146 protein-coding genes, 1 other RNA gene and 1 pseudogene are annotated in these 177,276 nt (G+C 32.6%); 80 read left to right on the forward strand and 68 right to left on the reverse strand.

All coding sequences use genetic code 11. The annotated features are described in order from the left end of the window. From IEV63_RS08355 to IEV63_RS08415, 13 genes and pseudogenes are all read right to left on the reverse strand, one after another. A pseudogene (locus tag IEV63_RS08355) lies at positions 1-1,215 on the reverse strand (hypothetical protein); the annotation flags it as partial. A 147-nt stretch (positions 1,216-1,362) separates the two neighbouring features. Further along, positions 1,363-5,484 carry a GEVED domain-containing protein gene (locus IEV63_RS08360; RefSeq protein WP_188406349.1) on the reverse strand — a complete coding sequence of 1,374 codons (4,122 nt, stop codon included), beginning with the start codon at positions 5,482-5,484 and terminating at the stop codon, positions 1,363-1,365. A 140-nt stretch (positions 5,485-5,624) separates the two neighbouring features. Further along, on the reverse strand, positions 5,625-6,434 hold the full coding sequence (locus IEV63_RS08365; protein ID WP_188406350.1) for an enoyl-ACP reductase FabI: 810 nt from the start codon (positions 6,432-6,434) through the stop codon (positions 5,625-5,627). Between the two features lie 34 nt (positions 6,435-6,468). Further along, positions 6,469-8,121 (reverse strand): DNA repair protein RecN, encoded by a 1,653-nt coding sequence (recN, locus tag IEV63_RS08370; protein ID WP_188406351.1) that lies wholly within the window; start codon positions 8,119-8,121, stop codon positions 6,469-6,471. 227 nt (positions 8,122-8,348) lie between these two features. Continuing rightward, complete coding sequence (porD, locus tag IEV63_RS08375; RefSeq protein ID WP_188406352.1) at positions 8,349-9,248, reverse strand: type IX secretion system protein PorD; 900 nt, start codon at positions 9,246-9,248, stop codon at positions 8,349-8,351. A gap of 1 nt (position 9,249) precedes the next feature. Further along, positions 9,250-10,446, reverse strand: coding sequence for a bifunctional phosphopantothenoylcysteine decarboxylase/phosphopantothenate--cysteine ligase CoaBC (gene coaBC, locus IEV63_RS08380; protein WP_188406353.1), 1,197 nt, complete (start codon positions 10,444-10,446; stop codon positions 9,250-9,252). Further along, entirely contained in the window at positions 10,446-10,781 is a 336-nt protein-coding gene (locus tag IEV63_RS08385) for a DNA-directed RNA polymerase subunit omega (protein WP_188406354.1), read from the reverse strand. Before IEV63_RS08385 ends, coaBC begins: the two co-directional genes overlap by 1 nt. Positions 10,782-10,785: 4 nt before the next feature. After that, positions 10,786-11,610, reverse strand: a complete 825-nt coding sequence (locus tag IEV63_RS08390; RefSeq protein WP_188406355.1) for an outer membrane protein assembly factor BamD — start codon at positions 11,608-11,610, stop codon at positions 10,786-10,788. 93 nt (positions 11,611-11,703) lie between these two features. Further along, complete coding sequence (gene dapA, locus IEV63_RS08395) at positions 11,704-12,585, reverse strand: 4-hydroxy-tetrahydrodipicolinate synthase (RefSeq protein WP_188406356.1); 882 nt, start codon at positions 12,583-12,585, stop codon at positions 11,704-11,706. Beyond that, positions 12,586-13,086: a DUF6913 domain-containing protein gene (locus IEV63_RS08400; protein WP_188406357.1), complete on the reverse strand. Its 501-nt coding sequence runs from the start codon at positions 13,084-13,086 to the stop codon at positions 12,586-12,588. Positions 13,087-13,192: 106 nt separating this feature from the next. Next, positions 13,193-16,423 (reverse strand): AsmA family protein, encoded by a 3,231-nt coding sequence (locus tag IEV63_RS08405; protein ID WP_188406358.1) that lies wholly within the window; start codon positions 16,421-16,423, stop codon positions 13,193-13,195. A gap of 16 nt (positions 16,424-16,439) precedes the next feature. Continuing rightward, positions 16,440-18,446, reverse strand: a complete 2,007-nt coding sequence (locus IEV63_RS08410) for a monovalent cation:proton antiporter family protein (RefSeq protein ID WP_188406359.1) — start codon at positions 18,444-18,446, stop codon at positions 16,440-16,442. A gap of 88 nt (positions 18,447-18,534) precedes the next feature. Continuing rightward, on the reverse strand, positions 18,535-18,996 hold the full coding sequence (locus IEV63_RS08415; RefSeq protein WP_188406360.1) for a hemerythrin domain-containing protein: 462 nt from the start codon (positions 18,994-18,996) through the stop codon (positions 18,535-18,537). 208 nt (positions 18,997-19,204) lie between these two features. Between IEV63_RS08415 and IEV63_RS08420 the strand changes: the two genes are divergently transcribed. From IEV63_RS08420 to IEV63_RS08460, 9 genes are all read left to right on the forward strand, one after another. Then, entirely contained in the window at positions 19,205-19,603 is a 399-nt protein-coding gene (locus IEV63_RS08420; RefSeq protein ID WP_188406361.1) for a hypothetical protein, read from the forward strand. A 31-nt stretch (positions 19,604-19,634) separates the two neighbouring features. Then, positions 19,635-23,969, forward strand: coding sequence for a CusA/CzcA family heavy metal efflux RND transporter (locus IEV63_RS08425; RefSeq protein ID WP_188406362.1), 4,335 nt, complete (start codon positions 19,635-19,637; stop codon positions 23,967-23,969). A 4-nt stretch (positions 23,970-23,973) separates the two neighbouring features. Next, the gene (locus IEV63_RS08430) at positions 23,974-25,134 is read left to right on the forward strand and encodes an efflux RND transporter periplasmic adaptor subunit (protein WP_188406363.1); all 1,161 of its coding nucleotides are present in this window, start codon (positions 23,974-23,976) and stop codon (positions 25,132-25,134) included. 18 nt (positions 25,135-25,152) lie between these two features. After that, the gene (locus IEV63_RS08435) at positions 25,153-25,830 is read left to right on the forward strand and encodes a response regulator transcription factor (protein ID WP_188406364.1); all 678 of its coding nucleotides are present in this window, start codon (positions 25,153-25,155) and stop codon (positions 25,828-25,830) included. After that, on the forward strand, positions 25,827-27,194 hold the full coding sequence (locus tag IEV63_RS08440) for a sensor histidine kinase (RefSeq protein WP_188406365.1): 1,368 nt from the start codon (positions 25,827-25,829) through the stop codon (positions 27,192-27,194). The genes IEV63_RS08435 and IEV63_RS08440 overlap by 4 nt, the downstream gene beginning before the upstream one ends. An 84-nt stretch (positions 27,195-27,278) precedes the next feature. Beyond that, entirely contained in the window at positions 27,279-27,707 is a 429-nt protein-coding gene (locus IEV63_RS08445) for a thioredoxin family protein (RefSeq protein ID WP_188406366.1), read from the forward strand. Positions 27,708-27,783: 76 nt separating this feature from the next. After that, positions 27,784-28,680: an FAD:protein FMN transferase gene (locus IEV63_RS08450; protein WP_373283728.1), complete on the forward strand. Its 897-nt coding sequence runs from the start codon at positions 27,784-27,786 to the stop codon at positions 28,678-28,680. After that, complete coding sequence (locus IEV63_RS08455) at positions 28,677-28,889, forward strand: DUF4266 domain-containing protein (protein WP_188406368.1); 213 nt, start codon at positions 28,677-28,679, stop codon at positions 28,887-28,889. The genes IEV63_RS08450 and IEV63_RS08455 overlap by 4 nt, the downstream gene beginning before the upstream one ends. Positions 28,890-28,900: 11 nt before the next feature. Continuing rightward, positions 28,901-30,232 carry a DUF3570 domain-containing protein gene (locus IEV63_RS08460; RefSeq protein WP_188406369.1) on the forward strand — a complete coding sequence of 444 codons (1,332 nt, stop codon included), beginning with the start codon at positions 28,901-28,903 and terminating at the stop codon, positions 30,230-30,232. A 9-nt stretch (positions 30,233-30,241) separates the two neighbouring features. Here IEV63_RS08460 and IEV63_RS08465 read toward each other — a convergent pair whose 3' ends face one another. Genes IEV63_RS08465 through IEV63_RS08475 form a run of 3 tightly spaced genes read right to left on the reverse strand, consistent with a single transcriptional unit; the run spans position 30,242 to position 34,063 of the window. After that, the gene (locus IEV63_RS08465) at positions 30,242-31,585 is read right to left on the reverse strand and encodes a hypothetical protein (protein WP_188406370.1); all 1,344 of its coding nucleotides are present in this window, start codon (positions 31,583-31,585) and stop codon (positions 30,242-30,244) included. Between the two features lie 57 nt (positions 31,586-31,642). Beyond that, positions 31,643-32,680 carry a cytochrome d ubiquinol oxidase subunit II gene (gene cydB / locus IEV63_RS08470; RefSeq protein WP_188406371.1) on the reverse strand — a complete coding sequence of 346 codons (1,038 nt, stop codon included), beginning with the start codon at positions 32,678-32,680 and terminating at the stop codon, positions 31,643-31,645. A 6-nt stretch (positions 32,681-32,686) separates the two neighbouring features. Then, positions 32,687-34,063 (reverse strand): cytochrome ubiquinol oxidase subunit I, encoded by a 1,377-nt coding sequence (locus IEV63_RS08475; RefSeq protein ID WP_188406372.1) that lies wholly within the window; start codon positions 34,061-34,063, stop codon positions 32,687-32,689. A gap of 451 nt (positions 34,064-34,514) precedes the next feature. On the opposite strand from IEV63_RS08475, the gene IEV63_RS08480 reads away from it, so the two are divergent. The 4 genes from IEV63_RS08480 to IEV63_RS08495 all read left to right on the forward strand — a co-directional run bounded on the left by IEV63_RS08480 (position 34,515) and on the right by IEV63_RS08495 (position 40,717). After that, complete coding sequence (locus IEV63_RS08480; protein WP_188406373.1) at positions 34,515-35,645, forward strand: hypothetical protein; 1,131 nt, start codon at positions 34,515-34,517, stop codon at positions 35,643-35,645. A gap of 68 nt (positions 35,646-35,713) precedes the next feature. After that, positions 35,714-36,847 (forward strand): imelysin family protein, encoded by a 1,134-nt coding sequence (locus IEV63_RS08485; RefSeq protein ID WP_188406374.1) that lies wholly within the window; start codon positions 35,714-35,716, stop codon positions 36,845-36,847. Positions 36,848-36,882: 35 nt separating this feature from the next. After that, the gene (locus IEV63_RS08490; protein WP_188406375.1) at positions 36,883-38,244 is read left to right on the forward strand and encodes an HTTM domain-containing protein; all 1,362 of its coding nucleotides are present in this window, start codon (positions 36,883-36,885) and stop codon (positions 38,242-38,244) included. After that, entirely contained in the window at positions 38,234-40,717 is a 2,484-nt protein-coding gene (locus tag IEV63_RS08495) for a TonB-dependent receptor domain-containing protein (protein WP_229737219.1), read from the forward strand. Before IEV63_RS08490 ends, IEV63_RS08495 begins: the two co-directional genes overlap by 11 nt. A 172-nt stretch (positions 40,718-40,889) precedes the next feature. On the opposite strand, the gene IEV63_RS08500 is transcribed toward IEV63_RS08495, so the two are convergent. Together IEV63_RS08500 and IEV63_RS08505 are read right to left on the reverse strand one after the other, a co-directional pair. After that, positions 40,890-41,363, reverse strand: coding sequence for an OsmC family protein (locus IEV63_RS08500; protein ID WP_188406376.1), 474 nt, complete (start codon positions 41,361-41,363; stop codon positions 40,890-40,892). Between the two features lie 161 nt (positions 41,364-41,524). After that, entirely contained in the window at positions 41,525-43,417 is a 1,893-nt protein-coding gene (locus IEV63_RS08505) for a M61 family metallopeptidase (RefSeq protein WP_188406377.1), read from the reverse strand. A 197-nt stretch (positions 43,418-43,614) separates the two neighbouring features. On the opposite strand from IEV63_RS08505, the gene IEV63_RS08510 reads away from it, so the two are divergent. Beyond that, the gene (locus IEV63_RS08510) at positions 43,615-43,947 is read left to right on the forward strand and encodes a hypothetical protein (protein ID WP_188406378.1); all 333 of its coding nucleotides are present in this window, start codon (positions 43,615-43,617) and stop codon (positions 43,945-43,947) included. Positions 43,948-44,030: 83 nt separating this feature from the next. Next, complete coding sequence (locus IEV63_RS08515) at positions 44,031-46,340, forward strand: TonB-dependent receptor domain-containing protein (RefSeq protein ID WP_188406379.1); 2,310 nt, start codon at positions 44,031-44,033, stop codon at positions 46,338-46,340. Between the two features lie 391 nt (positions 46,341-46,731). On the opposite strand, the gene IEV63_RS08520 is transcribed toward IEV63_RS08515, so the two are convergent. Beyond that, positions 46,732-50,184 (reverse strand): pyruvate carboxylase, encoded by a 3,453-nt coding sequence (locus IEV63_RS08520; protein WP_188406380.1) that lies wholly within the window; start codon positions 50,182-50,184, stop codon positions 46,732-46,734. Between the two features lie 184 nt (positions 50,185-50,368). Here IEV63_RS08520 and IEV63_RS08525 point away from each other — a divergent pair, with 184 nt between their 5' ends. Next, positions 50,369-51,475, forward strand: a complete 1,107-nt coding sequence (locus IEV63_RS08525) for an alkene reductase (protein ID WP_188406381.1) — start codon at positions 50,369-50,371, stop codon at positions 51,473-51,475. 69 nt (positions 51,476-51,544) lie between these two features. On the opposite strand, the gene IEV63_RS08530 is transcribed toward IEV63_RS08525, so the two are convergent. The 7 genes from IEV63_RS08530 to IEV63_RS08560 all read right to left on the reverse strand — a co-directional run bounded on the left by IEV63_RS08530 (position 51,545) and on the right by IEV63_RS08560 (position 59,551). Continuing rightward, on the reverse strand, positions 51,545-51,982 hold the full coding sequence (locus IEV63_RS08530; protein WP_188406382.1) for a DUF4168 domain-containing protein: 438 nt from the start codon (positions 51,980-51,982) through the stop codon (positions 51,545-51,547). 111 nt (positions 51,983-52,093) lie between these two features. Beyond that, positions 52,094-52,879 (reverse strand): nucleoside triphosphate pyrophosphohydrolase, encoded by a 786-nt coding sequence (gene mazG / locus IEV63_RS08535; RefSeq protein WP_188406383.1) that lies wholly within the window; start codon positions 52,877-52,879, stop codon positions 52,094-52,096. 1 nt (position 52,880) lies between these two features. Next, on the reverse strand, positions 52,881-54,110 hold the full coding sequence (gene lysA / locus IEV63_RS08540) for a diaminopimelate decarboxylase (RefSeq protein ID WP_188406384.1): 1,230 nt from the start codon (positions 54,108-54,110) through the stop codon (positions 52,881-52,883). A 130-nt stretch (positions 54,111-54,240) separates the two neighbouring features. Beyond that, a complete protein-coding gene (locus IEV63_RS08545) occupies positions 54,241-54,954 on the reverse strand; it encodes a hypothetical protein (protein WP_188406385.1) in 714 nt (237 codons plus the stop codon). Between the two features lie 105 nt (positions 54,955-55,059). Beyond that, entirely contained in the window at positions 55,060-57,483 is a 2,424-nt protein-coding gene (gene pheT, locus IEV63_RS08550) for a phenylalanine--tRNA ligase subunit beta (protein WP_188406386.1), read from the reverse strand. Between the two features lie 291 nt (positions 57,484-57,774). Beyond that, complete coding sequence (locus IEV63_RS08555; protein WP_188406387.1) at positions 57,775-59,130, reverse strand: NAD-dependent succinate-semialdehyde dehydrogenase; 1,356 nt, start codon at positions 59,128-59,130, stop codon at positions 57,775-57,777. 19 nt (positions 59,131-59,149) lie between these two features. Further along, positions 59,150-59,551, reverse strand: a complete 402-nt coding sequence (locus IEV63_RS08560) for a DUF2452 domain-containing protein (protein ID WP_188406388.1) — start codon at positions 59,549-59,551, stop codon at positions 59,150-59,152. A gap of 144 nt (positions 59,552-59,695) precedes the next feature. On the opposite strand from IEV63_RS08560, the gene IEV63_RS08565 reads away from it, so the two are divergent. Together IEV63_RS08565 and IEV63_RS08570 are read left to right on the forward strand one after the other, a co-directional pair. Beyond that, positions 59,696-61,477 (forward strand): DNA polymerase III subunit gamma/tau, encoded by a 1,782-nt coding sequence (locus IEV63_RS08565; RefSeq protein WP_188406389.1) that lies wholly within the window; start codon positions 59,696-59,698, stop codon positions 61,475-61,477. Position 61,478: 1 nt separating this feature from the next. Next, positions 61,479-62,060: a MiaE family protein gene (locus IEV63_RS08570; RefSeq protein WP_188406390.1), complete on the forward strand. Its 582-nt coding sequence runs from the start codon at positions 61,479-61,481 to the stop codon at positions 62,058-62,060. A 546-nt stretch (positions 62,061-62,606) separates the two neighbouring features. Here IEV63_RS08570 and IEV63_RS08580 read toward each other — a convergent pair. The 14 genes from IEV63_RS08580 to mraZ form a co-directional block, all read right to left on the reverse strand. Continuing rightward, complete coding sequence (locus tag IEV63_RS08580; protein ID WP_188406392.1) at positions 62,607-63,401, reverse strand: hypothetical protein; 795 nt, start codon at positions 63,399-63,401, stop codon at positions 62,607-62,609. A gap of 393 nt (positions 63,402-63,794) precedes the next feature. Further along, positions 63,795-65,777: a cell division protein FtsZ gene (ftsZ, locus tag IEV63_RS08585; RefSeq protein WP_188406393.1), complete on the reverse strand. Its 1,983-nt coding sequence runs from the start codon at positions 65,775-65,777 to the stop codon at positions 63,795-63,797. 17 nt (positions 65,778-65,794) lie between these two features. Continuing rightward, positions 65,795-67,171: a cell division protein FtsA gene (ftsA, locus tag IEV63_RS08590; protein ID WP_188406487.1), complete on the reverse strand. Its 1,377-nt coding sequence runs from the start codon at positions 67,169-67,171 to the stop codon at positions 65,795-65,797. A gap of 13 nt (positions 67,172-67,184) precedes the next feature. Beyond that, on the reverse strand, positions 67,185-67,901 hold the full coding sequence (locus IEV63_RS08595) for a cell division protein FtsQ/DivIB (RefSeq protein ID WP_188406394.1): 717 nt from the start codon (positions 67,899-67,901) through the stop codon (positions 67,185-67,187). Then, positions 67,882-69,252: a UDP-N-acetylmuramate--L-alanine ligase gene (gene murC, locus IEV63_RS08600; RefSeq protein ID WP_188406395.1), complete on the reverse strand. Its 1,371-nt coding sequence runs from the start codon at positions 69,250-69,252 to the stop codon at positions 67,882-67,884. The genes IEV63_RS08595 and murC overlap by 20 nt, the downstream gene beginning before the upstream one ends. Continuing rightward, positions 69,252-70,346, reverse strand: a complete 1,095-nt coding sequence (gene murG / locus IEV63_RS08605) for an undecaprenyldiphospho-muramoylpentapeptide beta-N-acetylglucosaminyltransferase (protein WP_188406396.1) — start codon at positions 70,344-70,346, stop codon at positions 69,252-69,254. The genes murC and murG overlap by 1 nt, the downstream gene beginning before the upstream one ends. After that, on the reverse strand, positions 70,343-71,575 hold the full coding sequence (locus tag IEV63_RS08610; RefSeq protein WP_188406397.1) for an FtsW/RodA/SpoVE family cell cycle protein: 1,233 nt from the start codon (positions 71,573-71,575) through the stop codon (positions 70,343-70,345). Before IEV63_RS08610 ends, murG begins: the two co-directional genes overlap by 4 nt. Before the next feature lie 3 nt (positions 71,576-71,578). Next, the gene (gene murD, locus IEV63_RS08615) at positions 71,579-72,919 is read right to left on the reverse strand and encodes a UDP-N-acetylmuramoyl-L-alanine--D-glutamate ligase (protein ID WP_188406398.1); all 1,341 of its coding nucleotides are present in this window, start codon (positions 72,917-72,919) and stop codon (positions 71,579-71,581) included. Next, the gene (mraY, locus tag IEV63_RS08620) at positions 72,920-74,143 is read right to left on the reverse strand and encodes a phospho-N-acetylmuramoyl-pentapeptide-transferase (protein ID WP_188406399.1); all 1,224 of its coding nucleotides are present in this window, start codon (positions 74,141-74,143) and stop codon (positions 72,920-72,922) included. It abuts the gene before it with no gap. 6 nt (positions 74,144-74,149) lie between these two features. After that, positions 74,150-75,616 (reverse strand): UDP-N-acetylmuramoyl-L-alanyl-D-glutamate--2,6-diaminopimelate ligase, encoded by a 1,467-nt coding sequence (locus IEV63_RS08625; RefSeq protein WP_188406400.1) that lies wholly within the window; start codon positions 75,614-75,616, stop codon positions 74,150-74,152. Next, positions 75,613-77,571, reverse strand: coding sequence for a PASTA domain-containing penicillin-binding protein (locus tag IEV63_RS08630; protein ID WP_188406401.1), 1,959 nt, complete (start codon positions 77,569-77,571; stop codon positions 75,613-75,615). The genes IEV63_RS08625 and IEV63_RS08630 overlap by 4 nt, the downstream gene beginning before the upstream one ends. Then, positions 77,572-77,895 (reverse strand): FtsL-like putative cell division protein, encoded by a 324-nt coding sequence (locus IEV63_RS08635; protein ID WP_188406402.1) that lies wholly within the window; start codon positions 77,893-77,895, stop codon positions 77,572-77,574. Between the two features lie 2 nt (positions 77,896-77,897). Further along, a complete protein-coding gene (rsmH, locus tag IEV63_RS08640; protein WP_373283729.1) occupies positions 77,898-78,812 on the reverse strand; it encodes a 16S rRNA (cytosine(1402)-N(4))-methyltransferase RsmH in 915 nt (304 codons plus the stop codon). Next, entirely contained in the window at positions 78,799-79,251 is a 453-nt protein-coding gene (gene mraZ / locus IEV63_RS08645) for a division/cell wall cluster transcriptional repressor MraZ (protein ID WP_188406403.1), read from the reverse strand. Before mraZ ends, rsmH begins: the two co-directional genes overlap by 14 nt. Before the next feature lie 344 nt (positions 79,252-79,595). Here mraZ and IEV63_RS08650 point away from each other — a divergent pair, with 344 nt between their 5' ends. The 4 genes from IEV63_RS08650 to IEV63_RS08665 all read left to right on the forward strand — a co-directional run bounded on the left by IEV63_RS08650 (position 79,596) and on the right by IEV63_RS08665 (position 85,225). Then, positions 79,596-80,360: an alpha/beta fold hydrolase gene (locus IEV63_RS08650; protein ID WP_188406404.1), complete on the forward strand. Its 765-nt coding sequence runs from the start codon at positions 79,596-79,598 to the stop codon at positions 80,358-80,360. Further along, positions 80,361-80,963, forward strand: a complete 603-nt coding sequence (yihA, locus tag IEV63_RS08655) for a ribosome biogenesis GTP-binding protein YihA/YsxC (RefSeq protein WP_188406405.1) — start codon at positions 80,361-80,363, stop codon at positions 80,961-80,963. A 76-nt stretch (positions 80,964-81,039) separates the two neighbouring features. Beyond that, on the forward strand, positions 81,040-82,755 hold the full coding sequence (locus tag IEV63_RS08660; protein WP_188406406.1) for a M23 family metallopeptidase: 1,716 nt from the start codon (positions 81,040-81,042) through the stop codon (positions 82,753-82,755). 10 nt (positions 82,756-82,765) lie between these two features. Continuing rightward, a complete protein-coding gene (locus tag IEV63_RS08665; RefSeq protein WP_229737220.1) occupies positions 82,766-85,225 on the forward strand; it encodes a TonB-dependent receptor in 2,460 nt (819 codons plus the stop codon). 124 nt (positions 85,226-85,349) lie between these two features. On the opposite strand, the gene IEV63_RS13135 is transcribed toward IEV63_RS08665, so the two are convergent. Both IEV63_RS13135 and IEV63_RS08675 read right to left on the reverse strand, forming a co-directional pair. Then, on the reverse strand, positions 85,350-85,529 hold the full coding sequence (locus IEV63_RS13135; RefSeq protein WP_188406490.1) for a T9SS type A sorting domain-containing protein: 180 nt from the start codon (positions 85,527-85,529) through the stop codon (positions 85,350-85,352). Positions 85,530-85,708: 179 nt separating this feature from the next. After that, positions 85,709-86,077 carry a hypothetical protein gene (locus tag IEV63_RS08675; RefSeq protein WP_188406407.1) on the reverse strand — a complete coding sequence of 123 codons (369 nt, stop codon included), beginning with the start codon at positions 86,075-86,077 and terminating at the stop codon, positions 85,709-85,711. Between the two features lie 451 nt (positions 86,078-86,528). On the opposite strand from IEV63_RS08675, the gene IEV63_RS08680 reads away from it, so the two are divergent. Further along, the gene (locus IEV63_RS08680; protein ID WP_188406408.1) at positions 86,529-88,193 is read left to right on the forward strand and encodes an alpha-amylase family glycosyl hydrolase; all 1,665 of its coding nucleotides are present in this window, start codon (positions 86,529-86,531) and stop codon (positions 88,191-88,193) included. Positions 88,194-88,289: 96 nt separating this feature from the next. On the opposite strand, the gene IEV63_RS08685 is transcribed toward IEV63_RS08680, so the two are convergent. Beyond that, positions 88,290-89,456, reverse strand: coding sequence for a cysteine desulfurase family protein (locus IEV63_RS08685; protein WP_188406409.1), 1,167 nt, complete (start codon positions 89,454-89,456; stop codon positions 88,290-88,292). A gap of 140 nt (positions 89,457-89,596) precedes the next feature. Here IEV63_RS08685 and IEV63_RS08690 point away from each other — a divergent pair, with 140 nt between their 5' ends. From IEV63_RS08690 to IEV63_RS08720, 7 genes are all read left to right on the forward strand, one after another. Beyond that, positions 89,597-90,571: a hypothetical protein gene (locus tag IEV63_RS08690; RefSeq protein WP_188406410.1), complete on the forward strand. Its 975-nt coding sequence runs from the start codon at positions 89,597-89,599 to the stop codon at positions 90,569-90,571. Positions 90,572-90,642: 71 nt separating this feature from the next. After that, entirely contained in the window at positions 90,643-91,302 is a 660-nt protein-coding gene (gene rpe, locus IEV63_RS08695; RefSeq protein WP_373283731.1) for a ribulose-phosphate 3-epimerase, read from the forward strand. 2 nt (positions 91,303-91,304) lie between these two features. Then, complete coding sequence (locus IEV63_RS08700; RefSeq protein WP_188406411.1) at positions 91,305-92,264, forward strand: YpdA family putative bacillithiol disulfide reductase; 960 nt, start codon at positions 91,305-91,307, stop codon at positions 92,262-92,264. A 61-nt stretch (positions 92,265-92,325) separates the two neighbouring features. Next, positions 92,326-93,225, forward strand: a complete 900-nt coding sequence (locus IEV63_RS08705; RefSeq protein ID WP_188406412.1) for a hypothetical protein — start codon at positions 92,326-92,328, stop codon at positions 93,223-93,225. Positions 93,226-93,250: 25 nt separating this feature from the next. Further along, complete coding sequence (locus IEV63_RS08710; RefSeq protein WP_188406492.1) at positions 93,251-94,315, forward strand: flavin-containing monooxygenase; 1,065 nt, start codon at positions 93,251-93,253, stop codon at positions 94,313-94,315. Positions 94,316-94,389: 74 nt separating this feature from the next. Next, positions 94,390-95,559 (forward strand): BamA/TamA family outer membrane protein, encoded by a 1,170-nt coding sequence (locus IEV63_RS08715; RefSeq protein ID WP_188406413.1) that lies wholly within the window; start codon positions 94,390-94,392, stop codon positions 95,557-95,559. 12 nt (positions 95,560-95,571) lie between these two features. Beyond that, positions 95,572-96,048, forward strand: a complete 477-nt coding sequence (locus tag IEV63_RS08720) for a DUF4174 domain-containing protein (protein ID WP_188406414.1) — start codon at positions 95,572-95,574, stop codon at positions 96,046-96,048. Between the two features lie 137 nt (positions 96,049-96,185). Here the strand turns inward: IEV63_RS08720 and IEV63_RS08725 are convergent, their stop codons facing one another. Then, a complete protein-coding gene (locus tag IEV63_RS08725) occupies positions 96,186-98,369 on the reverse strand; it encodes a glutamine synthetase III family protein (RefSeq protein ID WP_188406415.1) in 2,184 nt (727 codons plus the stop codon). A 112-nt stretch (positions 98,370-98,481) separates the two neighbouring features. After that, positions 98,482-99,426, reverse strand: a complete 945-nt coding sequence (locus IEV63_RS08730) for a calcium/sodium antiporter (protein ID WP_188406416.1) — start codon at positions 99,424-99,426, stop codon at positions 98,482-98,484. A gap of 191 nt (positions 99,427-99,617) precedes the next feature. Between IEV63_RS08730 and IEV63_RS08735 the strand changes: the two genes are divergently transcribed. The 8 genes from IEV63_RS08735 (at position 99,618) to IEV63_RS08770 (ending at position 110,576) form a co-directional block, all read left to right on the forward strand. Next, a complete protein-coding gene (locus IEV63_RS08735; RefSeq protein WP_188406417.1) occupies positions 99,618-99,980 on the forward strand; it encodes a BlaI/MecI/CopY family transcriptional regulator in 363 nt (120 codons plus the stop codon). Positions 99,981-99,982: 2 nt separating this feature from the next. Continuing rightward, on the forward strand, positions 99,983-103,306 hold the full coding sequence (locus IEV63_RS08740) for a M56 family metallopeptidase (protein WP_188406418.1): 3,324 nt from the start codon (positions 99,983-99,985) through the stop codon (positions 103,304-103,306). A 15-nt stretch (positions 103,307-103,321) separates the two neighbouring features. Then, on the forward strand, positions 103,322-104,065 hold the full coding sequence (locus IEV63_RS08745) for a TlpA family protein disulfide reductase (RefSeq protein ID WP_188406419.1): 744 nt from the start codon (positions 103,322-103,324) through the stop codon (positions 104,063-104,065). A gap of 78 nt (positions 104,066-104,143) precedes the next feature. Then, positions 104,144-105,274, forward strand: a complete 1,131-nt coding sequence (tgt, locus tag IEV63_RS08750) for a tRNA guanosine(34) transglycosylase Tgt (protein WP_188406420.1) — start codon at positions 104,144-104,146, stop codon at positions 105,272-105,274. A gap of 1 nt (position 105,275) precedes the next feature. Then, complete coding sequence (locus tag IEV63_RS08755) at positions 105,276-106,349, forward strand: LptF/LptG family permease (RefSeq protein WP_188406421.1); 1,074 nt, start codon at positions 105,276-105,278, stop codon at positions 106,347-106,349. Between the two features lie 242 nt (positions 106,350-106,591). After that, positions 106,592-107,548: an acetyl-CoA carboxylase carboxyltransferase subunit alpha gene (locus IEV63_RS08760; protein ID WP_188406422.1), complete on the forward strand. Its 957-nt coding sequence runs from the start codon at positions 106,592-106,594 to the stop codon at positions 107,546-107,548. A gap of 163 nt (positions 107,549-107,711) precedes the next feature. Beyond that, complete coding sequence (gene dnaB, locus IEV63_RS08765; RefSeq protein WP_188406423.1) at positions 107,712-109,241, forward strand: replicative DNA helicase; 1,530 nt, start codon at positions 107,712-107,714, stop codon at positions 109,239-109,241. 150 nt (positions 109,242-109,391) lie between these two features. After that, entirely contained in the window at positions 109,392-110,576 is a 1,185-nt protein-coding gene (locus IEV63_RS08770; RefSeq protein WP_373283736.1) for an asparagine synthetase B, read from the forward strand. A 7-nt stretch (positions 110,577-110,583) separates the two neighbouring features. Here the strand turns inward: IEV63_RS08770 and lptB are convergent, their stop codons facing one another. Genes lptB through IEV63_RS08790 form a run of 4 tightly spaced genes read right to left on the reverse strand, consistent with a single transcriptional unit; the run spans position 110,584 to position 113,476 of the window. Then, entirely contained in the window at positions 110,584-111,324 is a 741-nt protein-coding gene (lptB, locus tag IEV63_RS08775; protein WP_188406494.1) for an LPS export ABC transporter ATP-binding protein, read from the reverse strand. A gap of 7 nt (positions 111,325-111,331) precedes the next feature. Then, positions 111,332-111,691, reverse strand: coding sequence for a carboxymuconolactone decarboxylase family protein (locus IEV63_RS08780; protein ID WP_188406424.1), 360 nt, complete (start codon positions 111,689-111,691; stop codon positions 111,332-111,334). Then, positions 111,692-112,513 (reverse strand): twin-arginine translocase subunit TatC, encoded by an 822-nt coding sequence (gene tatC, locus IEV63_RS08785; protein ID WP_188406425.1) that lies wholly within the window; start codon positions 112,511-112,513, stop codon positions 111,692-111,694. It abuts the gene before it with no gap. After that, complete coding sequence (locus tag IEV63_RS08790) at positions 112,514-113,476, reverse strand: KpsF/GutQ family sugar-phosphate isomerase (RefSeq protein ID WP_188406495.1); 963 nt, start codon at positions 113,474-113,476, stop codon at positions 112,514-112,516. A gap of 86 nt (positions 113,477-113,562) precedes the next feature. On the opposite strand from IEV63_RS08790, the gene IEV63_RS08795 reads away from it, so the two are divergent. Continuing rightward, positions 113,563-115,746, forward strand: coding sequence for an ATP-dependent DNA helicase RecQ (locus IEV63_RS08795; protein ID WP_188406426.1), 2,184 nt, complete (start codon positions 113,563-113,565; stop codon positions 115,744-115,746). 61 nt (positions 115,747-115,807) lie between these two features. On the opposite strand, the gene IEV63_RS08800 is transcribed toward IEV63_RS08795, so the two are convergent. Next, positions 115,808-116,020 (reverse strand): hypothetical protein, encoded by a 213-nt coding sequence (locus tag IEV63_RS08800; RefSeq protein ID WP_188406427.1) that lies wholly within the window; start codon positions 116,018-116,020, stop codon positions 115,808-115,810. 263 nt (positions 116,021-116,283) lie between these two features. Here IEV63_RS08800 and IEV63_RS08805 point away from each other — a divergent pair, with 263 nt between their 5' ends. The 7 genes from IEV63_RS08805 (at position 116,284) to trpA (ending at position 123,268) form a co-directional block, all read left to right on the forward strand. Next, positions 116,284-117,684 carry an anthranilate synthase component I family protein gene (locus tag IEV63_RS08805; protein WP_188406428.1) on the forward strand — a complete coding sequence of 467 codons (1,401 nt, stop codon included), beginning with the start codon at positions 116,284-116,286 and terminating at the stop codon, positions 117,682-117,684. Positions 117,685-117,848: 164 nt separating this feature from the next. Then, positions 117,849-118,415 carry an anthranilate synthase component II gene (locus IEV63_RS08810; protein WP_188406429.1) on the forward strand — a complete coding sequence of 189 codons (567 nt, stop codon included), beginning with the start codon at positions 117,849-117,851 and terminating at the stop codon, positions 118,413-118,415. A 273-nt stretch (positions 118,416-118,688) separates the two neighbouring features. Then, positions 118,689-119,678, forward strand: a complete 990-nt coding sequence (trpD, locus tag IEV63_RS08815; RefSeq protein WP_188406430.1) for an anthranilate phosphoribosyltransferase — start codon at positions 118,689-118,691, stop codon at positions 119,676-119,678. Then, complete coding sequence (gene trpC / locus IEV63_RS08820) at positions 119,678-120,469, forward strand: indole-3-glycerol phosphate synthase TrpC (RefSeq protein WP_188406431.1); 792 nt, start codon at positions 119,678-119,680, stop codon at positions 120,467-120,469. The genes trpD and trpC overlap by 1 nt, the downstream gene beginning before the upstream one ends. A gap of 2 nt (positions 120,470-120,471) precedes the next feature. Then, positions 120,472-121,128, forward strand: coding sequence for a phosphoribosylanthranilate isomerase (locus IEV63_RS08825; protein WP_188406432.1), 657 nt, complete (start codon positions 120,472-120,474; stop codon positions 121,126-121,128). Further along, positions 121,125-122,318, forward strand: coding sequence for a tryptophan synthase subunit beta (trpB, locus tag IEV63_RS08830; protein ID WP_188406433.1), 1,194 nt, complete (start codon positions 121,125-121,127; stop codon positions 122,316-122,318). The genes IEV63_RS08825 and trpB overlap by 4 nt, the downstream gene beginning before the upstream one ends. Positions 122,319-122,500: 182 nt before the next feature. Then, positions 122,501-123,268 (forward strand): tryptophan synthase subunit alpha, encoded by a 768-nt coding sequence (gene trpA, locus IEV63_RS08835; protein WP_188406434.1) that lies wholly within the window; start codon positions 122,501-122,503, stop codon positions 123,266-123,268. Positions 123,269-123,368: 100 nt separating this feature from the next. Here the strand turns inward: trpA and IEV63_RS08840 are convergent, their stop codons facing one another. Further along, on the reverse strand, positions 123,369-123,614 hold the full coding sequence (locus IEV63_RS08840) for a GlsB/YeaQ/YmgE family stress response membrane protein (RefSeq protein WP_188406435.1): 246 nt from the start codon (positions 123,612-123,614) through the stop codon (positions 123,369-123,371). Positions 123,615-123,747: 133 nt separating this feature from the next. Between IEV63_RS08840 and lpdA the strand changes: the two genes are divergently transcribed. Both lpdA and IEV63_RS08850 read left to right on the forward strand, forming a co-directional pair. Beyond that, complete coding sequence (gene lpdA / locus IEV63_RS08845) at positions 123,748-125,139, forward strand: dihydrolipoyl dehydrogenase (protein WP_188406436.1); 1,392 nt, start codon at positions 123,748-123,750, stop codon at positions 125,137-125,139. 259 nt (positions 125,140-125,398) lie between these two features. Further along, the gene (locus IEV63_RS08850) at positions 125,399-126,199 is read left to right on the forward strand and encodes a TrmH family RNA methyltransferase (RefSeq protein WP_188406437.1); all 801 of its coding nucleotides are present in this window, start codon (positions 125,399-125,401) and stop codon (positions 126,197-126,199) included. Between the two features lie 27 nt (positions 126,200-126,226). On the opposite strand, the gene IEV63_RS08855 is transcribed toward IEV63_RS08850, so the two are convergent. Genes IEV63_RS08855 through IEV63_RS08865 form a run of 3 tightly spaced genes read right to left on the reverse strand, consistent with a single transcriptional unit; the run spans position 126,227 to position 127,694 of the window. Beyond that, the gene (locus tag IEV63_RS08855; RefSeq protein WP_188406438.1) at positions 126,227-126,730 is read right to left on the reverse strand and encodes a phosphoribosyltransferase family protein; all 504 of its coding nucleotides are present in this window, start codon (positions 126,728-126,730) and stop codon (positions 126,227-126,229) included. Beyond that, on the reverse strand, positions 126,727-127,308 hold the full coding sequence (locus IEV63_RS08860) for a methyltransferase domain-containing protein (protein WP_188406439.1): 582 nt from the start codon (positions 127,306-127,308) through the stop codon (positions 126,727-126,729). Before IEV63_RS08860 ends, IEV63_RS08855 begins: the two co-directional genes overlap by 4 nt. Beyond that, entirely contained in the window at positions 127,308-127,694 is a 387-nt protein-coding gene (locus IEV63_RS08865; protein WP_188406440.1) for an RNA-binding S4 domain-containing protein, read from the reverse strand. The genes IEV63_RS08860 and IEV63_RS08865 overlap by 1 nt, the downstream gene beginning before the upstream one ends. 77 nt (positions 127,695-127,771) lie before the next feature. On the opposite strand from IEV63_RS08865, the gene IEV63_RS08870 reads away from it, so the two are divergent. Both IEV63_RS08870 and IEV63_RS08875 read left to right on the forward strand, forming a co-directional pair. Further along, positions 127,772-128,683, forward strand: coding sequence for an FKBP-type peptidyl-prolyl cis-trans isomerase (locus IEV63_RS08870; protein WP_188406441.1), 912 nt, complete (start codon positions 127,772-127,774; stop codon positions 128,681-128,683). Positions 128,684-128,687: 4 nt separating this feature from the next. Further along, a complete protein-coding gene (locus IEV63_RS08875; protein ID WP_188406442.1) occupies positions 128,688-129,308 on the forward strand; it encodes a tetratricopeptide repeat protein in 621 nt (206 codons plus the stop codon). Between the two features lie 69 nt (positions 129,309-129,377). On the opposite strand, the gene IEV63_RS08880 is transcribed toward IEV63_RS08875, so the two are convergent. The 3 genes from IEV63_RS08880 to recR all read right to left on the reverse strand — a co-directional run bounded on the left by IEV63_RS08880 (position 129,378) and on the right by recR (position 132,554). Next, entirely contained in the window at positions 129,378-130,706 is a 1,329-nt protein-coding gene (locus tag IEV63_RS08880) for a dihydrolipoamide acetyltransferase family protein (RefSeq protein WP_188406443.1), read from the reverse strand. A gap of 96 nt (positions 130,707-130,802) precedes the next feature. Beyond that, positions 130,803-131,933, reverse strand: coding sequence for a glycosyltransferase family 2 protein (locus tag IEV63_RS08885; protein ID WP_188406444.1), 1,131 nt, complete (start codon positions 131,931-131,933; stop codon positions 130,803-130,805). Between the two features lie 3 nt (positions 131,934-131,936). Then, positions 131,937-132,554 carry a recombination mediator RecR gene (gene recR, locus IEV63_RS08890; protein ID WP_188406445.1) on the reverse strand — a complete coding sequence of 206 codons (618 nt, stop codon included), beginning with the start codon at positions 132,552-132,554 and terminating at the stop codon, positions 131,937-131,939. Between the two features lie 82 nt (positions 132,555-132,636). Between recR and IEV63_RS08895 the strand changes: the two genes are divergently transcribed. Then, entirely contained in the window at positions 132,637-134,100 is a 1,464-nt protein-coding gene (locus IEV63_RS08895) for a sodium:solute symporter (protein WP_188406446.1), read from the forward strand. On the opposite strand, the gene IEV63_RS08900 is transcribed toward IEV63_RS08895, so the two are convergent. The 4 genes from IEV63_RS08900 to IEV63_RS08915 form a co-directional block, all read right to left on the reverse strand. Continuing rightward, positions 134,071-134,463, reverse strand: a complete 393-nt coding sequence (locus IEV63_RS08900) for a CoA-binding protein (protein WP_188406447.1) — start codon at positions 134,461-134,463, stop codon at positions 134,071-134,073. The genes IEV63_RS08895 and IEV63_RS08900 overlap by 30 nt on opposite strands. A gap of 177 nt (positions 134,464-134,640) precedes the next feature. Beyond that, positions 134,641-135,651, reverse strand: coding sequence for a 3-oxoacyl-ACP synthase III family protein (locus IEV63_RS08905; RefSeq protein ID WP_188406448.1), 1,011 nt, complete (start codon positions 135,649-135,651; stop codon positions 134,641-134,643). A gap of 658 nt (positions 135,652-136,309) precedes the next feature. Continuing rightward, a complete protein-coding gene (locus IEV63_RS08910) occupies positions 136,310-137,620 on the reverse strand; it encodes an ABC1 kinase family protein (RefSeq protein WP_188406449.1) in 1,311 nt (436 codons plus the stop codon). A 7-nt stretch (positions 137,621-137,627) separates the two neighbouring features. Beyond that, positions 137,628-138,293 carry a TetR family transcriptional regulator C-terminal domain-containing protein gene (locus IEV63_RS08915; RefSeq protein ID WP_188406450.1) on the reverse strand — a complete coding sequence of 222 codons (666 nt, stop codon included), beginning with the start codon at positions 138,291-138,293 and terminating at the stop codon, positions 137,628-137,630. Positions 138,294-138,499: 206 nt separating this feature from the next. Here IEV63_RS08915 and IEV63_RS08920 point away from each other — a divergent pair, with 206 nt between their 5' ends. From IEV63_RS08920 to rny, 4 genes are all read left to right on the forward strand, one after another. Continuing rightward, positions 138,500-138,790 carry a hypothetical protein gene (locus tag IEV63_RS08920; protein WP_188406451.1) on the forward strand — a complete coding sequence of 97 codons (291 nt, stop codon included), beginning with the start codon at positions 138,500-138,502 and terminating at the stop codon, positions 138,788-138,790. A 10-nt stretch (positions 138,791-138,800) separates the two neighbouring features. Continuing rightward, positions 138,801-139,091, forward strand: a complete 291-nt coding sequence (locus IEV63_RS08925) for a cell division protein ZapA (protein WP_188406452.1) — start codon at positions 138,801-138,803, stop codon at positions 139,089-139,091. 58 nt (positions 139,092-139,149) lie between these two features. Further along, a non-coding RNA gene (ssrS, locus tag IEV63_RS08930) (6S RNA) lies at positions 139,150-139,258 on the forward strand. Between the two features lie 50 nt (positions 139,259-139,308). Further along, on the forward strand, positions 139,309-140,880 hold the full coding sequence (gene rny, locus IEV63_RS08935; RefSeq protein ID WP_188406453.1) for a ribonuclease Y: 1,572 nt from the start codon (positions 139,309-139,311) through the stop codon (positions 140,878-140,880). Positions 140,881-140,960: 80 nt separating this feature from the next. Here the strand turns inward: rny and IEV63_RS08940 are convergent, their stop codons facing one another. Next, positions 140,961-141,380 (reverse strand): nucleoside-diphosphate kinase, encoded by a 420-nt coding sequence (locus IEV63_RS08940; RefSeq protein WP_188406454.1) that lies wholly within the window; start codon positions 141,378-141,380, stop codon positions 140,961-140,963. A gap of 149 nt (positions 141,381-141,529) precedes the next feature. Here IEV63_RS08940 and IEV63_RS08945 point away from each other — a divergent pair, with 149 nt between their 5' ends. The 5 genes from IEV63_RS08945 (at position 141,530) to IEV63_RS08965 (ending at position 145,968) form a co-directional block, all read left to right on the forward strand. Further along, positions 141,530-142,528: a DHH family phosphoesterase gene (locus IEV63_RS08945; protein ID WP_188406455.1), complete on the forward strand. Its 999-nt coding sequence runs from the start codon at positions 141,530-141,532 to the stop codon at positions 142,526-142,528. A gap of 2 nt (positions 142,529-142,530) precedes the next feature. Further along, a complete protein-coding gene (gene gldI / locus IEV63_RS08950) occupies positions 142,531-143,067 on the forward strand; it encodes a gliding motility-associated peptidyl-prolyl isomerase GldI (RefSeq protein ID WP_188406456.1) in 537 nt (178 codons plus the stop codon). A gap of 16 nt (positions 143,068-143,083) precedes the next feature. Then, positions 143,084-144,133 carry a peptidylprolyl isomerase gene (locus IEV63_RS08955; protein WP_188406457.1) on the forward strand — a complete coding sequence of 350 codons (1,050 nt, stop codon included), beginning with the start codon at positions 143,084-143,086 and terminating at the stop codon, positions 144,131-144,133. Positions 144,134-144,204: 71 nt separating this feature from the next. Then, entirely contained in the window at positions 144,205-145,302 is a 1,098-nt protein-coding gene (locus IEV63_RS08960; RefSeq protein ID WP_188406458.1) for an esterase-like activity of phytase family protein, read from the forward strand. Between the two features lie 63 nt (positions 145,303-145,365). Beyond that, a complete protein-coding gene (locus tag IEV63_RS08965; protein WP_188406459.1) occupies positions 145,366-145,968 on the forward strand; it encodes a phosphoglycerate mutase family protein in 603 nt (200 codons plus the stop codon). On the opposite strand, the gene IEV63_RS08970 is transcribed toward IEV63_RS08965, so the two are convergent. Then, a complete protein-coding gene (locus tag IEV63_RS08970; RefSeq protein WP_188406460.1) occupies positions 145,958-146,554 on the reverse strand; it encodes a 3'-5' exonuclease in 597 nt (198 codons plus the stop codon). The genes IEV63_RS08965 and IEV63_RS08970 overlap by 11 nt on opposite strands. After that, positions 146,554-148,473 carry a DUF294 nucleotidyltransferase-like domain-containing protein gene (locus tag IEV63_RS08975; protein ID WP_188406461.1) on the reverse strand — a complete coding sequence of 640 codons (1,920 nt, stop codon included), beginning with the start codon at positions 148,471-148,473 and terminating at the stop codon, positions 146,554-146,556. The genes IEV63_RS08970 and IEV63_RS08975 overlap by 1 nt, the downstream gene beginning before the upstream one ends. Positions 148,474-148,542: 69 nt before the next feature. Here IEV63_RS08975 and IEV63_RS08980 point away from each other — a divergent pair, with 69 nt between their 5' ends. Beyond that, positions 148,543-148,710 (forward strand): DUF8622 domain-containing protein, encoded by a 168-nt coding sequence (locus tag IEV63_RS08980; RefSeq protein ID WP_188406462.1) that lies wholly within the window; start codon positions 148,543-148,545, stop codon positions 148,708-148,710. A gap of 9 nt (positions 148,711-148,719) precedes the next feature. Further along, positions 148,720-149,184 (forward strand): hypothetical protein, encoded by a 465-nt coding sequence (locus IEV63_RS08985; protein WP_188406463.1) that lies wholly within the window; start codon positions 148,720-148,722, stop codon positions 149,182-149,184. A gap of 56 nt (positions 149,185-149,240) precedes the next feature. On the opposite strand, the gene IEV63_RS08990 is transcribed toward IEV63_RS08985, so the two are convergent. Further along, entirely contained in the window at positions 149,241-149,588 is a 348-nt protein-coding gene (locus IEV63_RS08990) for a carboxypeptidase-like regulatory domain-containing protein (protein ID WP_188406464.1), read from the reverse strand. A 185-nt stretch (positions 149,589-149,773) separates the two neighbouring features. Between IEV63_RS08990 and IEV63_RS08995 the strand changes: the two genes are divergently transcribed. Next, the gene (locus tag IEV63_RS08995; RefSeq protein WP_188406465.1) at positions 149,774-151,219 is read left to right on the forward strand and encodes a glyceraldehyde-3-phosphate dehydrogenase; all 1,446 of its coding nucleotides are present in this window, start codon (positions 149,774-149,776) and stop codon (positions 151,217-151,219) included. Between the two features lie 317 nt (positions 151,220-151,536). On the opposite strand, the gene IEV63_RS09000 is transcribed toward IEV63_RS08995, so the two are convergent. The 3 genes from IEV63_RS09000 to IEV63_RS09010 form a co-directional block, all read right to left on the reverse strand. Then, a complete protein-coding gene (locus IEV63_RS09000; protein WP_188406466.1) occupies positions 151,537-151,908 on the reverse strand; it encodes a hypothetical protein in 372 nt (123 codons plus the stop codon). A gap of 518 nt (positions 151,909-152,426) precedes the next feature. Further along, positions 152,427-152,819: a DUF4280 domain-containing protein gene (locus IEV63_RS09005; RefSeq protein WP_188406467.1), complete on the reverse strand. Its 393-nt coding sequence runs from the start codon at positions 152,817-152,819 to the stop codon at positions 152,427-152,429. A gap of 2 nt (positions 152,820-152,821) precedes the next feature. Next, entirely contained in the window at positions 152,822-155,845 is a 3,024-nt protein-coding gene (locus tag IEV63_RS09010) for an ATP-binding protein (RefSeq protein WP_188406468.1), read from the reverse strand. Positions 155,846-156,025: 180 nt separating this feature from the next. Here IEV63_RS09010 and IEV63_RS09015 point away from each other — a divergent pair, with 180 nt between their 5' ends. From IEV63_RS09015 to IEV63_RS09095, 17 genes are all read left to right on the forward strand, one after another. Next, a complete protein-coding gene (locus IEV63_RS09015; protein ID WP_188406469.1) occupies positions 156,026-157,093 on the forward strand; it encodes a hypothetical protein in 1,068 nt (355 codons plus the stop codon). Continuing rightward, entirely contained in the window at positions 157,077-158,183 is a 1,107-nt protein-coding gene (locus IEV63_RS09020) for a DUF4407 domain-containing protein (protein WP_188406470.1), read from the forward strand. Before IEV63_RS09015 ends, IEV63_RS09020 begins: the two co-directional genes overlap by 17 nt. Positions 158,184-158,194: 11 nt before the next feature. Then, on the forward strand, positions 158,195-159,463 hold the full coding sequence (locus tag IEV63_RS09025) for a hypothetical protein (RefSeq protein ID WP_188406471.1): 1,269 nt from the start codon (positions 158,195-158,197) through the stop codon (positions 159,461-159,463). Between the two features lies 1 nt (position 159,464). Then, positions 159,465-161,243: a glycosyl hydrolase family 18 protein gene (locus IEV63_RS09030; protein ID WP_188406472.1), complete on the forward strand. Its 1,779-nt coding sequence runs from the start codon at positions 159,465-159,467 to the stop codon at positions 161,241-161,243. Positions 161,244-161,489: 246 nt separating this feature from the next. Beyond that, on the forward strand, positions 161,490-162,026 hold the full coding sequence (locus IEV63_RS09035; protein WP_188406473.1) for a Pvc16 family protein: 537 nt from the start codon (positions 161,490-161,492) through the stop codon (positions 162,024-162,026). Positions 162,027-162,037: 11 nt separating this feature from the next. Next, on the forward strand, positions 162,038-162,877 hold the full coding sequence (locus tag IEV63_RS09040) for a hypothetical protein (RefSeq protein ID WP_188406474.1): 840 nt from the start codon (positions 162,038-162,040) through the stop codon (positions 162,875-162,877). Between the two features lie 133 nt (positions 162,878-163,010). Continuing rightward, the gene (locus tag IEV63_RS09045) at positions 163,011-164,516 is read left to right on the forward strand and encodes a phage tail sheath family protein (protein WP_188406475.1); all 1,506 of its coding nucleotides are present in this window, start codon (positions 163,011-163,013) and stop codon (positions 164,514-164,516) included. A gap of 22 nt (positions 164,517-164,538) precedes the next feature. Continuing rightward, a complete protein-coding gene (locus IEV63_RS09050) occupies positions 164,539-165,009 on the forward strand; it encodes a phage tail protein (protein WP_188406476.1) in 471 nt (156 codons plus the stop codon). Positions 165,010-165,109: 100 nt separating this feature from the next. Then, on the forward strand, positions 165,110-165,622 hold the full coding sequence (locus tag IEV63_RS09055) for a phage tail protein (RefSeq protein WP_188406477.1): 513 nt from the start codon (positions 165,110-165,112) through the stop codon (positions 165,620-165,622). 13 nt (positions 165,623-165,635) lie between these two features. Next, entirely contained in the window at positions 165,636-165,842 is a 207-nt protein-coding gene (locus IEV63_RS09060; RefSeq protein ID WP_188406478.1) for a hypothetical protein, read from the forward strand. Then, positions 165,842-166,537 carry a CIS tube protein gene (locus IEV63_RS09065; protein ID WP_188406479.1) on the forward strand — a complete coding sequence of 232 codons (696 nt, stop codon included), beginning with the start codon at positions 165,842-165,844 and terminating at the stop codon, positions 166,535-166,537. The genes IEV63_RS09060 and IEV63_RS09065 overlap by 1 nt, the downstream gene beginning before the upstream one ends. Further along, positions 166,534-168,345, forward strand: coding sequence for a phage baseplate assembly protein V (locus IEV63_RS09070; protein ID WP_188406480.1), 1,812 nt, complete (start codon positions 166,534-166,536; stop codon positions 168,343-168,345). The genes IEV63_RS09065 and IEV63_RS09070 overlap by 4 nt, the downstream gene beginning before the upstream one ends. Before the next feature lie 3 nt (positions 168,346-168,348). After that, complete coding sequence (locus IEV63_RS09075; protein ID WP_188406481.1) at positions 168,349-168,759, forward strand: GPW/gp25 family protein; 411 nt, start codon at positions 168,349-168,351, stop codon at positions 168,757-168,759. Continuing rightward, positions 168,756-172,478 (forward strand): baseplate J/gp47 family protein, encoded by a 3,723-nt coding sequence (locus IEV63_RS09080; protein WP_188406482.1) that lies wholly within the window; start codon positions 168,756-168,758, stop codon positions 172,476-172,478. Before IEV63_RS09075 ends, IEV63_RS09080 begins: the two co-directional genes overlap by 4 nt. Positions 172,479-172,481: 3 nt before the next feature. Beyond that, positions 172,482-173,219: a hypothetical protein gene (locus IEV63_RS09085; protein WP_188406483.1), complete on the forward strand. Its 738-nt coding sequence runs from the start codon at positions 172,482-172,484 to the stop codon at positions 173,217-173,219. Between the two features lie 8 nt (positions 173,220-173,227). Next, positions 173,228-175,918 carry a hypothetical protein gene (locus tag IEV63_RS09090; protein ID WP_188406484.1) on the forward strand — a complete coding sequence of 897 codons (2,691 nt, stop codon included), beginning with the start codon at positions 173,228-173,230 and terminating at the stop codon, positions 175,916-175,918. Between the two features lie 3 nt (positions 175,919-175,921). Next, positions 175,922-177,276 (forward strand): hypothetical protein (locus IEV63_RS09095; RefSeq protein ID WP_188406485.1); only part of this gene is annotated, 1,355 nt, incomplete at its 3' end.

Genomic DNA, 177,276 nt, shown 5'->3' on the forward strand with positions numbered 1-177,276 from the left:
GCCATCAACAACATTTACTTTCGAATATTCACCAGCCCATCCTGCAGTAGTAATATTCTGTGCTGTCTCGCCATCTGCTAATGCTGGATTAGGAGTAAATGTAGACCCAGGCCATTGTCCAAACTGGTCTACCAAACATCCAGGTTCTGACAAAGACTCTTGACTAAAGTAAATATTGTCTACATAGGCTGTTACTGCACCAACTGGTAATCCTGAAATAATTAATTGCTGAATAGAATTACGTGCAGTTAATAAAGGACCTGTTACTAAATCAGGGTTAGCAAAATCTTCTAATGGAATGTCAAGACTTACCCATTCACCTTGTGGTATATTAAATGCTATTTCTCCCTCAACGGGACCAGCACCTAAATCAACCAACTTTACTCTAAAAGTAGTTGCGTCTGGAGACCATACATCCATATGGAATGTATCCATTTCTGTGGCATCAATAGGATTGGCCACCGTTTCAATACCTGCAAAATCCAAATTAGAATATAGTTTTACATCATTTCCATCTACTAGCACATCGGTTTGTTGAGCTGAAGACCAAGGTGTCAACCAAGTGTCTACTGTAACATCTGTATAAGCATCACTAAATAAACTAATTACATTAGCTTCATCTTCTGTTGGAGTTGGTGCTTCAGTTGTAGGAGTTGTTGGGGCTGAAAACCCAGACCATGCAAAATTATCTACCATAATTCGTTCTCCAGAAGCATTAGGAATAATTCTAACTAAAATATCGTCTGCATCACTCTGTATAGTTCCTGAGAAAGTAACCCAGTCACTAGCTTCGTTTAGGGATGAATTGATTATTGGATCAACAAAAACCCAATTTTCGCCTCCATTGATAGAATACTCAAGATTATAATTAGGAAAAGGACTTGCGTCCCATCTTCTTACCGCAACAGAAAAAACATCAACACCACCCGATGCGATAGTAGCTGTCCATGAAGTAAGATTATTGTTACGTAAACGCCAAGAAAACTCTCCTAGAGCACCTGGAAATCCATCTTGGTCTCCATTACCCTGTCTTAATGCATCGACCGCAGTAGCTGAAAAAACTCCTTCTGCATAGACGTGATTATCTTGATAACTAGTGATGCCACCATCTGGACTAGGAATCCAATTTGCATCATCATCAAAATTAATGGTCGTTGTTTGACCATAGGTTAATATTGCCGAAAAAAGCAATAGAAACAACGTAATTTTTCTCATAATTAATAATTTTTAAAATTTTGCATAAATGTAGAAAAAAACTTATAAATTATAGACATTAGTTTAAAATATTTATATTTTAAAGCCATAATAAAAAAACCTGCTTTAAAAAAGCAGGTTTTTTTTGTAGTAAAATAAATGTATTGATTATTCTTTGATAATCTGAAAAGTTTCAATTTTACCATCTATTGTAACTTTCATTAAGTACATTCCTGATGGTAAATCTTGCATTTGTATGCTAGGTGTGTTACTATTAGGTGTTTTAACTCTTAATTTCTGTCCTGAAATGTTAAACAATTCTATAGATTCAACTAGCTTATCAGATTGAATATTTAAACTTGTTTGTACCGGATTCGGATAGTATGAAAATTCATTTTTACCGAAACCTGGCGTTGAAAATGTTTCAGACAAGACATCAAAATCAAGTTCTTCGGGTAATTCACCTTGTCCACCTTGACACGATTGAACCAAGTCTGAAGTTAAGATCATATAAAATCCGCCAGTGGTAGATGTAAAAGTAAGACCTGCTAACACAGCACCATCTACGGACGAGTCGAATATTAGCGTCCCATTTTCATTAAAACCATCATAAATTAACAACACATCGTTTGAAGCTGTAACATCTTCTAAACTACCAGCATTAAAAATTAAATCTAAATTTTCATCTGCAGTGGAGACAAAAAGCCATTCTTGTGAATCAAAATTACCGTAACAATATACTTCGTTATGGAATTCTCCAGCTCCAATTTCAATTGGTACAATCGGACTTCTAAATGCTTCTGGTCCTCTCCACTCACTTGCGTCTTCTAAACTACATATAGATCTTACATAAAATTCATAATCTGATGCAGATTCTAAACCATTCACGATAGTTTCAGGATTTCCGTTTACTATAACTGATGTAGCACCTTCACTATCTAATTCAAAACCTTCTAAACCATATTGTACTTCCCATGCATCTTCTATAGAATTTAAAGGGTTGGTTTCCCATGTAAATTCAACATCTTCTATGCCTACAACTACGGCATTAAGATTTAATGGCGCAAAACAATCTGGTGCTTCAATTACTCTAAAGTTATCTACAGAAAACCATAAATCTGTTGAAGAAATTCTATTTACATAAAAACCAATCTTTACAATTCCTGAGTAACCTGCAAGGGATATAAATTCGGTTTGATCTGGGCTTGGAATATTAGTGTTGTCATAGGTATTTACTATATTTTGATCACTCCATGTATTTCCACCATCGGTTGAAACTACAACATTTATGGTGTGTAAACCAAAATCAGTTACTTGTGGACTATTAATATTACCACCACTAAAAGGCACTAAACTTGTATCATATTGAATTACAAGATCTGTTGTCCCATCTCCTAAATCGATTTGTTGTGAAACCAACCAAGATGTACCTGTTCCAAAAACATTTATACGGGCAGCTTGACCATTTTCTGTATTAGATGTATTAGCATAATTTCCAGCACCCCAACTCCCAAAGCTGTCTGTATCGATGGACATAGAATCTGTCAACTCGCCTACACCTTCAGACCAACATGGCATCAAATCATTCGTATTATAATTAAAATTAGCATTTTCAAAATCTTCTACAGGTGTTGGGAAATTTTGAGCTTCACATTCTGTAACTACAGTTAATGGACCTGTTAAATCTCCTAACTGATTATCTGCACATTCACTTTGTACATAGAAGTCGTAAGCTGTTGCTGAATCTAAATCTGTAAAATTAACAAAAGTATCCGCTGTTGAACCCGAATCAACTGGAGTAACAGTTTCAGGATCATCGCCATTATTGTATAATTCCCATTGATAATTAACTGCATTAGGTACAGCATCCCAAGCAAAATCTATAACTGTAGAACCAACAAATGTTGTTTCTAAACCAGAAACTGCTCCACATAATACTTCTGTGATTTCTAAATCGTATCCTGTAGTTTGTGGTGATGGCCATGTACTAATTACTATATAATAATCTTGTCCTCCTGTAAGACTAACTTCAAACTGTCTTATATCAGTATTTGAACTTGCAACTCCATTCAAACATTGGTTACCTATATCTTCACAAGATTCGTATACAAAAATACCAGACCAGGTATTTGTTGGAGTCATTGAAACTAAAGCAACCATATCTTCATCTGGCGTGTAAGAATAAACTACATCGTTACCACCCAAGTAAGGTGATGTTGATCCACATTCTGCTCCTGGTGATCCTTCGTAAAAATCACTATAGTTTGTAGTATCATCTGTTGTAGTGTACGGTAAACTTGGCACTTCTATTGCTGCTTGACAATTATCTCCAAGTGAAACTGTAGAAAATTCGATAGTAACTAAATCGCCAAAATTATCTGCACCACAAATAGAATTGATAGTTGCTATATAGTTAGTACCTTCAGTTAATCCAATTGCTTCATACGTAAGTACATTCTGAGCAAGACTTTCTGAAATAAAAGGAGAATCTACCCCCACTTCTTCACCTTCATTATAGACTTCTAAAATATATCCATCTGTAGCAGAATCTACTGAATCCCAATTAAAGGTGGCTGTATCTAAACCTGCACTAGCAGAAAAACCTGTTACATCAAAACATGTTGGTGCTTCATTTATTTCAAATTCGTCTATAGCTATGTCACCACTTGTACCTTCCTTAGTAGTATTGAATCTTACCTGTATAGTTTGATTTTCAAAACCGCTAAGCGACACTACTGCTTCTAACCAAGCGTCATCTCCATTTTCTTGTTGAGCTCCAGATATACTTAAGATTTCTGTCCAATCTGTTGATGTAAACTCTTTCGCTTCAACCGTTAATGTTCCGATTGATGTCCCTCTCATATGATAGTAAAAACTAAGCGCGGGTGTTGATAAAGTAGATAAATCTATTATTGGAGAAAACAAGAGAGCTTGATCACCATTTGAACCTGCAGAAGACTCTACAAATATATAATTTCCATCACCACTTCTATCTGCTGAAGGACCTGTTGAAAAACTAGAACCTGTAGTATCTGTTCCCGCTCCCCAGAAAAAATCGGGTGCAGTTGGATTAGCTGACCAGCATGGATCATATTCAGGTTCAGGAGAGCTGTTTGTAAAACCACTACCTGGTACCCATGGCAAATCATCAAAACTTTCAAAATAAGGCGCTGAAAAAGTTGAACATAAAGTGGCAAATTGAACAGGTAAACTTAAGAGACTTATTCCATCTATATCACCGCAATTAGATGTTACGTATACTTGAAAAGTTTCACCTGAAGGCAAACTGGATACAGAAGCTTGGTTGGTTCCAAAATCTATTAAACCTGATGCTTCCGGTGTATCTACTTCGGGATCTGCTCCAGCAATAAAAACTGACCATTCGTAGCCATCAATTGCATTTGGAACTTCATCCCAGCTTAAATCTACTGAGTTTTCTGTAATATTAGAAACTTCTAATCCGTTGGGTGGGATACAAGTTTCTAATGTGGTAAATGAAATTGGACTGGTTACATTACTCAATCCATTTCCATCACAATCGGATTGTAAAGTAAGTTTATAATCAGTCTGACCTGAAAGTCCAACAATAGTTGTTGTTGTTTCAGTTGTGCTTAATGTTTCAGTTACAATAGGTGTTGCTGTTTCAATATCATCTTCTTCTAAATATACATTATAAGTATAACCATTTGTTGCTGCTGCAACTTCATCAAAACTCAGATCGGCAGAAACACCAGTTATGTTGTCAATTAAAATAGATGATGGCATTGGACAATCTGGAGCTGGTAAGATATTTACCGTGTAATCGTGAGTTTCACCCCAAGATGATCCTGGTGTACAGGCATCATTGATATCTGCCCAGCTACCAAACCTACTCATTACCCGCATTCTTGTTACACCTGTAGCTACTATATTTGGAATAGTAATTACTCCATTGTGTTGAGCAGCTGAACCTGAAGATTCGAATAATAATTCTGTATCTTCAAAAACTTCATCTCCATTAAAATCAATCCAAATTTTACCACTTTGTGTAAATGCACTACCATATACAATTTCAAAATTATAAGGTACGCTAATTTGCATGCCTATTTCTAAAGTAGCATCGTCAGTAAAGTCTCCAAAAGCATCTGGAGAACAGCCTGTTGCTAAATGGCTAAAACCAGCATCTGGAATACTAAAATCTTCAATTAAATCTGATGCACATCCAGTAGCATAAGTTGGAACACAATATTGTGCTGAACTTACACCTATACTGAGTAGTACAAAAGTTACAGTTAGTAAAAATTTATTCATATCAAATATTTTTGTTGAGGGCGTAAATTAAAAAAAAGTTATCATAATCACCTGATATTTCTCTTAAATATTAAATTTTTCTAAATAAAAAAGCCAGTAAACTGTTTTACTGGCTTTTTGTAGTTGTACTTCTAAATTTATTATTGAAAGGACTCCATCACTTCTTGGCTTACTCCTACATTAGAAAAACCACCATCATGAAATAGATTTTGCATGGTAACTTTTTTAGTAAGATCTGAGAAAAGAGTTAAAGTGTAATCTGCACATTCATCTGCTGTTGCATTCCCTAAAGGAGACATTTTTTCTGCATAAGCAATAAAGCCATCAAAACCTTTTACTCCTTTTCCGGCAGTGGTTGGTGTTGGTGATTGAGAGATTGTATTTACTCTTACTTTTTTGTCCTTTCCATAAAAATATCCAAAACTTCTAGCAATCGACTCTAAAAATGCTTTATTATCTGCCATATCGTTGTAATCTGGAAAAACACGTTGTGCTGCCATATACGTTAAAGCCACAATACTACCCCACTCATTCATGGCATCTTTTTTATGAAGTGTTTGCATCAATTTATGAAATGACATGGCTGAAACATCTAAGCCTTTGTGTGTCCAATCGTAATTCTGGTCTGTGTATTTTCTGCCTTTACGAACATTAATAGACATCCCTATGGAATGTAATACAAAATCGAGTTTACCACCTAATATTTCTTGTGCTTCATCAATTAATTTTTCTAAATCTTCAACATTGGTAGCATCGGCTGGAATTACTTTTGCATTTGTTTTTTCTGCTAGTTGATTAATTGATCCCATTCGCATAGCTATGGGTGCATTGGTCAACACAAAACTACCGCCTTCTTCATGCACTTTTTCTGCTGTTTTCCAAGCAATTGAGTTTTCGTCTAGTGCACCAAAAATAATTCCGCGTTTTCCTTTTAATAAATTGTATGCCATAATTGTTAAATTTTAGTTGGTAAATATAATTGTTTTATTGAAATAAATTTTTTGCGTGTGCAATCGCTGAAGCCAATTTAGCGTCGCCTCCTAACATTTCGGCTACTTCTAAAATACGTTCGTCTGTACTTAACACCTTGAGTTGCGTAGTTGTTTTACCTGTAATTTCTTTCTTAAATACTTTTAAATGTTGTTCGCCTTTACTTGCAATTTGTGGTATATGCGTAATAGAAATAACTTGCAAAAAACCACCCATTGCCAAAAGCATGTTTCCAATTTTAAGCGCTACGTCTCCCGAAACACCAGTGTCGATTTCGTCAAAAATTATGGTAGGTAGTTTTTTATGCTCAGCTAAAATATACTTAAGCGCTAAAGTTAATCTAGAAAGTTCTCCTCCCGATGCAACTTTAGCAATGGGTTTTGGACTACTGCCTTTGTTAGCAGAAAACTTCCAATCCATCTCATCCATTCCAAAATTATTAGCTTTTTCTGTAAATTGAATTGAAAAATCGAATTGCACATTGGCCATAGATAATTCTTCCAGGTACTTTTTAGCTTTCTGAATTAAGCTAGGAAATACTTTTTTTCTTTTTTGAAATATTTTTTTACCAATTTGAATTAATTCGTTTTCTGCTTTAGAAATCTGTTGTTCTAAATTAGAAATACGCTCCTTTAAATTCCCAGTTTCAAAAACTTCTTTAGCTAAACTTTCTTCTATTTGAAGCAAGCCTTCTAAACTATCTACCTGATGTTTTTTTTGAAGTTTATAAATTAACTCTAAACGTTCATTAATTAGGTCTAATTCGTTCGGACTAGCTTCTAATGAAGCATTTAACTTATCTAATTCGAATGATAAATCTTCAGTTTCTATACTTAAGCTTTTAAATCGCTCCCATAAGTCTGTGTAGGTATTGCCTAAATTGCTTATTTTTTGAAAACGATTTTTAATATCGTTAAGTTGTTGAGCAATACCGTAGTTTTCGTCTTGTATTGTTTGGTTTGCAAAAGTTAGGTGTTCCTTTATATTTTCTACATTGCTTAGTTCTAGCTGCTCATTTTCTAGTTCAATTAAATTAATCTCACTTAATTTTGCTTCTTCTAATTCTACTAATAAAAAAGTTTTATAATCCTTTTCTTTTAGTAATTCTGTTTCTCTGTTAGTTAAACCTATTAACTCAGTTTGTAAAGATTTAATTTTTTGGTGTTGTTTTTGAAAAGCTATTTTTTCAACTTCCACTTGTGCTAAACTATCAATTAACTGATATTGATAGTTACTTTCAGCTAAAGAGCGGGTTTCTTGCTGACTATGAATATCGATTAATTCATTACCCAATTGCTGAAGCGTTTGTAATTTAACAGGAGAGTCATTTACAAAAGCTCTGGATTTGCCTGATGCTAAAATCTCTCTTCTTATAATAGTATGGGCATCAAAATCTAAGTCTAATTTGGTAAATAATTCCTGTAATTGAAGCTCTGTAATATCAAAATTTGCTTCAATTACACACTTATTTTCGTTATTACGTAAGCTAGTTAAGTCTGCACGATCGCCAATAATTAAACCCAATGCACCTAATATAATAGATTTTCCTGCACCTGTTTCGCCAGTAATAATGTTTAAGGACTTTTTAAAGTCAACATGTACATCATCAATTAAGGCGTAATTTTTAATAGATAAGCTTTTAAGCACGTAGGTTTATTTTATTTTTCAAAAATACGAAAGGAAAAGCAATTTTATACAACAAAAGAGAAAAGACCACTTACTTCAATTTAAGTATGCACAAGTAGTTGTTAGAATCAAGAAAAAAAATCGCTATACGATTAGAAAAAAGATAAAAAGAATGATTATACAATTATAAAAATTAGTGTAGTTCTACTTTTAAATTTCAGTTAAAAATCAATAATTAAAATGAACCTTTATTTAATTTCTTTCCAGAGTCTGTTATGAACGGGGGCCATTTTGTAGAGTGATTCTTTTATACGGGTAATGTCTCGTTTTGGTCCATCTTTTAAAATCATTTGAATTTCGCCTGCTTTTGCATCGAAAAAGCTTCGAATTAAGGCAGAGTTTGGTCTTGTTTTATTAACTTCTTCAATTAATTGAATAGCTTCTATTATTTTGTCTTTCCCAGCATCAACATCTTCATACATTATATCTAAACCTTCTCTATGATAAACATACAAAGCTTCTCTAAATCTGCTAAAGTTTTGTGCAAGTAAATCGCGGTTAAGGTTAAAGCGGTTAAAATCTCCACTACCGCCTCTACCGCCCCAACCAGATGCATTGGCAGATTGAGCAGCATTGGCAATTTGTTGTGCTTGTTCGAAATATGCTGTACCACCAAAAGGCTCAAAGGTATCGGCATCTAAACCTAAACTCGTATTTAAATAGTAAGCAATAACCGACATTAAATTGGTTTCAAATGAGTTGGGGTTAAAGTTTAGAGGCTGAAATTCTGTGTAGCGAAATGAAAAACTACGGTCGTTAACATTTAAGATTGGTGTTGAATGGTCTGAACCAAAAACGGGTCTAGACGATTGAAATTGAATACTTCCTGTAAAAAAATCTGAATCGTAGCTCGTTATCAAAATAAACATACTACAACGCAGTTTTTGGTGATCTTCAAACCGCTTATCGGTCCATTTTTTTTGATTTACAAATTCTTGTATTGCTTTTTCTAAGTTATCGAATATAGTTAATTGAAGCTTTCCTGTTTGTTGTGCATCGACGACTACTTGACAATCGAACTCTTGCGCATTTAAACTAGTTTTTGTGAAGCAAAAAACAAAGATTAAAAAAAGAAGTGTATTTTTCATATTAGGTAATTCGTTCTACTATTTCTGCTAAAATATCTTTTGCCACATCAGCCTTAGATTTCAATTCAAATTCTTTTTTATAATCGGCTGCTAAAATGCTAATTTTATTGGTTTCATGTTGAAAACCTGCTCCCTTGTTGTTCATTGAATTTAAAACGATAAAATCTAAGTTTTTATTGTTTAGTTTAATCAATGCGTTTTCAGCTTCATTTTCTGTTTCTAAAGCAAACCCAACCAAAAACTGTTTAGATTTTTGAGCACCTAAGGTCTTTAAAACATCAGGATTTTTTACCAATTCTAAACTTAAAGTATCTGATTTCTTTTTTATTTTTTGACTGGCAACTTCTGCAGGTCTATAATCTGAAACTGCAGCGGTAGCTATGGTCACATCTGTATGTTCAAAATTATCTAAACATACTTGTAGCATCTGTTGGGCTGTTTGTACCCTAGTAATTTGTAGATTTGTATGCTGATGGTCTAAAGCGCTTGGGCCTAAAACTAAATGCACTTTTGCTCCTAAACTTAAAGCTTCTTTGGCAATTTCCATTCCCATTCTTCCACTGGAATGATTTCCTATAAAACGAACCGGATCTATTGGCTCATAAGTTGGACCTGCAGTAATTAAAAATTGTTTGTTGGCTAGTATTAAGCCTTCAGCAATATAATCTTCAAGATAAGATAATATTTCTTCAGGTTCTGCCATTCTTCCTTCACCCGATAAACCACTTGCTAAGTCTCCGCTTCCAACAGGAATTATTTCATTACCAAACTGGCGTAATTCATTCAGGTTTTTTTGAGTACTTTGGTGTTTATACATGTCTAAATCCATTGCAGGTGCAATAAAGACGGGACATTTAGCCGATAAATAAGTAGTTAATAAAAAATTATTAGAATGACCGGCTACCATTTTCGATAGCGTGTTGGCCGTTGCTGGTGCAATGAGCATATAGTCTGCCCATTCTCCTAATTTTACATGGTTGTACCAAGTTTTTTCTTCATCGTAAAATGATGAAATCACTGGATTTTTAGAAAGTGTAGATAGACTTAAAGGAGTGACAAAAGCTTCGGCATCTGGAGTTAAAATCACCCTTACATTTGCCTCAGCTTTTATGAATAAACGAACTAAATAAATAGATTTGTAAGCGGCTATACCGCCGCTTACACCTAATAAAATATTTTTATCTTTTAAAAAAGACATTAAGCATCTAAGTCTTCGTCTGTTTTTCTGTAGTAAATTTTTTCATTTAACCACTCATCCATAGCTAAGGAATGTGGTTTTGGTAAGCGTTCGTAAAACTTAGAAACTTCAATTTGTTCTTTGTTTTCAAAAACTTCATCTAAACTATCATTATGCGTAGCAAATTCTTCTAGCTTATCTATCAATTCCTTTTTCATTTCAGTATTGATTTGTGTAGAACGTTTTGAAACAATGGAAATAGCTTCGTAAATATTGTTAGTTTTTGCATCTACGTCATTTTTATTAATGGTGGTTGTAGATGTTGGTGCTTTAGACTCTTTCAAATTTGTATTCATGATTTTATAATTCAAGTTCGTTTAATTCATTGTATAGCAACTGCATTTCTGCATAAAGTTGATTTGCTTTTTTCAGGTATTCACCTTCTGGATAACGTTCAATATAAGTATTGTAATATTCAGTTGCTTCATCTAAGCGTTCGCGCATAATGGATTTAAAACTTTTTTCAGCATAAATTTTTTGACTTTCAAATTTATAGAAATAGGCTGGCTCTAAATAATTTGATCCAGGATTATTATCTACAAAATTGTTTAAAGCATGCACAGCAGGTTGCCAAAACTCCATGTGATGAAATTGTTTTGCAATTTCGTAATCTTTACGTTCTAATTTTTCTCTAAGTTCAGCTAGATGAGAATTAGCTTCTTCAAAATATTCTCCATCGCTGAACGTATTGAGATAAATTTGAAGTTTGTCTATTGCTTTAAAGGTATCAGTTTGGTCAAGGCTGAATTTAGGTGAAGCTTTATAGTAACTGTCTGCAGACTTATAAAAAGCTTCTTCTTTTTTAGGCGTATCTGGAAAGGATTTTAAAAAACGCTCAAACTTATAACCCGAAACAATATAATCACCAATAATATAATTTCCATTTGCAATCATATAGGAAACTATTTCATTTTGTGGCTTACCGCGCATACTAGGCTGAATTTGCTCTAACAAGCGAAGCGCTTTAAGCATTTTACCACGTTTACCATTCTCTTTAGAAGTTTCGTAAAACTCTTTAGCTAAATTAAATTTATCTTCGGTAGAATTTCCTTTTAAAACTTCGTTGTATTTACCACAGGAAATGAATACCAAGACACATAAAATTATAAAGCCAAACTTTTTCATATAAAAAATTAAGTTTGCAAAGTTACTCATAATCACTTGAATTGAAAAATTTAGTTTTAAAATGAATTTCAATATTTAAAACGGATTAATTACTCAACTATTGTTTTGTTGTACAAACTCGAGCAAACGTTGGTCTAAATCATTATTTACTGCTACTAAAGGCAAACGCAACTGGTTTTTACATAGCTTTTTATGGGCAAAAACAGATTTAATACCAGCAGGATTACCTTGTTCAAAAATCATATCTATAGCTGGAGCTAGTTGATAATGCAATTGGTAAGCTTCATCTACTTTACGGTGTAAACCTAAATTAACCATTGTACTAAATTGTTTAGGAAAACCCTCTGCTATAACCGAAATTACTCCAGCTCCACCAGCTAAAACCATGGGCAACGTAATCATATCATCTCCCGAAATTACAAGAAAATCTTTAGGCGTTTTGGCAATTAAATTCATAGCCTGCACCAAATCGCCTTTGGCTTCTTTTATACCAATAATATTATCGAATTCTTCTGCAAGTTTTGCAACTGTTTCAACTTCCATATTTGAGCCTGTTCTTCCTGGTACATTATACAATATAACAGGTAATTTACTAGCTTTAGCTACTTCAGCAAAATGTGCATACATGCCATCTTGTGTAGGTTTGTTGTAATATGGAGAAACCGATAGTATTGCATCGAAACCAGTAAAATCGGTAGATTTTATTTCACTTACAAGAGCGTCTGTATGGTTACTACCCATTCCTAAAACCAAAGGAAGTCTTCCTTTATTTTGTTCAACAATGGTTTGTTTTACCAATTCTTTTTCAGCTGCAGTTAAGGTAGCGCTTTCTGCAGTTGTACCTAAAACTACAATATAATTTATGTGGTTTTCTATTTGGTATTCTACCAGTGTTTTTAAAGCTGAAACATCTACGCTTTTATCTTCATTAAAAGGAGTTATTAAGGCAACACCTGTTCCTGTAAACTTTTTCATTTATGCTGATTTTTTTATAATTTCTAAATACTTTTTGGCTTCTTCAAAAAACAAACGCATGTCATTTTTATTGGCATTTAAAAACAAATCGGTGAGTTGTGAGTGAGCATCTTCGAAACCTACACGCAAATTTGCTTTAGAATTTGATGAAATATAATTTAGGTACAAATGTTCCTGATTAAAAAACTGAAATACATATTCGTATTTTTTTTGAATTATGGACTTCATTTTATCTGCCGATATTTCTCCAAAAAAAGAAAAGTCTTTGGTATGAAAAAAATGATCAGGCTGCTCCTTATATTTCTTTTTATGTTGGGTAAAAGCTATACTTCTAACTGCGTATTTATCTTGAAATAATTCTTGGAATTTTTCATGAATTGATTCGAAATCAAATTCATCTACGTTAACCAAAAACAAGACTTTCTTGTTGTTTTCTCCACTTTGTAATGGACTAGCCAAACGCTTTTTCAATTTATATTGAACAATGATTTTTTTAAGCAAAACAGAATGTTATAATATGTGCTCAAATTTAAGCTTTAGAAATGGTTTGTCGTTATTTTTATAATATTATTAAAGTATGTATTTTGAAAATAAAAGGTGAGTGTAATTACCATTCAAATTCTTCAATGCTTAAGTCTTCAAACAGAAATTCTTCTCCTTTTTGAAAACCTTTAGCTCCCTTATCTTCGTTCTTATTTTTTCGTAAAGAAATGCTATAATCTTCTGGTTTTCCTTGCATTCTTACATTTACGTAGTTTGTATTTTTAGATTTATCTTTATAAATAATATCGTCTTCTTGTTCGGGGTCAATTTCTCCTTTTTTACTTCCAAATAATTTTTTTGCAGCAACCTGTGTTACCATTTTTAATGGAATTCGGAGATAATAATCCATTTCTAAATCTACATTTTGCTTGCCCGAAAGCTGCATATAGCCTAAGGAAGAATTAATTAACATATTTGGAATAACCAAGCTCCCGTCTTTTAGCTCAAGTCTATTTTCTAGACTTCCAAACAAAACTTTGTTTAAATTTTTATCGTTGAAAAAATCTGACAAGGCTTGCATGGGTTCAAAATTTTCGATGCGTCCATTTTGTATAGAAACTTCAATTTTTAAATTGCTTTTTTCTATGTAGGGGGTCAAATCGGTGTGTAACAAAACTTTTCCTTGTACTCTACCCGTCATAATGCCATGTAAATTTTCTGAAATTACCTGGTCTTGACCAAAATTATCAAACTTAAACAGCAATTGATCTAAGTTTACATTTTGTAATTTTAGATCGGGATTAAAGTAAATACTATCTGAGTTTGAACCGTTAAAATAACCCGACAAAGTTACTTTTCCGCCTGCTGCTTCAAAACGCATATCATCTATATACACGAAATGATTTTCTTGCATTCTGAGCTTTGATGTAAAATTTTTTAAATTGTAATTATGGTAATTCAGTAAACCTATTGCAGCTGTAATTTTTGTATTTCTAAAGGGTACTTCAAATACATTAAAGACATCATCATGGTCTACTTCTTTGGTCGATTTTGAAGATAATTCATTGTAATTTGTCAGTTCATCCAGATCTAAATAAGTAGCTTTAAAATGAATTTCATCACCTTGTTTCAATAACTTTTCATCATTTCCTAAATAGTAATTTCCCGAAACACTAAAATGCGATTTACCTATTTTACCTTCAAGTTTATCGAAAGTTATTTGGCGATTTTCAAAATGCAATTTTCCTGAGAAGTCTTTAAAATTGAGTGGATGTACCCGCATTCTTCCTTCAAAATTATTTAATTGAAAATCTGTAGATACTAATGAGTCTTGAAAATGCATGGCTAAAGTTCCTTTAGCTTGTATTTCTCGCAAAACTTCTTGTTGGTAATCTGCCGGCACGTAATTTTCATTTTGATAAGTAAACACATCTTTTAGCCGAAGAAGCTTTGAATCGACATCGAAATTAAACCCTGCATCGCCTTTTGGGTTTTCTTGAAGAAATAGATTATAATTGGTTAGTTTTCCAGAAAAATGAAAATCAGAATCGTCTACCATTCCCTTAAAATCTTGCACTTCGATTTGGTCTGGTGAAATATAAATCTGTGCGAAAAAGTCGTGTAGTTCGTGCGGATAGTTTTGCAATTTACCTATTAACTTTTCTATATAAAATGTACCTACAGGAAGCGATTGAGAAGCAAGAAAAGTATTTGCTGCTCCGGTAAACTTTAATTTGGTAGAAAAATTATGTAGTTTTTCATCAACTATATTCGCATTTTTTTTACCGGTTGAAGTAATTTCTGTAAAATCGATTAAATCAGAATCAACTGCTAGGTTAGCTTCAACGGCAGTATTAGTTTGGTGAACAAGATCGGGCAAGTTGGTTAAGTTTCCTTTTATACTTAAATCTGATTGACCTAAATTAAATTGAAAAAGGCGAATTTGAGTTAAATTACCTTCTGTTTTGGCCTTAACATTTAAATTTTTAATTGGTAGATGAAATGAATCTGAAGTAAAATTAAGTTGGTTAATTTCTAGTTCAGAATAGTAAGATTGGTTAAATTCTTCAAGGGCTAATTCAGGATTTTCTAAATCAACAATATCGTTAAAATTCATTTTTAAGCGTACTTGACCAGTTAAATTACTTAGGTCGTTTAGATTTAAAAATTTAGTTAAAAAGTTTAAATCGAAATCTGAATCTAGCTCTAAATTAATTTCGGGTGTATCGAAATTTGTAATGCGTAAATTGCCCTTAAAAATACCTGCTTCTGGTGAAGCACTAAGATTTTGAATGTTTAATTCGGATGTACTGCTGTTGCGATTTTTTCCGTTGGTAAAAGTTCCTAAAAAACGTAAATCGCTAAGTTTTTTATTGTTTTTAATGTTATCAAAAAAACCATTTTCACAACCAAAACGAGCTTCAATCAGCGGCGAAAAACCCTTTATTGATTTTCCTTGAATACTTGCTTCAAAAAACACTTCTCCTTTATTTTCATACACTCGCAAAGCTTCTTCTACTTCGGGTGGTGCTAAACCAATCAGCAAATCGAAATTTTCTTTTAAGCCTGCAAATTTCAAATCAAAATCAACATCGTTCATAACATCAATTTCACCTTGCATGCTAAACACAACGTTACTAACAACTAATTCCGATGCTTCAAAGAGCATTTTTGGATGGCGTAAATCGTAACTAAAATTAGTATGTAATTCGGTATATTTTTCTTTAACAAAATAGACATTTTCACCTTGAGAGACATTTACAATCGCTTCTAGATCTAAAGCTACTTTTAGTGCATTTTCAATAGATTGAATACTGCTTTTTGCTGTTTTAATTTGCGTAGAAATAACTAATGAATCTTGTAAACTTTCTTTAGTAAATAGAATGTTTTGAAGTTCTATTTTTTTTAGAAAGTAATCCATAGATGAATCTGAAACTTTTTGGTTTTCTTGAAGTTCATTAAAAGCTTCAACTATATTATATCTCCCTTTATAATCCTGAATAATAGAAACTTGACCGTTGTTCAACAAAAGACTTTTTATGTGAAAATCGCCTTGCAAAAGCTCCCATAAATCAAAACCAACATACACGTCTTCCATGTAAACTAAAGCTTCTTGCGTGGTTTTATTTTCCAAGAGTTGAAGACCTTTTACATCGATAGAAATATAAGGAAAGTTGGTAAATGGAGAAATTATGGTTTCTTCTATTTTTATTTCACCTTCAATTTGCTGGTTGTAATCAGCTACAAAACCTTGTATAATTTGATCTTTTTGTATCCATAAAATCGAAAAAGCAACTATAAAAATCAAAAAAGAAATACCTACTAAAAGCACCAAAAATTTTTTCCATCGTTTCATAAGGCGGTTTTTTCAACTAAATTTTTATTTCTTTATTCAATTTATTTATTCTATTGGGCGAGCCAAATAGATAAATTAAGTCGTCCACTTCAATTTTAGTGTCAGCCCCAATATCGGTAATGTATTTTCTGCCCCGTTTAATAGCCAATAAATTTACGTTGTACTTATTGGCTAAACCCGTTTGGCTAAGGTTTTTGCCAACAATATCGTTTCTGTTATGTTGCACATGCAAGGTTGCCAATTCTTTGTTGGGTACGTTAAATTGCTGAAAACTTCCTTTTTTGTTGATGGGCTTCACCGATGAAAAAACTTCGTAATCTGAGGATCGAATAGTGTTTACAATTTCAGAAATTTTAGACTCGGTAACTAAATATTGTTTCAAAACACGAGAAAAAATCTCGATAGATGTTTCAAATTCTTCAGGAATTACTTCGTCGGCACCTATTTTTAAATTTTCTTCAATTTCTTTTACGTACCGAGTTCTCACAATAATATGTGTAGTTTGAGATGCTTGGCGAATATTAAAAATAATTTGATGTGTAGCTTCAGGGTCTGAAATAGCTATAACCACCACCCGAGCTTTGTAAGCATTTACGTGACTTAAAATTTCGAGTTGCGATGCGTCACCAAAAATTACATGTTTATTTTCTGCTTTAGCATCTTTCATTAATTTAGCATCAAACTCGATAATTACATGCGGAATGTTCATGCTTTCTGCTACTCGCGCAATGTTTTTCCCGTTAATACCATAACCAATTATTACTAAATGATCTTCTAAGTCTTCAGAAACTGCATTGTTTTGATGTTCTTCTGCTAGTTTTCTTCGTTTTTCCATTCGTTTTCTCACCTTTTTTGGAACAGGAAGTTGTATTAAAACATTGGTGAAAATTTCAGCTTTAGCTATAAAAAAAGGGGTAATACTCATGGTTATAATGGCTACAGCTAAAAATAATTGATACACTTGCGGAGATAAGATTTCATTTTGAATACCTACGGTAGAAAGTAATAAAGAAAATTCACCTACCTGAAATAGGCTAAACCCAGCCAAATGTGCAGTTTTAATTTTGTACTTTAACAATAGCGATAATACCAACACAATTACCTTTTTAATAACAAAAACAGCTACTACAAACCCAATAATAGAAGGAACATTTTTAATGAAAAATTGCAAATCTAAAAGCGAGCCAACCGAGATAAAAAAGAAACTGATAAAAATTTCTCTAAATGGAAGTACATTGGCGGTTGCCTGATGCGAATATTCTGATTCTGATATAATTAAACCAGCAAAAAAAGCACCTAATGCTAACGAAAGCCCAACCGATGATGTAAGCCATGCTACACCAAAACACAACACGATTACAGTTAAAATAAACAACTCTCTATTTTTGGTTTTCACCACGGCTTCTAAAACACGTGGTACAATATATCGCTGTAATACAAAAACCACTACTCCAACACCAACTAATTTGAGTACTAAGAGTAAAATGGTTTGGGTTACATCGTCTGCTTTACCAGCTAAAATAGGTGTAAGCAACATCATGGGAACAACAATAATATCTTGAAAAATTAAAATTCCTAATGCAATTCTGCCATGTGGAGATTTTAGTTCGTTACGGTCGTTTAAAATTTTAAGTACAATAGCAGTAGAACTTAACGAAATTAAAAATCCGAGAAAAACCGATTGATTTACGGGTAGCCCAAATCCCATAGCCACTAAAGCTGTAATTAAAATAGTAACGCCAACTTGCAAGCCACCACCGATAAAAACCGTTTTCCAAATGCTAATTAATCCTTTAAAGGAAAGCTCTATACCAATAATAAACAATAGAAAAATGATGCCAATTTCTGAAAGTAATTCCACTTCATGATGCGAGCTTAATAAATTAAATGCACTTGGGCCAACAATAATTCCAGCAATTAAAAATCCTAAAATAGAGGGTACTTTTAACTTTTGAAAAAGCAAGATAATGGGTAAAGCAATACCCATAACAATTACAATTTCTTTTAATAAAGGGATTTCCATAAATAATATTATTCGAGTAAAAATACGTTTTTACTTGAAGCTTCGAAATTTATTAAATAAAGATTACATAAAATCTTGTCGTATTGTTTTACTTCCAAAAAGCATGACTCCAATGTCCACAAAATTGTTGTTTTCGATGACTTTTTTGAAAAGCTTCTAACTGATCTTCACTAGTATGCGTCTGTAAATAATTAAACAAAATACGCTCTTCAAAACGAATGTGTTTTTGCAGCAATTGATAAAGCTGGGTAAGATTGGCTTCCGTTTTAAATGTTTTTTCAAAGTGCGAGATTAGTTCTAAATGTTCTTGCTTTGCACGCTGTATCAATTCATGCTCTGGGTTTAATAGTACAAACAAATTTTCTTCTTCTAACCGAAAATGAGTTTGTAAATAAGTTTCCCAAAACCAATTGCAATAATCTTGCATTGGTTTTAGTTCAGTTTTTTTGGCTATTCCTTTTTGTAAACGCAAAGCAAAAACCAAGATATAGTGATGCTCTCGACTTAGATTTTGTAAAGCAGTATGCCTTTTTATGGGTTCATTTTTCATGCTTCAAAGTTAAAAAATTGATGGTAAATCAATCAAATAAAGATAATAAAGAAAGTTTTGAAACTTAAAGCAGAAAGCCTGAAATACAAATCTGTTGGGCAGAATGTATAGATCCATAGACAAGAATTTTATTTTGACCTATTTTAAATTCATTTCTTTTTAAGCTAATCTTTATTTAACTATTTGATAATTGACTTACATTTGTAAGATGAAATTGTTTGCTACTTATTCGTTAATTGCTTTGTTTACATTCCAATCCTTTGGAATTAATGCAATTGGTTTGGTGAATTTATCAAATTTAATTTCTCATTATCAACATCACAAAATTGAACATCAAGATAGCTTTTTAGAATTTCTAGATTTGCATTATGGCAGTCAAAAAGAAGCACATTCTGATGAACACGACGAACATGAAAATCTACCTTTCCAAGATGTTATTTCATTAGTGAGTAACTTATACTTTACCACTCCAGTCTCTGTTCAACTGCTTCCGATTCAAATTACAATTTCTTCAACAAAAAACTTCGAGTACCAAGATTATTTTTCAACTTTACACCCTGCTGAAATTCTTCAACCCCCAAAATTTTTGATTGAGACTAAAATTTAAACATCTTTTTTACAATCAAATTCATTTTTAAATGCTTTCAAAAATTATTGAATTTAGCTTAAAATCTAAGTTCTTCATCATTTTATTTATTACAGGAATTGTAGGTTTTGGCATCTACAGTTTAAGCCAAATTAGCATTGGTGCCGTACCCGACATTACCAACAACCAAGTACAAGTAATTACAACATCCCGCAACCTTTCTACTGCAGATGTAGAGCAATTTTTAACCTATCCTATTGAACTAGAAATGGCTAATTTACCGGGTGTAAAAGAAATTCGTTCTACATCAAAATTTGGTCTTTCTGTGGTTACTATTGTGTTTGAAGATGAAATGGGAACCTATTTACCACGACAACTCATTTCAGAAAAAATTAAAGCAGCTGCAGAACATATTCCAAGCGAGTTTGGCAGCCCTAAAATGGGGCCAATTACAACAGGTCTTGGCGAAATTTACCAATACACGCTTGAAGTAGAAGAAGATTACAAAGAAAAATACGATGCTACAGAATTGCGAAGCATTCAAGATTGGGTGGTTAAACGCCAGTTGGCAGGAATAAAAGGTGTGGTAGAAATAAACACTTGGGGCGGTTATTTAAAAGAATATGAAGTTGCTTTTGCTAGCGAAGAATTGCAAGCTAAAAATATTTCAATTACTGAAATTTTAGAAGCCCTAGAGAACAACAATTCCGTTGCTGGTGGAAGCTATATCGAAAAAAATGAACAAGCCTACTTTATTCGTGGAGAAGCTTTGCTGAAAGATATAGAAGATATTGAAAATATTGTTGTCGAAAATCGAAATGGTCAACCCATTTTAATTCGTGATGTGGCAAATGTTGGCTTTGGGCATGCCAGAAGATTTGGAGCCATAACTGGAAATGGCGAAGGCGAAAAAGTCTTGGGGCAAATTATGATGCTGAAAGATGCCAACTCCAACCAAGTAATTAATGATGTAAAACAACGCTTAAGAGAGATTGAAAATACACTTCCAGAAGGTGTTTACATCAATGGATTTTTAGATCGAAGTGAACTGATTAGCAGAACAACTTCTACCGTTGTAGAGAATTTACTTCTCGGTTTTTTGGTGGTAACTTTTATTGTTATTCTATTAATCGGCGATTACCGTTCTGGATTAATTATTTCTTCCGTTATACCACTGAGTTTTCTAATTGCCATTAGCTTAATGTACATTTTTAATATCGATGCCAATTTAATGAGTTTAGGTGCCTTAGATTTTGGAATCATTATCGATGGCGCAGTTATAATAGTTGAATTTGTTGCCTTTAAAATGCTGATGAAATCCAAACAATTTAAAGCTTCAACAGCTAAAGACTTACAACAATTGAAAGATAAAGTAACCTTTACAGGAGCAAGTAAAATGATGAACTCTGCCATTTTTGGACAATTGATTATTTTAATAGTATTCATTCCTATTTTATCCTTAACCGGTGTTGAAGGCAAAATGTTTAAACCCATGGCATTAACTTTCAGTTTCGCATTAATCGGCGCTGTTATTTTATGTTTTACCTGGATTCCTGTAGCGAGCAGTTGGTTTTTGAAACCCGAAAAATTAAAAGAAAAAAATCTTTCATCTAAAATCATCGATCAAATTAATCGCCTCTATAACCCTAGTATTAAATGGGCGTTGGAAAATACTAAACTGGTTTTAGTTTCGGCAATAATTTTAGTATTTGTTGGGGTTTTTACGTTCATCAAAATGGGAAGTGAATTTGTACCGACCTTAGATGAAGGCGATTTTGTAATTCAGCCCATATTAAAAACAGGGAAATCGCTAGAAGGCACAATAGAACGAACTACACAGATTGAAAAAATTTTATTAGAAGAATTTCCTGAAGTTGTACAGGTGGTTTCTAGAATTGGTGCAGCCGAAATCCCAACCGACCCTATGTCTATGCAAGATTCTGATGTTATTATTCGCCTTAAGCCCAAAAGCGAATGGACATCTGCAGATACTAAAGAAGAATTGGCCGAATTGATAAAGGATAAATTAAGCATTATTCCTAATATGGAAATCGAATTTACCCAGCCTATCGAAATGCGTTTTAATGAGTTAATAACTGGTGTTCGCTCCGATGTGGCTATTAAAATTTTTGGTGAAGATTTAGATATACTAGCCAAAAAAGGAAATGAAGTACGAGAGTTGGTAGAAAATATAAAAGGTGTTGGCGATATTTCGGTTGAAAAAATTGTGGGTTTACCACAGATGTCGGTTAAATATAACCGAAGTAAAATCGCTAGATACGGTTTGCAAATTAAAGGCATTAACGATGTAATTTCTGCTGGATTTGCTGGTAAAAAAGCTGGTGTAATATTTGAAGGTGAGAAACGTTACGATTTGGTTGTTCGGCTAAAAGAAAACCAACGGAAAGATATTACCAACTTGCAAAATTTAATGATTAACACGCCTAACCATGGGCAAATCCCATTGAACGAAGTTGCCGAAGTTACATACGATAAAGGTCCAGCTAAAATTTCGAGAGACGAAACCCGAAGAAGAATTGTAGTAGGTATTAACGTTCGAAATCGCGACTTAAAATCGGTTGTAGACGATGCTAAAAAAACCATTTCTAAAAATTTAAATCTACCTACAGGCTACAGCATTACCTACGGCGGCCAATTTGAAAACTTAGAAAGTGCAACAAAACGTTTGCAAATTGCTGTACCTATTGCTTTAATTTTGATATTTATTATGCTTTATTTTGCTTTAAAAACCATTAAAGATGCACTGCTTATTTTTACTGCTATTCCATTTTCTGCAGTAGGTGGTATTTTCTTGTTGTGGCTTCGCGATATGCCATTTAGCATTTCTGCAGGTGTTGGTTTTATAGCACTATTTGGTATAGCGGTGCTCAACGGAATTATACTTGTAGAATATTTTAAAGATTTACAAGAAAATGGCGAAAACTTAACGCATCATAACATTATAAAAGCTACCAAAAATCGTCTCCGGGCAGTTTTACTAACCGCAAGTTCCACCGCACTAGGATTTTTACCCATGGCTATTTCTACTGGAGCTGGAGCTGAAGTACAACGCCCTTTAGCAACTGTAGTTATTGGCGGATTAGTAACTTCTACCCTACTTACATTAATCGTATTACCAGTGCTGTACTCCATTTTTGAAGGAAAAAACAAAGCTATGAAACACTCAAAACCTAAAACCAATATCGTGTTGCTGATCTTATTTGGCTTTGGAAGTGTAATTTCCACTCAAGCACAAAATAAAGAACTAGACAGTTTAAAAAACTTAATGCTAAGCAACAACAAAGGTTTGCAAGCTTCGAGTAAGAATATTGAACAAAGTAAAATGGCAGAAGGTGAAGCTTTTCAGTTTCAAAAGTTTCAAGTTTATCAAAATTATGATGAAGCGGAATGGGATCCAATAGCTAATCGACCTTTATACCAATGGGGAGGAATTCAGAATTTCGACTTCCCTACCGTATATGGCAAGCGTCTACAACGAAATAAATCGATAACTGAAGTAAAAGGCAGTGAAAATGAATTGGCAATTCAACGACAAATGCAAAATTTAGAAATACTTTATCATCAACAAATGGTCTTGTTTTCTAAAATGGAAATTTATAAAGACTTAAACCAAATTTACGCTGACTTTTATAGAATGGCTTCGCGGCGTTTTGAAGAAGGAGAATCTACTTACTTAGAAAAAATAACAGCTCAAGCTAAACAATCCCAGATTGAAAATCAGTTACAATTGCTCGATGCGGAGCTAAAAAACAACCAACTCCAATTGCAAAACTTGGTACAGACTGACGATGAAATTCGCTTACAAATCAAAAAAACAAAACGCTTAAACCTACAAATGAATAATTTAGAAAATCATCCAAATTTAGCATTAAAAGAAGCCGAAGTACAATTGGCAGAAAAAGAATTGAGTTTGGCCAAGAACGAATTGCTACCTGGTATTTCAGCTAGTTATTTTGTTAGAAGTAATTCTTCTATAGAAAGAAACTTTAATGGCTATCAAATTGGATTAAATCTCCCGTTATTGTTTTTTGGCGACCGGGCAAAAATTAAAGCACAGAAAATTAAAACTGAAGTAATTCAATTTGAAAAAGAACAAATTCAGCTCGACATAAGCAATCGTCAGGATCAATTACTCAATCGCATTACTGCGCAAACCGAAAGCTTAAATCGATTTGAAGAAACCCAATTAAAGGTAGCTGAAGAAATTTTAAAAACAGCAGAGAGCAGCTTCAAAAATGGAGAAATCAACTTCTTTCAGTATGCGCAAAGTGTGGACAATGCTTTGCAAATTAAATTAGAGTACCTCAACTTACTCGCCAATTACAACCAACAAATCATTCAATTTAATTACCTACTTTTAAACTAAGACCATGAAAAATATAAACATATACAGTAGTTTACTTTGTTTTTTGCTCTTTATAAATTGTGCAGAACAAACAACAACAGAAAAAAATGAAGAAAAAGAAGAACACCATACACATGAAGATGAAGTAATCATCACCAAAACACAATTTAATAATGGAGATTTTGAAATAGGAGAAGCAGAAAACAAAACATTTGCAGAAACATTTCGTGTAACCGGCATGATTGATGTTCCTCCAAAAAATCGCGCTTTAGTAAGTTCCTTTTTTAGTGGATTTGTAAGCAAAACCAGTTTATTGGTTGGAGATGAAGTACAAAAAGGAGATTTATTGCTTCAACTAAAAAACCCAGATTTTATTGAGCTTCAACAAAATTATGCTGCAAATGCTAGTAAATTGGAATATCTTAACTCAGAATTTCAGCGCAAGCAAAATTTACGGGCCGATCAAGTTATTTCAGAAAAAGCATTTCAAAAAGCCAAAAGCGATTACTTACAAATGCAAGCCAAAGTATTAGGATTAAAGAAAACTTTGCAATTAATGAATGTAAATACCAAATCGGTTTTAGCGGGAAATTACAGTGATGAAATCAGTATATATTCTCCCATTAGCGGGAAAATTGCCAAGATAAATGTTGCTCAAGGAATGTTTTTGGACAATTCAACTTTAATTATGGAGATTTTAGATACTGACCATGTTCATTTGGAGTTAGATGTGTTTGAAAAAGACATTTTAAAAGTAAAAAAAGGAGATAGTTTGAAATTCAAAATTCCTGAAATTTCAGACCAAAAATATGCCGCATATGTACAACTTATTGGTGCTGAAGTTAACGAAAACAGAAGTGTTCGCATACATGCACATCCAATAAACGAAGATGAAAAATTTGCGGTTGGCATGTTTGTAGAAGCCTATTTTGTAAGTAATGCTAAACAAGAAATAGCTCTACCATCAACAGCATTTGTAGAGCATGAAAACAAATTGCATGTGCTTCAACTTAAAGAAGAAACCGCTGATGCTTTGCATTTTAAACTTATAGAAGTAGAAAACCTTACAGAGCAAAATAATTTTAAGCCTTTGCGAAGCGATAATTCTTTTTCGAAGAAAACTCGATTTTTAACCCAAGGCGCCTTTGATGTAGTTGAAGGCGAAGGTGGTGGGCATGACCATTAATTATTCAAAATTTATAAGATGAATACTTCAAACTTTAAGCTATTAATTGCGGAAGATGAATACGAAATAGCCACGTTTTTAAAAAAAGGTATACAAGAAGAAGGTTACCAAGTTAAGTTAGTCACCAATGGTGAAGAAGCAATAAATTACATAGAAAAAAATCATGTAGATTTAGTTATACTAGATTGGATGATGCCTAAGGTGAGCGGAATACAAACCTGTAAAACCTTAAGAACAAAGGATTTTAAAGGACCAATTATTTTTTTAACAGCGAAAGACAAAGTTGAAGATACGATTACAGGTTTAAAATCAGGAGCAAACGACTATTTAAAAAAACCATTTCATTTTTCTGAATTATTAGCACGCATTGAAATTCAAATAAAAACATTTTACAAAATTGGTGAGCTCCTAGAATTGGACTTTTTAAAAGTAGATACTTCTAGGCATATTGTTTATAGCCAAGAAGAAATAATAAACTTAACCGAAAAAGAATATCAAATGCTTGTCTATTTAATTAGAAATAAAGGGCAAGTTTGTAGTCGCCAAAAAATCATTGAAGATGTCTGGGACATTCATTTTGAATACGATACTAGTGTCTTAGACGTACACATGAATGCTTTACGCAAAAAACTTAATTTAAAAAGAGACCAACTGATAAAAACTATCCGTGGAGCAGGTTTTAAAGCAGAAGAATGAATTTATCCATAAAAAATAGAATTGCTTTTATTTCTACTATTTTGGTAGCCTTGTTATCGTTTACTATATTTATAAGCATATATCAAAGTTTAAAAATTTCATCTTTCAGTGAAATTGATGAAAAACTAGAATTTGAAGCCAACAAACACTTCAACGAATTAATTTTTGAAAAAGACAGCGTTTATTTTGCTTATCCAGAAGAACTTTTAGAAAGAGAACATTTAGAAATTGAAGTATATCCTATTTATATAGAACTTGTTAACACCAATGGAAAACTACTAGTAAAGTCAGAAAATCTAAAAAATGAGCGCATTGTTAATGAAACTTTTTCAACTAAAAAAATAATTTTTAACAGCCAAGTTTTAGAAGAACCCCTTCGTCAAATTCAACTTAATCTAATAAAAAACAATCAACATTACGGACACCTAGGTATTGCTGTTTCAACAGAAGATACGCTTTCCGTTTTACAAAATCTAAAGCAAAACCTAATTGCTATCTATCCTTTTTTATTGTTTATTACCTTTTTTGCTTCAAGATATATTTCTAAAATTACTATACAACCACTCACAAAAATTGCCGATACTGTTGAGATTATATCAGCCAGTAACTTAAATTTGAGAGTAAAGGAAATAAATGGAAAAGACGAATTAAGCGTACTGTCTAAAAGTATAAATAGTTTTCTAGACCGAATTCATACTTCTATTGAAAAGGAAAAAGAATTTACAGCCAATGCTTCGCATCAATTAAGGACACCACTTACTGCAATTAAAGGCAATTTAGAAGTATTGCTTAGAAAAAAAAGAACAGTAGTAGAATATAAAGAAAGCATTGAAGAAACAATAGATAGGATAAATAGACTAAATCTTGCGTTAGATAATTTGTTAATGTTAGCTAGGTTAGATGAAGATGCCAAACAACTTAAAAAAACAAAAATTAACGTAATTGATATATTCAATTCGAAAATCAAATTATTTAAAGCACAAATTAAAGAAAAGGAATTGCGTATAATTCTAGATGAAAAACTAACTAGTCCAATACTAGAGACCAATGTTTATTTTCTGAAAATTATTTTAGAAAACCTAATGTCCAATGCCATTAAATATTCTGAAATTAAGCATCCAATTAAAATCACTTTAGAAGAGCAAAGTAATTTTATAAAAATATCTATTTCAAATAAAGGTGGTAATTTAAAAGAAGAAGATGTGAATTCTATTTTTGAAATTTTTCACAGACCAAAAGACACTACCGAGAAAGGCCATGGAATTGGTTTGGCTTTAGCAAAAAAAGCAGCCAATTTATTAGGTTATCAAATTAAAGTTAAGCTAAATAACCAAACAACTTTTGTACTTTATATTCCTAACTAAGCTAAACTTAAGATTGGCTTAAGATGCCAATAAACAAACAATCCACTGATTATTTTGACGTTAATTTGTTAAACAAAATACGTCATGAAAACAATACTTTTTTTATTAATAGTTAATTTGAGTATTCCCTCTTTTGCTCAAAATTGGCAACTAGATTTAGAGCAAGCTAAGCTGGAAGCAAAAAAACATCAAAAACAAATTTTGCTGGTTTTTTCTGGTTCAGATTGGTGTGGACCTTGCATTAAACTTGACCAAGAAATTTGGCAAACAGCAGTGTTTAAAAAACATGCAGAAGCCAATTTAATTTTGGTAAAAGCAGATTTTCCAAAAAGGAAAGGCAATAAATTATCTGAAAATCAAGCTATAAAAAACACAAAACTTGCTGAAAAATATAATCCTAAGGGTCATTTCCCTTTGGTTATATTACTTAACGACAAAGGTGAAGAATTAAATAAGTTAGGCTACAAAAATCTTACTCCAGAACAATACATATTGGCTATTCATGAAAAATAATGTCATTTTATTTTGTTTGATGCTAGGTTGTTTTTCAATTCACAGTCAATCTACCTATAAGAGAAATTTCAACTCAATGGGATGCAATTTTGACATCACCATAACAGCAAACTCTCAAAAAGAAGCAAACACAAAGATTGATTTAGCTATAGAAGAGATTGAACGTATTGAGCATTTAATCTCGTCTTGGAAACCCACTTCTCAAACTTCTAAAATTAATCGAAATGCAGGCATCAAACCTGTAGTTGTAGACCATGAGCTTTTTCAACTCATTAAACGCTCTATTGCTTTATCTGAAATTACTGATGGTGCTTTTGATATAAGTTTTGCTGCTACCAACAAAATATGGAAATTCAATGGTAAAGAAATGGAAATGCCTAGTAAAGTAGAAATAGCGGAATTTATAAAAGCAATTGGATACAAGGATATTATTTTAAATAATGAAGAAAGTTCTGTTTTTCTTTCCAAAAAAGGAATGAAGATAGGATTTGGTGCCATAGGTAAAGGTTATGCAGCTGATAAAGCTAAGCATTTATTACAACAGCATGGAGTTTTAGCTGGTATTATTAATGCTTCTGGAGATATGAATAGTTGGGGTTTACAACCATCGTCAATTCCTTGGAAAGTAGCTATTGTAAATCCTTTAGATGTTTCAAAAAACTTTGGCCTATTTGAGCTTAAAAACAGTGCTGTTGTAACTTCTGGTAACTATGAAAAATATCTAACGATTGAAGGTAAAAGATATGCACATATTATCGATCCCAGAACAGGCATGCCTACAAAAGGTATTTTAAGTGTTACTGTATTTGCTCCAAAAGCTGAAATGGCAGATGCATTAGCAACAGCCGTATTTGTATTAGGCGATGAATTAGGCATAAGCTTAATAAATCAACTTCCAAAAGTAGAAGCCATTATTGTAAAAGATGATGGCAATTTAAAAACTTCGAATAACATAAACGTTTCAACAAAATGATCAAATCAATTTCTAAACTTTTAATTATCAGTCTTTTTTTTACCTCTTGTGTAGCGGTTAAAGAATATGAGAAGGTCAATATTAATGACCCTGACATGAAGCTTTCCGAACGTGATTTAGACAAGTATAAATCAACTTTCCAATCTTATCGGGAAGCAGCGGCTGGAGCTAATGGTGGCAAAACAGGTGGTGGTTGCGGTTGTAATTAATTATATACAAAATGAAGAACTATAATTTAATAATTGTATTTTCTATTTTAAGCTTTTTATCTGTAAAAGCACAAAATAAAGAAACGAACTACAAAAAAAAGGTTCTCGATCAAACCGAAATGAAGCTCTTGAGCAGCTACTATTCGCAAGATGGTGAAAATGCTTCAGTAAGTGGTGGTATTGGTAGCGAAGAACTTACCGATATTGCTTCTACTATTGTAGTAGCTATTCCATTGAATGATGACGATATTTTAACCATAGATGGAAGTATTTCTGCATATACATCTGCTTCATCAAGTAATATTAATCCGTTTGATGGCAATCAACCAGCTGATCCATTTGTTGCATCTTCGGGTGCATCAAGGCAAGACGTATGGAGTAATGTAGTAGTTTCGTATACGCATTCATCAGACGATAGAAATTTTAATTGGACAGGAAATGTTTCTTTTGCCAATGAATATGACTATACTTCTATCGGTTTTGGTGGGAGTGTTTCAAAGCTATTTAACCAAAAAAATACAGAAATAGGCCTAAAAGCTAATGTATTTCTAGACCAATGGTCACCACAATATCCAATAGAATTGAGAAATGGATTAGGAAAGAATTTACTTCCTAAAGATGATGGTGGTAAATTTAATTTATCAAATTATATCATAGAAGGCAATCAAGAATACAATATTTCTTTTACCAATTTCGATAATTTAAATCGAAACTCTTACAGTTTAGGAATCAGTTTTTCACAAATTCTTTCTAAAAAAGTACAAACTTTGTTTTTAGCAGATTTTATTTTTCAAGATGGTTTATTGTCTACCCCTCATCAACGAATTTACTTTGGAGATATAGAAGATAGCTTTATCGAAAACTTTCAATTAGCAAACGACATAGAACGTTTACCAGACACCCGAACAAAAATTGCCATAGGGAATAGAACTAATTTTTACATCAATGAAAATCTAGTTATTCGAAGTTTTTATCGCTTTTACACAGACGATTGGGGCATTAATTCGCATACGGCTAAAATAGAAACGCCAATTAAAATAGGTGATTTTTTTACAATCTATCCCATGTACCGGTTCTATACTCAAAACAAGGCGGATGATTTTTACTTATATAATCAAGCTCTATCAACAGCAAAATATTATACTTCCGATTACGATTTAGCGTCATACGATGCCCATCAGTATGGTCTTGGTTTCAAATATTACGACCCTTTAGGCAAATTCAATTTAAGTTATTTAAAATTAAAAAGTATCGAATTAGAATTCAATGCATACGAAAGAAGCCAATTTAATTATACCGCAAATATATTTTCACTCGGATTTAATTTTACGTTAGAAAAATAAATATCACTTTCAAAAATATAATTTCGTAATAAAGTTTAACTGAGCAAAATTGCTGCGGTTAAAGACAAAATCAACTGCATTGGAGTTGAAGTTTTCTTTAATAATAAATAAAGCATCAAATTCTAAACCCTTTAAAAAATCTATTTGGTAAGTTAATTTAGTATTTAACTGCCAAAATTCGTCGATGTTGTATTTATTAAAACGAAAATCGTTTTGTTTAGGCCCATACATTTGAATGAATTGAAAATTCAAGTTAATAGCTGGTTTAATAAAAAGATAGTTTCCTGTAAACAAAATTGCGTGTGTATCGCCCAGACCTTCCATTCTTGCTCTAGCTATAGAAGTATAAAACCAATCTCTACCTAACTCTTTTGGGAATAACATTCTACCAGAAGCAAATGCATACGAATATGCTGCTGAAAATCGCAATTGATTTGAATACGCATACTTTAATTTTGAACTTAGTACCTGAGCATTTTCGTTTGGTTGAATATACCTGTTTTGATATGGAATATGCTCATCTTGTAGTGGGATTTGGTAAGCATACTGCAAACCTGAGCTCCACTTTCCTAATTCATATTGTATTTCGGCGAAAGAAATTCCAATTACTTGATCTATATAAAACTGATAAAAATCGAATTGAATTTGCTTTTTTGAAAAACTATAATTAAAAATTCCAGCGCCATTACTTCTAATATAGTTTGCATAGGCTGCAACTTCGCCATTAGGCTGTATACCTTGAGGAAACAAACCAATAGCTTCAGAAAAATTGTACCAATTAGCGGTAGAGCGCACCAATGTATGTGTTAGCCAAGCAAATTCAAATTTATGTTTGTTGTTATGCTTGTAAACTGTACACAAACCCCGATAAGCAAAAGGTCGCATTCGCCCATCACTTTGATTAAAAAACGGAGTGTGTTTACTATAAAAATTTCCGACTTTAGCGTTAAGCTTTTCATTTTTAAACTGTAAGTAAAATTCATCTAGCGTTAAAATAGAAAAGTCATTTCGATCTAGCACATTGTATAACTCATATTCCCATTTAGCTGACTTTTGGGTTAATTGATCTATTTTATTTAAGTCAAAATCATCTAAACGAGTTATGTATCTGCTTCCCAAATGAAAACTAAAACTATTGTAAATAGGCGAATTATAATTTAACAGCAAGGAAGTTGCATTGGTTTGATAATCTTCTAAACCAGATGCTAAGTTTTGCGTATGCATATAAAAATTACGCAACTCGCCGGCAACACCAATTTCTGTGGAAGATTTAGATTGCTCAACATCTTCTTGAGCTATAGCAAAACAAGTAGAAATGAGTCCAAATAAAATGAAATGCAGGAGTTTTTTCATGTTAGCAAAGTTGCTAGAAAAAAGAAAAAACTTTGGTTACTTATGTTACGTAAAAACTTAATAGCCTTCGGAATCTGTTTTTACTTTACCCCAAAATGTTTTATAAACAAAATAGCTATATAACAACACCAAAGGACCACCGATTGCCACAAAACCCATCATAATTTTTAATGTTTTAATGGATGCTGCTGCATTGTAAATCGTAATACTATTTTCTATACTTGGGTTAGACAACAACAATCTCGGATACAATTCAAATGCAACAACTACGAGTAGCAAGGCAATGGTAATGCTGGTAAAGATAAAGGCCCAGCCATATTTTTTTTTACTAACTAACCTGGGAACGTTAGCAATACTTAAAAAAACTAAAAAAGGAACAACAAATAATATTTTATTTTCTTCAAAAACCACTAATAAATGGTCTAAAAATAAAAATCCATAACCCGTAGTAATAATATATGCTACAATAAAAAACACCATGCCTTTTTTTAAGAATCCTTGAATACGGTCGAATAATTTGCCTTCTGTTTTAAGCAGTAAATAGATTGCACCATGCATCATAAAAAGGGCTAAACTAGTAAGCCCAACTAAAATTGAAAACGGATTTAAAAATTCAAAAAAACCTCGGCCTGTGTATTCATAATTTGCATCCAAAGGCATTCCATTTAAAATATTTCCTAATACTACTCCCAACAGAAAAGCCAACATGATGCTAGATATAGAATAACTCCAATCCCACATAGTTCTCCACCAAGGCATATGTTCCATATTTCTGAATTTAATAGAAATACCTCTGAAAATAATAAAAAGTAAAAACAAAATAAACGGCGTATACATGGCAGAAAACAAGGTTCCGTAGAATACAGGAAAACCGGCAAACAAGGTTCCACCACCAATTACTAACCAAACTTCGTTTCCGTGCCAAGTAGGATCGATAGCTTTTAAAGCCGTCTCTCTACTGGTGTTTTGTTTAAAAAGCATATGCCAAGCTCCAGCTCCAAAATCGAATCCATCTAAAATGGCATATCCCGAAAAAAGAGCTCCAACTACTAAGAACCACCATGTTGGATAATCTATTCCTAATAAAGTTTCCATATATTGTTATTTTGCTATTTCTTTAGCTATTGCTTCATTTAAGCTACCATTGTCAAAATCTATATCACTATCTGGACCACTTTTAATTTTCTTATTCATTAAATAAATAAACAATAAAAACAAAATTAGATAAACCACAAAGAACAAGATTAGCGAAAACAAAACCTGATTAGCTTGAACACTTTTTGATAAAGCATCCGATGTTCTTAACAAACCATACACTACCCAAGGCTGCCTACCCATTTCGGCAGCAAACCAACCAAACTGATTAGCTAATTGTGGCAGCAAGGCAGTAAATACGAATGTCCATAGTAACCATTTTTTTTCAAATAACTTGCCTCGTTTCCATTGCCATAATGCAAATAAGCTTAACGCAATTAAAAACATACCAATGGCTACCATTAAATGATAAAATTGAAAAACTGCATTTACTTGCGATGGTTGATCTTCTTCAGGAAAAGCATCTAAACCAGTTACTGGAGTTTCAAAATCCTGATGTAACATAAATGAAAGTCCGCCGGGTAGTTTTAAACCAGTAACAGATTTATCTTCTTTATTAACCCAACCTAGTACATACAAATCTGCTGGAGCTGATTTTTCAAAATGACCTTCCATAGCAGCTAATTTTGCTGGCTGATTAACTGCAACTCCTTCGGCAGAGCTATGACCTGTAAATAATTGAGCTAAAGAAGCAACTGCTGCAAACACTAAAGTTATTTTAAATGCTTTTTTAGATAAGAATACAAAGCGTCCCTTTAAAATATAATACGCATGAACACTTAAAATTAAAAAAGTTCCAGCTAAAAAAGCACCGAGCCAAACATGCGTTAATCGGTCTACAGAAGATGGGTTAAAAACCATGGCCCAAAAGTCTACAATTTCAGCTCTAGCTTGCATGCCTTCTCCAACAATATGATAACCCGCAGGAGTTTGTTGCCAAGAATTGGCTACAACAATCCAAACCGCAGAAAACATTGAACCTAGAAAAACAGCCCAAGTGGCGACCAAATGCACCCAAGGTTTTACTCGATTCCATCCGAACAATAAAATACCCAACGCACTACTTTCTAGAGCAAATGCAAAAATGCCTTCGGCAGCAAGTGCGCTTCCAAAAATATCGCCAACATAACGAGAATAAGTTGCCCAATTGGTTCCAAACTCAAATTCCATTACAATACCAGTAACTACACCAATACCAAAAGTAATGGCAAAAATTTTAGTCCAAAATTTAGCAAGTACTTCGTATTCTTTTTGTTTAGTACGCAAAAACATACTTTCAAAAACAACCATAATTAGACCAATTCCAATACTTAATGGCGGATAGATATAATGAAAAGCAACAGTGAAGGCAAATTGGATACGAGAGAGAATTTCTACATCCATATTTTTTTTTTACAAATCTAATTAAAGCAACAGGAAGAATTCCGCAACCTATGTTACATAAACTATAATTTAAGTATTAACCTGGTTACTTAAAGTTTTAAAACAGCTAAGAATTATTCTAAAAATCATTTCGAAAGAGCCGAAATAAGCATATCTGTGTACTTCTTCAACTTAAGGAATCGAATTAGTATTAAACAAGTGAATTATTTTGTTTGTTTAAGTTTTGCAAATATTTCAAATAGCCAAATTGAAGGCTAAATAATTTTATTCTTTTAATTTGCTGAATTTCAGTAACTAATCATAAAAATAATCTGATTTTTAAATTCATTAGATTAAGTGCAAAGATTTATGATTCAATAAATCTTAAAATTTTATTTATATTTAATCCAGATAAGCTTTGTTATTTAGAATCATTCCATATATTTGTCCAAGAAAAACAAAAAAATATAAAATGAAGATTTTAAAACACTCTCAATTAGCTATTCTCACAGGTATATTTGCTTTAAGTTTATGGTCATGCTCAGACGACGATGATAATGGACTACAAGGATTAACTGTTCCTGATAACTATGTTTCTGTAGATTATGCTACAAATGCTGCTACGGAAGATATGGTAATTGATGAACTTGGAAGTTTAACTGCTGATGTTAATGATGCTGAAGCTTCTGCACCCAACGCGGGTATTTCATCTATTGATTATCCTTCAACTTTAGCTTCTATTACAGAATCTAACTATAAAACACTTGTTGAAGGATGGCTACCAGAATTGGTAAATGCTGCTAATTCTAGCGAAGCTTTTGTAAATCCTGGTTTAGGTAACACTCCAGATGGTACTAGTGAAGGTGGTTTGTTAGGCACAAGACTTTTAGACGAATATGGACTTGAACTTGAGCAAATGGTAGAAAAAGGTTCTTTTGGTGCTGCGCTTTACAATCACGCCATTACAGTAGTAAATAATATAAAATCAGGAGAAGAAGGCTTCAATAATAGTGATGCAATCGATAGACTGGTCGAGATACACGGCACGGAGCCAAGTTTTGATATAACTGAAGTAACGGCAGCTGCTAAATATTCTAAAAGACGTTCTGATTTAGCTGCACAAACAGGTTTCTTTTTTGATATTAAAAACAACCTAATTACAGCTAAAGCTGCTATGGATGCGGGTAACAACTTTAATGTAGAAAGAGATAATGCTTTAGATGAATATTTATTGAACTGGGAAAAATCTAACTTTGCAACGGTTATTTTTTACTGTAAATCTACTGTAGATCAATTAAACGGTGCTTTTCAATTAGCCGATGGTGAACAAAGAGAAATTGCTTTAGGTAATGCAATGCATGCTTATGGTGAAGGAGTTGCTTTTGCTCATGGTTTCAAAAGAATGCCCATAAAACAAATTACAGATGCTCAAATAGATTTCATTTTAAGTGAATTAAAAGCTGAAGAAGGACAAAACCCTGAAAGTTACCAATTTTTGAATGATACAAGTCTTTTACAAAATTTGGAAGACTTAATAGGTTACATTCAAAATATTTACAACTTTAGCGATGCAGAAGTTGAAAGTTTTTATGTTAACAACTAAAAAAAATAGCATTTAATTAAGCGGACTTTGCTAATTTGTGCAAGTCCGCTATTTAAAATATAAAGACTATGAAAATTAAGAATTTCTATTATCTACTTACTGTTTTACTAATGGCTTTTGGTATAGTGGCTTGTTCTTCTGATGATTCTGACGGAGAAAATAACATAACCAACAATTTTGACAGAAACAAAATGTTAACCAATTGGGCAGACAATTTAATTATTCCATCCTATCAAAATTTTGCTAGTAAAACAAATTCACTACAAACGGCAAACACTACCTTTGTTAACGAGACTAACTTAGAAAACCTGACAAATTTAAGAGCTGCTTGGCAAGATGCTTACATTGCATGGCAAAAAGTAGAAATGTATGATATTGGACCTGCAAGAGATGTGGTTTTACGGTCGTTTGTAAACACCTACCCCACAAACGCCGAAAACGTAAATTTGCTTATTGAAAGCCAAAATTACAACCTAGCTGACCCTAACTTAAATGACGAACAAGGTTTTCCTGCATTAGATTATCTACTTTTCGGAATTGCAGAGAGCGATACAGAATTAGTTGAATTATACGATAACGATGCAAATGGAGATAAATACCGCCAATATTTAACCGATGTAGTTACTAGGATAAATAGCCTTGGTGCTCAGGTTTTAGATGATTGGCAAAATGCATATCGAGATGTGTTTGTTCAAAATTCAGGTTCTTCTGCAAATAGTTCTACCAACAGGATGGCCAACGTTTTTATGGAATATTACGAAGTTCGGTTTAGAAATGGAAAAATAGGTTTTCCAGCCGGTGTGTATTCGGGTGGCGACCCACAACCAAATCGAGTTGAAGCTTTTTATAATAAAGAATTATCTAAGTCGCTTGCCCTAGAAGCTTTAGAAGCACATAAAAATTTCTTTAATGGAAATGAATTTAATGAAAACACTTCTGCTGAAAGTTTCGCAAATTATCTCGACTTTTTAGATGTAATAAAAAATGGAGATAGCTTAAGCTCTTTAATTAATAATCAATACGAAGAATCCATTACTAGTATTAATGCACTAGATAATAGTTTTTATAATCAAATAAACACTAACAATAACGGAATGTTAGAAGTTTTTGAAAGTCTACAAGACAATGTAGTTTTTCTAAAATCTGATATGTTTTCTGCTTTGAGTATTGCGTTAGAATTTGATAGTGGAGATGGTGATTAACCGATAACTATTTAATAATCTTTTAGCCTATTTACTTGAACAAACAAATTCTCAATTACTTAACAACTCCTATAAAAGCCGCTCCACTAGCGGTTTTTAGAGTTATATTTGGACTCTTAATGCTTTACACGACTTTGCGTTTTGTAGGGCAAGGATGGGTAGAAAAATATTACATAGTACCTCAATTTCATTTTAAATATTATGGATTTGAATTTGTAGAATCCTTAGGGGTTTATACCTATTTGCTTTATCTAATATCCTTTTTAGCAGCCATTGGGGTTACAATTGGTTATAAATATAGGTTATCTATTTTAATTTTCTTTTTGAGTTTTACCTACTGCGAACTCATTGACAAAACTTACTACCTCAATCACTATTACTTTGTGAGTATTATAAGTTTTTTGCTAATCTTTTTGCCGGCTAACGCCTATTTTTCAATTGATGCTTTCCAGAATAAAAAAATAGCTTTTCATAAAATTCCGCGTTACAATATTTTTGTAATTCAATTCATGTTAAGCATAGTTTACTTTTATGCAGGATTAGCTAAAATAAATTCAGAATGGTTATTCAACGCCATGCCACTTAAAATTTGGTTACCATCGCGTTATGATTTACCTGTTTTAGGTCAACTATTTCAACTGGAATGGGTACATTATGTTATGAGTTGGAGCGGAATGCTATATGACTTACTTATTCCTTTTTTATTGTTCAATAAGCGCACAAGAACATTTGCTTTCGTTTTAGTAGTTGTTTTTCATGTGATGACTCGCGTTTTATTTCCAATAGGCATTTTCCCATATGTAATGATTTGTGCGACACTCATCTTTTTTGATGCTTCATTTCACGAAAAAATTATCACATTTATTCGAAAGTCTTTCAATTTAAAAAACACACAAGAGCAAGCTGTATTAGAATGGAAACCAAGCTTTAGGAAAAAGACATTAGCCGTTTTTTTTATTGTTTTTTTCAGTTTTCAATTGGTGTTCCCATTTAGGTATTTGCTTTATTCAGACGAATTGTTCTGGACCGAAGAAGGTTACCGATACTCTTGGAGAGTTATGCTGATGGAAAAAGGTGGTTATGTTCAATTTAAAGTGGTAAATCCAACTACGGATAAATGGTTTTATGTAGAGAATCAAAATTTCTTAACGGAATACCAACAAAAACAAATGCGCATACAAGCAGACTTAATTTTAGAATTTGCTCATTATTTAGAAGATTACTACCAAGAAAAAGGGATTTCGAACCCAGAAATTTATGTGGATAGTTTTATTGCCTTAAATGGAAGAACTAGTAAACGCTACATAGATCCTAATGTAGATCTCACAAAAGTAAAAGACACTTGGCAACACAAAAATTGGATTTTACCTTTTAATGAAAAGATTTATGGTTTTTAAACAACTAATTATATTTTTTAGTGTGTTTACTGTATTTGGTATGCATGCTCAATTTTCACTACAAGGTAAAATTCTTAACAAAGAGAATAAAAAACCGATGGAAAATGTTCAGGTTTGGGATACCTTTTCTGGCAATACGAGCTTAAGTGATGCCAATGGAAATTTTAAATTTGAAAATTTAAAAGCTGGTCAACATACATTTGTTTTCTTAATTGATAACTATTCTTATGATGAAAAAACGATTGACTTGCAAAATGATAGCCAAAGAACATTTATATTAAACCAATCTATTAATTTATCTGAAGTTGTTGTGCAAGCCAAAAAAAGAGAGCTTTTTCAGCTAAGAAGGCTTAAAGACGTAGAAGATTTGCAAATCAATGCCGGTAAAAAAACAGAAGTTGTGCTTGTTGGACAAATGATTGGAAATAAATCGAATTCTAATGCACGACAGGTTTTTGCTCAAGTAGCTGGACTAAATATTTATGAAAGTACAAACTGTGGCTTACAACTTTCCATTGGTGGTCGTGGTTTGGACCCAAACAGAACATCTAACTTTAACACCCGGCAAAATGGCTACGACATCAGTGCAGATGTACTTGGTTATCCAGAAAGTTATTATACTCCGCCAGCAGAAGCTTTACAAGAAATACAAATTATTAGAGGAGCGGCTTCACTACAATACGGAACTCAATTTGGTGGTTTAATTAATTTCAAATTAAAATCGCCTTCCACAAAAGACTTGGAAATAGTGAGCAGACAATCTTTTGACACCAATTGTGGTTATTCTACCTTCAACAGCTTTAGTGGCACGAATGGTAAATTTAGTCATTACACCTATGTTAATTATAAAAACAATATAGGAATGGCTCCTAGAGAAAATATGAGTCTTGAATCGTTTAATGCCTATACAAACCTCAACTACCAATTTAATGAAAAGACCAAAGTAGCTTTAGAATACACGCACTTAAGTTACCTTGCTCAGCAAGCTGGAGGACTTACCGATGTACAATTTTACGAAGATGCTACATTTAGCAATCGAACTCGAAACTGGTTTCGGGTAAACTGGAATTTATTAACTGCAAAATTCAATTACCAACTATCCAAAAAAAGTAAAATTAGCCTGATAGCTTGGGGTATGAATTCTTCTAGAGATGCTATTGGTTTTAGAACCGATCGAGTATCGCAACTAGATAACTTGTCTGAACCACGAGATTTAGAACGTGGTGATTTTGTAAATTGGGGAGCAGAATTTAGATACTTAACAGAATACAAAATCGATTCTAAGATAAACTCTACTTTACTGCTTGGAACTAAATATTACCATGCTAGGAATGCGCAAAGGCAAGGACCTGGAACAAGAGATGCTGAAGCCAATTTCAATTTTGTAGATTATCCCGTAGCTGAATTACCAACAGAATTAAGGCAATCTGATTTTGATTTTCCCAACTTGAACTTAGCTGTTTTTGGTGAAAATATTTTTTACATCAACGACCAACTTTCTGTAACACCAGGATTTAGATTAGAATATATTAAAACCGAAGCAAATGGCACCTACCGTGCTGTAAATAGCGATTTAGCTGGAAATGCATTGCAAGATTCTACTTTTGTAGACCAGCGTTCTCGAGAACGCGTGATTCTTTTAGGTGGTTTAGGCATAAGCTATAAACCTAAACAATTTGCAGAAGTATATGCTAATATTTCTAGAAACTACCGCTCTGTTACCTTTAACGATATTAGAATAATTAATCCTTCATTTCAAGTTGATCCAAATATAAAAGATGAAGATGGATTTACTGCTGATTTTGGTTTTCGTGGTCGCTTCAATAATGTTATTTCCTATGATGCTAATGTTTTTGGAATTTGGTACGAAGATATTATTTCTGAAGTACAACGAGTAGGTACCCGAATTAATGCTTTTGGTGAAGAAGTTCCGGCAGGAAGAGTGGTTCGCTATAGAAGTAATATTGGAAATGCATTGATTTATGGATTAGAAAGTCTAGTAGACTGGAACATTAAAGAAAGTTTTTTTAAAAATGAAAAAGAACTTCGACTGAATTATTATGTAAATCTTGCGCTAACTCAATCTATTTTTACACAATCTGAAGAACCTGGCGTAAAAGATAATGAGCTGCCATTTGTGCCTAATATTAATTTAAGAACTGGATTAAAAGCCGGTTATAAAAATTTTCTAGTTGATATTCAGTATTCTTATCTTTCAGAACAATTTACAGACGCCACCAATGCACCGCAGGATTTAAACGACAACCAAAGTGGGATTATAGGGAGTATTCCTGCTTATGGAGTTTTTGACCTATCTTTTTCCTATCGTTACCAAAAGTGGACGCTAGAAACCGGTGTGAATAATCTTCTGAATGAAATCTATTTTACTCAACGTGCTACCGGTTATCCAGGTCCGGGAATTATACCTGCTTTACCACGAAGTTTTTATGCAACTCTACAATACAAATTCTAGTATTTTTTTGTTGAGCTTTAGTATTCATGAATTTTATTTTTACTTGAATTCAACAGATAAATGCAACTTTTAGATTTGAAGTTTTAAGTTAATTTTTCAAAACGGCTTCAAAAAAAAACTCCAGTATTAAATAAAAATCAATACTGGAGTTGAATAAAAAGTTCAATTGGTATTATAAGACCATTTCTTTTTGAAGGATGGATATTTTTGGAAACATATTCACTTCAGATTTTACAGAATTTGAAATTAAGTAAGCTTTTTTAGCTTTATCTAATACCTTTTTAGCTTTTTCAATTTGTGTTTCGTCTTCCAAAATAACTTCAGGAAAAAGTTGAATTTCACGCATGGCAAATCGACCATCAACCTTATCTAAGATACCTTTAGATTTACATTTAAAGCTCTTAAAGTTTAACTTTGAATGTTCTGCAACGGCTAAAAAAGTAGTCATTAAACAACTACTTACAGCAGAAGTAAACAAATGTTCTGGCGACCATGTATGTGGAATACCGCCTGGGAATTGAGTTGGTGTGGCCACTTCAATCTCGTTGGTTTTGTTTTCTGTTACATTATGTAGCTCTGGTGAATACATTTTACCTTTTCTGGTATTCATCCATTCTATTTCAACATTATATTCGTGATCAATCATGATATTTATTTTAGCCTGTAAAAGTAGATTGAAACCCAGAAAGCTTATATGACTAAACTCATGCTTCTTTGATTTTTATAATATTTCAAATAAAAAACCCGTAATGAACAAATCATTACGGGTTTTTAATATTTCAAATACATTTTGAAAAAGCTATAAAGCTACTGGTTTAACCAAGCTTTACGAACTGCAATTTGTTCTGCTGTAGCATGTTCATCTTCAACGATAGATTCTGAAACCGCCATTGGTTTAGTAAGAGTGGTTTCGATTACAATAGCTTCTCCATCGCGGTCAAGCTCCATACTAATATCTTGACCTGCTTGCCAGCTGTACATCATTCCTATTATTTGTTGTGCGTTTGCTAAGGTTAATTCTGAACCATTTACTTTTTTAATTACATCACCAACTTCGATGTTTTGCGATTTCCAAAATGAATTATTTAAAGCATTCTCTTGAAAGAAAATCTCTCCTTTTTGTGGGTTGGCATCAAAAATAATGTTTTGACCGCCAGAGAAAATAAAATTAGTTTCAACTTCTTTTTCAGCTTTTGTTAAACCTACCATTTCAAAAAATTCATCATAATTTATAGGAGTCTCACCTTCTACATGTGTTCTTAAAAACTCACCCACACTTGGGTAAGTCATTTCAGTAATTTCAGTGATTAATTGATCATCTTCAAAAGGTTGGTCTACACCATATTTATTCGATAATTCTTTCATTAAAGATAACATACTACGTTCGCCGTTACTTTCTTTCTGCATTAAAATGTCGATACACATACCGATTAATGCGCCTTTCATATACACATTATAATAGTTTGAAGCATAAGGTTCTTCTAATACATTTTCACTCATTACGGTAAAGCTCATGCTGTCATCAAGATTTTTCGATGTCATGATTTTATCGTTAATGGTATTATAGAATTCTTCAGGCTCTACTAAACCTTTGTAAACTTGAAAATGCTGAGCAAAATATTCGGTTACCCCTTCATACATCCACAAATGCTTAGAGAAAGTTGGCTCATTATAATCAAAATAATGAACGTCTTCAGAATGTACAGAAAGTGGAGTTACAATATGAAAAAACTCGTGTGCAATAACATCAATCATCGTTCCTTTTAAACTTTCTAATGGCATATTTTCACTAAATACAGCAACAGTAGATGTTTGGTGTTCTAAAGCTCCAAAACCTTTAGGAGAATCTTCTTTACCTTCAGATAAATATACATAAATATCATATCGAGATGTCGTATTAATTTCGCCTAAATATGCTTTTTGAGCTTCCATCATTTCAAAAACAGTTTCTTTTAAGCTTTCTGCTGTATGAGTTTTATTAGGTGAAAACAAACTCAAAACAATTTTAATATCGCCTACCATAAATTCTTCAACATCTAAATCACCATACATCATAGGGTTATCTGTAATGTCAAAATACCTTGGTGCCAAATAACTAGTGGTTATTGTGTTACCATCTTCGCTAGCTTTTTCTCCTGTACTTTGTAAAGCAGAAGTTCTGTCAAAAGAAGCTGGTGCAGTAACATCTAAGGTATACTGGTTGCTTTTTAATTCATCAAAATAACCAATAAAGCCGTGTAAGTTTAAAACATAATTATCAGGTTCAATATTTGTTCCTGCTGGAGAAAATGGTTGCTCTCCGCCTATTCCACCACTGGTTTCAATATCGTAAGTATCGTTTACATAATAGGTGATTTTATCCAAATTTTTAGCTCCGACAATCGTCCACGTATTATTACCAGATTTGGTAGCATTTAGACTATTTCCTTCATAATCTATAGCTGTAAAATCGTCTACATATTTACCAAAATCGCTTACTGAATAAGTTCCTTGTATTACTCTTGGCAATCTGTAGGTTACGGTATCTTGGGTAAAACGACCAGGATTAACAATAACCGGAACCCTGTCTTCACTAACAGCGGTAAGGTCTAAAGCTGTTTTAATAGGTGTGTTTACTGCTAAATCGTCTGTTTTAGATTTTGTAGCATCACAGGCTACTAATAAAAATCCTAGACTTAAAATACTTAATATTTTTCTCATAATTATTTATTCGATTTCTGTATAAGTCGCTATGGCTCCTAAAATGTTACAGCAAAATAGATGAATTTTCAAGTGAAATTCAAAACAAAATTTTATCCAAGAATATTGGGAATGTGACTTAAATCACATTTAAACAAAGACTGTAATGTTATTTTTGTAAAGTGAGTTTTCAGCTAAAAATATATACTTTTTTGTTTATGTTCATTATTACAATGAGCACACTAAAGCAATCTTTCTTTTTTGGCTACTATATTGTATTTACCGAAAACTTTATAGAAAACTTTTGCGAAAACAAAGATAAACCTGAATTAGAGTGCGACGGAAAATGTTTTTTAAGCGATTTAATTGATCGGAATAATTCAGATTCAGTTGAAATTCCGCCTTATATCGAAAATCAATTAGTGCTTTTTTATCAAGAAAATGAAACGGCAAGTTTTCAGTTTATAACTTTACCGCATTCTTTATTTAACTACTCTAATAACTATCAATTCGACTATTCGAGTTTTAATTTTAAACCACCCAATGTGTAATAACTCCTTTTCTATTTCTGTTTTCGTAAACTAAGTTTACGAAAACCTACACACATTTATTTTAAAATTAAAACAAGAAAACAATGAAACTAATTTCATTTATACTACTTGTATTTGCCTTTTTGCAGGTAAATGCACAAGAAAAAGAGTACCAAATATTCAACCAAGAGACCAATCAAATCATAGCCAACAGTGTTATTTATCTAACCCAATCTAATCAACAAATTGAATCTGGTTTAGATGGGAAATTTACAATTGACTTCAATAACAAAAAGCAAATTAAAATTCATGTAATTTCTTTAGGATACGAAAGTTTGCACACTACTTTAAAAGCAAATGATTCCGATAAAACACTATTCCTAATTCCTTTAGAAAACCAACTTCCAGAAGTTTTAATTTCAGGAAGCATTTTCAAGGATCCGGTAATGAACATAACAACACCAGATTTAACTGAAAAAGTAACCCAACCCAAAAATGTAACAGATTTATTTAAAAATATCAATGGATTTGGTTTAATTAAACGTGGAAATTACGCCATCGACCCTTCTTTTCGAGCTGCCCAATATGAGCAATTAAACATACAATACGATAATGGAACAAAGGTAATGCATGCCTGCCCAAACCGAATGGACCCGATTACTACCCACGTAATTCCTGAAGACATTTCGAAAATTGAAGTAATTCGCGGACCGTATTCTATGCGATACGGAGCAAGCTTTGGTGGTATTATTAACATGGTTTCTAAACAACCTGAACTAGGAGATTATGGATTTTCTGGAAATGTTTCTTCAGGTTACGAAACCAATGGTAACGCTTTAGTAAATATGCTTCGGTTGCAATTTGCCAAAGAAAAATTTGATGTAGTTGGCATGTATGGATACCGCGATTTTGGTAATTATGAAGACGGTGCTAACCGAGAAATTCCATCCTCCTTTAGAAGCATCGATTACAGTTTACGCTTAGGCTATAATTTTAGCACAAATGAGCGACTGCAGTTGCATTGGCGACAATCTTTTGGTCGAGATGTGCTTCATGCAAGTTTACCCATGGATTCAGATTTCGACGATTCATCTATCATTTCCATAGATTATTACAAAAAACAAATGCAAGGAAAATTAAAAGGAATTCAAGCTAAAGTTTACTTTTCGTATGTAGACCACTTAATGAGTAATACCAGAAGAAGTAATTTTGCAGCTGCAGAAGCATTTACTCCAGTTGAAGCTACCACGGCAGGTGGAAGATTTGAACTAGAATGGGAATTAGCCGAAAAATGGAATTTATTTACTGGTACCGATGCTTTATTAATTAGCCGAGATGGTGTTCGCAACCGCTTGGTAAAACTAAACATGATGGGCGTTCCGCTTGAAAACCCTATGGCTTTTACCGATAAAATATGGCAAGATTCTTACATTAACGATTATGGTGTTTTTGCCCAAAGCAAATATCAGATTAATAATTCTACTATTTTAAATGCAGGTATTCGTTACGATTTGGTGCAATCTGAAAGCCGAGACCCCGAAACAGATTTTACTGAATATTATCCCAACTTAAGCCAACGATCCGAACATAATTTTAGCGGAAGTATTTCTGCAAAAAAAATGCTAAACAATAATCATCAACTTGAATTAGCTTATGGTCGTGGAGTTCGATCTGCGAATATGATTGAACGATTTATCAATCATTTTCAAGTTGGCCAAGACCCTTTTGAATATATTGGAAATCCAAATTTAGATGCAGAAATTAATAATCAATTTGAAATTGCTTACAAGGGGAAAAAGAAACTTGGCAAAAACATCAATACCATAAATTGGAGTGCAGCTGTATATTATTCCTATTTTGAAAATTACATCGTTGCATTAATCGATGAAACTAAAACCAGAAAGTTTATGCCTAATCAAGAACCCATTCACCCTAAAGTGTTTCGAAACTTAAATGAAGCATATAAAACTGGATTTGAAGCAGGTTTTGGAATTCAATTTTTAAACAATTTTAATTTTAATGCAGATTTAGCCTACGTATATGCTAGAAATCAAGATTTAAATGAATCCTTACCGCTCACACCTCCTTTACGAACTAGCTTTAGTTTACAATACAGCAAAGGTAAGTTTTGGGCAGGCACTGACTTAAGACTGGTTAGCGAGCAAAGTGATTTAGCTAGCTCATTTGGTGAAAATAAAAACACTCCAGCTTATGAGTTACTAGATTTTAGATTAGGTTACGAAATTGTATCAAATTTGAACTTAGGAGCAGCGGTACTAAATATATTTAACAAACAATACTACGACCACCTAAACTTTGCATTTAGAAATCAAGCCGATGCAGGATTAAATGGAATGGAACGGCTTACCGATCCGGGTAGAAACTTTACGTTTTTTATAAAGTATGGATTTTAAAAAATGTATCTTTAAATGTATACTTTCGAAACTTATACCGAATGTTAATAAAAGTTTTTTCTGTACAAAGGGAGTCTTTAAAATACAAGCTAACAAAAGTCTACCACATCGGTATAAATGAGTTAAGTATAAATTGATAATTTACAACACAAAAGTCTAGTTGGTTTTAACCACCTAGGCTTTTGTATGTAAAAAACGTATTGATTAATTTATTTTTTGGATAGTTTGCTTCAAATGGAAAACAACGCGCGTTGCGAGTGCTAAGTTGTGTTTATCTTTTTTTGATATTTTTAGTATTGAAAATTGAATGTTTTTTTTGTGAGTTAAATAACCACGCTTTAGGATAATAAAAGTTTTCAACCAGCTAAAATCACATTGTACACATAAAAGCTTATTTTAAACGCAATACCATATCTTCTGCAAAAACCATGACACCAGATGGCAGAATAACTTCTTCAACTTCTCCAGATGTATTGGCTGTTACTGTAGTTTCCATTTTCATGGCTTCAATTACAAATAAAGCTTGATTTTTTTCAATTTTATCGCCTTTACTTACCAAAATTTGGGTCAACGAACCTTGTAGGGGTGCACCAATATGTTTCGCATTATTTTTATCGATTTTTTGATGCTGAACTTTTTCTACTTTAATGCTTTCATCGCGAATTAAAACCGTTCGGGTTTGCCCATTTACTTTAAAAAATACGGTTTTAAATCCATCATTGTCAACTTCGCCAAAGGAAACAAAAGTGATTAACAAGGTTTTACCACGGTCTAATTCCACTACAATTTCTTCACCAGGCTCCATTCCATAAAAGAAATTCTTGGTAGGTAAATTGAACACGTTTCCATACTTTTCATGGTTTTCGTAAGCATCTTTAAAAACCTTTGGATATAATTTATAGGATAAAAAATCAGTAATTTCTAATTGCCGATCCATTCCATCTGCAAATTCTTTTTGAAAAGCTTTAAATTCTTTATCAAAATCGATAGGTTCCAAATGTGCGTTCGGTCGATCGGTATAAGGCTGTTCTCCTTTTAAAATAATCTTCTGAATTTTCTCAGGAAATCCACCAACCGGCTGACCTAAATCGCCTTTAAAGAAATTAATTACCGATTGTGGAAAAGACAAGCTTTCACCTTTTTCCAACACATCTTCAATACTCAAGTTATTGCTTACTAAATACTGCGCCATATCGCCCACCACTTTTGAGCTTGGCGTAACTTTAATAATATCGCCAAACAACAGATTAACTTTCGCATACATATCGGTTATTTCATGAAAGCGATCTGCCAATCCGAGCGATTCAGCTTGTGGTTTTAAGTTAGAGTATTGTCCGCCTGGAATTTCATGTTTATACACTTCTCCACTTCCGGATTTTAAGCCAGATTCAAATGGATAATAAAAAGTTCTGACTTGTTCCCAGTAAATGGAATATTCATTCAATTTTTCCAAATTCATTGGATTTTCTCGCTTGTGGTACTTCATCACTTCTGCAAACGCGTTGAAATTAGGCTGAGAAGTTAGGCCAGACAATCCACCCAAAGCCACATCTACCGCATCAACACCGGCTTCAACCGCATTTAAATAAGTAGAAGCTTGCATAGAAGTGGTGTCGTGTGTATGCAAATGAATAGGAATGTTGATTTCTGACTTTAATGCGGTAATCAATTCGGTAGCAGCTTTTGGTTTTAGCAAGCCTGCCATATCTTTAATGGCTAAAATATGTGCACCTGCATTTTCTAAATCTTTAGCAAGTTGTACATAATATTTTAATGTATATTTTTCTCGTTTTAGATCTAGAATATCTCCCGTGTAGCACATGGCAGCTTCTGCCAAACCTTTGGTGTTTTTTCGAACATGTTGAATGCAAGGTTCAATAGATTGCATCCAATTTTGCGAATCGAATATTCTGAAAATATCCACTCCATTCTCCCAAGATTCGCTTACAAATTTTTCGATTAAATTATCTGGATATGCAGTGTAGCCAACACCATTAGACCCACGCAATAACATTTGAAGTAACATATTGGGCATGGCTTTTCTAAGTATGCGCAAGCGTTCCCAAGGATTTTCATACAAAAATCGCATACAAACATCGAAAGTAGCACCGCCCCAAACTTCCATAGAAAAAACTTCTGGATGGTTTTTAGCAAAGCCTTCGGCTACTTTTTGCATATCGTAAGTTCGCATTCGGGTAGCTAACAAACTTTGGTGAGCATCCCGCATGGTCGTATCGGTAAACTGAATTTTATTTTCGTGCTTCAACCAATCGGCAAAAGCTTCTGGACCTAATTCTGTTAATTTATTTTTTGTTCCTTTTGGGAAATCTCCCTTCACATCAAATTTAGGTACAACTGGTTTCAGAAACTTAGCATCAGGATTTTTCTGTTTAACATTTGGATTTCCATTAACGCTTACGTCTCCTAAGAAAGTTACTAATTTTGTTGCACGATTTCTTGGTTCTTTAATTTCAAAAAGTGCTGGTGTGTTTTTAATATAATTCACCGTTACTTTTCCATCTCGAAAAGTTTGATCTTTTAAAATGTTATCGAGAAAAGCAATATTGGTTTTTACCCCACGTACTCTAAATTCAGCTAAAGCACGACGCATTTTTTTACAAGCATCGTCTAGAGTTCGGCTGCTCGCAGAAATTTTAACCAACATAGAATCAAAAAAAGGAGAAATTGTTGCTCCTTGATAAATGCTACCAGCATCTAGCCGAATACCAAAACCAGAAGCACTTCGGTAAGTAGTGATGGTTCCATAATCGGGTTTAAAGTCGTTTTTAGGATCTTCGGTTGTAATTCTACATTGCACAGCAAAACCATTAACTTCTAATTGTTCCTGACTTTCGATATTAATTTCTGGGCTATTCAAAGGATAATCTGCAGCAATATACAATTGAGTTTTAATTAAATCTACACCTGTAACTACTTCAGTAACGGTATGTTCAACCTGTATTCTTGGGTTTACTTCAATAAAATAAACGCTTCCATCATCGTCGACCAAAAATTCTACGGTACCAACATTATTGTAATTTACGGCTTTACAAATTTTTACCGCATAAGCATATAATTTTTCTTTTAAATCATGGCTTAAGCCATAGGATGGAGCCAACTCAATTACCTTTTGATAACGGCGTTGTACAGAGCAATCTCTTTCGAAAAGATGTACTGTTTTACCGTGGTTGTCGGCCACTATTTGCACTTCAATGTGTTTAGGATTCTCAACAAATTTTTCTAAAAAAACAGTTTCATCTCCAAATGCATTTTTCGCTTCCCGTTTAGATTCGGCATAGGCATTTTTTAGTTCGTATATACTTCTTAAAACACGCATACCTCGACCGCCACCGCCAGATGCAGCTTTCAACATTAACGGAAAACCAATTCGATTGGCTTCATCGGTAGCATCTTGAAGTGTAGTTAAATCCTTTTTGTTCGATTCTATAATAGGAATATCGTTTTCAATGGCCACTTTCTTCGCCATAATTTTATCGCCTAAAGATTCTAAAACAGAAACTTTTGGACCCACGAATATGATATCATTTTCGGCACAAGCTTTTGCAAATTTTGCATTTTCAGAAAGAAAACCATAACCAGGATGTATGGCATCTACTCTATTTTGTTTGGCAACACGAATAATTTCATCAATATTTAAGTAAGGTTTTAAAGGTTCTTCTTCGGCACCAACTTGGTAAGACTCGTCGGCTTTATATCGGTGGAGCGAATAGCGGTCTTCAAAAGTATAGATCCCGACTGTACGAATGCCCATTTCGGTGCAGGCTCTAAAAATTCGAATAGCGATTTCTCCACGGTTAGCAACAAGTACTTTTTTAATGTTCATTATAGTGTTTTTAATTTGAAATGGAATTTCTTAAAAATATAAATTATTATTCAACAATGGGAATAAAAGGCTTTAATTGAAAGTAAACTTTAACAAGATGCGCCATCGAATAATAGTTTAGGTATTATTAAAGCTTTAACGCAGATGGTTTATTTGAAGCTTTACTTTTGCGAAAAAACATACTATGCAATACAAACAAGCTTTACTAGAACCAATTCAATTAGGTGCCTTACAACTAAAAAACAGAGTTATTATGGCACCTATGACGCGAAGCAGAGCAGATAATAAAGATAATGTTCCAACAGATTTACATGCAGAATATTATAAGCAAAGATCTAGCGCAGGTTTAATTATTTCGGAAGGTTCGCAAGTTTCTGAACGTGCCATAGGTTATATTAATACTCCAGGGATTCATACTGAAAAACAAGTAGAAGGCTGGAAAAAAGTAACCAAAGCGGTTCACGATGAAGGCGGACTTATTTTTATACAACTCTGGCATGTTGGAAGAATTTCTCATCCCGATTTTCATCATGGAGAAAAACCTTGGGCACCAAGTGCTATTAATCCAAATGCACAATCTTTTACTCCAGAAGGACTAAAAGATACGGTTACGCCACACGAAATGACTATCGATGAAGTAAAAAAAACCGTTCAAGAATTTAAAGCAGCAGCTAAATTTGCAGCAGATGCCAATTTCGATGGTGTTGAAATTCATGCTTCTAATGGTTATTTATTTCATCAATTCTTTAATAACTCTTCTAACCAACGAACAGACGAATATGGTGGAAGCCTAGAAAATAAAACGCGCTTTTTATTTGAAGTTTTAGATGCTGTAAAAGTATTTATTCCAGAAAACAGAATTGGTATTCGGTTAAACCCTTCGTTACATGGAATTTTTGGTATGGAAGCCGATGAAGAAACCATTCCTACCTTTGAATATATTGTAAAAAAATTAAACGATTATGATTTAGCGTATTTACACTTATCTGAACCATTTAACGATGTTAGTGAATACGATTTTTTGGTAGACAACATCGCCGAACATTTTAGACCTTTATATAACGGAAATTTAATGATTAATGCTGGCTTTAATCGTGAAAGTGGAAATGAAGTAATCGAAAACAAAAAAGCAGATTGTGTTGCTTTTGGCAAGCCATATATATCTAATCCAGATTTGGTTGAGCGTTTTGAAGCTAAAGCAAAACTTACAGATTGGGATGAAGTCACCTTTTATACGCCAGGAAAAAAAGGTTACACAGACTATAATAAATTACCTGTAAACCAAGAATAATACATATTTGATGTATAAAAAAAGCTCGCTAATAGCGAGCTTTTTTTATTTAGGCGTATTTCTTAGTGATTATTGACCTTGAAGGCGAGCCATTAACTTTTGTTGCATTTCTGGATCAGTTTGAACTTTTTGGTAGATTTGTTGGTAATCTTCCATAGTTAAACCTTTTTCTTTAATTTTTGCTTCCATCATGCCTTGAAGCTCTTTGTTTTTAGCTTCTAATTTGGTCATTGCAGCAGCGTGTTGTTTCTTCTCTTCGGCAGATGCGTCTGAATCTTGTTGTGGATTTTGTTCTGCTTGATAAATTTCATTAAAACGCTCAGTTGTTAAACCTTCACCTTCAATAATACCAGCCATTTCCATTTGGGCTTTATTGTTTTCTTGTTGGATGGTTTGGAATACTTCAACAAACATATCGAACTTCTTATCAGAAATTTTTTGCTCCTGAGCAAATACTGAAGTTGAACTTAAAGCGATTGCAAATACGAGTGCAAATAATTTTTTCATGATTTATGTTTTATTAATTTTTGGCAATATATTGATTAATATAGCTAAATAAAAACTTGAATAAAAAACTTTATTGTTTTAATGTAATTTTAGGGTTGAAAAGGCTAACTGTTAATTTTTTCTTTCTTTTTGTTTAGCTTCATCCCAAAAAACATCTAAAGCTTTTAAATCTAAGTCTGTAAATTTCAATTTTTTTTCGTTGAGCTTTTCTTCTATGTACTGAAAACGATTTATAAATTTTTTATTGGTACGTTCCAACGCGTTTTCAGGATTGATTTTTAAAAAACGTGCATAATTAATCATAGAAAAAAGAACATCTCCAAACTCAGCTTCCATTTTATCTTGATGATTAGCCTTTACTTCGTCTTGAAATTCGGCTAATTCTTCTTGCAACTTTTCAAATACTTGCTCAGAATGCTCCCAATCAAATCCAACTCCAGCAACTTTATCCTGTATTCGGTTGGCTTTTACCAAAGCTGGTAAAGATTTCGGAACTCCACTTAAAACACTTTTATTCCCTTCTTTTAGTTTAAGTTTTTCCCAATTTTGTTTTACTTCGGCTTCATCTTTAACTTCTACATCTCCATAAATATGTGGATGTCTATTAATTAATTTTTCGCATAAGCTATCACAAACATCAGCAATATCGAAAGCTTTTTTCTCGCTTCCTATTTTTGCATAAAAAACAAGGTGTAAAAGCAAATCGCCCACTTCTTTTTTAACTTCTTGTAAATTACCATCAAGAATAGCATCGCCTAATTCGTAAGTTTCTTCAATAGTTAAGTGGCGTAGACTCTCTAAAGTTTGTTTTCGATCCCATGGACATTTTTCGCGTAAATCGTCCATTATGTCTAGTAATCTTCCAAATGCAGCTAATTTTTCTTCTTTAGTATGCATATTAAACGCTTTCTACAACATTAGTTTCTAAAGAGATTTCAATTTGATTATGAATCAAATCTTCAAAAGTTTCTCTTTTTCTAATTAAATGTGCTTCACCATTATACCATAAAACTTCGGCTGGACGATAACGCGAATTGTAATTACTAGCCATTGAAAAACAGTAAGCACCAGCATTTTTAAAAGCTAAGATATCGCCTTCATTAATTTCTGTAATCATTTTGTTATTTGCAAAAGTATCGGTTTCGCAAATGTAACCTACAACCGAGTAAAATCTTTTTTTGGCATTTGGATTAGATATGTTTTCGATTTCGTGTTTAGAACCATAAAACATAGGACGTATTAAATGGTTAAAGCCAGAATCGATATGAGCAAAAACCGTAGATGTAGTTTGTTTAACTACATTTACTTTAGCTAAAAAGAAGCCGGCTTCACTCACTAAAAATTTACCGGGCTCGAAAGCCAGCGTTAAATCTCTGCCATAAGACTTACAAAATTCGTTAAAACGTTTGCTAAGTTTTTCGCCTAATTCTTCAACGTTGGTTTCAATATCATTTTCATGGTAAGGAACTTTAAACCCGCTACCAAAGTCTAAAAATTCTAAATCTTTAAAATTCTCGGCAGCATCAAATAAAATTTCGGCTGCATGAAGAAAGACTTCAATATCTAAAATATCACTACCAGTATGCATATGAATGCCATTGATGTGCATTCCTGTGTTTTCGACAATACGTAAAATGTGTGGCATTTGGTGAATCGAAATTCCAAATTTAGAATCGATATGTCCTACCGAGATGTTAGTATTACCACCTGCCATTACGTGTGGATTTATACGAATACAAACCGGAACTTTTGGATGTTTTGTTCCAAATTGCTCTAAAATAATTAAGTTATCAATATTAATTTGAACGCCTAATTTTACAGCTTCTTCTAGCTCTTCAACTGAAACACCATTAGGTGTATAAATAATTTTTTGAGCAGGGACACCAGCTTTTATACCCAATTTTACTTCTTGAATAGAAACCGTGTCCAAAGCACTTCCTAAGCTATTAAATAATTTTAAGACTGAAATATTTGAGAGTGCCTTCACGGCGTAATGCAAACGCAAGTGTTTGACTTTTTGAAAAGCATTTTGTAGTCGTTTATACTGCGAAATCATTTTTTCACTGTTGTACACATAAATCGGGCTACCATGCTCCGATGCAATTTTCAATAAGTCTGTTGTTTCCATTGAAGTAAAAATTACTTGATTTGTAAAATAGTTTATAATCTTCTGTTTATAAAGACACGCAAAAGTGCGAAAAGTTTAGTTGTATACATAATAATCAAAAAAAAATCCCGCTCGATGGCGGGATTTTATCTTATGCATTAAAAAACTTACTCCGCCATATTGCTGAATTAAAGTTTTTACCCTTGGCAAAACCATAGTAAAGTGCAATACCACCAACCCATTTAAACATAAAAATAAATAGCAAAAAGAATTCTGTACCTGAATTTTGATCCATAAAAAAGCCTTTGGGCACTAAGTAAGTAAGCAATAAACTTAGGACAAATATGGTAAACATAAAGGTTTCGAAGGTTTTAAATGGCCACATCATTGCTTTACGAAGTGGATGTAAATCTGAACCCCATTTATGAATAAAGTAATAATATCCGTTTCCCATAGGCGCAAATAGCAATGGGTCGTCTGCATTTTCTAACTTAAACAGTTTTGCTGGTGCCATCATTTTAAAGCCATCTAAGCTAATATTGTGCTTTTCTTCTAAAGTCTTAATTTTGGTAATCGCTTCGTAGGGAAGTTTTCCTTTGTATAGTTTAGAATCTAAAAAACGCAATCTATAGTTTACACAAATTTTTTCAATTTGAGTAATATGATAAATTTTATCCGTTTCTATTAAGTCGAATTGAAAAGCATTATGTTTCTCTCCTTCTGCATTTTCAATACGTTGTAAGATAGCTTCGTCGCTTTTATTTGTTTCGCTTAACAGCGCTTCAACTTCAGCTAAAATATGTGTTGTACTAGATTTTTCCCTTACAGCATCTAACCTACTTTTAATATTCGTATTTTCTAGCATAGCATTATTTTTTTCAAATATAAAAGTATGAAGCAAAATACATTATCTACAAATAGAATTTGAATTTTAACGCTTGTTAAGTAAATATTGAAGCAAAAATACTTGTTAACGCAAAACTGCCCCTAATTGATCTTCAAATTGTTTTAAAAATTTGCTCATGGTTTTGTCAATTTGCTTGTCGGTAAGTGTTTTAAAAGCATCTTGAAAAGTAAAACTTACTGCATAACTTTTTTTGCCTTCTGGTAGACTTTTACCTTCATAAACATCGAATAAGTTGACTGACTTCAGAATCTTCTTATCTACTTGATAAGCAATTTCGGTAATCGCATCAAAACGAACCGATTGATCTATAAGCAATGCAAAATCTCTTCGAACACTCGGAAATTTTGGTATTTCTTGAAATACAAAACGATTGTTCTTTGCCAATTTTATAATTAAATCCCAATTAAAATCGGCGTATAAAACTTCTTGTTCTATGCCAAATTCTTTTAAAATAGATTTGTTTACCCTTCCAAAATCGACCAAAACCTTGTCTTTTGTGGAAAGCGCTAAACCTTCTGCAAAAAAACTGAGATTTGTAGTAGCAATTGCTGTGTTTTCGATACCCAATCGCAATAAGATGCTTTCAATAATTCCTTTCAAATAAAAGAAATCTGTATGAATTTGTTGGGTTTTCCAACTTTCTGGATTTTCCATTCCGCTTACAAACAAACTTAAATGTTTGTATTCTTCTCTTTTCTTTTTTTGATGGTACGTTTTTCCGAACTCGAAAAACTTTAGGTCGGAATTTTGTCGGTTTAAATTATAAGCCAAACTTTCTAATCCTGAAAAAAGCATACTTTGGCGTAAAACCGATAAATCTTGACTTAAAGGATTTAAAATCTCAACGTTTTCTGAAGCTGATAAACTTGTTGTGAAATCAGTATATTTAGGCGTGGTTAAAGAATTTGCCATGGTTTCGTAAAATCCTTTAGCTACTAACAATTGTGCAATAACTTGTTGAATTTTATGGTCTTCAAATTTATCTGAAATGGCTACTGAAACATTAAATTTATCATTTAACTTAATGTTGTTATAACCATACACTCTAAGAATTTCTTCAATAACATCTACTTCGCGTTGTACATCTACACGGTAAGCAGGTATGGTTAATCCCATTCCACTTTCTGAAACATTGTTTACTTTAATTTCTAAGGAAGACAAGATGGTTTTAATAATACCAGAATCGATTTCTTCTCCAATAAGTTGATTGATTTTATCGAAGGTTAAAAACACCTGAAAATCCTCTATTTTTTTAGGATAAAAATCATCGATATCACTGCTTATTTTTCCACCTGTTAATTCTTCAATTAAAATGGCAGCTCTTTGCAAGGCATATTCTGTAATGTTCGGATCGATACCACGTTCAAATCGAAAAGATGCATCTGTATTTAAGCCATGTCTTTTTGCTGTTTTCCGGATATTTACAGGATCAAAATATGCGCTTTCTAAAAATATGCTCGATGTAGATTCGGTTACTCCAGAATTAAGGCCACCAAAAACACCTGCAATGCACAAAGGTTTTTTATCATCACAAATCATTAAATCTTCTTCGTGAAGTTCGCGTTCCACTTCATCTAGTGTGGTAAATTTTGTTCCCTTAGGAAGGGTTTTTACAACAATTTTATTTCCTTTAATTTTATCTGCATCGAAAGCATGTAGCGGTTGTCCTAAATCATGCAAGACAAAATTAGTAACATCTACTACATTATTTATGGGTTTTAATCCAATAGCTTTTAATCTATTTCGCAACCAAAGTGGAGATTCTTTTACCTGAATATCGCTGATGGTTAAGCCACAATACCTAGGTGCTAGTTTAGAGTTTTCTACTTTTATATTAATACGTTTGCTTCTATCTTCCACATGAAAACTGCTAACCGGTGCTGTATTAATAGGTGCATTTTTTTCAATTTGAATTAAACCAGCGCGCAAATCGCGAGCTACTCCCCAATGGCTCATGGCATCGGCTCGATTTGGTGTTAAGCCTATTTCAAATACTTTATCGTTTTCAATTTCAAATAATTCATGTAAAGCTGTGCCAGGTTCTACATTTTCATCTAAAACCATAATACCGTCATGGCTGTTACCTAATCCAATTTCATCTTCAGCACAAATCATTCCGTGGCTAGCTTCGCCTCGAATTTTACCTTTTTTAATCTTTAAAGCTTCGCCTTTTTGGTTGTATAAAGTTGTGCCAACAGTTGCCACAGGAACTTTTTGTCCTTTAGCTACGTTGGGTGCACCACAAACAATTTGAAGGTTTTTATCTTCGCCAATACAAACTTCGGTAAGTTTTAAACGGTCTGCATTGGGGTGTTGCTTACATGCAACCACTTCGCCCACAACAATACCTTTTAAACCGCCCTTAACCGATTCGAAATCAGTAATTCCTTCTACTTCCAAACCAAGGTCAGTTAACAACTCTCCTACTCTTTCTGCACTTAGTTTGGTGTTAATAAATTGTTTTAACCAATTGTATGAAATCTTCATTTATTAATATTTAGCAATGCATATTATTAAAAATATACAATTTTAATGCAATTTTTAACCCGCAAATATAAGCATCCTATTTTTTTAAATCCTAGATTTTACAAACTGAATTTAATGGATTTTCAAAAGGGTTTTACACCTAAAAATTGATAATTTTTAAATTTAATAGGCTATGCTTCTAACAAAAGAACTGCTTGATGATTTTATAAAAAAATAATCTTAGATTGAGTATAAGGCTGGATGCTTTTTGTTTACAGTACAGAAGATTATTTTAATGAAAAAAGCTAAAAATTAAGTATTAAAATAAACTGTTTTACAATTGGCAAACTCCAACAAACCTTCTATTCCTAATTCTCGTCCGTAACCCGAATTTTGTGTACCTCCAAAGGCTAATCGCGGATCGCTTTTTACCAATGAGTTTACAAAAACAGCAGCATCTCTAAACTCAGGAATTATTTTTCGAGCAAACTCCAAATCTTTTGTAAATAAGGAAACACCAAGACCATATTTTTCATGATTTGCAAGTTGTATAGCTTCATTTGTACTTGTAAATTTTGCAATAGCCAATAAAGGCCCAAAAGTTTCTTCATTAAAAATAGGCATTTCTGGTAATGCATTTTCTACCAAAGTAGGTTCAAAAAAAGTTGATTTGCGTTTTCCGCCATAGCGAATTTTCGCTCCCATTTCAATAGATTTTTGCAATTGTTTCTCAAGGTTTTCTGCTAAATCTTCTCTTGCTAACACACTTATATAGGTGTCTTCACATAAAGGATTCCCTGTTTTTAATTGTTTTACTTTTTCTTCTAACAGCCTTAAAAATTCTTCATAAATAGCATTATGTACTAACAAACGTTTTCCAGCAATACAACTTTGACCTGTATTTTGAAAGCGAGCTTTTATACAGGTATTGGCAGTTTTTTCTAAATCTGCATCTTTAAATACGATTAAAGCATTACTACCTCCCAATTCTAAAACCGATTTTTTAATGTATTTTCCTGCTAAGCACGCAACCGCACTCCCAGCCTTGGTACTTCCGGTTAAAGTAACTCCGGTTACAAACGGATGACTTATTATGCTTTCTGTTTGTTTTTCTTTAATAATTAAATGTTGAAAAAAATACTTGGGTAAACCAGCTTCAGCAACTAAATTTTCTAGGTGTTGTGCAGACTGCAATACATTATCTGCATGTTTTAACAACACAGCATTACCTAACATAATTGCAGGAGCTAAGCAACGCATTACCTGCCAATACGGATAATTCCAAGGCATAATGGCTAATAAAACTCCAGAAGCTTCATAATGAATTTCACTTAAACTTGCGTCAGTGTCAATTTTTTTTGGTTTCAAAAATGTTTCTGCATGTTCAGCATAAAATCTACAAACCCAAGCACATTTTGTGATTTCAGCCTTAGCTTGCGAAATGGGTTTGGCCATTTCTAAGGTCATAGACTTCGCTAACTTTTCTTGGTCTCTCTCTAATAAATTTGCTAAATTTTGTAAAACAATACTTCGCTTACTAAAATTAAAAGTTTTATAATTTTCGAATGCTTCCTTGGCCAGATGAATCGAAGATTTTACTTGCGCATTACTGATGTACGTATACGAATTAAAAAAATCTTTGGTATATGGATTTTGTAACTGAATCATGAAGTTGAAATTTTAGAATTTAATCCTGCTTAACCCACATTTTATCTTCGTTTAAACGGAAGCTTCCTTTAAAATTAAAATTGCACTCATTCGGAGCAATAAGCGATAAAAATATTCCTTTTTTGGCATCTTCATATAAATGATAAATTTCTCCAACGATGGGCTCGAAATTATAGGTAGCGCTGTAAATTAAATTATTATACTCGTATTGCTGCATTAAAGCTTCGTATTCCTTTTTTAAAGCATCATATTTAGTTTGAATTTGATGATTTACCTTCTGAATGTTGTTGTTTTTCCAGGAAGTAACATCTGTAGGTGTAATTTTTGGTGCCCCAGTATTGGTGGCGTAGGGAAGCAAACTAGCATCGTATTTTTCTTCTTCTACATTATAGACTACTTGATCTGGTTTTTTCTTAGCCATCAATTTTTTTTCAAAAGTCTATAATTATAAGCGGTATCGCTTCTTCCTTAGAATAAATTTAAGTTTTGGAAGCATGAATTCAATTTTCTAAAAGTAAAATGAAATTACATTTTATGGTTTAGATGGCTAATGTATATTTGTAGCATGGAACATTTTGTAGTATCGGCAAGAAAATATAGACCTGAGAAATTTAAAGATGTGGTTGGACAACAAGCCATCACCAATACTTTAGACAAAGCAATTGAGCAAAACCACTTGGCACAAGCCTTGCTTTTTACGGGTCCGCGTGGAGTTGGCAAAACTTCTTGTGCTCGAATCCTGGCCAAAAAAATTAATCAAGATGATGCTACCGATGCTTCGACAGATTTTTCTTTCAATATATTTGAATTGGATGCTGCATCGAATAATTCGGTTGAAGATATTAGAAGCTTAACCGATCAGGTTCGCATTCCACCACAAACTGGAAAATATAAAGTATATATTATTGATGAAGTTCATATGCTTTCGCAGGCGGCATTTAATGCCTTTTTAAAGACTTTAGAAGAACCTCCAAAACATGCTATTTTTATTTTAGCAACTACCGAGAAGCATAAAATTATTCCTACTATTTTATCGCGTTGCCAAATATTCGATTTTAAGCGAATAACGGTAAACGATATTAAATTACATTTACACGAAATTGCTAGTAAAGAAGGTGTAAATGCGGAAGATGATGCCTTACATATTATTGCACAAAAAGCAGATGGTGCAATGCGTGATGCACTTTCTACCTACGATAGAGTTGTAAGTTTCTCAGGAAAAAACCTAACCCGTAAAGCGGTAACTGAAAATTTAAATGTATTAGATTATGACACGTTTTTTACAACGACCGATTTAATTCTGGGAAACAAAATCCCAGACGTATTGGTGTTTTTTAATGCTATATTGGCGCAAGGTTTCGATGGTCAACATTTTATTGGTGGCTTAGCCAACCATTTTAGGGATTTGTTGGTTTGTAAAAATGCAGCAACCATTCCATTATTAGAAGTTGGCGAAAACACAAAAGAAAAATACAAAATACAGTCTGAAAATACGGATTACCCTTTCTTAATGAAGGGAATCGATTTAGCAAATGCCTGTGATTTTGAATACAAAACTAGTTTAAATCAGCGTTTGCATGTAGAATTATGCCTAATGAAGTTAGCTTCAATTACAAACTCTACGCCTCTTGAAAAAAAAAAACTAGAACAACAAATTTTAAATCCTGAGCAAGTTGAAGCTACAAATAGTCCTTTAGAAAATTCGACTTTTAACAAGAACACTATTACGCCGGCTCAAGTAAAATCTACCCAAGAAGAGTCCTTGGCTACTAAGGTAAAAGAAGAAACTAGCAGCGATTCATCTTCAGCAAAAAACAAAGAAACTTATCTTGATAATGGCCTAAAAGAAGATGCTAAAACAGTTAAAGAAGCTACATCTGAAACTCTAAACCAACCTGTTTCTGGTCTTTCTTTAAGCGCTATAAAAAAGAAAAAACAATTATTGCAAGAACAAAAAAACAATCAAAAAGAAGAGATTGTTTTAAACGAAGAATTTACAAAAGAAGATTTTTTACAAGCCTGGCAGGACTACATAGCATTGCTAGAAAAAAAGGGGAATAAAATTTTACCTTCAACTTTAGCTACCGGTAATCCTGAATTAAAAGGGCTCAATATACATTTAACTTATCCGAACAACACTATGAAAGATAGTGTACTAAAAGCACAAAATAAGCTACTTAGTTTTTTAAAAGATAAGCTACAAAACACACATCTGGAGATTGTAATCGATATAAATTTTCAAGATGAAAAAAAATACGCTTATACACCAAGAGAAAAGTATAAGAAAATGCTAGAAAGCAATCCTGATTTAGAAAAATTGCGTAAAACATTCGACTTAGATATATAATATGTTAGGACTAAAACTTCCCACAGATCCAAGGTGGATAAATATTGCTGAAAAAAATATTGAAGAAATTTTAATCGATCATGCTCATTGCGAGCAAAAAGCAGCTTCTACAGCTATTTCTTTAATTGTTAGTTTTCCAGAATACACTGAGTTGGTAAATGAAATGACTGATTTAGTGCAAGAAGAAATGAGCCATTTTAAAATGGTGCACGATTTATTACGAGAAAAAAGAATTCCTTTAGGACGCGATCGTAAAGACGAATATGTAATACAACTGCTTAAATATTTTCCAAAAGGTGGAAGCAGAACAGATCAACTTACACATCGCTTAATGTACGCTGCCTTAATTGAAGCTAGAAGCTGCGAACGTTTTAGGTTGCTATCTGAAAATTTAAAAGACATAAAATTAGCTCGTTTTTACAGAAAATTAATGATTAGTGAAGCTGGTCACTACACCTTATTTTTGAAATTGGCAAGACAATACGGAGATGAAGAAGTAGTTAATAAAAAATGGAAGTTACTACTTGATTTTGAAGCAGATATTATGAAAAATTTGAGTAAAAAAGAGAGCATTCACGGATAAAACAATCTAACACCTATTTAAATATTCAATGTAATAAGTACATGGAAAGAAGATTTTAATATCCATATAATTAAATAAAAAACCCTCGTAACGAATATTTACAAGGGTTTTAGCTTTAAATTTGAGTTATTTTACTCACTCACCCAGCTCATTAATCTGTTTTTGAAAAACTCGTACTTTACTAGAAAGAACATAAAAGTGATCATCGCTACAAAGTAGAAAATTAAGATACCGGCTAAGGTAAATAAGTACAATTCTACGCCAAATAGCTCAAAAATATGTATTGACAAGAACACTATCAAAGAGCCAATGTGAAAAGCTTTTAACTGTTTTTTCAATGAAGTTTTAAAAACACCAGACAGGAAGTTCCAAGGCATAAGTTCGTTGCTAATTTCAATTTTATTTGCTCTGAAATTGACGATTACATCTATATTGAAATCGAGCTTGACTCTAAGTTGGTTTTTATTCTCAATGTACTTGTAATTGAAAAGCTGTAAATTGGTTATGATTTTTTCTTTTTTATGAGTCATATTTTAAATTTTTAGCTTAAATGCAATCACCACCATTCTGGATTTGCATTTCTTCTACTACACCAGACATTAATTGTGAACCAACTGCACCACCTATTATTGCTCCTAAACCAGGCGCAACTGTAAAGCCAAGCATGCCACCGAAAATACCGCCAGCTGCATCAGCGAATCTGACTTGATGTCTAGGATTACAGCCCCAAAACTTGCTATTAATTGAATCATTTTTTTTGTTATTCCAAAATTTATCTGAAGCGATTAATATAGAGATAAACATATCCATATTTTCTTCATCTTTTAAAGTTAAATTATTTTCAGCTCTAAGTATTTCAATTTCTGTAATTGCATCATTAACAGAAGGGTTATTTTTAATAAATTTTTCCAATAATATAGACAACTTTACAGAAATATCCCCTTGATTTCTAAATTTATTATTCAATTCCAGCATTGTTTCTTTGTAATCAAATTCGTTTTTGTCTTTTTTATCAAAGAGTTCTTCTGTAACTTTTATTACGAGACTCAATTCAGCATCTTCAAAATATTCTGGATATAATACTTTATTGATATTTAAAAGTTCTTCCGCGAATATATTTAAATTATTAGGTATTATTTCTTGTGTTCTATTTTCATAATAATATTCTAATCCAGAATTGTGTATTTCTCCCATATCAGCGTCACCATAACTATATAAAAGACTTTTAGGTTCAACATCGTTATTTTCATTTTGAAACGAAGGGTCTTTTGTACAAGAAATAGACATTATTAAACTCATAATTAAAATTAAAGGTATTGTATTATTTTTTAAAATTTTCATTATATAAATTTTTTGCTCTTTAAAATAGAGCATTGAACATTATTTTTGGATAAATTTTTCAGATTGATATTTGAAAAGTTTAATGCCGAGCTAAGTAAAAAGCTTACAACGTAAATACTGAAAAATCCAGTAGCGCTGTGTGTGTGTGAATCTTTTTGTTTTGTCTAAATTTCATTTTACTAACATACAAATAATATTTCTTTCTCCTTTGCAGATTTTCTGCAATTAATATTTAGCTTTATCTACTCTATTACAATGACTTACAGCATTTTAACAAAAACTGATATCAGGTATTTTTAAGTTATAAAGGCAAATTTTGAGTTTCATCACAAAAAAAAAGCCGCTTAAACTGAGTTGTTTAAAACGGCTTTTTATACGTAATTAGGATATTAATTAATCTACATTATCATGTAAAAAAGAATTGTTTGAGCGGAAATTGATATCACCGTTTTCGTCGCTATGCAAAGAAGTACGCGAAATTTTAGTTTCACCGATTTTACGAGAATTATCTAACTCAACTCCTGCCCTTTTATATGCAGGTTGTTTTTCAATTTCATCTACACTTTGGTTATTTCTAAATTTATAATTGAACATCTTCATCTTTGCTTTTCGTTCTGCAGCACGTGCTGATAAGTCTTTTATAGAAGCATTCATCGGATCTATATCTTCATTTTTTGAAGGGCTAGATTCAGTTTGCTTAGGCGTTTCAACTCGGGTTTGAAAGTTAAAAGACTCATCTTCCTGGGTTTCTGGTTGAGATACTTTTTTAGATTCACTTTTAGGGGCTTCGTCTTCTAATTCACCTAAGTCGTAGCGTCTAATAGCAGATGATGAACTTTCCTGATTTTGTAAAGCGTTTGTTTGAACAGCAGAAGATAAATCTTCTTCATCTTTTACTTCTAGATCAAATAAATTTTTCACTTCATCTTCTAATTGAAATAACTTTTTGTTTTCTTGTGAAGAATCTCTTTCAACAGAATTTGAATTTTGATTTGGCTTTAAAGGAAAGTCAAATGTTAAAGGTAGTACTTGTATGTTTTCTTCAGTTTGTTGAACTGATTTATTCTCTACCTCATTAATTTCGAAATCTTCTGCTTCAAAATTTAATTCTTCAGTCTCCACTTCAATCGATTTAATGGCTTCTGTAGTAGCGATTAGCTGTTCTTTGTTTTCTTCTTCCACAACACCAAACTCAGCCGTTGTATCATCGCTTTCTTCGCTTTCTAGCGTATGTACTATTCTAGATGTTGTGTTTTGTGCTTTTGTAGACTCATCATCTAAAGGTGGAGTTAAAGTCTTAGTCTTCAACTTGCGTTCAACTTTTTGATCTTCGTCTAAAGTATGTATTATTTTTTTAGTTTCTGTATTTACAATAGCGTCTTGTTGTTCGGTATCAAAACCAGTGGCAATAATGGTAACCGAAATTGAATCGTCTAAGCTTTCGTCTTCTCCTACACCCATAATAATGTTAGCAGAATTACCAGCTTCTTCTTGTATATGATCGTTAATTTCTCCAATTTCATCTAAGGTAATTTCATCGGTTCCTGATACAATTAAGAGCAATACATTTTGTGCACCACTAATTTTGTTATCGTTAAGCAATGGTGAATCTAGTGCTTTTTCGATAGCTATTTTAGAACGGTTTGAGCCTGAAGCCACTGCCGAACCCATAATAGCAGTTCCGCTATTACTTAGTACGGTTTTAGCATCTTTTAAATCGATGTTTTGTGTATAGTGGTGTGTTATTACTTCTGCAATACCACGCGATGCAGTTGCTAAAACTTCATCTGCCTTAGAAAAACCAGCTTTAAAACCAAGGTTTCCGTAAACTTCACGTAATTTATTATTATTAATTACAATAAGTGAATCAACTTCCTTACGCAATTTTTCAACACCGATTTGGGCTTGTTCGTTTCTAGTTTTACCTTCAAACTGAAAAGGGCTTGTTACAATACCAACGGTTAAAATATCCATATCTTTGGCTTGTTTGGCGATAACAGGTGCTGCACCAGTTCCTGTTCCTCCACCCATTCCTGCAGTAATAAACACCATTTTAGTATTGGTGCTTAATAGGTTTTTTAAATCGTCAAAACTTTCTAAGGCAGCCTGTTCTCCTACTTCAGGATTTGCGCCAGCGCCCAAACCTTCGGTTAAATTAACTCCTAATTGAATTTTAGTTGGCACGGGACTATTTTCTAGCGCTTGCGAATCGGTATTACAAACTACAAAATCTACCCCTTTTATTCCTTGACGAAACATATGGTTTATTGCATTTGAACCGCCGCCACCAACGCCAATTACTTTAATTACGTTGGATTGGTTTTTTGGTAAATCGAATGCAATGCTATCGAAGTCGTTTTGATCCTTGTTACCCATAATTACTTATTTTAAATTTATTCTGCTTTATCTAATATATCTTTTAATTTCTCTACAAACCGATCGAAAAAACTTTGTCTTGGACCTGTTGAGCCCTTGCCATTTTGCTGTGTAGCATCTTCGTTGAGTTGTTCAGTTTGTTTATTTTCGGTAGATGTTTCATCTGTCTTTGAAACTTCTACTTGTCTATTTTCAGTAGAATTATCTTCTTGTTCTTCTTCATTTTCTTGCTCCTGATTGCTTATGGATTTCATTAATAAACCAACAGCGGTTGCAAAAATAGGACTCGTTGTTTCGCGTTCGGTGTCTCCTGCTAAATGTTCGTTTGGAAAACCAATACGCGTATCCATTCCGGTAATATATTCTACTAATTGCTTAAGGTGTTTTAATTGTGCGCCACCTCCTGTAATTACAATACCAGCAATCAATTTTTTGCGTTGTTCTTCGTGACCGTAGTTTTTAATTTCTAAAAAAGCTTGTTCAATAATTTCAACTGCACGGTAATGAATAATTTTGGATAAATTTTTTAATGAAATCTCTTTAGGTTCTCTACCGCGAAGTCCAGGAATAGAAACAATCTCGTTTTCTTTATTTTCTCCTGGCCATGCAGAACCAAACTTTACTTTTAACAATTCGGCTTGTTTCTCGATAATGGAGCATCCATCTTTTATGTCTTCAGTAATAACATTTCCTCCGAATGGAATTACAGCGGTATGGCGAATAATTCCATCTTTAAAAATCGCTAAATCTGTTGTTCCACCTCCAATATCGATTAAAGCGACACCTGCTTCTTTTTCTTCTTGACTTAAAACAGCGTTAGCAGATGCTAAAGGTTCTAAGTTTACGCCGCCTAATTCTAAGCCAGAATTAGTTACGCAACGTACAATGTTTCTAATTGACGAAATTTGTCCGACAACTACATGAAAATTAGCTTCAAGTCTTGCTCCGTGCATACCGATAGGTTGAGTAATTTCGGCTTGACCATCTACTTTGTATTCTTGGGGTAATACATGAATAATTTCTTCTCCAGGTAGCATTACTAGTTTATGCACTTGGTCGCATAGTTCTACGATGTCTTTTTCTTCAATTACTTCATCAAAATTTTGACGGGTAATGTAGTCACTATGTTGTAAGCTACGTATATGTTGTCCTGCAATACCCACCATTACTTTTTTAACATCAATACCTGCGTCTGTTTCAGCTTCTTTAATAGCTTGTTGGATAGATTGTATAGTTTGGGTAATATTATTTACAACACCGCGATGTACGCCTAAACTTTTAGATTTTCCAATACCGAGTATTTCAACTTTTCCATACTCATTTTTACGCCCAATCATGGCCACAATTTTTGTGGTTCCGATGTCTAAGCCTACTGCAATTTTTTCATTTTCCATGTTACTCAAAATATTACTTTTTGGTACAGACAACTTGTTTCCCAAATTGTAAATCTACATTCATATAATCCTTTAACCTTCCATCTTTTTTTGCTTTAGCAAAAAAAGCTTTGAAGTTAGCGAGCTTTAGTTCGATGTTATTTAAATCACCAAAATCTATTTTAAAATCGGCATCTCTTATTTCAACATATAATTCTCCCAAACCATTTTTATGTATTGAAGTAATTTGTTGTTGCAAAAATGAGTCTTGATGTATAGCCTTAGCTAATTTAAAGAGCTGTATTGCTTCTTTAGAATCGAATCCAAAGGCAATAGGAACTCTAGCTGAATAATGGGATGAAGTTGGCATAATTAAGCCATCTTCGTCGATATACTGAAAACCGCCGTCTAAAAATCGAAGTATGGGTTTGCGTTGTTCAATTTCAGCACCCAAAATTCCATCTACTGTTAAATAGACTTGCGCATTTTTAATCATATCGTTGGTTTCCAAATTATTTTCCAAAACTTTCAAATCTACGTTTTCTTTTGTTAAATTTTGAAAGGTCTCATCACTTTGTATTAACAATTTATAAACATCATTTTCTTGTATATAGAATTCAGCAACTTCTGCAAATTGAATATCTACGGACTTTACTTTTTTTAGTTGATTTCTTTGATTAGCAAAACCATATAAAAAAAGCAAACTAGCTACTAAGGCTATAAATAATATGTTATTCCAATTCCATTTCATACTTGAAATAGCTTTTAATTTTTTGTGCTTCTACGCCTATATCTCCGGCTCCTAGTAATAAAACAACAGAGCAAGTTGTATCTTTAATGCTGCTTAGCATTTCGGTTTTTTCAATTATTTTTACGGGTTTATTTTGTATTTTATTTGCTAAAAAAGCTGCATTAATTCCTTCGATTGGTTCTTCTCTAGCTGGGTAAATTTCAAGTATACAAATTTCATCAAAAAGCATTAAACTTTGGGCAAAATCTTCAGCAAATTTTTGAGTTCTACTAAATAGGTGTGGCTGAAAGATAAGCATCAGGTTTTCATTGGGATGCATTTCTTGAGCGGCCTGATGAGCAGCAGCAATTTCGGTTGGATGATGTGCATAATCATCTACGATACTTAATTTTTCTTCGTTTAAAAGATAATTAAATCTTCGTTGTACACCTTTAAAAGTTGCTAAAGAAGCTGCAAAACTTTCAATTTTTTCAGGTTGATAATATGCAGCCAATGCAATAGCAGAAATAGCATTAAATAAGTTATGCTTCCCAGGTAATGTAAGTTGTATATTAGTTAGCGTATTATACCTAGTAACTAAATCGAAAAAATAACTACCGCTTCGAACTCGAATATTTTTTGCATAAATAGAGTCTGTACTCATAAAACCAATCTTTTCGCCTTTTAGACTTAATTCGCTTGCTACAAATACCTTTTTAGTTACTTGTTTTGCAAATGCATTAAAATTTTCTAGCAAAACATCTGCAGTACCATAAATTTCTAGGTGGTCTGCATCTGTAGAAGTAATTACAGCCACTGTTGGATGCAATTGTAAAAATGAACGGTCAAACTCATCGGCTTCTACTACAAAAACATCTTCTCCTGTAGAAATATAATTGGTTTGCTCTTCGTTTAAAATACCACCTAAAAAGGCAGTTACACCCACTCCATTTTCCTTTAAAATGTGCGTTAAAATTGAAGTAGTTGTTGTTTTTCCATGTGTTCCTGCAACTGCTAAACAAAATTTATTATGCGTTAACTTACCTAATAATTCGGCACGTTTAATGGTAAATAATTCTGTTTGAAGCATAAACTTCCAAAGTTTGGATTGTTTGGAAATTGCGGGGGTAAAAACAATTGCAGTTGTTTTGTGATGTAATTTTTGAAGCTGTGCTATTGTTTTTTCTTCTTCAAATTGAATTTGAATGCCTTCTTCTTGAAGTTTTTGTGTTAAAGCAGAAGCTGTTCGGTCGTAACCTAAAACTTGTTTTTGTTTTTGATGAAAGTAGCGTGCTAATGCACTCATACCAATACCACCGATGCCTACAAAAAAGTAAGTTTCGATAGTTTGTATGTGGGTTAAGGCTTTCATTAATATTGTGCAATAATTTTTTCAACTTCATCTACAATAGCAGATGTAGCTTCAGGTTTGGCTAATTTTTTAATATTATTAGCTAAGCTGTTTTGTTTTTGTTCATTTTTTAAAATATCCAAAAATTGAGTTTGAAATTCTTTTTCTAAATTTTTTTCTGCAATACTTATAGCTGCATTTTGCTCTTCAATAGCATGGGCATTTTTAGTTTGATGATCTTCTGCAACATTGGGCGATGGAATAAAGATAACTGGCTTAGCTACCACGCATAATTCACTTACTGAACCTGCGCCAGCACGAGAAATAATAAAATCGGCAGCGGTGTAGGCTTCATTCATTTTCTGAATAAATTCAACCACACAAACAGATTCTGAATTTAGATTTTGATAGGTTTCAAAATAAAACTTACCCGTTTGCCATAATACCTGAACATCATTTTTCTTGAAGAAATTTAAATTTGCAGAAACTAATTCGTTAATGCGTTTTGAGCCAAGGCTACCTCCAATTACTAAAAGTACTTTTTGAGTTGAATTAAAATTGAATATTTTTTTAGCATCAGATGCATTTCCACTTAATTGAAGCACATCTCTTCGAATTGGGTTACCTGTAAATATAATTTTTTCTTTTGGAAAGTAGCGCTCCATATTGGGGTAAGCAACACAAATGGCATTGACCTTTTGGGCAACCCATTTATTGGTTATTCCTGCATAGGAGTTTTGCTCTTGTATTAAACTAGGAATTCCTTTTTGCGTAGCGGCTTTAAGCAAAGGCCCGCTTGCAAAACCACCCGTTCCAATTGCAATGTCGGGTTTAAATTGTGAGATTATCTTTCTAGCCTTAAGTAGGCTACTTATTAGCTTAATAGGAAAAAGCAGATTAGATAAAGTTAATTTACGTTGAATACCAGCAATCCAAAGGCCTATAATTTTAAATCCAGCTTGTGGTACTTTTTGCATTTCCATTCGGTTATTTGCTCCAACAAATAAAATTTCTGAGTCAGGATATCTGTGCATAATTTCTTGAGCTATTGCTATAGCTGGAAAAATATGACCACCAGTGCCTCCACCAGATAAAATGACTTTTAATTTTTTCATACCGTTTCGCTCATAATTTCTAATGGATTTTCGGCTTCTTCATCAATATTTTGAATTCTTTCTTTCAAAATTTCGTTTTCTCTATTGGCTTTAACGCTTTGTAAGATTCCTAAGGAAATACAGGTCATCCAGATGGAAGTCCCACCGCTACTAATTAAGGGTAAAGTTTGCCCTGTTACAGGAAAAACTTGTACAGCAACACCCATATTTATAAATGCTTGAAAAACAAAAGGCAAACCAACTGCCAAAACTAATAGTTGGGCAAATTCATTTTCAGATTTAGTAATTATAATTGCAATTCTTCCTAATATAATTAAATAGCAAATAATTACAGCAAAACCGCCAATTAAACCCATTTCTTCAACAATAATGGCATAGATAAAATCTGAAGAAGATTGCGGTAAAAAGTTGCGCTGTATGCTTTTACCTATTCCACTTCCAGTAACACCGCCACTGGCAATTGCTATTTTAGCTTTTGTAATTTGATACTGCTCTTCTATATTTTCATTGCTGGAAAAATTTTCAACTCTACTTATCCAAGTATCTACTCGGTTAGGAAACAAACCAGGGAAAGCTTTTGCAGTTAAACCAAATACCAATACAAAAACTAAAGCTGTACCAATTACAATTCCTATATATTTTAAAGGATAACCTCCTAAAAAACAAAGTAAAATAGTAAGACCAAATAACATGGCTGCAGTTGAAAAATTTGCTGGAAAGATTAATCCGATAACAGCAAAAACTGGTAACCATAGGGGTAATAAACTTTGTTTAAATGTAATATTTAGGTCTTTAATTTTGGCTAAGTAGCGGGCTACATAAACCAACAAGACTACCAATGCTAAACTAGAAGTTTGAAAAGACATATTAACAATAGGTACGCGAATCCAACGGCTTGCATTGGCACCACCCATGGTATTTCCTTGCAATAAGGTAAAAAGCAATAAGACCACCACAAAAGGAAGTAATAGAGCAGATAAACCACGAAAATATCGATATGGGATTTTATGAGTTGCATACATCAGCAAAAAGCCGATAAATATATGTACAAAATGCTTTACTAAATAGGCAAAAGTACTGCCACTACCACCATTTAAGTAGGCTAAATTACTACTCGCGGTATAAACAGGAATAAAAGAAAATAACGCCATAAGGGCAACTACAGCCCAAATAGTTTTATCTCCTTGTAAAGAAGCAAAAAATCGTTTTATGTTCGATTCGTTTTGCATTATTTATATTAATTTTCTAACAGCATCTTTAAATTGTCTTCCTCGATCTTCATAATTTTCGAATAAATCGAAACTGGCACAAGCTGGAGAAAGTAATACTTGGTCGTTATCTTCTGCTAAATGCATAGCCATGGCAACCGCTTCTTGCATAGATGTAGTTTCAAAAAGCTCGTCTACTACATTTCCATAAGCTTCAATAATTCTTGAATTATCTACACCTAAGCAGATAATACTTTTTACTTTTTCGTTTACTAAAGGCAACAACTCATGGTAGTCGTTTCCTTTATCAACTCCACCTAAAATCCAAATTGTTGGATGTTTCATACTATCTAAAGCATAATAAGTAGCATTGATGTTGGTTGCTTTAGAGTCGTTAATGAAGCTAACTTTATTCACCGTTTTTACATTTTCTAAGCGATGCTCAACTCCTTGAAAGCTTTCCATACTTTCCCGAATGGTGTCTTTTCTAATTTTTAATAATTTTGCTACTGCAGAACTTGCCATCGCATTTTTGGCATTGTGTTCGCCTTGTACGTTTAAGTGGTCTAAAGACATACTAAATATTTTATTATTGATGTTTATTTCTAATTTATTTTCTTTTTTACAAATACTATTTTCATGTAAAATTGGATGAATTGACATGGGGATTTGCTGCGCTATAATTTTGTTTTTTTGAAGCCAGTTGGTTATTGAACTTTCGTCGGCATTATAAATTAAATAATCTTTATTAGTTTGATTTTTGGTAATTCGGAATTTAGCTTCAACATAGTTTTTAAATTCGTAATTGTACCGGTCCAAATGATCTGGAGTAATACTAGTAATAATAGCAATGTGTGGTTTAAAAGTTTTAATTCCATCTAGTTGAAAGCTACTCAGTTCTAATACATAAATTTCTTTAGGATTAGTGGCTACTTGGTAAGCAAAACTATCGCCTACATTTCCGGCCATACTTACCGATAAGCCCGCATTTTTTAAAATATGATAAATCATATTGGTTACGGTAGTTTTACCATTACTGCCTGTTATTCCTATTAAAGTAGCTTGTGTAAATGCATACGCAAACTCAATTTCAGAAATTACATCAATTCCTTTTTTTATTGCTTTTTGAACCAATTCAGCCTCGTCTGGAATCCCTGGACTTTTTATAATAGTTGAAGCCGATAAAATTTCAGCTTCACTATGTTTACCTTCTTCCCAATTAACATTATGCGTATTTAAAATTGCTTTATATTTAGGTTTTATGCTAGATTTGTCTGATAAGAAAACGGCATAGCCTTGCTGTTTTGCTAAAACAGCAGCGCCTACTCCACTTTCTCCTCCACCTAAAATACTCAGCTTTTGCATTTATCTAATTTTTAAAGTGACGATGGTCATTACGGCTAATAATATTCCTATAATCCAAAACCGAACTACGATTTTGCTTTCGTGCAATCCTTTTTTTTGATAATGATGATGTAAAGGCGACATTAAGAAAATACGTCGTCCTTCGCCAAATTTCTTCTTGGTATATTTAAACCAACTTACTTGTAAAACCACTGATAAATTTTCGATTAAGAAAATACCACATAATAGCGGTATTAATAGTTCTTTTCGTGTTGCAATGGCTATTACGGCAATCACTCCACCAATGGTTAAACTACCCGTATCGCCCATAAAAACTTGAGCTGGATAGGTATTGTACCATAAAAACCCTACTAAAGCTCCGGCAAAGGCAGTAATAAAAATTGTGGCTTCACCAACTCGTGGAATATTCATTACATTGAGGTAATTCGAAAAAATAAAATTTCCTGAAACCCATGCAAAAATACCAAGTGTTAAAACAATAATTGCCGAACTCCCCGCAGCTAAACCATCAATTCCATCGGTTAAATTAGCTCCATTCGAAACAGCTGTTACAATAAAAATAACGATAGGTATAAAAATTAACCAAGCATATTTTTCTAGTTTTGGACTAATCCAAGTTATTAATTTTGAATAATCCAACTCGTTTCCTTTTACAAACGGAATATTAGTTTTGGTTGATTTTTGTTCGGGTCCAGAAATACGCTGCATTTGTTCAGTTTCGTTATCCATTTGCATGGCGTAAGTTTCTTTGACCGTTATGTCTTGATGAAAAAACATAGTTGCACCAACAATAATTCCTAAGCCAACTTGACCAATAACTTTAAACTTCCCTTTTAAACCATCTTTATTTTTTTTGAAGGTTTTAATGTAATCGTCCAAAAAACCAATACTTCCCATCCAAAGAGTAGTGATGATAAGCAGTATAATGTAAATATTATCTAATTTAGCAAATAGCAAAACAGGAATTAATGTTGAAAAAATAATAATTAAGCCACCCATGGTTGGTGTTCCTGCTTTTTCTTTTTGGCCTTCTAAGCCTAAATCGCGTACACTTTCGCCAACTTGCTTAGCCAGAAGAATCCGAATTATTTTTTTCCCAAAAATGGTAGAGATAAGCAATGAAGTTATAATCGCAGCTGCTGCTCTAAAGGAGATAAAATTGAATAATCCAGCTCCTGGAAAATCGTAATGTGTGGCTAAATATTCAAAAAGGTAATACAGCATAACTCTCTATTTATCAAATTTGTTTAAATAGTTTTTTAAATGTTGTAAATCATCAAAATCTGATCGTACTCCATTAACTTCTTGGTAAGTTTCGTGTCCCTTGCCAGCTACCAAAATAATATCTTTAGGTTGAGCCATTTTACAAGCAGTTTTAATGGCTTGCTCTCTAGCCGTAATTGAAATTACTTTTTTCACATCAGTAGGTTCTATACCTTTTTCCATATCTTGTATAATAGCATCAGGGTTTTCAGTTCGTGGATTATCGCTTGTTAAAATAACCTGTGTACTTAACTGTCCAGCTATTTTAGCCATTAAAGGTCTTTTTGTTGCATCACGATCGCCACCGCATCCCACTACGGTAAATAATTCTTCATTTTTAGTACGTATAGCATTTATGGTACTCAACACATTTTCTAAGGCATCTGGAGTGTGTGCATAATCTACAATAGCTGTAATTTTTTGTTTTTCTGAAATAAAATGTTGAAAACGCCCACTTACAGGTTTCAACTCGCTTATTAATCGTAAATTTTCTAAGCGATCTACTCCTAATAAGTCGGCTACTGAAAAAACAGCTAATAAATTATATGCATTGAAGCTTCCTATAAGTGGTGACCAAACTTCGGTATCGTTAAGCTTCAATAACAATCCATTAAAATTATTTTCTAAAACTTTAGCTGTATAATCTGAGTGGCTTTTTAACGAATATGAGTATTTTTTTGCTCTTGAATTTTGAAGCATTACATCTCCATTTTTATCGTCGGTATTGATTAATGCGAAAGCTGATTTAGGCAATTCATCAAATAATATTTTTTTAGCATCTCTATAGTCAGCAAAAGTTTTGTGGTAATCTAAATGATCGTGCGACAAATTGGTGAAGACAGCTCCAGCAAAGTGTAAAGCTTTGGTTCTGTGTTGTACAATTCCATGCGAACTAGCTTCCATAAAAACATACTCAACTCCATCTTTTTGCATTTCATCTAAATACTTATTAATGGTTAATGAATCCGGAGTAGTTAATTTTGTTTGAAAATCTTGATTATTAATCTTTATTACAACTGTAGAAATTAAACCTACCTTAAAACCCGCATTTTTAAACAACTGAAAGAGCAAACTGCTAACAGTAGTTTTTCCATTGGTGCCCGTTATGCCAATCAGTTTCATTTTAGTTGAAGGTCGGTCGTAAAAATTATCAGCAATAAATGCAGCTGCCAAACGCGTATCTTCTACCTGAATATAAGTAACTCCATTATTTCTTTTTTCTGGTAAAATTTCACAAACTACAGCTAAAGCGCCTTGGTTTATAGCATTTGGAATAAATTGGTGTGCATCGGTATGCGTTCCTTTAATGGCAATAAACAAATCGTTTAATCCTACTTTAGTAGAATCGATATGTATATTTCTTACCTGCTGTGAAGTATTTCCTTCAACAGCTAAAATAGGAACTCGATATAATATGTCGCTTAATGTATTCAACTTAAAATAAGATTTACTATTTGATTTGGTTCTACTTTATTTCCTTGTGGAATGGATTGTTCTTTTACTTTTCCTTGTCCATAAATTTTAACCCTTAAGCCCATATTTTCTAACAAAGCAACCGCATCCATTACGGGTAAACCTTTTAAATCTGGCATAATGGTTTTATATTTTTGAGATAATTGATAGTAGTTTTGAAAATCCTGATTAGCATAGTCAACTTCAAACGATTCAACTTTATCAATTACAGGTGTATCTTTATAAATTTTGTGTGCTATTTTTTGAAAAACTGGTGCTGCAACTGTACTGCCATAATAGCCTTTATCAGGATTGGGTTTATTAATTACCACAATACAAGAATACTTAGGTTTATCTGCAGGAAAATAACCAGCAAAGGAAGAGATGTATCTTCCAGATTCAATCCAATATTCGGTTTGACAAGTTCCTGTTTTACCTGCCATGGAATAATTTTCAGAATAAATATGGCTTGCTGTACCACGTTTTACAGTATTTTCCATTAATTGCTGAAGAATTTGCGCGGTTTCTTTAGAGCAAACTGAACCTTGGTAAACTACTTCAGAAAAATCCTGTACCAATTGGTTTTTATCGCGTACCTCTTTAATGAATTTTGGTTTTACTTTTAAACCATCGTTAGCAATGGCATTGTAAAAAGTTAAAATTTGCAGCGGCGTTAACGAAACTCCATAACCAAAAGAAAGCCAAGGTAAAGTTGTACCGTACCAATTAGCATCATCTGGATGTGGAATGTTTGGTTTACCTTCTCCTTTAATTTGAAGACCAAGTTTTTCACCCAAGCCCATATTCATTAATCGATTAACAAATTGTTCTGGCTTATCTTTGTAATTATCATAAACCATTTGAGAAAAAGCAGTATTTGAAGAAACTTCAAAAGCTTCAGCTAAATTAATTTCACCATATCCGCCTAACTTTGAATCCCGAACTGTTCGATCAAAATATTTTATTTTCCCACCCTGCGTATCCACTATGCTTGTAGTGTCTACTACTCGATCTTCCAGGGCTGCAGCCATGCTCATTAATTTAAACGTTGAGCCCGGCTCATGCGACTCGTAAACTGCATAATTAATCTTTTCGTAATATTTACCCGATTTAGCACTTCGTCCTAAATTAGCAATGGCTTTTACTTCTCCTGTTTTCGTTTCCATAACCACCACCGAACCATGGTCAGCTTCAAAACGTTCTAAGGCTTCAAGTAAAGCATGATGCGCAATATCCTGAATATTAACATCGATAGTTGTAATTACATCGTAACCATCTTTGGGCTCAATTTCGTGTAAATCGTTGATGGGTTTCCATTGTCCTTTGGCGATTTTTTGCTTAGTACGTTGGCCTTTTTCTCCTTTTAAGTAGTCGTTAAAAGCACCTTCTAATCCTACATTTCCGTAACCAACAGTACGCTCACCTACTTTTCCGAGCGGATGCTCTCTCACGGTTTGCTGTTCTGCAATAAATCCACCTTTATAAGCTCCTTTATTAAAAAGTGGAAATTCACGCACCTTCATGTACTCTGAATAATCTAAATTTCGAGCAATAAATACATACCGGTTTTTAGTGACTCTTGCCTTTCGAAGCTTGTTTTGATAATATGCAACGCTTTCTCCAAAAAATTGAGAAAGCGCATTGGATAAAGGCTTTAAATTTTCTTTAAAATCTATATCTGAAGCTGTTACAGCATCGAATCTAATTTCGTATTTAGGTACAGATGTAGCCAATAAATTCATATTTGCGTCGTAGATATTACCGCGGTTAGGTTCTATGGTAAACTTTCTGTAAACCTGTGTTTCGGCCATATCACGATATACTTCGCCTTCTAAAAATTGAATTTCGATTAGCTTAAAACCAACAAACAAAGGAAGCAACATAAATAGTCCGACTACTATGTAAAAGCGTTTCAATATTTGCTTACTATCTGTCATTTAATTAGTTAATGTTGATTTTACAATAATTTTACTTGGTGGTGTTGAAGATGTTCCAATTCCACGCGATTTCATTTTTCGAGCAACACTTGACTCCATTTTTAATTGCATGAGCTGCTTACGAGCATCTACAAATTCGCTTCGCAATTCTTTAACTTGCAAGTTAATTTCTGCGATTTCTAGAACTTTTCGGTCTGCACTATGCGAACTAGCAATCATAATAATTGCTAAAAAAGTACAATACAAAATAAAACGCCAATTATCGAACGCGCTACCCCGAACTAAAAAATCACCCCTAACAATTTGTTTAAATCCCAAAGCCATATTTAGTTTTTATCAATGCGTTTAGCTATTCGTAATTTTGCACTCCTTGCTCTTGAATTTTCAGCATTTTCTTGATCAGTCGGAACCATTAATTTTCCAACTTTCACAAAAGGCACTTGTGGCTTTCCGTAAAAATCTTTTTCAACTTCGCCTTCAAATTTTCCACTTCTAATAAAATTCTTCACCAAACGATCTTCTAAAGAATGGTAAGAAATTACACTTAGCCTTCCATTTTCTTTAAGTAAATCTGGCGTTTGCAGCAAAAATTCTTTTAAAGCTTCAATTTCTTGGTTTACTTCTATACGTATTGCTTGATAGATTCGAGCCAACATTTTGTTGATTTTTAATGCTGAAAAAAAAGGTTTTATAATAGCATTAAATTGAGTTGTGGTTTGAATAGGTTGATCTTCTCTCGTTTCAATAATTTTTGAAGCTATTTTAAAAGCAATTCTAATTTCGGCGTAATCCCGAATAATACGGGTTAAATCTTCAAGAGAATAATGATTAATTACTTCGTAAGCACCAATTTTGTCACTCGGATTCATTCGCATATCTAAAGCAGCTTCAAACCGAATTGAAAAACCACGTTCAGCAACATTAAATTGATGAGATGAAACACCAAAATCAGCCAAAATTCCATCAACTTCTTTCACTCCTTCAAAACGCAAGTAGCGCTTTAAGTGTCTAAAGTTAGCCTGAATTAAATGAAAGCGACTATCTGCTATACTGTTTTGAACAGCATCTGGGTCTTGATCGAATGCAAACAATTTACCGTTTTCACCTAAATGAGATAAAATTGAACGGCTATGGCCACCACCTCCAAAAGTAACATCTACGTAAACTCCGTCTGGATTTATTGCCAAACCATTAATGCTCTCGATTAATAAAACCGGTATGTGGTAATTACTCTCCATCATTGCCCATTACTTCTTCAGCTAAATCTGCAAAATCATCGAAAGACGAGATAGCCGATTCATATTTATCTTTATCCCATATTTCAATAATGTTTATAGCCGATGCTACAACAATTTCTTTTTTAATATCAGCAAAACCAACCAAGTCTTTAGGAATTAACAACCTACCATTAGCGTCTATTTCTACCTGCTTAACTCCAGCGGTAAACTTTCTAATAAAGTCGTTGTTTTTCTTTTTAAATCGATTTAAACCATTGAGTTTTTGCATCAATGCATTCCACTCCTGCATGGGGTACATTTCTAAACATTCTTGAAAGACTGAACGCTTTAACACAAAACCTTCACTTAAACCAGCAGCGAGTTGTTTTTTTAACGCAGAAGGCAGCATAAGCCGCGCTTTAGCATCAATTTTACATTCGTATGATCCGACTAAATTGGTCACTTTCTAGGTTTTATATTCCAAATATATTGATTTTTTTACCACTTTATCCCACTTTACCCCACATTGTTAATAAGTTTTTCAAAAATTGAGATTGCGTTTATGTTATGAAAAAAGTAAATGGTCTGAAATTGCCTAGTATAACTATAAAATGCAGATTAGATTTTAAATATTTTCGAAAAGTAAAAAAGGTGGGAAGGATTAAATCGAAATTCAAAAAAAAGCTATGCATGCATAATTTTTAAGAAAACTCCTTTCATTATAAGGCTTAAGACTTGGGTATTCAATAAAAATAAGTATACTTGTAGAAATATAAGTATATTTGGCACTTGAAATTTCACTAGTGAATGGAAAACAAAATACAGCAGCAAGGTAAATTTAAGTTTATAGAATGTGGTGAAGGCACACCAATGCTAATACTACACGGTTTAATGGGTGGTCTTAGCAATTTTGATGGTGTTGCTGAATATTTTCCGCAACATGGCTATAAAGTAGTTATACCCGAACTACCTATTTACGACATGCCTTTGCTAAAAACCAACATAAAAAACATCACTAAATTTATTAAAGAATTTATTGAAGCCCGCGGATACGAAAAAGTTATCTTACTTGGTAATTCTTTGGGTGGCCATATCGGTTTACTGACTACAAAATTATACCCAGAATATATTAAAGCTTTAGTCATAACTGGTAGCTCTGGCTTATACGAAAGCGCAATGGGAGACAGTTATCCTAAAAAAGGCGATTTTGAATACATTAAGAAAAAAGCACAAGATGTCTTTTATGATCCTGCAGTTGCTACCGACGAAATTGTTGAAGATGTTTACCAAACTATTAAAGACAGAAACAAATTAATTAGAATTTTAGCTATTGCCAAAAGTGCCATTCGCCACAATATGGCTAAAGATTTACCCAATATGAAACAGCCAACTTGTATTATTTGGGGCAAACAAGACGATGTTACTCCTCCAAAAGTAGCAGACGAATTTAACCAATTACTGCCAAATTCAGATTTATTTTGGATTGATAAATGTGGGCATGCGGCTATGATGGAACATCCTGATTTGTTTAATGAAATTTTACACACTTGGTTACAAAAAAGGTCTTTATAAATGAAGATTAAAACTGCTGAGTTTATTATTAGTAATGCTAAAGTTGATAAATGTCCAGACAGTAAACTGCCTGAGTATGCGTTTATCGGTAGAAGTAATGTTGGCAAGTCTTCTTTAATAAATATGTTAACCGAACATAAGAAACTAGCCATGGTTTCTGGAAAACCTGGAAAAACCAGACTAATAAATCACTTTTTAATTAATAAAGAGTGGCATTTAGTAGATTTACCAGGTTACGGATACGCTAGGGTTAGTAAAAAAGAGAAAAAAGTTTTTCAGCAATTTATAACTGACTATTTTAAAAAACGAAAGCAACTAGTAAGCGCTTTTGTATTGGTCGATATTAGACATGAAGCCCAAAAAATTGATTTAGAATTTATGCAATGGTTGGGCGAAAATGCAATACCATTTTCAGTTGTTTTTACAAAAGCAGACAAACTTAAACCCAACGTAATCGATAAAAATATTGAAGCATATAAAGCCAATTTATTAAACACTTGGGAAAGCTTACCCCCTATTTTTGTTACTTCTTCATCTAAAAAAATAGGACAAGAAGAAGTATTGAATTACATCCAAGAAGTGAACAACCAACTAAACTGGTAAGTAATTAGTCTGTTAATTTATTAAATTCAAAAAAAATTATAATTTTGAATTACACCAACTAATTAATCCATTTATTATGAAATATGGTTTTCGTTTAACTATTTTCTATTTTTTGTTTATTTGTCTTGGATTACACGAATCTATTGACGCACAAGAAATTGAACAAGGCTATTTTAACAAACCTTTAGATGCACCTTTAATCTTGTCTGGCACATTTGGAGAGTTGCGAAATAATCATTTTCATGCAGGAATAGATATAAAAACCCAAGGCCGCATAGGCTTACCAGTAACAGCAAGCGCATCAGGATACATCAGCCGTATAAAAATTCAGGAATTTGGTTACGGAAAAGCTATTTATATTCAACATCCTAATGGATTCCAAACGGTTTATGCGCACTTAAATAATTTTGCTCCAGCTATTGAAGAATATATTAAAAAACAGCAATATATTAAAGAATCCTATGCAATTGAACTCTTTCCAAATAAAGACTTATTTCCTGTAGAACAGGATGAAATTATTGCTTACAGCGGCAATACAGGCTCAAGTGGTGGTCCGCATCTACATTTTGAAATTCGCGATCAAAATTCAAAACCGATGAATCCACTTTTATTTGGTTTTAATGAAATTACAGACCATATAAAACCAAGAATTAAAGGGATTTGGGCTTATACTTTAAACGATAGTGCTCAAGTTACAGGGCTGCAAGGCAAAAAAAGAATTCAGTTAAGTCGAACACAATCTGGTTTTTATTTAGCCGATAAAGTTTCAGCTTTTGGTAAAATTGGATTTGGAATCAGTACAGACGATCAACTCGACAAAGCCATTAACCGAAATGGTATTTATAAAATTGAAACCTTTTTAAATGGAAGTAAACATTTTGAACAAAGGTTTGATAGGTTTTCATTTTCAGAAACAAGATACATTAATCGATTAGTCGATTATTTTTATTATAAAGAAAACAAACAACGTATTCAAAAACTATTTTTAGAAATTAATAACCCACTTAGTATTAATTCATTTCATAACCAAGGAGGAAGTATTTTAATCGATAACGAAGGCACTAATTTTAATTATTTAATACAAGTAGAAGATTTTGCTGGAAATAAGCAAGAAATCCAAATTCCAATTGTAGCGCAAAAAAATGAAATTTCGCAACCCCAAGATCATCCAAAAACGCCTTATTTTGTTCAGGCTGAGTACGGAGTTGCTTTTGAAGAAGAAAACATAGATGTGTATTTTCCAAAAGGTGCTTTATATGAAGACACCTACTTACAAATAGAATTTGAAACCAATGCAATTAATTTACACGATTATCGGGTACCAATTCACAATGCCATACATTTAGGTTTTGATGTAAGCCAATTTCCAGTCGATGTTCAAGATAATATGTACGTTGCCAAAGTGATGCCTTGGGGTACAAAATATTATACTCCAACCCAAAAGAAAAAAAATAGAATTACCGCACTAATTAAAGATTTTGGGCGTTATGAAATTGCTTACGATAAAGACGCCCCAACAATTACACCTATTAATGTAAGAAATAAAAAATGGATGTCGAATTATCGATATTTAAAGTTGAAAATCGATGATGAAACCACAGGAATAGAGAATTATAGAGCAAGCGTAAATGGAGAATTTATCCTAATGGAATACGAATACAAAAACAATATGCTTACTTACGATTTTAACGATGGTAAATTTGATGATGGAAAAAATGAATTTAAACTAATTGTAACCGATAAAGTGGGAAATACCAGTATATTTGAAGCTGAAATTTTCAGAAAAAATTAATTCTTAACAATTGAAATTATACAGCCTACTTATTTTCTTATTTTGTGTTTTTCTGCAAACTAATGCACAAAATGCAAACATTAAAGGAATTATTTTCGACGAACAGAAAATCCCTATTCCATCCGTAGATATTACTTATAAAGGTGGGGGAACTTCTACCAATAAAAACGGATTTTATTCTTTACAACTTCCTGCTAATCAAAAAGTAGTTTTAAAAATTTCTTTTTTAGGAATGAAGCCGATTACTACTACTTTAAATTTAAAACCTGAAGATGATGTGGAGCTAAATTTTGTGCTTAAAACTGATGTTGAGCAAATTGGCGAAGTAGTTATTACGCAGCAAAACAGAGCTCGAATAGAAGGTGTAACCACGCTTACTCCAGAAACTGTTCGCCGCATTCCTGGTGCCAACCCTGGAATCGAAAATATTTTAAACACCTTGCCTGGAGTAAATTCAAATAACGAACTAAGTACACAGTATTCAGTTCGTGGTGGTAGCTTTGATGAAAATTTGGTGTATGTGAACGATATTGAAGTATATAGACCATTTTTAGTGAGAAGCGGACAACAAGAAGGCTTAAGCTTTGTGAATACGGACATGGTAAGAAAAGTAGAATTTTCTGCTGGTGGTTTTCAATCGCGTTATGGCGACAAAATGTCTTCTGTTTTAGATATTACGTATCGACGACCGGTAGATTTCGCTGGCTCATTTGAAGCTAGCTTACTCGGCGGAAGCCTTAGTTTAGAAGGTATTTCCAAAAATAAAAAACTGAGTGCTATTGGTGGTGTTCGCTACAGAGACAATAGTTTATTTGTAAACGCAAAACAAGTTGAAGCTAATTTTATTCCGCGTTTTGCCGATGCACAAACGTACATATCTTACCAATTTAATGAAAAATTTGAGCTTAGCTTTTTAGGTAATATTTCTATTAATACTTACGAATACGAGCCTTTTACACGTCAAACTAATTTTGGTACTGTACAAGATCCACAAGCACTAATTGTTTTTTATGAAGGCAGAGAAGATAATCGCTACGAAACCTATTTTGGTGCTGCAAAGGCTTCTTACAAACCCAACGATAAGTTAACTGCTAAATTAATTACCTCTGCATACCACACCAAAGAACAAGAACATTTTGACATTTTGGCGCAATATCGACTTGGTGCAGTTAGTGGGAATTTTGGAGATGAAAATTTTGGTGAAGTTGAATTTACTGAAGGTGCAGGCTCACAATTTATTCATGGCCGCAACAACTTAGATGCATTTATTATTAACATTCAACATTTAGGAAGCTATAAAGTCAATGATCATTTAATTGAATGGGGTGCTAAATACACACGCGAAGACTTTAGAGACCGTTTGCAAGAATACGAAGTAATCGATTCTGCTGGAATAAATGTTCGCCCACCATTTCCCCAATTTGTAAACGACCAACCTTACACTCCTTACGATGCAGAAATTGAACCTTTTGAACGCATTAGAACCTACAATGAAACCCAAGTTGACCGCTTAAGTGGTTTTTTACAATGGAGTTATCGCACTACAATTGGCGAAACTGAAACTTGGGCAAATGCTGGGGTAAGAAGTCAAACATGGACAGTAAATGGGCAAAACTTAAATAAAAAAACACAAACAGTAGTTAGTCCGCGAGCACAATTAAGCATTAAACCCAACTGGAAAAAAGATATGGTATTTCGGTTAGCGGGTGGTTTGTACCACCAACCACCTTTTTACAGAGAATTACGAGATTCGGTTGGTGTAGTTAATCCAGCAGTAAAAGCCCAGCGTTCAATTCATTTAGTAGCTGGAAACGATTACAGTTTCAAACTATGGGACAGGCCTTTCAAGTTAATTTCTGAAGCTTACTATAAAGACATTACTCATTTAAATCCGTTTACTATAGAAAACGTGAGGATTCGTTATCGAGCGAGAAATGATGCACAAGCCTACGCTTATGGTTTAGATTTACGATTAAATGGGGAATTTGTACCCGGCACCGAAAGTTGGGTAAGTTTTGGCTATTTAAAAACAGAGGAAAAGCAAGATGAGCGCGGTTACTTTGCCAGACCTACGGACCAACGCTTAAAATTTGCAATTTTGTTTCAGGATTACATTCCTAAATTTCCAAAAATGAAACTCTACTTGAATATGGTGTACAATACTGGTTTACCAGGTGGTTCTCCACGATTTGCTGATCCATTTTTGTTTCAAAATAGACTGCCCGATTACCAACGTGTAGATGTAGGTTTTAATTATGCTTTGGTAGAAAAAGGAGACCAATTTCAACAACAAAATATGTTAAGCTTTTTCAATTACCTCAGCTTTGGTGTAGAAATTTTTAATTTATTTGATCGACTTAATTCTATTACCAACACTTTTGTAAGAGATGCTGCTACAGGCGGACAATTTGCCATTCCCAATTTTTTAAGTCCACGTGTCTTTAATTTGAAGATGAGTGCGCGGTTTTAGAATCTTATTGTCAACACGAAAATACTTTTTAGGTTAAATTATTTAATGTAAGTAAATCCATCTAAAAAGCTTATTTATTTGGTTTACAGACCTTTTAGGTTTCGTTGATATTAAGAGTTACGATTTACTCCTTTACCAACTTCTTCGTAACACTCCCATTTTCTGTTTCTATTTTTAAAATATACATCCCACTTGGCAAGCCACTCACATCTATAGCTTGATTTTCTTGATAAGCTTCATTTAATATCCGTTTGCCACTTAAATTAAAAACCTCTATTTGATGAATAGGTTGTTGACTTTTAATGCGAAATTATTGGCGACTGGGTTGGGGTAGATAGAAAAACTTATGTCCTCAAAATTAGTATCGCTTAAAGTTGTAGCTGAATAGGTGGCAGAATTGGCCTCTGAATTGGTAATGGTCAAATAAATGATATCTTCTTCTGTGACAAATGAATAAGTGAAAGGATTAAATGCAGAGCCACCTCACATAAGATCCTGAAAAACCATCATGTAATTTGATTGAAATAAAATATTTCCATCAATGTTACAACCTTCAAGGGAAAGCTCACAAAATAAAAAATTAAACATTGTAGCACTCGTAAATTCAATTGGACCACAAATAAATTCTTCACAAATTAAATTATGTTCTTTAAAAAATGTACCGGGATTATAAAACGACTGGCCAATTTCTAAATTAATAGTTGTGTTTGATTCTTCATTTTCAGGCTGATATAGAGTTTCACCATCCAACTCAATGTATTCCAACTCCCAGATATGCTCCATTAAAATTTCATTTTGGGCAGATGAAATAAATCCTGTTAATAAAACTAGTATATATATTAAATGTTTCATGAGTTTAATTTTTTACTAAATGTTTAGATTCTACTATATGACCGTCACATACCAAGGTAACTATATAATTACCCGAATTATAATTATTGATGTCAATATCAATTTCGGTTGTACCAGCAACAAGTATATAATTACTAGATACACCGTTAGTTTGTTCTGTTACTATTAAATAAGCAGAAGAACTATTTTCAATATTATAGTTTAATGTAACTATTGCATTTGCAGTTTTTTTGATAATGCTTTCATAATAAGTATTTTGAGAAAATTAACATATAAATATATTAAATAAATATTAAAAATATGAACTACACACACATAAATAGTTAAGTGTTTAAAGTTTTAAAATAAGTTTACAATTAAAATGTTATTCTAAATGCTTTTTAAAAGCTCCTATTACTGTAAATAAATCAACTTTCGCTAAATTTGTGAATTCTATTCTAATTTTATTTCAATGAAACATAAACTCGTTTGTCTGTTCAGTATACTTGTAATCGTTAGCTGTCAAACCAAAGAAGCTAAAATTAACCTTGAAGCGCCAGAAACTCCATTTCATTGGAATGCAGCTACCATTTATTTATTATTGACTGATCGCTTCAACAATGGAGATGAAACCAACGATGTCAATTTTGGTAGAACAGAAGAAACTGGGGTTTTACGTGGATTTGAAGGTGGAGACATCAAAGGAATTACTCAGAAAATTAAAGAAGGCTATTTTACAGATTTAGGCATCAATGCCATTTGGTTAACGCCAATTGTAGAGCAAATTCATGGAATAACCGACGAAGGAACCGGGAATACTTATCCTTATCATGGTTACTGGGCAAAAGATTGGACAAGTCTAGATCCTAACTTTGGAACAAAAGCAGACTTAAAAGAAATGGTAGAGACGGCTCACCAATTCAATATTCGTATTTTGTTAGATGCCGTTGTTAACCACACCGGACCTGTAACCGAAAAAGATCAAGTTTGGCCAGAAGAATGGGTAAGAACTTCACCAACTTGTACTTATCAAGATTTTGAAACTACTGTAAGCTGCACTTTAGTTGAAAATTTACCTGACGTAAAAACCGAAAGTAATATTGAAGTGAACCTACCTCCTGCTCTAGTTGAAAAATGGAAAAAAGAAGGTCGATATGAAGATGAAATAGCTTCCTTAAATTCTTTTTTTGAAGAAACAGGTTACCCAAAGGCTCCGCGTTTTTATATTATGAAATGGCTCTCAGATTACATTAAAGATTTTGGTATTGATGGCTACAGAGTAGATACCGTCAAGCATACCGAACCTTATGTCTGGCAAGAGTTCAATAAAATTTGTAATCGTGCTTTTAAACAATGGAAAAATGAAAATCCGAAACAAGTTTTAGATAATCAGGATTTTTTCTTACTCGGTGAAGTTTATAATTATGCCATTAGCCATAAAAAAGCTTACGATTTTGGAGATAAACAAGTAAATTATTTCGATGATGCATTTAATAGCTTGATTAATTTTGAATTGAAATGGAATGCGCTTCAACAAGATTACGAAACCCATTTCAGTAGATATGCAAAAGTATTATCGAACGAGCTAAATGGCTTTGGGATAGTAAATTACGTAACTTCGCATGACGACGGAAAGCCTTTTGACCTTAAACGAATAAAGAACAAGGAAGCCGCTAATCGACTTTTGCTTTCACCTGGTACTGCTCAAATTTATTATGGAGATGAAACCGCAAGACTTTTAGAAATTGGAGGAACTGTTGGTGATGCTACTTTGCGTTCGTTTATGAATTGGGACCAACTCAATTCTTTAACCGAAACACAAAATATTTTAGCCTATTGGCAAAAACTAGGAAAATTTCGAGCTAAGCACCCCGCAATTGGTGCGGGTTCGCATCAACAAATTCAGGCAAATCCATATGTTTTTAGTAGAAAGTTTTCTACAGAAGATTTTCAAGATGAAGTTATTGTAGCACTACATTATGCAGAAGAAGAAAAAATAATAGATGTGGAATCGATTTTTTCTGAAAACGATTTACTTTTTGATGCTTTTTCTGAACAACAAGTAAAAGTAGTAAATGGCCAAGTGCGCCTTACATCTTCATATGAAACGGTTTTATTAGAAAAGCTGAACTATTAAGCTGGTGAATTATTTTTCAATAAAGCTTTTAAAATCGTTTAAAAAATTTTCATTTAAAAACCAGCAATCAAAAATCCTAAATCTTAAATTAAACAATTAATGCGTAAGCAATTTTCCTGTTTTTGCAAATTCAGCCAAAGTATCTACTACATAATCCAATTCTTCAATTGTAGTATGATGCGAAAAAGAAAAACGCAGATTCGGGTTTTTTAAACGTTCAGCATCATAAATTTCGTTCAGCACAAACGATCCTTGGTCGCTACCGCTTTGGCAAGCACTTCCTTTAGAGCAAGCAATGCCTTTTAAGTCTAATTGAAACAACATTAAATTGGCTTGTTCTGGCTTAACAGGAACACTTAAATTAACCAACGTATAAGTACTTGCATCTAATTTAGCTGAATTTCCGTTAAACTGAATACCTGGTATTTTATGTTGTAAAGCTTCAATAAAGTATTTTTTTAAATTCAGAATCTTAGTACTTTCAGCTTCTAAATTAGCATAAGCTAATTCCAAAGCTTTTTCCATACCTACAATATTTTGTACATTTTCAGTGCCAGCTCGAAAACCACGTTCTTGAGCTCCCCCGTGGATCATCGCTTTTAGCGGTAAACCTTTTCGAATAAAAGCAAAACCTACTCCTTTAGGGCCATGAAATTTATGTGCACTCGCTGCTATAAAATCAACTGGTATTTCTTGTAAATTTAAAGGATAATGACCAACTGATTGAACGGTATCACTATGCAATAAAGCATTGTGAATTTTACATAATTCTGCCACTTGTTGTAGTGGTAAAATGTTACCGATTTCATTATTAATATGCATTAAACTAACTAAAGTTTTTAAACCTGATTGATTTAATAATTGCTCTAAATGAGCTAAATCTACGCTGCCATTTTCATCAAGTTGTACAAAATCTACTTTAACTTTTAAGGTGCTTTCTAAAAACTCTACTGCATTTAAAACCGCATGATGCTCAATTTTAGATGTAATAATTCGTTGAACACCTAAATCTCTAACTGCATTATGGATAATTAAATTATCGGCTTCCGTACCGCCAGAAGTAAAAATAATTTCACCAGGACTAACATTTAAATGTTTTGCTATTAATTTTCGAGCTTGTTCTACTTTTGTTTTGGCAGAGCGTCCAAAAGCGTGGCTAGAAGATGGATTTCCATAACAGTTTTGAAGCGTTTCAGTAATAACATGAATTACTTCTGGTCTTAGGCAAGTAGTTGCAGCATTATCTAGATATACCTGTTTCATTTAAAAATACTTCTGATTTACACAAAAGTACATTAATTATTCGATATAAAAATCGAAAATATTTGGATAACTACAGCGATATGATTTTCATCAATCAAAGAAATTAGACTTTAAATATGTATTTTTGAAAAAAATTCAGTTTGAAGAAAATATTCTATTTTTTATGTGTTTTGGGCATTTTTGCTTGCAATGATGGCGAAATTATTGTTTCAAATTTTGATTATAGCGCAGATACAGATTTAGAGCTATGTAAAGTGAATAACATTAATGTGCTGCATAATGTAAATTCAGAAACAAATGAAGCTATATCTTTTCGATTTATTCTTCCTGACTTTGATGGTAAATTTGATGGTTTGTGTCCACCAGCCCCGATTAGCTTGAATTTAAATCCAGAAAATAAAATAACTTACAGGCGTTTGAGTAATGAAACCAACGGATCAGATTATTTTTGCCTAGAAATTCCGCCAGCAAATCCTACTGTTACCGAAGAATTTACGAGCTTAAATGGTGGCGAAGCACAACTAATTTTTTTGGTAACTAATCAAGACGATAACGACGATGTGCCAGCTTTTGAAGAAGATATTAACGGAGATGGTAACTTTTTTAACGATGACACCGATGGAGACGGTATTCCTAATTTTTTAGATACAGACGACGATAATGATAATGTGCCTACTTCCGTAGAAATTGTAAACGATGAAAATCCGAATATTTACCTAGATTTTGATGAAGATGGCATACCAGACTACCTCGATGAAGATGATGATAACGATGGTGTAATTACCCGATGGGAAGACTTAGATGCATTTGATAATTTAGATGATAACGGCAACCCTATTCTAAATCCTAGAACAGACACCAATGAAGAAGGTATTCCTAATTATTTAAATCCTGATGTTGCTGAATCAATCGAAATTGACTTATACAGAACCAACATTATAAGAAGAACATTTAACGTTCAAGTAGTTTTAAAAAATGTATCTCTTGTGAAAAGTGATGGAGAACAAACCATTACACTTAACACGCTTACATTAGGAACTTATGAAATACAATCTAACAACGAAGTCTTAGAAATGACCTTCGAACCTGTTGTAGACTGTAACGCATTAGATTAGTAAATGGGCTTATAAAAACAGCCAATGAATAGATGTAAATATTAAGCCGTAAAACCTGTAATTTTACAATAATGAAAAAATTATTAGCTCCTTCAATATTAGCAGCAGATTTTGCTAACCTTCAACGTGATGTTGAAATGATAAATAAAAGTGAAGCAGATTGGTTTCACATCGATATTATGGATGGCGTTTTTGTACCCAACATTTCTTTTGGAATGCCTGTTTTAAAAGCAATTAATCAACATGCAAACAAATTTATAGACGTGCATTTAATGATTGTAAATCCAGACCAATATTTTAAAACTTTTGCAGAATTAGGCGCAAATATGTTAACTGTTCATTTAGAAGCATGTACGCATTTACATAGAAGTTTGCAATCTATAAAAAATGAAGGCATGCAGGCTGGAGTAGCCCTAAATCCACATACCAACATACAACTCTTAAAAGATGTAATCGAAGATATAGATATGGTATGTTTAATGAGTGTAAACCCAGGATTTGGCGGGCAACACTTTATTGAAAATACCTACCAAAAAGTACGAGAATTAAAAGAATTAATTCAATTAAAAAATGCAAAAACGAAAATTGAAATCGATGGTGGCGTAACCAATCAAAACGCAAAACAACTTATCGATGCTGGCGCAGATGTTTTAGTAGCTGGTAGTTATGTATTTAAAGCCCAAAACCCAACCCAAACCATACAAGATTTAAAAAAAATTATGAATTCTTAAGTATGTTAGATGTATTGATTATTGGTGCAGGTCCAATTGGAATAGCGTGCGCATTAGAAGCCAAAAAGAATAATTTAAATTATATAGCTGTAGAAAAAGGCGCTTTGGTTAACTCACTGTACAACTATCCTTCTAATATGACATTTTTTTCTACTTCAGAAAAATTAGAAATTGACGAAATTCCATTTATTAGTAACAATTCTAAGCCTACTAAACAAGAAGCATTAGAATATTACCGTAGAGTAGCTACAAGTAATCAATTAAACATTAATTTGTTTGAAGAAGTAATTGAAGTTGTAAAAAAATCAGACTACCATTACCAGATTGTTACAAATAAACAAACCTATAATACTAAAAATTTAATAGTTTCAACAGGTTTTTACGATATACCTAACCCGCTTAATATACCTGGCGAAGACTTACCAAAAGTAAGTCACTATTACCGAGATCCACATTATTACAGCATGCAGAAACTAGTAGTGGTTGGCGCCAGTAATTCTTCGGTAGATGCAGCTTTAGAAACCTATAGAAAAGGAGCAGATGTTACCATGATTGTTCGTGGAGAACAAATTGGCGAACGCGTAAAATATTGGGTAAGGCCAGACATCATCAATAGAATTAAAGAAGGAAGCATCAAAGCATATTTTAATGCAGAGCTAAACCAAATCTTTGAAGACAAAGTAACTTTTAAAGATGAAAATGGTAAAATTCAAACCTTAGAAAATGATTTTGTTTTAGCTTTAACAGGATACCAACCCAATTTTAGTTTTTTAGAAAAATTAGGAATCGAAATTAATAAACAGCAAAAATATATTCCAACTTACAATGAAGAAACTATGGAAACCAACCAAAAGGGCATTTATTTAGCAGGGGTAATTTGCGGTGGACTAGAAACCCATAAATGGTTCATTGAAAATTCAATTATTCACGCAGAAAAAATTATAAAGGCAATTAAATCTTAAATTTAACCGAAAAGCAATTAAGTATTTATCATTTCTTCATTTCATTAGTTAAATTTATAACATGAAGAAATTAGATTTACGTTTTCGACAATTACAAAACCAGCTTTTGTCTGAAAAAAATAGCGAAAAGGCAGAGCAAGTAATTGTTTATATAGCTATTGTTTCGTTTTTAATTCATTTGGCAATAATTGCCGTCGTAGACTACAATTTTTTAAACCTGGGTGCTTTTCAAGAGTTAACAATCAATCCAATTTCGGCACTTTACACCCCATTTTCAATTATATTAATTTACGAAGTTTATTTGTTGGTTTTTTACCTACCAAAATCGATTACCAATTATATAGGCAAACAGTATGAAATTATTACGCTTATTTTAATTCGAAAAATATTTTACGACTTATCTAATTTAGAATTTTCTGAAAATTGGTTTTCTATCCAAGGTGATTTGCAATTTACAATCGATATACTAGCCACACTAGTGCTGTTTATACTTATCTACTTCTTCTACAAAATTGACCAAAAAAACAAATCAAAGAAAACCAGCTTAAGCTTAAAAACAGAAAGACACATTAAAGTAAAACGCTTTTTTGCCAGCATCTTAATTCCTATAATTATTGGTCTAGCTATATATTCATTAAGTAATTGGGTATATAACACGGGCTTAAATCCTGAAGCTGTGGGTACTTCCTTGAAATCCTTAAACAGTATCTTTTTCGATGATTTTTTTACCGTTTTAATCTTAACAGATGTTTTACTTCTGTTATTTTCATTTTTACAAACCAACCAATTTAGCCGAGTAATTCGTAATTCGGGTTTTATTATTTCTACAGTACTCCTAAAAATTTCGTTTTCTGCAGATGGTATTTTAAACACTATTTTAATTGTAGTAGCCGTTAGCTTTGGTGTACTTATACTACTGATTTACAACAAATTTAATCAACTTGAAGCCTCTACGAGATAATGCTTATATTTGTGGTATGAAAGGAATTTACGATTACATTATTGTTGGAGCAGCACAAGCTGGACTATCCATGGCTTATGAATTAAAACAACTTAATAAAAAAATTTTAATCTTAGACAAAGAAAGTGAAGTCGGGGCGTCATGGTTAAGGCGTTGGGATTCACTAAAATTATTTACTCCAACCGAATTTAACAATCTTAAAGGATTAGAATTTCCAGCTAAAAAAGGCCATTATCCCAATAAGTATGAAGTGGCAGATTATTTTAAAAAATACGTTGCTAAGTTTAATTTTCCGCTACAACTCAACACCTTAGTAGAACACATCGATAAAAAAGATGGTATTTTTAAACTAACAACAGACGATGGAGATTTTTTTGCCTATCAAGTGGTTATAGCTACCGGACCTTTTCATATTCCTTACACTCCAAGATTTTCAGAAAAAATTGACTCAGATATATACCAAAGTCATAGTAATTATTACAAAAATCCTGATAAATTAAACGATGGTCCTTCCCTGGTAGTTGGTGCTGGCGATTCAGGTTATCAAATTTTAGATGAAATCTCTGAACACACAAACCACAAGGTATATTTTGCCGGAGATACAAACGTAAGTACGCTTCCACAAGAAATCATGGGCAAAACATTATGGTGGTGGTTTACCAAACTAGGTTATTTAGATTTCAGCAAAAAATCTTGGTTCGGCAAATACATTAGCCAAGGTAAACAACCCATAATAGGCACAGACGTAAAAGGAATTTTAAAGCGTAAAAATGTAATTCCTGTTGGAAAGTGTTTAAATGCTGAAGAAAATACTATTGTAACTGAAAAAAAAGAAATAAACGATATAGAAAATATTGTTTGGGCTACAGGATACCGGCCTAACTTTACTTGGATTGATGGTTTAGAATTAGATAAAGATGGCTACCCAATACACGAACGTGGTGTAAGCAATATTAAAGGGCTTTACTTTATTGGTCTGCCTTGGTTGCATACACGTGGTTCTGCAACACTTGGTGGAATTAAAAAAGATGCCACTTACCTAAGCGAATTTATACAACAACAAAAAGAAAATAAAGCTGAGTTTGCTTAAAATAAATATAAATCAACTTAAGCTTGCAATACATAAACTTTGCTTACTTTTAAAATTTGCAATTTAACAAATACATGAAAGTATTTAAACTACTCATCATTTTAGTTTTAAGCGTATTTTTTGTGAGTTCAACACAGGCTCAAAAAAAAGTTAAAAACCAAGTTGTAGATTATTTAAAACGCGTTTTAAAAGACACTGTTTCTGAAGAAAAATCGCAATTTATGATGTACCCAACTTTGGGTTATGAACCAGAAACCAGCGTTGAAATTGGCTTTAGTCCACTGTACGTTTACTATGCTAATGAAGATGTAAACAATCGCCTAAGCGAAATTAGCGGATTTGTATTTTATACCCTAAAAAATCAATTTGGTGCTCGGTTTGAGCACGCTATTTATACTGATAAAGACCAATGGTTTTTTTTAGGCGAGTTTGAATTTCAACGTTTCCCTCTTCAATATTATGGTATAAGAAATGAATTAGATGAAGTTCCTTTAGATTATGCTTCCATTGTAGATGCAAGGCAGTTTAAAATTAAAGAACGGGTTTTAAGGAAAATAGCCAATAATTTTTTTATAGGTTTCGAAGCTGATTTTAGAAGTTTAAGCAAAGTTGAATTTAAAGCCGCTGAAGGACAAGATCAATTAAACATCGATTTACCTTTTGGTGCAGAAGGAACTACAAATTTAGGTTTAGGTGTTGGCTTAGTTTACGATGAAAGACACAATGTATTAAATGTACGAGATGGTTTTTTTAGCGAATTGGGTTATGTAAAATTTAATCCGTTTTGGAAAAGCGATGTAGATTACCACAATATAGTGACCGATACTCGATTTTATAAATCTTTCAACAATAAAAGGAATGTAATAGCTGCTCAGTTTTTAGGCGAATTTAATTTTGGTGGCGATGTACCTTTCAATCAGTTGGCACTCATGGGTGGGCAAAATATGATGCGTGGATATTTTTTAGGAAGATATCGCGACAACCAAATGTTAGCTACTCAAATAGAATATCGCATGTTACCACTAAAACTTGGTTTTACAAAACGCTGGGGAGCAACCGTTTTTTCAAGTCTTGGAACTGTATTTGATGAATTTTCAAAAATAGACAACTACGATTTAAAGTGGGCTGTTGGTGGCGGTATTCGCTTTTTATTGTTTCAAAACAAAGACATTTATGCTCGTTTAGATTATGCGATCACTCCAGATGAAAATGGTTTTTATATTACAATCGGAGAAGCCTTTTAAAACATTCAAAAAATGAATAAAGTATTTTGTATTCTGTTCTTATGTATTATTGGGAGTTTAAATATAAATGCACAAGCTACTAAAGATAAAGAACGCCGCTGGCTAGTTTTGCTCTCGCCCGAAGATGAACATCCGCAACTGCAAAAACAAATTGATGCTATTCAAGCTAATCAAGATGCAGCTATTGAAAGAAAAATTGGTGTAATTCAAATTACCAATCAAGAGACCAAAGCCATATTTAATTCTCCTATAAAAAACTTCAACTTAGCAGATTCATTTCAAAACTTGCAAACCAAAGATTCAGATTTCGAACTTGTTCTTATTGGTTTAGATAATAATACTAAACTGAAAAGAACAAAGGCAATTGATGCAGACGATTTATTTAAATTAATAGACCGTATGCCAATGCGTAAAGCCGAAATTCAACAAAAAAAAAGAAAAGAACGTTTGGAAGAAAAACGAAAAAACGAACACCAAAAAAGTAAATAGTTATAAAAACTGAGCACTTTTTAAATTTTTCAGATTTTCAAAACCGTATTATTTTATTCTCAGTGTAAAACATCAGACATTAAAAAAAAACCTTCTGGAATTACAGAAGGTTTTTTTTGTTAGAACAATACATTAATTTATTTTGTAAACAACATTTCTCTGTATTTAGTTAATGGCCAAATTTCATCATCTACCATTAATTCTAATTTATCACAATGGTAACGAATTGTATCAAAAAATGGTTTCACCTCATCGCAGTACGCATGAGCACGTTTAGTTGCATCTTCTATGGCATTAGCTTCTTTTCGAGCTTCAATCATTTGGCTTGTAGCTTTATTGATGTTTTCAATATGGTTTGAAATGGCTTCAATAATACTCATTTGTTCTTTGGCTATTTCTTTAAAAGAATTTCCGTAGATTTCTTTTAAGCCTTTCACATTTTTAATCAATACATTTTGATAACTAATAGCAGTAGGAATAACATGATTTCGGGCAATGTCTCCGATTAAACGGCCTTCAATTTGTATTTCTTTAGAATAGTCTTCAATTTCAATTTCGTAACGTGCTTTAATTTCTACTTCGTTCATAATTTGCAAACTAGTGTACAAATCAATAGCTTTTTGTGAAATTTTAGGTTGCAGAGCAGTTGGAGTAGTTTTGTTGTTACTTAAACCACGTTTAGCTGCTTCATCTTCCCAAGCTTTTCCATAACCATCACCTTCAAAACGAATTTTCTTAGAAGATTTAATGTATTCTCTCAATATATTGAAAATCGCATCGTCTTTTTTCATTTTTTTATCGATTAAAGCATCTACTTCTGCTTTAAATTCAATAAGTTGTTTAGCTACCATTGCATTTAAAGTAGTCATTGGGTCAGCACAGTTTGCTGTAGAACCAACTGCGCGTAATTCGAATTTATTTCCTGTAAAAGCAAAAGGAGAAGTACGATTACGATCTGTATTGTCTAATAAAATTTCTGGAATTTTACCCACTACATTCAACTTTAAATCTGTTTTCTCTTCTGGCGAAAGTTTACCATTAGTTACTTTTTCTAATTCATCTAAGACTTTAGTTAATTGTGAACCAATAAACACTGAAATTATAGCTGGTGGCGCTTCATTTGCACCTAAACGATGATCGTTTGAAGCTGATGCAATAGTTGCTCTTAAAATTTCTTCATTATCGCAAACCGCTTTAATGGTGTTTACAAAAAAGGTTAAAAACTGTAGATTTTTCATTGGTGTTTTACCAGGACTCAATAAGTTTGAACCCGTATCGGTTGCTAAAGACCAATTATTGTGTTTACCACTTCCGTTTACATTAGCAAATGGCTTTTCATGAAATAGCACCTTAAAGTTATGTCGGTCGGCAACTTTATCCATCACATCCATAATTAAAGAATTGTGATCTACGGCTAAGTTAGCTTCTTCAAAAATAGGAGCTAACTCAAATTGATTAGGAGCAACTTCGTTGTGTCTAGTTTTAACTGGAATACCTAAATACATACATTCAGTTTCTAAATCACGCATAAAATTTAATACACGAGCAGGAATCGAACCAAAGTAATGATCGTCTAATTGTTGACCTTTAGCTGGTGCATGACCAAGTAAAGTTCTACCGGCCATCATAATATCATGTCTAGATGAAGCTAGTGCAGAATCGATTAAAAAATATTCTTGCTCCCAACCTAAAGTAGCAGTAACTTTCGTTACTTTTCTATCAAAATATTTTGCCACATCGGTAGCAGCTTTATCTAGAGAACTTAAAGAGCGTAAAAGTGGTGTTTTATAATCGAGAGCTTCACCAGTGTACGAAACAAAAATAGTTGGAATACATAAAGTGGTTCCCCAAACAAAAGCTGGAGATGTTGGATCCCAAGCCGTGTAACCACGAGCTTCGAAGGTGTTTCTAATTCCTCCATTAGGAAAACTAGAAGCATCGGGTTCTTGTTGAACTAATTGTCCTCCATTAAATTTTTCAATGGCAGTACCATCGCCAAATGTTTCAAAAAAAGCATCATGCTTTTCTGCAGTAGAACCAGTTAAGGGCTGAAACCAGTGTGTATAATGCGTAGCACCTTTAGCTATTGCCCATTCCTTCATCCCTGTAGAAATGTGGTCTGCTAAATCTCGGTCTATTTTGCTACCGTTTTGTATCGCATCCATTACAGACTTATAAGAATCTTTGGTTAAATGTTGTCTCATGGCAATTTCGCCAAATACATTTTTACCAAAAATTTCAGAACGTCTTAAGTTTTCTTCAACCGGAATTGGTTTTCTTGAAAGCGTTTCTTTTAAAGCATTAAATCGAAGTGTTGCCATGTTTTATAATTTTATTTAATACAAAAATATAAAAAATCAAAACACCCCCTGTTTTTTTATAGGTTAAATTATTAAAGTATAATGAATTTATATTACAACCCCTATTTTTGAACTAGAAAGCCACCAAATAAATAAAACTTAAATAAAAGGCAAATAATAAAAAGCCTTTGTATCGGGATAAATTCATTTTTGGAGCTATAAAACTTAGGGGCAATAAAATAACAGAAACGCCTATCATCCAAACCATATCCTGGCTTAAAATTTCTGGTGAATTAATTGGAATAGGCAAAATAGTGGCTGTAATTCCTAACACAGCAGCAATATTAAAAATATTTGAGCCGATTAAATTTCCCAACGAAAGTGCTTTCTCTCCCTTAAATGCAGAAATTACAGAAGCTGCTAGTTCGGGAATACTTGTACCAACGGCAATCATAGTTATGGCAATAACTCGATTACTTACACCTAATGTTTCAGCTAAATTTACAGCTCCTTTTACCAATAATTCAGACCCAAAATACAAGCCTAAACCACCAATAAATAACCAAACTATAATTTTAAAGTAACTTACTTCTTGCAAATTCTCATCTACTTCTGCCGGTACATTTCCTTTACTTCCTCTACTCCTTTTTATTAAATAAAATAAATAGATCATAAGTAGAGTAATAAAAATAAGACCTTCAATTCTACTTATCTCATTTCCTGTGTACATAAAATAATAGAGCAGTGCCGAAAAGCCTAGCATGACTGGCCAGTTTAGTCTAAAAAAGTCTCGATCGATAAACAAGGGAGCGATAATAGCTGTAATTCCTAAAACTAAACCAATGTTAGCTATATTAGAACCCACCACATTTCCAATGGCAATTTCGGGCGAATTTTTTAAAGCCGCTTGTACACTTACTAAAAGTTCTGGTGCTGATGTTGCAAATGAAACTACTGTTAAGCCAATAACCATTCTAGAAATATTCAATTTAAAAGATAAACCTACAGACGACCTAACCAAAAATTCACCTCCGACCACTAACAATAAAAGACCTATAAATATAAATAGTATGTTCATAAATTATTCAAATTCAATTAGCGAATATAGTAGAATAATTGTTTTTATAAGAAGCTAATGCAAGAGAAAAATAAGATGAATAATCTCTTCAATAAAAGAATGAAAACTATTTTTTTAGTTATTAAACTATAATTATAGTTGTACAACTGCTTTTTTAGTTTATATTTGTAAAATAAATTTATAATTTTTTTATGCAACTCCCCAAACTCACTCAAAAAGAAGAAGAAATCATGCATGTAATTTGGTCTTTAAAAAAAGCATTTGTTAAAGAAATAGTTGAAAAACTAGAAGAAAAATTACATTACAACACAGTCTCTACTATTGTTAGAAATCTAGAAGACAAAGCTTTTGTTGGTCACGAAGCTTTTGGAAAAACTCACCGTTACTATCCGTTGGTAGAAAAAGACTCCTACACCAAAGAAGTTTTAAACTCTACTACTCGGAAGTTTTTTGATGGCTCCTACAAAAATTTGGTTTCCTTTTTTGCCAAAGAAGAAAACATCAGCACCGAAGACTTAAAAGAAATTATTCAACTTATTGAAAAAAATAAATAAGTATGGAAACCTTAATCTACTTAGCAAAATCTGCCGCTCTACTGAGTATTTTTGTATTAATTTATAAACTCTTTTTAAGCAAAGAAAGTTTTTTACAAACCAATCGATTTTTCCTTTTGGCTGGATTAGTTTTAAGTTTTGGCTTGCCACTACTTAATATTACCCAAATTGAACTGATTGAAGTTGAAATACCAATGCAAGAATCCTTCGGCAATACCATAAGTTATTCAAATGAACATTCAATTCCTATAAATTACGTTGATGAAATTCCAGAAGTTATAGAAGCTTCATTTTGGGAACAAATTACTTGGCAAGATGCCTTGTTATTTGTTTATATTTTAGGAATCATTTTCTTTACAGGAAAGCTTATTTACCATAGTGCCGTTTTATTGAAGCTGCTTCAAAAAGCAAAAAAAGTGAAGAAAAATGGAATTTGTTATATGGAAACCGAACAAGAAATTGAAGCTTTTTCATTTTTCAATATCATGGCTTACAATCCCAATTTGCTTAGCGAAACCGAATTAAAAATCATTAAAACCCATGAAGCAATTCACATTAAAGATGCGCATTCCATCGATATGTTGTTGGGTAATTTAGCTTGTATTATACTTTGGTTCAACCCATTATCTTACATTTATCGTTCGGCTATAGATGAAAATTTAGAATACATCGCCGATGCCAAAACAGCTCAAAAAACCAAGTCGATTAAACAATACCAATACACCTTACTGAATTATTTCGCTTTAGAAAGCAACATGCAATATGCCAGTTACTTTTTTAAACAATCATCTTTAAAAAACAGAATTATGATGCTCAACAAAGAAAAATCTTCAAAACAAAAATTAATAAAATACAGCTTCATTGTACCTTTTATACTTGGTTTTATTTGGCTTTTTCAAACTGAAACCATTGCCAAAGAAGTGATTATTGATGTAAATGCTAAGAAGGATATTGTTGAAGCATCTTCAAGTAAATTTAATACTTCAAATAATAAGAATAATGCTAAGCTTTTAAATGAAAATAATTCAGAAAATTTTCAACAAGACACGCTAAAAACTAGTTCTCATCTTGATAACATCAAAGCAAAAATCACCAAGACAACTACTCAAGATGGACTAGACCAACTTGAGAAATTTTTTGCTAAACAACAGCAAAAACTTAAATTTTCTAGGGTAAAACGAAACAAAAATGGAGAGATTACCCGCATTAAAATCAAATTTTCAGATGATGCGAATGGACTTGAAAAGGAATTGGTAGTTTCTGGAACTGAACCAATAAAAAATTACGAAGTAATTAGAAATTTTAAAAATGATACTGCTGAAATTGTAGAATTTAAAGAACCTGAAAAAGAGTTATACAATTTTTTAAATGAAGCTACTCAACTAATTATTAATGGTAATTTATATACAAAAAACAAGCCTATTGCCTTAACCGACATTGTTATAAAAGAAGTAAAAACCAGTACGGTACTTTTTAATGGCAAAAAAAATGAAGAGCTAAACCTTAGTATTGAAGCAACAGAATTAGAAGAAACCGAAGTATCTGAAATTTACAAATTATTTGAAAATGATGATAAGGAGCGAGAAATCTTCATTTTTAAAACCATTGAAGGCCTTCGTGAAAACGATGTTAGCCTAATGCGATTGGAAATGAATATTCCCAAAGAAAAATTTGCTGCTCAATTTGAAAGTGGTTACGACAAAACACCAAAAAAAATAGTACACACTTCGGTTTATGTAGAAGTTGTGCCAGACTTACAAGAAAAACTTAAAAACCATATTCAAAACGGGAAACAAATTAAGTTAAACGGAAAGAACTTTAATGCAAAACAACATAAAGGACAATTTATTTTAATGGAAAACTTCAGCTTTAATGACGATGTGCTCGAAGTTACAGGCGAAGTAAAAAATTATGGATTTGGAGATCACAAACTTTTCAATTCTTACGAAAACAAATTATCTACTGTTTTAAATATTGATGAAGATGGAAAAATTGCGGTTAAAAACATGTATAAAAACAATGAAACAAAATCCTTTGTCTCGGATGTTTCATATGCTGAAAACAGAAAGCAATTAACCAACTTGTATGAAAAAGCAGAATTTGTATACATCAACGATAAAAAAGTGGCTAAAGCAGATTTAATGAACAAAGTGCTTACTTATCAAAATTTCAACATCAAAAATAACGAGTTATACTTTACCGATGCTAAATTAAGACCTAACGAAACCAATAAAGGAATAGCAAGGATTTTAATTCAGTTGCTAAAAGACAATGAAAAGCCAAACGAAGAGCAAAAGGTAATTTGGTTTAAAAGTGAAAATGAACTAGAAATGGCAAGCATGAGTGGAGTAATCACTTCATCAAACCAAGAGCTTAATTTTAAAGCGAAATCAGAAATTAGCTATTCTAATGAAGAAACCTACAGTGAAAATGACATTCAAACTTACTTCAACAAAGCCAATCAAGTTTTTTTAGATGGCAATGAAATTCAAAAAAGTGATTTACACACAAACGTCCTTGTTTTTGGAGAAATTGAATTAAAAAACAATCAATTATTTTTTAAAGACACCGATTTTTATGAAGATATTGAAGCTGATAATTTTAATAAAGTAATTGCAAGAACTATTCTCTATAAAAAAATGTTGAGAAATAGAAGCATCATTTGGTTCGAAAATGAAAATAAATTACGTTACAAAAAAGGGAACACGGCCTTTTATGCTTCTCCAAAAGTTGAAGATACGTTTATACTAAATAATGATGTTGCTGTAGATGAAATCAATTTTATCGATACAGTTGATGCAAAAGAGCAGCCTATTTATGTTGTGAATAATAAAGTTGTGAATGATTCTATATTTAGAAATATTAAACCTAATGAAATTAAGTCGGTTTCTGTATTTAAAAACTTCAATACTTTATCTAAAGAACTGCAATCCAATAAAGCTATAGATGCTAAAAATTTTAATGGTTTGGTAAAAGTAGATTTAAAAGACGAAGCATATTACAACACGCATTTTAAAATTTCAATAACTAAAAACAAAGATGCTTATAGCATGCAATGTACAGAAGGTTGTGCATGGGAAGAGTTGACTTTTGATTTAAACCGATTTACTTCGCAATACATTAATGCATTTGGCGTAAGCGGAATTCTTCCAGACAAAAATGAAACTTCCGACCGCTTGGCTAACTTTCAATTTAAAATGAAAGAGAAATCAAATCAAGTTCAACTAACCAAATTAAATGGAAGCCATTGGGAAGAACTGAGTTTTAGCATGCAAGAAGGCGAAACCTACGAACTCACTCAAAATGGAATTTTAAAACAAAATTAATCTAACAAATAAAAAATGCTAAAACTACTCATGATTTTTGCATTATACATCACATCTATGTTATGTAATGCACAAGAAAATATAGTTTATTATAAATTTGCTGATGGGAAAGCCATTACCCAAAAGCAGCTCGATAAAAGGATTGAACAATATAAGAATATTGCAAATCAAATTCATCAAGACGCACAAGTGCAAACTTTCTATGTAGACACGCTAGTAAAGCAAGACTCTATAATTGTAGCTACTAGTATAGAATTAATGATTAACGGCGAAATTCTTTCACCAAGTAAAGAGCAAAAAAATGGAGTTCGAGACCAATTGCTGGGCAAAGCATTTCCAGATTTTAACCTAGCCAACTTACAAGATAAAAAAATGGGTTTTGAAAAATACAAAGGCGAACCCGTCATGATTAATTTCTGGTTTAAAAATTGCGCACCTTGTATAGACGAAATGCCAGCTTTAAATAAGCTAAAAGAAAAATACCAAGATCAAGTTCATTTTGTAGCGATCACTTTTAATACCAAATCGGAAGTAAATACTTTTTTAGAAACACACGAATTTAATTTCGAACACCTTATTGATGCCAACGATTTTTGCAATGAATTAAGTATTAATTCCTATCCTTTAAATGCATTTATCGATTCCACTGGAAAAGTAGTAGCTGTAGAAAATGGTATTCCTTATATGATGGATGAAAATGGCAAAATGAAACCCGGCAATGAAACTTATTTTGAAGAAATTATAAATAAAATGTTGTAACATTTAAATACAAATACTTGAATTGCCTCTCGGCAGAGACACTTTAAAAAGCCTATCTTTGCCGAGAATTTTTTTTGAATGAAATTTGATTTAAAAGCTAAAGACCCACTTTCGAACGCGAGAGCTGGAAAAATTACCACGGACCACGGCACTATAGAAACTCCGATTTTTATGCCCGTAGGCACAATCGCTACTGTAAAAGGAGTGCATCAGCGCGAATTAAAAAACGACATCAATGCCGATGTAATTTTAGGAAACACCTATCATTTATACTTACGCCCAAAAACAGAAATTTTAAAACAAGCTGGTGGTTTGCATAAATTCATGAATTGGGACCGAAATATTCTAACTGATAGCGGTGGTTATCAGGTTTATTCACTTTCAGCAAACCGAAAAATTAAGGAAGAAGGTGTAAAATTCAAATCGCATATCGATGGTTCTTCGCATTGGTTTACACCCGAAAATGTAATGGATATTCAGCGAGAAATCGGCGCAGATATTATCATGGCTTTCGATGAATGTACTCCGTATCCATGCGATTACAACTATGCGCAACGCTCTATGCACATGACGCATCGTTGGCTAGAACGCTGTATTGCTCAATTAAAAATAAGTCCGGAATTATACGGCTATAAACAAACACTTTTCCCAATTGTACAGGGAAGTACGTACAAAGATTTACGCAAACAATCTGCAGAGTACATCGCTTCAGTTGAAGCAGAAGGAAACGCAATTGGTGGCCTTTCTGTAGGCGAACCAGACGATGAGATGTATGCTATGACAGAAGTGGTTACCGACATTCTACCAGAAGACAAACCCAGATATTTAATGGGTGTTGGTACACCACTTAATTTATTAGAAAATATTGCATTAGGCGTAGATATGTTCGATTGTGTTATGCCAACTCGAAATGCTAGAAATGGAATGTTATTTACCGCTCATGGTACCATAAACATTAAAAATAAGAAATGGCATAACGACTTTTCGCCAATCGATGAAATGGATATAACTTGGGTAGATACAGAATATAGCAAGGCTTATTTAAGGCATTTATTTACAGTAAATGAATTATTAGGTAAACAAATTGCCACCATACACAATTTAGGTTTTTATCTTTGGTTAGTAAGAGAAGCAAGAAAACAAATTATTGCTGGTACTTTCAGATCATGGAAAGACAAAATGGTAAAACAAATGAACAAACGCTTGTAGATTGAAAATCCTAGACTGGTACATATTAAAACGCTATTTATCTACTTTTTTTGTAATGGTATTGCTTTTCATTCCAATTGGAATAATTGTAGATTTCTCTGAAAAAGTAGATAAAATTATCGCCAACGAAGCTCCATTAGACGAAACTTTAGCTTACTACGGAAACTTTACCATTTATTTTGCTAATCTACTCTTCCCTATTTTACTTTTTTTATCGGTAATTTGGTTTACATCCAAATTAGCTAATAACACAGAAATTGTGGCTTTTTTGAGTTCAGGTGTTTCTTTTACTCGCTTTTTAAGACCATATTTTATAGGAGCAAGCATAGTTTGTGGAATTGCCATTGTTTTAAGCATGTATATTGTACCATCTGCAAGTGCGGGTTTTAATGAATATAAATTTAAGTATTTAAAAAGTTCTAGACCAAGCGAAAGACCCCGAGATGTTTACAGACAAATTAATGACAACGAAGTAATTTATGCGAGCAATTTTAGAGAAAAGAGTAAAACTGCATCCAACTTTACTTTAGAACATTTTGAAGGAACAGAGTTGAAATATAAAATTAAAGCTGACCGACTAAAACTAAATGCAGATTCTACTTACACCTTAAAAAATTATGTAAAGCGAATTGTAGGCGAAAGAGAAGATGTTTTTATTAAAGAAAATACATTAGACACAATCCTTCCCTTCGATTTTGATGAATTAACACCAGTAGAATATATTGCAGAAACATTAAATTACAACGAACTGCAAGATTTTATAGCACAAGAAAAAAAGCGTGGTTCACCTAACATTAATCGCTACGAAGTAGTTTCTTATCGACGCTGGAGTATTCCTGTTTCGGCATTTATTTTAACCATTATCGGTGTTTCGGTGTCTGCTATAAAACGACGTGGTGGTATGGGTGTAAATCTAGCCATTGGTATTGTAATTGGCTTCGGTTATATCTTTTTTGAAAAAGTATTTGGTAGCATTGCCGAAGAGTCTACCTTTTCTCCACTTATTGCAGTTTGGTTTTCGAATATCGTTTTCGGAATTCTCTCAATTTACTTACTTCAAAAAGCAAAGAGGTAACATTCTTCATAGAAAAAACACCTTAAAATTATTAGCTCTAATCATCAAAGCGGAATTGTTTGGTTAAGCATTCGTATTGAGTTAAGCTTTCCTTAGTATGCCGAAGAGTCGAAATTCTCGCTATAGTGTGTTTGTTTGACTTAATGATTAAAAATTGAATTTTAAACTCGTAAATAGAAATGCATTTTCTAAAGTTTCCTATATTTGCTTATTCACTCTTTACCTAAACACGACACTCAATTATGGAGTATTTAGACTTTGAAATTCCTATAAAAGAATTAAACGAGCAATACCAAAAAGCTTGTAGAATTGGCACAGAAAGCGATGTTGATGTATCTGATACATGTAAGCAGCTTGAAAAAAGAATAGAAGAAACCAAAAAAGAAATTTATAAAAATTTAAGTGCATGGCAACGGGTACAATTATCTAGACATCCCAATCGCCCCTACACGATGGACTACATTAATGCCATTTGTGGAGACTCATTTTTAGAATTACATGGTGACCGAAATTTTGGAGACGATAAAGCCATGGTTGGTGGTCTAGGAAAAATTAAAGACCAAAGTTTTATGTTTATTGGTCAGCAAAAAGGCTACAATACTAAAACAAGACAATATCGAAATTTTGGAATGGCAAGTCCAGAAGGATATCGAAAAGCATTGCGCTTAATGCAATCGGCAGAAAAATTTGGAATCCCAATAGTTTGTTTAATCGACACTCCTGGTGCTTTTCCTGGCTTGGAAGCAGAAGAGCGCGGACAAGGTGAAGCTATTGCAAGAAATATTCAAAAAATGTTTAATATTCAAGTGCCAATTACAGTAATTATAATTGGAGAAGGAGCAAGTGGTGGCGCATTAGGCATTGGTGTAGGCGATAAAATTATTATGTTAGAAAACACATGGTACTCTGTTATTTCACCAGAATCATGTTCTTCTATTTTGTGGAGAAGCTGGGAACAAAAGCAAATTGCAGCAGAAGCCTTAAAGCTTACCGCAAAAGATATGAAAAAACAAAAATTAATCGATGAGATTTTAAAAGAACCAATTGGTGGAGCTCATAGCGATCGAGAAAATACTTTTAAAAGTGTCGAAAAATGTATTTTAAAATCTTACGAAGAACTTAAAAAGTTATCACCAGAAAAATTGATAGAAAATCGAATGAATAAATTTATTGAAATGGGCGTATTTCAAGACGCATAATTCCGAATCCCAATTAGAATAAAATGTCCGGGGTTTTTGCTTCGGATTTTTTTAGTTATTAACATCAATTAAATACTTATAAACACTAAATTGTTGATATGATGTTAACTACCAAAAAAATAGTTTAGTAACATTAAAACAAGGTTTTTTTTACATTCGCAATATGGAGTCACAACAAAAATATATTCAAAATCAAAGCCAAAAAGGTAGTGTAATCAGCCTTCAAAAAGGAAAACTTCCACCACAAGCTATTGATTTAGAAGAAGTTGTATTAGGTGCGATGATGATCGATAAAAAAGGAGTCGACGAAGCTATCGATATTTTAAGTCCAGATGCATTTTACAAGGACGCTCACAAGCACATTTTTGACGCTATTCATATTCTTTTTCAAGAAGGCCAACCCATTGACTTGTTAACGGTTTCTAGCCAACTTAAAAAGGAGAAAAAATTAGAAATCTGTGGAGGTGAATATTACTTGATTCAGCTTACTCAAAAAATTTCGTCTTCTGCCCATATTGAATACCACTCTAGAATTATTCTACAAAAATATATTCAACGTAGTTTAATTAAAATTTCAAACGAAATTATAGAAGAAGCTTATGATGAAGGCACCGATGTGTTTGATTTGCTCGACCATGCAGAATCTAAACTCTACGAAGTTACACAAGGCAATATTAAAAAATCTTCAGAAACGGCACAAAACTTAGTAACTCAAGCCTTAAAACGAATTGAAGAAATATCGAATAAAGAAGGTTTAAGTGGAATTCCATCTGGTTTTGATGATTTAGATAAATTAACTTCAGGTTGGCAACCTTCCGATTTAATTATTGTTGCAGCAAGGCCAGGTATGGGAAAAACAGCACTTACCTTATCTATGGCTAGAAATATGGCAGTTGAACACAAAATACCTGTTGCATTTTTCTCTTTAGAAATGTCTTCAGTACAGTTAATTACCCGTTTAATTTCATCTGAAACTGGTCTAAATTCTGAAAAATTAAGAACTGGCAACTTAAAAAAACACGAGTGGGAACAACTCAATGTAAAAGTAAAAGCTTTAGAACAAGCTCCTTTATTCATTGACGATACACCTTCTCTATCCATTTTCGACCTAAGAGCAAAAGCTAGGAGACTTTCGTCTCAACATGGCATTCAACTAATCGTAATTGATTATTTACAGTTAATGACAGGTGGCGGAAACAACAAAGGCGGAAATAGAGAACAAGAAATTTCTACCATTTCTAGAAACCTAAAAGCCTTAGCTAAAGAATTAAATGTTCCTGTAATTGCACTTTCACAACTTTCGCGTGCTGTAGAAACTCGTGGTGGTACCAAAAGACCATTGTTGAGCGACTTACGAGAATCGGGAGCAATTGAGCAAGATGCAGATATTGTTTCATTTATTTATAGACCAGAATATTACGATATACAAGAATGGGATGACGAAGAAGCAAATCCTACAGAAGGACAAGGTGAATTTATTGTTGCTAAACACAGAAATGGTGGCTTAGATAATATCCGACTTAAGTTTGTAGGTGAATTAGGTCGATTTGAAAACTTAAAAAGCATTACTGAAGATTTAGAATTTGATTCTAAAATGAATAGTGAAAATGATCCATTTAGCACGCCCAAAACTTCAAATCCTAGTGAAGCTTTTGGAACTAATGAAGACGATAGCGATCCCTTTCCTTTTTAAGTTTAAATTAAGCGCAGAAGCCTTCTCGATTTCCAATATTTCTGTACATTTGGATATCAATTTTTATTGTAAATTATGTTTCAGAAAACGCTCTGTATTTTTTTGATTTTTATGGCTATAAGTGTAAAAGCTTCATTTGTGCTTTTACCGATGGATGCCAAATCGCAAAAAGACCATTTAAAAGCTTACGGAATTACTTACTGGAGTCTCGATCGGGGACAAAAAGTGCAATGGCTACTCAACTATAAGGGAGGTAGCTTTTTAATTCCAGATTCAGAAAAATTAAGAAAAGAGTGTACCATTCGCGGAGTAAGTTATGAGGTAATTAGCAACGCAAAAGCAAATAGCATTTTAGAATCTATCGAAAGTCCATCGGTTAATCAAGAATCGGTAACTTTAGAAAAAGCGCCTCGCATTGCTGTTTACACTCCAGATGGAAACGCTCCGTGGGATGATGCCGTTACTTTAGTACTTACTTATGCCGAAATTCCTTACGATAAAGTATACGACAAAGAAGTTTTAAACGATGAGTTGCTGCTGTATGATTGGTTGCACTTACACCATGAAGATTTTACAGGTCAATATGGAAAATTTTATCGTGCTTACCGCGCAACCCCTTGGTATATTGAAGAAAAAAAGCAAGCTGAAAACTTAGCAACAAGCTTAGGTTTTGATAAAGTTTCGAAATCGAAATTAGCAGTAGCCCAAAAAATTAGAGACTATGTAGTAGGTGGCGGATTTATGTTTGCCATGTGTAGCGCAACCGATTCTTTTGATATTGCACTTTCTGCTTACCTAACCGATATTTGTGAACCCATGTTCGATGGCGATGCAAGCGAACCTGGTTATCAAAACAAACTAGATTTTGGACAAACTTTTGCTTTTAAAGATTATACATTGGTAAAAGACCCTAATACTTACGAATTTTCTTCTATAGACATGACCGAAAAAAGGAATATTCCAAAAGAAAAGGATTATTTCACCTTAATGGATTTTTCAGCCAAATGGGATCCTATTCCAAGTATGCTTAATCAAAATCACACTGCTATTGTAAAAGGTTTTATGGGACAAACTACAAGTTTTGAACCTAGCCAAATTAAATCGAATGTACTTATCTTAGGTGAAAATAAAGTAAATGGAGAAGCAAGGTATATTCATGGAATTAAAGGAAAAGGCTTCTTTACTTTTTATGGTGGACATGACCCAGAAGATTACCAGCATCGAGTTGGGGACCCAAAAACAGAATTGGAATTGCATCCTACATCGCCAGGATATAGGCTCATTTTAAATAATATTTTGTTTCCAGCAGCCGAAAAAGAAAAGCAGAAAACTTAAAGTTTAATTATTTGAAAATTTTCTTTTTACGCAGTTCAAAATTTTGCCCTAAATACACTTTTCTTACCATTTCATCTTCAGCGAGTTCTTCAGGCTTTCCGTGTTTCAAAATTTTACCTTCGAACATTAAGTAAGTTCTGTCTGTAATAGCGAGTGTTTCTTGCACGTTATGATCGGTTATTAAAATACCGATGTTTTTATCCTTCAATTGCGCAACAATTTTTTGAATGTCTTCAACCGCTACAGGATCTACTCCTGCAAAAGGTTCATCTAATAAAATAAAATTCGGATCGGTAGCTAATGCTCGGGCAATTTCAGTTCGTCTACGTTCGCCACCCGATAACAAATCGCCACGGTTATTACGAATATGTCCTAATCCAAATTCTTCAATTAAACTTTCCATTTTGAATTGACGTTCTTTTTTACTCAATTTGGTGAGCTCCAATACACTCATAATATTTTCTTCGATGCTCAATTTTCTAAAAATTGATGCTTCTTGTGCCAAATAACCAATTCCATTTTGAGCCCTTTTGTACATCGGAAATTTGGTAATTTGCGTTTCATTTAAATGAATACTTCCACGAGTAGGTTTTACCAAACCAACAATCATGTAGAATGATGTGGTTTTACCAGCTCCGTTTGGCCCCAGCAAACCAACAATTTCTCCTTGGTTTACTTCTAAAGAAACGCCTTTTACTACAGGAACACCTTTGTATTCCTTTACTAAATTTTCTGCGCGTAAGGTAATTGGATTTTTAGGCATTGGTTCCATATTTTTCTTCTACTGCATCCCAGTATTCGTAAGCTCTTCGTAAGTGCGGAATAACAATTGTTCCACCAACTAAAGTACCAATACTTAATGCTTCAACAACTTGTGCTTTAGTAAAACCCATTTTATGAGAAGACTCTAAGTGGTATTTTACACAATCGTCGCAACGTAAAACTAGAGAAGCAACTAAGCCTAATAATTCTTTAGTTTTTTTATCTAATGCACCTTCAGCAAAAGAGTTGGTATCTAAATTAAAAATCCGTTTTAAGACTTTGTTATTATCATTAATAATCCTGTCGTTCATCCTAGCTCGGTAGGCTTCAAACTCATCTACTAAATCCTTCATCTATGTTTTTCTTTTTTCTTTTTTTACTACTGCTTTCGAAATAAAAATACTTATTTCATATAATATCACAACGGGGATGGTTACAATTATTTGGCTAGCCACATCGGGTGGTGTTATTATTGCCGACAAAATTAGAATTAAAACAATAGAATATTTCCTATTATTTCTTAAAAATTCTGGAGTAACTAAACCAATTTTAGATAAAAAGTAAATAATAATCGGCAATTCGAATATTAAACCACAAGCCAAAACACAGGCACGGACTAAACCGATATAACTGCTTAAATCGAAATCGTTAAAGACTTCATTACTTACTTGGTAACTTCCTAAAAAATTAATTGACAAAGGTGTAATTATATAGTAACCAAACAAAACACCTAAAAAGAATAATAAAGATGTAGCAAAAATAAACCAACGCGAGTTTTTACGTTCGTTTTCATATAAACCTGGAGATAAAAACAACCAAAATTGATAAATTACATATGGAAAAGCTACTATAAAACCAGCTGTAATCGATGTCCAAATGTGTGCGCTAAATTGTCCTGCCATAACTCTACTCTGAATACGGAATGGCATTTCAGTAAAACAGAAACTCTCGTCTAAACCTAAATATTTAGAAAGATTACAAAAAATTTCGTAGGTGAAAAAATCTACTTTTTTAGGACCAAATAAAATTACGTCAAAAATAAATCCCTTAGCTAAAAAAGCTAAACTTGCTGCAATTAAAATGGCTAAAGTAGAACGTATTAGATGCCATCTTAAATCTTCAAGATGGTCTAAAAAGGACATTTCGTTTACGTTTTTGCGTTGTTTTTTAGCCATTTATAGTATTCCTTCTTTAATAAGGTCGTGTAAGTGAACAACACCCGCATAAACTCCTTCATCTTCTACTAAAACCTGAGAAATATCGTTTTGCTCTAAAACTTCTAAAGCTTTTACTGCTAAGGCAGAATTGGCAATAGTTTTAGGATTTTCACTCATGATATCTTTAGCGGTTAAATGAGTAAAATTATCGTTGGTAGAAAGCATTCGCCTTATATCGCCATCAGTAATAATACCAATAATTTTATCATTCTCTAAAACAGCTGTCGCACCTAATCTATTTTCTGAAATAACCACAATTACTTCTTTAATATTGGCATTAGGCGAAACTTTTGGTTTCATATTATTAATGGTAATATCGCTTACCTTTAAGTATAAGGTTTTACCTAAAGCTCCTCCAGGATGATACTTAGCAAAGTCTTTACTCGAAAAGCCACGCATTTTTAACAGACTAACCGCCAACGCATCGCCCATTACTAATTGAGCAGTTGTACTGGTGGTTGGTGCTAAATTATTAGGGCAAGCTTCTTTATTTACGTACGAGTTGAGAACATAATTGGCTTGTTTCCCCAAGTACGAATCTACATTGCCCGTAATGGCAATTAATGTATTTTTAAAATTCTTAATTAATGGAACCAAGACTTTAATCTCTGGCGTATTCCCACTTTTCGATATGCAAATAACCACATCATCTTTTAAAATACTGCCTAAATCGCCATGAATGGCATCGGCAGCATGCATAAAAATAGCAGGAGTTCCTGTAGAATTTAAGGTAGCAACAATTTTATTAGCTATAATCGCGCTTTTACCAATACCGGTAATAATAACTCTACCTTTAGAATTATAAATTTGGTGTACAACTTCGCTAAAATCAGTAGTTAACAAATCGGCAAGTCCTTTTATGGAATTGGATTGGGTAAAAATTGTATCTTTGGCTAAGTCAAGAATTTCATCGGAAGTCATATTAGATGAATTTAGCATTTGTAGTTTTAAATAAATACGTATCTTTAAAAATGCAAATGTAGTTAAAACAAAATAGTATTATAAAATTGTCAGAACTCAATTTACACAAGGAATTGAAAAAGTTTTTTGGATTTGATGAATTCAAAGGACTTCAAGAAGAAGTAATAAAAAGTATTATTGCTGGTCAGGATTCATTCGTAATTATGCCTACTGGTGGCGGAAAATCACTTTGTTACCAACTGCCTGCATTAATTCAAGACGGTACGGCTATTGTCGTTTCGCCATTAATTGCTTTAATGAAGAACCAAGTAGATGCTATTGAAGCGCTATCCGACCAAAATGGTGTGGCTCATGTGCTCAATTCTTCGCTTAACAAAACCCAAGTTAGGCAGGTAAAAAGCGATATCGAAAATGGAATCACCAAACTTTTATATGTAGCACCAGAATCGCTAACAAAAGAAGAATACGTTGACTTTTTAAAGCAGCAAACCATCTCTTTTTTAGCCATCGACGAAGCGCATTGTATATCAGAATGGGGACACGACTTTAGGCCTGAATACCGAAATTTACGTAAAATAATAGGGCGAATTGGAGATAATATCCCAATTATTGGTCTTACAGCAACAGCTACTCCAAAAGTGCAGGAAGATATTATTAAAAACTTGGGAATGCAAAACCCCAATACGTTTAAAGCATCTTTTAATCGACCTAACTTATATTATGAAATTAGGCCCAAAACAGCTAATGTAGATGCCGACATTATCAAATTTGTAAAACAAAACCAAGGTAAAAGCGGCATTATTTATTGCTTGAGCCGAAAACGAGTAGAACAACTTTCGCAAACTTTACAAGTAAATGGTGTAAACGCCATTCCCTATCACGCTGGTTTAGATGCAAAAACCCGTGCAAAACATCAAGACATGTTTTTAATGGAAGATGCAGAAGTTGTAGTAGCTACGATTGCTTTTGGTATGGGAATTGACAAACCCGACGTGCGTTTTGTAATTCATAACGATATTCCTAAAAGTATCGAATCGTACTACCAAGAAACGGGTCGCGCTGGTCGTGATGGTGGCGAAGGCCATTGCCTGGCTTTTTACAGTTATAAGGATGTAGAAAAGTTAGAGAAATTTATGAGCGGCAAACCTGTTGCCGAACAAGAAATTGGTCATGCCCTACTCCAAGAAATCGTTGCTTTTGCAGAAAGTAGTATCTCTAGACGAAAATTCATCTTACATTATTTTGGTGAAGAATTTGATAATAAAACTGGAGATGGCGGCGATATGGACGATAATATTCGCTATCCAAAAAAACAAAAAGAAGCTAAAGACGATGTAGCCTTGTTGATACAAACCGTAATTGAAACTGGCGAAATTTATAAAACCAAGGATTTGGTAAGCACTTTAATCGGCAAAACCAACGCGCTAATTAAATCGCATAAAACCGACGAAAAACCGATTTTTGGAAAAGGAAGCCATCAACCCAAAACCTATTGGATGGCATTGAGCAGACAAGTAATTGTGGCTGGTTTATTAAAAAAAGAAATTGAAACCTACGGTGTGGTTTATGTTACCGAAGAAGGAAAAAACTACCTAAAAAAACCTACTTCATTTTTAATGGCAGAAGATCACGATTTTTCTGATACTAGCGGCGAGCCAGCTCGAAAAACAGCAGTTACTACCGATGAGCAATTGCTTAAAATGCTAAAATCGTTGCGTAAACAAGTGGCCAAACAAAAAGAAGTGCCGCCATTTGTAGTTTTCCAAGACCCATCTCTAGAAGATATGGCGCTAAAATACCCAATAACAATGGATGAGCTAGTCAATATTCATGGTGTTGGCGAAGGAAAAGCGAAAAAATTTGGTAAAAAATTCATCGATTTAATCAGTAATTATGTTGAAGAAAACGACATTTTTAGACCAGAAGATATGGTGGTTAAATCTACAGGTGCCAATTCGAGTAATAAATTATACATTATTCAAAATGTAGACCGAAAACTTCCTTTACCTGATATTGCAAGTGGAAAAGGAATGAACATGACCGATTTTATTGAAGAATTGGAAGCTATTGTATACAGCGGAACAAAACTCAACATCAATTATTGGATTGATGAAATTTTAGATGAAGAACAACAAGAAGAAATACACGAGTACTTTTTAGAAGCCGAAAGCGATAGCATTAACAATGCTATTGAAGAATTTGACGGTGATTACGAAGAAGAAGAACTCAGACTCTACCGACTAAAATTTATTAGTGAAGTCGCTAATTAAAAATATAATCCCGCTTCCAAAAGCGGGATTTTTTTATCTCAATTTATTTAGTAAATACTTATTACTTGTCCTTCTGCTTTTCTTGTTCAGCTGTTGATTTATACTGAAAAATCAACACTAATAAGACTAACAAAGAAACGGAAAAACCTTGTAATGATTTCCATTCAAAAGTTCCATCAAATAGCTTAAACCATTCCATTTGAAACGCATTGTAAATTAATCTACCAATTAATAGAATTAATAAAGCAACATGTAATTTTTTAGGAATTTTCATAAAAAAAAGCATTAAAAATTATAGCCTAAGTTGATTCTAAAAAAAATAGGAAAGAAACCACTGTTTCCTTTTCCTTCAACAAAACACAATTTTTTCAAATTCCATTGTGGTATTTCAAAAAGGCAATTATATTTGTCATCATGAAAATATTAAATAACAATTGGTGGTGGAGTAAATTACGTCTCAGGTCGTGATCCACATTCCTTTTATATAAACTCATAAAGGCTTGTCTCACGACAAGCCTTTTTTTTATTAAACAATATATGAAGTATTTACTTAAAACTACCTACAAACAAATTTTGGCAGACACCATTACGCCCGTAAGTGTGTATTTAAAACTAAGGGATGTATTCCCTAATTCGCTTTTGTTAGAAAGTAGCGACTACCACGCCAACGACAATAGTTTTTCGTATATCTGCTGCAACCCTATCGCTTCATTTAAAGTAGAAAATGAAAAAATCACCCAAAAATTCCCCGATGGAAATCAGCATATGCAAGAAATCGATGAATCAACCAAAGTAGTAGAGCAAATTCAAAGCTTTACACAGCAATTTGAAACTGAAAAATTAGACTTCAAATTCATTCACAATGGTTTATTTGGCTTTACTTCTTTCGATGCAGTTCGTTATTTCGAAAGTGTACACATCTCCAAACGCAAAGAAGCTTTACAACTGCCCGATATGTACTACGCCGTTTATCAAAACATCATTGCTATTAATCATTTTAATAACGAAGCTTATGTGTTTAATCACAGTTACAATGGCGATTCAGCTTTAGAACAAATCATTCAATTAATTGCCAACCAAAATGTAAACAGCTTCGATTTTAAATTAAAAAAAGAAGCCTTTTCCAACTTAACAGATACAGAATATTTAGAAAATGTAGCCAAAGCCAAGCAGCATTGCCAACGTGGAGATGTATTTCAATTGGTGCTTTCACGTCGATTTTCACAAGCATTTCAAGGAGACGAATTCAATGTGTATAGGGCATTACGAAGCGTAAATCCAAGTCCATATTTATTTTATTTCGATTATGGCGATTTCAAAATTTTTGGTAGTTCGCCCGAAGCGCAAATCGTAATTCAAGATCAAACAGCCGAAATTCATCCCATCGCTGGAACCTTTAAACGTACTGGAAACGATGAACAAGATGCTAAAGCCGCCAAAGCCTTAGCAACCGATCCTAAAGAAAATGCCGAACACGTCATGTTAGTCGATTTGGCACGCAACGACCTCAGCCGAAACGCCAGTCAAGTAAAGGTAGAAACTTACCGCGAAATTCAATATTTTTCGCATGTTATTCATTTAGTAAGCAAAGTGGTTGCCCAAAAAAAATCAGATGTAGCGAGTATGCAATTAGTAGCCGATACTTTTCCAGCGGGAACACTTAGCGGAGCACCAAAACACAAAGCGCTTCAACTCATCGAAAAATACGAAAATGTAAATCGTGATGCCTATGGTGGCGCCATTGGCTTTATGGATTTTAACGGTAATTTTAACCACGCCATCATTATCCGTAGCTTTGTAAGCAAGCACAAACACTTACATTACCAAGCCGGTGCTGGCATTGTTTCCAGTTCCAAACCCGAAGACGAATTACAGGAAGTATATAATAAACTTGGCGCATTAACCAAAGCCTTAAAACTCGCAGAACATGTATATTAATCTACTTTATAATGGCGTTCCTTACCTAAAAAACCAAACTTCAAAGTTTGCTTTTATAGGTAAGGCAGGCTTTTCGCTATATCTTTTAAACCCAAAAGCCAGGTTTAAAAGGATGCCGCTGCAATCCTTAACGCAAAATCCGTTTTCAAAATAAAAATTATACCATGCAAAAAATAGCCGTTATCGACAATTACGATTCGTTTGTATATAACTTAGTACATTATTTAGAAGAATTTGCTGCTCAAGTTGATGTGTTCAGAAATGATGAAGTTAGCCTTACTCAACTTGAAAAATATGATAAAATTTTACTCTCTCCCGGACCCGGAATTCCCGATGAAGCGGGATTACTCAAAGAGATTATTAACCATTTCGCTGGGAAAATTCCCTTATTTGGAGTTTGTTTAGGGCAACAAGCCATCATGGAAGTCTTTGGCGGAAAATTAGTTAATTTAGAGAAAGTATATCATGGCGTAGCAACACAAATTGATGTAACTGTAAAAGATGAAGTCTTGTTTAAAGACTTATCTACACCTTTAGAAGTCGGTCGTTACCATTCATGGGTGATCGATACCAAAATACCAGATTGTTTAGAAGTAACTTCCCTAGACGAAAATCAGCAAATTATGTCCATTCGTCATCGTGAATTCGATCTAAGAGCTGTGCAATTTCATCCTGAGTCAGTATTAACGCCGCACGGAAAAAAAATGATACAAAATTGGGTGGAAAGCTGAAATTGATTTATGATTTGAGAATTTGAAAAAATTCTCTGCGCACTTTGCGGCTCTGCGGTGAAAAAAAAATAATAGAAGATGGATTTTAGATATGAGATTGATGATATGAGAAGTTAGATATGAGAAAAATGTCTGCTCGAGTGGTTTTTATCATTTCAAAGATGAAAATGATAGAAAGTTTATCGAGAGCACAAAAGATAAAAGTTCTCGATACAATTATTCAGCTTTAACAAGCTTAATAATCACTCGAACTGAAAAGAAAAATATAAAAAAATGAAAAACCTATTACAACGCTTAACTCAGTTTCAAAAGATTAGCAAACAAGAAGCTAAAGAAGTCTTGGTTTCCATATCGAAAGGAAAATTTTCTGAAGTAGAAATTGCTTCATTTTTAACCGTTTACATGATGCGTAACATCAGTATCGAAGAACTAGACGGTTTTAGAGAAGCTTTATTAGAATTGTGCATTCCGGTAGACCTTTCAGCATATAATCCGATTGACCTATGTGGAACGGGGGGCGATGGAAAAAACACCTTTAATATTTCGACAGCTGCTTCTTTTGTAACAGCTTCTTGTGGAATTCCGGTAGCTAAACATGGAAATTATGGGGTTTCTTCGGTAAGTGGAAGCTCAAATGTACTGGAAAATTTAGGTGTACAATTCAGTAATAAGGAAGATTTTCTAAAAAAATGTTTAGACAAAGCTGGAATTTGTATTCTACACGCACCTTTGTTTCATCCTGCTATGAAAGAAGTTGCACCAATTCGAAAAAACCTTGGCCTAAAAACCTTTTTCAATATGCTTGGCCCGATGGTGAATCCAAGTTTTCCAAAGCAGCAATTGGTTGGGGTTTTCAATTTAGAATTGCTCAGGACTTACGCTTATTTATATGAGCAAACCGACAAAAAATACAGCATAATTCATGAGCTCGATGGCTACGATGAAATTTCATTAACTTCTTCAGCAAAAGTACATACACATGAAAAAGAATTGATGATTTCTGCAGAAACATTCAATATTAAATCGCTTCAAAAAAAAGAATTATTTGGTGGGAATAGCATTCAAGAAGCGGCAACAATTTTTTTAAATGTTTTAAAAGGAAATGGAACAACTGCACAAAACCATGTAGTTGCGGCCAATGCAGCTTTAGCCATTCATACTGCCACTAGCAAAGCTTTACCGACCTGTTTTGAAATGGCATTGCAGAATTTAACTGAAGGGAAAGCTTATGGAGTTTTAAAACAATTAAAATCGCTAAACTAATGCATATTCTAGATCAAATAATAGCTTTCAAAACCAAAGAAGTAGCGCAACGAAAATTGCTGAAATCTGTAGATTTGCTTCAAAAAGAAGAAGGTTTTCAGCAAGTAAAACGCTCGATCTCTGCACATATTTTAAAACAAGAAATAGCCATTATTGCCGAATTTAAACGTAAATCGCCTAGCAAGCAGAACATCAATTTACATGCCGACCCTAAACAAGTGGCTTTAGGTTATGAAAATGCAGGTGTTTCAGGAATTTCAGTCTTAACCGATTATCATTTTTTTGGTGGTAGCTTTCAAGATTTACAAGCGGTAAAAGCAAGCGTAAATATCCCTATCTTGCAAAAGGATTTTATAATAGATGTTTACCAAATTTTTGAAGCTAAAGCCGCAGGAGCTGACTTTATTTTATTGATTGCTGCAATTTTAACTCAAAACCAAATACATGAATTTGCAAAATTAGCACAAGACTTAGACTTAGAAGTTTTAGTAGAAATTCATGCAGAAAATGAATTGCAAAAAGCAATATCTAAATATGTAAATTTAATTGGTGTAAATAACCGAAATTTAAAAACCTTTGAAGTAGATTTAGAACAAAGTATGCAATTGGTAAACCAAATTCCAAAAGACTTTATTCGGGTTTCTGAAAGCGGAATTAGCTCAACAACAGCTGTTCAAAAATTAAAAAATGCTGGTTTCCAGGCTTTTTTAATGGGCGAAAACTTTATGAAAACTCAAGAACCAGGAAAAACCTGTAAAGCCTTTATTAATCAAATAAATACCCAAAAATAAATATGGAAAAAGAAGCACTTCAAATTAAAGTATGCGGATTAAAATATCCAAAAAACCAGGCTCTAATTGCCAAGTTAGAAGTAGATTATGCTGGATTCATATTTTATAAAAAATCAGCTCGGTACACACTTCGTATCAGTGAAAAAATTCCACCAAATACAAAAAAAGTGGGTGTTTTTGTAAACTCTAGTGTGAATGATGTTATACAAAAAGTTAAAGATTTTAACCTAGATGTAATTCAATTACATGGTAAAGAAAATTTATTATATGTACGCGAACTTCAACTAAAGCTATATGCTAAAGAGCTAACACACGTAAAAATCTGGAAAGCGATTGCAGTAAAAACAGCTTCCGATTTAGAGCTTATTCAAACTTTCGACACCAAAGTAGATGCCATTTTATTAGACGCTAAAGGCCCATTACCAGGTGGAAATGGAACTAAATTTGATTGGGATTTGTTAGATAATTTAGAAATTGAGAGTCCTTTAATTTTAAGCGGTGGCATTAAAATCGACGATACGGAGCAAATCAATAAACTTCGAGAGAATAACAAAATCTGGGGAGTTGATATTAATAGTGGTTTCGAAATTAATCCCGGTTTAAAAGATTTTGGAAGAATAAAACGCTTTGTGGAAGAAGTAAAAAATGAAGTAGTATGAAAAGGAAAAATCCATATTTAGCAGATGAAGCCGGTTTTTACGGAAAATTTGGCGGTGCATTTATCCCAGAGATGTTGTATCCTAATATCGAAAATCTTAAGCAACACTACATAAAAATTATTGAAGAAGATTCTTTTCAAAAAGAATTAAACAATTTATTGAAAGATTATGTAGGTCGCCCTACTCCACTTTATTTTGCTGAACGTATGAGCGAAAAATATGCTGCAAAAATTTATTTAAAACGGGAAGATTTGTGCCATACGGGTGCGCATAAAATAAACAACACCATTGGTCAAATTTTATTAGCAAAACGATTAGGCAAAAAACGAATCATTGCCGAAACTGGTGCAGGTCAACATGGCGTAGCCACAGCAACGGCTTGTGCACTAATGGGAATGGAATGTATAATTTATATGGGCGCAGTAGATATTAAACGCCAAGCACCCAATGTTTCTCGAATGAAAATGCTCGGCGCAAAGGTTATTCCTGCAAACTCAGGCAGTAAAACCTTGAAAGATGCAACCAATGAAGCTATTCGCGATTGGATTTCAAATCCTGAAAACACGCACTACATTATAGGTTCGGTGGTGGGACCGCATCCCTATCCAGATTTGGTAGCGCGTTTTCAAGCCATTATTTCTAAAGAAACTAAAGCTCAACTGTTAGAAAAAGAAGGTCGAGAAAATCCAGATTATGTAATTGCTTGTGTGGGTGGTGGCAGTAATGCAGCTGGTTTATATTATCACTACTTAGACCAAAAAGATGTACAAATTATTGCTGTTGAAGCCGCTGGAAAAGGGATCTTAACTAACAAATCTGCTGCTACAACTGCACTAGGTAAAGAAGGGATTATTCACGGTAGCAAAACCTTACTCATGCAAAATCCAGATGGACAAATTACAGAACCCTATTCCATTTCTGCTGGTTTAGATTACCCTGGAATTGGCCCTATGCACGCACATTTATTCGAATCAGGTAGAGCAAAATTTGTATCGATTACCGACGAAAATGCAATGCTTGCTGGATTGGAATTAAGCAAAACAGAAGGCATTATCCCAGCTATTGAAACTGCGCATGCTTTTGCCATTTTTAAAGAAATGAAGTTTAAAAAAGATGACGTATTGGTATTTAATTTATCTGGACGAGGCGATAAAGACTTACAAACTTATATTGATTATTTTGAGTTTTAGATTTAAGATTGATGATTGATGATTTAAGATATGAGAAGTAAAAATTAAACTCTGCGGACTTTGCGTCTTTGCGGTGAAAAGAAATTACTAGAAGTAGGATTTAGATTGATGATTTAAAATTTAGAAAATAAGTAAAGGAAATTTGAATAGAAAAAAGAAAATAGATTACGAAAAGAAAAACGATGAACAACCGCATTAACGAAAAACTTAACAAAGAAGGAAAAATACTAAGCATTTACTTTACTGCAGGTTTTCCGAGATTAGAAGATACACGAAAAGTGATGCTATCACTTCAAAAAGCTGGAGTAGATATGCTGGAAATAGGTTTACCGTATAGCGACCCATTAGCCGATGGACCCACTATTCAAGAAAGTTCTACTGCGGCATTAAAAAACGGAATGAGTTCACAAAAACTCTTCGAACAATTAGAAGGAATTCGAAATGAAATCCATATTCCATTAATTGTAATGGGATATTTTAATGCCATGCTTCAATTTGGCGTAGAAGCTTTCTGTAAAAAATGCTTTGAATTAGGAATCGACGGTATCATCATGCCCGACCTTCCTTTAGAAATATACCAAAAAGAATACCGTGGCATTTTTGAAAAGTACAACCTACATAATATTTTTTTAATTACACCACAAACTTCGCAGGAACGAATCCGTTTAATGGATGAAGTAAGCAATAGCTTTATTTATATGGTGAGTTCAGCTTCAACAACTGGCAGTAATGCTGGTTTTGGCAAAGAACATATGCAATATTTTGAACGCATTGCTAAAATGAATTTAAAAAATAAGTTGGTTGTTGGTTTCGGTATTAAAGATGAAGAAACTTTTATGCAGGCTACCAAGTTTACAAAAGGAAGCATCATTGGTAGTGCTTTTATTAAGCATTTGAGTAAAAATGGAATAAAAAGTATTCCTGATTTTGTAAAAACCATCAAAAGTTAAGTTGCTCAACAAATATTTATCAAATAGAAAAGGGTTGATAACCAATTATCTTTGTAAAAAACATAGCTTAAAAAAGTTAGAAAATCAGGTTTGAAAAAATCTAAGCTTTTTTAAATAAGCTAATAATAAAAAGAAAAACAAGCGCACCAATAACACCGGTAATTAAATCGGCAAAAAAACCACTACCAATTCGAATATTTAAGTAATCGAAAATTAAATTTCCAACTACTCCACCAATAATTCCAACTATCATATTAATAAGAAATCCAAATCCACCGCCTTTCATTAATTTACCAGCGACCCAGCCAATAATAGCGCCAACAATAATTGCGTAAAGTATAGACATTATTTAAATTTTTAAGGTTGATAAAGAATAAAAATACACATTTTTCTGAACTTATAAAATCCTATTTCAAAAGTGGCTATTAATGGGATTATGCTTAATTTAGCAGCTTTGTAAACGAGCTAAAAAATAAGTTATGAGCAAATACGATGTGATTGTTTTAGGAAGTGGCCCAGGCGGCTATGTAACTGCTATTAGAGCATCTCAATTAGGGATGAAAACAGCAGTAATCGAAAAAGAAAGCCTCGGTGGGGTTTGTTTAAATTGGGGATGTATACCAACGAAAGCTTTGCTAAAAAGCGCAAAAGTTTTCGACTTTTTAAAACACGCAGACGATTATGGCTTAAAAGTAGAAAAAGCCGATAAAGATTTTACAGCTGTGGTAAAACGTAGCCGAAATGTTGCCGAAGGCATGAGCAAAGGCGTTCAGTTTTTAATGAAAAAAAATAAAATTGATGTAATTGAAGGTCACGGTAAAATAAAAAAAGGAAAAAAAGTAAGTGTAGAAGATAGCAAAGGAAAAACTACCGACTACGAAGGCGAACACATTATTATTGCTACAGGCGCACGTTCTCGTGAATTACCTTCCCTACCGCAAGACGGCAAAAAGGTAATTGGCTACAGAAAGGCGATGACCCTAGAAAAGCAACCTGAATCGATGATTGTAGTTGGTTCTGGTGCCATTGGTGTAGAATTTGCTAGTTTTTATAATTCTATGGGGACAGATGTAACTATTGTAGAATTTCTACCCAATATTGTTCCTGTTGAAGATGAAGATGTTTCCAAAGGCTTCGAAAAAATCTACAAGAAGAAAGGCATTAAAATTATGACCAATTCTTCTGTAGAAAAAGTAGATACATCTGGCGATAAAGTGAAAGCTACCGTTAAGACTAAAAAGGGTGAAGAAATTTTAGAAGCTGATATTGTACTTTCTGCTGTTGGAATTAAAACTAACATCGAAAACATAGGCTTAGAAGAAGTAGGTATTAAAACCGATAAAGATAAAATTGTGGTTAACGATTGGTACCAAACCAATGTACCAGGTTACTACGCTATTGGAGATGTAACGCATGGTCCTGCTCTAGCGCATGTTGCTTCGGCCGAAGGAATTTTATGTGTTGAAAAAATTTCAGGAATGAAAGTAGAAGCCTTAGATTACGGAAACATTCCAGGTTGTACGTATTCTAATCCAGAAATTGCAAGTGTTGGCATGACCGAAAAACAAGCTAAAGAAGCTGGTTACGATCTTAAAGTAGGTAAATTTCCATTTTCAGCATCTGGTAAAGCCAGTGCGGAAGGCAATAAAGATGGATTTGTAAAAGTAATTTTTGATGCAAAATATGGCGAATGGTTAGGTTGCCACATGTTAGGTGCTGGCGTAACCGATATGATTGCTGAAGCCGTTTTGGGTAGAAAACTAGAAACTACAGGACATGAAGTTTTAAAAACAGTCCACCCGCATCCAACCATGAGTGAAGCAGTGATGGAAGCAGTTGCTGATGCGTACGATGAAGTAATTCATTTATAAAACAAGTTAATTGAACATTTAGCAAATACAGTTTTATGATTTTCTCTGCATTCTCTGCGCCCCTGACTCGCCGTCAGGTAGGTTTGTGGTTAAGCGATTTTTAACGTAGTTTAGTTGAGCATCCAGGGAAATTTAGTTTGAACAAATGATATTTAGCAATAATGAAGCTTTATAACTGTTAGTAAGTGCTTAAGTAAATAAACAATAAACTCATTTTAAACCGCTTCATTAATTTACTTTTGAAGCGGTTTTTATAATTATGGAGAATCTCAATTACATATCAAGCTCACAAAATCCTAAATTAAAACGCATTTTACAATTACAAGAAAAATCGCGTAATCGCAAAAAGGAAAGTATTTTTGTAGTAGAAGGTCAAAGAGAAATCAATTTACTTTTAAAGGCTAATTATAGCATTGAAGAACTTTATTATTGTGAAGCATTTCACAATAAAGACAATTTAGCAAGATTTCTCTCCAAGGTTAAAATTCATTATTCAGTGAGTAAAGAAGCTTACCAAAAAATAGCTTACCGCGGAAGTACAGAAGGTATTATAGCAACTGTAAAAGCAAAGAATCATGATTTAAATAAATTAGAATTTAAGACAAATTACCCATTGATTTTAGTTGCTGAAGCTCCAGAAAAACCAGGGAATATTGGCGCCATTTTACGAACTGCAGATGCAGCTAATGTAGATGCAATAATTATTGCTAACCCTAAAACAGATGTATATAATCCAAATATTATACGTTCTAGTGTAGGAACAGTATTTACCAATCAAATAGCCCTTGCAAATTCAATTGATGTGATTGCTTATTTAAAAGAAAATCAATTTGAAATTTATTCGGCTATTTTACAAGATGCCGTTTCCTATTTAACTCCTAATTACCAATCAAAATGTGCTATTGTTGTAGGAACGGAAGCCGATGGGTTAACTAATGAATGGCGATTGGCTTCAACACAAAACATTAGTATACCAATGCAAGGCGAAATCGATTCGATGAATGTTTCTGTAGCTACAGGAATTTTGCTTTTTGAAGCTGTTAGGCAACGTAGTATTTAAGTAATTACTAGGGTGTTTTCTACAAGCTTAGTACAAACTAACTTTAGCATTTTTTCCAAACTCTACTTGTACTGTTTCTTGTAAAGAAGTTGAAAGTGACAAACCTTTATAATTCGCTTTTACAGGAAATTTTTTGTGACTCCGATCTACTAAAACAGCGGTTTTTAATTGCTTCAAAGGAACTGCTAAAAAATGTTTTACGGCGTATATTAAAGTAGCACCCGAATTTAAAACATCGTCTACAACTACAACGCATTTATCTTGATAGTCGTCTACCTTTAAACTGGTTTGAAGCGCTTCAATAGGATTGCGTTTATTAATGCTTAAACTTCCTAACTTAATATCTATGTTAGTTATATTTTTTAATTCTTCACCAAGTGCTTCCGCAAAAGCATAACCAGAGTTTTTAATGCCAACTAAAATAATTTCATTTTCATGTAAATGATCTTCCAATATTTGAAATGCAATTCGCTTCGTTTTTTGTTGAATTTGATTTGCATTTAATATAATGTGATTTGTACTTTGCTTCATAAGCGTGTGAATTTAATAAAAAGTTCTTTGTTAGCCCTTAAAGGATGAGAAATATCGCTTTTTTTTAATTGATTTATCTTGAAATATGGTGTAAAATAACGAATATATTCTTCTTTACTTCCACCATAAGGCGGGCCGTTTTCAGTAAGTGGAAAATCGAATAAAACTCCTTGAAGCTTATTTCCTGAAGACAATAAACTTGCCATTTGTGCTGCGTAATTTGTTCTTTGAGCTGGTGGAATTGCACAAAAAAAAGTTTGCTCTAAGATTAAATCAAATTTCATTTTTAATTCAAAAAAATCTTGATGTAAAATTTGTTTTTTAGGAAAATCTGGGCATCTTTTTGCAAAATTATTTAAGGCTGTTTCAGAAACATCTACTACATACGTATTACAAAAGCCATGTTTAAATAAATATTCAGCTTCATAGGCATTTCCAGCACCTGGAATTAAAATGTGCAAATTTTTATCGTTTAGTTGATTAATAATGCTCATTATCGGTGGCGAAATAGTACCTAAGTCCCAACCCGTCTTTTTATTTATATAGGATTCTTCCCAAAATTTTACATCTGTTTCCATTACCAATCTAAATCAATTTGATCATCGTCTAAGTACTCATCTATGTCACGGCGATCTTTTTTAGTTGGCCGACCTATGCCTTTTTTTCGGTAATATTCTTTTGAGTACTTTAAAAGGTCTAATTTTTCTAGATTTTCTTTAGGGGTAACATCTGTTGCGTAAATACTTACCAATTTAGCACCAACTCGAGATGGCGGTAAATCTAAAACCTCAACTTTGTAATTAATTTGGTTTTTTCGAACCTGTAACACATCTGTTGGATAAACTTCTCTAGATGGTTTTACAGCTTCATTGTTAATCTTAACCTGTCCTTTTTTACAAGCTGTAGTAGCTATAGTTCGGGTTTTAAAATAACGTATACACCACAAGTATTTATCTACACGCATAATGTTTATATCTTAAATTCGTTATACCTACAAAAATAAGAGAAAATTGTATCTTGCAGCCAAATTGCAAACGAATAATGAAGAAGATTAAACACCTATTATTTTTAGTTAGCTTACTGTTTTTTATGAACAGTTGTGGAGACGACGACGACAATACAACACGAGTTCCACCAAGAGATGCTGAAGAAGTGCGCTTGGAGAATGAAATTGATATTCAAACTTTTTTAGAAACTTATTATTTTGAAGTTGTAGACAATCCAGCTAATCCAAATTTTGAAAGAATAGTTTTTAAAAAACTAGACGACCCAGATGCACCAGCAGATGCTAGTCCAATTATTGAAGCTGAAGAGTTAACTACTAAAAATCTTACTCATAACGAAGTAGATTACCAAATGTACATTTTAAACTTAAGAGAAGGAGCAACTACAGAACGTAAACCAACTTTTGCCGATTCTGTTTTAATAACCTATCAAGGATATACCATGGAACAGAGTGTTTTTGATGGAACGCCTACTCCATTATGGTTAGATTTATCCAGCACAATTGTTGGATTTAGAGAAACACTTGTCGAGCATAGCGGAAGCAGTGGTTTTGTAGAAAATCCTGATGGCACTTTTGCTTTTAATGAAGATTATGGAACAGGTGCTGTAATTATTCCATCGGGTTTAGCCTATTTCAATCAACCGCCTACTAATTCTGGTATTGGTTTGTACGAACCGATAATTTTTACTTACCAATTATACCGTTCTAGATTAGTAGACCACGACCGAGATGGAATACCTTCGTACATGGAAGATTTAAATGGAACTAGAAAATTAGATGATGTAGACACCGACGAAGATGGTTTCTTTAACTATGTAGACTCAGACGATGATGGCGATGAAGTACCTACTAGCGAAGAAATTATTATAGGCGAAGATGGAAGCATTAGCTTTCCCGACACAAATGGTAATGGAACTCCAGATTACTTAGACCCAACTTATCCATAATTAAATGAAACAATTATTAGGTTTGTACACGATAATCGTATTGCTCTTAAGCAGTTGCGAAACACAAAAAAACGACAGAAAATTAGCAGAGCAGCTAAACAATGAAGCTATTGAACAATTACAAAAAGATAATGTAGAGAATGCTACTAAATTATTGAATTCTGCTATAGAAGCAGACAACACTTATGCTGAGCCACATGCGTATTTAATTCAGATTTATTTAAAAGAAGAAAATTACGACCAAGCTTTAGCTCAAACAAAAATCGTGATTGAAAAATCTCCTGAAGAAGCAGAAAATTGGGTGTTAGCCGGAATTCTTACCGAAAAAAAAGGCTATAAAGATGAAGCCTTTTCTTATTACAAAGAAAGTATAAAGTGGTTTCAATTGAGGTTAGACGAACAACTTAAAGAAGTTAAAAAAGATACAACAAAAAGTGATTTACCTTTACAGGATGAAGTGAATATTATATTCTCGTATATTCTTTTAGAAAATCATGATCAAGCTAATAAACGTATTGAAAAATTAGAAGAACAATTTCCAAGTAATAGGATGATTCAAAATTTATATGATTTTGATAAAGCGATGTATTTAAATAGCTTGTTTCCAAATATGAAAACAGAATAGTGAAATGCATATTTCAATAAAAAAAAGCCGCTGAATAGCGGCTTTTTTTTATTGAAATATACTCAGAATTTAAATGGTTCTATCAGTTTCAAAAGCTTCTAAATATTGTGCAACACGTTGTACGAATTGTCCACCCAAAGCTCCATTTACCACTCTATGGTCGTAGGAATGTGATAAGAACATTTTATAACGAATTCCTATAAAATCACCTTCTGGTGTTTCAATTACAGCAGGTACTTTTCGAATTGCACCTAAAGCTAGGATACCTACTTGCGGTTGGTTAATAATAGGTGTTCCCATAATACTTCCAAAAGTTCCTACATTCGTTACCGTATAGGTACCCCCTTGTGTATCGTCTGGTTTTAGTTTTCCTGCTCTAGCTCGGCTAGCCAAATCATTTACTTGTTTAGCCATGCCTAATAAATTAAGTTGATCAGCATCTTTAATCACTGGAACAATTAAATTTCCATCGGGTAAAGCAGCAGCCATACCTAAATTAATGCGCTTGCGTTTTATAATTTGATTACCATCTACCGAAATATTAATCATAGGGAAGTCTTTAATGGCTTTTGCCACAGCTTCCATGAAAATCGGAGTAAAAGTTAGTTTCTCGCCTTCTCGTTTTTGGAATTCATTTTTATATTTATTTCTCCAATTCCAAATATTAGTTACATCTACTTCAATAAAAGACTGCACATGTGCAGAAGTTTGGGTACTTGCCACCATGTGGTGTGCAATCATTTTACCCATTCGGTTCATTTCAATAACTTCATCTTCTACATTAACATTTACAGGAGTTGATGTTGGTTTTGGTGCTGGCGCAGGCTTATCTTGTGTTTTTGGCTGAGTTGTGGACTGCGCAGCTTTTCCTTGTTTTTTATCTTCTACATATTGTAGAATATCATCTTTGGTTACTCTACCTTCTAAACCAGAACCTGAAATTGCATCTAATTCACTTAAATTAATGCCTTCTGTATTAGCTATATTTTTAACTAAAGGAGAATAAAATCGATCGCTATCTGAAAAGTTAGTTTCTGCTATAGATTTGCCTTTTTCTACAAAAGCTTCAGCCGTATCTGCTGCTTTTTGTGTAGTTGTATCTTGGCTTTCGTTGCTACTATCAGCCGAATTATCTTCATCTGTACTTTCAACATCTGCATCGGTTTCGATAATGGCAATCACTTCACCAACCTGAATTACATCGTCTACTTCAAAGCGTTTTTCAATTAACTTTCCATCAACTTCACTCGGAACTTCAGAGTCAACTTTATCGGTTGCAATCTCTAAAACTGCTTCATCAGCTTCAATGGTATCGCCCACTTCTTTCAACCAATTGGTTAAGGTTGCTTCTGCAACGCTTTCGCCCATTTTTGGTAATTTAAGTTCGAATTTTGCCATATCTTTAACCTTTCTGGTAATTTTAAAATTAAATTGCGAATTTAATAAAAATACACGGCTTTTATTTTAAAATACTTTAAAATAAAAGCTTTCATTTTATTTCTTGTTTTCCAAAGATAAAAATTTTACATCACCTTGTTGCGTGCTTTGATCGCTACCAAGCATTAAATTTTGCATTCTAGGAATAATTCTAAATTTAAAGGGAGTACGTTTTAGTTGGCGCATAAACAAAATAATTTCTGCATAACCTAGATAAGTTGCGTCAAAAACAAGAAGCGCGTTTTGGGGTTTTAGCTGAAGTAATTCTTCTTCCGAAATTAGAACACATTCGTATTCCTTTACTAAGCTTTGCAATAAACTTTGGGAATCGGAAACTAAAAAAAGCTTTCTAGCTTGCGTTTTAAATTCTTTTTTAGTTGCTACTCCTAAACTAAGTTGTTGTGCTAGTTTTAAACCTACACTTACTAAACCTACTGAAAATGCATTGGTTTTAAAGTGTTTTTTGTAAAATAATTGCATTGCTCCAAAAAACCGATTTCTGAAGCTTTTATCCTTTATTGTGCTTTCTCCCTTAAAATGTAAACAAGAAAGACTTCCCAGATAATAATTTTGGAAACCGTTTTTTAAAAATTGATAACTTAAATCAATATCTTCTCCGTACATAAAATAAGCTTCATCTAATCCACCAACTTGTAAATAGCGTTCTTTTTGCATCAACATAAACGCACCTACTAAAATAGAAACTTCACCTATTTGATTTTTAGTTAAGTGGTTAGCATAATAAGATTTATCGAAGCCACAAAGTTTAGCCATTGCCACTTTGGGTGTTGGAATATTTCGCTTAGATTCGGGTAAAAAATTACCACTCCCATCGATAAGTTGAATACCTAAAGCCCCCAAATTAGGATATTTCTCAGCAAATTGTAAGGCTTCTTTAAAACAATTTTCGGGTATAACTGTATCTGGGTTAAGTAAACAAATGTAATGGCCTTTAGCGTGTTGTATAGCTATATTGTTTCCTTTAGAAAAACCTAAATTTTCTGGAATTGGTATTTGTTTTACACTGGGAAAAAACTGACTTAACAGGCGTAAACTTTCATCTTGCGAATTATTGTCGGCAACAATAATTTCAGCTTTAATGCCTGAAACCGCTTTAATAACGGAATCTACACATAGCAACAAATGCGCGGGTACTTTGTAATTTAAAATAATAACCGATAGCTCCACGCTTTAGTTTTTTAGAGAGTTTTGAAAAGGAACTCGATCTACAATGCTTCTTCCTAAACTAACCTGGTCGGCAAACTCCAACTCATCACCAACAGAAATACCACGAGCAATGGTAGAAGTAGTAATTGTAAATTCTTTTATTTGGTTATATATATAAAAATTAGTGGTATCGCCTTCCATTGTGCTACTTAAAGCAAAAATAAGTTCATCTACACTTCCACTACTAACTTTTTCAATTAAACTTTTAATTTCTAATTGGTTTGGGCCAATACCATCTATAGGGCTAATTTTACCTCCCAAAACATGGTATACTCCTTTATATTGATTGGTATTTTCAATAGCCATTACATCACGAATATCTTCTACTACACAAACTAATGCATGATTACGATTAGGATTTGCACAAATTTCACATGTTTTACTGTCACTGATGTTGTTGCATTTTTCGCAATGTTTAATCTCAGTTTTTAAATTGACTAGGGCTTGTGCTAAATCGGTTGTTCGTTCTAAAGGCTGATTAAGCAAATGCAAAGCTAATCGCAAGGCTGTGCGTTTACCAATACCAGGCAAATATGAAATTTCTTCAACTGCGTTTTCTAATAATTTCGACGAAAAATCCATTCTAATTTTTTCTGCTTCAAAAATACAATAATAAGTAGCCTTACTAAGCTAATTTACTAATTTTGTAGACATATTTACATTTATGCAACCCATTTACATACTTGCGCTAATTGCCGTTTACTTTGGCGTATTAATTTTCATATCATATTTAACAGGAAAAGAAGATTCTAACGCTGCATTTTTTAAAGCTGAAGGAAAATCGCCTTGGTACATTGTGGCTTTTGGCATGGTTGGCGCATCATTATCTGGCGTAACTTTTATTTCAGTTCCTGGTTGGGTTGGCGATGCTCAATTTAGCTATATGCAAGTAGTTTTAGGCTATTTAGCTGGCTATTTTATTATTGCTTTTGTATTGCTTCCTATTTATTATTCGCTGAATGTAACTTCTATTTATCAATATTTAGAACAACGCTTTGGAATGGTGAGTTACCGAACTGGTGCTTTCTTTTTCTTTGTTTCTAGAGTGCTCGGTGCTTCGTTTCGCTTATTTTTAGTGGCAACAGTTTTACAGTATTTTGTTTTTGAAGCTTGGGGCGTTCCTTATTTTGTAACCGTAATTTTATCGATTTTACTCATTTGGATTTACACTGCGCGTGGTGGAATAAAAACCATAGTTTGGACTGATACGCTTCAAACTTTTTTTATGCTAGGTTCGGTTGTAATTGCAGTTTATTATATCAGTGCAGCGTTAAATTGGCAGCTGGTAGATTTTTGGCAAGCAGAAGAGCTAAAACAATATACCAAAGCCTTTCATTTTGATTCAGTTTTAGCGAAGGACTACTTTTGGAAATCTTTTATCAGCGGGATGTTTATTACCATATGTATGACGGGTTTAGACCAAGATATGATGCAAAAAAACTTAACTTGTAAAAGTTTAAAAGATGCCAAAAAAAACGTGCTTTCCTACGGAATGGTATTTATTCCTGTAAACTTGGCTTTTTTATTCTTAGGGGCTTTGTTATTTATTTATGCCGAGCAACAAGGTATTGCCATTCCTGTTTTAGATGGAAAAGCCAAAACCGATTTACTCTTTCCTGAAATTGCTTTAAATGCTGGCTTACCCATTGGGTTGAGTATTATATTTATTTTAGGCTTAATAGCTGCTGCCTATTCTAGTGCCGATAGTGCTCTAACTTCGCTTACTACCAGTTTTTGTGTTGATTTTTTAGCGATTGAAAAACGCGAAGCATTACAGCAAAAAAGCCTTCGAAAAAAAGTACATGTTTTAATTAGCCTTGTGCTTGTTTTTGTAATTATTGCTTTTAAATATGTCTTGGATAGTAATGTAATAGACAATTTATTAAAAGTAGCAAGTTATACCTATGGACCGCTTTTAGGCTTGTTTAGCTTCGGAATTTTCACTAAATACAAAATTAAAGACCAATGGGTTTGGCTAGTTTCGCTAGTTTCTGTCGGAATTACTTTTGGTTTAGGAAGCCTACCCGCTAAATTTTTTGGTGGTTATGAATTTAATTATGAATTACTTATTGTAAATGGAGCATTGACTTTTATTGGTTTAATATTGTTGCGTAGAAAGCATGACTAAAGTACAAGCATGCAGAACTTCAATTTGGTTTTGCACTAATAAATTTTGCAAGTCTTGATTTCGCGTACCCGGATTAAAAATAACTCGCCGTGGGTTTAATTGAAGTAAATAATCGTAAAAATCAGTTTGATTTTTGGCACTTAAGTAAAGTGTTACCGTATCTATATCGTAAAACATTTTTTGATATTTAAAAATTCTCACTCCATTAATTTCAGCTTCTTTTGCTCCTACTCCAACCACTGCATAATTATTTTGTTGCAAACTTTGCAAAGCCATATACGCATATCGATTAGGATTTGTAGAAGCGCCTAATATTAAGGTTTTTGTTTTGTTGTTGGCAGAAACTGAGTTTTGTTTAAGCATCTTTAATGTTTGATTTACAGTAAGTTAAAATTAGTTAAAATTGTAACATTTCGCAATATGCAGCGTTTAATAGGTAGTAAATGAAAACAACTTAATTTGAATTAGCCGTTCTAAATTAGAAAATTCATTTTGTTTATACAGGGAGTTGATGCCAATATCAGCTCCTTTTTAATTTATTTAAGCCCAACGAATAATAGCACTTCCCCACGTAAATCCGCTACCAAAAGCAGCTAAAACCAGAACATCGCCAGACTTAATTTTTCCTTCTTCCCAAGCTTCAGTTAACGCAATAGGTATAGAAGCTGCTGTTGTATTCCCGTAACGTTGAATGTTATTGTAGACTTGCTCATCCTTCAACTGAAACTTTTTCTGTATAAATTGAGAAATCCGCAAGTTGGCTTGGTGTGGAATCAACATATTGATATCTGAAACATCCAGTTCATTATAAGCTAAACCTTCATGAATTACTTCAGAAAAACGCATCACCGCATTTTTAAATACCAATTGGCCATTCATATACGGATAATATGGGATATTTTCTTGTGGATTATCTTTCATGATTTCGGGAACCCAATAATTGGTACTTGGTCCTATCAGCGAAAGTTCTTTAGCAAATTCTCCTTGCGAGTGTAAATGGGTAGATAAAATTCCGCTCCCATTTTCTTCGGCACGAGTTAATACCGCTGCTCCTGCTCCATCTCCAAAAATTACGGAAACAGAACGACCACGCGTGGTAAAATCTAAACCTCCACTATGGTTTTCGCTTCCAATAACCAACACATTTTTGTACATACCGGTTTTGATAAATTGATCGGCTACCGACAGTCCGTAAATAAAACCTGAACATTGGTTACGCACATCTAGGGCTGGACAAGTTTTTATGCCCAACATATCTTGAATTTGCACACCACAACCTGGAAAATAATAATCTGGACTTAAGGTAGCAAACACGATTAAATCAATTTCATTTTTTTTGATTTTTGCACGCTCGATGGCTTGTAATGCGGCTTTTTTACCCATAACCGCTGTAGTATCTTCCGTATTTTTATCGATGTGTCTGCGCTCTTTTATTCCGGTACGCTCTGTGATCCATTCGTCTGTAGTATCCATTATTTTGGATAAGTCGTGATTAGTAACCACATTTTCGGGTACGTATTTTCCTAATCCGGCAATTTTTGACTGAAACATAAGCTTGAAAAATTTCAAATAATTAAGTTCCCAATATACGGAATATTATGATTTTGATAAGTAAAGGACAGAATATTTAATAAATGTTGAATTTAAAAACATTAGTGTCCGACAAAACATTTTAAAAGTGGGATTTCCAATAAAGGATTTCCCACTTTTTTATATCTTCAATTTTCGCCAAAAAAAAGAGATATGAACAAAAGTACGAACTTTAGCGGAACACCTGTTGTTAAACAAATTTTACACTACATTTCATCATCTGATATTTGTCGGACACTAATGATAAAAAATGAGTACCCTTTTTACAAGATGGATTGCTTGTATTCAATTTCAAACTTTCTATAGTTTTGAAAGAGCAATTATCTCATGGAAAAACCTATCTTTATTTTGTGAATTGGATGTGTTTTGCATGTCTTAAATTGGTGAGTGCTTCTACCTTGTAGAAGCATTCTCTTTTTAAATTAATCTAGGAATGGTGACAAAGTTTTAATAGTTAATACTACAAATCAAAAAAAAACGTAACCAGCAAGAAATTAGACGTTAAACTTTAAATTCTTGTTAAAATTTACTTTTTCAATGGATTCATATTCAAAAAAAGAAAGCACGCTTCATCTTAAAAAGAATCAACGTGCTTCCCAACCAACCTAACCAATCTTAGTTAGTTTAAGTACTGCTTATAATCGTTTACTTGAATATTAGCTTTTAAATCGTTCAGCAAATTGTATAATCCAAAAAATGTACGATTGATGTATAGAAAATGTTTGCTTCCGCGATTACCATTCATTTTACGCAATTGTTTATCACTACTGTATTTTTCACTTAAATTGGATATTTTACCCCAAAATTCTTCATCTCCAAAATCGAAAGTTTCACTGTGGAATGGTTGGGTAAATAAACTCAACATTTCATGAAACAAATCAGTAAAATATTCCACTTCATCAGGCTTATCGTCTGGTCGTAAAATTTCCAATTGCTTCAATTTTTCTTGAAAAAATGCTCTATTATTGATGTTTTTGGGTACTGCCAATTCAAAATACGGCGTATAAAATTCATCAGGAATTTTCTTCATGCAACCAAAATCAATCGCAATTAATTCATCTTGATCATTGATTAAAAAATTACCCGGATGTGGGTCGGCATGCACTTCCTTTAAATGATGAATTTGATACATGTAAAAATTCCAAAGCGTTTGTCCAATTTTATTTCCTTGCTCTTGCGTAAAATCGGTTTTAGCAAATTCAGACAAATGCATTCCCTGCATCCAATCCATGGTAATGATTCGCTCGCTAGACATATCTTCATAATACACTGGGAACTTTAAATTCGGGATGTGTTTACAAGCTTCAGATATGGCTTTGCTTTGTTTTACTTCTAAAATATAATCGGTTTCTTCTAACAATTTATCTTCAACTTCCTTGAAATATTTGTCAGAATCTTTTCCTTTAATATTAAACATCTTTAAAGCAACAGGCTTTACCATTTTTAAATCTGAACTTATACTTTCGGCGACACCAGGGTATTGAATTTTCACAGCAAGTTTTCTCCCATCTTTTTCTGCTTTGTGTACCTGACCAATACTGGCCGCATTTACCGAATCTGGTGTAAACTGATCGTATATATTTTCAGGATAATCGCCTTGATATTGTTTAAAGGTTTTTCTAACCAAAGGAGCTGACAACGGCGGAACGCTAAATTGTGCCAAAGAAAATTTTTCAACATACGCATTAGGCAATATGTTTTTTTCCATGGAAAGCATTTGCGCAACTTTTAAAGCGCTTCCTTTCAAACTTTTTAAACCGTCGTAAATATCAGATGCATTGTCATTATCCAATTCATCGCGTGTTAACTTTGGATTGAAAGCTTTTTTTGAATAATATTTCAGGTAATTCCCACCAATTTTAGCTCCAGTTGAAACCATTTTGGAAGTGCGGCCTAATTTGCCCGTTGGTATTTTATCTAAAGTTTTCATGTAGTATTTATCGGTTCATTTGTTCTTTGTAAAGAAATTTTCCAAAATCGAAAACTTTCTCTAATGGGGTGTTATCAAACACATCAAAAATGGTATTGACGGATTTTTCAATAGCTACATCGGTTTTTTCGAAATTAGGAGAAGTATCATCTTTCCAAAATTTCAACAAGAAAAGAAATTGAATCCAAGCACCTTCAGAGAAAACAGATTCGGAATTTTTTAAGAAATTAAATTTCTTATCGTCGTTATCGTCTTCTATTAATTCCTTAGCAAAAGATTTAATATTTTTCCTTAAACCTTTCAATTGATTCATGTTTTTCATCATGTCTTCGTGTTCAGCTAGAGCCATTAAAACATAACTTCGGTTAGCAGAAAGAATTTCAAAAAAAGTAAAGAAAAAGGTAAGCATTTTTTCACGGCTACCATATTGCGATACTTCTTCATTTTTGTGCATTAAAGAAGTGGTGTTTTCAAAAAAAGCTGTCCAAATTCCGTTGCGTAATGCTTCAAAACTGCCAAAGAATTGATAAAAATCATTTTCTTCAAAGTCATGGTCTTTAGCAAATTTATACACCGATTTTGGATATTTTTCGTGGGTTAAAACGTAATCCATGTATAAACTAATCAGTTTATGTTGGTCTAATTTTTTTTTGGTTTTAGTTTTAGCTGGCATAAAGAATCTTTTCTACAAAGATAGCCATTGTTTAATCTTTCGTTTAAAATGCTAAACAAATGTTTTGTTAAATTACCAAGGCAAAAATGGAGTTAAGATAGGTTTAAAAAGATTGTTATAAATTCAGAAATCATTTCTTTATAAAAAAGCAAAGATTTAGAATAAGAATGCTAAATTTGCATTGATGGTAATTTGTGTTGAAAAAAATGAAGAATACCTTAGCGTATATTGATTTACTAGAAGTTAGCATAAAAAAACTCATTGCCAAAAAACAAGAGCTTAGTGATGAAAATAAAAAGTTGAATGTTTCTTTACTAGAAATTGAGCATCATCAAAAAGCTTTATACAATGAGATTGAACGCTTGCAAAAGGAAAACCAGACGCTTAAAAACGCAAATGCCATTTTAGGTAGTACTGAATTTAAAAGGGAAACCAAATTAAAGATTAATAGTTTAATTAAGGAAATAGATCAGTGTATAATCCAACTTGCTGAATAAACTATATGCTATGGACGAAATACTTAAAATAAAGATTTCAATTGCAGATCGGGTTTATCCGCTGAGCATAAAAGCATCTCAGGAAGAAGGTTTACGTAAAGCCGCAAAAAAGATTGAAGCGGTTATAAAAAAATACGAACAAAGCTACGCTGTAAGAGACAAACAAGATGTTTTAGCAATGTGTGCATTGCAATTTGCAGCAGAAACTGAAAACAACAAGCTTCGAGAAACTAATGGTGATGAATCGATTAACTTAAAACTAGAATCTTTACATAATTTGGTGAAAAATAATTTGAATTAAACAACGTTCTTTACATATATATTAACAATACTGCCTGTATTAGTTCCTTTTTTGATAAACTCAACGCTTAAATAAATAAAAAGGGTGAGTTTCAATTGTAAAAGCATGCCTCCTTAGAGTGGATCCTTGATCAGTTGTGTAGCCCTAATCCTGTTTTAAAGGAGTTTATTTCAAAACTAAATACTAATACAGGCTTTTTTTATAACTAAATTTAACCATGGAGACAACCACTATAATTATTGGTGTAGTTGCTATAATAATCGGTCTTGCAGTTGGCTTTTTAATTGCTAAATCTGCCGAAAAAAACAAAGCAACAGGAACACTAGTTAATGCCGAAAAGGAAGCAAAACGAATTGTAAAAGATGCCGAAAAAGAAGGAGAAAGCATCAAAAAAGACAAGATTCTTCAAGCCAAAGAAAAGTTTATTGAATTGAAGGCTGAGCATGAAAAAGTAATTAATAATAAAGATAAAAAAATTGCTGATGCTGAAAATAGAATTAAAGACAAAGAGTCTAAACTTTCTAGCGAATTAGCTAAAAGCAAAAACCTCAGCACACAACTAGAAGCGAAAACTGAAGACTATAATAACCGTCTAGGTTTTCTTGAAAAAAAGCAAGAAGAAATTACAAAAGTGCTTCAGCAAAAAATAAAGCAACTGGAAGTTATAAGTGGTCTAAGTGCAGACGATGCTAAAGAACAACTTATGGAATCGCTTAAAGAAACTGCAAAATCTGAAGCCATGGCACTTATTCAAGACACGGTGGAAGAAGCTAAATTAACCGCGCAACAAGAAGCCAAAAAAATAATTATTAACACCATACAACGTGTAGGCACAGAAGAAGCAATAGATAATTGCGTTTCTGTTTTTAACTTAGAAAGCGACGATGTAAAAGGTAGAATTATTGGCCGAGAAGGAAGAAACATTAGAGCTATCGAAGCGGCTACTGGAGTAGAAATTATTGTAGACGACACGCCAGAAGCAATTATTTTATCTTGTTTTGACTCGGTAAGAAGAGAAATTGCTAGGCTATCATTACATCGTTTAGTAACCGATGGTAGAATTCACCCAGCTAGAATTGAAGAAGTTGTAAAGAAAACACAAAAACAAATTGAAGATGAAATAGCCGATATTGGTAAACGTACCATCATCGATTTAGGAATTCATGGTTTGCATCCAGAATTGGTGAAAGCAGTAGGAAGAATGAAATACCGATCTTCTTACGGTCAGAATTTATTACAACACTCTAGAGAAGTTGCCAATTTATGTGGAATTATGGCTGCAGAGTTAGGTTTAAACCCAAAACTCGCTAAGCGTGCTGGACTGCTACACGATATCGGTAAAGTACCAGAAAACGAATCGGAAACTCCACATGCTATCTTAGGTATGGAATGGGCAGAAAAATATGGTGAAAAAGCAGAAGTTTGTAATGCCATCGGTGCTCACCATGATGAAATTGAAATGAATTCACTATTATCTCCAATTGTTCAAGTATGCGATGCCATAAGTGGTGCGAGACCTGGTGCAAGAAGACAAGTTTTAGACTCTTATGTTAAGCGTTTAAAAGATTTAGAAGACATTGCTTTTGGTTTTAATGGTGTTAACAAGGCCTATGCCATACAAGCTGGTAGAGAGTTACGTGTAATGGTAGAAAGTGAAAAAGTTTCAGACGAAAAAGCGGCTGCTTTATCTTTCGAAATCTCTCAAAAAATACAAACTGATATGACCTATCCAGGACAAGTTAAAGTAACCGTTATACGAGAAACTCGTGCTGTTAACGTAGCAAAATAAGACCTAATTAATTGTATTAAAAAAGCCTTTTGCTAATTGCAAAAGGCTTTTTTAATTTTAATACAACTATACTCTACCGATTAAAATTGATCTCTTCCTGAAAAGTGAAAAGCAGCTTCAATTTCTGCATTCTCATCGCTATCGCTTCCATGAATAGCGTTTTCGCTAATTGAAGCAGCAAATTTTTTACGAATAGTTCCTTCTGCCGCATCTTCTGGATTAGTAGCTCCTATTAAGCTTCTAAAATCTTCTACAGCATTTTCTTTTTCTAACACAGCAGCTACAATCGGACCACGAGTCATATATTCTACAAGTTCACCATAAAATGGTCGCTCTTTATGAATTTCATAAAAAGTTTTCGCATCGTCTTCTGTCATTTGCGTTAGCTTTAAAGCCGCAATTCTAAACCCCGAAGATGTGATTTGTTGTAATATAGCTCCGATATGTCCTTTTTCGACTGCATCGGGTTTTAACATAGTAAATGTTCGATTTCCTGACATTTTCTTAATTTTAAATTTTGCGCAAAAATAGTAAATCCCTGAATATTAAAAACACATCTAGTAAAATCTTTAGCAACTGAAAAGTTTAGGATGGAGAGTTTAACCTTAGATTTAAAATTAAGATAGGATATTTTAGTATTATTGCACACATGGAAAATTTTAATGCACTTCAAAAAATATTAAGTACACCACAATCTATCTGTATAATTACCCATAAAAATCCAGATGGAGACGCAGTAGGATCTACGCTTGCTTTACAATTGGGCTTGCAGCAATTAGGCCACAAAGTTACAAGCATAGTTCCAAACGATTTTCCAGAATTTTTAAAATGGGTTCCACAGCAAGAACATATTTTACGCTACAATAAAAGTAAAAGTGAATGCGCAAATGCTATACAGGATGCAAATTTGATTTTTACACTCGATTTTAATGATTTTTCGCGATGTGGAGATGTAGCTGAAGAGTTTAAAAAAACAAAAGCTGATTTTGTGATGATAGACCATCACCAACAACCAGCAAAATATGCAAAATACACCTATAGCGATTCTAACATGGGTTCTACTTGCGAAATGATTTATCATTTTTTTGATCAATTAAATATACTTCACGTACTAAATAAAAACATTGCAACTTGTATTTATTTAGGAATTATGACCGATACAGGGTCTTTTCGTTTTCCAGCGACTACCAACATAACCCATCAGGTTATCGCAAAACTGATTGAAGCTGGAGCAAATAACACTGAAATCCACCAACAAACTTTCGATGTAAATTCGTTTGAACGTATGCAACTGCTTGGTGTAGCCCTAAAAAATTTAAATGTAATTTCAGAACAAAAAACGGCATACATTCACTTAAACAAAGAAGAATTAAATGCCCATAATTATCAAAAAGGAGATACTGAAGGTTTTGTTAACTACGCATTATCCTTACAAGGAATAGTATTTGCAGTAATTTTTATTGAAAGTTTAGATGAAGACTTAATCAAAATATCTTTTCGGTCTAAAGGCGAAGTAGATGTAAATTTATTTGCTAGAAAATATTTTAATGGTGGTGGACACAAAAATGCAGCTGGCGGAAGAAGCACTCAAAATCTTTCAGAAACCATTTCCTTTTTTAAAGAAAAGCTATCTTTACATCAATTTTAAAAATGAAAAAAGCGATATTTATTTGTTTTGTAACACTTTTGGCAGCTTGCAACAGCAAACAACCAGAAGCTAGAAAACCAATTAGTTACAATTCCGGTAGTTTTCTTGAAGCTTCAGCAACAAAGAACAAAGCTATGGCAGCTCAAGAAAAAAAAGCAATTCTACAAATTATAGAAAAAGATAAAGATGCCAAATACAACAATTCCAATAATGGATTTTGGTATACTTATAAAACAAAAGCTTCAGAAAGCGATACCATTTATCCTAAAAAAGGAGACCTAGTGGTTTTTGAGTACAACCTTATAGAACTTGATGGCGATACGATTTATACCACCGAAGAAATTGGAACACGCGAATACTATATTGACCAAGAACGAATTTTCTCGGGAATGCGCCAAGGCTTAAAACTAATGAGAGAAGGAGAAACCGTAACGTTTTTATTTCCTTCCTACAAAGCCTTTGGTTATTATGGCGATTTAGATCGCATCGGAAAAAATGTAGCCTTACAATCTACAGTAACTTTAAAATCAATAAATTAAAACTAAATATTCAATTATGCTTAAATTAAAAATTTTTGTTATGCTTTTTAGCATGGGGATTTTAAACACAGGATGCGATCCTTATCCTAATTTAGAAGAAGGTTTATACGCTGAGTTTGAAACTTCACAAGGTAATTTTACCGTTGAGTTACATCATGACAAAGCTCCATTAACTGTAGCTAATTTTGTAGCTTTAGCTGAAGGAACTCACCCACAAGTAGATAAAAAATATAAAGGAAAACTTTTTTATGATGGAATTATTTTTCACAGAGTAATCGAAAATTTCATGATACAAGGCGGCGATCCTTCTGGAACCGGTCAAGGTGGCCCTGGATACAAATTTGCAGACGAAGTTGATACAGGCTTAACCCACGATGCAGAAGGTATTTTATCTATGGCAAATGCTGGCCCAGGTACCAATGGCAGCCAATTTTTTATTACACTAGCTCCTACTCCACACCTAAACGGTAAACACAGTGTTTTTGGTAAAGTAGACAGCGGTATGGAAATTGTGAAAAAAATTGGTAGTGTTGAAACTGGCAAAGCAGACAAACCTACCGAAGATGTGGTAATTAAAAAAGTGAAAATTATTCGAAAAGGAAACGATGCCAAATCTTTTGATGCTTCTAAGATTTTTTCTGAAGAATTAGAGAAAATGGAAGCTAAAAAACAAGAAGCAATGGCTGCAAAACAAAAAGTATTCGACGAAGCTTCAGAAGGTTTTGAAGAAACAGCTTCAGGTTTGCGTTTTTTAATTACAAAAGCAAATGATAGTGGCAAACAAGTGAAAACTGGTGACCTAATTAAAGTACACTATACAGGTCAGTTTTTAGATGGTGAAATTTTCGATTCTTCTTTAAAAAGAGAAGAACCTATCAAATTTAATGTAGGCACAGGTAAAGTAATACCAGGTTGGGATGAAGGTCTGCAACTTTTAAAAGTAGGAGAAAAAGCTACTTTATTAATTCCAAGTGAATTAGCTTACGGCTCTCGAGGCGTAGGTCCAATTCCTCCAAATACTCCATTGAAATTTGAAGTTGAATTAATTGAAATTGTTGAAGATTAATTTACTAAAACTTAATACTAACAAAAAGGCGGCATATGGTCGCCTTTTTTATTTTGAATTATTTTTGAAGAATGAAAAAGATTCTTTTTGCACTTGTATGTAGTAGTATGTTTTCTTGTGCTGTTACCAAATTTCCTGAGCAAGAAATATATTCCTTGAAGCTTTTAGATGAATATATTATTCCAGCTGAAAGTTATTTTAATACTTATCAAATTGGTGGTTTATCGGGAATTGATTTTCACAATGACACTTTGTATTTAATCGACGATCGTTCTACAAAACCCATTATTTATACTGCCTATTTAAAAACTTCAAATCGAAAATTAGATAGCTTAATTTTTATAAAAAGTTTAAATTTAAAAGAAGCTGATAAAAAATTTGGTGAAATAGCTTTGGACTTAGAAAGTATTCGTGTGGGTAAAGAAAATACTTTTTGGTTGAGCAGCGAAGGAAACATTCACCAACAAAAAAACCCGAGTATTTTTCAAATTGATGCTATGGGAAATTTACGTAAAGAAATGAACTTACCCAACAATTTTAAAGTTAACGGAATTAATAGCCCGATTAATAATAGAGTATTCGAATCGCTTTCATGGAGTTGGAATCAAAATTTTATTTGGAGTGCTACCGAATTGCCCTTACAAAACGACGGCAAAAAACCACAACTTTATACCACATTTTCTCCAGTTCGATTTACACAATTTAACCCAGTAACTGGAGAAGCCCAAAAACAATTTATTTATGCATTAGATCGGATAGTTAGGTTGCCTTTGCTTCCGTTTTATGTAAATGGCATTACTGAAATTTTAAGCTTAAATGAATATGAATTTTTAGTGCTAGAACGAGCCTACTCAGCTGGAAGGGGAAAACATTCTAATCGTGTAAAATTATTTGTTACTAATTTCAAAAATGCTTCTAATACAATAGCCACTTCACATATTTCAAAAAAAGACAACTGGAAAATAGCCGACAAATATTTGTTACTCGATTTAAAAAAAATGCGAAAGCAACTCTCATCTAAACGAATCGACAACATTGAAGGTTTATGTTTTGGGCCTACATTAACCAATGGAAATCCAACTTTACTTTTTATTTCAGATAATAATTTCAATAGTTTTGGTAACCAAATCACCCAATTAATTTGGATGGAGCTTATTGAATTAGAATAATATTCAATACAATTTTAGATTTTAAAAAACCAATTTGCATATTTGCATATTAATACAAAGACAATGAAAAGAATGTTGATCCTAACATGTTTGGTTTTTGCTATGGCATGCCAGAGCGATAAAGAAGCACCCAAAGGATATATAAATTTTGAAACTCCAGAAGGTGTGCAACCTAAAGTTACCAATTATTACTTTATTCGCCATGCGGAAAAAGACTTAACAACCAAAGATGACCCACAGCTTACCATGAAAGGAGTAGAACGCGCGAGCTATTGGGGAGAATTCTTTAAGGATAAAGCTTTAGACCAATTTTACACTACCAAATACATGCGGAATTTTCAAACCATTATTCCCATTGTTCATTATTACAAAAAAAATCCTACAAATTTTAACGAAAATAGAGACAGCTTATTTTCTAAAGAATTCTGGCAAAACACCTATGGGAAAAATGCTGTAATTGTTAGTCATAGCAACACTACACCAGCATTTTGTAACGAAATTTTGCGAGAAGAAAAATATGCAGAAATCAGCGAAGAACAATACGGTAATCTGTACCACATTCAAATTGATGAACGTGGAAAAATAAAAGATACGCTTTTGTTTTTTGAAGAATTTGAACTTCCCGAAAACATCCGTAATCAAATTAGAGAGGGCTTTACTGAATAAGTAAACGCTGATATACTTGAGCCGTTAAAAAAGCATCGCCTAATGCAGTGTGTCTATCTTTTTTTGGAATATTAAATTCTGTACACAAATCGTCTAAACTTTTTTGAATTGGATGGTGAACGCCTTTAAATTTTGCATATAAATCGCTGGTATCTTCCACTTTATTTTTCAGATTAGGAAGATTTAGCTTTTTTAAGACAAGATTAATCATGTGAATATCAAATTGAATATGATGTCCTATAATTTTAGCACTTCCTATAAACTCAAGCAGTTGTTGTATAGCTTCAGCTTCAGTTAAATAATCATGCGATGAATTTTTTACAATTCCGTGAATAAGCACACTTTCTGCTGAGTTAAAATCTTGCTTTACCAACACAGAAAACTGGTCTTTAACACTAATTATAGTTTCATGCAAAGCTACAGCACCAATAGAAAGTATTTTATCTTTCGCGGGGTTTAAACCTGTCGTTTCAGAATCTAAAACCACAACTCGTTGCTTGTTTTTTTGTTGAAAAGCAGCCGCATAATCTTTCCAATAATCTGGATAATTAGAAGTATCGGTAAATATGTTTTTAAGCCAATTCATTATAAAAAATGTGTAAGTTGAAATCTGTTCTTCAATAAAGATTGAATTTCTTGAACAGGTTTAAAAGCTCTTTTTAATTTCATTTTATCATTTTTACTCAATTTAGAAAGATTGAGATACCTTCCTGATGTATTTTGCTTAAAACCTTCAACCGCTCTGAATTTAGATAATGTATGAAAACTTTTTATACAAGCTAAATACATCTCTTTATTTTGGGGCTCGAGTTTGGCAAGCTGCTCAAAACGTTCAACGGTATTGTTTTTTCCTTCAATGGCTTCCGCTAAAACTAAAATTCGTGCAGCATCGACTAAGGGCTGAATGGCTCTTGCTTTTATATCGAATTCATCTTTGTGTTTGCCATCATTTTCAATTAAAAACTGTCTAAAAAAACCCAGTGGCGGTGGATTTTTTAAAGCATCTTCACCTAGATAAGCAAAAAACATCTGATTGCCATTCACCTTTTTAAAAATATGTAACCTTAACTGAGTTGTTAAATTTTCATTTCCATATACCTTGGTAAAATCGAAAAAGATGCTACACATCATAATACTTTTGGATGAAGCATGATCTATCCATTTAGAAAACTGAGTTTTCCATTGTGTTAAACTCAAACAATACTTAGGATTACTTGCCATCATTTCGGCTGGACAATACACATATCCCAATTGATGCAAGACCTCGCTAACTTTTGTGGCTAATTGCAAAAAATAAGTTTGCGTAGCTTTATATTGATCTGCAGGCACATCTTCAAAAACCAATGCGTGGTCTTGGTCGGTTAACAAAATTTGTTCTCCCCTACCTTGGCTTCCAATTCCTAACCAAGTAAAGTTTACAGGCGATTTTCCGAGTTGATTTTCGGAAATTTCAATTATTCGGTGCATTAAATTTTGTGTAATTGCATTGCTCACTTTCATAATATGTGGCATGGGTAAAGCCATGTCTAAATATGCTTCTAGCAATCGACTTAAGGATTCGCGAATTCGTATTAACGAAGATGTTTTATGTACACGCTGAATTTGTTTTAGCAATGCAACAGGATTATTAGCTTGCGCAGTAACCACGTCATGTTCAGACAAGATACCTATGATTTTACTTTGGTTGGTACCATCTTGGGTTACACACAGATGACCTATTTTTTGTTGCAAAAGCAAGGTTTGGGCTTCTGCTACAGAAATTTCTGAAGAAACACAATACACAGGCTGAGACATAATTTCGTGAACTTTATCTGCAATTTGCATTTCTCCAGTAGCCACCCATTTACGAATATCTTTATCGGTAATAATGCCAACAGGAAGTTGGTTTTCTTCAATAAGTAATGAGCTAATGTTGTGTTCGTTCATTAACAGAGCTGCTTTTTGAACAGTAGCATTTGCCATAAGACAAATCGGGTTATTGGTATAAAAAGCCTGTTGAAAAAAATCCAATTCGGTTGTTTCATTTTCAGTTGAAGCATAATTAGTAGACAATAATTTTCCTTTTGCATCGGCAGCTTTTGGGTTTCTTGTATTCGATGCAAAACTTTCTAATAAAAATGTTTGTACCGCTTTATTTTCGAAAAGTATTTTTTTGAAAGCTTCAATAGGAATGCCGTACAAAACACATTCTTCTTTAGCTATGGCTTGCATTGCATAGGTTTGTTCAGCAAAAAAGGGACGTAAGCCCAATACATCGCCTTCATCGCAAATATCTATCCATTGCATGGTATTAGCATGTTGAGAGCTCAAACCAACAGCACCTTGTTGCACTACATAAAATTCGTTGTGTGCCGAATCTCCAATTTTAAAAACGAAATCTCGTTTAGGAATATAATGTACACGTACCTGTTCTGCTACAAAATAAAGTTCGTTTTTACTTAGCTCGTTAAATGGCGGGTACAACTTTAAAAAATCGGCAACTCGTTCTACAATTACATTTTCCATACTTTATATTCTAGTTAAAATTAGCCTATTCTATTTAAAACACGAATTACTTTTTCATTAATTTGAAAAATGAAAACAAAAAAATGTGCCGATTGTGATGAAAATCACTTAATTTTATACAGAATCCAAATTCAAAAATCAGGTAAATGGTTTTTTGTTTGTAAAAATTGCATTACAAAACACCAATCTAAATCTGCATATCGCTATGGCGGAACTTGGAATGGAAAACGGCATTAATTTACACTCATGACGAATAAACACAAAAGGCTTTTTTACATTTTTTATCTTGTAATTGCATTTTTATGTACTACAGAATTACATGCTCAAAATGAAAAATACGAGCAAGATGTTATAGAAGAAATTACTACATTTTTTAAAGGTTTAAATGCCAAAGACACAACACTAATTAAAACTACTCTTGCCAAAGAAGTAAGCTTAAGAAGTGTTTTAATTAAAAATGAAGATAAAATTCTAGTTACCGACAGCATCAGTTCTTTTTTAAGGCAAATAGGGATGTTGCCTAAAGATTTAATTATCTACGAAAAAGTAAGCAATACCAAAGTCAATATTCGGTTTCCGATGGCTTCTGTATTTACAGATTATGAATTTTTCATCAATAATGAGAAATCACACAGCGGAATTAATTTCTTCACCTTAGTTTATCTAGATGATGCCTGGAAAATTGTAAGTATTATGGATACACGAGAGTAAAAAACCTAGAAGAGTAAATTTCAAAAAAAAAACACAGGATTGACCTATGGTATTAGCTACTCTGAAATAGAATCTTGCTCAGCTTTTGCTTCAGCTTCAATTTTGGATGCTTCTTTTCGCGGTAAAACCTTCAAACTAACTTGCATCAGCTCGTTTTTATTGATGTCTTCTCTACCTAACTCATAACCATCAAGCTTAAAAATTAATTCGTCTCCACGAGATTTGGTGTTAATGGCAAAATAACCTTCTTCATTGGTATACGAATATAAATCAGTTCCCATTACTTGCACTAAGACTTCAGGCAAAGCTTTTCCGTTTTCAGCTTTTACTACACCTTCAATTTTTTGATTGTCTGAAGAACAAGCAAACAAAAAGCCAATACAAAATAAAATTGCGTATTTCATTATTTTTTTCTTCAAATATACAAGATACTAAAACGCTAATCCTAAAAATTTAGTATTCATTAGGATAAAAAATTAAACTTTTTAAGAAGTGAAAAATCGATAGAAAAACAGCACTAAACTTATTAACGAAAACGATTGAAATATATACATTTGCAAATAATTTTTATAAACTAAAAGCTTAACCAATGCCAAAAAACGAATACGAAAAGCAACTGCAACTGCAAGCAGATAAACGCAAAGCCAGTGTAAAATTGATTAGGAATATACACGAACTTTGGTATGACAAATCAATTGAGTTAGTGATTTTTAGAAACTCGCTCATTAACAAAAATGTTAGCGACATTTTAGATTTACATGAGTATGCGGGAAAATTTGTAGAAAAAAACATTTCTATTTATGACACCGTAGAATTGGCAGATGCTATTTTACAATTGAATTTACCACCAGCTAAACTCGACATTGGTAAGTTAGCTTACGAGTTTCATGCAGAAAACCCGAAGCATAAAAATGCTTTTGCTTTTGTAGCCGACAAACTTAAAGATGCAAAAAAACAGAGCAATATTAAACCACAAGATGTCGTTTTATATGGCTTTGGTAGAATTGGAAGGTTATTAGCTAGAGAGTTGATGACCAAAACAGGAAATGGTAGCCAAATGCGATTGCGCGCCATAGTAACCCGTGGTGAAATTACCAAAGATGTTCTCGAAAAAAGAGCATCGCTATTAAAAAGCGACTCAGTTCATGGTGATTTTTCTGCTACGGTAACTATTGATGCAGCAAATAAAGCACTACTAATTAATGGTACAAGTGTTTATTTTATTTCAGCAAACCAACCAGAAGACATCGATTATACCAAATATGGAATTCATGATGCTTTAATTATGGATAATACCGGTGCATTTAGAGATCAAGAAGCCTTGAGCCGTCACTTAAAGTCTAATGGAGCTAAAAGAGTAATTTTAACCGCACCAGGAAAAGGAATTCCGAATATTGTACATGGAGTAAACCATAAAGATGTTGATCCGAATAAAGAATTTATCTATTCTGCTGCGTCTTGTACTACAAACGCAATTACACCTGTACTATTTGCCATGGAAAAAAGTTTTGGGATAAAAGATGGCCATTTAGAAACCATACATGCCTACACAAACGACCAGAATTTAGTAGACAATATGCACAGTAAATACCGTCGTGGTCGTGCTGCTGCACTCAACATGGTGATCACAGAAACAGGCGCAGGTCAAGCCGTTGCAAAAGCTTTTCCAGCTTTGGATGGAAAACTAACTTCGAATGCTATTCGGGTTCCTGTTCCCAATGGTTCTTTAGCGATTTTAAAATTGAATTTAAAAAAGAAAACAAGTGTAAAGGCTATCAATACAAAATTGAAAGATTATGCACTAAACGGAGATTTAGTTGAACAAATTAAATATTCTATTGACAATGAGCTGGTTTCGAGCGATATTGTAGGCTCTTCTGCACCTAGTATTTTTGATAGTAAAGCAAGTATTGTGCATAAAAATGGAACAAGCGTAGTATTGTATGTTTGGTATGATAATGAATATGGCTACAGCCACCAAGTAATTCGTTTAGCCAAATATGTAAGTCAAGTTCGTAGATTTACTTATTATTAAGAAAGCTAGAGTTATTTTAATCAATCTTTATATTTAAAACCATCTCTAAATTTAGAGATGGTTTTTTTTTAGAAAGCCTATCTAAAGATTTACATTTAAGATTGTATTCTATTTCTTATATTGTAATTATTATATAGTGTATATTGTACACTGGCCAACATAAAATTTAAAAATAGTGAGATTAATGCTATATCTGTACTCCAAAGGCTAACCTTTGAGTTAGTATATTTATGCAAAATAAAACCTTAACCAAATCGCTATCAGGAGCAGATTTTAAGTTAGCATTTATCTTTATCTGCAAGAAGTTTAAGCATTTACTAGCATGTAATTAAACGCTCAAATTGGTTGTTATTGGTTTCATTTCCATCACAAAAAACAGGAAAGAATAGTATTAAACCACAGGTACCACCCATCGAATCTACTGTTATATTTTTGTTTTGCAAGAGCCCAATTCTGGTATAGTCAGTAGTATACCTATTGAGTATAATATATTCAATGTAAAATTTAAAATCAGTTCTTATTCTAAAGTAATTGTTTCTAATTCTTCCCTTAAGTTTTTTTGATTCTAAAAGAATTTCTCCTTTAAATAGTTTTGCTGAAATTTCTTTTTCATCAATAATTGATAGCTGAATAAAATAAATGTCCTTTTGTTCTTCCGTACAACGCATGGTTGTGTCAAAATGAAGCATTTCAGCCAAATTTCTCTAATTACAGTTATCCCGAAAAACAGCATAGTTTCCATTTAGTTGCTGGAGATCATCCCCATTATCTATTGATTCAGCTAGATTAAGTATTAGTAATTTTAAAAACTTGCGCAAGAAGTTAATACAAGACTCAAGATAACTGCTACTATAATCTGTTTCATTTTTTAAGAGTTTCAAACAATATAAACCTAAATTACTAAACTAAGCTTCCTTAAAATGAAAATTGTAAATGTTTATTAATATTATCTACCAAAAGATAAAACCGCTTACTTCAAAATGCTAAGTAATGGCTATCTAAGCATAAGCTTATCTAAGAAAAACACAAGAATTACTTATGTGCAAGACATAATTAAGTGAATTAAATTAAGAAGGAATTTATAAGTTTAGATTAAATATTAAAAAACAAAGTACAACATAAAGAATAACAACATAAATTATAAGTTATGATTTGCTTATAGTTGAAATAAACTTATTTGTTTTTATCGGATGTTAAAAATAACATCTTAAGATGCGGTTATTTTTGTTTGTCCTGGGTCATCAATTTTAATTTGTCCTCCCCAAATACATAGCGTTTGGCTTGAATCTATCAATGCAGGAATTTTACCTATTTTTAGCTTCTGAGCAGTTGGAGACCAAGGTGTTGGTGTTACAGGAATGCAAGGTTGTGGTGTTAGCACGCCAAGAGCTGCAGCTGTAGCCGATGCAACCATAGGGTTAGCTAAAGATTTACATTGACCAAAACTTGGAATATTTAGCATTGGTATAGTATCTGTTGCTACTGCTAATGCTTTAGTATTTTCTGTTGTTGTCATTGCTAAAGGAAGTACTACCATACTTTTGGGCCCATCACCAAAATTACAAGAAATTTTGGCTCCATTACAAACACAATTTGCCATAACTAATTTGAATTTTTTATTAATTTTTTATTGAGTGCTTTAAGCATATCGATATCATCAACATGCCAAGAAAGTAAGTATTTTTGATCGTGGATTGTCATTAACATTCGCTGTCCTAAAGAGTTTGTGTAAGCTTGTATTTTATTAATTGACTCATCTGGTGTTGTTAATTTAGAAAAGCCTTTATCTAAGTTACTTTCCATATATTTAAAATCGTATCTAAAAAGTCGGTTATCAATTCCAGATGTATATAAAGCCTTTTTACTCTGGTCGAAATAAATATTTACAATTTCGCCGAAATGTTTACTATGAGACAATATAGGTTTTAGTGAATAATTTTCTTGATTTATACTGTATATTTTTATTTCGCCACTTTTAAAGCCCATAAACAAATAGTTATCTTGTACATGTAAAACAGAAACATCATTCAATTCTCCTATTAAATCTTTCGGCAAATTTATATTTTCAAAAGCAGTTGCAACACCATCATAAAAAACTAGTTGATTGCCTAATATAAAGTAGAGTTTGTCTTTATTAAAAGAAGCTGCCAAAATATCATCGTCCAGCTTAATCTTTTTAATGGCTCCATTTTCTTTTATAAATACAATTTGTTTGTTTTCAACTACAATTATTTCTTCGTTTTTAGACTTATAAAACACATTAAGTATAATGTTATTGAAAGTCAGGTCTGTTTCGTATAATAAAGAAACTTCTTCTGTTGTTAACGAATAACTGTAAATCTTGTTAGTAAAAGTTGTAATTACTACGATGCTTGGTTTTTTTAAACCAATACGTTTTATTTTTTCGTTTGGTAATTGCGTATTAAAGCTTGCATACGATTGTATATTATTTAATGTGATATCTGTTATATAAATACTTCCTTTTGTATCTGCAAGTACAACTAATTGATTATTAAAAAGCTCAAAATCAACAATTGGATAATTACTAAATTCTCCTAAACGCATACTGGTTTGATGGTAATCACTTTTCCCTTCTATCATTGACCATGCCTTTTGGTTTAAATCGTACATCCAATCATCACTAATATAAATATTGGGTTGAAGCTGATTAAGGCTATCAAACTTTAACTCTTCACTAACTAGGTTTTTAATTGCTTTGTTTACTTGATCAGACTTTCCGGATTTTTGAGCATTAATTAATCCAATCATTAAGGTTGAAGCATTGTTTTTTATGTTTATGAGTTGATTTTTAATGTTTATTTCTTCTAACAACTCTTCTCTAATTTTTTTGTCTTTTTCTATGGTTTGTAAGGTTGTTTCTACTCTTAATTTATTTAAACTATCAGACCTTTGAGATTGAAGTAATAATTGCTTTTCAGCAATTTCTTTCTCTATTGCTTTTTTTGCTTCAGCTTCTTTTTGCTTTGCTATTTTTAAAGCTTCTTGCGCCTTTTTTGATGAATCTAGTGCTTCTTTGCTTGCTGCTTTTGCTAATTTTGTTTCTTTTTTGGCAAGTTCTTGAGATTTAGTTGCTATTCTCCATTCGTTAGCAGCAAAGAGTGTTAGTATTAAAGCAATGATAGCAAAGCCTGCATATAATTTTTTTTGAAAAGCATTTTTTTTCGCTTCTTTTTTTATTTTATCATCAGCTAATGCAATAAGTCTTTCATTCTCCGTGACACTTTTTTTTATAAAGTTAACAACATCTGCATAAGGTAAAACATATTTTTCTGCCCATTCTTTGGTATGTTTTTCATTAATTAACCACTCTTTTGCAATTTCTAACTGTGGGCCAGTTAATAATCCTGATTCGCCTATTTTATATTGTTTCAAACTAGATGTAAATTCTTTAAACCTTCTGTAAGAAACTTCTTCTTCTTTAACAAAGTCAGAGAAAACTTTAGAATTAAAATATTTAGAATAATTAAGTTTAATAAAATCGTTCCCCTTTAAGTTGAATTTATATTGATTGTAAATTGCTGTTTTAACATTGGGTACAATTTCAAATAAATTATCAAAAAAACCAGAAAGCATAACCAAGAGTTCTTTCAGTTCGCTTAGTGTTATATTAGAAGATTGAATGATATAATCTATTGTTGCCTTAAAGCTATGAGTTGAATTTGTTTCAATATTAACGACACCAAATAAAAGACCTTTCACTTTTTGTTTTTCATCCTGCTGCAGTTTATCAAATAATAAATCAAATGTCTGTCCTATGCAATTTTCTACAGTAACATCTTCTTTGTAATTCTCAGATTTCATTAATTTTAAGTAGAACTGAAGATTGGGCAGGTAACTAATATCATCGCTAAGAAGCTCATAAATCTGATAAATAGAGTTATAAGAAGTAGCTTCAACTTCAAAATCACCTTTGTAAGCAATATCTTTTAGGGTGTTTAAACTCAAATTTTGTATGGCGTATTGAGATTGACTAATTAGTTCCTGTAAAGATGGGTACTGTGATAATTTAGAGACAAATATTGAGTTTATTGAAAACACGAAATAAATGGGAAGCGTTTTGTAAGATACCGATTTAGCAGCAATATCGAATAACAAGTCATCATCCTTAGATTCTAGATGGTTAAAATCTTTGTTAAACCTAAATAAATCTTCAACTTGATCTATAACAACCAATAGGTTTTTCTTGTTATATATTTCAGAATTTTTGTAGATAGACACCAAAGAAAGCTCACGCATAGAACTAAATACATCATCATAATCTAAAATATCGGTTGTGTTTGGCTTATCTTCTAAATTTAATACCCCATCGAATGTTAGTGCTTGTTTAAAATTACTTAAGGGTGATGCGCTAGGCCTAAATTTACAAATAGACCATTGATTGCCAACTTTACCAGGAAATCCTGCTAGTAAACGCGGTATTAACCCAGCATTTAATAAAGATGTTTTACCAGATCCTTCTGCACCTGTTAAGCAAACAAATTTATTTGTTTGTAAAATAGCAAGTAGGCTATCAACCTCCCTATCTTTACCAATAAATTTAGATGAAGTAGTTTGGTTATAGCTTTTTAAACCAATATAGAAAGAGTTATTTGACAGATCTAGCACTTAATAAAATTAGAAGTTATGATAAGGAACATAAATTAGTTTCTTACTAAAATTGTATATGTAATTAAAAAATAATTAATTGTAAAGTTAAATATTTTATATTGTTAAAAAAATAAATTAAAAAAATCTACGCTAAAATATTATTATTTTAGTTGTAAATTTAGTTTTACAGAAATCCGCATGTTTAAAAGTCTTTTCATTCAGAATTTAACCACAGAATTATTAAAAGGAATAAAGAGAGCTAAATTTTCTATTCAGCTTGTCTTGGAAGAAGAAGAATTGATAAAAATTTCTAGTGAATTAATCGAAATATCCAAAAAAGATTATGAATTGGAATTAATAGTAACTTCTGAAACTTCTACCAAGTCTATTAAAACTACCAACTTATTAAAACGCCTAGTAGATGCAGGTGTAGATGTTTATTGGCTTATTGACGATGCAGAAAAAGAACAAACAAAGTCTTTTGGAATTATTGATAAATCTTACCTAATTGTAAAAGGGAACAAGCTTGAGTTCACTTCGGGTGAAGAAGTTTTAAACAAATTTATAAATGAATTAAACTTTCTTCAAAAAAAAAGTGAACAGATCTCTTTATTTGAAGGAGATATATTAGCCCATTTTGAAACAGATAAACCTTTTATTTATTCCAACGAAAGTATTAAATTAAATTGGAAGGTTTCTAATGCTCATTCTGTAATTATTAATCCAAACTTAGGCGAAGTTCTTAGCCAAGGAGAACATTTGCTGAAAATAAACGAAAATACAATGTTTGAATTGATTGCTAAAAACAACAATTCAATTATTAAAAGAAATATCTTTGTAAGGGTTATTAAAGATTCGTTTGTTACTTATACCGTAGAAGTTTTAGATCCAATAATTAATGATTATGTTGCTCTAACCTACCAAAATAATAAGCATAACGAAATTGGAGTTTATAATGGACAAGAATTAAAAATATCTTGGGAATGTAATTTTAAGGGAGAATTGTTTGAAAGAAATTGGGGTTTATTGCCTGCAAAGGGAGTTCATAAATGCATTTGTAATGAAGATCTTGTTTTTAAATTCAATTTTCAATCAATTACTAAAAACGAGATTACTAGTTTTAAATTTATTAGATTTGAAAGTGTAATGCAAAAATCTAAGTCGCCATCAAGTAAAAACATAAAATCGAAAAATCTTGTAAGGCTTTTTTTAAAACAACTTACTAGCTCGATAAAAAAAATTAATGGAAATGAAGCAAAAGACTAATGAGCTAAGCAAAACCGCCCAGTTTTTTTTATTTAGCTCAGGCGTGAGTCTAAACCTAATTAAGCAGTGTCCGCAATACGAAATAAACAAATACATAAGTATTGGGGTTACCATCTTGTTTACAACCTTATTGTCTTCCCTTTCTGCATATTTTGCATTTTCTTATATATTCGAAAACCAATACCTAGTGGTAGGCGCTTCAGCACTATGGGCAGGTGTTATATTTAATTTAGACCGATATATAGTATCTTCTTTATCTTCTGGTACAGAAAAGAAAAACAATTTTCTTAAAGCAATTCCAAGATTAATTATTGCTATTTTAATTGCATTTGTTATTTCTAAACCTATTGAAATAAAACTCTTTAAAAATGAGATCAATACGTACTTAGAAATGCAGAAACTTGAAACAATAAATCAAAAAAACAAGCAATACAGTGCATCGATATTAGAAATTCAAAATCAGAAGGATGAGTTAGAAGGTAAACTTGAAGATAAAATCATTAAAAGAGATGCTTATTACTCCGAATTTAAATGTGAGTGTGATGGCACCTGCGGTACAGGTATAAAAGGTAGGGGAAGTGAATGCGAGAGCAGACAAAAAAAATATGAAGATTATAAAGCAGAAGTAGCTATGTTTAAATTAAAAACAGATTCTGTTATAACATCTCTTTCTGGTCAACAAAAAATAATAAGAAATAAGTTAGATAACGAAATACAGCTGATTAAGAATGAGTTTAAACCAGGTTTATTTGATAGAATTAGAGCCTTAGAACAAATTGATAAACTTGCATCAATTTTTATACTCCTAATCTTTATTATGATTGAAACTGCCCCAATTTTAACGAAGCTTCTTTCATCTAAAGGTCCTTATGAAAATCTTATAGAAAAAAGCGATTTATCTTTCGAAGCTCAACTACAAAGCCTAAAAGATGAATACAAATACCAACGTATAAAACAAAATAAAATTAAACAAGCAGAACTTGAGCTCGAAATAAATAATAAAGAAACAGAGCTCAAAACTAAAATGATAAATGATGCTCATGCCAGATATCAAAAGCTTCAAAATGAACTCCAAAATAAAAATTTTTAAACCCCTTAAAAATGAAAATCAATACAGCTTTACTTTTTCCTTTACTCTTCCTTTTAGTTTGTTGCAAAGCTAACGACACCATAAGCAAACTCGAAAAAAAAGCTGATGCAGATATTTTGAGCCCTAGTGGATTAAAAAAAGAAGTTAACCAAACTCACATAAATCAAAGTTTATCTGAAATAAGTGATGTAACAAAAGATAGCTTATTAAGTGAATTAAAAGTAAAGAACATAACCAAATTAGAAGATTATTATAATGCATCCTATATTGATAGTTTAAGGAAACTACTTTACAAAGAGAAACAACTAAAAATAAAAAAAAGAGAAGATTTTTTACTTAATTTTCTAACTGAAGAAGAAGGAGTAGATACTTTAACGTTAGCTTATTTAAACGTACCAAGTCCAAGTAATGGAGTAACCAATTCTTATTCTTATGACGTTTTAGAAGGAGATCATATTTTTTATGAAGTTAACACAGGAAAAAGGGGAATCAACAATATATCATTCTTGCTGGGTGAAGAAGTTAGAGTTAAATTTTCAAAACTTAAAAAAAACACTACAAAATCAGGCAGTTTTAGAGTCTTATCAGATAATAAACTTACGCTAAACCTATCTAATAATGGAATATTAAAAAACTTTGGTCTATTTAGATCTCAGTTAACCATTAAAATAAAAAAGACTGTTCCCAATAAAGGCACGAAAATAGAATTTGTTAATGATACTGTTTATGTTAACAAAAGCAGAGTTGAAACTACAAAAGACACTATTTACAAAATAAGCGATACTAAATCTGTGGTTTTGAGCCCTACCTTAGACATTACTCAAAATAGTTCACTTACTTTCCCTATTGTAATTCCCGATGTAAAAAATCTTCTTGGATGGGGATACTGGATTGGAACCAACACCAAAGAATTTGAATCTTATCAAAGTTTAAAAGATAGTGTTGAAGCTGGAATTATATTTGTTAGAGAAGAATTAAATAACTTGGAACCAAGTATTAAATTACCGGAAGCATCAAATAATGAAGTCTCTTTATTAATACTAAATCAAAGCCTTGACGCTAGGAGTTTCCATTACAATAAAAACTTTGCTTTTTATAAGACTGATAGTCTTATTTTAAAAGGAAATAAAAAAGCTACTGTAAAACTAACAAATCATTCCACAATCTATAATTCTGAAATTAATTATCGCCTTTTTACAGCTAGAGAAATTAAAAGAGAAAGGAAAGTTGTAAAGCTAAATCCTATCATAAAAAAATCAATACTTGTAAAACTTAATTAGTATGTATTTATCTAAGCATAACACTAGCCTTTTAATTTTAATATTCAGTTTAACTTTATTATCCTGCCGAGAAGCAGTTAAATTGAAGTCTAGTGTTAGAAAAACAGAGACCGAAGCACGCTTATTTAAAAATGCATTTTCAAAAGTAAAAAAAGGCATTGGTGTAGATAAGTTAGAAAGCTTATCTAATAACGATACGCTGGAAGGAAGCTCAATATACGCTCCTATGTCTCAAAAAAATATGTTGAATACCTATGGCTACGTATACGATTTTATAAATTCGAGCAAACAGCCAATAAATTCAAGAAACTTTACATACGACTCTACCAGCAATAAGTTTTTTGTAAGAGATAAAAATTACAAGAGCATTAAGGAAGGTAAAGAAGTATTTGGATGGCATCCTTATTGGATGAAGGATAGTTGGAAAAGTTACCCTTTTGAGTTGCTTACAACAGTTTCTTATTTTTCTTATAAAATTAATCCAAAGTCTGGAAGCTACACTAATCAAGCACAAATAGACGACTGGAACAATACCGCTATGGTAGATTCTGCTTTAACTAAGCAAACAAAAGTATTATTAACAGCATCTTGTCATGGTTTTAAAAACACTAGTGATTTTTTAGATAACCCAGATCGATGGGATGTATTTATAGAAACAATTGATCCGCTAATTCAAAATAGAAATGCAAATGGATTAGACATTAATTTTGAATCACTATCCTATTTTTATAGAGAAAAATTTAATTTGTTTATAGCTGAAGTTCATAAAAGGTTAAGCGCATCCTATGCTTCCAATGGAAAATCTTTTTTTCTATCTATAACTCTTCCTGCTTACGATAGCAGAGAAATATTCGATATTAAAACCTTAGAATCGTATGCAGATTTAATGGTTATTATGGGTTACGATTATAATACTGGAACTCAAACCCAAGGACCTGTAGCGCCACTAAGATCTAAAGAATCTTCCATAAGCTTATCTACTACTCTAGATTTTTATATAAATAGAGGAATTAACCTTGATAAAACAGTTTTGGCTTTACCTTATTATGGTGCAATGTGGGACGGAACACTTACAAAAAAAGGCGATGCAACCTACAACGAAACAACTTTAGAACGAAAACTTACTTATTCAGAAATTAAAAAATTACTAGTAGACAACAATAAATATAATACAGTCCCCATACTAGACGAGTATAGCATGACCAATTATTACAATCTTACTTATAAAGATAATTCAACTAAAGAAATCTGGTTTGACGATGAGTTTACCTTATCTAAAAAATATCAATATGCTATGAGTAAAAAACTCAAAGGAGTCGGAATTTGGGCTTTGGGTTACGACAATGGTTATAATAATTTGTGGAATGCTATTGAAGATGAGTTTGCAACAGATATTAAACAATATAAAGACCCTGTTGCTCTTGCAGAAGGATATCCAATTAAAATATCTTCATTTTTGTTAAAGTATAATAAATTACTTTTTACAGCAGCCATCATTTTTTTTATTACTGTTGCGCTTTCCTTCTTTATATTATTAACCGATTGGAAAGTAAGAGACTCCATTTTACAAAGAAAATTGCATCAATGGATATTTATAATGATTTGTTTTATTTTAATATTACCAATTACAGCTTTGATTTACAATGGGTTAAATAAAGTATTGCCCAACATTAATGTATTTATAAAACCTGAATGGCAAATTTATATTGCATTTGCTTTAGGAATGATTTTATTTTATTTTATTCAAAAATTCAAGTTTAAATCTATAGAAAGACCTTAAAGCCTATATAAATGAAAAAAACAATTATTAAAGAATTATTTTGGTTTGTTATGAGTGCTTTAATAGCGCTTATACTAGCTTTTGTGTTTCTGGGTCTATTAAATTTAACATCTTCAGAGCAAACTATGAATAGTTTTGAAAAATTATTCACCATTCAATTATATATCGTCGGTTGGATTGTTAGCTTTATTACAATCTACATTTTCAGAATCGTAATTAAAGGAATTATCAAATTTTTATAACAATATGATTGACAAAGTAATTATATCAATAGCATCTAAACTTGATGAATACATAAAAAACAAACTCTCATTAAACGAGCAAAGTGTTATTGTAAGCAGCTTGGTAGACTTAAAAGGTAATCTAAACCAAGACATTGAAAATAAGATTACAATTTTCCTGCTTAATATCGAAGAAGAAAAGCTTAGTAAAAATGCTAACATGACATCGAACGCCGGAAGTAATCCAGCTATCAAAATTAATATTCATCTTATGTTTTCAGCTCATTTTCCAAATTTTAATTACTTAGAAGCTTTAAAATACACATCCTTAGTTATCGAATTTTTTCAAGCTCACAGCACGTTCAGCAGCTCAAACACACCAGGATTACCTTTAAATGTTTCTAAAATTCATGCTGAAATGCTAAATATTTCAATTGAGGAAATAGGTAAATTATGGGGAAATATTGGAGCAAATTATGTTCCATCTGTAGCTTACAAACTTAAACACATTTATTTTAAAGATGAAGGTTTCAGCTCTGACTCCGCTTTAATAACTGGTTAACAACATAATTCATGAAAGCAAATTTATTTACTTATCAGAGTGAACACAAAAAAATATTTGAAATAACAATTGAACATGATTACTATGTATCAAATATACTGTCTAGACTAGAAATTACACCTACTCAAGAAACCAAAGAAACTCTAAGAAACTACGAACTTTTGGTTGTTAATAAAAAAGGAGGCATTATAATTTTGGGGAAAAACTCAGAAAGATTTTCGGGCGTGTCTTTTAATAATACAATTAAACTAAACTTTTATTTAAAAATTTTAGATCCATATTTTTTAAACTATACCAATTTACCTTTCAAGGTTAATAATAAATATATATTTAAAAACACACAATGTATTGAAGATGAAATCTTAAACAATGAAGATTTTGTTGGTGAAAGTGATGTTACACAACAAGATTTTGGCAACAACATATCAGGATTGATAGAGATTACACTAAATCAAAACAAAGAGTTTTTTGGTGAAAAAGACGCTACAAAAAATCAACTACCCGTACAATTTATTATAAAATATACTTCTAGAACTATTTTAACTCGTTACAATTTAATAGGCGGAATACATTTAAATCAATTATCAGATTTTTACATAAAAACAACTGATAATAAAATTGAAAACATTGAATTTCATGAGCGCATACTTTCTAATGGAAATATTGCTTTTTCATACCTAGATAAAGCTGCAATAAAAATAAAAGAACATCTAATTTTAAGTAAAGAATTAAAAAAGAAAGACAATACACTCAATATATATTCTAAACATCTACCCGAACCTGATATTAAAAATATACAAAAAGACAATGACATTAATCAATTTATAGCAGATATTTTTGTTAAAATATAAAAAAACAGCTTTCAATCAAACCTTATTATTTATTAAATAACTGATAATTAATTAGCTAGTCATAATTTTCTTTTTTTTTGTTTTTCAAATTATATGTTTATATTGCAGAGGTCATTAACTTATAATATATCTTATGTCTAATTCATTAGCTACTCCAGGTGTCTACATTGAAGAAAAAAGCTCTTTTGGATCTTCAGTAGTACCAATTCAAACAGCATTACCCGCTTTTGTTGGGTACACTAAAAAAGCTTCTAGAGGCTCTAAATCATTAATTAACAAACCAACAAAGATTTCATCTTTTGGGCAATTTGTTGAACTTTTTGGTAATGGTCCAGATATTAAATTTAGTATTGAAGCTAATGAAACTTCTGCTCAAGGCTTTCAGCTAAGTTTTGTAAATGCAAGTCGTTATATGCTTTATAACTCAATACGTCTTTTTTATGCAAATGGTGGAGCCGATTGCTATATTGTTTCTGTCGGAGTTTATGGAGACGAAATTAATGCAGACCAATTAACAGGAAGTAAAACAGGTGGTGGAATAGCATCTCTAGAAAAATATTTAGAGCCTACGTTACTTGTAATCCCAGATTCTGTTCTTTTATCTAAAGACGATTGCTACTCAACACAGGCAGCAATGCTTAGTCACTGTGGTTACAAGATGAAGAATAGGTTTGCTATCTTAGATGTCTACAATGGTGACCAAGAGAGAACTTTTGATGAAAACGATGTCGTAAATAATTTTAGAGAAGGTGTAGGTTCCAATCACTTAATGTGGGGAGCTGCTTATTATCCATATATTCAGAGTAACATTGTTAAATCTTCAGATTTAGATTTTACTAGCATTGAAAATAAAGAAGTTTTAATTGAAATACTAAATTCCGAAGTAGATGCTAATTTAGCAGCTGAGATAATTACTGAAGCTAGAGCAGAAGGAATAAAAGCTGAAATAGCGAAGATCAATGATGCAACAGACGCAGATGCAATTAAATCTCTACAATCTACATTAAAAGTTGTAAGCCCTAAAATCAACGGCATTTTAGAAGACATGCAAGATATGATTAATTTGATGCCACCTAGTGCAGCAATGGCAGGTGCTTACACCATGTGCGACAATGCTGAGAGTGTAGCAAAATCTCCAGCAAATATTAGTTTAGGCGCTGTAGTATCTCCATCGGTAGATATAAATAACGATAACCAAGAAGAACTTAATTTACCTTTAAATGGAAAAGCTGTAAACGCAATTAGAAGTTTCGCTGGTAAAGGAGTATTGGTATGGGGAGCAAGAACCTTAGATGGTAATTCGCAAGATTTTAGATATATAAGTGTTAGAAGAACAATGACATTTTTAGAGCAAAGCATAAAGTTTGCAGCAGAGGCTTTTGTTTTTGCACCCAATAATTCAACTACTTGGTCTACACTTAGAGCTACGGTATCAAACTTTTTAAATAACCAATGGCAATCAGGGTTGTTAGCAGGCAATTCTCCAGAAGATGCATACCAAATACAAATTGGATTAGGTTCTACAATGACTTCTAACGATATTTTAGATGGTGTGTTAAAAATGACCGTAAAAGTCGCAATTACCAGACCTGCAGAATTTATTGTAATTACATTCGAGCAGCTACAACAAAAATCATAATTTAAATTAAAAACTACACATTATGGCACTACCTACAGCAGGAACAGGAGCGGAACAAGATCAGTTTTGGCCTTTACCAAAGTTTTATTTTTCAGTAGATATAGGTGATTTTACAGATTTACCATTTCAAGAAGTAAGTGGTTTAGACGTAGAAACTGAAGTTATAGAATACAGACATGGGAATAGCCCTAATCATAGTCCAATAAAAATGCCTGGATTAATGAAATATGGTGATGTAACTCTTAAAAAAGGTGTATTTGCAGATGATAATCAATTTTTTGATTGGATTTCTAAAATATCTTTAAACACTTACGAGCGTTTAACTGTAGTTATAAGACTTTTAGATGAAACTGCTACTCCACGAATGACTTGGACATTAACCAATGCGTTTCCACAAAAAGTAACACCTACTGACATGAACTCTCAGTCGTCTGAAGCAGGAATCGAAACAATGGTTCTTACGCATGAAGGTATGACTTCCGAAGTAGCTTAATTATTTTTATTCTAAAGAATAAATGATAAATCTATTGTGTTTTGCACAATAGATAGCTTTTTTTTGGGATAAATCGTTTCTCTGTTAATTTATCAAGAATATGTTTATAGATAAAAATGACTATCCAGCACTAGGCTTTAAATTTAAAGTTACATCTAATAGCTCTTTTATTAGTGGCTTATTGTTTGGATTTGATCCAGATGAGTCCTACTTTCAATCTGTAAGTGGTATAGGAGCAAACCTATCTACCATGCCTGTTATTAATGCAGGACTTAATAATATTCAATACCAACTTCCAAATGGAACTAAATATACTGATTTAGACCTATCAAGAGGATTAATGAAATCTAATTCTCCTATGTCTAAATGGGTTATGAAAAGCTTAACGAGTGATTTAGTAAACTCCGTTTCTTCGATTAAAACACGTACTATTAATGTGTTTTTATTAGAAAAAAACAGCAACAATGAAGATGAGATTGTTATGTCCTGGACTTTTTTTGACTGTTACCCTAAAGGTTTCGAAATTGGATCGTTTAATAGTAATAAATCTGAAATTGCTATAGAATCATTAAAAATTACATATTCTCATTTTAGCCAAAATACTGGTTTTTAAAAAGTAATTAAATATGGGTGTAGTTATAAAAGAATTAATCATACAAGGAAAAATTAACGGAAACAGTACACCTACTGAAGAAGACCTTATTAAAATTATTAGAGAAGAAATTAAAAATAATTCTAAAAACACTCAATTGACTCAAAAAAACAAAAATGATTTAATTGAAGAATGTAAAAACTCTGTTCTTGATGCGCTAGAATCTAAACTTCGATACTAATGCCTACATTAGTCAATTCACTCGATATAACCGCTTATAAATCTGTAGACAGTTTTATAAGTTTGGGTACGTATAGTTTACAACTAAACCCGTCAGATATTTCGTTTGATGTTGGCAAAGTGGAAGCAGAAGTAGATGAATCCTTAGATGCTGAAGGAAGCGCACAAACAAGTCGTGCCATTACATTTATAAGACGTAAAGTTCAATTTAAATTTATTATTGATAACACTGGTGTTTTACCCAATACACCAGATGGAGTCTCAAAATTTAAAATGGGTTCTGTTTCAGATTCCATAAAAAAACTAGAGAAATTAACAATTCTGCCTGTTAAAAGCACACATAGACCTCCATTTGTAAAAGTAAGTTGGGGAATGGGTATGGTTTCTGTATTTGGCTCTGTTGCAGGGCTTAATTATAAATACACCTACTTTAATGCACTTGGCATTCCATTGCGAGCTGAAGTAACATTAATAGTAGTTGAAGTGGAACTAGAAGGTAAAAATCTGTTTCAAAGTCCAGATATAACAAAATCTACGCTGGTAAAGGATGGAGACTCGATAGTAAATATTAGCGAAAAATTTTATGATGATAAAAAATATTATTTGAAAATTGCTAAAGTAAATGGTCTTTCATCTTTTAGAAAGCTTAAGAAAGGTAGCACTATAGAAATTCCTCCTATTAAAAACGAACAATGAGTTTAACTTCAGGTGAAACAGCAGATGAGACAATCTTTGAACCGCTTTCATTTACAATTAAAGTAAATGGTAGCAATTTAGACGCTAAGTATTCAGTACAAAAAATTTACACCGAAAAAGAATTAAACAAAATTAGCAAAGCACAAATAGCTATAACTGGTGGAAACCCATACATGAGTTCTTTTGAAGAATCTGAAGATGAAAACTTTACACCAGGAAATGAAATTGAAATTTTGCTTGGTTATAACCAAAACAATAAAACTGTTTTTAAAGGAATAATTGAAAAAATAAGAATTTCATTAAAGGATGGCTATATAACTAAACCATGGAAAAGCCAACTTGTTATTGAATGTGTAGATAAAGCCACAAAACTTCTAAATTCCTTTACAACTGAGATTTATGAAGATAAGTTAGATAGTGAAATTATAAGTGCACTCACAAAAGATGTAAGTGGCTTAACAACAACGGTTGATGCGACAACTACAACTTATCCATTTTTGCCAAAATATGGTATAAACGATTGGGAGTTTATTTTAGAAAGAGCAGAAATGAATAGCTATGTAGTTATAAATTCTGATAATAAATTAGATATAAAAAAACCAAGTAACCCAGACTCTTCTAACGTAACAATTAAAAATGGTGAAGGCACAATTAGTTTTGATGCACAAATAAATTCGGGCAATCAACTAGCAGACCTTACTATAAATGCTTGGGATATTTTTAAAGATTCTACTAATACAAATAAAGCTGAAGAACCTGATCTTACTGAAAATGATAAGCTAAAAGCATCAAAAATAACAGCAAATACAAGCGCAACAGACATTAATCTCAATTTCCCACAAATAATTGAACAAGCTGAAGTAAAAGTACTCTCTAATGCATACCTCCAAAAAATGAGATTAAAACGTATGGTTGGTAGAGCTAAATTTAAAGGGATTAACGATTTAGAATTGGGACAAAGTTTAAAATTAGAAGGCTTTGGCAAAAATTTTGACGGAGATGTGTACATATCTAGTTTAATAAATAGAGTTGAAAACGGAGAATACATTACTGAAATTGGATTTGGAATACGCAATGATCTTTTTAAAAATCAATCTAACTCTACCAATACGGGCTTTAAAAAAATCTCAGGTTTACACATCGGTACTGTAAAAAAAATAGACTCAGACCCTTTAAACCAGAATAGAATACAAGTACAAATACCCAGTTTTAAAAATTCTGGCAATGGTATCTGGGCTAGATTAACCCATTTTTATACCTCTGCAGAAGCAGGTTCTTTTTTCTTTCCAGAAGTAGACTCACAGGTGGTTATTTCTTTTATTGGTGAAGACCCAAGATTTCCTGTAGTCATTGGTGGTCTGTATACATCTACCAATTCACCTTATAAAACAATAGATGACCAAAATAGTTTTAAAGCCATTTTATCCAAATCTAAACTTAAATTAGAGTTTGATGATATTAATAAAATAATTACAATTCAGACTCCAGAGAACAATAGCATAGTGTTAGATGAGTCTAATAAAAAAATTACCATCACAGATCAAAATGAAAATCAAATTGAAACTAATCCTGATGGGATTAGCATTACAAGCGCTAAGGACTTGAAGCTTTCTGCATCTGGTACAATTACTCTTGATGCGGATAAGGGAGTTATAGCAAATGGTAAAGGTGGAGATGGCATAAAGCTTAACGGAAATAATGTAAAGATTGAAGCTCAGTCAAAATTAACTGCAAAAGGAACTAGTGGTATTGACATAACCGCTTCTGGTGCTGTTAAAGTTGAAGGTTCTGCTGTAAATATTAATTAAGTTATGGAAGAGAAATCATTTTTAGGAAAAGGCTGGGGCTTCCCTCCTACTTTCGATAAAAAAAATGCTGAAGTAGTTATGGTCTCTAAAGAAGAAGATATTAGGCAAAGTTTGCAGATTTTTTTTCAGACTAAAATCGGCGAACGCATTATGCGGTCTGATTATGGATGTGTAATTCACGATTATTTGTTCGACCGTGTAGACGAAAGCTTTTTAGGGAAATTAGCTTTCGAAATCAAACAAGGTATTAGAAGGTATGAACCAAGAATTATAGTTCATGATGTATCAGCCATAAAATCAAATACATTAGAAGGCTTAATTAGTGTTGAAATCAACTATGAAATTCACTCTAATAATGTACGAGATAATATTGTATTCCCTTTTTATATTAACGAAGGAACTGAAATTAAGTGATTAAAAGTCAAATAAATAAATTAGACCCTAAGCAACTGCTAATCGATGATAGAACAGTTGCTGATTTTATATTATTTTTTAAAAACTTATCCAAAAAAATTAATTTTTTTGATGATAAAAATCGAATTGACGGTACTTGGCATGACATATTAAAATATGATGAAACTTTTTTACTCGTTGAGATTTATAAATACAATATTTCCAACCTTGGAAAACAGCGCTTAGACTTTATAAATTCGTTTGATAATTGCACAAAAGAATCTGAAAAATGGTCTATTTATAAAGATTTTTTTGATTCTACATTAGTATTATTTAAGCAAGTAAATACATGGTATGAGAAAGCTAGAAAAAATAATATTTCGTTAGAAAGTAAACCTATAGAGTCAAACCTTGAGATTTATATTAAAGAAGATTTATCACCCCTTCTTAACGAATTAAAAATACAATTTCAATATTATTACAACGAAAAAGGAGACTCTATACATAATGCAAAGCAGTATTTTGCTCCTTTTGGAAACATTTGGAATAGTAACGAAAAATACATTTTATCTGAATTAAGCAAACCAGATAAAATTACAGCAAACCATGCCATGAAGCGTTTAACACTGTTATTCAATTCATCTTATGAACTTATTTATGGTATAGTAGAATCTTCAGCTCAATTATTTAAAAAATCTATTCATAAAAATCAGGACCACAAAGCTCATATTGGTTTACTGTTTACGTTTATTAAATTATTTGAAAGTGTTCAAAACGATTTAAATGGATTAAGTGAAAAACATCTTGATTTATTTTATGAAAAATTATTGAGACAGCATCCATTAGATGTAACCCCAAGTCATTTATTTGCAACAGTAGACATTGATAATAACATTGACAACCTTACCTTAAAAAAAGGAACTCAACTAAAAGCAGGACAATTTAATGATGGTACAGATGTACTTTTTGAGTTGGAAGATAACAATAGCTTAAACAATATTAACATTAACCACTTATCTACTACCTACCTGAGTAGAAATAAAACATTTGAGTATAACTCAAGGTTTAATCTTGTGTCTGGTATATACACCAAAACACATGCGTCTAATAATAACGAAGTAAACGACTTTAACAATTCAAATAGTCATTTTTCTTCTCTTGGAGAAGAACAAAAGCTTAAGACTACAGAAAGCATGAATATGTCTTTTGCTACAATTGGTTTTATATTAGAGTCTTCTGTTCTTCAACTAGGCAAAAGTAATAGAAAAATAAGCATCGATTTTTATTTTAATGCATCTTCTATAAGTTATCTCACTGACCTGTTAATAGATATTGCTTCAAGAAGAAATGTAGAAGAAGAACTTGTATTTAACGAAATTTTTCAAGAAGCTTTCGAAATAAATTACTCTTCAAAATCTGGATGGGTACCTATTTTAGACTATACTATAATCCAACCAGATGACTGGACAACTGGAAAAATTAGGATAGAATTTTCGCTCAGCAAGAAGTTTGCTTCAATGATGCCGTTAACTAAAAATACACACAAATTAGGGCTAGATTCTAAATTTCCTGTAATTCAGTTTCTTATAAATCAACATAACTTTTATAATGCATATTCTTTCTTAAATGGAATGAAAATTAACCGAATTGAATTAAATGTTGATGTTTCAAATTTAAAACAGATTACTGCACTTACCAATTCTGAACTTGTAGACACCAACAGTGCATTTGAAATGTTTGGTGCACTTCCCATAAAAGGATCTTACCTATTAATTGGCACCGAAGAATTATTTAATAAACCAATTACTAATATTTCATTAGGTTGGGAGTTTGCAAACCTTCCAGAACTCACAAATAATTTCAAAGAGTATTATAAAAATTATGAACTAGATATAAAAAATACATCGTTTAAAACAAGGTTGTCTGCACTTTCTGAGTACACCTATAAAACATCAAATACCGATGATTTAACATTCAATATTTTTACAGAAAACGAACAACACAAAGTTCAATCTTCTAGATTTATTGAAAACATAAATGCCAAGTATCTAAAAATTAAACCAAACAATCAACTATCTAAAGAAGATGTAAAAAATTACAACAACGATTTAGAGACCGGGTATCTTAAACTTGAGTTAGTAGAACCTTTGGTTGGTTTTGGAGCAGGAATTTACAGTAAAGTATATGCTAAAGCTATTACAAAAAATGCATTAGAAAAACCTAAGAAAGGAGAATTACCAGAATTAAATTTACCTAACGAAGCTTATTCGCCTAAAATTCAAAATTTAAGTATTAGCTATTCATCTTCAACTACACTTATTTTTAATCAAAAAGATTTTAATAAAAACAATCCCGCCGACGAAAACTCTTTTTACCAATTATCGCCATATGGTATTAAAAAAACATTTGATGCTCAACATGTAATAAATGACTCGATTGTTTTCAATTTAAAATATGAAGGAGAGTTAGTTATAGGGTTCGATCAATTTAAACAACCTAAAACACTTAATTTACTTTTTGAAATTATTAAAAGTGAAAGCTCAAATTATGAGTTTAGTAGAAAAATTGAGTGGTTTTATTATTCTGCCGAAGGTTGGAAAGAACTTGTTGTAGGAGATATACTTTACGATCAAACAATGAATCTTATGAAGACTGGTATTTTTTCTATAAAATTACCAAAAGATATTCTTCAAAACTCATCACTTTTTGATGGTAAAAAATGCTTTATAAAAGCTTGTTCAAAAAATAAGTCTGATCAATTTAGCTTGATAAAGTCTATTAAAACAAATGGTGTTTATGCAACTGAAATAATCAGTCCAAAATCGGAAAACAGAATAGGCATCCTACCTCCAAAATCTGTTCAAGATTTTAAAGATAATATTAAAGGAATTGTTTCGGTAGAACAACACCTACCTTCTTCTTTAGGAAGACTAAAAGAAGACAAAATAGACTTTTACATTCGGGTAAGCCAACTAATTAGACATAAAAACAAGCCAATAACTCTTTGGGATTTTGAACATTATACCCTAAACAATTTTAAATGGCTATCGCATGTAAAGTGTTTTTCTTCGAGTGATGAATTTAATATTAAGCTTTTATGTATTAAGAAAATTGATGCATACCAAAACATCGATGAAATTAAATTGAGTGCAGCAGAAAAAGAAGAAATTGAAACACTTTTAAATAAAATATCTTCTCCTTTTACCAATATAAAAGTTATTAACCCAATGTTTGAAGACTTGTGGGTAAAATGCAGCTTGTCATTTATAGACATTAGTAATGGAAATGGTATAGAGAAGCTAAACAAAGACTTATTTAACTTTATATGCCCTTGGCTTAGAAACTCCGACTCAAGCTACAGTATTGGCAAAAAAATCAAGTTGCTTGACATTTTTAACTTTCTAAAATCCTTACCTTACATCTCATTTGTAACGGGAATATCTGTTATTCATCTTAAACGAAACGATGGGGGTGAAATTTTTGTGCATGATTCTGCAAGCTTAGACAATAAAAGTGAGTATATTACACCAGGGTCACAATGGTCTATTGTAGTTCCTAAGGGAAATCATAAAATAGAAATCACCAACGATTTCGATTTTAAACTACCTGAGCCCATCGGTTTTGAAGAGCTTGGAATTAATTCTAACTTTATTATTAATAGTGAAGAGCAAGAATTAAGAAACAAACCTACTAGCTCACAAAATCAAAATGAACCCTTTTCGTTTAGACTAAAATTATAAGAAATGGCATTAATTAATAGACTAACTTTAAAAAACTACTTTAAAAAAGGCGGTTTTGCAACAGAAAAACATTTTGAAGACTTAATAGATTCTACCATTAACGCAGTAGATGATGGCATTACAATTAATAAAAAGGATGGCTTTAAGTTAACTTCATCAGACAATTCTGAGAAACTACTTTCGTTTTATAAAAAAAGCAACCAAGATGATGCTGACTTTTCTTTGAATATAAAACATGAAAACAAAGTAGGTCTTTTCGTAAAAAGCCAAGAAAAAACACCAGCTCTAACAGTAACTCCAGCTAATAAGATTGGCATAAACAAAGTAGCTCCCGAATATAATTTAGATGTAAATGGAACTATAGGCTACAAACATAAAGTTGGTACGTATGCAATCGGTTCTGTCCCTGCCGATGGGAGTTGGCATGTTGTATTATCTAATTTAGATGGCGTTAAGAGTTTTGAAATAAATGCAAAAGCGGCTGGTAAAATTGGAAAAGGCTATTATGCAGCTTGCCATGCCATAGCCATTTCTACTTTTGGCGGAAGACTTTCTAGATCTAAAATAAAACTAACTCAGGCCCATTATGAAAGTTTTAGAAATAAAATTCAACTAAGGTGGAAAGGTGACATGCATAACTATAGATTAGAAGTACGAACAAGACGTAATTATGGCATTGATGATCAAACAGGTGATCCATTTAAGATTGAATATAACATCACCGATTTGTCTATTAAATAATAAGCACCATGATAGAGCCAAAATTTATAAAAAGTGATGATGATAACAAATTAAGTCTTAATTATGATGAACTTAGGGCTAAAGGAATCACTTTTATTGAAAAATTTTCTGGCAATCAATGGACAGATTATAATTATCACGATCCTGGAATTACCATCTTAGAGCAAGTTTGCTATGCCATAACAGACTTAGGCTACCGAACCAATTTCTCTATAGAAGATATTTTGCAAATTAGAAAAGGTAATTCTAATTTAGGCCACAACAACCTTCTATATGGCCCTGAAGAAGTATTTCCATCTTCACCTTCGACTATAAACGACTTTAGAAAAGTGTTTTTAGATCAAATTCCTAGTATTAAAAATATTTGGATTAAAACACTCAACAACACACAGGGAATTAGTGGCCTTTTTCAAATATTTGTTCAATTAAATGATAATTTAACTGAAGATCAAATAAGTTATTCGGTTAATCAAATTAATAAAGTATTTAATGAAAACAGACCACTTTCTACTGATATTGATAAAATTACTATTCTTAAAAAAGACATAATAGAATTAAGTGGAAAGTTAACGCTAGACTCTTTTGTAGTTGGAGAGCAAGTCCTTGCAGAAATATATTTCCACATTGAAAAGTATTTTAGCAATGAACATGTTGAACACAAAGCTGAGCTAACTAATAAAACTTTAGAACAACATTTTGAAGGACCTAAACTTAGCAGGCCTATTCCAGACAAGTTTTTAAAAAATAAAACCAAAGAAATTTTTATATCTGAAGTTAAAGAGATTATAGAAAATGTTGAAGGTGTTCTCAGCTTAGAAAACTTTTATGTTCTTAAAAATAACATTAAATGTTATGATAACATCATTACTTTTGAAGAAGATAAATACCCTGTATTAAAGCCTCTAAATTATCAAACAGGAAGAGAAAACAGTTTATCTGTTTTTAAAGCAACAAAAACTTACGATATAGATTTATCAATATATAATCAAATTTTCGAATCCTTAAAAATAAACAATTATCATTCTAAATTAAGATTATCAAACTATAAAAAAGAACTTACAAACGGTAAGTATAGTCATCAAGAAATAGAAGAATATTTTTCAATTCAAAGAGAACTACCTTCTGTTTATGGACTAAAAGAAAATGAATTACCATCTAATAGCAGTAAAAAAAGAAAGTCTCAATCAAACCAACTTAGGGGCTACCTACTTTTATTTGAACAGGTTATGGCTAATCATTTAAGCCAACTAAGCCATTTAAAAAGTCTTTTTTCTGCAAATAAAGATAGCATTCAAACTTATTTTAATCAGGCTCCAGTAGACATTCCTTACTTCAATGATCTTATAGGATTTGAGTCTATTGAATCCTATAGAGATTTTGTAAAAAACATATCGGAATCTACTTTACAAAAAATAAATAGAAAAAATCAAGTTATTGATCATTTGATTGCTCGTTATGGCGAATCATTAGAGACATCGCTTCTTCATAAATTATTAAAATTAAACGAGCCTGAATTATGCGAAGAAAAAGCAATGATTTTAGCTTTAGAGATAAAGATGAAATATGCTAGGTCTATTATCAATTTAGGATATAATAGAAATAAAGCTCAAAATTATTTATCGAATAAAGAAACAACATCTGGACTATTAGATCGCTTAAACATTATATTAGGTCTAAGTGAAGCAAAGCAAAGTTTAACACAAGAAATCTACAACTCATCTAAAATAGAGAAAGGCAATAAAGTATGGGTTGAAAAGACTATCAAAATAGACAACAAAAAAAGCAGAAAAGCAATAGCAATAGAAGACGATAATTATTCGTCTGAAGATTTTAATTTTCATTGTACCAACTATAAGGATTATCAAGAGCTTTTTATCAATGCAATAAATAGAAATCAATATGAAATAGTAAAAAGCGAAGGCTTATTTCACGTATTTTTTAAAGCTAACAATCAACTCCCTGTAAAAGTTTACGCAAGCAATACAAGAGAAAAATGTGAAGAAAAAATAGACCTTGCTATAAATAAGTTTAGGCACTTAAACACGAATTGCGAAGGAATTTATGTTATTGAAAATATCTTACTGAGGCCTTACTTAGAAGAATCTTATTTGGTTGAAGTAAAAAACAACTCTAAAGTTATACTTACAAGTTATTATGCTGAAAACAAGACAGAATTAGAATCTCTCCAAACTGATTTAAAAATCTTAGGTAAGGATAAAACAAACTACTCCATATCATCTCAAGAAGGGAAATTTCAACCAGTAGTGTACGATGTAATTAATCAACCCCTATTTAAATCGAATACTTATTTTACAGACAAAGAAGAAGCCGAAAAAGAAATTGATCAACTAGTAGGATTATTTAAGACAAGTGAAGATGACATTGTATTTGAAGCTGTAAAAAGTAGTGAAGAATTAAAATTTCCAAATGACTTTAATTACTCAAATCAAATAAATTTAGTAATGCCGGATTGGCCACTTAGATTTCAGCATAAAGAATTTAGAGAACTTGTTGAAAAAAGTATTAAAAATTATATCCCAGCACATTTATCGTTCAATATATTTTATTTAAGTGTTCAACAAATGCATTTATTTGAAAACACATATCAAGACTGGAAAGTATTAAAATTGAAAAACAGCAGTAAAGAACTTGCTAAGTTATCGCTTCAACTTATTCAACTTTTAAAATCTTATAGGTAAACTATGGAACTAGGCCATAGTATTAATAAACTATATCTTAATTTGGAGTTTGATGATGAAGCAAACTACAATCCATTTGTAAAACCATTACAGCTTGATTATAAAAAATTCAACATAGCTATAGATGAAGTATATAAAGAATTGGGAATACCTGATGAAGAAGACATACAAATCAAATCTATAAACTTAACATTATCAAGCCAAAAAATCAACTCATCAGATTCGCTTATTGAGCAAATAAAATTCGATTTAAAAAAAGAACTAAAAAAAATTATAGAGAAGAAAGATTTTGAAAAAGGATTAGACATAAAACAATCAATCATCTATTTTTCAACTCATGCTTATTTACCTTGGTGGATTAAGAATAAAAGCGTTTTAAGTGAAAAAATTGAAAGAAAAGCTACTTTCGATAAAAAATTATTAATTGAATTAAAAACTTTTCTGCTTCAAGACAAAGTTTACTACAAAAGAGCAAAAGAATTATTGAGCATAAAGGCTTTTGAGCTCATAATGTATACTCAGGTTAGTCAAAAAAACAAATCAATTTTAGCAAAGCTCATAACAGAATTAAAAAAATGGAGTGCTGCTGAAAACATTAAAATGAAGAACAACGATATACACCTAATCGAGTTTAACTTCATTAAAAATGTATTCAAATTCTCTAAAGAGAAAACACTTTCTTACAATTTTCTTATGTTAGTAATGGACAGTATTGCTAAGGCTGAAAGCAACTTTACACTTAATAAACTTCAGTATTCGTCTGCTATCCTAAACATACAAGAAAAGGTTTTATCGAGAAAAGACGATTCTTATAGGCATCAACTTACAAATTCAAATTTGCCTGATTATACTGGAAATCAAGATAATAGGACAAACAATGCTATTGTAAACGATTATTTACTTAAGTCTTCTTTTATTTGGGAAAACATTTATAATCAATTAAAAAAGAGCAATATAACTTCAGATCAAGAAACAAAATTCGTATTACAATGGAAGAAACTATTTAAAAACAAAACTTTGTTCATCAAAGATTTAGATGCTTCATCTGCATATTTAAACAAGAACAAGCAAAAGCAACTTTTAAAATTACTAAATTCAACTACTGCATCTCCTTATAAAATTTGGTACTTTATTTATAATCAGCTTGTATTTAAAACAGATTCTTCAAAAAATTCTGCTAACGCACTTGTTCTATTTGAAAATTTATTAGCAAGTGCATCAAAAAAGAGTATGCATTTAACTCAAGAGCTGCTCCTTTTAGATCATGCTGAAAAAGAATTACTAAAGAATCATTTAATTGCTCAAACAGATGCCTTTGCACATATCTGGGAAGTGAAACATCCTGAAGTTTCAATAGG

Source organism: Psychroflexus salis, from assembly GCF_014640175.1.
In the GTDB taxonomy this organism is placed as follows: Bacteria; Bacteroidota; Bacteroidia; order Flavobacteriales; family Flavobacteriaceae; genus Psychroflexus; species Psychroflexus salis.

Excerpts from the sequence above, each read along its gene's own strand:
- IEV63_RS08525 (WP_188406381.1), top strand. The coding sequence starts at position 50,369 with ATGCAATACAAACAAGCTTTACTAGAACCAATTCAATTAGGTGCCTTA.
- mraY (WP_188406399.1), bottom strand. The coding sequence starts at position 74,143 with ATGCTGTATTACCTTTTTGAATATTTAGCCACACATTACGATTTTCCA.
- tatC (WP_188406425.1), bottom strand. The coding sequence starts at position 112,513 with ATGGCTAAAAAACAACGCAAAAACGTAAACGAAATGTCCTTTTTAGAC.
- mazG (WP_188406383.1), bottom strand. The coding sequence starts at position 52,879 with ATGCATACTAAAGAAGAAAAATTAGCTGCATTTGGAAGATTACTAGAC.
- IEV63_RS09020 (WP_188406470.1), top strand. The coding sequence starts at position 157,077 with ATGAAGCAAAAGACTAATGAGCTAAGCAAAACCGCCCAGTTTTTTTTA.
- IEV63_RS09030 (WP_188406472.1), top strand. The coding sequence starts at position 159,465 with ATGTATTTATCTAAGCATAACACTAGCCTTTTAATTTTAATATTCAGT.
- IEV63_RS08790 (WP_188406495.1), bottom strand. The coding sequence starts at position 113,476 with ATGACTTCCGATGAAATTCTTGACTTAGCCAAAGATACAATTTTTACC.
- IEV63_RS08725 (WP_188406415.1), bottom strand. The coding sequence starts at position 98,369 with ATGGCAACACTTCGATTTAATGCTTTAAAAGAAACGCTTTCAAGAAAA.
- IEV63_RS08870 (WP_188406441.1), top strand. The coding sequence starts at position 127,772 with ATGAAGAAGATTAAACACCTATTATTTTTAGTTAGCTTACTGTTTTTT.
- IEV63_RS08460 (WP_188406369.1), top strand. The coding sequence starts at position 28,901 with ATGAAGAACTATAATTTAATAATTGTATTTTCTATTTTAAGCTTTTTA.
- IEV63_RS08435 (WP_188406364.1), top strand. The coding sequence starts at position 25,153 with ATGAATACTTCAAACTTTAAGCTATTAATTGCGGAAGATGAATACGAA.
- IEV63_RS09075 (WP_188406481.1), top strand. The coding sequence starts at position 168,349 with ATGGAAGAGAAATCATTTTTAGGAAAAGGCTGGGGCTTCCCTCCTACT.
- IEV63_RS08565 (WP_188406389.1), top strand. The coding sequence starts at position 59,696 with ATGGAACATTTTGTAGTATCGGCAAGAAAATATAGACCTGAGAAATTT.
- IEV63_RS08390 (WP_188406355.1), bottom strand. The coding sequence starts at position 11,610 with ATGAAAAAGTTTGGCTTTATAATTTTATGTGTCTTGGTATTCATTTCC.
- IEV63_RS08485 (WP_188406374.1), top strand. The coding sequence starts at position 35,714 with ATGAAAATTAAGAATTTCTATTATCTACTTACTGTTTTACTAATGGCT.
- IEV63_RS09050 (WP_188406476.1), top strand. The coding sequence starts at position 164,539 with ATGGCACTACCTACAGCAGGAACAGGAGCGGAACAAGATCAGTTTTGG.
- IEV63_RS09055 (WP_188406477.1), top strand. The coding sequence starts at position 165,110 with ATGTTTATAGATAAAAATGACTATCCAGCACTAGGCTTTAAATTTAAA.
- dnaB (WP_188406423.1), top strand. The coding sequence starts at position 107,712 with ATGGAGTCACAACAAAAATATATTCAAAATCAAAGCCAAAAAGGTAGT.
- IEV63_RS08405 (WP_188406358.1), bottom strand. The coding sequence starts at position 16,423 with ATGAAACGATGGAAAAAATTTTTGGTGCTTTTAGTAGGTATTTCTTTT.
- IEV63_RS08410 (WP_188406359.1), bottom strand. The coding sequence starts at position 18,446 with ATGGAAATCCCTTTATTAAAAGAAATTGTAATTGTTATGGGTATTGCT.
- IEV63_RS08450 (WP_373283728.1), top strand. The coding sequence starts at position 27,784 with ATGGGATGCAATTTTGACATCACCATAACAGCAAACTCTCAAAAAGAA.
- IEV63_RS08970 (WP_188406460.1), bottom strand. The coding sequence starts at position 146,554 with ATGAATTGGCTTAAAAACATATTTACCGATACTTCTAATTATCCAGAT.
- dapA (WP_188406356.1), bottom strand. The coding sequence starts at position 12,585 with ATGAAAAAGTTTACAGGAACAGGTGTTGCCTTAATAACTCCTTTTAAT.
- IEV63_RS09015 (WP_188406469.1), top strand. The coding sequence starts at position 156,026 with ATGTTTAAAAGTCTTTTCATTCAGAATTTAACCACAGAATTATTAAAA.
- rny (WP_188406453.1), top strand. The coding sequence starts at position 139,309 with ATGGAGACAACCACTATAATTATTGGTGTAGTTGCTATAATAATCGGT.
- IEV63_RS08740 (WP_188406418.1), top strand. The coding sequence starts at position 99,983 with ATGGAAACCTTAATCTACTTAGCAAAATCTGCCGCTCTACTGAGTATT.
- IEV63_RS08730 (WP_188406416.1), bottom strand. The coding sequence starts at position 99,426 with ATGAACATACTATTTATATTTATAGGTCTTTTATTGTTAGTGGTCGGA.
- IEV63_RS08805 (WP_188406428.1), top strand. The coding sequence starts at position 116,284 with ATGAAGTATTTACTTAAAACTACCTACAAACAAATTTTGGCAGACACC.
- IEV63_RS08905 (WP_188406448.1), bottom strand. The coding sequence starts at position 135,651 with ATGTTTCAGTCAAAAATTGCCGGATTAGGAAAATACGTACCCGAAAAT.
- lysA (WP_188406384.1), bottom strand. The coding sequence starts at position 54,110 with ATGGAAACAACAGACTTATTGAAAATTGCATCGGAGCATGGTAGCCCG.
- pheT (WP_188406386.1), bottom strand. The coding sequence starts at position 57,483 with ATGAAGATTTCATACAATTGGTTAAAACAATTTATTAACACCAAACTA.
- IEV63_RS08875 (WP_188406442.1), top strand. The coding sequence starts at position 128,688 with ATGAAACAATTATTAGGTTTGTACACGATAATCGTATTGCTCTTAAGC.
- porD (WP_188406352.1), bottom strand. The coding sequence starts at position 9,248 with ATGAAAAATACACTTCTTTTTTTAATCTTTGTTTTTTGCTTCACAAAA.
- IEV63_RS08570 (WP_188406390.1), top strand. The coding sequence starts at position 61,479 with ATGTTAGGACTAAAACTTCCCACAGATCCAAGGTGGATAAATATTGCT.
- IEV63_RS08700 (WP_188406411.1), top strand. The coding sequence starts at position 91,305 with ATGTTAGATGTATTGATTATTGGTGCAGGTCCAATTGGAATAGCGTGC.
- IEV63_RS08430 (WP_188406363.1), top strand. The coding sequence starts at position 23,974 with ATGAAAAATATAAACATATACAGTAGTTTACTTTGTTTTTTGCTCTTT.
- IEV63_RS08515 (WP_188406379.1), top strand. The coding sequence starts at position 44,031 with ATGAAACTAATTTCATTTATACTACTTGTATTTGCCTTTTTGCAGGTA.
- IEV63_RS08455 (WP_188406368.1), top strand. The coding sequence starts at position 28,677 with ATGATCAAATCAATTTCTAAACTTTTAATTATCAGTCTTTTTTTTACC.
- IEV63_RS08955 (WP_188406457.1), top strand. The coding sequence starts at position 143,084 with ATGCTTAAATTAAAAATTTTTGTTATGCTTTTTAGCATGGGGATTTTA.
- IEV63_RS08425 (WP_188406362.1), top strand. The coding sequence starts at position 19,635 with ATGCTTTCAAAAATTATTGAATTTAGCTTAAAATCTAAGTTCTTCATC.
- IEV63_RS08990 (WP_188406464.1), bottom strand. The coding sequence starts at position 149,588 with ATGAAATACGCAATTTTATTTTGTATTGGCTTTTTGTTTGCTTGTTCT.
- IEV63_RS08680 (WP_188406408.1), top strand. The coding sequence starts at position 86,529 with ATGAAACATAAACTCGTTTGTCTGTTCAGTATACTTGTAATCGTTAGC.
- IEV63_RS08560 (WP_188406388.1), bottom strand. The coding sequence starts at position 59,551 with ATGGCTAAGAAAAAACCAGATCAAGTAGTCTATAATGTAGAAGAAGAA.
- IEV63_RS08530 (WP_188406382.1), bottom strand. The coding sequence starts at position 51,982 with ATGAAAAAATTATTTGCACTCGTATTTGCAATCGCTTTAAGTTCAACT.
- IEV63_RS08940 (WP_188406454.1), bottom strand. The coding sequence starts at position 141,380 with ATGTCAGGAAATCGAACATTTACTATGTTAAAACCCGATGCAGTCGAA.
- IEV63_RS08865 (WP_188406440.1), bottom strand. The coding sequence starts at position 127,694 with ATGCGTGTAGATAAATACTTGTGGTGTATACGTTATTTTAAAACCCGA.
- IEV63_RS08850 (WP_188406437.1), top strand. The coding sequence starts at position 125,399 with ATGGAGAATCTCAATTACATATCAAGCTCACAAAATCCTAAATTAAAA.
- IEV63_RS09025 (WP_188406471.1), top strand. The coding sequence starts at position 158,195 with ATGAAAATCAATACAGCTTTACTTTTTCCTTTACTCTTCCTTTTAGTT.
- IEV63_RS08735 (WP_188406417.1), top strand. The coding sequence starts at position 99,618 with ATGCAACTCCCCAAACTCACTCAAAAAGAAGAAGAAATCATGCATGTA.
- IEV63_RS08910 (WP_188406449.1), bottom strand. The coding sequence starts at position 137,620 with ATGAAAACTTTAGATAAAATACCAACGGGCAAATTAGGCCGCACTTCC.
- tgt (WP_188406420.1), top strand. The coding sequence starts at position 104,144 with ATGAAATTTGATTTAAAAGCTAAAGACCCACTTTCGAACGCGAGAGCT.
- IEV63_RS08685 (WP_188406409.1), bottom strand. The coding sequence starts at position 89,456 with ATGAAACAGGTATATCTAGATAATGCTGCAACTACTTGCCTAAGACCA.
- IEV63_RS08915 (WP_188406450.1), bottom strand. The coding sequence starts at position 138,293 with ATGCCAGCTAAAACTAAAACCAAAAAAAAATTAGACCAACATAAACTG.
- trpB (WP_188406433.1), top strand. The coding sequence starts at position 121,125 with ATGAAAAGGAAAAATCCATATTTAGCAGATGAAGCCGGTTTTTACGGA.
- IEV63_RS08420 (WP_188406361.1), top strand. The coding sequence starts at position 19,205 with ATGAAATTGTTTGCTACTTATTCGTTAATTGCTTTGTTTACATTCCAA.
- IEV63_RS09090 (WP_188406484.1), top strand. The coding sequence starts at position 173,228 with ATGATAGAGCCAAAATTTATAAAAAGTGATGATGATAACAAATTAAGT.
- IEV63_RS08660 (WP_188406406.1), top strand. The coding sequence starts at position 81,040 with ATGAAATATGGTTTTCGTTTAACTATTTTCTATTTTTTGTTTATTTGT.
- IEV63_RS09045 (WP_188406475.1), top strand. The coding sequence starts at position 163,011 with ATGTCTAATTCATTAGCTACTCCAGGTGTCTACATTGAAGAAAAAAGC.
- IEV63_RS08895 (WP_188406446.1), top strand. The coding sequence starts at position 132,637 with ATGCAACCCATTTACATACTTGCGCTAATTGCCGTTTACTTTGGCGTA.
- coaBC (WP_188406353.1), bottom strand. The coding sequence starts at position 10,446 with ATGTCTTTTTTAAAAGATAAAAATATTTTATTAGGTGTAAGCGGCGGT.
- IEV63_RS08745 (WP_188406419.1), top strand. The coding sequence starts at position 103,322 with ATGCTAAAACTACTCATGATTTTTGCATTATACATCACATCTATGTTA.
- IEV63_RS08495 (WP_229737219.1), top strand. The coding sequence starts at position 38,234 with ATGGTTTTTAAACAACTAATTATATTTTTTAGTGTGTTTACTGTATTT.
- rsmH (WP_373283729.1), bottom strand. The coding sequence starts at position 78,812 with ATGATGGAGAGTAATTACCACATACCGGTTTTATTAATCGAGAGCATT.
- IEV63_RS08580 (WP_188406392.1), bottom strand. The coding sequence starts at position 63,401 with ATGAAAATTTTAAAAAATAATACAATACCTTTAATTTTAATTATGAGT.
- murD (WP_188406398.1), bottom strand. The coding sequence starts at position 72,919 with ATGCAAAAGCTGAGTATTTTAGGTGGAGGAGAAAGTGGAGTAGGCGCT.
- IEV63_RS08860 (WP_188406439.1), bottom strand. The coding sequence starts at position 127,308 with ATGGAAACAGATGTAAAATTTTGGGAAGAATCCTATATAAATAAAAAG.
- IEV63_RS08360 (WP_188406349.1), bottom strand. The coding sequence starts at position 5,484 with ATGAATAAATTTTTACTAACTGTAACTTTTGTACTACTCAGTATAGGT.
- IEV63_RS09035 (WP_188406473.1), top strand. The coding sequence starts at position 161,490 with ATGATTGACAAAGTAATTATATCAATAGCATCTAAACTTGATGAATAC.
- IEV63_RS09065 (WP_188406479.1), top strand. The coding sequence starts at position 165,842 with ATGCCTACATTAGTCAATTCACTCGATATAACCGCTTATAAATCTGTA.
- trpC (WP_188406431.1), top strand. The coding sequence starts at position 119,678 with ATGCATATTCTAGATCAAATAATAGCTTTCAAAACCAAAGAAGTAGCG.
- IEV63_RS08465 (WP_188406370.1), bottom strand. The coding sequence starts at position 31,585 with ATGAAAAAACTCCTGCATTTCATTTTATTTGGACTCATTTCTACTTGT.
- IEV63_RS08610 (WP_188406397.1), bottom strand. The coding sequence starts at position 71,575 with ATGCAAAACGAATCGAACATAAAACGATTTTTTGCTTCTTTACAAGGA.
- IEV63_RS08480 (WP_188406373.1), top strand. The coding sequence starts at position 34,515 with ATGAAGATTTTAAAACACTCTCAATTAGCTATTCTCACAGGTATATTT.
- IEV63_RS08715 (WP_188406413.1), top strand. The coding sequence starts at position 94,390 with ATGAAAGTATTTAAACTACTCATCATTTTAGTTTTAAGCGTATTTTTT.
- IEV63_RS08595 (WP_188406394.1), bottom strand. The coding sequence starts at position 67,901 with ATGAAATGGAATTGGAATAACATATTATTTATAGCCTTAGTAGCTAGT.
- IEV63_RS08980 (WP_188406462.1), top strand. The coding sequence starts at position 148,543 with ATGAAAACAAAAAAATGTGCCGATTGTGATGAAAATCACTTAATTTTA.
- IEV63_RS08760 (WP_188406422.1), top strand. The coding sequence starts at position 106,592 with ATGGAGTATTTAGACTTTGAAATTCCTATAAAAGAATTAAACGAGCAA.
- IEV63_RS08900 (WP_188406447.1), bottom strand. The coding sequence starts at position 134,463 with ATGCTTAAACAAAACTCAGTTTCTGCCAACAACAAAACAAAAACCTTA.
- IEV63_RS08945 (WP_188406455.1), top strand. The coding sequence starts at position 141,530 with ATGGAAAATTTTAATGCACTTCAAAAAATATTAAGTACACCACAATCT.
- IEV63_RS08675 (WP_188406407.1), bottom strand. The coding sequence starts at position 86,077 with ATGAAACATTTAATATATATACTAGTTTTATTAACAGGATTTATTTCA.
- IEV63_RS08770 (WP_373283736.1), top strand. The coding sequence starts at position 109,392 with ATGGATGCCAAATCGCAAAAAGACCATTTAAAAGCTTACGGAATTACT.
- cydB (WP_188406371.1), bottom strand. The coding sequence starts at position 32,680 with ATGGAAACTTTATTAGGAATAGATTATCCAACATGGTGGTTCTTAGTA.
- IEV63_RS08475 (WP_188406372.1), bottom strand. The coding sequence starts at position 34,063 with ATGGATGTAGAAATTCTCTCTCGTATCCAATTTGCCTTCACTGTTGCT.
- IEV63_RS08545 (WP_188406385.1), bottom strand. The coding sequence starts at position 54,954 with ATGCTAGAAAATACGAATATTAAAAGTAGGTTAGATGCTGTAAGGGAA.
- IEV63_RS09000 (WP_188406466.1), bottom strand. The coding sequence starts at position 151,908 with ATGCTTCATTTTGACACAACCATGCGTTGTACGGAAGAACAAAAGGAC.
- rpe (WP_373283731.1), top strand. The coding sequence starts at position 90,643 with ATGAAAAAATTATTAGCTCCTTCAATATTAGCAGCAGATTTTGCTAAC.
- IEV63_RS08705 (WP_188406412.1), top strand. The coding sequence starts at position 92,326 with ATGAAGAAATTAGATTTACGTTTTCGACAATTACAAAACCAGCTTTTG.
- IEV63_RS08825 (WP_188406432.1), top strand. The coding sequence starts at position 120,472 with ATGGAAAAAGAAGCACTTCAAATTAAAGTATGCGGATTAAAATATCCA.
- IEV63_RS08440 (WP_188406365.1), top strand. The coding sequence starts at position 25,827 with ATGAATTTATCCATAAAAAATAGAATTGCTTTTATTTCTACTATTTTG.
- IEV63_RS08415 (WP_188406360.1), bottom strand. The coding sequence starts at position 18,996 with ATGAAAAATGAACCCATAAAAAGGCATACTGCTTTACAAAATCTAAGT.
- IEV63_RS09085 (WP_188406483.1), top strand. The coding sequence starts at position 172,482 with ATGGCATTAATTAATAGACTAACTTTAAAAAACTACTTTAAAAAAGGC.
- ftsA (WP_188406487.1), bottom strand. The coding sequence starts at position 67,171 with ATGGAAAATGAAAAAATTGCAGTAGGCTTAGACATCGGAACCACAAAA.
- IEV63_RS08555 (WP_188406387.1), bottom strand. The coding sequence starts at position 59,130 with ATGATTCAGTTACAAAATCCATATACCAAAGATTTTTTTAATTCGTAT.
- IEV63_RS08985 (WP_188406463.1), top strand. The coding sequence starts at position 148,720 with ATGACGAATAAACACAAAAGGCTTTTTTACATTTTTTATCTTGTAATT.
- IEV63_RS08840 (WP_188406435.1), bottom strand. The coding sequence starts at position 123,614 with ATGTCTATACTTTACGCAATTATTGTTGGCGCTATTATTGGCTGGGTC.
- lpdA (WP_188406436.1), top strand. The coding sequence starts at position 123,748 with ATGAGCAAATACGATGTGATTGTTTTAGGAAGTGGCCCAGGCGGCTAT.
- IEV63_RS09060 (WP_188406478.1), top strand. The coding sequence starts at position 165,636 with ATGGGTGTAGTTATAAAAGAATTAATCATACAAGGAAAAATTAACGGA.
- IEV63_RS08385 (WP_188406354.1), bottom strand. The coding sequence starts at position 10,781 with ATGAATACAAATTTGAAAGAGTCTAAAGCACCAACATCTACAACCACC.
- IEV63_RS08880 (WP_188406443.1), bottom strand. The coding sequence starts at position 130,706 with ATGGCAAAATTCGAACTTAAATTACCAAAAATGGGCGAAAGCGTTGCA.
- IEV63_RS08635 (WP_188406402.1), bottom strand. The coding sequence starts at position 77,895 with ATGGCTTTGGGATTTAAACAAATTGTTAGGGGTGATTTTTTAGTTCGG.
- trpD (WP_188406430.1), top strand. The coding sequence starts at position 118,689 with ATGAAAAACCTATTACAACGCTTAACTCAGTTTCAAAAGATTAGCAAA.
- IEV63_RS09005 (WP_188406467.1), bottom strand. The coding sequence starts at position 152,819 with ATGGCAAATTGTGTTTGTAATGGAGCCAAAATTTCTTGTAATTTTGGT.
- IEV63_RS08445 (WP_188406366.1), top strand. The coding sequence starts at position 27,279 with ATGAAAACAATACTTTTTTTATTAATAGTTAATTTGAGTATTCCCTCT.
- IEV63_RS08505 (WP_188406377.1), bottom strand. The coding sequence starts at position 43,417 with ATGAGAAAAATATTAAGTATTTTAAGTCTAGGATTTTTATTAGTAGCC.
- IEV63_RS08925 (WP_188406452.1), top strand. The coding sequence starts at position 138,801 with ATGGACGAAATACTTAAAATAAAGATTTCAATTGCAGATCGGGTTTAT.
- yihA (WP_188406405.1), top strand. The coding sequence starts at position 80,361 with ATGAAGATTAAAACTGCTGAGTTTATTATTAGTAATGCTAAAGTTGAT.
- IEV63_RS08500 (WP_188406376.1), bottom strand. The coding sequence starts at position 41,363 with ATGATTGATCACGAATATAATGTTGAAATAGAATGGATGAATACCAGA.
- IEV63_RS08630 (WP_188406401.1), bottom strand. The coding sequence starts at position 77,571 with ATGACAGATAGTAAGCAAATATTGAAACGCTTTTACATAGTAGTCGGA.
- IEV63_RS08810 (WP_188406429.1), top strand. The coding sequence starts at position 117,849 with ATGCAAAAAATAGCCGTTATCGACAATTACGATTCGTTTGTATATAAC.
- IEV63_RS08995 (WP_188406465.1), top strand. The coding sequence starts at position 149,774 with ATGCCAAAAAACGAATACGAAAAGCAACTGCAACTGCAAGCAGATAAA.
- IEV63_RS08800 (WP_188406427.1), bottom strand. The coding sequence starts at position 116,020 with ATGAAAATTCCTAAAAAATTACATGTTGCTTTATTAATTCTATTAATT.
- trpA (WP_188406434.1), top strand. The coding sequence starts at position 122,501 with ATGAACAACCGCATTAACGAAAAACTTAACAAAGAAGGAAAAATACTA.
- IEV63_RS08920 (WP_188406451.1), top strand. The coding sequence starts at position 138,500 with ATGAAGAATACCTTAGCGTATATTGATTTACTAGAAGTTAGCATAAAA.
- IEV63_RS08365 (WP_188406350.1), bottom strand. The coding sequence starts at position 6,434 with ATGGCATACAATTTATTAAAAGGAAAACGCGGAATTATTTTTGGTGCA.
- gldI (WP_188406456.1), top strand. The coding sequence starts at position 142,531 with ATGAAAAAAGCGATATTTATTTGTTTTGTAACACTTTTGGCAGCTTGC.
- IEV63_RS08780 (WP_188406424.1), bottom strand. The coding sequence starts at position 111,691 with ATGAAGGATTTAGTAGATGAGTTTGAAGCCTACCGAGCTAGGATGAAC.
- IEV63_RS08965 (WP_188406459.1), top strand. The coding sequence starts at position 145,366 with ATGAAAAGAATGTTGATCCTAACATGTTTGGTTTTTGCTATGGCATGC.
- murC (WP_188406395.1), bottom strand. The coding sequence starts at position 69,252 with ATGAAAGCCTTAACCCACATACAAACTATCGAAACTTACTTTTTTGTA.
- IEV63_RS08975 (WP_188406461.1), bottom strand. The coding sequence starts at position 148,473 with ATGGAAAATGTAATTGTAGAACGAGTTGCCGATTTTTTAAAGTTGTAC.
- IEV63_RS08510 (WP_188406378.1), top strand. The coding sequence starts at position 43,615 with ATGTTCATTATTACAATGAGCACACTAAAGCAATCTTTCTTTTTTGGC.
- IEV63_RS08960 (WP_188406458.1), top strand. The coding sequence starts at position 144,205 with ATGAAAAAGATTCTTTTTGCACTTGTATGTAGTAGTATGTTTTCTTGT.
- IEV63_RS09070 (WP_188406480.1), top strand. The coding sequence starts at position 166,534 with ATGAGTTTAACTTCAGGTGAAACAGCAGATGAGACAATCTTTGAACCG.
- IEV63_RS08520 (WP_188406380.1), bottom strand. The coding sequence starts at position 50,184 with ATGAACATTAAAAAAGTACTTGTTGCTAACCGTGGAGAAATCGCTATT.
- IEV63_RS08720 (WP_188406414.1), top strand. The coding sequence starts at position 95,572 with ATGAATAAAGTATTTTGTATTCTGTTCTTATGTATTATTGGGAGTTTA.
- IEV63_RS08650 (WP_188406404.1), top strand. The coding sequence starts at position 79,596 with ATGGAAAACAAAATACAGCAGCAAGGTAAATTTAAGTTTATAGAATGT.
- ftsZ (WP_188406393.1), bottom strand. The coding sequence starts at position 65,777 with ATGGGTAACAAGGATCAAAACGACTTCGATAGCATTGCATTCGATTTA.
- murG (WP_188406396.1), bottom strand. The coding sequence starts at position 70,346 with ATGAAAAAATTAAAAGTCATTTTATCTGGTGGAGGCACTGGTGGTCAT.
- recR (WP_188406445.1), bottom strand. The coding sequence starts at position 132,554 with ATGGATTTTTCGTCGAAATTATTAGAAAACGCAGTTGAAGAAATTTCA.
- IEV63_RS08855 (WP_188406438.1), bottom strand. The coding sequence starts at position 126,730 with ATGAAGCAAAGTACAAATCACATTATATTAAATGCAAATCAAATTCAA.
- IEV63_RS09040 (WP_188406474.1), top strand. The coding sequence starts at position 162,038 with ATGAAAGCAAATTTATTTACTTATCAGAGTGAACACAAAAAAATATTT.